This is a genomic window from Streptomyces fildesensis (assembly GCF_016107395.1).
GTDB classification, from domain to species: domain Bacteria; phylum Actinomycetota; class Actinomycetes; order Streptomycetales; family Streptomycetaceae; genus Actinacidiphila; species Actinacidiphila fildesensis.
In genome coordinates this window covers 286,114-461,408 of record NZ_JAAIKO010000002.1, presented here as the reverse complement: position 1 = coordinate 461,408, position 175,295 = coordinate 286,114, and the positions used below count along the sequence as shown (strand labels likewise).

The 175,295-nt window shown below is 71.5% G+C and carries 162 protein-coding genes and 1 riboswitch (1 of these 163 running past the window's edge); of the genes, 72 read left to right on the top strand and 90 right to left on the bottom strand.

Features of this window, described 5'->3' with window-relative positions:
- Positions 1-388: 388 nt before the first annotated feature.
- Positions 389-1,648 carry a tyrosine--tRNA ligase gene (gene tyrS / locus C6N31_RS05845; RefSeq protein WP_138354951.1) on the bottom strand — a complete coding sequence of 420 codons (1,260 nt, stop codon included), beginning with the start codon at positions 1,646-1,648 and terminating at the stop codon, positions 389-391.
- A 113-nt stretch (positions 1,649-1,761) separates the two neighbouring features.
- Positions 1,762-2,424: a DNA-3-methyladenine glycosylase gene (locus C6N31_RS05840; RefSeq protein ID WP_198357194.1), complete on the bottom strand. Its 663-nt coding sequence runs from the start codon at positions 2,422-2,424 to the stop codon at positions 1,762-1,764.
- Between the two features lie 102 nt (positions 2,425-2,526).
- Between C6N31_RS05840 and C6N31_RS05835 the strand changes: the two genes are divergently transcribed.
- The 3 genes from C6N31_RS05835 to C6N31_RS05825 all read left to right on the top strand — a co-directional run bounded on the left by C6N31_RS05835 (position 2,527) and on the right by C6N31_RS05825 (position 4,876).
- Complete coding sequence (locus C6N31_RS05835) at positions 2,527-3,309, top strand: sporulation protein (protein ID WP_138354953.1); 783 nt, start codon at positions 2,527-2,529, stop codon at positions 3,307-3,309.
- 84 nt (positions 3,310-3,393) lie between these two features.
- Positions 3,394-3,933: a YbhB/YbcL family Raf kinase inhibitor-like protein gene (locus C6N31_RS05830; protein WP_198357193.1), complete on the top strand. Its 540-nt coding sequence runs from the start codon at positions 3,394-3,396 to the stop codon at positions 3,931-3,933.
- A 439-nt stretch (positions 3,934-4,372) separates the two neighbouring features.
- Complete coding sequence (locus tag C6N31_RS05825; protein WP_138354955.1) at positions 4,373-4,876, top strand: HNH endonuclease; 504 nt, start codon at positions 4,373-4,375, stop codon at positions 4,874-4,876.
- A gap of 26 nt (positions 4,877-4,902) precedes the next feature.
- Here the strand turns inward: C6N31_RS05825 and C6N31_RS05820 are convergent, their stop codons facing one another.
- The 4 genes from C6N31_RS05820 to C6N31_RS05805 form a co-directional block, all read right to left on the bottom strand.
- Positions 4,903-5,670 carry a sulfite exporter TauE/SafE family protein gene (locus C6N31_RS05820; RefSeq protein WP_138354956.1) on the bottom strand — a complete coding sequence of 256 codons (768 nt, stop codon included), beginning with the start codon at positions 5,668-5,670 and terminating at the stop codon, positions 4,903-4,905.
- Between the two features lie 49 nt (positions 5,671-5,719).
- Positions 5,720-6,703: an SPFH domain-containing protein gene (locus tag C6N31_RS05815; RefSeq protein WP_138354957.1), complete on the bottom strand. Its 984-nt coding sequence runs from the start codon at positions 6,701-6,703 to the stop codon at positions 5,720-5,722.
- Positions 6,704-6,837: 134 nt separating this feature from the next.
- Complete coding sequence (locus C6N31_RS05810; RefSeq protein ID WP_138354958.1) at positions 6,838-7,260, bottom strand: NfeD family protein; 423 nt, start codon at positions 7,258-7,260, stop codon at positions 6,838-6,840.
- Between the two features lie 131 nt (positions 7,261-7,391).
- On the bottom strand, positions 7,392-8,201 hold the full coding sequence (locus C6N31_RS05805; protein ID WP_138354959.1) for an ABC transporter ATP-binding protein: 810 nt from the start codon (positions 8,199-8,201) through the stop codon (positions 7,392-7,394).
- Positions 8,202-8,282: 81 nt separating this feature from the next.
- Between C6N31_RS05805 and C6N31_RS05800 the strand changes: the two genes are divergently transcribed.
- Positions 8,283-9,068 (top strand): Rv1486c family protein, encoded by a 786-nt coding sequence (locus C6N31_RS05800; RefSeq protein WP_138354960.1) that lies wholly within the window; start codon positions 8,283-8,285, stop codon positions 9,066-9,068.
- 84 nt (positions 9,069-9,152) lie between these two features.
- Here C6N31_RS05800 and C6N31_RS05795 read toward each other — a convergent pair whose 3' ends face one another.
- The 4 genes from C6N31_RS05795 to C6N31_RS05780 all read right to left on the bottom strand — a co-directional run bounded on the left by C6N31_RS05795 (position 9,153) and on the right by C6N31_RS05780 (position 11,806).
- Positions 9,153-9,395, bottom strand: coding sequence for a chaplin (locus C6N31_RS05795; RefSeq protein WP_138354961.1), 243 nt, complete (start codon positions 9,393-9,395; stop codon positions 9,153-9,155).
- Positions 9,396-9,594: 199 nt separating this feature from the next.
- Positions 9,595-9,840, bottom strand: a complete 246-nt coding sequence (locus C6N31_RS05790; protein ID WP_187144823.1) for a chaplin — start codon at positions 9,838-9,840, stop codon at positions 9,595-9,597.
- Between the two features lie 150 nt (positions 9,841-9,990).
- Entirely contained in the window at positions 9,991-10,659 is a 669-nt protein-coding gene (locus tag C6N31_RS05785; protein WP_138354962.1) for a response regulator, read from the bottom strand.
- On the bottom strand, positions 10,652-11,806 hold the full coding sequence (locus C6N31_RS05780; RefSeq protein WP_138354963.1) for a GAF domain-containing sensor histidine kinase: 1,155 nt from the start codon (positions 11,804-11,806) through the stop codon (positions 10,652-10,654). The genes C6N31_RS05785 and C6N31_RS05780 overlap by 8 nt, the downstream gene beginning before the upstream one ends.
- A gap of 220 nt (positions 11,807-12,026) precedes the next feature.
- Between C6N31_RS05780 and C6N31_RS05775 the strand changes: the two genes are divergently transcribed.
- From C6N31_RS05775 to C6N31_RS05765, 3 genes are all read left to right on the top strand, one after another.
- On the top strand, positions 12,027-12,725 hold the full coding sequence (locus C6N31_RS05775; RefSeq protein ID WP_138355035.1) for an SDR family NAD(P)-dependent oxidoreductase: 699 nt from the start codon (positions 12,027-12,029) through the stop codon (positions 12,723-12,725).
- A 5-nt stretch (positions 12,726-12,730) separates the two neighbouring features.
- A complete protein-coding gene (locus C6N31_RS05770) occupies positions 12,731-13,792 on the top strand; it encodes an S-adenosylmethionine:tRNA ribosyltransferase-isomerase (RefSeq protein ID WP_138355036.1) in 1,062 nt (353 codons plus the stop codon).
- A gap of 315 nt (positions 13,793-14,107) precedes the next feature.
- Complete coding sequence (locus C6N31_RS05765; protein WP_232484801.1) at positions 14,108-14,896, top strand: transglycosylase SLT domain-containing protein; 789 nt, start codon at positions 14,108-14,110, stop codon at positions 14,894-14,896.
- Between the two features lie 76 nt (positions 14,897-14,972).
- Here C6N31_RS05765 and C6N31_RS05760 read toward each other — a convergent pair whose 3' ends face one another.
- Positions 14,973-17,486, bottom strand: coding sequence for an FHA domain-containing protein (locus tag C6N31_RS05760; RefSeq protein ID WP_244809122.1), 2,514 nt, complete (start codon positions 17,484-17,486; stop codon positions 14,973-14,975).
- A gap of 199 nt (positions 17,487-17,685) precedes the next feature.
- Between C6N31_RS05760 and C6N31_RS05755 the strand changes: the two genes are divergently transcribed.
- Together C6N31_RS05755 and serB are read left to right on the top strand one after the other, a co-directional pair.
- On the top strand, positions 17,686-19,332 hold the full coding sequence (locus C6N31_RS05755; RefSeq protein ID WP_138354966.1) for a streptophobe family protein: 1,647 nt from the start codon (positions 17,686-17,688) through the stop codon (positions 19,330-19,332).
- A 112-nt stretch (positions 19,333-19,444) separates the two neighbouring features.
- Positions 19,445-20,698 carry a phosphoserine phosphatase SerB gene (serB, locus tag C6N31_RS05750; protein ID WP_138354967.1) on the top strand — a complete coding sequence of 418 codons (1,254 nt, stop codon included), beginning with the start codon at positions 19,445-19,447 and terminating at the stop codon, positions 20,696-20,698.
- A 50-nt stretch (positions 20,699-20,748) separates the two neighbouring features.
- Here serB and C6N31_RS05745 read toward each other — a convergent pair whose 3' ends face one another.
- The 4 genes from C6N31_RS05745 to C6N31_RS05735 all read right to left on the bottom strand — a co-directional run bounded on the left by C6N31_RS05745 (position 20,749) and on the right by C6N31_RS05735 (position 23,274).
- Positions 20,749-21,270 carry a SixA phosphatase family protein gene (locus C6N31_RS05745; RefSeq protein WP_138354968.1) on the bottom strand — a complete coding sequence of 174 codons (522 nt, stop codon included), beginning with the start codon at positions 21,268-21,270 and terminating at the stop codon, positions 20,749-20,751.
- 94 nt (positions 21,271-21,364) lie between these two features.
- Complete coding sequence (locus C6N31_RS05740; RefSeq protein ID WP_198357202.1) at positions 21,365-21,592, bottom strand: hypothetical protein; 228 nt, start codon at positions 21,590-21,592, stop codon at positions 21,365-21,367.
- Between the two features lie 170 nt (positions 21,593-21,762).
- Complete coding sequence (locus C6N31_RS45085; RefSeq protein ID WP_250975239.1) at positions 21,763-21,885, bottom strand: SGM_5486 family transporter-associated protein; 123 nt, start codon at positions 21,883-21,885, stop codon at positions 21,763-21,765.
- Positions 21,886-21,942: 57 nt separating this feature from the next.
- The gene (locus C6N31_RS05735) at positions 21,943-23,274 is read right to left on the bottom strand and encodes a CynX/NimT family MFS transporter (protein ID WP_138354969.1); all 1,332 of its coding nucleotides are present in this window, start codon (positions 23,272-23,274) and stop codon (positions 21,943-21,945) included.
- Positions 23,275-23,296: 22 nt separating this feature from the next.
- On the opposite strand from C6N31_RS05735, the gene C6N31_RS05730 reads away from it, so the two are divergent.
- Entirely contained in the window at positions 23,297-23,977 is a 681-nt protein-coding gene (locus tag C6N31_RS05730) for a FadR/GntR family transcriptional regulator (RefSeq protein WP_138354970.1), read from the top strand.
- Positions 23,978-24,065: 88 nt separating this feature from the next.
- Here C6N31_RS05730 and fabI read toward each other — a convergent pair whose 3' ends face one another.
- From fabI to C6N31_RS05715, 3 genes are all read right to left on the bottom strand, one after another.
- The gene (gene fabI / locus C6N31_RS05725) at positions 24,066-24,836 is read right to left on the bottom strand and encodes an enoyl-ACP reductase FabI (RefSeq protein ID WP_138354971.1); all 771 of its coding nucleotides are present in this window, start codon (positions 24,834-24,836) and stop codon (positions 24,066-24,068) included.
- 5 nt (positions 24,837-24,841) lie between these two features.
- Positions 24,842-25,546, bottom strand: a complete 705-nt coding sequence (gene fabG, locus C6N31_RS05720) for a 3-oxoacyl-[acyl-carrier-protein] reductase (RefSeq protein WP_138354972.1) — start codon at positions 25,544-25,546, stop codon at positions 24,842-24,844.
- Positions 25,547-25,669: 123 nt separating this feature from the next.
- The gene (locus C6N31_RS05715) at positions 25,670-26,596 is read right to left on the bottom strand and encodes a lytic polysaccharide monooxygenase auxiliary activity family 9 protein (RefSeq protein WP_138354973.1); all 927 of its coding nucleotides are present in this window, start codon (positions 26,594-26,596) and stop codon (positions 25,670-25,672) included.
- A 248-nt stretch (positions 26,597-26,844) separates the two neighbouring features.
- Between C6N31_RS05715 and C6N31_RS05710 the strand changes: the two genes are divergently transcribed.
- Genes C6N31_RS05710 through C6N31_RS05700 form a run of 3 tightly spaced genes read left to right on the top strand, consistent with a single transcriptional unit; the run spans position 26,845 to position 30,333 of the window.
- A complete protein-coding gene (locus C6N31_RS05710; protein WP_198357191.1) occupies positions 26,845-28,368 on the top strand; it encodes a TldD/PmbA family protein in 1,524 nt (507 codons plus the stop codon).
- Positions 28,365-29,759: a metallopeptidase TldD-related protein gene (locus tag C6N31_RS05705; RefSeq protein ID WP_138354975.1), complete on the top strand. Its 1,395-nt coding sequence runs from the start codon at positions 28,365-28,367 to the stop codon at positions 29,757-29,759. Before C6N31_RS05710 ends, C6N31_RS05705 begins: the two co-directional genes overlap by 4 nt.
- Before the next feature lie 22 nt (positions 29,760-29,781).
- The gene (locus C6N31_RS05700; protein WP_138355038.1) at positions 29,782-30,333 is read left to right on the top strand and encodes an RNA 2'-phosphotransferase; all 552 of its coding nucleotides are present in this window, start codon (positions 29,782-29,784) and stop codon (positions 30,331-30,333) included.
- Between the two features lie 6 nt (positions 30,334-30,339).
- Here C6N31_RS05700 and C6N31_RS05695 read toward each other — a convergent pair whose 3' ends face one another.
- Positions 30,340-30,615: a GlsB/YeaQ/YmgE family stress response membrane protein gene (locus C6N31_RS05695; RefSeq protein ID WP_138354976.1), complete on the bottom strand. Its 276-nt coding sequence runs from the start codon at positions 30,613-30,615 to the stop codon at positions 30,340-30,342.
- 238 nt (positions 30,616-30,853) lie between these two features.
- Here C6N31_RS05695 and C6N31_RS05690 point away from each other — a divergent pair, with 238 nt between their 5' ends.
- Entirely contained in the window at positions 30,854-31,216 is a 363-nt protein-coding gene (locus C6N31_RS05690) for a DUF3099 domain-containing protein (RefSeq protein WP_138354977.1), read from the top strand.
- A gap of 177 nt (positions 31,217-31,393) precedes the next feature.
- Entirely contained in the window at positions 31,394-31,666 is a 273-nt protein-coding gene (locus C6N31_RS05685) for a hypothetical protein (RefSeq protein WP_138354978.1), read from the top strand.
- A 102-nt stretch (positions 31,667-31,768) separates the two neighbouring features.
- On the opposite strand, the gene moaA is transcribed toward C6N31_RS05685, so the two are convergent.
- The 3 genes from moaA to C6N31_RS05670 all read right to left on the bottom strand — a co-directional run bounded on the left by moaA (position 31,769) and on the right by C6N31_RS05670 (position 35,004).
- Positions 31,769-32,758, bottom strand: a complete 990-nt coding sequence (gene moaA, locus C6N31_RS05680; protein WP_244809124.1) for a GTP 3',8-cyclase MoaA — start codon at positions 32,756-32,758, stop codon at positions 31,769-31,771.
- A 147-nt stretch (positions 32,759-32,905) separates the two neighbouring features.
- Positions 32,906-34,534, bottom strand: coding sequence for a monocarboxylic acid transporter (locus tag C6N31_RS05675; protein WP_198357190.1), 1,629 nt, complete (start codon positions 34,532-34,534; stop codon positions 32,906-32,908).
- Positions 34,531-35,004: a DUF485 domain-containing protein gene (locus tag C6N31_RS05670; RefSeq protein ID WP_138354981.1), complete on the bottom strand. Its 474-nt coding sequence runs from the start codon at positions 35,002-35,004 to the stop codon at positions 34,531-34,533. The genes C6N31_RS05675 and C6N31_RS05670 overlap by 4 nt, the downstream gene beginning before the upstream one ends.
- 162 nt (positions 35,005-35,166) lie before the next feature.
- Between C6N31_RS05670 and C6N31_RS05665 the strand changes: the two genes are divergently transcribed.
- Positions 35,167-35,358 carry a hypothetical protein gene (locus tag C6N31_RS05665; RefSeq protein WP_138354982.1) on the top strand — a complete coding sequence of 64 codons (192 nt, stop codon included), beginning with the start codon at positions 35,167-35,169 and terminating at the stop codon, positions 35,356-35,358.
- Positions 35,359-35,549: 191 nt separating this feature from the next.
- Positions 35,550-37,052 (top strand): S8 family peptidase, encoded by a 1,503-nt coding sequence (locus C6N31_RS05660; RefSeq protein WP_232484798.1) that lies wholly within the window; start codon positions 35,550-35,552, stop codon positions 37,050-37,052.
- A gap of 60 nt (positions 37,053-37,112) precedes the next feature.
- Here the strand turns inward: C6N31_RS05660 and C6N31_RS05655 are convergent, their stop codons facing one another.
- Positions 37,113-38,156 carry a zinc-dependent alcohol dehydrogenase family protein gene (locus C6N31_RS05655; protein ID WP_138354984.1) on the bottom strand — a complete coding sequence of 348 codons (1,044 nt, stop codon included), beginning with the start codon at positions 38,154-38,156 and terminating at the stop codon, positions 37,113-37,115.
- Between the two features lie 122 nt (positions 38,157-38,278).
- Entirely contained in the window at positions 38,279-41,062 is a 2,784-nt protein-coding gene (locus C6N31_RS05650) for a LuxR C-terminal-related transcriptional regulator (protein ID WP_198357188.1), read from the bottom strand.
- A gap of 135 nt (positions 41,063-41,197) precedes the next feature.
- Here C6N31_RS05650 and C6N31_RS05645 point away from each other — a divergent pair, with 135 nt between their 5' ends.
- Positions 41,198-41,392 (top strand): hypothetical protein, encoded by a 195-nt coding sequence (locus tag C6N31_RS05645; protein ID WP_138354986.1) that lies wholly within the window; start codon positions 41,198-41,200, stop codon positions 41,390-41,392.
- A gap of 105 nt (positions 41,393-41,497) precedes the next feature.
- Here C6N31_RS05645 and C6N31_RS05640 read toward each other — a convergent pair whose 3' ends face one another.
- The 4 genes from C6N31_RS05640 to C6N31_RS05625 are packed head-to-tail and all read right to left on the bottom strand — an operon-like array spanning position 41,498 to position 45,721.
- Positions 41,498-42,739 carry an amidohydrolase family protein gene (locus C6N31_RS05640; RefSeq protein WP_198357187.1) on the bottom strand — a complete coding sequence of 414 codons (1,242 nt, stop codon included), beginning with the start codon at positions 42,737-42,739 and terminating at the stop codon, positions 41,498-41,500.
- Positions 42,736-44,022 (bottom strand): amidohydrolase family protein, encoded by a 1,287-nt coding sequence (locus C6N31_RS05635; protein ID WP_138354988.1) that lies wholly within the window; start codon positions 44,020-44,022, stop codon positions 42,736-42,738. Before C6N31_RS05635 ends, C6N31_RS05640 begins: the two co-directional genes overlap by 4 nt.
- 20 nt (positions 44,023-44,042) lie before the next feature.
- Positions 44,043-44,927 carry an SDR family NAD(P)-dependent oxidoreductase gene (locus tag C6N31_RS05630; RefSeq protein ID WP_138354989.1) on the bottom strand — a complete coding sequence of 295 codons (885 nt, stop codon included), beginning with the start codon at positions 44,925-44,927 and terminating at the stop codon, positions 44,043-44,045.
- Positions 44,927-45,721: an acetoacetate decarboxylase family protein gene (locus C6N31_RS05625; RefSeq protein WP_198357201.1), complete on the bottom strand. Its 795-nt coding sequence runs from the start codon at positions 45,719-45,721 to the stop codon at positions 44,927-44,929. The genes C6N31_RS05630 and C6N31_RS05625 overlap by 1 nt, the downstream gene beginning before the upstream one ends.
- 129 nt (positions 45,722-45,850) lie before the next feature.
- On the opposite strand from C6N31_RS05625, the gene C6N31_RS05620 reads away from it, so the two are divergent.
- The 6 genes from C6N31_RS05620 (at position 45,851) to C6N31_RS05595 (ending at position 51,279) form a co-directional block, all read left to right on the top strand.
- Positions 45,851-46,468, top strand: a complete 618-nt coding sequence (locus tag C6N31_RS05620; RefSeq protein WP_198357186.1) for a TetR/AcrR family transcriptional regulator — start codon at positions 45,851-45,853, stop codon at positions 46,466-46,468.
- Between the two features lie 25 nt (positions 46,469-46,493).
- Complete coding sequence (locus tag C6N31_RS05615; protein WP_381587503.1) at positions 46,494-47,504, top strand: DEDDh family exonuclease; 1,011 nt, start codon at positions 46,494-46,496, stop codon at positions 47,502-47,504.
- Positions 47,505-47,575: 71 nt separating this feature from the next.
- Positions 47,576-47,827 (top strand): metallothionein, encoded by a 252-nt coding sequence (locus tag C6N31_RS05610; protein WP_138354992.1) that lies wholly within the window; start codon positions 47,576-47,578, stop codon positions 47,825-47,827.
- Between the two features lie 57 nt (positions 47,828-47,884).
- Positions 47,885-48,676, top strand: coding sequence for an SURF1 family cytochrome oxidase biogenesis protein (locus tag C6N31_RS05605; protein WP_164299148.1), 792 nt, complete (start codon positions 47,885-47,887; stop codon positions 48,674-48,676).
- A gap of 28 nt (positions 48,677-48,704) precedes the next feature.
- Positions 48,705-50,513, top strand: a complete 1,809-nt coding sequence (locus tag C6N31_RS05600; RefSeq protein ID WP_307811242.1) for a glycoside hydrolase family 15 protein — start codon at positions 48,705-48,707, stop codon at positions 50,511-50,513.
- 4 nt (positions 50,514-50,517) lie between these two features.
- A complete protein-coding gene (locus tag C6N31_RS05595; RefSeq protein WP_138354995.1) occupies positions 50,518-51,279 on the top strand; it encodes an SDR family oxidoreductase in 762 nt (253 codons plus the stop codon).
- Between the two features lie 36 nt (positions 51,280-51,315).
- Here the strand turns inward: C6N31_RS05595 and amaP are convergent, their stop codons facing one another.
- The 5 genes from amaP to C6N31_RS05570 all read right to left on the bottom strand — a co-directional run bounded on the left by amaP (position 51,316) and on the right by C6N31_RS05570 (position 53,733).
- Positions 51,316-51,912: an alkaline shock response membrane anchor protein AmaP gene (gene amaP / locus C6N31_RS05590; RefSeq protein ID WP_138354996.1), complete on the bottom strand. Its 597-nt coding sequence runs from the start codon at positions 51,910-51,912 to the stop codon at positions 51,316-51,318.
- A 7-nt stretch (positions 51,913-51,919) separates the two neighbouring features.
- Positions 51,920-52,594: a DUF6286 domain-containing protein gene (locus tag C6N31_RS05585; RefSeq protein WP_138354997.1), complete on the bottom strand. Its 675-nt coding sequence runs from the start codon at positions 52,592-52,594 to the stop codon at positions 51,920-51,922.
- Positions 52,591-52,962 (bottom strand): Asp23/Gls24 family envelope stress response protein, encoded by a 372-nt coding sequence (locus C6N31_RS05580; protein WP_138354998.1) that lies wholly within the window; start codon positions 52,960-52,962, stop codon positions 52,591-52,593. Before C6N31_RS05580 ends, C6N31_RS05585 begins: the two co-directional genes overlap by 4 nt.
- Positions 52,962-53,144, bottom strand: a complete 183-nt coding sequence (locus C6N31_RS05575) for a hypothetical protein (protein WP_138354999.1) — start codon at positions 53,142-53,144, stop codon at positions 52,962-52,964. The genes C6N31_RS05580 and C6N31_RS05575 overlap by 1 nt, the downstream gene beginning before the upstream one ends.
- Before the next feature lie 73 nt (positions 53,145-53,217).
- Complete coding sequence (locus C6N31_RS05570; RefSeq protein ID WP_138355000.1) at positions 53,218-53,733, bottom strand: Asp23/Gls24 family envelope stress response protein; 516 nt, start codon at positions 53,731-53,733, stop codon at positions 53,218-53,220.
- Between the two features lie 136 nt (positions 53,734-53,869).
- Between C6N31_RS05570 and C6N31_RS05565 the strand changes: the two genes are divergently transcribed.
- A complete protein-coding gene (locus C6N31_RS05565; protein WP_198357183.1) occupies positions 53,870-54,652 on the top strand; it encodes a hypothetical protein in 783 nt (260 codons plus the stop codon).
- Positions 54,653-54,692: 40 nt separating this feature from the next.
- Here C6N31_RS05565 and C6N31_RS05560 read toward each other — a convergent pair whose 3' ends face one another.
- From C6N31_RS05560 to C6N31_RS05550, 3 genes are all read right to left on the bottom strand, one after another.
- Positions 54,693-55,484: an enoyl-CoA hydratase/isomerase family protein gene (locus tag C6N31_RS05560; protein WP_138355002.1), complete on the bottom strand. Its 792-nt coding sequence runs from the start codon at positions 55,482-55,484 to the stop codon at positions 54,693-54,695.
- Between the two features lie 116 nt (positions 55,485-55,600).
- Positions 55,601-55,825 carry a helix-turn-helix domain-containing protein gene (locus C6N31_RS05555; RefSeq protein WP_187144825.1) on the bottom strand — a complete coding sequence of 75 codons (225 nt, stop codon included), beginning with the start codon at positions 55,823-55,825 and terminating at the stop codon, positions 55,601-55,603.
- A gap of 392 nt (positions 55,826-56,217) precedes the next feature.
- Complete coding sequence (locus tag C6N31_RS05550; RefSeq protein WP_138355003.1) at positions 56,218-57,816, bottom strand: ABC-F family ATP-binding cassette domain-containing protein; 1,599 nt, start codon at positions 57,814-57,816, stop codon at positions 56,218-56,220.
- 346 nt (positions 57,817-58,162) lie between these two features.
- Between C6N31_RS05550 and ypfJ the strand changes: the two genes are divergently transcribed.
- Positions 58,163-59,080 (top strand): KPN_02809 family neutral zinc metallopeptidase, encoded by a 918-nt coding sequence (gene ypfJ / locus C6N31_RS05545; RefSeq protein WP_138355004.1) that lies wholly within the window; start codon positions 58,163-58,165, stop codon positions 59,078-59,080.
- Positions 59,081-59,165: 85 nt separating this feature from the next.
- Here ypfJ and C6N31_RS05540 read toward each other — a convergent pair whose 3' ends face one another.
- The 3 genes from C6N31_RS05540 to C6N31_RS05530 form a co-directional block, all read right to left on the bottom strand.
- Positions 59,166-60,554, bottom strand: coding sequence for a hypothetical protein (locus C6N31_RS05540; RefSeq protein WP_187144826.1), 1,389 nt, complete (start codon positions 60,552-60,554; stop codon positions 59,166-59,168).
- 89 nt (positions 60,555-60,643) lie between these two features.
- The gene (locus tag C6N31_RS05535) at positions 60,644-61,759 is read right to left on the bottom strand and encodes an alpha/beta hydrolase (RefSeq protein WP_138355005.1); all 1,116 of its coding nucleotides are present in this window, start codon (positions 61,757-61,759) and stop codon (positions 60,644-60,646) included.
- 82 nt (positions 61,760-61,841) lie between these two features.
- Positions 61,842-62,489 (bottom strand): class II aldolase/adducin family protein, encoded by a 648-nt coding sequence (locus tag C6N31_RS05530; RefSeq protein ID WP_232484797.1) that lies wholly within the window; start codon positions 62,487-62,489, stop codon positions 61,842-61,844.
- A 116-nt stretch (positions 62,490-62,605) separates the two neighbouring features.
- On the opposite strand from C6N31_RS05530, the gene C6N31_RS05525 reads away from it, so the two are divergent.
- The 16 genes from C6N31_RS05525 (at position 62,606) to cobC (ending at position 83,641) form a co-directional block, all read left to right on the top strand.
- On the top strand, positions 62,606-63,997 hold the full coding sequence (locus C6N31_RS05525; protein WP_138355006.1) for an NAD(P)/FAD-dependent oxidoreductase: 1,392 nt from the start codon (positions 62,606-62,608) through the stop codon (positions 63,995-63,997).
- A gap of 188 nt (positions 63,998-64,185) precedes the next feature.
- Positions 64,186-65,430: an inorganic phosphate transporter gene (locus tag C6N31_RS05520; RefSeq protein ID WP_138355007.1), complete on the top strand. Its 1,245-nt coding sequence runs from the start codon at positions 64,186-64,188 to the stop codon at positions 65,428-65,430.
- Positions 65,431-65,455: 25 nt separating this feature from the next.
- Positions 65,456-65,689 (top strand): hypothetical protein, encoded by a 234-nt coding sequence (locus C6N31_RS05515; RefSeq protein WP_138355008.1) that lies wholly within the window; start codon positions 65,456-65,458, stop codon positions 65,687-65,689.
- A gap of 103 nt (positions 65,690-65,792) precedes the next feature.
- Positions 65,793-65,987: riboswitch (cobalamin riboswitch) on the top strand.
- Positions 65,988-66,094: 107 nt separating this feature from the next.
- Positions 66,095-67,057, top strand: coding sequence for a cobalamin biosynthesis protein (locus C6N31_RS05510; RefSeq protein ID WP_138355009.1), 963 nt, complete (start codon positions 66,095-66,097; stop codon positions 67,055-67,057).
- Entirely contained in the window at positions 67,054-68,613 is a 1,560-nt protein-coding gene (locus C6N31_RS05505; RefSeq protein WP_138355010.1) for a cobyric acid synthase, read from the top strand. The genes C6N31_RS05510 and C6N31_RS05505 overlap by 4 nt, the downstream gene beginning before the upstream one ends.
- Entirely contained in the window at positions 68,610-72,257 is a 3,648-nt protein-coding gene (gene cobN, locus C6N31_RS05500; RefSeq protein WP_138355011.1) for a cobaltochelatase subunit CobN, read from the top strand. Before C6N31_RS05505 ends, cobN begins: the two co-directional genes overlap by 4 nt.
- On the top strand, positions 72,254-74,266 hold the full coding sequence (locus C6N31_RS05495; protein WP_198357182.1) for a putative cobaltochelatase: 2,013 nt from the start codon (positions 72,254-72,256) through the stop codon (positions 74,264-74,266). The genes cobN and C6N31_RS05495 overlap by 4 nt, the downstream gene beginning before the upstream one ends.
- Positions 74,266-74,862, top strand: coding sequence for a cob(I)yrinic acid a,c-diamide adenosyltransferase (gene cobO / locus C6N31_RS05490; protein WP_138355013.1), 597 nt, complete (start codon positions 74,266-74,268; stop codon positions 74,860-74,862). The genes C6N31_RS05495 and cobO overlap by 1 nt, the downstream gene beginning before the upstream one ends.
- Positions 74,859-76,367 carry a cobyrinic acid a,c-diamide synthase CobB gene (locus C6N31_RS05485; RefSeq protein WP_198357181.1) on the top strand — a complete coding sequence of 503 codons (1,509 nt, stop codon included), beginning with the start codon at positions 74,859-74,861 and terminating at the stop codon, positions 76,365-76,367. The genes cobO and C6N31_RS05485 overlap by 4 nt, the downstream gene beginning before the upstream one ends.
- The gene (gene cobI, locus C6N31_RS05480; protein ID WP_138355015.1) at positions 76,364-77,092 is read left to right on the top strand and encodes a precorrin-2 C(20)-methyltransferase; all 729 of its coding nucleotides are present in this window, start codon (positions 76,364-76,366) and stop codon (positions 77,090-77,092) included. The genes C6N31_RS05485 and cobI overlap by 4 nt, the downstream gene beginning before the upstream one ends.
- Positions 77,089-77,889, top strand: a complete 801-nt coding sequence (gene cobM / locus C6N31_RS05475) for a precorrin-4 C(11)-methyltransferase (RefSeq protein WP_138355016.1) — start codon at positions 77,089-77,091, stop codon at positions 77,887-77,889. The genes cobI and cobM overlap by 4 nt, the downstream gene beginning before the upstream one ends.
- Positions 77,890-78,022: 133 nt before the next feature.
- Positions 78,023-79,285, top strand: a complete 1,263-nt coding sequence (gene cbiE, locus C6N31_RS05470; RefSeq protein ID WP_138355043.1) for a precorrin-6y C5,15-methyltransferase (decarboxylating) subunit CbiE — start codon at positions 78,023-78,025, stop codon at positions 79,283-79,285.
- Positions 79,282-80,988, top strand: coding sequence for a precorrin-3B C(17)-methyltransferase (cobJ, locus tag C6N31_RS05465; RefSeq protein WP_138355017.1), 1,707 nt, complete (start codon positions 79,282-79,284; stop codon positions 80,986-80,988). Before cbiE ends, cobJ begins: the two co-directional genes overlap by 4 nt.
- Before the next feature lie 37 nt (positions 80,989-81,025).
- The gene (locus C6N31_RS05460) at positions 81,026-81,652 is read left to right on the top strand and encodes a precorrin-8X methylmutase (protein ID WP_138355018.1); all 627 of its coding nucleotides are present in this window, start codon (positions 81,026-81,028) and stop codon (positions 81,650-81,652) included.
- Positions 81,649-82,548 (top strand): sirohydrochlorin chelatase, encoded by a 900-nt coding sequence (locus tag C6N31_RS05455; protein WP_138355019.1) that lies wholly within the window; start codon positions 81,649-81,651, stop codon positions 82,546-82,548. Before C6N31_RS05460 ends, C6N31_RS05455 begins: the two co-directional genes overlap by 4 nt.
- Positions 82,532-83,641, top strand: a complete 1,110-nt coding sequence (gene cobC / locus C6N31_RS05450; protein ID WP_138355020.1) for an Rv2231c family histidinol phosphate aminotransferase CobC — start codon at positions 82,532-82,534, stop codon at positions 83,639-83,641. The genes C6N31_RS05455 and cobC overlap by 17 nt, the downstream gene beginning before the upstream one ends.
- On the opposite strand, the gene C6N31_RS05445 is transcribed toward cobC, so the two are convergent.
- The 3 genes from C6N31_RS05445 to C6N31_RS05435 all read right to left on the bottom strand — a co-directional run bounded on the left by C6N31_RS05445 (position 83,631) and on the right by C6N31_RS05435 (position 89,204).
- Positions 83,631-86,444: an ABC transporter substrate-binding protein gene (locus tag C6N31_RS05445; protein ID WP_187144828.1), complete on the bottom strand. Its 2,814-nt coding sequence runs from the start codon at positions 86,442-86,444 to the stop codon at positions 83,631-83,633. The two genes, cobC and C6N31_RS05445, sit on opposite strands and share 11 nt — an antisense overlap.
- Before the next feature lie 193 nt (positions 86,445-86,637).
- On the bottom strand, positions 86,638-87,828 hold the full coding sequence (locus tag C6N31_RS05440) for an SCO1860 family LAETG-anchored protein (protein ID WP_138355022.1): 1,191 nt from the start codon (positions 87,826-87,828) through the stop codon (positions 86,638-86,640).
- A gap of 284 nt (positions 87,829-88,112) precedes the next feature.
- Entirely contained in the window at positions 88,113-89,204 is a 1,092-nt protein-coding gene (locus tag C6N31_RS05435) for an amidohydrolase family protein (RefSeq protein WP_138355044.1), read from the bottom strand.
- Between the two features lie 113 nt (positions 89,205-89,317).
- Here C6N31_RS05435 and C6N31_RS05430 point away from each other — a divergent pair, with 113 nt between their 5' ends.
- The 5 genes from C6N31_RS05430 (at position 89,318) to thpD (ending at position 94,070) form a co-directional block, all read left to right on the top strand.
- Complete coding sequence (locus tag C6N31_RS05430) at positions 89,318-90,361, top strand: pyridoxal-phosphate-dependent aminotransferase family protein (RefSeq protein ID WP_138355023.1); 1,044 nt, start codon at positions 89,318-89,320, stop codon at positions 90,359-90,361.
- A gap of 359 nt (positions 90,362-90,720) precedes the next feature.
- Positions 90,721-91,236: a diaminobutyrate acetyltransferase gene (gene ectA, locus C6N31_RS05425; protein WP_138355024.1), complete on the top strand. Its 516-nt coding sequence runs from the start codon at positions 90,721-90,723 to the stop codon at positions 91,234-91,236.
- A gap of 108 nt (positions 91,237-91,344) precedes the next feature.
- Positions 91,345-92,625, top strand: a complete 1,281-nt coding sequence (ectB, locus tag C6N31_RS05420) for a diaminobutyrate--2-oxoglutarate transaminase (protein ID WP_138355025.1) — start codon at positions 91,345-91,347, stop codon at positions 92,623-92,625.
- An 82-nt stretch (positions 92,626-92,707) separates the two neighbouring features.
- Positions 92,708-93,166: an ectoine synthase gene (locus C6N31_RS05415; protein ID WP_164296452.1), complete on the top strand. Its 459-nt coding sequence runs from the start codon at positions 92,708-92,710 to the stop codon at positions 93,164-93,166.
- A 4-nt stretch (positions 93,167-93,170) separates the two neighbouring features.
- Positions 93,171-94,070 (top strand): ectoine hydroxylase, encoded by a 900-nt coding sequence (gene thpD / locus C6N31_RS05410; RefSeq protein WP_138355027.1) that lies wholly within the window; start codon positions 93,171-93,173, stop codon positions 94,068-94,070.
- A 57-nt stretch (positions 94,071-94,127) separates the two neighbouring features.
- Here the strand turns inward: thpD and C6N31_RS05405 are convergent, their stop codons facing one another.
- Together C6N31_RS05405 and C6N31_RS05400 are read right to left on the bottom strand one after the other, a co-directional pair.
- Positions 94,128-94,739, bottom strand: coding sequence for a DUF1349 domain-containing protein (locus C6N31_RS05405; RefSeq protein ID WP_138355028.1), 612 nt, complete (start codon positions 94,737-94,739; stop codon positions 94,128-94,130).
- A gap of 17 nt (positions 94,740-94,756) precedes the next feature.
- Positions 94,757-96,289 carry an aldehyde dehydrogenase (NADP(+)) gene (locus C6N31_RS05400; RefSeq protein ID WP_198357180.1) on the bottom strand — a complete coding sequence of 511 codons (1,533 nt, stop codon included), beginning with the start codon at positions 96,287-96,289 and terminating at the stop codon, positions 94,757-94,759.
- A 135-nt stretch (positions 96,290-96,424) separates the two neighbouring features.
- Here C6N31_RS05400 and C6N31_RS05395 point away from each other — a divergent pair, with 135 nt between their 5' ends.
- The 4 genes from C6N31_RS05395 to C6N31_RS05380 all read left to right on the top strand — a co-directional run bounded on the left by C6N31_RS05395 (position 96,425) and on the right by C6N31_RS05380 (position 102,603).
- Positions 96,425-97,195: an IclR family transcriptional regulator gene (locus C6N31_RS05395; protein ID WP_138355030.1), complete on the top strand. Its 771-nt coding sequence runs from the start codon at positions 96,425-96,427 to the stop codon at positions 97,193-97,195.
- 105 nt (positions 97,196-97,300) lie between these two features.
- The gene (locus C6N31_RS43585) at positions 97,301-101,770 is read left to right on the top strand and encodes an RHS repeat-associated core domain-containing protein (RefSeq protein WP_138355031.1); all 4,470 of its coding nucleotides are present in this window, start codon (positions 97,301-97,303) and stop codon (positions 101,768-101,770) included.
- 11 nt (positions 101,771-101,781) lie between these two features.
- The gene (locus C6N31_RS05385) at positions 101,782-102,117 is read left to right on the top strand and encodes a hypothetical protein (protein ID WP_138355032.1); all 336 of its coding nucleotides are present in this window, start codon (positions 101,782-101,784) and stop codon (positions 102,115-102,117) included.
- A 42-nt stretch (positions 102,118-102,159) separates the two neighbouring features.
- Positions 102,160-102,603 (top strand): hypothetical protein, encoded by a 444-nt coding sequence (locus C6N31_RS05380; protein ID WP_138355033.1) that lies wholly within the window; start codon positions 102,160-102,162, stop codon positions 102,601-102,603.
- 16 nt (positions 102,604-102,619) lie between these two features.
- On the opposite strand, the gene C6N31_RS05375 is transcribed toward C6N31_RS05380, so the two are convergent.
- From C6N31_RS05375 to C6N31_RS05365, 3 genes are all read right to left on the bottom strand, one after another.
- Positions 102,620-103,867: a hypothetical protein gene (locus C6N31_RS05375; protein WP_198357179.1), complete on the bottom strand. Its 1,248-nt coding sequence runs from the start codon at positions 103,865-103,867 to the stop codon at positions 102,620-102,622.
- Positions 103,868-103,928: 61 nt separating this feature from the next.
- The gene (locus tag C6N31_RS05370) at positions 103,929-105,143 is read right to left on the bottom strand and encodes a hypothetical protein (protein ID WP_138359547.1); all 1,215 of its coding nucleotides are present in this window, start codon (positions 105,141-105,143) and stop codon (positions 103,929-103,931) included.
- A 65-nt stretch (positions 105,144-105,208) separates the two neighbouring features.
- Positions 105,209-106,141, bottom strand: a complete 933-nt coding sequence (locus tag C6N31_RS05365) for a 5-dehydro-4-deoxyglucarate dehydratase (protein ID WP_138359545.1) — start codon at positions 106,139-106,141, stop codon at positions 105,209-105,211.
- Positions 106,142-106,327: 186 nt separating this feature from the next.
- Here C6N31_RS05365 and C6N31_RS05360 point away from each other — a divergent pair, with 186 nt between their 5' ends.
- The gene (locus C6N31_RS05360; RefSeq protein WP_198357178.1) at positions 106,328-107,137 is read left to right on the top strand and encodes an NAD-dependent epimerase/dehydratase family protein; all 810 of its coding nucleotides are present in this window, start codon (positions 106,328-106,330) and stop codon (positions 107,135-107,137) included.
- Between the two features lie 97 nt (positions 107,138-107,234).
- Positions 107,235-108,494: a TerD family protein gene (locus C6N31_RS05355; RefSeq protein ID WP_198357200.1), complete on the top strand. Its 1,260-nt coding sequence runs from the start codon at positions 107,235-107,237 to the stop codon at positions 108,492-108,494.
- A gap of 61 nt (positions 108,495-108,555) precedes the next feature.
- Here C6N31_RS05355 and C6N31_RS05350 read toward each other — a convergent pair whose 3' ends face one another.
- Both C6N31_RS05350 and C6N31_RS05345 read right to left on the bottom strand, forming a co-directional pair.
- The gene (locus C6N31_RS05350) at positions 108,556-110,016 is read right to left on the bottom strand and encodes an alkaline phosphatase PhoX (RefSeq protein WP_138356362.1); all 1,461 of its coding nucleotides are present in this window, start codon (positions 110,014-110,016) and stop codon (positions 108,556-108,558) included.
- A 354-nt stretch (positions 110,017-110,370) separates the two neighbouring features.
- Positions 110,371-111,867: a hypothetical protein gene (locus C6N31_RS05345; RefSeq protein WP_138356361.1), complete on the bottom strand. Its 1,497-nt coding sequence runs from the start codon at positions 111,865-111,867 to the stop codon at positions 110,371-110,373.
- A 253-nt stretch (positions 111,868-112,120) separates the two neighbouring features.
- Here C6N31_RS05345 and C6N31_RS05340 point away from each other — a divergent pair, with 253 nt between their 5' ends.
- Both C6N31_RS05340 and C6N31_RS05335 read left to right on the top strand, forming a co-directional pair.
- Positions 112,121-113,953 carry a DUF8508 domain-containing protein gene (locus C6N31_RS05340; RefSeq protein WP_306664945.1) on the top strand — a complete coding sequence of 611 codons (1,833 nt, stop codon included), beginning with the start codon at positions 112,121-112,123 and terminating at the stop codon, positions 113,951-113,953.
- Between the two features lie 164 nt (positions 113,954-114,117).
- A complete protein-coding gene (locus C6N31_RS05335) occupies positions 114,118-114,732 on the top strand; it encodes a pyridoxamine 5'-phosphate oxidase family protein (RefSeq protein ID WP_138356360.1) in 615 nt (204 codons plus the stop codon).
- Between the two features lie 71 nt (positions 114,733-114,803).
- Here C6N31_RS05335 and dapD read toward each other — a convergent pair whose 3' ends face one another.
- Together dapD and C6N31_RS05325 are read right to left on the bottom strand one after the other, a co-directional pair.
- Complete coding sequence (gene dapD / locus C6N31_RS05330; protein WP_138356359.1) at positions 114,804-115,802, bottom strand: 2,3,4,5-tetrahydropyridine-2,6-dicarboxylate N-succinyltransferase; 999 nt, start codon at positions 115,800-115,802, stop codon at positions 114,804-114,806.
- A 106-nt stretch (positions 115,803-115,908) separates the two neighbouring features.
- On the bottom strand, positions 115,909-117,213 hold the full coding sequence (locus tag C6N31_RS05325) for an MFS transporter (RefSeq protein ID WP_138356358.1): 1,305 nt from the start codon (positions 117,211-117,213) through the stop codon (positions 115,909-115,911).
- A gap of 106 nt (positions 117,214-117,319) precedes the next feature.
- On the opposite strand from C6N31_RS05325, the gene C6N31_RS05320 reads away from it, so the two are divergent.
- Positions 117,320-118,210: a winged helix-turn-helix transcriptional regulator gene (locus C6N31_RS05320; protein ID WP_138356357.1), complete on the top strand. Its 891-nt coding sequence runs from the start codon at positions 117,320-117,322 to the stop codon at positions 118,208-118,210.
- Between the two features lie 19 nt (positions 118,211-118,229).
- On the opposite strand, the gene C6N31_RS05315 is transcribed toward C6N31_RS05320, so the two are convergent.
- The 11 genes from C6N31_RS05315 to C6N31_RS05265 all read right to left on the bottom strand — a co-directional run bounded on the left by C6N31_RS05315 (position 118,230) and on the right by C6N31_RS05265 (position 127,489).
- Complete coding sequence (locus tag C6N31_RS05315) at positions 118,230-118,862, bottom strand: TetR/AcrR family transcriptional regulator (protein ID WP_138356356.1); 633 nt, start codon at positions 118,860-118,862, stop codon at positions 118,230-118,232.
- On the bottom strand, positions 118,862-119,182 hold the full coding sequence (locus C6N31_RS05310; RefSeq protein ID WP_138356355.1) for a DMT family transporter: 321 nt from the start codon (positions 119,180-119,182) through the stop codon (positions 118,862-118,864). Before C6N31_RS05310 ends, C6N31_RS05315 begins: the two co-directional genes overlap by 1 nt.
- Before the next feature lie 61 nt (positions 119,183-119,243).
- Entirely contained in the window at positions 119,244-120,566 is a 1,323-nt protein-coding gene (locus C6N31_RS05305) for a hypothetical protein (protein ID WP_138356368.1), read from the bottom strand.
- Between the two features lie 230 nt (positions 120,567-120,796).
- On the bottom strand, positions 120,797-121,171 hold the full coding sequence (locus tag C6N31_RS05300) for a metal-sulfur cluster assembly factor (RefSeq protein WP_138356354.1): 375 nt from the start codon (positions 121,169-121,171) through the stop codon (positions 120,797-120,799).
- Entirely contained in the window at positions 121,168-121,623 is a 456-nt protein-coding gene (gene sufU / locus C6N31_RS05295) for a Fe-S cluster assembly sulfur transfer protein SufU (protein WP_138356353.1), read from the bottom strand. The genes C6N31_RS05300 and sufU overlap by 4 nt, the downstream gene beginning before the upstream one ends.
- A gap of 10 nt (positions 121,624-121,633) precedes the next feature.
- Entirely contained in the window at positions 121,634-122,890 is a 1,257-nt protein-coding gene (locus C6N31_RS05290) for a cysteine desulfurase (protein ID WP_138356352.1), read from the bottom strand.
- Positions 122,887-123,654: a Fe-S cluster assembly ATPase SufC gene (sufC, locus tag C6N31_RS05285; RefSeq protein WP_138356351.1), complete on the bottom strand. Its 768-nt coding sequence runs from the start codon at positions 123,652-123,654 to the stop codon at positions 122,887-122,889. Before sufC ends, C6N31_RS05290 begins: the two co-directional genes overlap by 4 nt.
- A gap of 7 nt (positions 123,655-123,661) precedes the next feature.
- Positions 123,662-124,000, bottom strand: coding sequence for a non-heme iron oxygenase ferredoxin subunit (locus C6N31_RS05280; RefSeq protein ID WP_138356350.1), 339 nt, complete (start codon positions 123,998-124,000; stop codon positions 123,662-123,664).
- Positions 124,000-125,166: a Fe-S cluster assembly protein SufD gene (gene sufD / locus C6N31_RS05275; RefSeq protein ID WP_138356349.1), complete on the bottom strand. Its 1,167-nt coding sequence runs from the start codon at positions 125,164-125,166 to the stop codon at positions 124,000-124,002. The genes C6N31_RS05280 and sufD overlap by 1 nt, the downstream gene beginning before the upstream one ends.
- Positions 125,167-125,270: 104 nt before the next feature.
- On the bottom strand, positions 125,271-126,692 hold the full coding sequence (sufB, locus tag C6N31_RS05270) for a Fe-S cluster assembly protein SufB (protein WP_138356348.1): 1,422 nt from the start codon (positions 126,690-126,692) through the stop codon (positions 125,271-125,273).
- The gene (locus tag C6N31_RS05265; protein WP_244809126.1) at positions 126,689-127,489 is read right to left on the bottom strand and encodes a helix-turn-helix transcriptional regulator; all 801 of its coding nucleotides are present in this window, start codon (positions 127,487-127,489) and stop codon (positions 126,689-126,691) included. The genes sufB and C6N31_RS05265 overlap by 4 nt, the downstream gene beginning before the upstream one ends.
- A gap of 202 nt (positions 127,490-127,691) precedes the next feature.
- Between C6N31_RS05265 and C6N31_RS05260 the strand changes: the two genes are divergently transcribed.
- Together C6N31_RS05260 and C6N31_RS05255 are read left to right on the top strand one after the other, a co-directional pair.
- Positions 127,692-128,633: an ABC transporter ATP-binding protein gene (locus C6N31_RS05260; RefSeq protein ID WP_138356347.1), complete on the top strand. Its 942-nt coding sequence runs from the start codon at positions 127,692-127,694 to the stop codon at positions 128,631-128,633.
- Positions 128,634-128,719: 86 nt separating this feature from the next.
- The gene (locus C6N31_RS05255) at positions 128,720-129,436 is read left to right on the top strand and encodes an ABC transporter permease (RefSeq protein ID WP_187145279.1); all 717 of its coding nucleotides are present in this window, start codon (positions 128,720-128,722) and stop codon (positions 129,434-129,436) included.
- A 21-nt stretch (positions 129,437-129,457) separates the two neighbouring features.
- On the opposite strand, the gene C6N31_RS05250 is transcribed toward C6N31_RS05255, so the two are convergent.
- Positions 129,458-130,738, bottom strand: a complete 1,281-nt coding sequence (locus C6N31_RS05250) for a glycosyl hydrolase family 28-related protein (protein ID WP_232484795.1) — start codon at positions 130,736-130,738, stop codon at positions 129,458-129,460.
- 100 nt (positions 130,739-130,838) lie between these two features.
- Between C6N31_RS05250 and C6N31_RS05245 the strand changes: the two genes are divergently transcribed.
- Positions 130,839-131,828 (top strand): COX15/CtaA family protein, encoded by a 990-nt coding sequence (locus tag C6N31_RS05245; protein WP_138356345.1) that lies wholly within the window; start codon positions 130,839-130,841, stop codon positions 131,826-131,828.
- Here C6N31_RS05245 and C6N31_RS05240 read toward each other — a convergent pair.
- From C6N31_RS05240 to C6N31_RS05230, 3 genes are all read right to left on the bottom strand, one after another.
- Entirely contained in the window at positions 131,805-132,944 is a 1,140-nt protein-coding gene (locus C6N31_RS05240) for an amidohydrolase family protein (RefSeq protein WP_138356344.1), read from the bottom strand. The two genes, C6N31_RS05245 and C6N31_RS05240, sit on opposite strands and share 24 nt — an antisense overlap.
- A gap of 63 nt (positions 132,945-133,007) precedes the next feature.
- Positions 133,008-133,367: a hypothetical protein gene (locus tag C6N31_RS05235; RefSeq protein ID WP_138356343.1), complete on the bottom strand. Its 360-nt coding sequence runs from the start codon at positions 133,365-133,367 to the stop codon at positions 133,008-133,010.
- A 24-nt stretch (positions 133,368-133,391) separates the two neighbouring features.
- A complete protein-coding gene (locus C6N31_RS05230; protein ID WP_138356342.1) occupies positions 133,392-134,336 on the bottom strand; it encodes a heme o synthase in 945 nt (314 codons plus the stop codon).
- Between the two features lie 397 nt (positions 134,337-134,733).
- Between C6N31_RS05230 and tkt the strand changes: the two genes are divergently transcribed.
- Genes tkt through pgl form a run of 5 tightly spaced genes read left to right on the top strand, consistent with a single transcriptional unit; the run spans position 134,734 to position 141,370 of the window.
- The gene (gene tkt / locus C6N31_RS05225; protein WP_138356341.1) at positions 134,734-136,821 is read left to right on the top strand and encodes a transketolase; all 2,088 of its coding nucleotides are present in this window, start codon (positions 134,734-134,736) and stop codon (positions 136,819-136,821) included.
- Positions 136,822-136,856: 35 nt separating this feature from the next.
- Entirely contained in the window at positions 136,857-137,975 is a 1,119-nt protein-coding gene (gene tal, locus C6N31_RS05220; protein WP_138356340.1) for a transaldolase, read from the top strand.
- 1 nt (position 137,976) lies between these two features.
- Entirely contained in the window at positions 137,977-139,500 is a 1,524-nt protein-coding gene (gene zwf, locus C6N31_RS05215; RefSeq protein WP_138356339.1) for a glucose-6-phosphate dehydrogenase, read from the top strand.
- On the top strand, positions 139,497-140,591 hold the full coding sequence (gene opcA / locus C6N31_RS05210) for a glucose-6-phosphate dehydrogenase assembly protein OpcA (RefSeq protein WP_138356338.1): 1,095 nt from the start codon (positions 139,497-139,499) through the stop codon (positions 140,589-140,591). The genes zwf and opcA overlap by 4 nt, the downstream gene beginning before the upstream one ends.
- The gene (gene pgl, locus C6N31_RS05205) at positions 140,588-141,370 is read left to right on the top strand and encodes a 6-phosphogluconolactonase (RefSeq protein WP_138356337.1); all 783 of its coding nucleotides are present in this window, start codon (positions 140,588-140,590) and stop codon (positions 141,368-141,370) included. Before opcA ends, pgl begins: the two co-directional genes overlap by 4 nt.
- 81 nt (positions 141,371-141,451) lie before the next feature.
- Here the strand turns inward: pgl and pgi are convergent, their stop codons facing one another.
- From pgi to C6N31_RS05185, 4 genes are all read right to left on the bottom strand, one after another.
- Positions 141,452-143,110 (bottom strand): glucose-6-phosphate isomerase, encoded by a 1,659-nt coding sequence (gene pgi, locus C6N31_RS05200; RefSeq protein ID WP_198357177.1) that lies wholly within the window; start codon positions 143,108-143,110, stop codon positions 141,452-141,454.
- Positions 143,111-143,119: 9 nt separating this feature from the next.
- A complete protein-coding gene (locus C6N31_RS05195; RefSeq protein ID WP_232484794.1) occupies positions 143,120-144,349 on the bottom strand; it encodes an MFS transporter in 1,230 nt (409 codons plus the stop codon).
- Positions 144,350-144,438: 89 nt separating this feature from the next.
- The gene (locus C6N31_RS05190) at positions 144,439-145,203 is read right to left on the bottom strand and encodes a sugar isomerase domain-containing protein (RefSeq protein WP_164296497.1); all 765 of its coding nucleotides are present in this window, start codon (positions 145,201-145,203) and stop codon (positions 144,439-144,441) included.
- 72 nt (positions 145,204-145,275) lie between these two features.
- Positions 145,276-146,355 (bottom strand): N-acetylglucosamine kinase, encoded by a 1,080-nt coding sequence (locus C6N31_RS05185; RefSeq protein ID WP_198357176.1) that lies wholly within the window; start codon positions 146,353-146,355, stop codon positions 145,276-145,278.
- 61 nt (positions 146,356-146,416) lie between these two features.
- On the opposite strand from C6N31_RS05185, the gene C6N31_RS05180 reads away from it, so the two are divergent.
- On the top strand, positions 146,417-147,295 hold the full coding sequence (locus C6N31_RS05180; protein ID WP_138356333.1) for a MurR/RpiR family transcriptional regulator: 879 nt from the start codon (positions 146,417-146,419) through the stop codon (positions 147,293-147,295).
- A 194-nt stretch (positions 147,296-147,489) separates the two neighbouring features.
- On the opposite strand, the gene C6N31_RS05175 is transcribed toward C6N31_RS05180, so the two are convergent.
- From C6N31_RS05175 to C6N31_RS05125, 11 genes are all read right to left on the bottom strand, one after another.
- Complete coding sequence (locus C6N31_RS05175) at positions 147,490-147,825, bottom strand: RNA polymerase-binding protein RbpA (protein WP_138356332.1); 336 nt, start codon at positions 147,823-147,825, stop codon at positions 147,490-147,492.
- Between the two features lie 171 nt (positions 147,826-147,996).
- A complete protein-coding gene (secG, locus tag C6N31_RS05170; protein ID WP_138356331.1) occupies positions 147,997-148,233 on the bottom strand; it encodes a preprotein translocase subunit SecG in 237 nt (78 codons plus the stop codon).
- Positions 148,234-148,353: 120 nt separating this feature from the next.
- Positions 148,354-149,130: a triose-phosphate isomerase gene (gene tpiA / locus C6N31_RS05165; RefSeq protein WP_138356330.1), complete on the bottom strand. Its 777-nt coding sequence runs from the start codon at positions 149,128-149,130 to the stop codon at positions 148,354-148,356.
- A gap of 6 nt (positions 149,131-149,136) precedes the next feature.
- Complete coding sequence (locus C6N31_RS05160) at positions 149,137-150,351, bottom strand: phosphoglycerate kinase (RefSeq protein ID WP_198357175.1); 1,215 nt, start codon at positions 150,349-150,351, stop codon at positions 149,137-149,139.
- A 101-nt stretch (positions 150,352-150,452) separates the two neighbouring features.
- Entirely contained in the window at positions 150,453-151,457 is a 1,005-nt protein-coding gene (gene gap / locus C6N31_RS05155) for a type I glyceraldehyde-3-phosphate dehydrogenase (RefSeq protein ID WP_138356328.1), read from the bottom strand.
- A 384-nt stretch (positions 151,458-151,841) separates the two neighbouring features.
- The gene (whiA, locus tag C6N31_RS05150) at positions 151,842-152,819 is read right to left on the bottom strand and encodes a DNA-binding protein WhiA (protein ID WP_138356327.1); all 978 of its coding nucleotides are present in this window, start codon (positions 152,817-152,819) and stop codon (positions 151,842-151,844) included.
- Entirely contained in the window at positions 152,810-153,817 is a 1,008-nt protein-coding gene (locus C6N31_RS05145) for a gluconeogenesis factor YvcK family protein (RefSeq protein WP_381587700.1), read from the bottom strand. Before C6N31_RS05145 ends, whiA begins: the two co-directional genes overlap by 10 nt.
- Positions 153,814-154,737 carry an RNase adapter RapZ gene (rapZ, locus tag C6N31_RS05140; RefSeq protein ID WP_138356326.1) on the bottom strand — a complete coding sequence of 308 codons (924 nt, stop codon included), beginning with the start codon at positions 154,735-154,737 and terminating at the stop codon, positions 153,814-153,816. Before rapZ ends, C6N31_RS05145 begins: the two co-directional genes overlap by 4 nt.
- Positions 154,738-154,782: 45 nt before the next feature.
- Positions 154,783-156,792, bottom strand: coding sequence for an excinuclease ABC subunit UvrC (gene uvrC / locus C6N31_RS05135; RefSeq protein WP_138356325.1), 2,010 nt, complete (start codon positions 156,790-156,792; stop codon positions 154,783-154,785).
- A gap of 74 nt (positions 156,793-156,866) precedes the next feature.
- Entirely contained in the window at positions 156,867-157,739 is an 873-nt protein-coding gene (locus tag C6N31_RS05130) for a hypothetical protein (RefSeq protein WP_138356324.1), read from the bottom strand.
- Positions 157,740-157,746: 7 nt separating this feature from the next.
- Complete coding sequence (locus tag C6N31_RS05125; RefSeq protein WP_138356323.1) at positions 157,747-158,394, bottom strand: papain-like cysteine protease family protein; 648 nt, start codon at positions 158,392-158,394, stop codon at positions 157,747-157,749.
- Between the two features lie 236 nt (positions 158,395-158,630).
- On the opposite strand from C6N31_RS05125, the gene C6N31_RS05120 reads away from it, so the two are divergent.
- Complete coding sequence (locus C6N31_RS05120) at positions 158,631-159,542, top strand: hypothetical protein (protein WP_198357174.1); 912 nt, start codon at positions 158,631-158,633, stop codon at positions 159,540-159,542.
- Positions 159,543-159,647: 105 nt separating this feature from the next.
- Here C6N31_RS05120 and C6N31_RS05115 read toward each other — a convergent pair whose 3' ends face one another.
- Together C6N31_RS05115 and C6N31_RS05110 are read right to left on the bottom strand one after the other, a co-directional pair.
- A complete protein-coding gene (locus tag C6N31_RS05115) occupies positions 159,648-160,304 on the bottom strand; it encodes an MBL fold metallo-hydrolase (RefSeq protein ID WP_138356321.1) in 657 nt (218 codons plus the stop codon).
- Between the two features lie 34 nt (positions 160,305-160,338).
- A complete protein-coding gene (locus C6N31_RS05110) occupies positions 160,339-161,070 on the bottom strand; it encodes a maleylpyruvate isomerase family mycothiol-dependent enzyme (protein WP_138356320.1) in 732 nt (243 codons plus the stop codon).
- A 221-nt stretch (positions 161,071-161,291) separates the two neighbouring features.
- Here C6N31_RS05110 and uvrA point away from each other — a divergent pair, with 221 nt between their 5' ends.
- Together uvrA and C6N31_RS05100 are read left to right on the top strand one after the other, a co-directional pair.
- Positions 161,292-164,285, top strand: coding sequence for an excinuclease ABC subunit UvrA (gene uvrA, locus C6N31_RS05105; protein ID WP_138356319.1), 2,994 nt, complete (start codon positions 161,292-161,294; stop codon positions 164,283-164,285).
- Positions 164,286-164,373: 88 nt separating this feature from the next.
- The gene (locus C6N31_RS05100) at positions 164,374-164,793 is read left to right on the top strand and encodes a Rieske (2Fe-2S) protein (protein WP_138356318.1); all 420 of its coding nucleotides are present in this window, start codon (positions 164,374-164,376) and stop codon (positions 164,791-164,793) included.
- Between the two features lie 9 nt (positions 164,794-164,802).
- On the opposite strand, the gene C6N31_RS05095 is transcribed toward C6N31_RS05100, so the two are convergent.
- A complete protein-coding gene (locus tag C6N31_RS05095) occupies positions 164,803-165,567 on the bottom strand; it encodes a GntR family transcriptional regulator (protein ID WP_138356317.1) in 765 nt (254 codons plus the stop codon).
- 142 nt (positions 165,568-165,709) lie between these two features.
- On the opposite strand from C6N31_RS05095, the gene C6N31_RS05090 reads away from it, so the two are divergent.
- The 4 genes from C6N31_RS05090 (at position 165,710) to C6N31_RS05075 (ending at position 167,584) form a co-directional block, all read left to right on the top strand.
- Entirely contained in the window at positions 165,710-166,054 is a 345-nt protein-coding gene (locus C6N31_RS05090; protein ID WP_198357173.1) for a nuclear hormone receptor family protein, read from the top strand.
- Positions 166,051-166,476 (top strand): hypothetical protein, encoded by a 426-nt coding sequence (locus C6N31_RS05085; protein ID WP_138356315.1) that lies wholly within the window; start codon positions 166,051-166,053, stop codon positions 166,474-166,476. The genes C6N31_RS05090 and C6N31_RS05085 overlap by 4 nt, the downstream gene beginning before the upstream one ends.
- Before the next feature lie 311 nt (positions 166,477-166,787).
- Positions 166,788-167,000 (top strand): hypothetical protein, encoded by a 213-nt coding sequence (locus tag C6N31_RS05080; RefSeq protein WP_138356314.1) that lies wholly within the window; start codon positions 166,788-166,790, stop codon positions 166,998-167,000.
- Positions 167,001-167,260: 260 nt separating this feature from the next.
- On the top strand, positions 167,261-167,584 hold the full coding sequence (locus tag C6N31_RS05075) for a hypothetical protein (protein WP_138356313.1): 324 nt from the start codon (positions 167,261-167,263) through the stop codon (positions 167,582-167,584).
- An 83-nt stretch (positions 167,585-167,667) separates the two neighbouring features.
- Here C6N31_RS05075 and C6N31_RS05070 read toward each other — a convergent pair whose 3' ends face one another.
- From C6N31_RS05070 to C6N31_RS05045, 6 genes are all read right to left on the bottom strand, one after another.
- Positions 167,668-168,666 carry a cytochrome c oxidase assembly protein gene (locus tag C6N31_RS05070; protein WP_198357172.1) on the bottom strand — a complete coding sequence of 333 codons (999 nt, stop codon included), beginning with the start codon at positions 168,664-168,666 and terminating at the stop codon, positions 167,668-167,670.
- Positions 168,667-168,805: 139 nt separating this feature from the next.
- A complete protein-coding gene (locus C6N31_RS05065) occupies positions 168,806-169,795 on the bottom strand; it encodes a TerC family protein (RefSeq protein ID WP_198357171.1) in 990 nt (329 codons plus the stop codon).
- An 81-nt stretch (positions 169,796-169,876) separates the two neighbouring features.
- Positions 169,877-171,712, bottom strand: a complete 1,836-nt coding sequence (locus C6N31_RS05060; RefSeq protein ID WP_198357170.1) for a TerD family protein — start codon at positions 171,710-171,712, stop codon at positions 169,877-169,879.
- A 125-nt stretch (positions 171,713-171,837) separates the two neighbouring features.
- Complete coding sequence (locus tag C6N31_RS05055) at positions 171,838-172,416, bottom strand: TerD family protein (protein ID WP_138356309.1); 579 nt, start codon at positions 172,414-172,416, stop codon at positions 171,838-171,840.
- Between the two features lie 294 nt (positions 172,417-172,710).
- On the bottom strand, positions 172,711-174,807 hold the full coding sequence (gene uvrB / locus C6N31_RS05050) for an excinuclease ABC subunit UvrB (protein ID WP_198357169.1): 2,097 nt from the start codon (positions 174,805-174,807) through the stop codon (positions 172,711-172,713).
- 39 nt (positions 174,808-174,846) lie between these two features.
- Positions 174,847-175,295: the 3' portion of an MHYT domain-containing protein gene (locus C6N31_RS05045; RefSeq protein WP_198357198.1), read on the bottom strand. 337 nt of this gene lie beyond the right edge of the window; only the last 449 of its 786 coding nucleotides appear in the window; the start codon falls outside the window, past its right edge; it ends in the stop codon at positions 174,847-174,849.

The following is a 175,295-nucleotide window of genomic DNA, read 5'->3' as shown; positions in this document are numbered from 1 at the left end:
GTCTGGCGTTGACTTTTGGCACGCTGTTGAGTTCTCAAGGAACGGACGCTTCCTTCGGTGCCGTTTTACCGGCGCCCTCCGGGCTTCCCTTCGTGTTTCTCAGCTTAGCAGATCCGATTTCCCGTTTCTGCCACCCGCTGAGGCGGGCTTTTGTTTCTCGCCTTGCGGCGTGTCCACTACGTTAGCCGATTTCCCGCCACGCTCATAATCGAGCTATTCGGACTGAATTTCGGCGCACCGAAAAGCAACCCTGTCGGGAAGTCGTAGTAGTGGGTGGCCACCCCCGCGGGGATCCGGACGAACCGGACGCACCGTTTCAAGCGGCTCGGACTACATTACGGAGGAGCGGCGGCAGAGTCAAGCTCAACCGCCGCTCAAACGCACGATTTCAGCCGACCTCGACGGCAGCCAGGCTCTTCTTGCCGCGGCGGAGGACGAGCCACCGGCCGTGCAGCAGGTCGGACTCGGCCGGCACCGCGTCCTCGCTGGTCACCTTGGCGTTGTTCAGGTAGGCGCCACCCTCCTTGATGGCCCGGCGGGCGGCCGACTTGCTGGCCACCAGCTCGACCGCGGTCAGCAGGTCGACGACCGGCTCCAGCGCCGTGACCTTGGCGTACGGCAGCTCGGAGAGAGCGGCCGCCAGCGTGGCCTCGTCCAGGTCCGTCAGTTCCCCCTGGCCGAAAAGCGCCTTGGACGCATCGGTGACCGCGGTGCACTGGGCGGCCCCGTGGACCAGGGTCGTCAGTTCCTCAGCCAGGGCGCGCTGGGCGGCGCGGGCCTGGGGGCGCTCCTCGGTGAGGCGCTCCAGCTCCTCGATCTCCTCGCGGGACTTGAAGCTGAAGATGCGCAGGAACTTGGAGATGTCACGGTCGTCCGCGTTCAGCCAGAACTGGAAGAAGGCGTACGGCGTGGTCATCTCGGGGTCGAGCCAGATGGCGCCGCCCTCGGTCTTGCCGAACTTGGTGCCGTCCGCCTTGGTGATCAGCGGAGTGGCGAGGGCGTGGACGGAGGCGCCCTCGACGCGGTGGATCAGGTCGATGCCGGCCGTGAGGTTGCCCCACTGGTCGCTTCCGCCGGTCTGCAGGGTGCAGCCGTAGCGCCGGTAGAGCTCCAGGAAGTCCATCCCCTGGAGGATCTGGTAGCTGAACTCGGTGTAGCTGATGCCCTGGTCGGAGTTGAGGCGCCGGGCGACGGCTTCCTTGGCGATCATCTTGTTGACGCGGAAGTGCTTGCCCACGTCACGCAGGAACTCGATCGCCGACATCCCGGACGTCCAGTCCAGGTTGTTCACCATCGTCGCGGCGTTCGGCCCCTCGAAGGAGAGGAAGGGCTCGATCTGCCCGCGGACCCGCTCGACCCAGTCGGCGACGACCTCGGGAGCGTTGAGTGTCCGCTCCGCCGACGGCTTGGGGTCGCCGATCAGGCCGGTGGCCCCGCCCACCAGGCCCAGCGGCCGGTTGCCCGCCTGCTGCAGCCGCCGGATGGTGAGGATCTGCACCAGGTTGCCGAGGTGCAGGCTGGGCGCCGTGGGGTCGAAGCCGCAATAGACCGTGACCGGGCCGTCCGCGAACGCCTTGCGCAGTGCGTCCTCGTCAGTGGATACGGCGATCAGCCCGCGCCACTGCAGCTCGTCGACGATGTCCGTCACGGTTCTCTTGTCTCCTTGGGTCAGTGCGATGAGTCGGTGCTCCGCGGTCCGCACACCGGCGGTCGCAGAGCGTCTGTACAGCGTGTCCGAGAGTACGCGGTCATGGCGAGTCGTTATGGGCGGCGTCTCGGGGTGTGGGCACGGTAGGGACTGACGGTGGGGTCGCCGTCGATCCAGAAGCGCCAGGGGTGCACGGCTCCCTCGCCGCCGACGCCGGTACGCGGGCCGGAGCGCACCCGGTCAGCGGCCGGCGGGGTACCGGTGAGGACGCGGAACGGGCTGCCGGCCGGTTCGCCCGCCGGACCGGTATAGGGGTCGCAGACGTCGGATCCGTTGAGCGACCGGTCGACGGCGAGCGCGGTGGCCAGCCGGGCCGGGCCCTGGGCGAGGTCGGTGCCCTTGCGGGAGGTGGGGCGGTTCGCTCGGGCGAGGTCCTCCCCACGGGTGATCTCGCCGCCCCGCAGCAGGACCCCGCTCGGCGTGCCCTCCGGGCCGCAGACCAGGTTGAGGCAGTGCCACATCCCGTACGTGAAGTACACGTAGGTGTGGCCGGGCGGGCCGAACATCACCGCGTTGCGTTCGGTGCGGCCCCGGTAGGCGTGCGATCCCGGGTCGACGGGTCCCGCGTAGGCCTCCACCTCGGTGAGGCGCAGTTCGATCGGGCCGTCCGGGGTGTCACGGACGAGGATCCGGCCGAGGAGGTCCGGTGCGATGTCGAGGACCGGGCGGTCGAAGAAGGGCCGGGCGAGCGGGGCCCTTTCCGCGTCGGCGATCATGCGGTACGAGGGTACTGGAACCGCCCGCGGCGGTTCCGCGTTCGTAGTGACCGTAGATAACGTAAAGAAACAGTCAACCGCCGGTATGAGGAGTGGGACAACGTGGGCTTCAAGAAGCTGCTTGCGAGCATGGGTGCCGGTGGGGCGTCCGTCGAGACCGTACTGACGGACCCGAACGTGGTGCCGGGCGGCACTGTCCAGGGTGAGGTGCGTATCCAGGGCGGGTCGGTCGCGCAGCAGATCGAGGGGCTCTCCGTCGGGCTGCAGGCCCGGGTCGAGGTCGAGAGCGGCGACAACGAGTACAAGCAGGACATCGAGTTCCACCGGCAGCAGCTGGGCGGGGCGTTCGAGGTGGCGCCGGGGGCCGTGCACACCGTGCCGTTCGGGCTGCAGATCCCGTGGGAGACGCCGGTCACGACGTTCCTCGGCCGGCATCTGTCGGGGATGAACATCGGGGTGACGACGGAGCTGGCGATCGCCCGCGCGGTGGACTCGGGTGACCTCGACCCGGTCAGCGTGCACCCGCTGCCGGCGCAGCAGGCGCTGCTGGACGCGTTCGGGCACCTGGGCTTCGCGTTCAAGGCCGCGGACCTGGAGAAGGGGCACATCCGGGGGACGCGGCAGCGGCTGCCGTTCTACCAGGAGATCGAGTTCCGGGCGCCGCACCAGTACCGGGGGCTGAACCAGGTGGAGCTGACGTTCATCGCGGACGGCAACGAGATGGACGTGATCCTGGAGATGGACAAGAAGCCGGGGCTGTTCGGCGAGGGCAGCGACTCGTACCGGTCGTTCACGGTCGGTCTGCAGTCCTTCCAGGGCACCGACTGGGCGGCGTACCTGAATCAGTGGCTGGCGGAGGTCGGCGGCAAGCGCAACTGGTTCTAGGGATCTAGGCTCGGTGCGCAGAAGGCCGCGCCGGCGCAGCCCGGCCGCGGTCCCTAGCTGTTCTTGCGATCAGGAGGTGTCGAGGTGACCGAGCAGAAGCGGCGGCCGCTCCCCCACGAGTTCCATCCGCCGGTGCCGTCGTTCACGGTGGTGAGCGATGACGTGGCGCCGGGCGGGGTGTTGAAGGACGCGCAGGTGTACGCGGCCGGGAACACGTCACCGCACCTGCGGTGGGAGGGCTTCCCCGACAGGACGAAGAGTTTCGCCGTGACGTGCTACGACCCGGACGCGCCGACCGGCAGCGGTTTCTGGCACTGGTCGCTCATCGACATTCCCGCGTCCGTCACCGAGTTGCCCGCGGGCGCGGGCGGCGGGGACTTCAAGGGGCTGCCCGAGGGTGCGCTGCACGTCAGGAACGACTACGGGACGCGGGACTTCGGCGGGGCCGCGCCGCCGCCGGGGGACGGTTCGCACCGCTATGTCTTCACCGTGTACGCGGTGGACACCGAGAAGCTCGGGCCGGACGCGGACGCCTCGCCTGCCGTGATCGGTTTCAACCTCCGCTTCCACACGCTGGGCCGCGCCCAGCTGATCGGCGAGTACGAGGCACCGGCCGGTAGCTGACGGCCGGGCGTCCGCCGTGGCCGGCGGGCGCCCGTTAATTGCGTTGCGCCCCGGCGCCCTGAATCGCACAGTGGTACGTGTCTGGTGGTGGCCCACCATCACCAGGCAGCCGGTACCGCTGTAGCGGGGGCGGCGGGGCGTTGCGTCGTGGTGGTTCTCGCCCGCGCGATGCCGGCCGTCCGCCGGAACCAGGTGTTTCCCGCCCGGTGTCCACGCCGGCTGCCGTACGCTCCGGACGCTTCCGTTACGCACGGGGGGAAGCGTCCGGGGCGTTCGGCATTTTTCGCTGTCCACCCGCCCGGCCACCCTTCCGGGAGCCGCTCCCGTACCCCGTCGATCCCCTTTCCCCGCACGGTAATTGCGTTGTCCGCCGGTGGTCCGCGAGGCACAGTGGATCCACTTCGCCATGGGGCGGGGACGGATCCTTGGGGTGGGCGGAATGCGTGAGACTCTGGTGCTGAACGCGAGTTTCGAGCCGCTGTCGACGGTGTCGCTGCGGCGTGCCGTGGTGCTGGTCATGCAGGAGAAGGCCGTCGTCGAGCAGGCGCATCCCGGGCTGCGCATCCGCGCGGCGGCCGTCGAGGTTCCGGTTCCGCTGGTGATCAGGCTGCGCAGATACGTCCGGGTGCCCTTCCGACAACGGGCCCCGTGGTCGCGGCGGGGTGTGCTGGTGCGTGACCGACACCGGTGCGCGTACTGCGGTCGCCGGGCGAGCACGGTGGACCACATCGTCCCGCGGTCGCGCGGTGGTGGGGACACCTGGCTGAACACGGTCGCGGCCTGTGCGGAGGACAACGGCCGCAAGGCGGACCGGACTCCTGAGCAGGCGGGGATGCGGCTGCTGGCGCAGCCGTTCGAGCCGACGCCGGCGGACACGCTGCTGCTGGCGCTGGGGATCAGGGACAACGACGCGCTGCCGGGGTGGCTGGCGCTGCCGGCCTGATCCCGGTGGGGCGCGGACGGCGGCGGTCATCTGAGGACGAGCTGGACGATGGCCACGATGCCGACGGCGACGATGACGCCGCGCAGCGCCGCCGGCGGCAGCCGGCGGCCGATGCGGGCGCCGAAGATGCCGCCGAGGGTGGCTCCGGCGGCGATGAGGCCCACGGCGGCCCAGTTGAAGTCGGCGACGAAGAGGAAGAACACGGCGGCGATGCCGTTGACGAGCATGCCGAGGACGTTCTTGACGCCGTTGATCCGCTGCAGGTCGTCATGGAGCAGCAGCCCCATCAGCGACAGGTAGAGAACGCCCTGGGCGGCCCCGAAGTAACCGCCGTACATGCTGGCGAGGAACAGTCCGACGAGCAGCAGCGGGCCGCCGTCGGTGGGGACCTCGGTGCCCTCGCGTTCGCGGCGGGCCTTGATGGCGCGGGCGAGGCGGGGCTGCAGCACGACCAGGACCAGGGCCAGCCCGATCAGTACCGGGACGATCGCGTCGAACGCGTCGGACGGCAGGGTCAGCAGCAGGATCGCGCCGGCCAGGCCGCCGGCCAGCGCGGTGCTGCCGAGCCGGATGACGCGCCGGCGCTGGCCGCGCAGTTCACGGCGGTAGCCGATGGCACCGGTGAGCGAACCGGGTACCAGGCCGAGGGCGTTGGAGACGTTCGCGGTGATCGGCGGGAGGCCGACGGCGAGCAGTACCGGGAACGTGATGAGGGTGCCGGAGCCGACGATGGTGTTGATGGTGCCGGCGCCGATGCCCGCCGCGAAGACGGCGAGTGCCTCCCAGAACGTCACGCTGTACCCCTCGATGACCGGTGTCGGATGCACCGATCATGCCCGAGGGTCAGTCCTTGTCGAAGCGTGGGGTCTCGCGGCGCGGGATGGGGACGTCGCCGCCGCCCCCGTTGTTGCCGTTGGTGCCGCCGTTGTTCCCGCCGCCGGCACCGTTGGTCGGGGCGCCGGGCAGGTTCACGATGCCGCCGAGGCCCTTGAGCGCGTCATTGAGCTCGCTGGGGATGATCCAGAGCTTGTTGGCGTCGCCCTGCGCGATCTTCGGGAGCATCTGGAGGTACTGGTAGGCCAGCAGCTTCTGGTCCGGGTCGCCCGCGTGGATGGACTCGAAGACCGTACGGATGGCCTGGGCCTCACCTTCGGCGCGCAGCGCGGCGGCCTTGGCGTCACCTTCGGCGCGCAGGATGGAGGACTGCTTCTCACCTTCGGCGGTGAGGATCTGGGACTGCCGGATGCCCTCCGCGGTGAGGATCGCGGCGCGCTTGTCGCGGTCCGCGCGCATCTGCTTCTCCATCGAGTCCTGGATGGAGGTGGGCGGCTCGATCGCCTTGAGCTCGACGCGGTTGACGCGGATGCCCCATTTGCCGGTGGCCTCGTCCAGGACGCCGCGCAGCGCCGCGTTGATCTCCTCGCGGGAGGTCAGCGTCCGTTCCAGGTCCATGCCGCCGATGATGTTGCGGAGCGTGGTGACGGTGAGCTGCTCGATCGCCTGGATGTAGCTGGCGACTTCGTACGTCGCCGCGCGGGCGTCGGTGACCTGGTAGTAGATGACCGTGTCGATGTTGACGACCAGGTTGTCCTGGGTGATCACCGGCTGCGGCGGGAACGGCACGACCTGCTCACGGAGGTCGATGCGGTTGCGGATCGTGTCGATGAACGGAACGACGATGTTCAGGCCCGCGCTCAACGTCCGCGTGTAGCGGCCGAATCGTTCGACGATGGCGGCACTCGCCTGGGGGATGACCTGGACCGTCTTGATGAGCGCGACGAAGACGAGCACCACCAGGATGATCAGGACGATGATGATCGGCTGCATGTCCACTCCCGCGCCGTTTGCGGACGTACTACGACATGATCAATTCTCGCAGACCACTGCGGCGGTGCGCTCGGGTTCGGCGAATTCCCGGAGCACGACCGCGGCGGCCGTATCGGTCGGTCAGGCGTCCTCGGTCACATGACGACGGCGGTCGCGCCGTCGATCTCCACGACATCCACCTTCTCGCCCGGGTCGAAGCTCCGTTCCTCGTCGAGGGCGCGCGCCGACCAGATCTCTCCGGCGAGCTTGATCCGTCCGCCGCCGCCGTCGACCCGTTCGAGGACGACGGCCTGCCGCCCCCTCAGCGCGTCGATGCCGGTACGCAGTTCGGGCCGCTGCGTCCGGTGCTTGTAGGCGATCGGGCGGACGACCGCGAGCAGTGCGACCGAGACGATCACGAAGACGATGACCTGGACGACGATGCCGCCGCCGAGCGCGGCGACGATCGCCCCCGCGACGGCGCCGACCGCGAACATCCCGAATTCGGGCATCGTCGTGATCACCAGCGGTATGCCGAGTCCTACGGCGGCGATCAGCCACCACACCCATGGGTCCACCTCCCCATCGTAGGGGGGCGGGGGTGATCTGTGACAGGCCTTCCGGGCGCGGGGGCGGGCGCGGGGAAGCACGAACGGGCGTTCCGCCGGGGGGTGTTACGTCCCGCTCCCCCCGGCCGGGCGGCGGATGGCTACGAGAGCGGCAGTCCTGCGGCGGTCCAGCGGTCGCCCCTGTGCTCGACGACGAGCGGGAGGCCGAAGCAGCGGGAGAGGTTGCGCGAGGTGAGTTCCAGCTCGACCGGGCCTGCGGCGACGACCTTGCCCTGGCGGATCATGAGGACATGGGTGAAGCCGGGGGCGATCTCTTCGACATGGTGGGTCACCATGATCATGGAGGGCGCGATCGGGTCGCGGGCGAGCCGGCCGAGGCGGCGTACCAGGTCCTCACGGCCGCCGAGGTCCAGGCCGGCCGCGGGCTCGTCGAGGAGCAGCAGCTCCGGGTCGGTCATCATGGCGCGGGCGATCAGGGTGCGCTTGCGCTCGCCCTCGGACAGGGTGCCGAACTTGCGGTCCAGGTAGTCGGACATGCCCAGCCGGTCGAGGAAGGCGCGGGCGCGGTCCTCGTCGACCTTCTCGTAACTCTCCCGCCAGTGCGCGGTCATGCCGTACGCGGCGGTGAGCACGGTCTGCAGGACGGTCTGGCCGCGCGGCATCTTGTCCGCCATGGCCGCGCCGGCCATGCCGATACGGGGGCGCAGTTCGAAGACGTCGACGCTGCCGAGCTTCTCGCCGAGCACCTGGACGGTGCCGGTGGTCGGGAAGAGATAGCTGGAGGCGACATTGAGCAGGGTGGTCTTTCCCGCGCCGTTCGGTCCGAGGATCACCCAGCGTTCGCCCTCGGCGACCGACCACGAGACCTGGTCCACCAGAGCCCGTCCGTCGCGGACCACCGATACGTCCACCAGCTCCAGCACATCGCTCATGAGCGCGTTGTCTCCCATTGCAGTTTCGGTTGTCACGGGCAGAGCCCCGAGGGAAAACCTACGCCACGCGTCGGGCGGTCCACTCCTTAGGCTGGGGGGATGCTTGATGAACCTCGATCAGGACGGCTGGCGGCGTGGGGAAATGCCCTACTTGCCGGACTTGCCGCACCGGATGATGTCGCCCAGGAGGTCCTGGGCGAGGACGCGGTCCACCGGATGACCGGACTGCCGGGCGAGACCGGCCCGGTCGGGCTGACGCTCGGCCTCGGCCGGCTGCGGGCGCTCGGTACGACCGGGCTGCGGGTCGCCCTGCCCGCGCCGGGACATCCGCTGGGTCTCAGCGGCCCGGCCGACTTCAACGCGCGGGCGCTGGCCGCGGGCGAGGCCGTGATCGCGGTCGGCGGCCCGGCGCTCGGCCTCGTACCCGAGGTGAGCGAGGCCGGGCCGCGCGGCGATGTGCATGTGGAGGTGGAGTGGAAGTGCCTGGAGGTGCGGCAGGGCCCACCGGCCGATGTGCCCTCGCTCGGCGAGGCCGAGCGGGAGCTGGCCGAGGCGCTGCGGGACACCACCGAGGCGCTGACCCGGCTGGACGTGGCGGGGGCGGGGCCGGCCGCGCAGGCCGCCCTGGACGCGTACCGGGCGCGTGCGGAGCGCGGCCGTGATCTGCTGGCGCCCGGCTATCCGCCGCGGGCGGTGCGGGTGCTGGCGCTGGCGCAGCGGGTCGGCGCCCTGGTCGCCATCGCCTCCGACGGGCACGGGGGCGCGGTGAGCGCGTCGGAGATCGCCGCGCGGGCGGAGCTGCTGCGGCCGGTGGAGCGCACCGCGCGGCGGGCGCAGGTGGCGGCGTACAACGCGTACGTGGAGGAGTCGGAGCGCCGGGCCTGAGCCGCACCGGGATGACGCGGAAGGCCCCGCGTCCTGCCGGTGTCACCGGTGGGACGCGGGGCCTTCACGGTCGTACGGGGCAGGTCAGCCGATGTTCGACGACGCGTTGCCGAACGCCGGGTTGAGCAGACCGATCACGTTGACGGTGTTGCCCGTCACGTTGACCGGGACGTGCACCGGCACCTGGAGCAGGTTGCCGGACAGCACGCCCGGGGAGTCGGTGGCGGAGCCACAGGCATCGGCGCTCGCGAACGCGGAACCGGCGGAGACACCCGCGGCGATTCCGGTGACGGCGATGACCAGGGCGGCCTTTTTGGCAGTGTTCATGGGAAACGATCCTCCTGTTGCGGTACGGCCCAGCCGCGGGCCGCACGGTGAAGAACGCCCGGCCCGGCCGGATGACACGGCCGCGGACCGGAAACGTCCGAAGGGATCGCCGGATCGAACGCGCGGGGATTCGATCGAACGCAGCGGCCCCGGAGGCGGTGCCTCCGGGGCCGGTCGTCGCGGCGGAGCCGCGGGGGGACTACTGGTTGACGCACTCGTTCCCGAACACCGGGTTCAGGAGACCGATCACGTTCACGGTGTTGCCGCAGACGTTGACCGGGACGTGCACGGGAACCTGGAGCAGGTTGCCGGAGAGAACGCCGGGCGAGCCCTCGGCCACGCCGTGGGCCTCGGCGCCGCTGTGGGCGGAGGCGACACCGGCTCCGGCCATGGCGAGCCCGCCCGCGACGAAGGTGACAGCCGCGGCGGTCTTCAGGATCTTCACTTCGAACTTCCTCCTTGCAGGGTGCACCGCGACCAGCCGCCGCGGTACTCCCTACAGAACGGGCCACAGGCGGTCAGGATGCGCCACCGGCCCCACATCCACCCGTCGGAATGAATCCGATACCGGAACACACCGGTCCGGTATGGCCCGTCAGGCCTCCGGAGGTGCCCCGATGCCGTGCCTGACCGCCCACAGCGCGGCCTGGGTGCGGTCCGAGACATCGAGCTTCATCAGGATGTTCGAGACATGGGTCTTCACGGTCTTCTCCGAGAGCACCAGCGCGCGGGCGATCTCCCGGTTGGAGCGCCCGTCGGCGATCAGCGTCAGCACCTCGCGCTCCCGTTCGGTGAGGGCGTTGCCCCGTCCCTGGCCGCCGCCGGGGAACTCCTGGGAGAGCAGGGCGTCGGCCACCTCGGGCTGGAGCAGCACATGGCCGGCGTGCACGGAGCGGATGGCGCCGGCCAGCGCCTCGGGGTCCACGTCCTTGTACACATAGCCGGCCGCACCGGCCCGCAGGGCGGGCACGATGGTGCGCTGCTCGGTGAAGCTGGTGACGATGAGCACCCGGGCCGGGTTGCCGAGCTCGCGCAGCTTGCGCAGCGCGGAGATGCCGTCGGCGCCGGGCATCTTGATGTCCATCAGGATCACGTCGGGGCGCAGTTCCCCGGCGCGGGCCACGCCCTCGTCGCCGTCCCCCGCCTCCCCGACGACGTCGATGTCGCCCTGGACCTCCAGGAAGGTCCGCAGCCCGCGGCGCACCACCTGGTGGTCGTCGACGAGCAATACGCGGATGCGGGCCTGCCCCTCTGACTCAGCCACCGGGCACCTCCATCTCGATGACGGTGCCCTTGCCGGGCGCCGATTCCACTGTCAGGTGTCCGCCCACGCCGCTCGCCCGGTCCCGCATCGAGACCAGGCCCAGATGGCGTCCGGCGCGGCGCACCGCGGACGGTTCGAAGCCGCTGCCGTCGTCGCGGACCCGCAGCACCGCTCCCTTGCCCCGGCCGGTGAGGCAGACGGTCACGGTCCCGGCGTCCGCGTGCCGCAGTGCGTTGTGCAGCGCCTCCTGCGCGACCCGCAGCAGCGCTTCCTCCTGGGCGGCGGGCAGCGCCTTGACCTGGCAGGACGTAAAGGTGACATGGGCCGCGTGGGCCCGGTCGAGCACCTCGGCCTGGGTCCGCAGGGTCGCGACGAGGCCGTCCTCGTCCAGTCCCGCGGGCCGCAGCTCGACGACGACGGCGCGCAGCTCGTCGGCGGCCTCGGCGGCGAGCGCCGCCACATGCTTCAGCTCCTCCTTGGCGCGCGCCGGGTCGCGGTCGACCAGGGCGGCCGCGGCCTGTGCGGTGAGGCGCAGCGAGAAGAGCTTCTGGGAGACCGCGTCGTGCAGCTCGTGGGCGATGCGCGCCCGCTCCCCCGCCAGGGTGAGTTCGCGGCTGCGCTCGTAGAGGCGGGCGTTGGTGAGGGCGATGGCGGCGTGGGCGGCCAGGGTCCGCAGCAGCGTCTCGTCCTCCTGGGTGAAGGCGCAGTCGGTGGCGGGCCCGGTTCTGGGGCCCACCTTGTTGGCCAGGAAGATCGCGCCGAGGATCTCCTCGCCGTCGACGACCGGCATCCCGATGAAGTCGGTCATGTCCGGGTGGGCGCGCGGCCAGCCCCCGAAGGAGTCGGACTGCGTGACGTCCGCGAGCCGCTGCGGGGTCGCCTCGTGGAGCATCGCGGCGAGGATGCCGTGCTGGCGGGGCAGCGGGCCGATCGCCTTCCACTGCTCGTCGCTCACCCCGTCGACGACGAACTGGGCGAACCCGCCGTGATCGTCGGGCACCCCGAGCGCGGCGTACTCGGCGTCGAGCAGCTCGCGGGCGGACGCGACGATCGTCTGCAGCACCTCGCGCACCTCCAAGTGCCGGCTCATCGCGAGGACCGCGTCGCTGACCGCTTCGATTCCGCCTCTGGGCGACCGGTTGGACATGTCGTCAACCTACCGGCGCCGCGGCCCCGGCGGATCGGGCCGGGGACCTAGGGCAAAGTGCCCCCCGACGTGCGGCGGACGGCCGAGGCGCCGGACGCGGCGGCGTTCCTACGGTGAAGGGAGCCGCTGGACGACGGGTCCTGCGGCGGCTCGGAAGGCCACAAGGAGGAGCAGCGTGAAACGCTTCACTGCAAGGGTGGTGGCGGGTGACGGGCCGGCGATGCCGGTAGCGATCATCACGGGGGCTTCGCGGGGACTGGGCCGTGCCCTGGCCGGGGCGCTCGCCCGGCGTGGCTGGGACCTGGTGCTCGACGGCCGGTCCGAGGGGGTGCTGAAGACGGCGGCGGCGGAGCTGGAGCGGGAGGGCCCCGGACGGGTGGCGGCCGTGCCGGGCGATGTCACCGACGCCGCCCACCGGACCGCGCTCGTCGCGGCGGCCCGCGCGTTCGGCGGCGTCGATCTGCTGGTGAACAACGCGAGCGCGCTGGGTGCCGAGCCGCTGGTGGCCCTGGCGGAGCTTCCGGTGGACGGGCTACGCGCCGCACTGGAGACGAATGTGGTGGCGCCGCTGGCGCTGGTGCGGGAGGCACTGCCCCTGCTGCGGGCGGCGGGCGGCGCGGTGCTGAACATCAGCTCCGACGCGGCCGTGGAGGCGTACGCGACGTGGGGCGGCTACGGGGCGAGCAAGGCCGCGCTGGAGCAGCTCTCCGCGGTGCTGGCCGTGGAGGAGCCGGGGCTGCGGGTGTGGTGGGTGGATCCGGGCGATCTGCGGACCGAGCTGTACACGGCGGCCGTCCCGGACGACGACCCGTCGGACCGGCTGCTGCCGGCGGACGTCGCCCCGGCCTTCCTGCGGCTGCTCGACGAGGAGGCGCCCAGCGGGCGCTACACCGCTCCGGCGCTGCTGGAAGCACGGTGACCACGATGGAGGGCCTGCGGGGGTTGCGGGTACCGCCCGAGCTGTCGGCGCGGGCGCCGGCCGGGCAGCGGGACGGCGTACGGCTGCTGGTCGGGCGGGCGGCGGCGGGCGAGGTGTCGCACCACGCCTTCCGGGAGCTTCCGGGGTTGCTGCGGGCGGGTGACGTCCTGGTGGTGAACACCTCGCGGACGCTGCCCGCGGCGGTCGGCGGGCGGCTCGGCCTGGAACCGGTGACCGTGCACTTCTCGACCCGCCAGGACTGGGGGCACCCCCGGCCGGAGGTTGGGGGACACTGGGCCGTGGAGGTCAGGACGCCCGACGGGCGCGGCACGACCGTGCCGCGGGCCGGCGGACCGGCCGGGGCGGTCGTGGAGCTGCCGGACGGCGAACGGCTGGTGCTGGAGGAGCCGCTGTCGCCGCGCGGGGACCGGCTGTGGCTGGCCCGGCCGTCGATGGCGGACACCGCCGGCTATCTGCACGGTCACGGGCGGCCGATCCGGTACGGCTACACCGAGCGGGACCAGCCGCTCGCCGAGTATCAGACGGTGTTCTCGGTGCCGTCCCCCGACGGTCTCGGCTCGGCGGAGATGCCGAGCGCCGGCCGGCCGTTCACCACCGGGATCGTGACATCCCTGGTCAGCAGGGGTGTGCAGATCGCACCGATCGTCCTGCACACCGGGGTCTCCTCGGCCGAGACGCATGAGCCGCCGTACCCGGAGTGGTTCGAGGTGTCGCCGAGCACCGCGGGGCAGGTGAACGCCGCCCGCAGCGGTGGGGGCCGGGTCGTGGCGGTCGGTACGACGGCCGTACGGGCGCTGGAGTCGGCGGCGGACGGCCGGGGCACGGTCCGTGCCGCGCGCGGCTGGACGGATCTGGTGTTGACCCCGGAACACGGGGTACACGCCGTGGACGGGCTGCTGACCGGGCTGCACGAGCCGGCGGCCTCCCATCTGCTGATGCTGGAGGCGGTGGCGGGCGCTCCCCTGCTGGAGCGGGTCTACGCGGAAGCCGTGCGCGGCGGCTATCTGTGGCACGAGTTCGGCGACGTGAACCTGCTGCTCCCGTAGGCGTTTCGGGGGTGCTTCCGGCGCCGTTCCCGGGCACGCTTCGAGGACCCCTGAAAAGCCGTCACCGTGCGCACCCCCGTCATGACGATCCGTCGATGGCGGGGGTGGTGCCGTGTGACCTGCCCGATAGGACGTACGTCACTTACGAAGCCGGGTAGTGGACCCGGAGGGTGCCCACGGCGCGTAAGGGGCCCGTAAACACGCCCTGCCGTTCCACCCGCAACTACGACTTTCGTTAGTAATCGACCTCTTTGCCCTGCGGTTTTTACCCAGCTATCAATGCCGGAGTCCGCAATCGGAAGAGGTAACTCCCCCATGCAGCTCCCGACGCTCCCGAAGCTCGGCCGCCTGAACAAGGTGCATTCGTTCGCCGTAGCAGGCACCGCAACCGCCGCTCTGACGGTTCTGGCCATCACCGCTGGTGTCCAGGGATCCGACGGAACGGCCCTCGCCGCCGGCGAGCCCTCCAACATCGCTGTGGTCAGCACCGCCGGACCGCAGAGCATTACCGACCAGGCCGGCGCCGCTTCGCAGCACGCCGCAGCCGAGGCCGCGGCCAAGAAGAAGGCGGCCGACACGGCCGCCGCGGCCGCGAAGAAGAAGGCGGCCGACGAGGCCGCCAAGAAGAAGGCCGCTGACGAGGCCGCCAAGAAGAAGACCGCTGACGAGGCCGCCAAGCGCAAGAAGGCGGAGCAGGCCGCGAATCGCTCCAAGGAGCGCAAGGCCCTCGCCGCCAAGCCGAAGCCCGCGACCAAGGCTCCGGCCCCGGCCGCCGTCTCGTACTCGAACGACCTCGACGGCTGGATCAAGGAGTCGCTGTCGGTCATGGCCGCCCACAACATCCCGGGCAGCTACGACGGCATCTACCGCAACATCATGCGCGAGTCGTCCGGGAACCCGCAGGCCATCAACCTGACGGACTCCAACGCCGCCGCCGGCATACCGTCCAAGGGCCTGCTGCAGGTCATCGACCCGACGTTCCAGGCGTACCACGTGTCCGGTACCTCCATGGACATCTACGACCCGGTCGCCAACATCACCGCCGCGTGCAACTACGCGGCCGCGAACTACGGCTCGATCGACAACGTCGACTCGGCCTACTGAGCACCGGTCCACCACGCCGAAGGGCGGCCGCACCCCCAGGGGTACGGCCGCCCTTCGGCGTTGTCGGTCCCGCGCGCTACTTGCGCATGACCTCCGGCTCGTGGCGGCGCAGCAGCCGCGCGACCACGACACCGCAGATGACACCGAGCACGACCAGCACGCCCATGTCGACGATCCACTGGGCCGCGGTGTGCTCCCAGAGCTGGTCCGGGTTGGCCGCGTCCCACGGCATGAGGACGTTCAGCTGGGCGGTGGTGCCCAGGGCCGAGACGGCCCAGCGGGCCGGCATCAGCCAGGCGAACTGCTCCACGCCGATCGAGTCGTAGAGCTGGAACAGCACCCCGGTGAAGACGACCTGGACGATCGCGAACATCACCAGCAGCGGCATGGTCTTCTCGGCGGTCTTCACCAGGGCCGAGATGATCAGGCCGAACATCATCGAGGTGAAGCCGAGCGCGATGACGGCCAGCGTCATCTCGATCGCCGGTGAGCTCTTGAAGATCACGCCCTCGGTGGGCATGGCCCGCGGCGCGAAGCCGATGCCGCAGATGATGACGCCCTGCAGGGCCGTGATCAGACCCAGCACGATGACCTTGGACATCAGGTACGCGGAGCGGGAGAGGCCGGTGGCCCGTTCCCGTTCGTAGATCACCCGTTCCTTGATCAGTTCTCGTACCGAGTTGGCGGCGCCCGAGAAGCAGGCGCCCACCGCGAGGATCAGCAGGATCGTGCCCGCGTCCTTGTTGACCAGGTGGGCCTTGAGCGGACCCGGGCCCAGACCGCTGTCGGCCGGGATGACGACGCTGACCACACCCAGCACCGCGGGCAGGATGAACATCAGCCCGATGAAGCCGCGGTCGGAAGCGATCACCGACAGATAGCGGCGTACCAGCGTGAACAGCTGGGAACCCCAGCTCTGCGGCTTCGGCGGCCGGGTGGCCAGCTGCGGGACGACCGCCGCGGCCTGCGGGGCGGCGTCCAGGTCGGCCGCGTACATCTGGTAGTGCTGCGAGCCGTGCCAACGGCCCGACCAGTCGTAGTCGCGGTAGTTCTCAAACGCCGAGAAGACATCGGCCCAGGTCTCGTAACCGAAGAAGTTGAGCGCTTCCTCCGGCGGGCCGAAGTAGGCGACCGAGCCGCCCGGCGCCATCACCAGCAGCTTGTCGCACAGCGCCAGCTCGGCCACCGAGTGGGTGACCACCAGGACGGTGCGGCCGTCGTCGGCCAGACCGCGCAGCAGCTTCATGACGTCGCGGTCCATACCCGGGTCGAGGCCGGAGGTCGGCTCGTCCAGGAAGATCAGCGACGGCTTGGTGAGCAGCTCCAGCGCGACGGAGACCCGCTTGCGCTGACCGCCCGAGAGGGAGGTGATGCGCTTGTCCGCGTGGATGTCGAGCTTGAGCTCCTGCAGGACCTCCTGGATCCGGTGGTTGCGCTCGTCGGTCGCGGTGTCACCGGGGAACCGGAGCTTGGCCGCGTACCGCAGTGCTTTGCGGACCGTCAGCTCCTTGTGCAGGATGTCGTCCTGCGGGACCAGACCGATGCGCTGGCGCAGCTCGGCGAACTGCTTGTACAGGTTTCGGTTGTCGTACAGCACCTCGCCCTGGTCGGCCGGGCGGTAGCCGGTCAGCGCACGCAGCAGCGTGGACTTGCCGGAACCGGACGGGCCGATCACCCCGATCAGCGACTTCTCCGGGACACCGAAGGAGACGTCCTTGAGGATCGTCTTCGTGGTGTTGCCCTGCGGGACCGTGACGGTCAGCCGCCGGGCCGAGAAGGAGACCTCACCGGTGTCGACGAACTCCTCGAGCCGGTCGCCGGCCAGTCGGAAGGTCGAGTGGCCGACGCCGACGATGTCGTTCGGGCCCAGCAGATGGCGCTGGATCGCCTGGCCGTTGACGTAGGTGCCGTTGTGGCTGCCCAGGTCGACGATCTCGAAGCGGCCGTCCGGGTGCGCCTTGAACTCGGCGTGGAACCGGGAGACCTGGAGGTCGGAGACGACCAGGTCGTTCTCCAGCGCACGGCCGATCTTCGTGACCTGGTTGATCGAGAAGTGGTGCATCGTGGTCGGGCTGCGGTGCTGCTGCCCGCCCTGCGGTTGCTGCGGCTGCTGCGGCCAGCCCTGCTGCTGCGGAACCTGCGCCGGCGGCTGCTGGTTCCAGCCACCCTGCTGCGGCTGCTGCGGCTGGACGGGCGGCCGGTGCGGCTGCTGCACCGGCGGGGCCTGCCGTGCGGCAGGTGCCTGGTGCGGCTGCGCCAGCGACGTCTCCGCACTGTAGAGATCGGCGCTGACCTGCTGGCCGCCGCTGAAGTTGAGACGGGGGCCGTCGGTCGCGTTGCCGAGGTTCACGGCGGAGCCCGGTCCGACCTCCATCTGGTGGATGCGCTGGCCCTGGACATAGGTGCCGTTGGTGCTGCCGAGATCCTCGACGATCCAACTGCGTTCGCCCCAGCGGATGGTGGCATGCCGCCAGGAGACTCTGGCGTCGTCGAACACCATGTCTCCCTGCGGATCCCGCCCGAGGCTGTACGACCTGGATGGGTCGAGCGTCCAGGTTTGACCGTTCAATTCGAGTACGAGTTCAGGCACCCCAAGCCCCAAAAGTTGTCCCCCGGTATTTCCCCATGCGGGGAGTCTAGGGATTGCGAACATCGGGAGGAACTATTTCAGGCCCGGCAGCCGAACCGGAACCCGCCCTCCGATAAGTACGCCCGCCGGCAGCGTTGACTGCGCCCAAATGCCACCGGAGAGTAGTAACCGCCCAAGGAAACGACCTCGGGGGGCCGGGATGACCGCTAGGACCACGCCCTGGGTGAGCGTACTGCTCTCCGCCATCGCGTCCGTGAGTTGGGCGTTTCTGGCCATGACGGGCACCGCCGCGCTCGGTCTGCATCTGCTCGGGGCGGACACCGCGGGTTCACTCGGACCGATGACGGCCGCGGTGGTCGCGATGGCCGCGGGCGGCCGGGTCCGACCGTCGGGCGACGTCGCCGTGTTCGGGATGGACAGCGCCGGGACCCAGGGCGCCGTCGGCGTCATGCCGTTGGGCGTCGCCCTGGTGGGCGCGTTGCTGCTGGTGTGGGTCTTCCTGCGGTCGTTACGCAAGGCCGGGACGGTCGTCTCCGCCGGTGAGCTGGCCGCCCGGGTGATCGCGGTCGCGGTGTTCTTCACCGCGGTACTCGGCGGACTCGCCTGGGCCGGCCAGGACACCATCGCCATCGACGGCGCCTCGCTCGGCGCCCCCCAGGCCGGCGGCATCCTGGACAAGCTGCCCGGTATCGGGGACATCGGGGGCGGCGGACTCTCCGACGGCCTGCAGGGTCTGATCAAGTCCAAGACGTCGGTCGGCTTCCATGTCGACACCGTGCCCACCCTGCTGCGCGGCCTGGTGTGGGTGCTGTTGGTACTGCTGATCGCGCTGCTCGCCTCGCGCCGTACGCCGTTGCCGCCGGGCTGGCAGGGTGTGCACCGGGTGGTGCGGCCCGCCGTCTCCGCGCTGTGCGGCGTTCTGGTGCTCGCCGTGGTGGCGGGGTTCGCCGCCGCCGGGTACGCGGCGGTCACCGGCGACGAGCCGGGCCGGATCATGGGCGCCGCGCTCCTCGGCGCGCCCAACGGGGTCTGGCTGGCGCTGCCGCTGGGCCTGTTCGTCCAGTGGAAGGGCGTCGCGACCGGGGAGCTCGCGAAGGTGCTGCCCGATCCCCTCGACCGCTTGCTGAGCAACGGGGTCAAGGAGCCCATCACGCTCGGCCGGCTCGCCGAGCTGGACGACCGGGTCTGGCTGCTGCCGGTCGCGGTGGCGCTGATGATGCTGACCGCCGGGGCCCTCACCGCGACCCGCACCCCGCTCGGGACCGGGTCGCGCGCCGGATACGCGGGGCGCTGCGCGCTGCGGCTGGGGGTCGCGTCGGCCGTCGCGCTCCCGCTGCTGGTGTGGCTGACCGGGGTCTCGGTGAACGCGAACCTGTCGGTCTTCGGCTTCGACGCCGTCGGGGCCGGGATCGAGCTGCACGGCAGCGTTCCGCCGGCGCTGCTGCTGGGCGCCGCCTGGGGCGCGGGTGCGGGCGGCGTGGGCGCGCTGCTGGCGCTGGCGACCGGCGCCGCCGGGCGGCAGGCCGCGCCGCTGGCGCTCGGCCCGGCGCCGGGGAGCACTTCCGGCGATTCCGCGCGGACGTACCCGGTCATCGCCTACGAGCCGGGTCCCTACGTTCCCAGTCCGGCGTACCACCCCGAGGAGGCCGGGCCGAACCCGTACAAGCAGCCGGCGGATCCCGCCGGAAGCGCCGGCAACGACTCGCCGCACGCGACCCAGACGATGGCCGGCGCCCCGCTGCCCCCGCCGCTGCCGCGCCGCTCGCGTGGCGGCGGCCGCACCGACAAATGGCCCGACCCGCCGGGCGAACCACCGCCCCCGCCGGGAGCGCCCCGCAGGCAGTAAGGGGTGCCGGCGGGCATTCGGGGCGGATTCCGCCTTCGCGGGTCCGGATGGGTGTCCGCCACGCGGGACGGCTCGTCGCGTCCTTGAGGCCGCCGGATACGGTGGTCCCACCATGAACGACGCCACGCAGCCCATCCCTGTCGCCGCCGTTCCCTCCGCGGACGCGCCCACCCTCCTCGTCAAGATCTTCGGCAAGGACCGCCCAGGCATCACCGCCGGACTTTTCGACACCCTCGCCGCGTTCGGCGTGGACGTCGTCGACATCGAACAGGTCGTCACGCGGGGCCGGATGGTGCTGTGCGCGCTGGTGACCGCGCCGACCGCGCCCGGCGCCGAGGGCGAGCTGCGGTCCACCGTGCACAGCTGGTCCGAGTCGATCAAGATGCAGGCCGAGATCATCTCCGGTATCGGTGACAACCGGCCGCGCGGTGAGGGACGTTCCCATGTGACGGTCCTGGGCCACCCGCTGACCGCCGAGTCGACAGCCGCCATAGCGGCTTGCATCACCGCCACCGGCGGCAACATCGACCGGATCTTCCGGCTCGCGAAGTACCCGGTGACGGCGGTCGAGTTCGCCGTCTCGGGTGCCGATCCGCTGGCGCTGCGCTCCGCGCTGGCGACGGAGGCCGCCGCGCGCGGGGTGGATGTGGCGGTGGTCCCGGCCGGGCTGCAGCGCCGGGCCCAGCGGCTGGTGGTGATGGATGTGGACTCCACCGTCATCCAGGACGAGGTGATCGAGCTCTTCGCCGCGCACGCCGGGTGCGAGGCGGAGGTCGCCGAGGTCACCGCCGCCGCGATGCGCGGCGAACTGGACTTCGAGCAGTCGCTGCACGCCCGGGTCGCGCTGCTGGCCGGGCTGGACGCGTCGGTGGTGGACAAGGTCCGCGCCGAGGTCCGGCTCACCAAGGGCGCCCGGACCCTGATCCGCACGCTCAAGCGGCTCGGCTACCAGGTGGGGATCGTCTCGGGCGGCTTCACCCAGGTCACCGACGACCTCAAGGAGCGGCTGGGGCTGGACTTCGCGGCCGCGAACACCCTGGAGGTGGTGGACGGGAAGTTCACCGGCCGGGTGACAGGACCGATCGTGGACCGGGCCGGCAAGGCGCGGCTGCTGCGGAGCTTCGCGGAACAGGCCGGGGTGCCGCTGAGCCAGACCGTAGCGATCGGTGACGGGGCGAACGACCTCGACATGCTGAACGCGGCGGGGCTCGGCGTGGCGTTCAACGCGAAGCCGGTCGTCCGGCAGGCCGCCGACACCGCGGTCAACGTGCCGTTCCTGGACACCGTCCTGTACCTGCTGGGCATCACGCGGGAAGAGGTCGAGGCGGCCGACGCGCTGGACGGCGCCCCGACCGAATCCCGCTAGGCCGGGAGGGGATCGCGTCAGGCCTCGCCGCGCGATCCGTCCGGCCGGGCTCAGGCCTCGTGCGGCACCCAGTAGTCGGCCAGCCGGCCGACGCCGTGCTCCACGGACTTCCAGGAACCGGAGAACGTGACGACGCCGAAGGCCGCGGTCGGGAAGCCGCCGCGGTTCATCCGGGCCAGGGCGTCCGCCTCGGCGGTGCCCGCGAGGGCGTCGGCGAGGGCGTGCATGCCGGGGTTGTGGCCGATGACCAGCAGGGTGCCGATGTCGTCGGGGGTCTCGTTGAGCAGGGCCAGCAGCTCGCCCAGGCTCGCTTCGTACAGCCGCTCCTCGTAGACCGTCCTGGGTCGCTGCGGCATCTCGTGCGCGGCGAGCTTCCAGGTCTCACGGGTGCGGGCGGCGGTGGAGCACAGGACCAGGTCAGGGGCGATCCCCGCGTCGGCGAGCCGGCGGCCCGCCACGGAGGCGTCCGTACGGCCGCGCTCGGCCAGCGGCCGCTCGTGGTCGGCGACCGAGGGCCAGTCGGCCTTGGCGTGACGGAGTAGGACGATCGTGCGGGGCGAGTCGACGCTCATGCCCCTCAGCTTTCCAGAAAATCCGCGATCAGGCGCGGGCTGGCCGTTACGGCCCGCACCGGCCCGTGGGCGCCGCTCATCAGAGGCCGCGGCATCACAGGAGGTGCTGGGCGATATCGGGGAGCGCGTCCGCGATGCGGGCGATGAGGTGGCCGGCGGGCTCGGCCGCCGAGGTGTCGCTCCGGCCGGGTCCGGCGATCAGCATGAGCAGCGCGGCGAAGGCGAGCGCGGGCAGCGCGACGGCCCACCACGGGAGGCGCGTCTGGACCCCGCCGGCCCCCTGGCCGACCGTGTGCCGCGAGGGGCGGGTGGGTGCCTGGATGGACTGGGTGGACACGGTGACCGCCTCCGTGAAGTGCTGGAATGTTCTGACCCTTCGAAACTACGGAAGGGCACTCGAAGATCCCATCGGGCGGGCCACCCACTCGACCCTGACCTGGCCCCCCTAGGGATGGTGGGGTTGTCCCCACCATCGGCCTCAGGGGCGGCGGTTCAGCCGAACTTGGCCGCGACGGTCGCGATGATCGCGACGAAGGCCGGAACAGCCAGCATCAGACCGATGATGATCATCAGCCGCTTCTGGCTGTGCGGGGGGTTGGGCTCAAGTACGGGCATGGGCCCAGTCTCGCACCGGCCCCGAAGAGGACCGCGGCGGGGTCGCCCGCGGCGCGGTCACAGTTCGTCCTCGATGTACCGGTTGCGTCCGGCCAGCACGCCGACGACGATCTGCGGCACCATGAGCGCCGCCATCAGCGCGATGGGCAGGTCCCAGCCGCCGCTGTGCTGGTAGAGGGCGCCGACCAGGATCGGCCCCGGGATCGAGATCAGATAGCCGGTGCTCTGCGCGAAGGCGGACAGCCGGACCACTCCCGCGCCGGTGCGCGAGCGCATCCCGACCATCGTCAGGGCCAGCGGGAAGGCGCAGTTGGCGATGCCGAGCAGCAGCGCCCACACCCAGGGGGCACCGGCGGGGGCCAGCCACAGGCCGGTGTACCCGGCGAGGCCGAAGAGCGCGAGGACGACGACGAGCGGACCCTGGTGCCGCATCCGGCCGGCGAGCGAGGGCAGCGCGAAGGAGAGCGGGACGCCCATCACCATCGTCACGGCGAGCAGCGCCCCCGCGGTGCCGGCGGAGAGCCCGGCGTCGCGGAAGATCTGCGGCATCCAGCCCATCGTGACGTAGGCGGCGGTGGCCTGCAGCCCGAAGAAGCAGGCGAGCGCCCAAGCCGTACGGCTGCGGATGATCCGGCCGGTGTTCCCGTCGGTGGCGGGGCCAGAACCTGCGGGGGCGGGCCGCGCGGCGGAGCTGCGGTCCCGGACCAGGCCGAGCCACGGCACGATCGCGACGACGGCGAGCGCCGCCCAGACGCCCAGGCCGAGCCGCCAGCCGTGGCCCATGGCGGAGGTCAGGGGCACGGTCGCCGCGGCGGCGGCCGCGGTGCCGAGGGAGAGCGCCATCGAGTAGAGCCCGGTCATCGCGCCGACCCGGTCGGGGAAGTACCGCTTGACGATCACCGGCATCAGGATGTTGCTCACCGCGATACCGGCCAGGGCCACGGCGCTGGCGGCGAGGAAGAGCACGGTGCCGCTCGCGAACGGGCGCAGCAGCAGCCCGGTGGCGATGCCCGCCATGCCCGCGCAGACCACGGCGCCCGCGCCGAAGCGGCGGGCCAGTCGCGGGGCGGCGATGCCGAAGAGCGCGAAGCACAGGGCGGGCACGGAGGTGAGGAACCCGGCCACGGCGCCGCTCATGCCGAGGCCGGCCCTGACCTCCTTCATGAGCGGCCCGAGGCTGGTGACCGCGGGGCGGAGGTTGAGCGCGGCGAGCACCAGCCCGGCGAGCACGAGGCGGCGCGTCCAGACGGGGAGCGCCGCCGTCTCCGGCAAGGGAGCCGGTAGGGAATCCGGTCCGGGAGCCGGTGCTGACCCGGGTGCGGATCCCGGTATGCCCGGTATGGACACGGCCTTGTCGCGGTCGAGGGTGCGGGGTTCGTCATCGCGCATGCACCCATCATAGAATGATGGGATGAATCTCGGCCCACTCCCCCGGCAGTCCACGCTCGCCGACCAGGTGATCGCCCGGCTGCGTACCCAGATCACGTCCGGTGAGTGGCCGGTCGGCTCCCGTATCCCGACCGAACCCGAGCTGGTCGACCAGCTCGGCGTCGCCCGCAACACCGTCCGTGAGGCGGTCAGAGCGCTGGCCCATAACGGGCTGCTCGACATCCGGCAGGGCTCCGGCACCTATGTCCTGGCCACCAGCGAGCTGGCGGGCGTGATGCAGCGCCGGTTCGCGGACGCCGATCCGCGGCATGTCGCCGAGCTGCGCAGCGCCCTGGAGGCGTCCGCCGCGGGACTGGCCGCCGCCCGCCGCACCGACCGCGATCTGCGGCATCTCGACACCCTGCTGGAGCGCCGCGAGCGGGCCTGGGAGTCGGGGGACGCCGCCGCGTTCGTCGACGCGGACGCGACGCTGCACCTGGCGGTCGTCGGCGCCTCGCACAACGACGTGCTGGCCGAGCTCTACGCGGACCTCGGCGAGGTGCTGCGCGACTTCCTGCGCGCGGACGTCGGCGAGGTGCTGCGCCCCGAGCAGCACCTGGACCACGCCCGGCTGGTGGAGGCGATCCGCGCGGGCGACGCGGGGACGGCGTCGGCCGAGGCCGCCGGGCACGCCTTCCACTGCCGGGGGCTCGGCACGCCCTGACCCCCGCAGAGCACGGAGAACGCCCGGCCCCGGACGCTGTGGAAGCGTCGGGGACCGGGCGTTCGCCGTGCGTCAGGAGCGGTACGGGTCAGGCACCGACCGCGTGCAGGCCGCCGTCGACGTGGATGATCTCGCCGGTGGTCTTCGGGAACCAGTCCGAGAGCAGGGCGACGACACCGCGGCCGGTGGGCTCCGGGTCGGACATGTCCCACTCCAGCGGGGAGCGGTGGTTCCAGACGTCCGCCAGCTCCGAGAAGCCCGGGATGGACTTGGCGGCCATCGAGCCGATCGGTCCGGCGGAGATCAGGTTGCAGCGGACGTTCTGCTTGCCCAGGTCACGGGCGAGGTAGCGGGACGTCGCCTCCAGCGCGGCCTTGGCCGGGCCCATCCAGTCGTACTGCGGCCAGGCGTACTGCGCGTCGAAGGTGAGGCCGACGACCGAGCCGCCGCCGTTGCTCATCAGCGGCAGGCACGCCATGGTGAGCGACTTCAGCGAGAACGCGGAGACGTGCATCGCGGTGGCGACGGACTCCCACGGGGCGTTGAGGAAGTTGCCGCCCAGCGCGTCCTGGGGCGCGAAGCCGATGGAGTGCACGACCCCGTCCAGGCTGCCGAGCTCGGTGCGTACGGTGTCCGCGAGCGACCCGAGGTGCTCGGGGTTGGTCACGTCCAGCTCGATGACCTTGGTGGGCTTCGGCAGCTTCCTGGCGATGCGCTCGGTCAGGGTGGGCCGCGGGAAGGCGGTGAGGATGATCTCAGCGCCCTGCTCCTGCGCCAGCTTGGCGGTGTGGAACGCGATGGAGGACTCCATCAGCACTCCGGTGATCAGGATGCGCTTGCCTTCGAGAATTCCACTCATGGTGATCAGTGACCCATGCCCAATCCGCCGTCTACGGGAATGACGGCACCAGTGATGTATGCGGCCTCTTCGGAGGCGAGAAAGCGGACCGAGGAGGCGATCTCCGCGGTCTGCGCGTAACGGCCCAGCGGGATCTGGCCGACGATCTTCTCGCGCTGCTCGTCGCTGAGCGTGCGGGTCATGTCGGTGTCCACGAAGCCGGGGGCTACGACGTTCACGGTGATGTTGCGCGAGCCGAGCTCACGGGCCAGCGAGCGCGCGAAGCCGACCAGGCCGGCCTTGGAGGCGGCGTAGTTCGACTGGCCGGCGGAGCCGAGCAGGCCCACGACCGACGAGATGAGCACGATGCGTCCCTTGCGGGCCCGCAGCATCTTCCGAGCGGCGGCCTTGACCACACGGAAGGTGCCCGTGAGGTTCGTCTCCAGGACCGAGGTGAAGTCCTCGTCGGTCATCCGGAGCAGCAGCTGGTCGCGGGTGACGCCGGCGTTGGCGATCAGCACCTCGACCGCGCCGTGCTTCTCCTCGATCTCCTTGTAGGCCTGCTCGACCTGTTCGGCGTCCGTGATGTCGCACCGCACCGCGAGGAAGCCCGCTGGTGGCTCGCCCGAGCGGTAGGTGATGGCGACCTTGTCACCCGCGTCGGCGAAGGCCTGGGCGATGGCGAGGCCGATGCCCCGGTTTCCTCCGGTGACGAGAACCGAGCGGCTCAACGGATCACCCTTTCCCATAGTTGTGGCTATCACCACGAAACTATCGGTCCGGGCAGCGATACAGGGAACCGGCCCCGACAGGGGCATCCAGCTGTCCCTGTCGGGTCCCTACAGTCGGCGGAGTTACGCCTGTGTGCGGGCTGCGGTCCGGCGGCGGCCGCGGAGGATCATTCCGACGGCTCCCGCGGCGAGAACGGCGCTGCCGCCGAGTGCCGTCTTCAGGGTGCCGGCGGCCTGGCCGCTCGCTGCCGTGTTCTGGGTGACGAGAGTGGTGTCCCCGCCGTGGCCCTGGTGGCTGACCGTCGACCGGCTCGCCCCGGCGGCGATCTGCTGGTCGCTGGGCGCGGCCGGGGCCTTGGCGGCGGCGCCCTGTCCGAAGACGACATCGGAGCAGCCGTAGAACGCCTCGGGGCTGTCGGTGCGCTGCCAGACCTGGTAGATCAGGTGGCGGCCGGAGCGGCTGGGCAGCTTCGCGGTGAAGTTGTAGTAGCCGCTCGTCGCGGTGGAGCTGGTCGTGTAGGTGGCGATCGGAGTGGCGTCCAGGTCGGACCACTTGAGCGGTTTCGTCGGGTCGTAGCCGGCCTTGGTGATGTACAGGGTCATGACGCCGCGGTGGGGCGCGGTGACACGGAAGCCGACGTTGAACGAGCCGGTGGCGACGCTGGTGGCGGGCCAGTCGGTGCGGGCCATGTCGAGGGCCTTGTACTTGTCGCGGTTGGCCGAGCACAGCTTGCCGTCGGGAATGATGTCCCGGCTGTGTCCGTCGGCGTTGGCGATGTTCACCTCGTTCCAGTCGTAGAGCGGCTGGGTGCCGCTCATGGCGACCAGGTCCTTGCAGACCTGCGACTGCGGGTGTTCCGGGCCTTCGGCGTAGCAGGCGGATATCCGGCTGACGGGGCTGCTGAGGGCGCCGTGCGCGCTCGCGGACACCGGGGTGAGGGCGACGAGCGCCAGTGCCGCGGCGCCCGCGGCGCCGACGGCCGCGGCATGGCGGAACGCGGGAAGCCGCGGCGGGGGTACACGGAGTGCCGGCAGGTGGGGGGCTGACATGTGGGGGCTCCTTGTCGTGCTGTGGCTGGTGACTGCGCGGACAGGGGCGTGGGGGGACAGCAGAACTGAGCATAGGATTGGTCTGGACCAACGACAAGAGGCCTGCGGCTACCGGCTTCTGACGGAGCATCATCAATTCCCGGAACGCGCCGGATATACCGTGGCCGTCCGTGCTGTCCGAGCGGCATGATTCACTGCGCAGACCTGTCGCATCAGACCTGTCGAATCGGGCGAAGGAGGAGGCCGCTGTGCCTCACGAGGTCGATCAGTCATTCCTGGCACTGCCGCTGCGGGCGCTGGCCGACGCGGCACTCGCCCGGGCCAGGGCGCTCGGAGCCGAGCACGCGGACTTCCGCTTCGAACGGATCCGCAGCGCCACGTACCGGCTACGGGACGCCAGGCCGTCCGGCACGTCGGACACCACGGACACCGGCTACGCGGTCCGGGTCGTGCACGGCGGCGCCTGGGGCTTCGCGTCCGGCGTCGATCTGACGATGGACGCGGCGGCGCGGGTCGCCGGCCAGGCGGTCGCCATGGCGAAGCTGTCGGCGAAGGTGATCGCCGCCGCGGGATCCGACGAACGGGTCGAGCTGGCGGACGAGCCGGTGCACGCGGAGAAGGTGTGGGTCTCCGAGTACGGGACCAACCCCTTCGACGTCCCGGACGCGGAGAAGACGGCGCTGCTCGCCGAGTGGAGCGGCCGGCTGCTCGCCGCGAAGGGCGTCGCGCACGCGGACGCGTCCCTGATGACCGTCCAGGAGAACAAGTTCTACGCGGACACCGCGGGCACCAGCACCACGCAGCAGCGGGTGCGGCTGCACCCGCAGCTCACCGCGGTCGCGGTGGACCCCGGCAGCGGCGACTTCGACTCCATGCGCACCCTGGCCCCGCCGGCCGGCCGCGGCTGGGAGTACCTGACGGGCACCGGCTGGGACTGGGACGCCGAACTCGCGGAGATCCCGGAGCTGCTGGCGGAGAAGATGCTCGCGCCGACCGTGGAGGCCGGTTCGTACGACGTCGTCGTCGACCCGTCCAACCTGTGGCTGACGATCCACGAGTCGATCGGCCACGCCACCGAGCTGGACCGGGCGCTGGGCTACGAAGCGGCCTACGCGGGCACCTCCTTCGCGACCTTCGACCAGCTGGGCACGTTGAAGTACGGCTCCGCGCTGATGAACGTCACCGGGGACCGCACCGCGGAGCACGGCCTCGCGACGGTCGGCTACGACGACGAGGGCGTCGCCGGGCAGACCTGGGACCTGGTGAAGGACGGCACCCTGGTCGGGTACCAGCTGGACCGCCGGATCGCGAAGCTCACCGGCTTCGAGCGGTCCAACGGCTGCGCGTACGCCGACTCCCCCGGCCATGTGCCGGTGCAGCGGATGGCGAACGTGTCGCTCCAGCCGGCGCCGGACGGACCGTCGACGCAGGAGCTGATCGGCGGCGTCGAGCGCGGGATCTACATCGTCGGCGACCGTTCCTGGTCCATCGACATGCAGCGCTACAACTTCCAGTTCACCGGCCAGCGGTTCTTCCGGATCGAGAACGGCCGGCTCGCGGGCCAGCTCAAGGACGTCGCCTACCAGGCCACGACCACCAACTTCTGGGGCTCGATGGAAGCCGTCGGCGGCCCGCAGACGTATGTGCTCGGCGGCGCCTTCAACTGCGGCAAGGCCCAGCCCGGCCAGGTCGCGGCGGTCAGCCACGGCTGCCCGTCCGCGCTGTTCCGCGGTGTCAACATCCTGAACACGACCCAGGAGGCCGGCCGATGAGCCCCCGCAGCACCGCTCCGCACGAGATCGTCGAGCGCGCCCTGGCACTGTCCCGCGCCGACGGCTGCGTCGTCATCGCGGACGAGGAGTCCAGCGCCAACCTGCGCTGGGCGGGCAACGCGCTGACCACCAACGGCGTGACCCGGGGCCGCACCCTCACCGTCATCGCGACGGTGAACGGCTCGCAGGGCGCCGCCTCCGGTGTGGTGTCCCGCTCCGCGGTGACCACCGACGATCTGGAGCCGCTGGTCCGGGCCGCTGAGGAGGCGGCCCGCGCCGCGGGACCGGCCGAGGACGCGCAGCCGCTCGTCGAGGGGACCGCGCACTCCGCCGCCTTCACCGAGCCGCCCGCCGAGACCTCCTCCGAGGTCTTCGGGTCGTTCGCACCGGCGCTGGGCGAGTCCTTCGCGACCGCGCGGGCCGGCGGACGGCAGCTGTACGGCTTCGCCTTCCACTCGGTGACCTCCAGCTACCTGGGCAGTTCCACCGGGCTGCGGCTGCGGCACGACCAGCCGACCGGCACCATGGAACTCAACGCCAAGTCGCCGGACCGCTCCCGGTCCGCCTGGGCCGGTGCCTCGACCCGGGACTTCAAGGACGTCGACCCGGCGGCGCTCGACGCGGAGCTCGCGCAGCGGCTCGCCTGGGCGGAGCGCCGGATCGAGCTGCCCGCCGGCCGCTACGAGACGCTGCTGCCGCCGACCGCCGTCGCGGACCTGGCGATCTACCAGCTGTGGTCGTCCGGAGCCCGGGACGCGGCCGAGGGCCGCACCGTCTTCAGCAAGCCCGGCGGCGGCACCCGGGTCGGGGAGAAACTCTCCGACCTGCCGCTGACGCTGCGCAGCGACCCGCAGGCGCCCGGTCTGGAGTCGGCGCCGTTCGTCATCGCGCACGCCTCGGGCGACGACTCCTCGGTGTTCGACAACGGCCTGCCGGTCGGTCCGGTCGACTGGATCCGGGACGGGGTCCTCAACCGGCTGCCCACCACCCGGCACAGCGCGGGCCTCACCGGCCTGCCGGTGACCCCGGCCGGCGACAACCTGATCCTGGACGGCGGCGGCACGAAGTCGCTGGAGGAGATGGTCGCGGCCACCGACCGCGGGCTGCTGCTGACCTGCCTGTGGTACATCCGCGAGGTCGATCCGGCGACGCTGCTGCTCACCGGCCTCACCCGGGACGGGGTCTACCTGGTCGAGAACGGCGAGGTGACGGGCGCGGTGAACAACTTCCGGTTCAACGAGTCGCCGGTGGACCTGCTCGGCCGGGTCGCCGAGACCGGCCGCACCGAGCGGACGCTGCCGCGCGAGTGGAGCGACTACTTCACCCGGGCCGCGGCACCGGCCATGCGGATCCCGGACTTCAACATGAGTTCGGTCAGCCAGGGCGTCTGACCCTGCCAGGAGGATGACGACGGTGGACGAGAAGCGGACGGTCAAGGTCTCGAAGTTCCTGGCCCTGGTGCTGCGGCACGATCCGGGAGCGGTCGGGGTGACCCTCGACGAGGGCGGCTGGGTGGCGGTGGACGAGCTGATCGCCGCCTGCGACCGGGCGGGCCGCCGCTTCTCGCGCGCCGAGCTGGACCATGTCGTCGCGACGAACAACAAGAAGCGGTACGAGTACTCGCCGGACGGCCGGCTCATCCGGGCCAGCCAGGGGCACTCGGTCCCGGTGGACCTCGGACTGGCGGCCGCGCCGCCGCCCGACGTGCTGTTCCACGGCACCGCGACCACGACGCTGCCGCTGATCCTCCGGGACGGGCTGCTGCCGATGTCCCGTCAGGACGTCCATCTGTCGGCGGACGTGGAGACGGCCGTGCGCGTGGGTGCGCGGCACGGCCGTCCGGTGGTGCTGGAGGTGGACGCTGCCGGGCTGGCCGCCGAGGGCCATGTGTTCCGGGTCAGCGCCAACGGCGTGTGGCTGACCGACCGGGTTCCGCCGGCGCGGTTGCGACAGCGCCCGGTCTGAGGGTCGTCAGGCGGCTTCCTTCTTGCCTCGGATCGCCGCCCACAGTCCGTCGCCGACGGCCACCACCGCGATGGCGCCGAGCAACTGCAGCAGGTGCCGGGTCCAGTCGATGCCACTGGTGTCGTTGACGCCGATCCAGGTCGCCACCGCGTTGCCCAGGATGCTGCCGAGCATGCCGAAGATCGCGGTCAGCCACAGCGGGATGGACTGCTTGCCGGGCAGGATCGCTTTCGCGATCAGACCCAGAACCAGACCGACGATGATCGCCCACAACCAACTCATGTCACACGCCTCCTCGCGTTCGAGTGACGATGCACTCGTGACGTCAGTCTGATCCGGGGTGGGCTACGCCGCATGTCGGGGGCGTCCATACGCCGTACGACGGGGTCGGCACGCCACTCGCGGGGCGGCCCCGGTCTCGAATGCGGCGGACCCGCGGCGTACCGTGAGAAGGGCCTGGGGCGGGTCCCCGCAACAGAATTCGGTACGGCCCGGTGGGCCGAGCAGGCGGTGGAATGTGATGCGGAAGCACAGTGACGGCGAGGTCTTCCGGATCACCGGAGCCCGGACCGGTCTCACTCAGGATGTACAGGGCAGGCAGCGCCGCTACGTCATCTCGATGCTGGTCCGTACCGCCTCGGTCATCGCGACCGTGACCTTGTGGAACGTACAGCGGCCGCTGGCCTGGGTCGCGCTGGTGCTGGGCGCGCTGCTGCCCTATGTCGCGGTGGTCATCGCCAACGCGGGACGGGCGAACGCGCCGTCGCTGCCGTCGTCCTTCGTCCCGCCGCCGACCCGGCCGATGCTGGAACCGGTCGTCCTGGAGGGTCACGTGGAGCCCGGAACGGAATATCCGGAGGGTCCGTACAGCAGTCGAAACTGAGCCGCGGCTGGCCGGAAACCTCAAGAAAAGCTCAGATCAATCATGAGGATCCACTCCTCGACCGGGGTGCACGCGTGACATACTTCGTACGCGCTCCGCATCCCCCGTCGGAGCGACGGACCGACGCCGGGCGGCTCCCCCCGTGGCTGCCCGGCGTCGCCATGTTTACTGGCAGCTATGAACGACGTGACGCCGATCTGCTCGGCCAAGGGCTGCCGCACCACCGCCGCGTGGGTGCTGGCGTGGAACAACCCCAAACTGCACACCCCGGACCGCCGGAAGACCTGGCTCGCCTGTGACGAGCACCGGGAGCACCTGTCGCAGTTCCTGGACCTGCGGGGGTTCCTGAAGGACGTCGTGCCGTTCGCGGACTGGCGGGACCCTGCGGACCCCGCGGACCCCGTCGCGCCGGAGAATCCCGCGGCACCGGGGAGCCCGGCGGCGTCCTGATAGCGGACGGAACCGCGGTCCGGCCCATCGGGACCAGACGCAGACTCCGGCCCCGGATTCCGGGGTCGGATTCCGGGGTCGGACTCCGGGGTCGGGCGGGTACTAGCCGCCGATCGCCGACATCGGGCGGTCAGGCTGCAGGAACGACGGGTCGTCGAGCCCGGAGCCGGCCTTCTTGCCCCACATCGCGGTCTTCCACAGCGCGGCGATCTCCGCGTCGGTGGCACCGGAGCGCAGCGGGGCGCGCAGGTCGGACTCGGTGCGGGCGAAGAGGCAGTCGCGGACCTGGCCGTCGGCGGTGAGCCGGGTACGGTCGCAGGCGCGGCAGAAGGGGCGGGTCACGGAGGCGATGACGCCGACCCGGGCCGGGCCGCCGTCCACCAGCCAGCGTTCGGCGGGCGCGGAGCCGCGGGCCCCGTTGGGCTCGGGGGTGAGCGTGAAGCGGGTCCTGAGGCTCTCCAGGATCTCCTCGGCCGTCACCATGTCGCTGCGCTGCCAGCCGTGCTGCGCGTCCAGCGGCATCTGCTCGATGAAGCGCAGCTCGTAGTCGTTCTCGACGGCCCACTGGAGCAGGTCCGGGGCCTCGTCGTCGTTGACGCCGCGCATGAGGACCGCGTTGACCTTCACCGGGGCCAGGCCGGCGGCGCGGGCCGCTTCCAGCCCGCCGATGACGTCGTGGTGGCGCTTGCGCCGGGTCATGGCCTGGAAGACCTCGGGGCGCAGGGTGTCGAGGGAGACGTTGACCCGGTTCAGGCCGGCGTCGCGCAGCGCGGCTGCGGTGCGTCCGAGGCCGATGCCGTTGGTGGTCAGCGATATCCGGGGGCGGGGTTCGAGGGCCGCGACGCGTTCGATGATGCCGACCAGGCCCGGGCGCAGCAGCGGCTCGCCGCCGGTGAAGCGGACGTCCTTGACGCCGAGGTCGGTGACGCCGATCCGTACCATCCGGACGATCTCGTCGTCGGTGAGCAGCTCGGGCTTGGCCAGCCACTGCAGGCCCTCCTCGGGCATGCAGTACGTGCAGCGCAGATTGCACCGGTCGGTCAGCGAGACCCGCAGATCGGTGGCCACGCGTCCGTAGGTGTCGATCAGCACGCGTTCCGCCTCCCTCGCGGGCACCAGGTGCGCCCGCCACTCCAGCTTAGGACCACGGTGACCCACCGCGTATCGCCGCAGCGTACGCGATGGGCCCCATATTGCAACAGTTTGTTGAATCGTGGTCTCTCGTGGGGGGCAGGCCGGTCAGTGTGCCCCGGCGCCGGTCATGGAGCGGACCTCCAGCTCCTTGTACTTCTCGAGGTCCGGCTCCTCCTTGGACAGGACCGTGCCCAGCCAGCCGAGCAGGAAGCCCAGCGGGATGGAGACGATGCCCGGGTTGCCCAGCGGGAACCAGTGGAAGTCGCTGCCGGTGAAGAGGGAGTCGGGGGCGCCGGAGACGACCGGCGAGAAGATCACCAGGGCGACCGAGGAGACCAGTCCTCCGTAGATCGACCAGGTCGCTCCCGAGGTGGTGAACTTCTTCCAGTACAGGCTGTAGAGGATGGTCGGCAGGTTGGCGGAGGCGGCCACCGCGAAGGCGAGCGCCACCAGGGCCGCCGCGTTGAGTTTGGTGGCGTACATGCCGAGCCCGATGGAGACCGCGCCGATCGCGACCGCGGCGATCTTGGCGGTGATGACCTCGTTCTTCTCGCTCACCTTGCCCTTGCGGATCACGTTGGCCCACAGGTCGTGCGCGAACGAGGCCGACGAGGCGAGGGTGAGGCCGGCGACGACGGCGAGGATGGTGGCGAAGGCCACCGCGGAGATCACCGCGAGCAGGATCGCGCCGCCGGTGGTGCCGGGGCCGCCGCCGACGTACTCGGCGAGCAGCGGCGCCGCGGTGTTGCCGGACTTGTCGCTCGCCTTGATCTTGGCGGCGCCGACCAGCGCCGCCGCACCGAACCCGAGGGCGATGGTCATCAGATAGAAGCCGCCGATGATGCCGATCGCCCAGTTCACGGACTTACGGGCGACCTTCGCGGACGGCACGGTGTAGAAGCGCACCAGGATGTGCGGCAGCCCGGCGGTGCCCAGGACGAGGGCCAGGCCCAGCGAGATGAAGTTGATCTTGCTGGTGCTGTCGATGCCGTACTTGAGGCCGGGCTCCAGGAACTTGTGCCCCTGGCCGCTCTTCTCGGCCGCGGCGCCCAGCAGCGTGGACGGGTTCCAGTGGAACTTGTTGAGCACCAGGATGGTGATCAGCAGGGTGCCGAGGATCAGCATCACGGCCTTGATGATCTGCACCCAGGTCGTGCCCTTCATGCCGCCGATCGTCACGTACAGCACCATGACGATGCCGACCAGCGCCACGATCAGCCGCTTCGGGCCCTCGCCGGTGACACCGAGCAGCAGCGAGACCAGGGCGCCCGCGCCGACCATCTGGGCCAGCAGATAGAAGATCGACACGACGATGGTCGAGGTGCCGGCGGCGGTGCGCACCGGTCGCTGGCGCAGCCGGTACGCGAGCATGTCGGCCATGGTGAAGCGGCCGGAGTTGCGCAGCGGTTCCGCGACCAGCAGCAGGGCGACCAGCCAGGCGACCAGGAAGCCGATCGAGTAGAGGAAGCCGTCGTAGCCGACGAGCGCGATGGCGCCGGCGATACCGAGGAACGACGCGGCGGACATGTAGTCGCCGGAGATCGCCAGACCGTTCTGGAACCCGGTGAAGCCGCGGCCACCCGCGTAGAAGTCGGTGGCGTCCTTCGTCTGGCGGCCGGCCCAGACGGTGATGCCGAGGGTGATGACGACGAACACGGAGAAGAGCGTGATGATCAGGGTGCGGTGCTCGGACGCCGCCGCCTCGGCCGCCAGGTTGATCGTGCCGGTGGTCATGAGCGGTCCTCCAACGTAGCGTCGTTCTCCAGCCGCGCCCCGGGAACCTCGGCCGCCGGGTCGAGGCCGACCGACGCGGTGCGGTTCTCCAGCCGCGCCTTGAGGGCCTCGGCCCCCGGGTCGAGCCGGGCATTCGCGTACCTGGCGTATATCCACGCGATGAGGAACGTGGTGAGGAACTGCGCGAGGCCGAAGACGAAGGCCACGTTGATGTGCCCGACGACCTTGGTCGCCATGAACCCGCCCGCGTAACTCGACAGGAGTACGTACAGCAGGTACCAGGCGAGGAAGGCGACGGTGACCGGGAACGCGAACACCCGGTAGGAGTGCCGTAGTTCGCCGAATTCCGGGCTCGCCTCGACCTCGGAGTACGAGGCGGGGGTCGGCGGGCCCGGGGTGGCGGACGGTGGTGCGGGATCCACGGTGCCTCCATGAGTGATCTGCGTCACGTCGATGATCGGAGACCGCATGTTAGAGGTGTGACGGCGGGTGTTCAACAGGCCATGGGTGAAATCTGCCGCCATCCGGATCAGGGCCGACACCGGGACCGGGGCGCTTCGTTGTACAGAGTGCCCAGCACCGCCACGAAGCGGCCCGGACGCGGCCGTGACGCAGCACCGAGGACATCGCCCGTGAACACCCCGCCGAGTTCCCCGCCCCCGGGTCCGCACCGACTGCCCTACGGGGCCGTCCGGTTGACCGTCCCGGTGGCCGCGGCACCGCAGCCGGCCGGCCGCGCGGCGCCCGGGCGGTGGTACGGACCGCGGGTGGTCATACCCCTGTTGAGCATCGAGGCGCTGCGGTCCGGCCACAGCGGTGGCTGACGCGCCACCGGTTCGAACGGGAATCCGGTAGGAATCCGGGATTTCCACCGCAATCCATTGATGGCGCCACCGGTACGACGATAGCTTCCATCGTCATGTACCCGTCCAACGGCAACCGTGCCGTCAGGGCGGGTCGTTGGACGATTGGAGATCCCATGGTTCCTCTTCACAGACGGTCCGGACGGCGCCGCATGCTCGCGGCGACCGTCGGGATGGCGCTGGCGGCAGCCGTCGCCGTACTGCCGGGCGCCGCTTCGGCGTCGGCGGCGGACAGCACGGTGGCGGCCGACGGCCCGCTGCTGTCCTACGTGGTCAACACCAACGTGGACCACGGCACCGTCAAGAGCGTCGAACACGCGATATCCCGGGCCGGCGGCCAGGTGGTCATCTCGTACGAGAAGATCGGCGTCATCGTCGTGCACTCGGCGAACCCGGGCTTCGCCGCCGCGATACGCAAGGCCCATGGAGTACAGACCGCGGGCGCCACCCGCACCGCCGCCATCGCCCCGGCCTCGACCACCGAACTGGGTGCGCCGGAGCGGCTCACGGCCGCACAGGTCGCCGCGGCGACCGCGGCCAACGCGAAGGCCGGCACCGAGCAGGAACCGCTGGAGGCGAACCAGTGGGACCTGGTGGCCATCAAGGCCGACAAGGCCGCGAAGATCAACCCGGGCAGCCGGAAGGTCACGGTCGGTGTCATCGACACCGGTATCGATGACACCCACCCGGATCTCGCCGCGAACTTCTCCGCCTCGCAGTCCGCGAACTGCGTGGGCGGAGTGGCCGACACCACCCCGGGCGCCTGGCGCCCGTACGACCCGGCCAGTGACTACCACGGCACGCATGTGGCGGGCGAGATCGCCGCGGCGCGCAACGGCATCGGCGTGGCCGGTGTCGCACCCAACGTCAAGGTCGCGGCCATCAAGGTCAGCGACCCCGTCACCAGCCTGTTCTACCCGGAGAGCGTGGTCTGCGCGTTCGTCTTCGCCGCCGACCACGGCATCTCCGTGACGAACAACAGCTATTACATCGACCCGTGGCTCTACAACTGCCTGGACGACCCCGACCAGCGCGCGATCGTCGACGCGGTCAACCGCGCGTCGAAGTACTCCGAGCGCAAGGGCGTACTGAACGTCGCGTCGGCCGGCAACTCCAACGACGACCTGGACTCGAACGCGCTCTCCGACGCGTCCAGCCCGGACGACGGCACCCCGGTCGACCGCACCGTCGACCCGCACAAGTGCTTCGACATCCCGACCCAGCTGCCCGGCGTCGTCACGGTCTCCGCGACCGGCGTGCAGAACCTCAAGTCGTACTACTCCAGCTACGGCCGGGGCGTCATCGACGTCGCCGCCCCCGGCGGGGACAAGTACCAGATCCCGGGAACCCCGGACAAGAACGGCCGGATCCTGGCCACGCTGCCCGGCAACACCTACGGATACCTGCAGGGCACCTCGATGGCCAGCCCGCACGTGGCGGCCGTCGCGGCGCTCATCAAGAGCAGGCACCCGCACGCCACGCCCGAGCAGATCCAGTGGCTGCTCAAGGCCGAGGCCGACAACCCCGGCTGCCCGACGGGCCTGTACGACCCGGACGGCAACGGAGTGCAGGACGCCACCTGCACCGGCCCGAAGCGGCTGAACAGCTTCTACGGGTACGGCATCGTCGACGCCCTGGACGCCGTCACCAAGTAACGAACGGCTGCCGATGACGCCGGGCGGGCCCGATGGACGGGCCCGCCCGGCGTTGCATCGTCAGAGCTTGACGATGACCTTCAGGGCGGTGCGCTCGTCCATCGCCTTGTAGCCGCCGGGGACGCCCTCCAGGCCGACCGCGTGGTCGAAGACCGGGGACGGGTCGATGGCGCCGGACAGGATGTCGGGGAGCAGCTCCGGGATGTAGCTGCGGACCGGGGCGACGCCGCCGCGCAGGGCGATGTTGCGGTTGAACATCTCGCCGAGGTCCAGGCCGGTGCCGCTGCCGTGCGGGACGCCGACGTAGCCGATCGCGCCGCCGTCGCGGGTGATGCCGACGGCCGTCCGCATGGACTGCTCGGTGCCGACCGCCTCGATGACGGCGTGCGCGCCCTGCCCGCGGGTCAGCTCGCGGACCGCCGCGACGGCGGCCTCGCCGCGCTCGGCGACGACGTCGGTGGCGCCGAACGTGCGGGCGATGTCGGTGCGCGCCGTGTGCCGGCCGAGCGCGATGATCCGCTCGGCGCCCAGCCGCTTGGCGGCGAGCACACCGCACAGGCCGACCGCGCCGTCACCGACGACCGCCACCGTCGTGCCGGGGCCGACCCCGGCGCCGATGGCGGCGTGGTGGCCGGTGCCCATGACGTCGGACAGCGCGAGCAGCGCGGACAGCAGACGGTCGTCGGAGAGCGCCTCGGCGGGCAGCTTGACCAGGGTGGCGTCGGCGAAGGGCACCCGGACGGCCTCGCCCTGGCCGCCGTCGGAGCCGACCGAGCCCCAGAAGCCGCCGTGCACACAGGAGGTCGTCAGGCCGTCGGCGCAGTACTCGCAGACGCCGTCGGACCACATGAAGGGGGCGACGACCAGGTCGCCGGCCGTCAGTCCCGACACCTCGGAGCCGGTCTCCTCGACGACGCCGAGGAACTCGTGGCCGATGCGCTGCCCCGGCTCGCGGGCGGCCTCGCCGCGGTACGCCCACAGGTCGCTGCCGCAGATGCAGGCGCGGACCACCCGGACGACGGCGTCGCCGGGCTGCCGGATCGCGGCGTCGGGCACGTCCTCCACCCTGATGTCGAACGGGGCGTGGATGGCGGTGGCGCGCATGGGGGTGTCCTTGCTGCTCAGCTCAATGGGGTGACTTCACGGTACGCCAGCGGTCCGGGGGCCGCACTCCGCGGGTCACGGCTGGTCAGGGCACCGGCCGGCAGGTGCTGCGCCGCGGCCGGTCACCGTCCGGCCGGGTCCCCCGGAGCCGCCGCCAGCGCCGTCGGCAGATCGGCCCGCTGCCGGATGCCGAGCTTCCGATAGGTGCTGGTCAGATGGGTCTCGACGGTCCGGCGGGCCAGATGCAGCAGCTCCGCTATCTCGACGTTGCCGTGGCCCGCGGCGGCAAGCTCCGCTATCCGCCGCTCGCTGCCCGTCAGGGCGCCGGTTCCGGTGTGCGGGATCCGGCGCGGGCGGGCGCCGCCGTCCCGCAGCGCCTGCCGCGCGAGCCGGCCCAGGCGTACGGCGCCGAGCCGCTCGGCGCGCGCGGCGGCCTCCCGCAGCACGTCGCGGGCCTGTCCTGAGCGCCCGGCGGCGGTGAGGGAGCGGCCCAGGCCGAGCTGCGCGGCGATCAGTTCCGGCTCGGCGGCCGGCTCCTCGCGCAGGCGGGTGACGGCCTCCTCGAGCAGTTCGATGCCGCGCCGGCCGCCGGTGGCCGAGCCGAGCGCGCGCAGGGCGCGACCCTCGGTACGGGCCGTGCCCCAGATCCTGGCCAGCCGCAGCTCCTCGGCGGCGAGCGGCACCGCCTCGCCGGCCCGGCCGGTCCGCACCAGACTGTCGGCGGCCGCCGAGCGCCAGGCGGTGACGACCGGGCTCACCACACCGCGGGCGACCTGCCGCCGGCCGCAGTCGGTGAGGTCCTCCAGCGCGCCCCCGTCATCACCCCGCGCAGCGCGCAGCAGACCGCGCGCGTACAGGAACTCGCACCACTGCCAGGAGTTGTCGGGACCGGGGCCCGCGAGCTTCCCGGCGAGCCCGGCCGCCTCGTCCAGCCGGTCGAGTTCGGTGAGCGCGATCATGGTCTGGGCGCCGACGTGCACATTGGCGGCGGGGTCCTGGTCGTCGACGAGCCGCGCGAAGTCCCCCCGCATGACGGCGGCCTCGGCCCGCACGCTCACCAGGCACTCATGGCCCGGATGCAGCACCGGCTCGCCGAGCGGGATCCGGGCGGCGTACCGTTCCGCCTCGTCCAGCAGGTCGGCCCACTGCGCGATGGTGGCGACCGACCCCAGGACGTACGGCTCCAGCAGCGGGTCCACCGAGCCGTGCGCGAGCAGCGGACGCACCTGCTCCCAGGCCTGTTCCGCCGAGAGCAGCCCGGCGGCCGACTCGTACTCGGTGAGCATCATCTCGGCCATCGGGTCCGGGTCGCCGAGATGCCGCAGCCGCAGCAGTTCGGAGATCATCTGCCGCCAGCTCTCCCCGTCGTGCGAGGCGATGAGCGCGGTCGCCGCCTGCACCGCGCTCAGCAGGTCGGGGCGGCCGGCGAAGCCGTCGGCGAGTTCGCGCAGTACGGCGATGGCCGCGGGCACCTCGCCGTGCGCGGCGAGCGCCGTGCCCAGCGCGCTGGCCACCCGCACCCGGCCGTGCCCGTCCTGCTGCACGCGCAGCGCCTCGGCGAGCCGCCGGACCCCCGCCGCCCGGTCGATCCGGACCTCCAGGCAGCCCAGTTCGGTGAGCACGCTGCCGCGCCGCTCGGTGGTGAGAGGCTCGTCCAGCGCCCGGCGCAAGTGGGCGACGGCCCGCGGAACGCCCGCCGGTTCCGAGCGGGTCTCCTGCGCGGCGGCGAGCAGCACATCGGCCGCCCACGCCTCGCCGACCGGCGGGACCGGCAGCAGATGCCCGGCGACGGCGCCGGCCCGGTCGCCGCGCTCGTGCAGCAGCCGGGCCGCGGTGCGGTGCGCCGCGTCCCGGCGTTCGCGGGGCAGGGTGTGCAGCACCGCGTCGCGCAGCAACGGGTGGGCGAACATGGCCGGCCCGCCGGCTTCGCCGCCTCCTGCGGCCAGGAAGCCGTGGTGCCGCAGCGCGGCGGCCCAGCCGGCCAGCCGTGCGGGATCGGCGGTCTCCGGCTCGCCGCGCGCCGGCCCCGCGCCGACGTGCCCCGGCACCGTGAAGCCCTTCCGCCCGGTGCGGCGGCGCTCGCCGCGCTGCCATTCCGCCAGCAGGCCGAGCGGGTCGTGCTCGTCCTGCACCAGGGCGAGCGCGCAGCCGGCGTCGGCGGTCTGCGGGCCCGCCGCGGCCAGCAGCCAGGCGACGGCGTCGGCGTAGGCACCGGGGTGGAGTTCGGCGACGCTCGACGGGGTCCGCTCCGGCGGGCCGCCGGGGTGCAGCTCGGCCAGGTCCTGCAACAGGGCGTGCAGCAGCAGCGGGTTGCCCGCGGTCGCCGCGGCGAGGCCGGGCGGCGGGTCGCCGCCGAGCCGTTCGCGGGCGATCGCGTCGACGGACGGCCCGCTCAGCGGCGGCAGCCGCACCGTGTGGACGAGCGAGGGGGCCAGGCCCCAGGCGATGCCGCGCGGGGCCGGCGTCATGTCGTACTGGTGACGCTCGGTCAGGATCAGCAGGACCGGCAGCCGGTCGAGCCGGGGCACCAGCCGGCCGAACCAGCCGCGGGAGGCCGGATCCGCCAGATGGACGTCGTCGACGGCCAGTGCGAGCGGTATGCCGCCGGGCGGCAGCTCGTCGATGGACGCGGCCTCGGGGGCGCCGTCCAGCAGCCGCCGCACGACGGACGGCACGCTGCCGGCGTCCTGGTCGTGCTGCGCGCAGCGGGTACGGCGGACGTCCAGGCCCTGCCGCCGGGCGAGTTCGGCCGCCGCGTCCAGGAGGGCGGTCCGGCCGCTGCCCGTGCCGCCGCGCACCACCAGCAGGGCGCCCGCGCCCGCCTCGGCCCGTTCCGCGAGGCGTGCCGCGACGGCCAGCTGGCCGTCCCGTTCGCGCAGACCGAGCTGCTCCCCCACCGTGGCCACCGCACCCCTTCCGCCGCCGCGGTCCCAGGATATGCCGTGGTGTTGTCGTGGTTGATCTCGTGGTGGTCCACGATGGCCGGGTACCCCCGCCCCGGGCACTGTGGAGCCTGTAGCCGATCCACCGGGGGAACCCTCATGCACAGGCCGAGCCTGCCCACCGCGGTAAGCCTGGCCGTGCTTGCCCTTTCCGTGTTCGTGCTGGTGACGGCGGGCGGCGGCTCCAAGGACGCCGCACGTCCGTCACCGACCCAGGATCCGTCCGGGCACGCCTCCACGGCGCGGCCCGGAGCGGCACTGTCCGCCCTGTTCAGGACGGTGTCATCGCGTTAGACCGCGGCACACCGCGGTCCACCCGGTCTTCCGGCGGCGGGGTTCTCCCCCGTATTCCCCGCCGCCGGAGGTAACACGCCGGCCGTCATCACCGCCCCGCCACCGTCACCAGACGCGGACCGAACCTCCCGGTGCGAACGCCGGACTGGTCGCGTCGGCGGGCGGCTCCTTCAGCGGCTCGGCGATCTCCGCCACCGTGGGGCCGGACTTCGCGGCGACCGCGTCCAGCAGCCCGAGGTCGAAGCCGTAGACACGGGCCGCGTTGCCGCCCACCATCGCGGCGACCTCCTCGGCCGGGAGCCCGGCGAACGCGATCCGCAGCCCCTCCCTGGTGTAGGGATACGTGCCCTCGTCATGCGGGTAGTCGCTGCCCCACATGATCTTCTCCAGGCCGATCCGGTCGCGCAGCGGCACCTCGTGGGGGCGCATGAAGCTCGCCCCGACGAAGCAGTTGTCCCGCCAGACGGCCTTCGGTCCCTTGCCCATCGCGTCCGCCAGCCCGGTGCCGAACTTGGCCTCGGCGGTGGCCGCCCGGGTCGCGGCGCTGACCAGCCGCCCGTGGTAGTACTCCAGCATGTCGAGCACGGCGGGGATCCACCCCGAACCCTGCTCGGTGAGCACCAGCCGCAACCCGGGGTGCCGTTGGAACGCCCCGCCGAAGATCAGGTGCCACAGCGCCCGGTGCGAGAACCATGTCGTCTCGACCATGAACACCGCGCGGGCCGCGGGTTCGTCGCCGAGCGGCGGGGAGGCCGAGCCGCCGTGGTGGTTCACCGGTACGTCCAGCTCGTCGCAGACCGCCCAGAGCGGGTCGTACACCGCCGAGTACAGCTCGGGGACGCCGGAGCCCGGTGGCGCGCCCGGCAGCAGGATGCCGCCGGTCAGCCCGTGCTCCTTGGCCCACCGCACCTCGCGGACCGCCGCGTCCACATCGTTGAGGAGGATCTGTGCGACGCCCGCGCGCCGGCCGGGGGCCTGCGCGCAGAAGTCGGCGAGCCACCGGTTGTGGGCCCGCAGTCCGGCCCAGCGCAGCTCGAACTCCTCCTTCGAGGGCGCGGGGGCCAGCAGCGAACCGCTGGGGAAGAACGGCGGCACGGTGTTGGGGAAGACGACCTCGGCGACGATGCCGTCCGCCTCCAGCTCCGCGAGCCGGCGGCCGGAGTCCCAGTTGCGCGGCGCCTCGGGGGCGATCAGGTCCTCGTACGGATTGACGTACGTGGCCGCCCACGCGTCGAACTCCTCGTGGAGGCCGGCCGCCAGGTACGGCCGGTAGTCGAGCAGGTCGGCGCCGGCGTGGCAGTCCGCCGAGATCACCGTGTAGCGGTCGTCGGGACCGGAGGGTGTCATGTGCCCGCCTCCATCCCCACGTACGGGAAGTCGTGCCCGGTCAGCCAGTGCCGTCCGGTGTCGCGGGCGCGCGCCCAGGACGCCTCGACGGCCGACTGGTCGTCCGGCTGGCCCAGTTCGGCCGGGGTCGGGCCGATCCGGCGGGCGATCGGCGCCAGCGCCTCGGTGTCGAAGCCGAAGGCCTCGGCGGCGGCCAGCCCCAGCATCTGCCGGGTCTCGGTCACCGGGATGTCGTGGAACGTGTTCTTCAGCCACTCCCGGGTCGCGGGCCAGGTGCCCTCCGGGTGCGGGAAGTCGCTGCCCCACAGGATGTTGCCGACCCCGATCTCGTAGCGCTGGGCCAGCTCGCGGCGCTTGGTGTTGGTCGCGCAGATGAACACCTGGCGGTCCAGGTACTCGCTCGGCGGCCGCTTCAGCTCGGCGAACGGCGAGAGCTTCTTGCCACCGTGGGCGCCGAGGTAGAGCCGGTCCATGAACCACAGCTGGTTCGGCAGCCACCAGCAGCCGGACTCGGCGATGCCGAACTTCAGCCCGGGGAAGCGCTCGAAGACCCCGGCCCACAGCAGGAACCAGAGCGGCCGGGACGGCCAGAACGTCACTTCGCTGACGTAGATGCCCAGATGGTCCCCGTACTCGTGGTGCGGGGCCGATCCGGAGTGGGTCACGATGGGCATCTCCAGCTCCTGCGCCACCGCCCACACCGGGTCGTAACGGGCGTCGTGGTACGCCGCCTTGTCGACCCACCGGGCGGGGATCATCAGGGCGCCGAGGCCGGACGCCTTCGCCCTGCGGACCTCGGCCACCACCGCGTCCACGTCGCCGGTGATGGGCAGCAGCGCCACCCCGCAGCGGCGTTCCGGGCTGCGCTCGGCACAGAACTCCGCGAGCCAGCGGTTGTGCGCCTGCGCGCCCGCCATCCCCAGCGCCGGGTCCTGGTCGCCGGAGAGCCCGAGGCCCACCCCGAAGGGCGCGGCGGTCTGGCTGTCGACGGCGTCGGCGTCCGGGAAGACGACCTCGGCCGCCACCCCGTCACCGTCGAGTTCCTTGTCGCGCTGCGCGCTGTCCCAGCCGCCGCGCAGCCCCTCCTCGTTGTCGCTGAACCACTTCTCCGCGAACGCCTCGTTGCGCACCCCGAGCCGCGTCATCGCCTCGCGGCGCGCCTGGCGCTGCCCGAGGAACTCGTCGAAGTCCGCGTGGAACCTGCTGTCGAGATACGGCCGGTACTGCTCCGTCGGCAGGCCCGCGTGGCAGTCCGAGGAGATGATCAGGTACGGATCCGTCATGGTGTCTCCTGTCCCCTCGTTCAGTCGAGAATGAAGTTCTCCAGATAGCCCGGGTCGGCCCGGTCGAGCATCGACTGCGAACGCGCCCTGATCTGGGCGTCGGTGCGGTCGCTGGCGGGCAGCAGCCAGAAGCGGCCGGCCCGTATGCCGTCGGCCACGAAGCCGGCGACCTCCTCCACGGGGGTGAACGCCACCTCGTGCCCGGCCTCCTTCATCGCGGCCTCCCACTGGTCGAGGCTGCGGTACGGGGTGCGGCGGGGCGCGGACTTGGCGTACCGCTCGGGCCGGTTGCGGTGCGACTCCCACAGTCCGGTGCGGAGCATGTGGGGGCCCGGGAAGAGCACGGAGGCGCCGATGGCCGCGCGCTCGGCTTTGAGATGGGCGTAGAGCGACTCCGTCATCGTCACCACCGCGGCCTTGGTGACGGCGTACACCGAGGCGGTCGGCAGCGGCGCGATCCCGCCGTCTCCCGAGGAGGTGTTGACGACGTGTCCCGGCTCACCGGCCGCGAGCATCCGGGGCAGGAACGCCTGGATGCCGTGGAAGACGCCCCATACGTTGACCGAGAAGGCCCACTGCCAGTCCTTGGGGTCGTGCTCCCACATCCGGCCCTCGGCGCCGGAGCCGACCCCGGCGTTGTTGCACAGCACATGGACGGCGCCGAAGGCCTGGTACGCGGCCTCGGCGAGGGCTTCGACGGAGGCGCGGTCGCTCACATCGGTGAGCTGCCCGACGGCCTCGGCGCCATTCTCCCGCAGCCGCCCGACGGCCTTGTCGAGCGCGCCCTCCTCCACATCGGCGAGGACCACCTTCAGCCCGTCCGCGGCGAACCGTTCCGCCATGGCGTAGCCGATGCCGCTCGCGGCGCCGGTCACCACGGCCGTCTGTCCGGCCAGCAGGTCCATCAGGCCTCCCGGTGGGGCGCGTCGAGGATCTGCTGGACGTCGTCGTAGCGCTGGTGGATGTAGGGCAGCAGCGCCTGCGCGCTGACCCGTTCGACGACCTGGCCCGACTGGTCGCTGGTCTTCTCGCCGATGGTGATCTCGACGAGCCGGCGCACCGAGAGGTCGGCGACCGGGTCGTACGCGGACTCGCGCAGCACCACGCTGCCGGTCATCGCTTCGAGCTTGCGCACCCGTTCGTGCCGGCTGCAGCGCACCAGCACCGGGTCGCCGTCGAAGCCGTTGCCGTCCACCGCGGGGAGGAACTTGAAGTAGAAGTCGGTCTTCTCGGTGACTCCCGGCAGCGGCAGCGCGCCGCTGACCGCGCCGGCGACCTCGACGAACGCGATGCCGTGCCGGGCGAGCTTCGCCATCACGACGTCGCCGACCCGCTCCACGGTGACCTCGCCGAGCTTCTTCGGTTCGCCGAAGACCTCCCGGCCGCCGATCAGCGCCCGTTCGGTCGTCATCGGCATCACCAGCGGATACCAGCCCTCGACACCGTCGTGCCGGGCGGAGACCGCGACCGAGCCGGCACCCAGCGGGTGTCCGAACAGATCGACGCGGCTGATGTTCACCCGCACCAGGGGCCGTTCCCCCGGCTTGAGCGGCGGCGGCAGGACCTGTGCCACCACGTCGGGGTCGGTCTCCCAGACCGCCACCACCCCGGTCGACCAGATGTCGGGGAGCTTGCCGCCGCCCGCCTTCGCCGCCTGCATTTCCGCTTCGCTCCGCGGGCCGTACCGTACTCGCGCCATGTCGTGCCGCCCTTCGTTCATGTCAGTCACACGGGTGCGTCATGAGAGATTCGGGACGAGCTCTGTAACACAGTTACACCGACGCGCTCGAAGGGTAAATAGGCGTGCACGGTCCACAATGGGAGCACCATGCCGCGCACCGCCCTGACCCGCGACGATGTACTCGACGCCGCTGCCGCACTTGTCCGGCAGCTCGGCCCCGAGGCGCTGACCATGCGCAAGCTCGCGGCCGAACTGGGCACCGCCGTCACGTCGATCTACTGGCATGTGGGCAACCGCGAATCGCTGCTCGACGAACTGGTGGCCCGTACCGTGCGGGAGATGGGCGCCATCGCGCCCACCGGCCGCGGGCCGCTCGACCGGGTGCTGTCCATCGCCCGCGCCCAGCGCCGGATGCTGCGCGACCGGCCGCATCTGATCGCGATGGTGCACGAACGCGGCCTCACCGAGCTGATGTTCCTCCCCGCCCAGCAGGCCCTGGTCCATGAGCTGCACGACGCGGGGCTGCGCGGGGCGCGGGCCGCCGAGGCGCTGCGCGCCATCGAGTTCCACGTCATCGGCTTCATTCTGGTCGAACGCAACCGCGAACGTTCCCCCGCCCAGAGCCCCGCGGAACAGGACTTGTGGGACACCGCCACGGCCGGCCACGACCCGGCGCTGGCCCGCGCGCTGGCCGCCCCGCCCGACCCCGAACGCCTCTTCACCACCACCACGCGCGCCCTGGTCGGCTCCCTGCTGTGTGTCTGAGTGTCAGCGGCGCCCCTTATTCTCAATGACCATGCTGGACAACCGCACCGAGCCGACCGCCTCCCCGTCCCCGTGGCCCGCCGCCTACCCGGACGGATATGCCGTGGTCGACGTCGAGACCACCGGTCTCGGCCGCGACGACCGGATAGTGTCCGCCGCCGTCTACCGGCTGGACTCCCGGGGCGAGGTCCAGGACCACTGGTACTCACCGGTCAACCCGCTGCGCGATCCGGGCCCGGTGTGGATCCACGGACTGACCAGCGCGATGCTCGCCGACGCCCCGCTCTTCCCGGACATCGCCGCCGAGCTCGCCGAGCGGCTGGCCGGCCGGGTGCTCGTCGCGCACAACGCGGTCTTCGACTGGTCGATGCTGGCCCGTGAGTACGCGCGGGCGAAGTCCACCGCCCCCGTCGAACAGCGGCTGTGCACGATCGTGCTGGCCAAGGAGCTCCGGCTGCCGCTGGCCAACCACAAGCTGGAGTCGCTCGCCGCGCACTACGGCGTCGTCCAGCAGCGCGCCCACCACGCCCTGGACGACGCGCGGGTGCTCGCCGAGGCGTTCCGCCCCAGCCTGCACCTGGCGGCCGCGGCCGGCCTGCCGCTGCCGCTGCACACCTGCCGGCCGCTCACCGAGTGGACCGAGGGCAGCGTGCCGGCGGCCCGCCCCGCGCCGGCCGGCGGGTCGTACGGCTCCTACCGCCCCAGCAGCTGGCGCCCGGCGCGCAAGCGGTCGTCCTGCCCGTACCCCAACCCGGGCCGGATGGCGCCCGAGGGCCCGCTCATGCAGGGGATGCGGGTGGCGTTCTCCGGTGACACCGGGATCGACCGCGAACTGCTGGAGGACCGCGCGACCGACGCCGGGCTGCATGTCGCGTCCAGCGTCAGCCGTCTCACCAGCCTGCTCGTCACCAACGACCCGGACTCCCCGACGAGCAAGGCCGCCAAGGCCCGCGCGTTCGGCACCCCCGTCATCGACGAGCGGCGCTTCGCGGAACTCCTCAAGGCGGTGACCCCGGCGCCCGGGGTACACGGCTGATCGAGTGGCGCGGCGACGACGCGCCCGGCGACCTGTTGCCCGCCGCCCCCGCGCCGCGCAATCTGTGCCCCATGGCCCGATGTGAAGTGTGCGGAAACGACTACGTCATGAGCTTCGAGGTGCACGCCCAAGGTGCGGTGCACGTCTTCGACAGCTTCGAATGCGCCATCCACCGTATGGCGCCCATCTGTGAGCACTGCCGGGTGCAGGTCGTCGGCCACGGCGTCGAGGCCGACGGCCGCTGGTACTGCAGTGCGCACTGTGCCAAGGCCGAGGGCGTGCACGGCCTCGTCGACCGTGTCGGCTCCGTCCCGATCTCCTGATCCGTCCCCCACCGACCCCCTACCGGAGGGCGCCCCACGACCGAGTACGGTCGTGGGGTGTACCGCTTTCTGCTCTCCCGCCAGTGGGTGATCCTCACGCTGCTCGGCCTGGTCATGATTCCCACGATGATCAAGCTGGGCTACTGGCAGCTGCACCGTCACGAGCACCGGGTGGCCAACAACCACCTGATCAGTCAGAACGTCAAGGCCGCCGCCGTCCCGGTCGAGCGGCTGGCCGCGCCCGGCAAGGCCGTACCCCGCAAGGACCTGTACCGGTCGGTGAGCGCGACCGGTCACTACGACACCGCGCACGAGGTCGTCGCCCGCCAGCGCACCGCGGCCGACGGGCAGAAGAACGGGTACCACGTCATCACCCCGCTGGTGCTGGACGACGGCCGGGCGATCCTGGTGAACCGCGGCTGGATCGACGCCGACGGCGGGCTCACCGCACTGCCGAAGATCCCGGCCGCCGAGTCCGGCGAGATCACCGTCACCGGGCGGCTGCGCCCCGACGAGACGAGTTCCAGCACCGGGATCAGGAACAAGAGCGGGCTGCCGGACCGCATGATCATGCTCATCAACTCCACCGACCTGGCGAAGACCGGCCCGCGGCAGTTGCTCGGCGGCTATCTGGAGCTGGCCACCACCTCCCCCAAGCCCTCCGGCGCCCAGCCCGAACTGATCCCCGAGCCGGACGACTCCAGCATCGGCCCGCACATGGCGTACGCGATCCAGTGGTGGCTGTTCTCGGCGATGGTCCCGGTCGGCTGGGTCATCCTGGTGCGCCGCGAGCGCAAGGAGCGGGTCTCCGGGCAGGAGTCACAGAAGAGCGTTCCGGTCGCGGTGTAACGGCGTCCCCGGCACGCTACGAGCAGGAGTGTGGACGAAAGGCGGCCCCGTGCCAGGACTGATCGAGGACTACGCGCTCATCGGTGATCTGCAGACCGCGGCGCTGGTCGGCAAGGACGGCTCCATCGACTGGCTGTGCCTGCCGCGCTTCGACTCCGCCGCGTGCTTCGCGGCGCTGCTCGGGGACGAGGAGAACGGCCAGTGGCGGATCGCCCCGGCCGGCGCGGACCAGTGCACCCGGCGGGCGTACCGCGGCGACACCCTGGTGCTGGAGACGTTCTGGGAGACCGCCACCGGCATCGTCAAGGTCATCGACTTCATGCCGCAGCGCGACCGCGCCCCCGATGTCATGCGGATCGTTGAGGGCGTCTCCGGCACCGTGCAGATGCGCAGCGAGCTGCGGCTGCGCTTCGACTACGGCAGCATCGTGCCCTGGATGCGGCGCGCCGAGGGCCACCGCATCGCCGTCGCGGGGCCCGACTCGGTCTGGCTGCGCAGCTATCCGCCGCAGGTGCCGATGTACGGCAAGGACTTCTGCACCTACGCCGACTTCTCCGTCTCGGCGGGCGAGAGCGTCGCCTTCGTCCTCACCTGGCACCCGTCGCACGAGACCCGGCCGCGCCGGGTCGACCCGTACGATGCGCTGCCCCACGCCATCGAGGACTGGGAGAAGTGGTCGGCGCAGTGCACCTACGACGGCCCCTGGCGGGAGGCCGTGCTGCGCTCCCTCATCACCCTCAAGGCACTGACGTACGCGCCGACCGGCGGTATCGCCGCGGCCGTCACCACCTCGCTGCCGGAGGAGATCGGCGGGGTGCGCAACTGGGACTACCGCTTCTGCTGGCTCCGCGACGCCACCCTGACACTCAACGCGATGGTCTCCAGCGGCTATCTCCAGGAGGCCGCGAAGTGGCGGGACTGGCTGCTGCGCGCGGTCGCCGGAGACCCCGCCGACCTGCAGATCATGTACGGGATCTCCGGTGAGCGGCGGCTGCCCGAGTACGAGGTGCCGTGGCTGAAGGGGTACGAGACGTCCGCCCCGGTCCGGATCGGCAACGCGGCGGCCGGGCAGCTGCAGCTCGACGTCTACGGCGAGGTGCTCGACTCTCTCCACCTGGCCCGGAACAGCGGACTCTCCGACGACAAGCACGCCTGGAGCCTGCAGCGCGCCCTGATGGACTTCCTGGAGTCCAACTGGCGCGAGCCGGACGAGGGCCTGTGGGAGGTCCGCGGGCCGCGCCGGCACTTCGTGCACTCCAAGGTGATGGCGTGGGTCGCCGCGGACCGCGCGGTCCGCACCCTGGAGGCGCAGCCGAAGCGCGGCGGCGACCTGGCCGGCTGGCGGGCCATGCGCGACCAGGTGCACCTGGAGGTGTGCAAGCGCGGCTACGACAACGAGCGCAGCACGTTCACCCAGTTCTACGGCTCCACCCAGCTCGACGCGGCGACGCTGCTCATCCCCCAGGTCGGCTTCCTGCCGCCCTCCGATCCGCGGGTGATCGGCACGGTCGACGCGGTGCGCAGGGAGCTGAACCACGGCGGCCTCGTCCGCCGCTACACCCTCGACGAGAAGGCCGTGGACGGCCTGCCGGGCGACGAGGGCGCCTTCCTGGCCTGCTCGTTCTGGCTGGCCGACGCCCTGCACACGACCGGCCGCGAGCGGGAGGCCCGCGAGCTGTTCGGGCACCTGCTGAGTCTGCGCAACGACGTCGGGCTGCTCGCCGAGGAGTGGGACCCGGTCTCCCGCCGCCAGCTCGGCAACTTCCCGCAGGCCTTCAGCCACATCGGGCTCGTCAACACCGCACTGAGCCTGTCCGGAGTCCGTAAGGGAGCATGAGCGCATGGATCTGGGACTGAAGGACCGGGTGTACGTCGTCACCGGCGCCACCCGCGGGCTGGGCATGGCGGCCGCCCGTGAGCTGGCGGCCGACGGTGCGAAGCTGGTCGTCTCCGGGCGCTCGCAGGAGTCGGCGGACGCGGCGGCCGCCGCGCTGGGCGGCCCGGGGAACACGATCGGGATGGCCGCCGACAACTCCGGCGCGGACACCCCCGACCGGCTCATCGGCGCCGCCCGCGAGGAGTTCGGACGGCTGGACGGCGTACTGATCAGCGTCGGCGGCCCGGCCGTCGGCCTCTCCGAGACCATCACGGACGACCAGTGGCGGGACGCGTTCGAGACGGTCTTCCTCGGTGCGGTACGGCTCGCCCGGGCCGCCGCGGCGGCGCTCGGCGAGGGCGGCGTGATCGGCTTCGTGCTCTCCGGGTCGGTGTACGAGCCGATCCCCGGCCTGGCGGTCTCCAACGGGCTGCGGCCCGGGCTGGCCGGCTTCGCCAAGAACCTCGCCGATGAACTGGGCCCGCGCGGCATCCGCGTCGTGGGCCTGCTGCCCTCCCGGATCGACACCGAGCGGGTGGCGGAACTCGACGCCCTCAGCGGCGACGCGGCGGCCTCCCGCGCCCGGCACAGCGCCACCATCCCGCTGGGCCGCTACGGGACCCCGGAGGAGTTCGGCCGCGCCGCGGCCTTCCTGCTCTCCCCCGCCGCCTCGTATCTGACGGGCATCATGCTCCCGGTCGACGGCGGCGCCCGGCACGGCTTCTGACGTACGGCGTGCTGCGTACGGCGCCTGGGACGCCGGTCAGTTGACGCGGCTGGCGCGGTGCTTGACGGCGCGCAGCCGCGCCTCGGCCGGGAGGTGGTCGAGTCCCGCCGAGCCGCCCGCCCGTTGCAGGATCTCGGTGTCCAGCCGGGAGACGACGGTGTCCGGGGCCGCGTGCGGCGCCAGGGCGAGGGTGAGGCGCGCGCGGGGCGCGGAGCGCTTGCCGGTCAGGACGGCGCCGGCCCGGTCCACACCGTCCAGTGCCTCGGTCTCGGTGACCAGGATGTCCTCCAGGGCCCGGCCGCGCAGCACGGCGTCCTGGCCGTCGCGGCTGTCGATGCGCAGCTGGCGCAGCCGGTGGCTGCGGAACTGGGCCAGGAACCACCACAGGGCCGTCAGCACCAGCACGCCCAGGACGGCCAGGACGGTGGGCCACCACCAGCCGTCGCCGCGGTAGCGGGTGCGGTCGCGGGCCGTGAGGAGCACGTCCCCGGGGCCGTCGAACGGCCACCAGCCCGGCAGGGTGAATCCCCAGCGGCGCTGCAGGTCCAGGCTGCCGACCAGCACCGCGAGGCCGGCGATCAGCAGGAGCAGGCCGGTCAGTGCCAGCAGGGTCCGGTTGAGGGAACTGCGCATCGGCGGATCAGCCCTTCTGGGCGCGCTGGACGTGGACGCCCAGGCTGGGCGGGCGGGCCAGCCCGAGTTGGACGACGCCCTCGGCCAGGGCGGCGTCCAGGTCGGCCCGTACTTCGTCCAGGTCACGGAAGTGGGACGCGGCGCGGGCGGTGACATGGCGGCGGCCGACGCGGACCCGGACGGTGTGCACGCCGGAGACCTCCATCGCCCGGTCGCGCAGCGTGAGTTCGGCGGCGTGCCGGTCCAGCCCCGCGCGCACCCCGGTGACACTGCGCCGCATCGGCAGGATGTCGCGCAGGCCGGGGGTGACGGCCAGGACGATCAGCCACAGACCGATCACCACGGCGGCCGCGGCGGCGGTGATGACGAGCACGTTGTCCAGCGGCCGGGTGGCCAGTTCACGGGCCAGCCGTGGCCGCCAGCTCATCGCGGCGCGGTCGGTGCGGACCGCGGCGATGTCGTAGAGCAGGATCCCGGCGGCCCCCAGCACCACCAGCGCGGTCAGCGCCGACGGTACCCGGCGCTCCGACCAGAACCGGCCCGCGCGGCCGGCCGGCGGTTCGGCGGGGCGCTCGGCGGCGGACCCGCCGGATCCGTCGGGCTCGTCCGGTTCGTAGGGCCCGACGACCGGCAGCTGCCGTGTCGTGCCCTCGGGTTCGGGTTCCGCACCGGTCCCGGTCACCGCACCCTCCCCTCGCTCTGTTGCCGCGCCGTCGCGGAGTGCAGCCGCTCGATCTCGACGGCGACCTCAGGTACCTCCATACCCGTCAGTGACGTCACCCGGTCCGCGACATGGCGGCGCACCGAGCCGCAGACCGCACCGAGGTCACCCGGATAGCCCAGTTCCACCGACAACCGCACCCGGGCGGTCTCCTTGCGCACCGAGACCGACGCGTGCGGCGTACGGTCCGGCGGCACGAGCCCGGACTCCGGGATGTCCGCGAGCACCTCGGACGCGGCCCGCGCGGCGATCTTCGCCACCACCCGGTCCGCGATCCTGAGCGCGCCCCGCTCCGCGGCCGGCAGGGTGACCGGGGCCGCAGCGGCCATCACCGCCGCCGGTCGCGGCTGCGGAAGAACTCTCCGGGCTCCAGATCGCCGTCCACGAACTTCCCGGCCACGAACCCGACCGCGCCGAGCGCGGCCACCAGCAGGAACGCGCCGAACCCGCCGAAGTACCCGGCGAATCCGAGCGCCATGCCCACGATCAGTCCGACCAGCGACATTCTCATCGTCCGCTCACCGTCCTCGCCTCACCGCTGTCGCCGGCACCGCCGGCCGCCGTCCCACCCGTCCACCCGGTCGTCACTGGACCCTCTGCTCCCGGTCGTCCTCGTCGTCCTCGTCCGGCAGCTTCACGTCGCCGACCGCGACATTGACCTCGACGACCTCGAGACCGGTCATCCGCTCGACCGCGGCGATCACGTTCTCCCGCACCGCGCGGGCCACCTCGACGATGGACACCCCGTACTCGACGACGATGTCCAGGTCGAGCGCGGTCTGCACCTCGCCGACCTCCGCCTTCACCCCACGGGTGACGGACTTGCTGCCGGGCACCCGGTCACGCACGGCGCCGAAGGTGCGGGCGAAGCCGCTGCCCATCGCGTGCACACCCAGCACATCACGGGCCGCCAGCCCGGCGATCTTCTCGACCACTCCGTCCGCGATGGTGGTCCGGCCGCGGGTCGCGGGGTCGCCCAGCGGCGCCCGCCGGCCGGGCGTCCCGGCACCCCCGCTCGTGCCCTTCTCCAATGTCCTGCCTTCGCCCACGGAATCGGGGCCCTCCGGCTCGGACAGGTTGCGCTGTGCCGCCTCGGTCATGGCGAGTCGTCCCTTCGTCTGGGCTGCTCCATGCACCACACTATGTGCGCATGCCCTGCCGTGCCGTGGAGATGCGGTCAGGAAGCGTGGAGCGGGCCGCCGTTCGGGTGGCGCGCGGCGAAGGAGGCGGAGACCGGTGGCTGTGGACCGTTTGGCCCGTGCGGTACGGGAGCAGATCGCGTTCGGGCGCGTGCTGCCGCTCGGCAGGGCGGGAGACGGTGTCTGGATCACCGAGAACGCGGCGGCCGACGCGCTGCGCGGGGCGGTGAACGGGCTCACCGGCGTGCGGGTCGGCGCGCTGCGGATCGGCCCGGAGCCGGTCCGGGTGCCGCGTCAGGAAGCAGAACCGACGACGGAGCCGGCGACGGATGCGAATAATCTGCCGCTCGTACCGCCGAGTGCGGTGCCGTACGGCCCGCTGTGCGTGGCCGCGGCCTTCGAGGCCGCCATCGACCGGCCGCTGCCCGCCACCGCGGATCAGTTGCGGACCGCGCTGTGGAGTGCGGCCCACGATCTGCTGGGGCTGGCCGTCACCTCGGTGGACCTCGACGTCACGGGCCTGATCGATCCCCAGGCCGGACCTGCTCCGGTGGCCGCCGTCGAGGGCCCGGCCGGTGCGACGGGCCAGGATCTGACGGAGACCGGGCCGCCGCCCGCCGGCAACGGGGTGGTCGCCGCGGCGCTCCTGGTGCCGGGTGTCGCCCGGGTGACGTCACGGCTCGGCGGCTTCGCGTCCGGGATCCGCACGGCCGACGGCGGCGATCCGCCGGCCCGGGAGGTCCGGGTGCAGATCGCGGTCATGCCCGGCCACCGCGCGCTGGACGTGGCCCGCGCGGTGGCCGTGGCGGTCACCGAGGCCGCCGAGCCCGGTTCCCCGGGCCCTGTGACGACGGCGGTCGTGGTCACCGCCATCGGGTGACCACGACCGGACATCGACCGGACGGAGTTGCCGGACGGAGTTACTCGCCGACGCCGGCGAGGTCGCGCAGCCGGCGGCCCTGGGCGGCGCGCTCGGCGGGGCGCTGCTCCTCGTACGAACGAGCGGCGGCACCCTGCAGCAGGGCCTTGGTCTCGATGACGGCGTCCCGGGGCGCGGCGAGCAGCGCCCCGGCGAGGTCCTGGACCGTGGCGTCGAGTTCGGCGACCGGGACGACCAGGTTGGCGAGGCCGAGGCGCTCGGCCTCCGACCCGTGCACGAACCGCCCGGTGGCGCAGATCTCCAGGGCCCGCGCATAGCCGACGAGGTCGACCAGCGGCTTGGTGCCACCGAGGTCGGGCACCAGTCCGAGGCTGGTCTCGCGCATGGCGAACTGCGCGTCGTCCGCGCACACCCGCAGATCGCAGGCGAGAGCGAGCTGGAAGCCCGCACCGATCGCATGGCCCTGTACGGCGGCGATGGTCACGATGTCGCTGCGCCGCCACCAGGTGAACGCGTCCTGGTACTCGGCGATCGTCGCGTCGAGCTTCTTGTCGGAACCGCGCGCGAGGTCGATGAACGACGGCTCGCCGTCGAAGCCCTCGGGCGTGAAGGCCTGCCGGTCGAGCCCCGCGGAGAAGGACTGGCCTTCGCCGCGGAGCACGACAACGCGCACGCTGCCCGGCAGGAGCCGGCCTGCTTCGACCAGGGCCCGCCACAGGGCGGGCGACTGGGCATTGCGTTTGGCCGGATTGCACAGTGTGACGGTCGCGACGGAGTCGTCGGCGGTGAGCCGCACTCCGTCACGCTCGAGCAGCACGGTGGGGTCGGGCATCGGGCACCTCCGAGCGAACCGCGGAATTGATTACCGAAGAGTAACCACTGGGTCGACACAGTCGTCGACCGGGTGGGCACGCTGGGGAATCCGGGTCGCGGGAGATGCCCTGCCCGTCAGGCCGTAGCGGCCTTCGACTTACCTCGTGTTGCACCGCCGCGACCGCGCAAGGTCACGCCGGACTCGCTGAGCATCCGGTGCACGAATCCATAGGAGCGGCCGGTTTCTTCGGCCAACGCCCGGATGCTCGCACCGGAGTCGTACTTCTTCTTCAGGTCTGCCGCGAGCTTCTCGCGCGCGGCGCCGGTTACCCGGCTGCCCTTCTTCAGAGTCTCGGCCACCCGTGCCTCCTCTAGGGAAGTGCGCTCTGGACTCTCATGATCACCCCTAGGCGCCTTCCTGGCCACCCATTCGGCAAGGTCCGTACGACAACATTTGAACCGGAGACCTTTTTCCGGCGGCCGGGTGGCGCACGAAGATCCCCGATTTCGTCCGGCGCTTTCCGGACAGTTGTCCGGGCGCCGCGAAAAGCGGCAGGTCATCCATGGTCGGTAAGGAGTTTCCCGACGTCACGCCACTGATCGACTCAGGGCGGCGGTCATACCGCGCCACCGGGTGGCGCGGTATGAGCTCGTCTCACACAGATGATGGATCACCCGTAGGCCGAATGATCCACTGCCAAGTGATCAGGCGGGTCGGCCGGACGGGCCGGCGGGTCGGGGCGGCGCGGCGGTCAGGCCAGCGAGACCAGATCCGCGTAGTCCTCGCCCCACAGGTCCTCAACACCATCGGGCAGCAGGATGATCTTCTCGGGGGCCAGTGCGTGCACCGCGCCCTCGTCGTGCGTCACCAGGACGACGGCGCCACTGAAGGTGTGCAGCGCGCCGAGGATCTCCTCGCGGCTGGCCGGGTCGAGGTTGTTGGTGGGCTCGTCGAGCAGCAGCACGTTGGCGCTGGAGACCACCAGCGAGGCGAGCGCCAGCCGGGTCTTCTCACCGCCCGACAGGACGCCGGCCGGCTTGTTGACGTCGTCGCCGGAGAACAGGAACGAGCCGAGGATCTTGCGGATCTCGACCAGGTCGGTGTCCGGGGCGGCCGAGCGCATGTTCTCCAGGACCGTGCGCTCCGGGTCCAGGGTCTCGTGCTCCTGGGCGTAGTAGCCGAGCTTGAGGCCGTGGCCCGGCTCGACCTTCCCGGTGTCGGGCGTCTCGACGCCCGCCAGCAGGCGCAGCAGCGTGGTCTTGCCGGCGCCGTTGAGGCCGAGGATGACGACCCGGGAGCCGCGGTCGATGGCCAGGTCGACGTCGGTGAAGATCTCCAGCGAGCCGTACGACTTGGACAGCCCGGTCGCCATCAGCGGGGTCTTGCCGCAGGGCGCGGGGTCCGGGAAGCGGAGTTTGGCGACCTTGTCCGAGACGCGGACGGCGTCGAGGCCCGCCAGCAGCCGGTCCGCGCGCTTGGCCATGTTCTGCGCGGCGACCGTCTTGGTGGCCTTGGCGCGCATCTTGTCGGCCTGCGAGTTGAGCGACGCGGCCTTCTTCTCGGCGTTGCTGCGCTCGCGCTTGCGGCGCTTCTCGTCGGCCTCGCGCTGGGCCTGGTAGAGCTTCCAGCCCATGTTGTAGACGTCGATCTGGGTGCGGTTGGCGTCCAGGTAGAAGACCTTGTTGACGACCGTCTCCACGAGCTGGATGTCGTGGGAGATCACGATGAACCCGCCGCGGTACGTCTTGAGGTAGTCGCGCAGCCAGACGATGGAGTCCGCGTCCAGGTGGTTCGTCGGCTCGTCGAGCAGCAGGGTGTCGGCGTCGGAGAACAGGATCCGGGCCAGCTCCACCCGGCGGCGCTGGCCGCCGGACAGGGTGGACAGCGGCTGGCCGAGCACCCGGTCGGGCAGTCCGAGGGCGGCGGCGATGGTGGACGCCTCGGCCTCGGCCGCGTAGCCGCCCTTGGTGAGGAACTCGGTCTCCAGGTTGGAGTACTTCCGCATCGCCTTCTCGCGGGTGGCGCCCTTGCCGTTCGCCATCCGCTCCTCGTTCTCCCGCATCTTGCGCAGGACGGAGTCCAGGTCGCGGGCGGAGAGGATGCGGTCGCGGGCGAGGGTCTCCAGGTCGCCGGTGCGCGGGTCCTGCGGGAGGTAGCCGACCTCGCCGGACCGGGTCACGGTGCCGCCGGCGGGCTGGCCCTCACCGGCGAGGACCTTGGTGAGGGTGGTCTTGCCGGCGCCGTTGCGGCCGACGAGGCCGATGCGGTCGCCCTTGGCGATACGGAAGGAAGCGGACTCGATGAGAATGCGGGCTCCAGCACGCAGCTCGAGGCCAGTGGCAGTAATCACGGGAAAAGCTCCAGGGCATGGCGAACGACAGAAAGGGGCGCGGGGGAGGTCGTACGCCGCCGGCTAATGAACGAGAGGGACTGCCATACAAGCCAGTCTACCGGGGTGTGGCAAGCCGGTTGTTGCCCAGGGGAGTGCGATGAGGTGCTATGCGCCCGAGGCCGTCGACCGCGATCAGCTGACCCGTCCAGGCCGTGTGCGGATCCGCGCACGGCTGGGCGACGACGACCGCGGAGCCCCTGGGGACCACGCGGGAGGGCGGCCGGGCGACACGGGCGGGCCGGGGCGGGCTTCGCCCGTTCGGTCCTGGGGCGCCGGGGTGGGGCAAATCACCCATACTCGTCGTATGCAGTTCGACGACAACGCGAAACTGGACACGTCACAGGTGCAGGACCAGCGCGGTGGCGGCTCGTCCGGCGGCGGACCGTTCGGTGGTGGCGCTCCCAGCGGCAAGGTGGTCGGCGGCGGCATCGTCGGCCTGATCGTGGTCGTGATCGGGATCGTCCTGGGCATCAGCCCCAACCAGATGGGCCTGTCCGGCAGCGCCACGGACACCGCGCCGCGCACCGGCGCGGCCGCCGATCTGGCGCAGACCTGCGCGACCGGCCGGGACGCCAACACCCAGGGGCAGTGCCGGATCGTCGCGGTGGTCAACAGCGTCCAGGCGTACTGGACGAACGAGTTCCGGCAGCGTGGCGGCACCTATCAGCCGGCGCCGACCGTCTTCTTCGACCGGCCGATGCGCACCGGCTGCGGCGTCGCCGATCCGCGGACCGGGCCGTTCTACTGCCCCGTCGACCGCAAGGTCTACATCGACCTGAACTTCTTCGCCACGCTGCAGAGCCAGTTCGGCGCCGAGGGCGGGCCGTTCGCGGAGAGCTACGTCGTCGCCCACGAGTACGGGCACCATGTGCAGAACCTGCTGGGGACGCTGCGCGCCGCCCAGGACGGGCGCACCGGGGCCACCAGCAAGTCGGTACGGGTCGAGCTGCAGGCGGACTGCTACGCGGGCCTGTGGTCGAAGAACGCCACCATGACCATCAACCCGGCCACCGGCAGACCGCTGATCACCGCCGTGACGGCGGACGACATCGCCCGCGGCCTGGACGCGGCGGCCGCGGTCGGCGACGACGCGATCCAGTCCCGCGCGCAGGGTCGGGTGACCCCGGACAACTGGACGCACGGCTCGTCGGCGCAGCGCCAGCAGTGGTTCACCACCGGTCTGCAGACCGGTGACCCGGCGCGCTGCGACACGTTCGGATAGCCCCTCAGCAGGGAGGGACGGCGACGGCCCGGCGGGTGTTCCCGCCGGGCCGTCGCCGATCGTCGTCGTCCCGGTGCCCGAGCGGTCAGGCGCCGCCGGTGTGCACCTGGAAGGCGGCCCGGCGGACGGCCTTGGCGACCGCGGGGTCCGGGTGCGCGGCGGCCAGCGCCACGAGCACCTGGACAGTACGGGGGTGCCCCGCGCCGCGGATCTCCACCAGGAGCGACCGCACCGAGCCCTCCACCGCCGCGTCGAGATGGCTGACCAGCAGCTGCCCCTCGCCGTGGTCGGCGACGGCCGCGGCGGTGTCCACCCACAGCCAGGCGGTCTCCTCGCGGGTCAGCAGCCCCGCGACGGCCTCCGGGTCACCGCCGTCCTGCTCGGCCAGCCACAGCAGCGCGTACGGGCGCAGCGTCGGCTCCTCGGAGGAGGCGCGGACGGCGGGCTCGGCGGGCGCGCCGACCACCCGGAGCGCCTCGAAGGCCAGACCGCGCAGCAGCGCGTCCTCACCTCGGGCGGTCTCCAGCAGTTCGGCGACGGCCAGGCCGACGGGCCGGGCGGCGAGCCAGGCGCGGTACTCGGCGCGGGCCGGGCCCGGGGAGAGCCGAGCGCAGGCGCGCAGCATCTTCTCCGCGGACTGCTCGATATGGCCGGCCGGGCCCTGGGCGGCCACACAGATCTGTTCCAGCTTGACCCAGACCGCCCAGTTGCCGAGCGGGGTGAGCGCGGCCTCCTGGGTGTCGGAGCAGGCGTCGCGCGGATACAGCGCCCCGACCCCGGCGACCGCGTCGAGCACCCAGTTCAGGAGCGCGGGCAGCGGGTCGTGGGCGCCGTCGGCGGGCGGCTCGTGCCGTTCGGTCCGCAGCTCCGCGACCCGCTGGCGCAGCAGGTCCAGCAGGGTGTCGACCGGTACCGGGCCCGAGGAGAGGTGCAGGAAGGACAGCAGCTGAGGGGTTGCCTCGATGACCTCGGCCACCAGCGAGGGATCCGCCTCGGCGGGGTCGCCGGGCGGATGCGCGAGGGACCAGGCGTCGAAGAGCGCGACCCAGCCGCGCAGCACCGCGGTGTTGTCGCGGTCCCAGGCGCGCAGCCGCCAGCCGGGGCGGGCGGCGCCCTGATGGAGTTCGATCAGGCCCGCGAGCCGGGCCCGGTCCCAACCGGACCGGATCTGCCGTTCCGTCAACTCCAGCGCGGCGGCTGCCTGCTGGACGTCGGCGTCCGGAAGTATCCCGGTCGGACCTGCGGTACCGGGTCCCGCTTCGGCCCACCGCGCGAGGCGGACCGTGTCGGCGAGTTCGGCGCGCGCCTGGCGGGCGAGCTCGGACAGCGCGGGGGTGCCCTCGGGCGGCCGCGGCGGGCGGGAGCGCCGCGCTGTCGCCGTGGGGCGGGCGGCGGAGCCCCCCACCGCGAAGGCCAGGGAGGGTCGTCGGGGGACAAGGCGGAGCGGCGTGTCTCGCGAAGTACGGGACGTCACTGGAGCAGTGTCCCGGGTGAGGCCCCAGAATCCCAAACGCGCTCCGGGGCGGCGCCCCTCACGCTGCGCTCCCGGCTCCGTGCCGAGCGCTACATCAGAGGCGTCAGGAAGCGTCGCAGGGCCTCTTCGTACGACGCCGGGTCGACGTTCCACATAGCGCTGTGGGAGGCGCCGGGGACGGTGTGGAGCGTGACCAGATCCGGTCGCCTCGCGGCGAGTTGGCGCGATCCTGACCAGGACGAGAGGGTGTCGTCCGGGCCGTGCACGACCAGTGCGGGAACGCTCAGCCGGGCGGGGTCCGCGGCGTCCGCGATGCGTTCCGCATGCAGCCCGGTGCGGCCCTCCGCGGCGCGCACCCCGAGCGGTACGAGCGCTCCCGGCACGCCGTGGGAAAACGCCGCGGCGCGCACGGTCGATTTCCAGTCCAGGACGGGTGAATCGAGGATCAGCCCGCTGATCCGGCCCCGGAGCGCCGAGTGGTCGGCGGCCCGCAGCGCCATCGTGGCGCCCGTCGACCACCCGTAGAGGACGAACCGCTCGGCGCCGTACTCCGCGGCGTACTTCATCGCCGCGTCGAGGTCGCGCCATTCGGTGTCGCCGAGGTGTCCGAGGCCGTCCGGTGAGGGCGGGGCGCCGGAATCGTTGCGGTAGGCGAGGTCGAGCACCGGGAAACGGTGGCCGTGCAGGGCCGGCAGGACATTGAGCGGGAGTTCGCGGGTCGCGCCGAGGCCGTGCACGGTGATCACCCACGTCGAGCGGGCCCCGGGCACGAACCAGGCGGGCAGGGGACCGAGTTCGCCGGGCACCAGCACCTCGGCGTAGTCCAGACCGAGGGCGCTGCGCGGGTCGCCCGCGTGGACCTGGGCCGTCATCCGGACCATCGTGCCGGGGTCGAGGGCGCCGCTGTAGACGCGGTCCAGGCGCCGGGCCACCGTGTCCGGTGTCGTCCACAGCACCTCGCCGACCGCGGCGTGCACGCCGTCGCCGGACAGCCCGTAGACGCCCGGCCGCAGGGAGGCCAGGGCGCGGGTCATGCTGACCTGGCCGGGCGCGGTGGCGTGGACGGTGACCCGCTCGTCCGGCTCCGGGCCGTCGGTGGACGGTTTGAGGGCGAGGTCGGACACGTACCGTCCGGCCGCCACAGCGGCCGCGCCGGCACCGAGCACGGTGGTGGCGGCCACGGCCGCCACGGTTCGTATACGCATCGGTTCCAGTGTCGGCGGGGCGGCGCGATGCGGCCAGTGGACAGCGGCCGGCCGGGTCACCGGCGGTTCCGGCCGGGCGGTGTCAGCCGGGCTGGCCGTAGCCGCGCAGCCGCCCGCCCGCGTCGTCCAGCTCGGCGTCCGACAGCAGGGCGGGGGTCAGTCCGGGGACCGAGCGGGCGGTGAGCCAGACCTGGCACATCCACTCCAGCTGCGCCGTACGGTCGTACGCTTGATCGAGTGTGGCGCCGTACACGAGCGTGCCGTGGTTGCGCATCAGGCACGCGCTGCGGTCGCGCAGCGCCCGCAACACCTGCGCGGCCAGTTCGTCCGTGCCGTAGGGGGCGTAGCCCGCGACCCGGATCCGGCCGCCCATCGCGGCCGCCATGTAGTGGATCGCCGGAAGTTCGTCCACCAGGGTCGAGACGGCCGTGGCGTGCACCGCATGGGTGTGCACGATGGCCCGCGCACCCGTGCCGCGGTAGACGGCCAGGTGCATCGGCAGCTCGCTGGTGGGGCGCAGCCGTCCGGCGACCTGCCGGCCGTCCAGATCGACGGCGACCGCGTCGACGGGGCCGAGCCGGTCGTACGGGACGCCGGTCGGCGTCACCAGCACCAGATCGCCCACCCGGACCGAGACATTGCCGGACGTACCGACCACCAGGCCGTCCGTGACACTGCGCCGGGCCGTGGCGACCAGCTCCGACCAGGCTTTCTCCATGGCATCGCGCATCCGTCGATCCTTACAGGTTGGGCGTTGCCGCGTCCTCGCGGGGCGCAGTACCGTCCCGCACACCACCGGCCGCACACCACGGCCCACCGGATCGCATCACGGATTGCAGGGGCATCATGACCACCGTCAACGGCGGCATCTCCTTCTGGTACTCGCAGACCGGCGTACCCGCGCCGCGCGAGCCACTGCCGGGTGACACGACCGCGGACGTCTGCATCGTCGGTGGCGGCTACACGGGCCTGTGGACCGCCTACTACCTCAAGAAGGCCGTGCCGTTCCTGCGGATCACGGTGCTGGAGCAGAAGTTCTGCGGCTACGGGGCGTCGGGGCGCAACGGCGGCTGGCTGTACAACGGCATCGCGGGCCGCGACCGGTACGCGAAGCTGCACGGCCATGAGGCCGCGGTCGCGCTGCAGCACGCGATGAACGAGACGGTCGACGAGGTGGTGCGGATCGCCGCCGAGGAGGGCATCGACGCCGACATCGTCAAGGGCGGGGTGCTGGAGGTCGCGCACTCCCCCGCGCAGCTCGCCCGGCTGAAGGCGTTCCACGCGGCGGAGGTGGCCTTCGGCGAGAAGGACCGGCTGCTGCTGGGCGCGGGCGAGTCCGCGGAGCGGATCCGGGTCGCCGGGACCTCCGGCGGCACCTGGACGCCGCACGGCGCCCGTATACATCCGGTGAAGCTTCTGCAGGGGCTGGCGAAGGCCGTCGAGGCGCTGGGCGTAGTGATCCACGAGTCCACCACGGTGACCGAGATCAAGCCGAAACACGCGATCACCCCGTACGGAACGGTGCGCGCCCCGTACGTGCTGCGCTGCACGGAGGGCTTCACGGCCTCACTCAAGGGGCAGAAGCGGTCCTGGCTGCCGATGAACTCCTCGATGATCGCCACCGAGCCGCTGCCGCGGCAGGTGTGGGACACCATCGGCTGGGAGGGCCGCGAGACGCTCGGCGACATGGCGCACGCGTACATGTACGCGCAGCGCACGGCCGACGACCGGATCGCGCTGGGCGGCCGCGGGGTGCCGTACCGCTTCGGTTCGCGGACGGACAACGACGGACGGACGCAGCCGGCCACGGTCGAGGCGCTGCGCGAGATCCTGGTCCGCTTCTTCCCCGCGACCGCCGGGGTGGCGATCGAACATGCCTGGTCAGGGGTGCTGGGCGTGCCGCGCGACTGGTGTGCGAGCGTGGAGCTGGACCGGGCCACCGGGCTCGGCTGGGCGGGCGGCTACGTCGGCAGCGGCGTCGCGACGGCGAACCTGGCGGCGCGCACGCTGCGCGATCTGGTGCAGCTGGACTCGGGTCAGGGGCACGGCACCGAACTGACCGCGCTGCCCTGGGTGGGCCACCGGGTGCGGCGTTGGGAGCCTGAGCCGTTCCGCTGGATCGGGGTGCACGGAATGTACGCGGCCTACCGTGGCGCGGACCGCCGTGAGCTGTCCGGGCGCAGCAGCGAAACGGACCCGGTGGCACGCGTCGCGGACCGGATCTCCGGGCGGCACTGAAACGAATTCCGGGGGCGGTGCCGGGCCGGGTCCCCGGCGGCAGCGCAGTCGCCCCAACACCCGGCATGGCCTGAAGAATCCGGTCCGCGGGCACCGGCACCATGCGGCCGCCGCCAGTTAACCTTCCGTTCACTCAGGCTCCGTACGGTCGCCACCGCCACTGTCCGATCAAACGATTGCCTGGGTAAATGGAACACATCACGCTCCTGATCGGAATCGTGATCGTGACCGCTCTCGTGTTTGATTTCACGAACGGTTTCCACGACACCGCCAACGCGATGGCCACCACCATCTCCACCGGCGCGCTCAAGCCCAAGACGGCGGTGGCCATGTCCGCCGTGCTGAACCTCCTCGGCGCCTTCCTGTCCGTGGAAGTCGCCAAGACCATCTCCGGCGGCATCATCGACGAGAGCGCGGGGATCCGACCGGAAGTCATCTTCGCGGGTCTGGTCGGCGCCATCGTCTGGAACATGCTGACCTGGCTGGCCGGGCTCCCGTCCAGCTCCTCCCACGCACTGTTCGGCGGCCTCATCGGCGCGACCCTGGTCTCCGTCGGCGCCCATGGCGTCAACGGCGACAAGGTCGTCATGAAGGTCCTGATCCCGGCGCTCGCCGCCCCGGTCGTCGCGGGCCTGGCGGCGATGCTCGCCACCAAGCTCACCTACCGGATCGGCCGCAACAGCGACCCGAAGGCGACCGCCAAGGGCTACCGGGCCGGGCAGATCGCCTCGGCCGGCCTGGTCTCGCTCGCGCACGGCACCAACGACGCGCAGAAGACGATGGGCGTCATCACCCTCGCGCTGATCACCGGCGGAGTCGTCGCCCCGCACGCCGACCCGCCGATGTGGGTCATCGTCTCGGCCGGCACCGCCATCGCGCTCGGCACCTACCTCGGCGGCTGGCGCATCATCCGCACGATGGGCAAGGGCCTCACCGACATCGAGGCACCGCAGGGCTTCGCCGCCCAGACCGGCGCCGCGGCCACCATCCTGGCCTCCTCGCACCTCGGTTTCGCGCTCTCCACCACCCAGGTCTGCTCGGGCTCCGTGATGGGCTCCGGTGTCGGCCGCAAGGGCGCGGTGGTCCGCTGGAGCACCGCGGGCCGCATGGTCGCCGCGTGGGGCCTGACGCTGCCCGCCGCCGGCCTGGTGGCCGCAGGGGCCGCATTGCTGGCCGACCAGGGCACGTGGGGCATCGCCGGGGTCGCCGTCCTGGCGCTCGCCGCCTGCACCGCGATCTGGCTCGCCTCGCGCCGCAAGCCGATCGACCACAGCAACGTCAACGAGCTCCCGGTCGAGTCGCAGGGTGCGGTCACCGCCGCCATCGCGGCCGTCAGCCCGCCGCCCGCCGGACCGGTCGCCCCGCTCGCCGCGACCATCCCGGCTCCCGCGGCCGTCGCCTCCCCCGCCGACGCCGCACCGGCCACGGCCTGATCCCGGCACGGAAGGAATCAGCACCATGCAGATCGACTGGCAGGCCCTCGGTACCGTCCTCGGCGTCACCCTCGCGGTGACCATCGGGCTGGTGGGCGTCTTCACCCTCGGCATCGTCGGACTCGCCAAGCGCGAGTCCGGCACGGACGGAGCCGCCGTCTCCGGCGGTTCCGCCGTCCTGACCCGGACCGGCGCCTACGCGTGCTTCGCGCTCTGCGCGGCGGCGGTGGCGTACGGCATCTTCCTGATCGTCGCCTGATCCTCTGCGACGCACGGCGCGCCGACGGCGCAGGCCCGCATCCGCGAACCCGCGGGTGTGGGCCTTCGCACATCTTCCGTCGCAGGTCAACAGCGAGTTGACGGGGTTCGCGGCACGTGGTGGACTGCCCGGTGCCATACGGCGGTAGGAGAGGAAGTCCGGTGTGAATCCGGCGCGGTCCCGCCACTGTCACCGGGGAGTGCACCCCAACCCGAACGTCAGGCCCGAGCGATCGGCCGGACGGTCCGGGGTGCGCGGACCCGGGAGCCAGGAGACTCTCAACCGCCGGTCACGTCGAACCAGGGCGCGGACCCTGAGTGAGGACTCCTGCCATGCCCGGCCGCCGTCGTACTCCACCGGATCCCCAGGCCCTGTCCCGTCGAGGCGTGACGGCGGGCTGACGCCGTGCGAGCCGGACACGCCTTCGCGTGCGGCGCCGCCCTCGGCCATCTCGGCGACCTGATCGCGGGCGATCCACGCCGCGGCCACCCGGTCGCCGTGTTCGGCCGCGCCGCGGCCGCCGCCGAACGCCGGCTGTGGCGCGACCACCGCGGCCACGGCGCGCTGTACACCGCGCTGTGCGCGGGCGGCGCGACCGCCGCCGCCGCGCTGGCCGCACGGACCGTCCGTTCCTCCCCCACCGCCACCGTCGCCCTGACCGCGGCCGCCACCTGGTCGGTGCTGGGCGGCACCTCGCTGGGCCGTGAAGCGCTGGCGGTCGCCGCGGCGCTGGAGGCGGGCGACCTCGCAGCGGCCCGTGAGCGGCTGCCGAACCTGTGCGGCCGCGACCCGCAGGCCCTGGACGCCGCGCAGATCGCACGGGCCGTCGTGGAATCCGTGGCCGAGAACACCTCGGACGCGGTCGTCGGCGCCCTGGTGTGGGGCGCGGCCGCCGGTGTCCCGGGGCTCGTCGGCTTCCGCGCCGTCAACACCCTGGACGCGATGGCCGGCCACAAGTCGCCGCGCTACCGCCGGTTCGGCTGGGCCTCCGCCCGCCTCGACGACGTCGCCGGCTGGCCCGGCGCCCGGCTGACCGCCGTCCTCGCCACGCTCGCGGGACCCGATCCGCGCGGCGCGCTGCGCGCCTGGCGCCGCGACGCCGCCGGCCACCCCAGCCCCAATGCCGGCCCGGTGGAAGCCTCCTTCGCGGGCGCGCTGGGCGTCCGGCTCGGCGGGACCCTCGCCTACGCCGGCCGCGTGGAGCACCGCGCCGTGCTGGGCGCCGGCAACCGGCCGCCCGAGGTCGCCGACATCGCCCGCGCCGTACGGCTCTCGCGCCGCGTCGGCGTGCTGGCGCTGGCGGTCTGCGCCGGCGGGCGGCTGGCCGTCACCGCGCTGTCGGCATCCACCGAGAAGGGAACCCGATGAGCAGTACGCGCGGCGCGAGCCGCACCGGCGGAGGGCTGCTGGTCGCCGGGACCACGTCCGACGCGGGCAAGAGCGTCGTCACGGCGGGCATCTGCCGCTGGCTGGTCCGGCAGGGTGTGAAGGTCGCGCCCTTCAAGGCGCAGAACATGTCACTGAACTCGTTCGTGACGCGCGAGGGCGCGGAGATCGGGCGGGCGCAGGCCATGCAGGCGCAGGCGGCGCGGGTCGAGCCGACGGCGCTGATGAACCCGGTGCTGCTCAAGCCCGGCAGCGACAGCAGCAGCCAGGTGGTGCTGCTCGGCAAGCCGGTGGGAGAGATGAGCGCCCGCGGTTACCACGGTGGGAAACAGTCCACGCTGCTCCCCGTCGTGGTGGAGTGCCTGGCCGAACTGCGGGGCACGTATGACGCGGTGATCTGTGAAGGGGCGGGCAGTCCGGCCGAGATCAACCTGCGGCACAACGACATCGTGAACATGGGCCTGGCCCGCGCGGCACGGCTGCCGGTCGTGGTGGTCGGCGACATCGACAGGGGCGGCGTCTTCGCCTCGTTCTTCGGCACGACGGCGCTGCTCAGCCCCGAGGACCAGGAACTGGTCTGCGGCTACCTCGTCAACAAGTTCCGCGGCGACGTCTCGCTGCTGGAGCCGGGCCTGGACATGCTGCGCGGGCTGACCGGCCGGTCGGTGTACGGCGTGCTGCCGTTCGCGCACGGGCTGGGCATCGACGAGGAGGACGGGCTGCGGGTCTCGATGCGCGGCGCCGTACGGGAGTCCGTCGTCACCCCGCCGCACGGCGAGGACATCCTGCGGGTCGCGGTCGTCGCCGTGCCGCTGATGTCGAACTTCACCGACGTCGACGCGCTGGCCGCCGAGCCGGGCGTCGTCGTGCGCTTCGTCGACCGGCCGCAGGAACTCGCCGACGCCGACCTGGTGGTGCTGCCCGGCACCCGGGGCACTGTCAGAGCGCTGGCCTGGCTGCGCGAGCGCGGGCTCGCCGACGCGATCGTCCGGCGGGCCGCGGAGGGCCGTCCGGTGCTGGGCATCTGCGGCGGCTACCAGATCCTCGGCGGGACGATCGAGGACGAGATCGAGTCGCGCGCCGGCCGGGTGGACGGGCTCGGACTGCTGCCCGTCCGCGTCCGGTTCGCGGCGGAGAAGACCCTGGCCCGGCCGGTCGGCGAGGCGCTCGGCGAACCGGTCGAGGGGTACGAGATCCACCACGGGGTCGCGGAAGTGCTCGGCGGCGACGGGCCGTTCATGACCGCCGACAACGGTCGGGCACTGGACGGCTGCCGGTCGGGCGCCGTCTGGGGCACCCACTGGCACGGCTCGCTGGAGAGCGACGGCTTCCGCCGCGCCTTCCTGCGCCGGATCGCCGAACAGGCCGGCCGCCGCTTCGTCCCCGCACCCGGCACCTCCTTCGGGGCGCTGCGCGAGGAACAGCTCGACCGCCTCGGCGACCTGATCGAAGAACACGCGGACACCGCCGCGCTCATGCGGCTCATCGAGGACGGCGCACCCGCCGGCCTACCCTTCCTTGCTCCGGGGGCACCGTGACCACCGTTCTGCTGCTGTCCACCGCCGACACCGACCTGCTGGCGGCCCGCGCCTCCGGTGCGGACTACCGGATCGGCAACCCGACCCGGGTCGGCCCCGGCGACCTGGCCGCGCTGACCGAGGGCGCGGACATCGCCGTCGTGCGGCTGCTCGGCGGCAAGCGCGCCTGGGAGGACGGACTCGCCGCGCTGCGCACGTCCGGCATCCCGACGGTGCTGCTCGGCGGGGAGTCGGTGCCGGACGCCGAACTGATGGCGGAGTCCTCGGTTCCGGCGGGCGTCGTCGCGGAGGCGCTGCGCTATCTGGTCGAGGGCGGCTCGGCGAACCTGGTGGAGCTGGCCCGCTTCCTGTCGGACACGGTGCTGCTGACCGGTGAGGGCTTCGAACCCCCGGCCACCATGCCGCAGTACGGGACGCACGGCGCGTACCCGTTCACCGAGGGCCGCCCGACCGTCGGGGTGCTCTTCTACCGCGCCCACGAACTGTCCGGGAACACCGGCTTCGTGGACACGCTGTGCGCCGCGATCGAGGCGAAGGGCGCCAACGCGCTGCCCGTGTACTGCGGGACGCTGCGCGGCGCGGACGCCGGCCTGTACGCACTGCTGGGCCGGGCGGACGCACTGGTCGCGACCGTCCTGGCGTCCGGCGGCACCCGCGCCTCCGACGCCTCGGCGGGCGGGGACGACGAGGCCTGGGACATCGGCGCGCTCGCCGATCTGGACATCCCGGTCCTCCAGGGCCTGTGCCTGACCTCGTCCCGCGCGGCCTGGGCGGCCTCCGACGCGGCGCTGTCGCCGATGGACGCGGCGATGCAGGTGGCGATCCCGGAGTTCGACGGCCGGCTGATCACCGTCCCGTTCTCCTTCAAGGAGACCGGCGAGGGCGATGTCCCGGTGTACGTCGCCGACCCCGAACGCGCCGCGCGCGTCGCCGGGATCGCGGTCCGGCACGCCGCGCTCAAGCACAAGCCGAACCCGGAGAAGAAGCTCGCGGTCGTCTTCACCGCGTACCCCACCAAGCACTCGCGGGTCGGCAACGCGGTCGGCCTCGACACCCCCGCCTCGGCCGTCGGCCTGCTGGACGCGCTGCGCGGCGCCGGATACGCCGTCGACGGGTACCCGGACAACGGCGACGAGCTGATCCACCGGTTGATCGCCGCCGGCGGCCACGACGTCGAGTGGCTCACCGAGGAGCAGTTGTCCGCCGCCCCGGCCCGGGTTCCGCTCGCCGACTACCAGCGGTGGTTCGCGACGCTCGACCCCGAGCTGCGCGCGGGGATGCTGGAGCACTGGGGAGAGCCGCCGGGCACCCTCTACCTCGACGGCGAGGACATCGTCCTGGCGTCCCTGCAGTTCGGGAACGTCGTGGTCATGATCCAGCCGCCGCGCGGTTTCGGGGAGAACCCGATCGCGATCTACCACGACCCGGACATGCCGCCGTCGCACCACTACATGGCGGCCTACCGCTGGCTCGACAACACGTTCGGCGCCGACGCCATCGTCCACATGGGCAAGCACGGCACCATGGAGTGGCTGCCCGGCAAGGGCCTCGGCCTGTCGGCGGGCTGCGCGCCGGACGCGGTGCTGGGCGAACTGCCGCTCGTCTACCCGTTCATCGTCAACGACCCGGGTGAGGGCACGCAGGCCAAGCGGCGCGGCCACGCCACCGTCGTCGACCACCTGGTGCCGCCGATGGCGCGCGCCGACACCTACGGCGACCTCGCCAAGCTGGAACAGCTCCTCGACGAGTACGCGCTCGTCTCGGACCTGGACCCGACGAAGACCCCGGCCGTCCGCAGCCAGATCTGGACGCTGGTGCGGGCCGCCGAGCTCCATCACGACCTGCACGTGGACGACCAGCCCGACGAGGACGCCTTCGACGAGTTCGTCATGCACATCGACGGCTGGCTCTGCGAGATCAAGGACGTGCAGATCCGCGACGGTCTGCACATCCTCGGCGGCGGCCCCGTCGGCGGGGCCCGGGTCAACCTGGTGCTCGCCATCCTGCGCTCCTCCCAGGTGTGGGGCGGCGTCGGCGCCGCGCTGCCGGGACTGCGGGCCGCGATGGCCGAGGCGTTCGGCCTCGACGAGAAGGCGCTGCTCGCCGAACCCGGCGCCCGGCTCGCGGTGCCGGCCTCACTGACCGCGCTGGCCGACGGGCCGGCGCGAACGGCTGCCGACGCCGTCGACCTGCTGGAGACACTCGCGCGCCGGCTGGCCGGGGCGATGGAGGAGTCCGGCTGGAGCCGGGCCGCGGCCCCCGGGATCGTGACGGAGGTGCTCGGCTCGCCCGTCCGGGACGCCGTGCGGATCCTGGAGTTCGCCGCCGAGGAGGTCGTGCCCCGGCTGGAGCGCACCACCGACGAGATCGACAACATCCTGCGGGCGCTGCGCGGCGGCTACGTACCGGCCGGCCCGTCCGGGTCCCCGACCCGCGGCCTGGTCAACGTCCTGCCGACCGGCCGCAACTTCTACTCCGTCGACCCGAAGGCCATCCCGTCCCGGCTCGCCTGGGACGTCGGCACGGCGCTGGCCGACTCGCTGCTGGAGCGGCACCTCACCGACACCGGCGCGTACCCGAAGTCCGTCGGCCTGACGGTGTGGGGCACGTCGTGCATGCGCACCCAGGGCGACGACATCGCCGAGATCCTCGCCCTGCTGGGCTGCCGCCCGGTCTGGGACGACGCCTCACGCCGCGTCACCGGGTTCGAGGTGGTGGGCCTGGAGGAGCTGGGCCGCCCGCGCATCGATGTGACGGTCCGCATCTCCGGCTTCTTCCGCGACGCCTTCCCGCACGTCATCCAGCTCCTCGACGACGCCGTCCAGGCCGTCGCGGAACTCGACGAGCCCGCCGAGTCCAACTACGTCCGCGCCCACGCCGACGAGGACACGGCAGAACACGGCGACCGCCGCCGTGCCACGGCCCGCATCTTCGGCTCCAAGCCGGGCGCCTACGGGGCCGGCCTGCTGCCGCTGATCGACGCCCGCAACTGGCGCTCCGACGCCGACCTCGCCGAGGTCTACGCGGTCTGGGGCGGCTACGCGTACGGGCGCGGCCTGGGCGGCCGCGCGGCGCGCGGGGACATGGAGCAGGCGTTCCGCCGGATCCAGGTCGCCGCGAAGAACGTCGACACCCGCGAGCACGACATCGTCGACGCCGACGACTACTTCCAGTACCACGGCGGCATGGTGGCGATGACCCGCCACCTGACGGGTGTCTCCCCCGCCGCCTACGTCGGCGACAGCGCAACCACCGACCAGGTCAAGACCCGCACCCTGGGCGAGGAGACGCACCGCGTCTTCCGCGCCCGCGTGGTCAACCCCCGCTGGATGGCGGCCATGCGCCGGCACGGCTACAAGGGCGCCTTCGAGATGGCCGCGACCGTCGACTACCTCTTCGGGTACGACGCGACGGCCGGCGTCGTGGACGACTGGATGTACCAGCGGCTCGCGGCGGAGTACGTGTTCGACAAGGAGAACCAGGACTTCATGAAGAAGTCCAACCCCTGGGCGCTGCGCGGCATCAGCGAACGGCTGCTGGAGGCCGCCGACCGAGGTCTGTGGGCCGAGCCCGACCCGGAGACCCTGAACCAGCTCCGCGAGATCTATCTGCAGCTCGAAGGCGACCTGGAAGGCGACTCATGAGCACCCCCTATCCGTTCACCGCGATCGTCGGGATGACCGACCTGCGGCTCGCGCTGCTGCTGAACGCCGTATCGCCGGCGGTCGGCGGTGTGCTCGTGCGCGGCGAGAAGGGCACCGCCAAGTCGACGGCCGTGCGGGCACTCTCCTCGCTGCTGCCGGACGTCGCCGTCGTCGGCGGGTGCCGGTTCTCGTGCGATCCGGCGGCGCCGGACCCGGCGTGCCCGGACGGCCCGCACGCGATCGGCGCGGGCACCGCCCGCGCCGCGCGGATGGTGGAGCTGCCGGTCGGTGCCTCTGAGGACCGGCTGGTCGGTTCGCTGGACATCGAGCGGGCGCTGTCCGAGGGCAAGAAGTCGTTCGAACCGGGGCTGCTGGCCGACGCGCACCGGGGCGTGCTCTACGTCGACGAAGTGAACCTGCTGCACGACCACTTGGTCGACCTGCTGCTGGACGCCGCCGCCATGGGCGCCTCCTACGTCGAGCGCGAGGGCGTCTCCGTACGGCACGCGGCCCGCTTCCTGCTCGTCGGCACCATGAACCCGGAGGAGGGCGAGCTGCGCCCGCAGCTCCTCGACCGGTTCGGGCTGACGGTGGAGGTCGCGGCGTCCCGCGAGACGGACGAGCGCGTCGAGGTCGTACGGCGCCGGCTCGCGTACGACGAGGACCCGGCGGCGTTCGCCGGGAAGTGGTCGGGCGACGAGGACGCGCTGCGGGCGCGGATAGTGGCGGCGCGGGCGCTGCTGCCGTCCGTGGTGCTCGGTGACCGGGCGCTGCGCCAGATCGCCGCGACCTGCGCGGCGTTCGAGGTCGACGGGATGCGCGCGGACATCGTGATGGCGCGTACCGCGACCGCGCTGGCCGCGTGGGACGGGCGGACCGAGGTCATCGCGGAGGACGTCCGGCAGGCGGCGCTGCTGGCGCTGCCGCACCGGCGCCGCCGCAACCCCTTCGACGCGCCGGGCCTCGACGAGTCGAAGCTCGACGACACGCTGGAGCAGAACAGCGGCGGCCCGGACCCGGAGGACGACCCGGATCCGGACGGCCCCGACGACGGCGGCGGGCAGCCGCCGGAGGGTGGTCCTGACGACGGACCGCAGGACGGGCCCGAGGAGAGTCCGGAGGAGACTCCCGCACCCGACGAGTCCGCCGGTCAGCAGCAGGGCGGGGCGTCGGGCGGTGGCGAGCAGAGTGCCGCGCCGGCGGGCGAGCCGTTCAAGACCAAGGCGTTCACCATCCCCGGTATGGGCGAGGGCGCGGCAGGCCGCCGGTCGCGGGCGCGGACCGCGCACGGCAGGACGACGAGCGCGCGGCGGCCGCAGGGCCAGTTGACGAAGCTGCATCTGGCGGCGACGGTGCACGCGGCGGCCCCGCACCAGCGGGCCCGCGGGCGCAGCGGTCCCGGTCTGGTGATCCGGAAGGACGATCTGCGGCAGGCGGTGCGGGAGGGGAAGGAGTCGAATCTGGTGCTGTTCGTCGTCGACGCCTCCGGCTCCATGGCCGCCCGGCAGCGCATGACCGCCGTCAAGGGCGCCGTCCTGTCGCTGCTGATGGACGCGTACCAGCGGCGCGACAAGATCGGGATGATCACCTTCCGCGGCGCGGACGCCGAACTGGCGCTGCCCCCGACGTCGTCGGTCGAGGCGGGCGCGGCGCGGCTGCAGGTGCTGCCGACGGGCGGCCGGACGCCGTTGGCGGCCGGGCTGCTGAAGGCGCGCGAGGTGCTGCGGATCGAGCGGCTGCGGGACGCGTCCCGCCGGCCGCTGCTGGTCGTGGTGACGGACGGCCGGGCGACCGGCGGACCCGAGCCCGTACAGCTGGCCTCGCGGGCGGCGCGGCTGCTGAACGCCGAGGGCGTGGCGTCGGTCGTCGTCGACTGCGAGTCGGGTCCCGTGCGGCTCGGCCTGGCGGGCGCGCTGGCGCTCGACCTCGCCGGGACCGCCGTGACGCTGGAGGAACTGCGCGCGGACACCGTGTCCGCGCTCGTACGTGATGTGCGGAGGGCCGCGTAATGCCGCAGGGACAGCCGAGCAGCGTGCCGGACGACGGGCTCACGACGCGCCAGCGCCGCAACCGGCCGCTGACCATCGTGCACACCGGCATCGGCAAGGGGAAGTCGACGGCCGCCTTCGGGCTCGCGCTGCGCGCATGGAACCAGGGGTGGCCGATCGGGGTGTTCCAGTTCGTCAAGTCGGCGAAGTGGAAGGTCGGCGAGGAGCGGGCGCTGCGGGTCCTCGGCGACTCCGGCGAGGGCGGCACCGTCGCCTGGCACAAGATGGGCGAGGGCTGGTCCTGGGTGCAGCGCGACATCGCCGACAGCGAGGAAGCGGCCAAGGAGGGCTGGGAGCAGGTCAAGCGGGACCTGGCCGCCGAGACGTACCAGCTGTACGTGCTGGACGAGTTCGCGTACCCGATCCACTGGGGCTGGGTGGACATCGACGAGGTGATCCAGGTCCTCAACGACCGCCCCGGCACCCAGCATGTGATCATCACCGGCCGCAACGCGCCGGAGAAGCTGGTCGAGGCCGCCGACCTCGTCACCGACATGACGAAGGTCAAGCACCCGATGGACGCGGGCCAGAAGGGCCAGAGGGGCATCGAGTGGTGACGTCCCTCCCCCGTCTGGTCATCGCCGCGCCCTCCTCGGGCAGCGGCAAGACCACCGTGGCCACCGGGCTGATGGCGGCCTTCACCGGGGCCGGCCTCGCCGTGTCCCCGCACAAGGTCGGCCCGGACTACATCGACCCGGGCTACCACGCGCTCGCCACCGGCCGCCCGGGCCGGAATCTCGACGCCTTCATGTGCGGCCCCGAACTGATCGCCCCGCTCTTCCTGCACGGGGCGGCCGGGGCGGATCTGGCGGTCGTCGAGGGCGTCATGGGCCTGTACGACGGGGCCGCGGGGCAGGGCGAACTGGCGTCGACCGCCCAGGTGGCGAAGCTGCTGCGCGCCCCGGTGGTGCTGGTCGTCGACGCCTCGTCGCAGTCCCGGTCCGTAGCCGCGCTGGTGCACGGCTTCGCGTCCTGGGACCCGGAGGTACGGGTCGCGGGCGTCATCCTCAACAAGGTCGCTTCCGACCGCCACGAAGCTCTGCTCCGCGAGGCGCTGGACGAGTCCGGCGTGCCGGTTCTCGGCGCCCTGCGCCGCACCGAACAGGTCAGCGTCCCCTCCCGGCACCTGGGACTGGTCCCGGTCGCCGAACGCAGCGCCGACGCGGTCGGCGCGGTGCGCGCGATGGCCGCCCAGGTCCGTGCCGGTTGCGACCTGGAAGCCCTGCTGAGCCTGGCGCGCGGCGCCCCGCCCCTGGACGCCGCCCCGTGGAACCCTACGGGGCTCTTCCCCCGCCCCGCCCCTTCCCGAAACCAGGGGGCTCCGCCCCCCGGACCCCCCGAGTTGTGGGCAGGCGTTCCGCAGGGCGAGCGAAGCGAGATGGGGGCACCTCCCGGCCGAAGGTTGGGGGAGGGTGGGCACAACCGGGCCACCGGCCCGCACCTGGACCAGGTCCGGGGCGAAGCCCCGGTGGTTGCGGTCGCGGGCGGGCCCGCGTTCACGTTCTCGTACGCGGAGCACGCGGAACTGCTGACGGCGGCCGGAGCCGAGGTCGTGACCTTCGACCCGCTCCGCGACGAGCAACTCCCCGCCGAAACCGCCGCGCTGGTGATAGGCGGTGGCTTCCCGGAGGTCTACGCGCCGGAACTGTCGGCGAACGAGCCGCTGCGCAAGGCCGTGGCGGAACTGGCGGCCTCCGGGGCGCCGGTCGCCGCCGAGTGCGCTGGCCTGCTCTACCTGGCGCGGGAGCTGGACGGGAGGCCGATGTGCGGCGTGCTCGACGCGACCGCGCGGATGTCGGAGCGGCTGACCCTCGGGTACCGCGAGGCGGTGGCGGTCTCGGACAGCGTGCTGGCGGAGGCCGGCACCCGCGTGCGCGGGCATGAGTTCCACCGCACGGTCATCGAACCGGGCGCGGGCGCCACGCCCGCGTGGGGGGTGACGCGGCCGGAGCGCCGTGTCGAAGGATTCGTCCACGGGGGCGTGCACGCCTCGTATCTGCATGTGCACTGGGCCGCCGTTCCGAGCGTGGCCCGAAGACTGGTGGAGAGGTGTTCCGAATGAGCGGGCGGCTGATCGGGGTCGGGGTGGGCCCCGGCGATCCGGAGCTGGTGACCGTCAAGGGTGTGAACGCCCTGCGGGCGGCGGCGGTCGTGGTCGTCCCCGTGATGGACACCCTCGAACGCGGCAGGGCCGAGGCGACGGTGCTGCACTATGTGGAGCAGGAGAAGATCGTACGGATCGTGTTCGCGCTGAACGAGCGGACCGACCGGGCACGGCGTGAGGCCGCGTGGGACGCGGCGGGCGAGCAGGTGGCCGAACTGCTGCGGACGCACGGCACGGTGGCGTTCGCGACGATCGGCGACCCCAACGTCTACTCGACGTTCACGTATCTCGCGCTGACCGTCGGGGAGCTGGTCGACGGCGTCGCCGTCGAGACCGTCCCCGGCATCACCGCGATGCAGGACCTCGCCGCGCGCAGCGGTGCCGTGCTGGCCGAGGGGACCGAGCCGCTGACGCTCGTGCCCGTCACGGCCGGGTCGGCGGTGCTGAAGGAGGCCCTGGAGGGGCCGGGCACCGTCGTGGCGTACAAGTTCGGCCGGCTGGCGGCGGAGGTCGCGACCGCGCTGCGGGAGACCGGCAGGACCGAGGGCGCCGTGTGGGGTTCCGCGCTCGGGTTGCCCGAGGAGTCCATCCGCCCCGCCTCCGAGCTGCTCGAAGGCCCGCTCCCCTATCTCTCGACACTGATCGCTCCCGCCCGCCGGGACACCCGTGGAGGCAAGCTGTGACCGGCAAGGTGACCATCGTGGGGGCAGGGCCCGGCGCCGCCGACCTGCTGACGTTCCGGGCGGCCCGCGCCATCGCGGCCGCGGACATCGTCATCTGGGCGGCGAGCCTGGTGCAGGCGGAGGTGCTGGAGCACGCCCGTGAGGGCGCGGAGATCCTGGACTCGGCGACGATGTCGCTGGAGGACGTCGTCGCGGTCTACGAGCGGGCGCAGGCCGAGGACCTGAAGGTGGCGCGGATCCACTCCGGCGACCCGGCCCTGTGGGGCGGTACGCAGGAGCAGGTCGACCGGTGCGACACGCTCGGCATCGAGGTCGAGATCATCCCGGGTGTCTCGTCCTTCTCCGCGGTCGCGGCCATCGCGCAGCGCGAGCTGACGATCCCCGAGGTCGCGCAGTCCGTGATCCTGACCCGGCTGGGCGGCGGCAAGACGCCGATGCCGCCGGGCGAGGAGGTACGGGAGTTCGCCCGGCACGGCACGACGATGGCGCTGTTCCTGTCGGCCGCCCGGTCGGGCCAGCTGGTCACGGAGCTGCTGGAGGGCGGCTATCCGACGGAGACGCCGGTCGTGATCGCCTATCAGGCGACCTGGCCGGAGGAGCTCGTGCTGCGCTGCACGATCGCGACGCTGGAGGAGACGGTCAAGGAGCACAAGCTCTGGAAGCACACGCTCTTCCTCGTCGGCCCGGCGCTCGCGGCGTCCGGCACCCGCTCGCACCTGTACCACCCGGGCCACTTCCACGGTTTCCGCAGGGCGGACCCGGTGGCCCGGCGCGCGTTGCGCGAGTCCAAGGCGTAAGCCGCCCCCACCAGCGACACGACCCCGGAAGGAAGGGACGGCCTTGAGCCGGACGCCGTACGAGCAGTACGCCCAGCCCGGCCCGCGCGAGCCTGAGCTGCCGCGTACCGCCGGCACGCCCGCGCCCGGCGCGATCACCGTCATCGGCACCGGCACCACCGGCACGGGCACCGGTACCGACGTCGCCGCGACGGCTCCGGCAGGCGCCACGCTCGTCGTCGGCGCGCGGCGCCATCTGGAGGCGGCGCGGCTGCCGGCCGGCGTGGAGCAGATCGTCCTCGGCCCGCTCGCCCCGGCCCTCGACGGCATCGAGCGGCACCTCGGCTCGCCGGAGCACCAGGACCGGCGGGTGACCGTGCTCGCCTCCGGTGATCCCGGGTTCTTCGGCATCGTCCGGGCCCTCGGGGCGCGCTTCGGCCCCGAGACCCTGGACGTCCGCCCGTCCTCCCCCTCCATCGCGGTGGCCTTCGCCCGGCTGGGGCTGTCCTGGGACGACGCGGTCGTCGTCAGCGCGCACGGCCGTGATCCGCGAACGGCCGTCAACGTGTGCCGCGCGCACCCCAAGACCGCGGTGCTGACCGGTCCCGGGGCCGGTCCCGCCGAGTTGGGCGCCGCACTGGCCCGGACCGGCCTCGAGCGCACGCTGGTGGTCGCGGCGGCTCTCGGCACGGCGGACGAGACCGTCGAGCGGGTCTCCCCCGCCGACGCCGCCGTCCGCGACTGGACCGGCACCGGGGTGAGTGTCGTGCTCTGTCTGGACGAGGCGCGGGTGCTGTCACCGGTCCAGCGGATCGTCGCCGGTCCGCCGCCCGCGCCGGCCGGCTGGGCGCTGCCCGAGGAGGCGTTCGGGTACCGCGACTCGATGATCACCAAGTTCGAGGTGCGTGCCCTGGCCCTGTCGCGGCTCGCCCCGCGCACCGGTGACCTCGTGTGGGACATAGGGGCCGGATCGGGTTCCGTGGCCGTGGAGTGCGCCCGCTTCGGCGCCGCCGCGGTCGCCGTCGAACAGACCCCCGACGGCATCGAGCGGATCCGGGCGAACGCGGCGGCCCACGGTGTGGACGTGCAGATCGTGCACGGCGCCGCCCCGACCGTGCTGTCCCAGCTCCCGGACCCGGACGCCGTCTTCATCGGCGGCGGCGGGCGCGACCTGCCCGCCATCGTCGGTGCCTGCGCCAGGCGCGCCCGGCGGACCGTGGTCGTGACCCTCGCGGCCGTCGACCGCGTCGGCGACGTACGCGCCGCCCTCTCCGCGGCCGGTCTCGAACCGGACGGTCTGCTGCTGCAGTCCTCCCGGCTGGCACCGCTGCCGGGCGGCGTCACCCGGCTCGCCGCCAACAATCCCGTATTCGTCCTGTGGGCCACCCGGCCCGGCACCGAAGGAGCAATTCTGTGATCGGCCTGATTTCCGCCACCTCGGCGGGGCAGCGCGGCTGCGAACACCTGGCCGCCGCCTGGCCCGACGAGGTCCGGGTCTACGACGGGCCGGTCCGCGAGGCGGTCGGTCGCGCGTTCGCCGAATGCGAGCAACTGGTGTGCTTCCTCGCCACCGGCGCCGTCGTCCGCCTGATCGCCCCCCTGCTGCGGGGCAAGGACACCGATCCCGGTGTCGTCACGGTGGACGAGACGCATCAGCACGCGATAGCGCTGCTGGGCGGCCACGGCGGCGGTGCGAACGAGCTGGCGCAGCGCGTCGCCGACGCACTGGGCTGCCGTCCGGTGATCAGCACCGCCACCGACGCCGCCGGGGTGCCAGGACTCGACATGCTGGGCTGGCCCGTCGACGGCGCGGTCGCGGCCGTCAGCCGCGCGATCCTCGACGGCGACCCCGTACATCTGGACACCCCCCATGGCGTCCACCCCCTTCCTGCTCTGCCACCCAACGTAACCGCCGCCACTGACAGTGACGTCTCACTGATCGTCACCGACCGTGTGGCCGCAGCGGATACAGCCGCCAGGACCGTGCTGCTGCGCCCGCCGTCGCTGGTCGTCGGCGTGGGCGGCAGCCGGGGAGTGCCGGCCGACGAGGTGCTGACGCTGATCGGGAGCGCGCTCGCCGACGCGGGTCTTTCGCCCCGCTCGGTCGCGGCGCTGGCGACCGTGGACGCGAAGGCGGACGAGGCGGGGATCGTCGAGGCCGCCGAGCGGCTCGGGGTGCCGCTGCTGACGTACACCGCGGACCGGCTCGCCGGGATCGACGTACCGAACCCGTCGGACGCTCCGCTGGCGGCCGTCGGCACCCCGTCGGTCGCCGAGGCGGCGGCGCTCGCGGCGGCACCGGGCGGCGAACTGCTGGTGCCCAAGCGGAAGTCCGCGCCGCAGGAGGGTCCCGCGATGGCGACCGCCGCCGTGGCGCGGCGCCGTCCGCGCGGCCGGCTCTCGGTGGTCGGGCTCGGTCCCGGCGCACGTGACCTGCTGACGCCGCGGGCCCGCGAGGAGCTGCGCCGGGCATCGGTGATCGTCGGCCTGGACCAGTACGTCGACCAGATCAGGGACCTGCTGCGGCCCGGCACCCGGATCCTGGAATCCGGCCTGGGTGCCGAGGAGGAGCGGGCGCGTACCGCTGTGGAGCAGGCCCGCGCGGGCCATGCGGTGGCCCTGATCGGCAGCGGTGACGCGGGCGTCTACGCGATGGCCTCCCCCGCGCTCGCCGAGGCCGCGGACGACATCGACGTCGTCGGGGTGCCCGGGGTGACGGCCGCGCTCGCCGCCGCCGCGATCCTGGGTGCGCCGCTGGGCCACGACCATGTGTCGATCAGCCTGTCGGACCTGCACACACCGTGGGACGTCATCGAGCGCCGGGTCCGCGCCGCGGCCGAGTCCGATCTGATCGTCACCTTCTACAACCCGCGCAGCCGGGGCCGCGACTGGCAGCTGCCGAAGGCGCTGTCGCTGCTCGCGGAGCACCGGGAGCCCGGCACCCCGGTCGGCGTCGTGCACGCCGCGTCCCGGCCTGACGAGCGCAGCGAGGTGACGACCATCGCGGCGCTGGATGTGACGACGGTCGACATGGTGACCGTCGTGACCGTCGGCAACACCGCCACCCGCAACGTGGCCGGCCGCATGGTGACCCCGCGCGGCTACCGGTGGCAGGCATGACCGGCCCGCAGCCCATCCGACGACCGGGAGGTTCCCTGTGACCCGCACCGTTCACCCCATCGAGCAGGAGTCGTTCCGCAGACTGCGCTCCCGGCTCGACACCTCGCACTTCCCGCCGCTGACGCGGGCCGTGGTCGAGCGGGTCGTCCACTCCAGCGCCGATCTGGAGTACGCCGGGGAACTCGTCTGTGACGAGGCCGAGTTGCTGGCCGCCCACACCGCGCTGCACGCGGGCGCCCCGATCGTCGCGGATGTCGAGATGGTCGCCGCCGGGATCACCACCCGGCCGGTCGTCTGCCGGCTCAAGGACGGCCGGTCGGGTCCCGGGCTGACCCGCAGCGCGCACGCGATCCGGCTGGCCTACGAACAGGTCGGTCCCGGTGCCGTCTGGGTGATCGGGTGCGCGCCGACCGCGCTCGAGGAACTGCTGACGCTGGACGCCGCGCCCGCGCTGGTGATCGGTCTGCCGGTCGGCTTCGTGGGAGCGGCGGAGAGCAAGGCCGCGCTGCGCGCCTCCGGTCTGCCCGCCGTCAGCAACATCTCCGAGAAGGGCGGTTCCGCCGTGGCGTCCGCCGCGCTCAACGCCCTGCTCTACACCGAACGTCCCGGCGGCCCCGCCGCCCCGGAAGCCCTCACCCCCCTCACCAAGGAGAACTCGCTGTGATCCCGCCCGCACTCCTGCTCGTCGGCCACGGAACCCGTGACGAGGCCGGAGCCGAAGCCTTCCGTGCGTTCGTCCGGCAGCTCGGCGAGCACAATCCCGGGCTGCCGGTCGGCGGCGGGTTCATCGAACTGTCGCCGCCGCCGCTCGCCGACTCGGTCGCGGAACTGGTGGCGCAGGGCGTCCGCAGCTTCGCGGCGGTCCCCATGGTGCTGGTCTCCGCGGGGCACGCGAAGGGCGACATCCCGGCCGCCCTGGCCCGCGAGGAGCAGCGGCACCCGGGCACGACGTACACCTACGGCCGGCCGCTGGGCCCGCACCCGGGCCTGCTGACGATCCTGGAGCGGCGGCTGGACGAGGTGCTCGGCGACGACGACCGCTCGGACACCACGGTGCTGCTCGTCGGCCGCGGTTCGACCGACCCGGACGCCAACGCCGAGATATACAAGGTCGCGCGGCTGCTGTGGGAGGGCCGCGGCTACGCGGGCGTGGAGACGGCGTTCGTGTCGCTGGCCGCGCCGGACGTGCCCTCGGGTCTTGAGCGCTGCCGCAAGCTGGGCGCCGGCCGCATCGTCGTGCTGCCGTACTTCCTGTTCACCGGCATCCTGCCGGACCGGGTCCGGGACCAGGCCGCCGAATGGGCCGCCGCGCATCCGGCGACCGACGTGCGGCAGGCGGCCGTCATCGGCCCGGAGCCGGAGCTGGCCGACCTGGTGATGGAGCGCTACCGCGAGACCCTCAAGGGCGATCTGCGGATGAACTGCGACTCCTGCGTCTACCGCGTCAAGCTGCCCGGTTTCGAGGACCGGGTCGGTATGCCGCAGCAGCCGCACCACCACCCCGACGACCCCTCGGGCGACCACGGCCACCACCACGGTCACCATGCCCACTCCCACTGACGGCACTTCCGGTGCCGGCGGCACGGACGGCTACGACCTCCGGCACCACGGCGACGCCGAGGTGCGCGACGACGGCGGGGTACTGACCGACCTCGCCGTCAACGTCCGTGCCGGTACGCCGCCGGCCTGGCTGAAGGCGACGATCGCCGCGTCGCTCGACGGCCTGGCGGCCTATCCCGACGGGCGGGCGGCGCGGGCCGCCGTCGCCCGGCGGCACGGCCGGCCGGTGGACGAGGTGCTGCTGACGGCGGGCGCGGCGGAGGCGTTCGTGCTGCTGGCGCGGGCCTTCGCACCGCGTCACGCGGTCGTGGTGCACCCGCAGTTCACCGAGCCCGAGGCGGCGCTGCGCGACGCCGGACACGCCGTGCACCGGGTGGTCCTGGACGCCGCCGACGGTTTCCGGCTCGATCCGGCGGCCGTTCCCGAGGACGCCGACTTCGTCGTGCTCGGCAATCCGACGAACCCGACGTCGGCACTCCACCCGTCCGACGTGGTCGCACGGCTGGCCCGGCCCGGCCGGACCCTGGTGGTCGACGAGGCGTTCATGGACGCCGTACCCGGCGAGTCCGCCTCGCTGGCCGCCCGCCGTGACGTACCCGGTCTCGTCGTGCTGCGCAGCCTCACCAAGACCTGGGGGCTGGCGGGACTGCGGATCGGCTATGTGCTCGCCGGCGCCGAGCACATCGCCCTGCTGGAGCGCGCGCAGCCGCTGTGGGCGGTCTCGTCGCCGGGGCTGGCCGCCATCGAGGCGTGTGTGGCACCGGACGCGCTGGCGGAGGCGGACCGGGCCGCGGCCGAGATCGCGGTCTGCCGCGCGTATCTGCTCGCCCGGCTGGGCGAGTTCGACGGACTGGAGGTCGCAGGCACGCCCGCCGGGCCGTTCGTCCTGGTCGAACTGCAGGACGCGGCCGCCGTCCGTGAGCGGCTGCGCGACCTCGGCTTCGCGGTCCGCCGCGCGGACACCTTCCCCGGTCTCGACGGGCGGTGGCTGCGGATCGCCGTCCGCGACGCGGCCACGACGGACGCCTTCGTCGAAGCGCTGGCCAAGGCGCGCAGCGGACGGAGCCCGGAGGACCCGGCGGTCAGTTCTTGAGGCCGAGCGCCTGGATGTCCACACCGCCCAGCGCCGGGTGGAGATAGACGTTGGTCAGCCGCGCCGAGCGGTAGTTGAGCTGCCGCACGTACATGAACGGGATCAGGGTGCCCCGGTCCTGCGAGGTGGAGTCGACGGTGCGCCAGACGCTGTCGGCGGAGTTCCGGTCGGTCTTGGCGTCGGCCTCGTCCATCAGGTCCTTCAGCTGCTGGTCGGCGAGGGCCGCGTAGTTGGACGGGCTGCCGGTCAGCAGCAGCGGGCGCAGGAAGCCGGCCGGGGTGGGCCAGTCGGACTGCCAGGTGGTGAGGATGATGCCCCACCCACGCTCCTTGATCTTCTTCTGGTCGGGCAGCGTCGCGTACAGGTCCGCGGCCTCGGGGTACTCGGTCTTGGCGGTGATCCCGACGGCGGCGAGCTGGGTGCGCAGATTCTCCACGATGGCCTTGGTCCGGGGGTTGCCGGTGGCCGTGACGATGGTGGTCGAGAAGCCGGACGCGTGCCCGCAGTCGGACAGCTGGCGCTTGGCGAGGTCGGGATAGGTGCGGCCGGCGGTCGTGCCGTACGTGTTCAGATGCGGGTCGTAGCCGCCGACCGTCGGCGGCAGCATCCCGCCCGCGACGTCCCCCGCGTCCTTTCCGCCGCCCGCGTCGCGCAGCGCGGTCCGGTTCGCCGCGTACTGCACCGCCCAGCGGCAGCGGTAGTCGTTCAGGGGTGCGACGGCGGTCTGCAGGGAGAAGTACCGGACGGCCCCGATCAGCGCGGAGTCCGCGTTCGCCTTGAGGCTGTCGCTGCCGAGGATCTTGGTGCGGGTGGCGTCCTGCACACCGGCCTGGGCCGGGTCCAGGTCGGCCTCTCCGCTGAGCAGCGCGGCGTCGACCACGTCGGAGCCGGCCGCGACCGTGAAGTCGACGGCGTCCGGCAGGGCCGTGCGGATGCCGTCGGTGGCCGGGTCCCACTCGTCGTTGCGCACCAGCCGCAGCTTCTTGTCGCGATCGTAGGAGGCGATCTTGTACGGTCCGCTGGCGACCGGCTGCTTCTCGTAGTTGTCCTTGGTGTCCTTGGCCTTCGGCACGGGCGAGGACATCGGCAGCGCGAGCACGTACGGGAAGTCGGCGAACGGCGCGTCGAGATGGAAGACGATGGTGCTGTCATCCGGTGTGAGCACGCTCTTCAGGCCCAGCTGGTCCGGGTCGGTGTCCTTGTACGGGCCCGGGTAGGACTGGCCCTGGTCGAGCAGGTCCCGCAGATGCGTGGGTCCGCCGCTGAACAGATCGGTCGCGAACGTCCGCTCGATGCCGTACTTGATGTCCTTGGACGTGATGGCCGTGCCGTCCTCGAAGGTCACGCCCTTCTTGAGGGTGTACGTGTAGGTGAGGCCGCCGTCGCTGACCGTGCCGGTGGTGGTGGCCAGGTCCGGCGCGAGTTCGGCGCCCGCCCCGCTGGGCTGGGGGGCGAAGTCCACGAGCTTGCGCAGCAGGAGCCGGTCCAGGTTCCAGGCGAGCGGTGAGTAGGAGCGCGCCGGGTCCAGGGAGTCGGGGGCGTAGTACGACATCAGCTTGAGCGTGCCGCCCTTGGCCGTGGACGGGTTGACGGTGCCGTTGACCGCCCCGTCGAAGCCGCGGCCGACGGTCCGCTTGCCGATCAGGTCCAGGGCCGTGACGGTGTGCTCGGACGGGGCGTGCGAGGAGCCGAGGCGGACCGCGAGCACCGTGCCGAGCGTCAGCACCACGGCCGCCGAAACAGCGATGAGGGCGCGCCGCCGTCCCTTGCCGCGGCGCGGATCGACCGGCGCCGTGCCCCACTGCTGGGACGTGTACACCTCGCCGGGCCGCCCCGACGCCGGTGGCATCGGCAGCGGCGGCGGAACCGGGGTGTGCGGCGGTGTGTGCGGCGGGTTGTAGGCCGGGTGCAGGGGCACGACCGGCCGCGGGACGGGGGCGGGCGGCAGGGCCGGGGTGGCGCCGCCCCGGGGTGCCGCGAGCCAGCCGTTCAGGTCGTCGCGCATGGCGGCCGCGCTGCGCGGGCGCAGCGCGGGGTTCTTGGAGAGGGCGGAGATGACGATCACGTCCAGCTCGGGCGGTACCGCCGCGTTCCGCGCCGAGGGCGGCTCCGGGGTGGAGTGGATGTGCGCGTACATCACCGTGAGCGGCGTCGGGCCGGGGAACGGGACGGTGCCGGTGAGCAGTTCGGTCAGCATGCAGCCGACCGCGTACAGATCGCTGCGCGCGTCCACCTCGCGGTCCTCGATCTGCTCCGGTGACATGTAGCCGGGGGTGCCGAGGGCCGATCCGGTGCCGGTGATCCGGGTCAGCGAGTGCACGACCCGGGCGATCCCGAAGTCGGCGACCTTGACCGAACCCGTCGAGGTGATCAGGACGTTGGACGGTTTGACGTCCCGGTGGACCAGCCCGCGGGCGTGGGCGTGGGCGAGCGCGTCCAGGATGTCGCAGGTGATCCTGACCGCCCGATCGATGTCCAGCCTGACCTGGCTGCGGGCCAGTTCGGCGAGGGTGCTGCCGTCCACGTACTCCATGACGAGGTACGGCACGATGCCCTCGTCCGTCCGCACCTCGTCCTGGTCGTGGACGGTGACGATGCCGGGGTGGTTGAGCCCGGCGGCGGCGCGGGCCTCGCGCGCGAAGCGGCGCCGGGCCTCGGCGTCCCGGGCCAGTTCCGGCAGGAGGGTCTTGACGGCGACGGTCCTGCCGAGCCGGGTGTCGTACGCGAGATGAACCCGTGCCATGCCTCCGGAGCCGAGCAGCTCCCGGATCTCGTACCTGCCCCCGAACAGCGCGCTGTCCATCGCGTCCCCCGACCCCCGGCCCGTCCAGCGGACCCCGTGACCCCTGTGACCCCTGAAACGAACCCTGCGAACTCTGTCTGCTTTCCCCTGAACACAACAGTAGAGGGCGACGCCGACAACGGCGCCGCCCTCTCCCATTCCCCCTCGGACCCTCAGTCCCCCCTCGGGTCCCCATCCGGTCGGAACCGGACGTCTAGGCGTCGGTTTCCGCAGCCTGCGCCGCCTTGCGGCGGCGGGACGTCAGATACAGCGCGCTACCGCCGACCACGACGAGCGCACCGGCGCCCGCGGCGAGCAGCGGGGTGTTGGAACTGCTGCCGGTCTCCGCGAGGTTCTGGGTGGTGGGGCCGGTCTGCGGCTCCGACCCACCACTGCCGCCGGTGCCCCCCGAACCACTCGCGCCGCTCGAACCACCGCTGCCGCCGGAGCTACCGCCCGAACCGCCCGACGCGCCACCGGAGTCGGCACCGGTCGTGGACCCGCCGGACGACGCTCCCCCGGTGGAGGCACCGCCGCCGGTGGTGCCGCCGTTCGTGGCACCGCCATTCGTAGCACCGCCGTTGTCGGCTCCACCGTTGGTGGTACCGCCGTGGGTGGCGCCGCCGTTGGAGGTGCCGCCGGTCGTCGGGTCGACCACCTTCGGCGCCTCGCAGGTCGCCTTGACCAGGGTCACGGTGCCGCTGACGACCGCGACGTTCAGCTTGAGCGGATTGACCTTCACCTTCAGTTCCAGCCCGGTGGCGGCGGCCGTCCGCGACGTGGTCCGGGTCTTCGTCAGGTCGAGGCTGACCTCGCCGACTCCGGGCACCGCGACCTTGGTCGTCCCGGTGGCGGTCAGGGTGACCTTCTTGTTGAGCACCCACACGCCGGCCAGCGTGGCCGACGCGGTCGGCTTCCGGCCCGCCTCGCAGGTCGCCTTGGAGGTGACCGCCTCGAGCTTGATCAGGGACAGGTACGGCAGGCCGGGCAGATGCACCTCGGCGCGGGCCAGGTTCGCGTAGCCCTCCGCCTTGTGCGCGTCGGCCGTCGCCTTCGCGGTGGCGACATCCGCCCGCAGCATGCTGAACGGCTTGCCCTGGTCGACACCGTCCAGCTTGGCGGTGAGCGCGGTCTCGGCGGCGTCGGCCGGTGCCTTCACATCGTTGAGCGAGACGTTCAGCGGCAGATGGACCGTCTTGTTCACCAGCGATACGTCGAGACCCGCGCGCAGGACGGTCGCGGTCGAGCTGCCGCCCCCGGAGCCGCCGGAGGTGCCCCCGGAGTTTCCGGAGGGATGCGCCTGGGCCGCCGGGGCGACGGCCAGCGCACCTGCCGCAAGCGCGACGGCCGCGCCGACGGCGGCGGCCGAACGGCGTGCGGGCAGGCTGAAGTTGGAGCTGTACACGGTGGAACCCCCACGAGTGGCTTGGAGTCAGCGGCGCCGCTTGAGGGGACAACGCGACCGCCGGTGACCTCGGTCCCGCCATATTTACGCACTGAGAGTGAACTGGCGACTACCTGAAGCGAGTTCACCCATACGGGTGGTTTCCGGCATTATCTTCGAATCTTGCTGCACGCCCGTTCCCACCCGTCACCCGTGCCACGTGATGACGGCCCCCACCTCCGTTGACGCGCCGAGGAGTACGCGGTGGTGCTCAACGACCCGCACCTGCTTCGCGTAACGCTGCGTCAACCCACCACCCGCCCGCGCAGCACGATGCGCCGCGGATCGGCCAGCACCCGTACGTCCGCCCGCGGATCGGCGGCGTACACGATGAGGTCGGCGGAGGCGCCCTCGGTGAGCCCGTCGCGGCCGAGCCATGCGCGGGCGCCCCAGGTCGTGGCGGACAGCGCCTCGACCGGCGACAGGCCCGCCGTGACGAGTTCGGCGATCTCGTCGGCGATCAGGCCGTGGGCCAGCGAGCCGCCCGCGTCGGTGCCGGCGAAGATCCGGATGCCGGCGTCGTGCGCGGCGCCCACCGTGGCGTGCCGGCGCTCGTGCAGCCGGCGCATATGGGCCGCCCAGCGCGGGAACTTGGCCTCGCCGCCGGCCGCCATCGACGGGAACGTCGCGATGTTGACCAGGGTCGGGACGATGGCGACGCCGCGTTCCACGAAGAGCGGGATGGTGTCCTCGGTCAGCCCGGTGGCGTGCTCGACGCAGTCGATACCCGCCTCCACGAGGTCACGCAGCGAGTCCTCGGCGAAGCAGTGCGCGGTGACCCGCGCGCCCTCCTCGTGGGCGGCGGCGATGGCCTCCTCCAGGGCGCCGCGCGGCCAACAGGCCGTGAGGTCACCGGCCTCGCGGTCGATCCAGTCGCCGACGAGCTTCACCCAGCCGTCCCCGCGCCGCGCCTCCTGGCGGACGTACGCCGTCAGATCCCCCGGCTCGATCTCGTGCGCGTAGTTGCGGATGTAGCGGCGGGTGCGCGCGATGTGCCGGCCGGCGCGGATGATCCGCGGCAGGTCCTCGCGGTCGTCGACCCAGCGGGTGTCGGACGGCGACCCGGCGTCGCGCAGCAGCAGGGTGCCGGCCTCGCGGTCGGTCAGCGCCTGCTTCTCCGCCGTCTCCGCGTCCACCGGGCCGTGCGTGTCGAGGCCGACGTGGCAGTGCGCGTCGACGAGGCCGGGCAGCGCCCAGCCCTCGACGGTGGTCACCTCGAGCGGTCCGGCCGGCCGGTCGTACGAGATCCGGCCGTCCAGCACCCACACCTCGTCCCTGACGTCCTCGGGGCCGACCAGCACCCGGCCCTTGACGTGCAGCGCACCGCGATCACCCATGACACTCATGCCCAGCACCCTAAAAGGTCGGAGGTACGCTCGCGAAGGCACCCTCGGGCCCGACACGGCCCCGGGCATGCCCCAGACCTTCATCCGTACGGAAGAGACACATCGTGACGCACCCCCTCCTGGACCTGCCCCCGCTGACCGCCGCCCGTTTCGCCGGGATCGAACGGCGTGTCGCGGCGCTGCTGGGCACCGAGCAGGACGTCGTCATCACCCAGGGCGAGGCGCTGCTGCCCCTCGAAGGCTGCATCCGCGGCGGGGCCCGGCCCGGCTCCGCGGCACTCAATGTGGTGACCGGCCCCTACGGGAAGACGTTCGGCGACTGGCTGCGCGACGCGGGCGCCGAGGTCACCGACCTGGCCGTGCCGTTCCACGGGGCGGTCTCCGCCGAGCAGGTGGAGCGCGCTCTGGCGGAGCACCCGGAGATCGACTTCGTCTCGCTGGTGCACGCCGAGGCGGCCACCGGCAACACGAACCCGGTGGCGGAGATCGGCGAGGTGGTGCGCGCGCACGGCGCGCTGTTCATGCTGGACGCGGTCGCGTCGGTGGCCGCGGAACCGCTGCTGCCGGACGCGTGGGGCGTGGACCTGTGCGTCATCGGCGCGCAGAAGGCGATGGGCGGCCCCGCCGGCGTGTCGGCGGTCTCGGTCAGCGCCCGCGCCTGGGAGCGGATGGCGGCCAACCCGGCGGCGCCGCGCCGCTCGTACCTCTCCCTGCTGGACTGGAAGGAGCGCTGGATCGACACCGGCCGCGCCGCACTCCCGCACGCGCCCGCGCAGTTGGAGATGCTGGCGCTGGAGGCGTGTCTGGAGCGGATCGACGCCGACGGCCTCGACACGGTGATCGCCCGGCACCGGGCGGCCGCCACCGCGACCCGCGAGGGCGCGCTCGCCCTCGGCGGCGGCCTGGAGCCGTATGTGTACGAGGCGCGCGACGCCGCGCCGGTCGCGACCACGCTGCGGGTGCCCGCGGGGACCGACGCCACCGCGCTGGTGGCGCGGGCGCTCGCCCTGGACCCCTCGGTCCCGCTCGTCGCCGGCGGTGGCGCGCTCGCCAAGGAGATGGTCCGCGTCAACCACTACGGCCCCGACGCGGATCCCGCCGTGGTCGCCCGGAGCCTCGCGGCGCTGGGTACGGCGCTTTCCGAATAGCGCAGCGTCACCCATTACAGCAGAGCGTGATCACATCAAAGGACAAGAAAGCACTTCCGGGGAATTCGGCCTTTCTGCGGCCGGTCCAGACCGAATTCTCCGGAAGCATTCTTCCGCATGTCTCATGCCCAGCCTTCCGAAGGCTAAACGCAAGGATTCCGTTAAAGCATCCTGGCCGGCTCCGGCAATGTGACGGACTCCACACCAAGATCGAATCACCCGGTCATATCCGGATATAACCGCAGGTCTCGCCACGGTTTTGGCCACCCGCACCCACCCGCGCGATAACACGACGAGCCGGCTGCGTAAAGACCTCCGCCCCATGCAATTCCACTTTCTGCTCGGTAGGTTCATTCCGCATGAACGCCGCTACGGAATGGAAGGCACCACTCGCTCCCGCATTCCTCGACACCCCCACAGTCGATGACGGCGGAGCGATGTGGCGCATCGCCCGCGATTCTCGGACGCTCGATCTCAACTCCTCGTACAGCTATCTCCTGTGGTGCCGCGACTTCGCCGGCACCTCGGTGGTGGCCCGCGACGCCGACGGCGCCCCGGTGGGCTACGTGACCGGATACCTCCGCCCCGAGGAGCCGCGGACGCTGGTCGTCTGGCAGGTGGCCGTCGACGCGGCGCAGCGCGGCCGCGGCGTGGCGGCGGCCATGCTCGACCACCTCGCCGCACGCGTCGCCGTCGACGACGTCCGCTGGATCGAGACCACGATCACGCCGGACAACGCCGCTTCGCAGCGGCTGTTCACCTCCTTCGCCGAGCGCCACGACGTCCCGGTCGAACGCGAAGTCCTCTTCCCCGGTGCCCTGTTCCCCGACGGGCACGACTCCGAGGTGCTGTTCCGCATCGGCCCGACGGTCTGACGCCATCGCGTTCCGCTTCCCCCCACCCCTGACTTCGCACCATCCCCACCGCACCGCACCCCCACCGCACCGCACCCCCACCGCACCGCCTCCCGGAAAGCAGGCACAGTGACCATCACCGCACCCGACATGACCGTCTTCGAGTCCCTGGAGTCGGAGGTCCGCAGCTACTGCCGCAGCTGGCCGGTCATCTTCGACCGCGCCCAGGGCAGCGTGATGTACGACGAGGACGGCCACGCGTATCTCGACTTCTTCTCCGGCGCCGGCGCGCTCAACTACGGGCACAACAACCCGGTGCTCAAACGCGCGCTGCTGGACTACCTCGAACGCGACGGCGTCACCCACGGCCTGGATATGAGCACCACCGCGAAGCGCACCTTCCTGGAGCGCTTCCAGCAGGTGGTCCTCGAACCGCGCGGCCTGGACTACAAGGTGATGTTCCCCGGCCCGACCGGCACCAACGCCGTCGAGGCCGCGCTCAAGCTGGCCCGTAAGGTCAAGGGCCGCGAGTCGATCGTCTCCTTCACCAACGCCTTCCACGGGATGTCGCTCGGCTCGCTCGCCGTCACCGGCAACTCGATGAAGCGGGCCGGCGCGGGCATCCCGCTGGTGCACGGCACCCCGATGCCGTTCGACAACTACTTCGACGGCCGGGTGCCGGACTTCCTGTGGTTCGAGCGGCTGCTGGAGGACCAGGGTTCCGGCCTCAACCAGCCGGCCGCCGTGATCGTCGAGACGATCCAGGGCGAGGGCGGCATCAACGTCGCCCGTCCGGAGTGGCTGCGGGCGCTGGCCGACCTGTGCAAGCGCCGCGACATGCTGCTGATCGTCGACGACATCCAGATGGGCTGCGGCCGCACCGGCGCGTTCTTCTCCTTCGAGGAGGCCGGGATCACGCCGGACATCGTCACGCTCTCCAAGTCCATCAGCGGCTACGGCATGCCGATGTCCCTCGCGCTCTTCAAGCCGGAGCTCGACGTCTGGGAGCCGGGCGAGCACAACGGCACCTTCCGCGGCAACAACCCGGCGTTCGTCACCGCCACCGCCGCGCTCGACACCTACTGGGCGGACGGCCAGCTGGAGAAGCAGACCGTGATGCGCGGCGAGCAGGTCGAGACCGCGCTGCGGGAGATCTGCACGGCTCAGGCACGCGCCGGCGCCGAGTACCGGGGCCGCGGCCTCGCCTGGGGCCTGCAGTTCATCGACCCGTCGATCGCCGGCCGGGTCTGCGCCCGCGCCTTCGAGCTGGGGATGCTGCTGGAGACCTCCGGCCCGCGCAGCGAGGTCGTCAAGCTGCTGCCGGCCCTGACCATCACCCCCGACGAGCTGGACGAGGGGCTGCGCACCCTCACGCGGGCCGTGAGCGACGTCGTCGGCGAATCCGCCTGACCCAGGAGCCGAGTCGAGCCAGGCCGGGCCCGGGTCCGCAGCCGGGCCCGGCCACGAACGGAAAGAAAGCAGAGGCAACCACGTGATCGTCCGATCCTTCAAGGACATCGAGGGCACCGACCGCGATGTGACCGCCGAGACCGGCACCTGGCGCAGCAAGCGCATCGTCCTCGCCGCCGAGGGCGTGGGCTTCTCGATGCACGAGACCACGATGTACGCCGGGACCGTGACGTCCATGTGGTACGCCAACCACATCGAGGCGGTGCTGTGCGTCGACGGTGAGGGCGAGCTGACCAACGACGAGACCGGGGAGACCCACTGGATCTCCCCGGGCACGCTCTACCTGCTCGACGGCCACGAGCGGCACACCATGCGCCCCAAGACCGATCTGCGCTTCGTCTGCGTCTTCAACCCGCCCGTCACCGGGCGGGAGGTGCACGACGAGAACGGGGTCTACCCGCTGCTGACCGAGACCGGGGGCACGACCGCGACCCGTACCAGGACCCGGAACGGGACCGAGACCGAGACCGAGGGAGCCTGACGCCATGACGACCACCACCGACACCATCACCAGCCGGTACCCGACCCGCGGCGCGTCCGAGGTCACCACTCCCCGCCAGGACCCGGTCGTGTGGTCCGAGTACGGCACGCCGGGCCCGATCCAGCCCGCCGAGCTGCGCGGCTACGACCGGGACGGCTTCCTCACCGTCGACCAGCTGCTCCTGCCGGGCGAAGTGGGCCGCTACCGCGATGAGTTGGACCGGCTCTGCGCCGATCCGGCGATCCGGGCCGACCCCCGCGCGATCGTCGAGCCGAAGTCCGGGTCGATCCGCTCGGTCTTCGAGGTGCACCGGATCAGCGAGGTCTTCGCCGAGCTGGTCCGCGACCCCCGGCTCGCCGACCGCGCGCGCCAGATCCTCGGCTCCGATGTCTACGTCCACCAGAGCCGGATCAACGTCAAGCCGGGCTTCGGGGCGTCGGGGTTCTACTGGCACTCGGACTTCGAGACCTGGCACGCCGAGGACGGTCTGCCCAACATGCGGACGGTCTCCGTCTCGGTGGCGCTGACCGAGAACCACGACACCAACGGCGGGCTGATGATCATGCCCGGCTCGCACCGTACGTTCCTCGGCTGCTCGGGCGAGACGCCGAAGGACAACTACAAGCGGTCGCTGCAGATGCAGGACGCCGGCACCCCGTCCGACGAGGCGCTCACCGAACTCGCCGGGGAGCACGGCATCAAGCTCTTCACGGGTGCGGCGGGTTCCGCGACCTGGTTCGACTGCAACTGCATGCACGGTTCGGGCGACAACATCACGCCGTTCCCGCGCAGCAACGTCTTCATCGTCTTCAACAGCGTGGAGAACGCGGCGGTCGAGCCGTTCGCGGCGCCGGTACGGCGGCCGGAGTTCATCGGCGCACGGGACTTCACCCCGGTGCGGTAGCGGGCAAGCCCTGCGGGGGCCGGACTGCTGGGGGCAGCCCGGCCCCCGCAGGGCGTTTCAGCCGCCGTCGCGCAGGTCGGCGGGCGCGCCGGACCGGAAGGTGATCCGGTCGAAGACCGCCGTGCACCCGTCGGCGTCCGGCGACGGGCACTGCGTCATGAAACCGACGCTCGCGGCCGCCGCCTCCCGCTCCGTGCCGAGGGCGAAGAGCCGGACGAACGTCCACCGCTCACCGTCGGCCGAGGCGTGGAAGGCGAAGGCCCGGCCGGTGCGGGTGATCCGCAGCCAGACGTGGTCCCCGTCCACCTCCCAGCTGTTGGCGTCGTCGGAGCTGCCCTGGGTGACGACCGAGACGACGGTGTACCGGGCGGGCGAGAGCTCCAGGCAGAGCTTGGCCCACTGCTCGTCGGCCACCTGCAGGTAGAGCGCTCCGGCGTCGCCAGCGGCCCGCAGCCGGGCCGTCACCCGGGCGATCAGCTGGAAGTCGCCCTCGGGCGGGGTGCCGAGCAGCCGGGGCGCGTCGGCCGCCGGTACCTTCGGCGCCCGGCCGGGGTGCACGAAGCGGTCCTGGCCGGGACCCGCGGTGAGGACGAGCGCGCCGTCCTGGTAGCTCGGATCGGCGGCCGGACCGTACGCCCGCAGCCCGAAGGGCAGCTCCTTCAGCTCCACTACGCGTTCAGCTCCGCTCAGATCTCCAGCCGGCCGTCGAAGCGGCGCGGCAGGTGGAGCGGGTTCTCGTCGCGCAGCTCCGCGGGGAGCAGGGCGACCGGGGTGTCCTGGTACGCGACCGGCCGCAGCCAGCGCTCGATGGCGGTCCCGCCGACGGAGGTCGAGGTCGACGTGGTCGCCGGGTACGGGCCGCCGTGGTGCTGGGCGGGGGCGACGGCCACGCCGGTCGGCCAGCCGTTGACGAGCAGCCGGCCCGCCAGCGGGGTGAGTTCGGCGAGCAGCGCGGTGGCCGGGCCGTCCTCCTGTCCCGCCTCCTCCTCACCGATGTGGACGGTGGCGGTGAGGTTGCCGGGCAGCCGCTCCAGCACGGCGGTGATCTGGGCGCGGTCCTCGTAGCGCGCCACGACCGTCACCGGGCCGAAGCACTCCTCGAGCAGCAGATCGTGCGGTCCTTCGGCGGCCAGCCGGTCGGCGGGAACGGTGAGGTATCCGGCGCTGACGGTGTGCTCGCCGCCGGAGCCCGGGGTCACCGGGGCCTCGACGCCGGGCAGCGCGGCCCTGGCCTCGACACCGGCGACGAAGGCGTCCCGCATCCGGACGTCGAGCAGGACGCCCGCGTCCGAGTCGCTGACGGCGGCGGTGACGGCCTTGAGCAGCCGGTCGCCCGCCGCGCCGGCCGGGGCCAGCACCAGTCCTGGCTTGACGCAGAACTGGCCGACGCCCAGAGTCATGGACCCGGCGAGTCCCGCGCCGATCTGCTCGGCCCGCTCGTCCGCCGCGGCCTCGGTGATCACGACCGGGTTGAGGCTGCCCAGTTCGCCATGGAAGGGGATCGGCCGGGGACGGGCCGCGGCCGCGTCGAAGAGCGCCCGCCCGCCGCGTACCGAGCCGGTGAATCCGGCGGCGCTGACCAGCGGGTGCTTGATGAGGTCGATACCGGCCTGGAAGCCGTGCACGACGGCGACGACGTCGGCGGGCAGCCCGACCCGGACGGCGGCGCGGCGCAGCACGCTCGCGCACAGCTCCGAGGTGGCGGGGTGGTCCGGGTGCGCCTTGACGACGACCGGGCAGCCGGCGGCCAGCGCGCTCGCGGTGTCGCCGCCGGGGACGGAGAACGCCAGCGGGAAGTTGCTGGCCGAGTAGACCGCGACCACGCCGAGCGGGATCTTGTAGCGCCGCAGGTCGGGGCGGGGAGCGGGCTTCGCGGCCGGGTCCGCGTGGTCGATGACGACGTCCAGGAAGGCGCCCTCGTCGACGATGTCGGCGAACGCGCGCAGCTGGAACGTGGTGCGGGCGAGCTCGCCGGTCAGCCGGCCGGGGCCGAGCGCCGTCTCGGCGTCGGCCGCCTCCAGCACCTGCGGGCCGGCCTCCTCCAGAAGGTCCGCGGCGGTCCGCAGCAGGAGGGCGCGTACGCTGCGGTCGGCGAGCGCGGGCGCCGCGGCGGCCGCGGCGCGGACGGCGGCGTCGATCTCCGCCGTGGTGGCCTCGTCCGCCACCTGCTCCCGCTGCTTCCCGGTACGGGGGTCGACGGACCAGACTGGAACAGCCACCGGGGGAACCTCCAGATTTGCCTCATGCGGATCAGCCACTGTTCGATATGCTGAACAGCGTCTTCACTTATGAATCTTTGAACCATTCCGGAGCCTACTTGCAGGATCCGGGGCCGAACAAGAGGGGTCAGGACGATGTCTGCTGGCGACGGTGGCGGTTCTCAGGTCAAGTCCGCGGTCCGCACGGTCGAACTGCTGGAATTCTTCGCGGGACGACCCGGAATGCACAGCCTCGCGGCCGTACAGGAATCCGTCGGCTACCCCAAGTCCAGCCTCTACATGCTGCTCCGCACCCTAGTCGAGCTCGGCTGGATCGAAACCGATGCCACCGGAACGCGTTACGGGATCGGTGTCCGGGCGCTGCTCGTCGGCACCTCGTACATCGACGGTGACGAGGTCGTCGCCGCGGCCCGCCCCACCCTCGACCGGCTCTCCGACGACACCAGCGAAACCATCCACCTCGCCCGGCTGGACGGCACCAGCGTCGTCTATCTCGCGACCCGCCAGTCCCAGCACTACCTGCGGCCCTTCACCCGGGTCGGCCGCCGCCTCCCGGCGCACTCCACCTCGCTCGGCAAGGCGCTGCTCGCCACGTACACCGACGAGCAGGTCCGCAAACTGCTCCCCGAGACCCTCGAACCCCTCACCGAGCACACCCACACCGACCGCGAGAAGCTCATCGAGGAACTCGCGGTCATCCGGGAGCAGGGCTTCGCCGTCGACCGCGAGGAGAACACCCTCGGCCTGCGCTGCTTCGGCATCGCCATCCCGTACCGCACCCCGGCCCGCGACGCGGTCAGCTGCTCCGTCCCCGTGGCCCGGCTCACCCCCGCCCACGAACAGATGATCAAGGACACCCTCTTCGACGCCCGGGACCGCCTGACCCTGGCCACCCGCCGGCTGTGACCTTTCGCATCGTCACAGAACGTCGACGACCTGCCCCTCACCTCGTTGCCCCCGCTCCCGGAATGCAAGAATCGACGCGGAGTTGATCACACACGGGGGAACAACGTGGCGAATCGTCCGACGGATTGGCATGTGCTGGACCTGGACCGGGATCCGGTCCCCGGGGACCCGTACGAGGTGAAGGAACTCGCCCGCAAACTGGGCGACTTCGCCGACGACGTGTCCTCGGCGCTGCGCTCGGTGCGCGGGCTGAGCGGCAACAACGCCGTGCAGGACTGGGCCGGGCTGGCGGCGGACGCGTACCGGGAGCAGTTCGGGGATCTGCCGGGCGAGCTGGGCAAGTTGGAGAAGTCCTACCGGCTGGCGTCGGGGGCGCTGGAGACGTACTGGCCGAAGCTGGAGACGGCGCAGGCCGACGCCGACCGGGCGCTGGCGCAGGGTCGTACGGCCCGCCAGGACCTGGACGCGGCCAAGACCACCCAGACGAACGCCAACGACTGGGTGAAGCGGGCGGGCGACAAGTCCAAGGAGTACCAGGCCGATCCGAAGCCGGGCGTGGAACCGCCGTCCGCGGACGAGGTCCGTACCGCCACCCGCAACGCGCTGGACGCCTCGAACGCGCAGAAGTCCGCGAACACCGCCGTCCACGACGCGCAGCAGCGCCTCGACGCGGCAAAGGAGTTGGCCGCGCAGGCCGCCCACTTGCGGGACACCGCCGCCTCGACCGCCGAACACGCCCTGCATGAGGCGTCGGACGCGGGGATCAAGAACAAGCACTGGTGGGAAAAGGCGGTCGACTGGGTCGCCGACCACTGGGACGACATCGTCGCCGTCTGCAAGGTCATCGTCGCGGTCCTCGGCATCATCGTGATGATCATCGGCGGACCGCTGGCCTGGATCGTGCTCGCCGCGGCGCTGGTCGTCCTTGCCGACACGCTCATCAAATACGCGCAAGGCAAAGCATCGCTGTGGGACGTGGCCTTCGCCGCGCTCGACTGCATCCCCATGTTCAAGGGCCTCACCACCGCCGGCGGCCTGCTCAAGATGGCCAAGAACCTGCCCAAGCTGATGAAGGGCATGGGCAGCCACCTCGGGGACGTCGCCGGTGCCCTGCGCAAGGGACTGCCCGCTCTGCGCAAGGACGCGAAGGAACTGAGCGAGCGCGTCTGCGAGAAGGACCCGATAGACGTGGCCTCGGGCGAAATGATCATGCCCCAGACCGATGTCCATCTGCCGGGCGCCCTACCGCTGGTCCTGGAACGGACACATGTGTCGTCCTACCGCGCCGGACGCTGGTTCGGCCCGTCCTGGGCGTCGACCCTGGACCAGCACCTGGAGGTCGACGACCAGGGTGTGGTGTTCCGGACCGCCGACGGCATGAGCCTGTGCTACCCGCGACCCCAGCCCGGCCTGCCGGTACTGCCGGTCGTGGGGACGACCCGGCCGCTGGCCTGGGACGGCACGGCGGGCGGCAGCATGTCCGTCACCGACCCCGCCACCGGGCGCACATCACACTTCGTCCTCGAACAGCCACCCGCCGCGGGCGAGTCGGCCCGCCTTCCACTGGCCGCGATCACCGACCGCAACGGCGTCCGCATCGAGATCACGTACACCGACGACGGTGTCCCCGCCGAAGTACGGCACAGCGGCGGTTACCGGATAGGTATCGAGACCGAGGACCAGCGGATCACCGCGCTGCGCCTCCTCAGCCACGAGGACCGCCCGGTCCTGCAGCGGTTCGGCTATGACACCGCCGGCAACCTCACGCGGATCTACAACTCCTCCCCGACGCCGTTCACGCTCGAATACGACGCGGAACGGCGCATCACCGGCTGGGAGGACCGCAACGGCTTCTGGTACCGCTACACCTACGACACCGAAGGACGCTGCACAGCCACCGCCGGATCGGGCGGCATCCTCGACGCCGTGTTCTCCTACGACGACGAGAACCGGACCACGGTGGTGACCGACTCCCACGGACACAGCAAGACCTACCGCATGGACGAGGCCTACCAGGTCGTGGCCGTGACCGACGAACTCGGTCATACGACGCTCTCCCAGTGGGACCGGCGGGACCGGTTGCTGTCGCGCACCGATCCGCTGGGCCGTACCGTCCGCTACACCTACGACGCGGACGGCAACCTGACCACGGTCCTGCGTCCGGATGGTTCCGCCGCCCGGGCCCGTTACAACGGGATGGGACTGCCCATCGAGGTCGTGGAACCGGGCGGCGCCCGGTGGACGCGCGCCTACGACGAGCGGGGCAACCCCGTCGCCATCGTGGACCCCACCGGCGCCGAGACCCGCTTCACCTACGACGAGCGGGGTCACCGCACCTCGATCACGGGTCCGCTCGGCCACACCCAGCTGGTGGAGAACGACCCCGCCGGGCTGCCCGTCGCGGTGACCGATGCCCTCGGCAGCACCCGGAGGAGCGTGCGCGATCCGTTCGGACGCGTCCTCCGGGTGACCGATCCGCTGGGTCATGGCGCGAGTTACCACTGGACCGCCGAGGGGAGGCTCGCCCGCTACACGGGTGCGGACGGCGCGAGCGAGGTCTGGACCTGGGACGCCGAAGGCAATCTGGTCGAACACACGGACCAGACCGGTCGCACCACCCGCCGGTCGTGGACCGCGTTCGATCTGCCGCGGTCGCGTACCGCTCCGGACGGGACGACCTACGACTTCACCCATGACACCGAGCGGCGGCTGACGGCCGTCACCGATCCGTTGGGCCGCACCTGGACCTATGCCTATGACGCGGCGGGCCGCGTCGTCGCGGAGACCGACTTCAACGGCCGCACCCTGAGCTATGAGCACGACGCCGCCGGCCGTCTCGCGACCAGGATCAACGGTTCGGGCGAGAGCCTCACCTACACCCGCGACACCTTGGGCCGTGCGGTCCGGCAGCAGGCAGGCGACGGAACCGTCACCGCTTTCGCCTACACGCCGGACGGGCAGCTCGCCGGCATGTCCAACGCGGACGCCGACGTCGTCATCGAACGCGACGCCGCCGGAAGGATTCTGGCCGAGACCGTGAACGGCCGCACCATGACGCTCGCGTACGACGGTGCGGGCCGGACCGTCGAGCGGCGCGCACCGTCCGGCGCGGTCTCCCGTTGGGAGTACGACGGGGTGGGCCGTCCGGCCGCCCTCACCGCCCAGGACACCACGATCACCTTCGCCTACGACGGCGCGGGCCGGGAGACCGAACGACACCTGGGCGGCAGCGCGACACTCTCCCAGCAGTGGGACCCGCTGTCCCGGCTGACCGGACAACTGCTCTCGACAGGACCCGAATCGCGTATCGTCCGGCAACGGTCGTACGCCTACCGGGAGGACGGACTGCTCGCCGGAATCACCGACAGCGTGAGCGGCATACGGCGTTTCGACCTGGACGCGGCGGGCCGGATCACCGGCGTGCACGGGCGGGACTGGACCGAGTCGTACGCCTATGACGCGGTGGGCAACCTCACGCTGGCGGACTCACCCGGCGCCGGCGCCGAGGGAGGCGAGCGGACGTTCACCGGCACCCTGCTCCGGCACGCGGGCCGTACGCTCCACGAGCACGACGGCGAGGGCCGGCTGGTACGCAGCACCCGCCGGCTGCTCAACGGCCAGACCCGCACCTGGACGTACACGTGGAACTCCGAGGACCGGCTGGTGGAAGTGGTCACCCCGGACGACACCACGTGGCGTTACCGCTATGACCCGCTCGGCCGGCGTACCGCGAAGGAGCGGCTGGCCGGGGACGGCAGCGTGGCCGGGACAACCCTCTTCACATGGGACGGCACCCGGCTCGCCGAGCAGGTCACCGCGGACGGGACCGCCACCACCTGGGACTACGCTCCGGGCACCCACCGTCCGGTCTCCCAGAGCACCGGCCAGGCCGAGGTCGACCGCCGCTTCTACGCCATCGTCACCGACCTCACCGGCACGCCCACCGAACTCGTCGGTCCTGACGGCGACATCGCCTGGCACCTGCAGACCACCCTCTGGGGCGGCACGGTCCCCGGAGGCGGGAGCACGCAACCGGCGGACTGCCCGCTGCGCTTCCCCGGGCAGTACCTGGACGACGAGACGGGCCTGCACTACAACTTCCAGCGCTACTACGATCCCGCGGCCGCCCGGTTCGCGTCCCCGGACCCGCTGGGCCTGGAAGCCGCGCCGAACCACCACGCCTACGTGCCCAACCCGTTCACCTGGACGGACCCGCTGGGCCTGAAGTGCCTGGACGCCGCCGACCAGGCCCGGCACGACGCGGCACGCTCGACCGCTGTGGACGAGCACGGGAACATGCTGGGCGTCGAGGACGCCACCGGGGTCAGGATCATCGACGCGCAGAAACTCCAGGACGTCCGGGCCGATCTGCACGCGAAGCTCGGGCCCCCCGAGGTCAAAACGACCCCCAAGGGAGACATCGAGTTGTGGCGGCTCTCCGACGATCCGAAGGCCACGGTGACGTACCGGCCCTTCAGCGCCTCCCAGAAGAAGGGCCTGATGGGCGGGCCCACGATCGACTACAACGACGTGGATAAACTCGACATGAAGCGCTTCCACGCCCCCCATCCCTGAGACCGAGGACGATGTTCTCCGCAGAGCAGTACGCGAACGAGCTGGACTATCTCGTCCGATACGCCCACGACGACTGGGTGGGCTTCTCCGTCATCAGTGGGACGGTCGGCGGCCTGCTCGGCCGGGGGGCGACGATGGACCGGCAGCAGGAGCTGGCCCTCCGCATCGTCGGTGACCTGCTGAGCGCGGGTGCGCGAGCGGGGGATCTCACAGCGTCCGACGAGACCCCGTTCGCCGCGTGGGAGGGGAACCCGGCCGAGGTACTGGCCAGGATCGCCGCGGAGGTCCGGGCCATGCCCGGACTTCCCGACTCGGGCGACATCTGCTGGTTCACCGTCATCGACTGAGGTCGGACCCGCGTGGACTCGCCCCAGCCTTCCGTCGCGTCGGTGCGATTCGCGTTCTCCGTCGACGATCTGCCGCCGCCCTCCGGGTTCGACCTCGGGCACATGGCGGTGACGGGGAACCTGGGTTCGTACTCATCGCGCGGCCGTACGCCGGACCAGGCGATGATGATCCACGTTTCCGTCTCCCTGCTTCTCGACGGTCTGCGCTCGCTCGTCGAAGCCGGCCGCGGCGGCCATGCGTTCGGCGCGGCCGACTCGTCCTTCTCGTTGAAGTTCTCCCTGACGAAGGACGGGACGATCACCACCCGGGCCCCCGGGACGCCGGTCGACCGGTCCGACGTACGGGCCGTCGTCACCGCGGTGTGGGCGGCGGCGAAGGAGTTCGCCGACGTTCAGCTGCCCCTCCTGCCGGCGGACGACGCCGGCCGGCAGGATCTCGAGATGTCACTGGCCGGCTTCGCGCCGCTGGTCGCGCGTCCCGGATGACCGGGGCGGGAGCGGGTCAGACGCGGGTGACCTCGCCGCAGTCCTTCTTCGCGTCGTCGAGGGGCCTGCTGCGGTCGTACGGGTCGATCTGGGACGCGGAGGGGCCCGGGGTGGCGGAGGCGTTCTTGTCCGGGCCGATGCTCGGGTGCAGGAAGCCGTCGTAGATGTCGCAGGCCGTGTTGCCGATGTCCTGCCGGTACCCGGACACCCAGAGCCTGCCCGCGGTCACCTGCTCGATCCGGGGGTCGGCGACGTCGAAGTCCAGCACCCGCCGCACGATGGTGCGGGAGACGGCCGTCGAGCCGCCGGCGGCGGTCACCGGATAGACGAAGGTGACGTCGGCGTGCACGGTGACCGAGCCGGAGCTGCCCTCCTTGAAGGTGATCAGGCCGCGCGTCTTGATCACGCTGCCGACCGTCTTCACCTCCGCCGGGTTGAACCGGCTGGCCACCAGCAGCGGGTCGTGCTCCTTGTCGGGCTTGCGGAAGGAGGCGTCCCAGCGCGAGGTGATCTCCGTCTGCAGGGGGTCGACCAGGCCCATCGCGAGCTGCGGGCGCTCCCCGCGCAGCGTCGCCGGGTTGAGGTTCGTGTCGACCAGGAACTCCTTGGTCCTGCTCAGCGCGGACTCCACCTGCTTGCGTGTCATCCGGCCGACCGGCCGGGCCGTGGGCAGCACGATTCCGGCGGCACCGTCCGCGTACTGGGCGGCCGGCGAGCCGCGGAAGGGCTCGGCGAGCGTCGGGGTGTCCGCCAGGGGGTCGACGGACGGGGCGGCGGTGGGCGGCGCCGTCTCCGGGGGGAGGGTGGTCTGGCCGGCGGTGGGCCGGCCGGAGCCGTCCGAGCGGTGGCCCGTGGAATCGGTGGAGTCCGCGGCGTTGCCGAAGTCACCGTGCAGCCAGGCCACCGCGGTGGACGGGTTGAGCACCGCCAGGAGGACCCCGACGGTCAGCAGCACACCCAGCGCTCCGCGCAGCCGCCGCCGGGTCGCCCGGCCTTCTCTGTCCTGCCAGGCGGGGCCGGTGCGCCAGCCGGCGGGCTCGCCCGGCTTCGCCTTCGGTGCGCGCCCCCACCGCTTGTTCTTCTTCTGCTGCTGCTCGGCCAGCTCGGCCTCGCGCCGGAGCCGTTCGGTGACCATCCGGGCGCGTGCCGACGGCTCCTTCGGAGCCTGCGCCCGGATGTCCTGTTCGCTGTCCTGGACGAATTTCTCCCAGACGTCGTCCGGTATGGCGGACTCGTCCCCGGAAGCGGGTGGTTCAGTGGTCACGCTAGGCCCCCCACAGGCTGTTTCAGCACGTGAGGGCAGTTCTACAGGCCGGCCGCGAACCCTACAAGTCGGTTCTGGAGCGCAGGGCGCCGAGGGCCGAGCGGACCGCTTCGAGGTCCGCGTCGGATGCCAGGCCCGCGTGGTAGAGCCGTACCTCGGTGGCGCCGAGGCCCGCCGCGTGGGCCACGTCGGCGGCCAGCGTGCGCGGGCTGCCGCCCATGCCGGCCACGACGGGGAAATTGGCGGCGAGGACGGTGTCCGGGCGCCGGTGGCGCGCGAACGGGCTCAGCACGGCGGCCCGTTCGGCCGCGCCGCCGGCGCAGGGCAGGACCAGGCCGTCGGCGTGCGAGAGCACGTCCTCCGCGTCGACGCCGACGTTCGCGCCCGTCCGGTGCGGGCCGGGGTCGGCGTGCAGCAGGATCTGGAAGCCGGAGCCGGCCCCGGCGCGTACCGCGGACACCATCTCCCGCTGGAAGTGGCGGGCCACCATGGCGCGCCAGCACAGCGTCGCACCGGCCAGGTCCACGCCGAGCAGCTTCTCGACCTCGGCCCACTCGGCCGCGCGGTCGGCGGGCCCCGGCTCCCGCTCGCCGGACCACACCGGCACCAGCGCGGTCCGCACGGCGCTCTGCAGGGTGTCGGGGTCCTGCCCGAGCCCCGCGTAGCCGTCCCGGCAGGTACGGCAGAAGCACAGCGACATCAGGTACTGGGCGGCCCCGCCCAGCGGCACTCCGCCGATCTTGTCGTGCGCGTGCAGATGGCCGACGCCGTACCAGCCGCAGGACTCCAGTTCGGTCCCGTCGGTCCCCGGCCGGACCGCCGCCTCCACCGCGAGATCGACGGCGTAGGCCCGTACTTCCGGCTGGGCGATGCACGGCGCCCACGGGTAGCGGTCGCCGTAGGCGTTGCGCACCGAGGTGCGCGGGAACTCCTCGCCCAGCCGGGAGTTGTGCGCGAGCACCACCCACGAGTGGACGGACAGCCCGGCGGCCGACAGGGCGGCCGCCGCCTCCCCGTAGGCGTCCGTCGCCGGCACCCACGCCTGCGGGTACGGGCGCAGCGAGCGCCCGCTCCAGCGCTTGGGGTCCGGCGGGTAGAGCACCGCCGCGTGCCGGGCCGTGACGATGCGCTGCCGCGGATGGCGGGGGGTCAGGGCACGGGTGGAGTGGTAGGCGGAGGCGAGCGTGACCTGCTGGACGCCGAGGTCGGCGATCCGGCGCGGGGCGTCCGGGTCACCGACGACGTCCCACGGGTAGACGAAGGCGGAGGCTCTCAACTTGGCTCCTCAAGCAGCGGGTCGGCACACGCGTGCCCGATGCTGCCGCACCGGGCGCCCGTTCGTCAGCTGTCGCTCAGCAGCGCCATTCCGCGCTCGATCAATTCGGCAAGCTCCTTGACATGCGCGGGCGACGGTTCGACCAGTGGCGACCGCACCTCGCCGACGTCCAGACCGCGCAACCGGACGCCCGCCTTGACCAGCGATACCGCATAGCCGCGGCCCTGGTTGCGCAGTGAGACCAGCGGCCGGTAGAAGCCGTCGATGAGCCGGTTGACGGTCTTGTCGTCGCCGGAGTTCAGCGCCTTGTGGAAGGCGAGGGCGATCTCGGGCGCGAAGCAGAAGACGGCCGACGAGTACAGCAGCACGCCGATGCCGCGGTAGGCGAGGCCGGTGAGTTCGGCGGTGGGCAGGCCGTTGAAGTAGAGGAAGTCGCGCTCGGGCAGCTCGGTGCGCACGGCGCTGACGATCCGCTGCATCAGGTCGAGGTCGCCGAGCCCGTCCTTGAGGCCGATGATGTTGGGGATCCTGGCCAGTTCGACGACGGTCTCGGATTCGAAGACGGCGTTGTCGCGCTGGTAGACGATGATGTCGAGCCCGGTGCCGGCGGCGAGGCCCGAGTAGTGCCGCAGCAGACCGGCCTGGTCGGGGACGACGAGGTAGGGCGGCATGGCGAGCAGTCCGTCCGCGCCCGCGTCCTCCGCCAGCCGCGCGAACTGCACGGCGAGGGCGGTCCCGTATCCGGCGCCCGCGACCACCGGCACCCGGCCGGCCGACACCTCGACGGCCGCGGCGACACAGGCCCGGAACTCCTCGGGGGTCAGCGCGTGGAACTCGCCGGTGCCGCAGCACGCGAAGACCGCGGCCGCGCCCGCCTCGATGCCTTCGCGCACGTGCGCGCGGAACATGTCGAGATCCAGCTCGCCGTCCGGGCCGTAGGCGGTGACGGGGAAGAACAGCAGGCCGTCGAGGCGCTCGGCAAGTGAGGCTGAGGTCATCGGATCCCCTTGAAGTTCTGTGCGCTCTTCTGGCTGTGCGCTCTTCTGATTCACGTCCATATTCGTGAACGCTGCCACGCTAAGCGAGTTCAGCCGCGCCGGTCAAGCGAACGGGCATGCCTTGACGGTGCCAGAGGCGCTCTTTAGCCTGTCCATAGATATGAATGATGTCCACGGAGGAGAACGATGCCTGCTCCCCGCACCATCCTGCTCACCGGCGCCGCGGGCGGCGTGGGCACCCTGATGCGCGAACTGCTGCCCGCGTACGGCTACGAGCTCCGCCTGCTGGACGTCCGGCCCGTCGAAGGGGCACCGGACGCCGTCACGGCCGATCTCACGGACGCCGGCGCGCTGCGCGAGGCGGTCCGGGGCGTCGACGCGATCATCCACCTCGCGGGCATCTCGCTGGAAGCACCCTTCGACAAGATCCTGCGGTCCAACATCGAAGGGACTTACCACCTCTACGAGGCGGCGCGCGAGGAAGGCGTACGGCGCGTCGTGTTCGCCTCCAGCAACCACGCGGTCGGCTTCACCCCGCGCCCCACCGGAGACGACCCGCTGATCCCCATCGGCACCCCGCACCGCCCGGACACCTTCTACGGGCTGTCCAAGTGCTTCGGCGAGGACCTCGCCTCCCTCTACTGGGACCTGCACGGCCTGGAGACCGTCTCGCTGCGGATCGGCTCGTGCTTCCCGGCGCCGACCTCCGTGCGGATGCTCTCGGTCTGGATGAGCCCGGCCGACTGCGCCCGGCTGCTGCACGCCGCGCTCACCGCCGAGGACGTCCGGCACACCGTCGCCTACGGCAGCTCGGCGAACACCCGCCTCTGGTGGGATCTGACGACGGCCCGCGCACTCGGTTACGAGCCGCAGGACGATTCCGAGCCCTACGCCGCCGCCCTCGTCGCCGAGCAGGGCGAGCTCGACCCGGCCAACCCCGACCACGCCCACCTGGGCGGGCCCTTCTGCACCGATCCGCCCATCTGGCCGTACTGACGGCGGAAGCGGACCGTGCGCCCGGCGCGTTCTCCACGGATGACGCAAGGTAATGGAACCGCAAAGCCGGGTCGATCGTTACCCCGGCATGACCGCAATGACACCCGGCTCGAATGTCCCGCTCTCCGTACCGCGCGTAGCGGTGGACGTCACCGCACCCGTGCGGCTCGACGTATCGGGCCTGCTGCTCACCGCCGACGGCAAGGTGCGCTCGGACGACGACTTCGTCTTCTACAACCAGCCGAACGGCCCGGGCGTGACCCACCGGTCGGGCCGCGGCACCGGACCCGACTCGATCACCGTGGACACCGGCGCCGTGCCCGACGGCATCGAGAAGATCGTCGTGACGGCGAGCCTGGACGCGGCGGGTGCCACCTTCGCCGGCACCGAACCGACGGCCACCGTCCGGGACGCCGACAGCGGCAGCGTCATCGCGACGTTCACCCCGCCCCGGCTGGGCTCGGAGACCGCGCTCGTGGTCGCCGAGGTCTACCGGCGCGGTGGCGCGTGGAAGGTGCGCGCGGTCGGCCAGGGGTACTCCAACGGGCTGTCCGGGATCGCCACCGACTTCGGGGTGAGCGTGGAGGAGCCCGCGACCGCCGCCCCGGCCGCCCCGCAGGCAGCCGCCCCGCAGGCACCCCCGGCTCCCCAGGCACCCGCGGCCCCGCAGGCCCCCCAGGCCCCCCAGGCCCCGCCCGCCGCCCCGCAGGGCTTCGGCCCGCCGCCCGTCATGCCGAGCTCGCCCCCGCCGCAGCCGCCGGCCGCGCCCGCCGCTCCGGCGAAGATCAACCTGGACAAGGGCCGGGTCAGCCTCACGAAGAACCAGTCCGTCTCGCTGGTCAAGGGCGGCAAGCCGCTGATGTCCTCGGTGCGGCTGGGCCTCGGCTGGGAGCCGGCCTTCGGCGGCCGGGCCATCGACCTGGACGCCTCGGTCATCGCGTACGGCCCGACCCGCAACCACATCGAGACCTGCTACTTCGGCCGGCTCAGCATCATCAACGGCGCCATCCAGCACTCCGGCGACAACCTCACCGGCGCGGGCGCGGGGGACGACGAGACGATCACCGTCCACCTCGGCGGCCTGCCGCCCGAGGTCACCGGCCTCGTCTTCACCGTCAACTCCTACTCCGGGCAGAAGTTCAACAAGGTCGCCAAGGCGTACTGCCGGCTCCTGGACGGCGCCACCGGCGAGGAGCTGGTGCGCTTCGACCTGACGAACGGCGAGGCCCGCACCGGGGTCCTGATGTGCAAGATGGTCAAGCAGTTCTCCGGCGAGTGGGAGATGACCGCCCTGGGCGACTTCATCGACTCCCGCAGCGCCAAGGGCATGGTGAAGCCGGCCGCTGCGGCGCTGTAGCGCCACAGCGGCCGGCTGGTCACCTGATCAGCAGCGTCGGCCGGTCAGCAGGTGCGGCCGGTCAGCAGTGCTTCTGCCGACGCCAGGGGCCGGTGATCGCGAGCATGATCCCCGGCTCCTGGATGTTGGCGAACAGCGTGTGTCCGTCGGGCGAGAAGGTCACCCCGGTGAACTCGCTGTACGCCGGCTCCAGGTCGGTGCCGATGTTCAGCTCGTTGCGGGCGATCGGGTAGGTCCGGCCGTCGTCCAGGGCGCCGAAGAGGTGCTGGATGCCTTCGCCGTCCTCGGCGATGACGAGGCCGCCGTAGGGCGAGACGGTGATGTTGTCCGGGCCGTCGAACGGGCCGTCGGCGCCCGGGTCGGGGTTGACGCCGAGCAGCACCTTGAGGGTCAGTGTGCGGCGCTTCGGGTCGTAGAACCAGACCGCGCCGTCGTGCGGCACGGGGCTCTCGTCACGGGCGAAGGACGAGACGATGTAGGTGCCGCCGTCGCCCCACCACATGCCCTCCAGCTTGCGGGCCCGGGTGACCTCACCGGCCGCGAACTGCTTGCGCACCGAGACGGTCTTCGCGTCGCGGTCCGGGACGTCGACCCAGTCCACGCCGTAGACCGTGCCGGTCTTCGTCGCCCGCGATAGGTCGTCGACGAACTTGCCACCGGAGTCGAAGCACTTGAACGCCTGCAGCACGCCAGCGGTGTCGCCGAGCGTGTCCAGGTGGCCGCGGCCGTGGTGGAAGCCGGCCGGCGGCGTCCAGCGGTAGAGCAGCCCGTTCGGGCCGGAGGCGTCCTCGGTGAGGTACAGGTGGCCGCGCTTGGGGTCGACGACGACCGCCTCGTGCGCGTACCGGCCCAGCGCCTTGATCGGCTTCGGGTCGAGGTTGGCCTTGCGGTGGTACGGGTCGACCTCGAAGACGTAGCCGTGGTCCTTGGTCATGCCGTTGGAGCCGGCCTTGTCCTCGGTCTCCTCGCAGGTCAGCCAGGTGCCCCAGGGAGTCGCGCCACCCGCGCAGTTGGTGGAGGTACCGGCGATGCCGACCCACTCGGCCACGTGGTCGCCGTGCTTGGCTACCTCGACGACGGTGCAGCCGCCGGCCGCCGCCGGGTCGTAGACCAGGCCCTCGATGAGCGGCACCGGGTGCGGCCAGTCGGCCCGCTTGCCGCGCAGCTCATGGTTGTTGACGAGCAGCGTCGCACCGCGCACGCCCTCGAAGGTGGCCGTGCCGTCGTGGTTCGACGGGGTGGACTCACCGGTCTCCAGCGTGGTGACGCCGGTGCGGGTGATGACCCGGTACGAGAAGCCCGCCGGCAGCCCGAGCAGGCCCTGCGGGTCCTCGACGATCGGGCCGTAGCCGAGCTCGGGCGCGTGGTGCCCGGCGGCCGCCGCCTTGGCGGCGGTCGTGGCCGGGGTGTCCGCGGCGAGCGCGCCCGGGGCGGTGGCGAGTACGTCGACGGCACCGGCCAGGGCTACACCGGCACCGGTGATCGCCGTGCGCTGAACGAAGTCTCTTCGGGTGAGCGGCACTCTGGGCTCCTTCTGTCGCGGGCTGCGGCGGTTACGCTCCTGCCCCGACAAGAACGCCGTGTGAACTGCGTCCGGCCACAGGCGGGCGACGTACGGATGAGCTCGACAACGTGACCGGACCGGCTTCCTCCGGCCCGGCGGACACCAGGCGCGACGGCGCCCCACCCCCGGTATAGCGGCGCCCGCCCCTCAGGACAACGGCGCCTCGCCGCGCGGTGGCCCAGCGGTCCGCCCCTCGGCGCAACGGCGCCTCGCCGCGCGGAACCGCGGCGCTCCGCCCCTCGGTACAACGGCGCTGCTCGGTCCAACGGGCGCCGCACCACCTGGTGCGGCGCCCGTGCGGCATCTGCCGTCTCAGCCACTCGCCTTGGAGCGGGCCTTGAACGCGGCCTTGCGGGCGGTCTTGGCGACCGCCTTGTCGGGGTGCAGCCGTCCCATCGCCTCCAGGACGTCCGACGTGGCCGGGTGGTCGACGCGCCACACCGCGTCGAAGAAGCCGTCGTGCTGGGCGACGAGGCCGGTCACGAGTTCGGCGAGCAGCTCGGGGCCGTGGTCCGAGTCGAGCTGCGCGGCCAGGGTGTCGACGGTCAGCCAGAACACCATCGCCTCGTCCGGCGCCGGCACGTCCTGCGCTCCGCGCTCGGTGAGCCACACCCGGGCCAGCCCGCCGAGCCGGCGGTCGTCGAGCACCTCGCGCAGCGCGGGTTCGGCGTCCGGGCCGAGCAGGCCGAGGGTCTGCTGGCACATCAGCCGGCGGCCGGGCGCGCCCAGGTCGTCGCCGGTGGACGCGATGAGCAGCTCGCGCGCCGCTTCGTCGGGCTTGCGGCCGTCGAGCCACAGTTCGGCCTCGGCGCGGGCCGCCTGGTCCGGGTAGTCGGTCATCGCGTCCAGGAGCACGGCCGCGGTCCGGTCGGCGAGGTCGCCGGTGGCGGGGGCGTGGGCGCCCGCGTCGAGCAGCCGGGCGCGGACGCCGAACACCCCGAGCGGGGTGAGCCGGACCAGGCCGTAGCGGGAGATCTCCTCCGGGTCGAGTTCGGCCGGCAGGGCCTCGTCGCCCGCGCTCCCGTCCTCGTCGGTCTCCTCGATGAGCGCGTCGTCGACCGGCCGGTACTCGATCAGGCCGGTGGGGGCGAGCAGCCGGAAGTGGTCGTCCAGCCGCATCATGACCTCGGTGACCTCCTCGAGGACGGCGTCCGTCGGCTCGTCCATGTCCTCGGGGACGACGAGCGAGGCCGCCAGGACGGGCAGCGGCACGGACTCGTACCCGGCCTCCTCCATCGCGCTGTACGCGTACAGGTTGGCGAGCGCCGTGTCGAGGAACTCGGCCTCCTCCTCCGGGTCCCAGTCCAGCGCGTCGAGGTCCAGGACCCCGTCGTCGTCCTGGTCGCCGCCGATGGCGGCGCGCAGCCCCTCGAAGTCCGGAGAGGCGGCCTCGGCGAGGGCGGCCTCCGCGGTGGCGAGCCAGACCTCCAGGACGTCCTGCGGCTCACCGGCGGTCAGTTGCGAGAGCGCCTCGCCGGGCAGTGCGGTGCCCGCGGGGTCGCCGGGCTCCGTGGCCTCGCCTGCGGCCTCGTCGATCTCCAGCTCGACCATGCCGGTGTCGAGGGCGATGCCCCAGGCCTGCGAGGTCTCGGCCAGGCCGTCCTGGTCGGCGGTGAGGCCGAGTTCGGCCGCCGCGCGCAGCCGGTCGTCCTCCGTCAGCTCGCCCATGACGTCGACCCGGGTGTCGGGACCGGCCCAGCGGGCCAGCCGGACCGCACGCTCGAGCAGCGGTACGGCGAGCGCGAGCCGAGCCAGCTCGTCCTCGGGAAGCAGCCGCACCGGCGGCAGGGCGAGGCGGTCAGCGGCCATGGCGGGGTTCTCCTCAACAGCGGTGGGGGGTGACAGCGCCGCGCCGGTGGGGCAGCGCGAACCCAGCCTAGACGCGTCGGCACGCGGCACGTCCGGTTCACCTTCCGGTCAAGGTTCGTTCCCTTTTCGTCCGTTGTCCGGCTCTTGACAACACACATGCCGTACAAGGAAATTGACGCGCGTAGAACTTGTACCGGAGACCGTTGATCGCACATCAGTGACGCGCTCGCCCGTATCCCTCACGGAGGCCACGTTGACCACCCCTCGCTCCATCGGCGCCATAGCCACCGCCGCGCTCGCGGCCGGACTGCTGGCCATGCCGCAGTCCGCGACCGCGAACACGACCGCCGCCGACGGCGTGCGCATTCACGACCTCCAGGGCGCCACCCGGCTGTCCCCGCTGTCCGGCCAGGCCGTGACCGCGGTGCCCGGCATCGTCACCGGTGTCCGCGCCTACGGCTCCTCCAAGGGCTTCTGGATGCAGGACCCGACACCGGACGCGGACCCGGCGACCAGCGAAGGCGTCTTCGTCTTCACCAGCTCCAACCCCACGGTGGCGGTCGGTGACTCGGTGACGGTCTCCGGCACGGTCAGCGAGTACTACCCGGGCGGCAAGACCATCGGCGACCAGTCCGTCACCGAGATCACCAAGCCGGTGGTGACCGTCGTCTCCTCCGGCAACGCGCTGCCCGCCCCGGTGGTGCTGAACAGCGCCGCCGTCCCCGCCGCGTACGCCCCGACCGGCGACGCGGCGGCCGCCAACAGCATCGAGGCGCTGCCGCTGCGGCCCGCGACGTACGCACTGGACCTGTACGAATCCCTGGAAGGGATGAACGTCCAGGTCGCCGACACCCGCGTGGTCGGCGCCACCGACCCGTACTCCGAGCTGTGGGTGACGGTCAGACCCAAGGAGAACCCGACCCCGCGCGGCGGCACCGTCTACGGCGCCTACGCGAACCAGAACTCCGGCCGGCTGCAGATCCAGTCCCTGATCCCGACCGCCCAGCAGCCCTTCCCGACCGCGAACGTCGGCGATGTGCTCACCGGCACCACCGAGGGCCCGCTGGACTTCAACCAGTTCGGCGGCTACACCCTCACCGCGCGCACCATCGGCACGGTCACCTCCGGCGGTCTGCAGCCGGAGACGACGCGCAAGCAGAAGAAGGACGAGCTGGCGGTCGCGACGTACAACGTCGAGAACCTGGACCCGTCCGACCCGCAGACCAAGTTCGACCGGCTCGCCGTCGGCGTCGTCACGCACCTCGCCTCACCCGACATCGTCGCCCTGGAGGAGATCCAGGACAACAACGGCGCCGTCAACGACGGTACGGTCGCCGCCGACCAAACGGTGAACAAGTTCATCGACGCGATCGTCGCCGCCGGCGGCCCGCGCTACCAGTGGCGCTCCATCGACCCGACGAACGGGACCGACGGCGGCGAGCCCGGCGGCAACATCCGCCAGGCGTTCCTCTACAACCCGGCGCGGGTCTCCTTCACCGACCGCCCCGGTGGCAACGCCACCACCCCCGTCTGGGTCTCCAGCATCCACGGCAAGGCCGCGCTCAGCGTCTCCCCCGGCCGGATCGCCCCCGGCGACAGCGCCTGGGCCGACAGCCGCAAGCCGCTCGCCGGTGAGTTCACCTTCCGCGGCAAGCCCGTCATCGTCATCGCCAACCACTTCGCCTCCAAGGGCGGCGACAGCCCGCTGACCAGCCGCACCCAGCCGGTGGTGCGCAGCTCCGAGACGAAGCGCCTGCAGCAGTCCGTCCAGGTCAACACCTTCGTACGGCAGATCCAGGCGGTCCAGAAGGACGCCCGGGTCGTCGTCCTCGGCGACATCAACGACTACGAGTTCTCCGCCGCCGGCCTGCGCCTCACCGAGGGCCGCGCGCTCAAGGACCTCGTCCTGACGCTGCGTCCCAGCGAGCGCTACTCGTACGTCTTCCAGGGCAACTCGCAGGTGCTGGACCACATCCTCGTCAGCCCCTCCCTCGGCTCGCCCGACTACGACGTCGTCCACATCAACTCCGAGTTCGCCGACCAGGCGAGCGACCACGACCCGCAGGTCGTCCGCGTCCGCCCGTAACGGCATGCGCCGGTAGCGGTATGAGCTCCGTTGCGGCATGAGGTCCGTAGCAGCGTGAGGTCCGGGGCGCCCGCCGGTTTCGGCGGGCGCCCCGCGCCCTCCTCGTCGAGGAGGGCTCCGGTAGCGTGTGGGTTCCTCGGTGGAACTCACAGGGGGCGTTGGAGATGCGGGAGATCACGTCGGCGGCGGAACTGCGGGAGCTGCTCGGGGAGCCGTCGCGGCGGGACGCGACGAAGGAGCGGCCGAGTCTGCACGAGCACGACAAGGCGTGGCTGGCCGCCTCGCCCTTCTGCCTGGTCGCCACCTCGGACGCGGACGGCAACTGCGATGTCTCCCCCAAGGGCGACCCCGCCGGGTTCACGCTGGTCCTCGACGACACCACGATCGCCCTCCCGGAGCGGTCGGGGAACCGCAGGGCCGACGGCTTCCACAACATCCTGGCCAACCCGCACGTCGGCCTGGTCTATCTGATCCCGGGACGCGGCGACACGCTCCGCATCAACGGCCGCGCCCGGCTGGTCCGTGACGCCGCGTTCTTCGACGACATGATCGTGAAGGGCCACCGCCCGCAGTTCGCGCTCGTCGTCGACATCGAGGAGGTCTTCCACCACTGCTCGAAGTCGCTGCTGCGCTCCGCGCTCTGGAAGCACGAGGCCTGGAACCCGGACGCGGCGCCGTCCCGGGCCCGGATCGCGAAGAGCCTGGAACGCAAGGACGAGGAGCTGGCGGACCTGGAGGCCTACTACGGCCCCCGCTACGCCGACAACATCTACCGCTGATACCGCATGCGGAACGGCCGGCCCCCGGTGGTGAAGGGGCCGGCCGTCGCGCTGTCCGCTGTTCCGGTGCGTCAGTTGTGGCTGTGCAGCAGCTCGTTGAGGCCGCCCCACGAGCCGGTGCGCTGCAGGACCTCGACCGTGCCGGTGGTGGAGTTGCGGCGGAAGAGGATGTTGTCGGCTCCGGAGAGCTCCAGGGCCTTGACGATCCGGCCGTCCGGGAGCGTCACGCGGGTGCCGGCGGTGACGTACAGGCCGGCCTCGACGATGCAGTCGTCACCGAGCGCGATGCCGATGCCGGACTCGGCGCCGAGCAGGCAGCGCTCGCCGATGGAGACGACCTCCTTGCCGCCGCCGGAGAGGGTGCCCATGATCGACGCGCCGCCGCCGATGTCGGAACCGTTGCCGATGACGACGCCCTGCGAGATCCGGCCCTCGACCATGGAGGTGCCGAGCGTTCCGGCGTTGAAGTTGCAGAAGCCCTCGTGCATGACGGTGGTGCCCGCGGCGAGGTGGGCGCCGAGGCGGACACGGTCGGCGTCGGCGATACGGACGCCGGCGGGGGTGACGTAGTCCGTCATACGCGGGAACTTGTCGACGCCGTAGACGGAGAGGTGCAGGCCCTCACCGCGGGCGGCGAGGCGCGCGGCCTCGATCCCGGCGATCGGTACCGGGCCGATGGAGGTCCAGGCGACATTGGCGAGCAGCCCGAACAGGCCTTCCAGGTTCTGCCCGTTGGGGCGCACCAGACGGTGGCTGAGCAGGTGCAGGCGCAGGTAGGCGTCGTGCGCGTCGAGCGGCTTGTCGTCGGTCGAGGCGATGACGGTACGTACGGCGACGACCTCCACCCCGCGGCGCGGGTCCGGCCCGAGCGCCTTCGGCGCGGCGGCGCCCAGCAGCTCGGCGGCGCGCTCGGCGGTCAGCCGCTCGGTGCCGGCCGGACCGGGGTCGGCGACGAGCTCGGGGGCGGGGTACCAGGTGTCCAGGACCGTGCCGTCATCGGCGATGGTGGCAAGGCCGGCGGCAACGGCGCCGGTGGAGCGGTTAACGGTCGAAGCGGTCGTGTCAGTCATGCCTCGCACGCTAGCCGCTGGTCACGCCCGATGCCCAACCGGCCCGGCATGCGGAACCGGGTTTCCGCCGGAGGCGTCGTGGCCGAGGGTGCCGGGAGGAAGGCGGTCAGGTCTGGATCTCGCTCGGGACCGGCGACGGGGACGGTGACGAGGACGGTGACGAGGACGGCGAAGGGGACGGCGACGACACGAGTGCCTTGTCCATGGACCGCCGCTCCCGCGCCCCCGCCGTCAGCACCGCCGCCCCGGCCAGCGCGGCGAGCGCGCCGCACACCGGCCAGAGCAGCCCCGGCGCCGCCGAGTACAGCGCGCCGCCGAGCGGCGGGCCCAGGACGGCGCCGCTGATCGAGGCGCCGGCGTACAGGCTCTGGAAGCGGCCCTGGAGGTGCGCGGGCGAGCTGTCGGCGACATAGGCCGAGGCGGGGGTCTTGTAGAGGATCTCGCCGCCGGTGACCAGCAGCATCATGAGCACGGCGGTCGCGATGTACGCGCCGGCGGCGAGGCCGCCGAAGCCGGCTCCGACGAGGACCAGCCCGGCGCCGATGATCTTCAGGGGCGCGCGCTTGCGCAGCCCGACGGCGGCCGGCAGTTCCAGGCAGAGGATCAGACCGCCGTTGAGGGCGAGCAGCCAGCCGTAGACGCCGGTGCCGATGCCGTGGTCGGCGAGGAAGACCGGCAGGGTCGAGTACTGCTGCCGGTAGACGGTGTCGACGACGACGATCGCGGCGAGCAGGACGAGGACGGCGGGACGGGCGCGCAGCGCCGTCCACAGCCCGGGGGCGTCCGCCGGCACGGAGGCCCGGTGGCGGCGTGCGACGTGCGCCGGCAGGACGCGGGCCGCGTAGCCGGCGAAGGCCAGGGTGCCGAGGCCGTCGGCCACGAAGAGCCAGCCGTACGAGAAGTGCGCGGCGAGCAGCGCGCCGAGCGGCGGACCCACGGTGAAGCCGGCGTTGGCCGCGAAACGGTGGACGGCGAAGCCCTGCCGCCGCGCCCCCTCGGGTACGGAGACCGCGACGAGCGCGGCGTTCGCGGCGCGGACGGTGCCGCTCGCGTACTGGCACAGCGGCAGCACCAGGATCAGGGCGGGCGTCGGCAGGACGGGCAGCGCGACGAGTCCGAGGCCGGAGACGAACGCTCCGGCGAGCATGGTGCGGCGGTGGCCGTAGTGGTCCCCGAACCAGCCGCCGGTGAAGTTGCCTGCGACCAGACCGATACCGCCCGCGCCCGCGATGAGCCCGGCCTGCGGCACGCCGAGCCCGCGCTGACCGGTCAGGTACACGAAGAGGTACACGAAGGTGAAGCTGACGAGCATGTTGACGAACGTCCCCGCGGCCAGCAGCCACACGACCTTCGGTACGTCCCGTATCGCGCCGCCCCGTATCCCGCCGCCGCCCCGCGCCCCGCTCGCCATGCCGTCTCCCCACCCGAATGAGTTCCTTATGGGAACTGACCATGGCAGGATGGGACGCCACGGTCAACGGCGTATCCGGAACGGACCGGAGGACAGGGGGTGTCGCATGGCCCGGCGAACCGACCTCGGGGACGCGAACTGTGCCATCGCCCAGGCTCTGGACGTGGTCGGCGACTGGTGGACGCTGCTGATCGTCCGGGACTGCGCCCGCGGCGTGCACCGCTTCGACGAGCTGCAGCGCGAACTCGGCATGTCCCGCAAGGTGCTCGCCGAACGGCTGAAACTGCTGGTCGACGCCGGGGTGCTGGCCCGCGAGCCCTATCAGGAACGGCCGGTCCGCCACGAGTACCGGCTGACGCCGCGCGGCCGGGCGCTGCTGCCCGTGCTGGTCGCCCTCCAGGACTGGGGCGACGCCTGGATCCTCGGGGACGGAGAGCCCCCCGTCACCACCGCCACCGCGGCCGAGGGCTCCCGCGAGGCCGGACGCGTCCACGACCTGATCGGCACCCGGGTGCCGCGACTGACCCTTCCCGGGGCGGACGGCATGGCCCACGACCCGGTCGCGGACGCCGCGTTCACCGTCCTGTACTGCTTTCCCGGCGCGTACGCCCGCCCCGAGTCCTACCCTCCGGGGTGGGCCGGCATCCCGGGCGCGACGGGCTGCACCCTCGAATCGTGCACCTACCGCGACCGCCTCGCCGATTTCACCGCGGCGGGGGCCGCGGTGCACGGCGTCAGCGGCCAGCGCCCGGACGAGCAGCGCGCCTTCGCCGCCAAGGAGCGCCTGCGCTTCCCGCTCCTCTCGGACGCGGACCTCACCCTCACCGCCGCCCTCCGCCTCCCCACCTTCCGCGCCGGCGGCACCACCCGCCTCAAACGCCTCACCCTGGTCATCGACGCCGACCGCGTCATCCGCGAGGTGATCTACCCGATCACCGACATCACCCAGAGCATCGACACCGCCCTGACCACCGTCCGCACCCACAGCCGGCCCTGACACCGCACCGACCGGAGCGTCAGCCGAGCAGGCGGCCGAACATTTCGCGGGCGTAGGCGCGGTCGTAGGTGCCTCCGGTCAGGAGGACCTGGAGGCAGATGCCGTCGATGAGGGCGATCAGGGCGCGGGCGGTGGCCGGGTCGGTGTGGGTGGCGAGGAGGGTGGTGGCCTGGTCGACCCATTCCGCCGCGATGGGGCGGACCGCCTCGCGGCGCAGGGCCGCGAGGTAGAGGTCGTAGTCCAGCTCGATCAGGGTCCGGTCGCCCGAGAGCCACACCTCCAGCAGCCGGGACAGCTCGTCCGCGACAGCGGCCGGCGTGGCCGGTTCGACCCGGGATTCCAGCCCGTCCCCCGGCCCGGCTACCGGCCCTGGGCCCGGCTCTGAGCCCGGCCCGGCCCCCGGCCCGGAACTCGGATCCGCGAAGAGCGGGCTGTCCTTGATGGACTGGGCGAAGCCCTCGTTGGCCTGGCGGAGGGCGGCGACGAGCAGGTCGTCGAGGGTCGCGAAGTGGTACGTGGTCGAGCCGAGGGGGACGTCCGCCTCGGCGGCGACCGAGCGGTGGCTGAGCCCGGCGATGCCGCGTTCGCCGACCACCCGGATCGCGGCGTCGATGATGCGGCGGCGCCGGTCGGGGTCGTAGCGGCGGGCCATCAGTGCGACCCGCCGAGGTTGAGCACGATGACGCCCGCGATCACCAGCAGCACCCCGAGGACCTTCGCGGCGTTCGCCGCCTCCCCCAGGAAGACCATCCCGATCGCCGCGATCATCGCGGTGCCGACGCCCGCCCAGATCGCGTACGCGGTCCCGACCTCGACCGTCTTCAACGTCTGCGCGAGCAGCGCGAAGGCGATGACGTAGCCGGTGACCGTGATCGCCGACGGCCACAGCCTGCTGAAGCCGTCGCTGTACTTCATCGCGGTGGTTCCGAGTATCTCGGCGATGATGGCGCCGCCCAGCATGATGTACCCCATGTGTACCAGCGTACGCAACGATGCGTACGCCCGTACACATGAGTCGGAACCGGCGGCCGGGTCAGCTCACCGTGAACCAGGTCGCGCGGGACTTCTTCCACTCCGCGTGCGTGAGGTCCTTCGCGTCGGTGCCGTCGCCGTACAGGTCGGCCGAACCGTCGTCGGTGACGAGCTGCGCGCGGGCGCCCGGCACGGTCAGGTCCGGGACGTCCACGACGGCCTCCCAGCCGCCCGCGTCGGTGGTCGGCAACTGGACCCGCTGGACCGGGGCGTGGCCCGGGACGCCGTCCCACGAGTACAGCGCGTACGGGTCGCTGTTGTCGTCGGCGGCCCAGGAGCCGGCCACGATCAGATACTGGTCGGCGGCGTTCTTGCGGATGTCGCGGATGCTGAGGCCGCCCAGGTCGAGCTCGATCGGGGCGCCGAAGACGGCCTTGGTGCCGGTGATCACCTTGTCGATGTTGGTGACCGGCACGATCAGCGCCTTGCCGCCCGGCACGTGCGGGGCCAGCGGGGCGCGGAAGCCGATGTACGCGGTGGTGGTGCTGCCGGGCGCGAACTCCAGGCCCTCGACGTTGAACCCGTCGATCTGCTTGGGCACTTCGCCCGAGGCGGCGCCGGCCGCGAAGCCGTAGTGGTCGCCGTTGGCCTTGTCCCAGGCGATCAGGTCGGCGCGCAGGTCCTTGTACTTGCCGCCCAGCGCGAGCTGGGTGCTCGCGCCCGAGCCGGTCACCGTCGTGGTGAACAGCGTGGCGCGGTCGGGCTTGATCTCGCCGTCCTTGTTGTTGCCCAGCGAGCCGGTCCAGTAGATCGTGTTGCCGACCCGGGCCGCCGCCTCGATGTCGATCTCCTTGGAGACGCCGAGCGAGGAGCTGAAGTCCCAGGTGTGCACCGGCGCCCCGGATGCGGCGCGGTCGTACAGCCGCAGCGTGTTGGACTCGTCGTCGGCCACGACGGCGTAGCCGCCGCCGACGTCCACCGCGGCCGAGGCGTCACTCGAACCGGTGAAGTAGCGGGTGTCCGCCGCGAACTGGACCGCCGGCGAGGCCGCGTAGTGCAGCGTCTTGGTCGCGGTCTTGCCGCCGAGACCGGTGACCTTCAGCGTCAGATCGGTGTAGCCGGAGCCGTGCGCGGCCACCGCGACCCGGCGGGCCCCGCCGGTCCCCGTCACCGTGACGTCGCCCGTGCCCGCGACGGCGGACTTCGAGCTGGCCGAGGCGGCCACCGTGAGCGCCGAGGCGTCGGCGCCGCTCTGCGAGACCGTCGCGGTGACCACCGGGTCGCCGGTCGCACCGACGGCACCCGACAGGTACGCGGCGGACAGCGTGATGACCGGCGTGCCGTAGCTCGCGGCGTGCGCGGGGGCGGGAGCGGCGAGGCCCATGGCGCCCAGGGCGAGAGCCGCACCCGCGGCCAGACCGGCCCTGCGGACGGACGGGGAAACGTAAGGCTGCACGAGGAGTGCCCTTCGACGTCGCTGATGTCGTGGCAAACCCTCGGGCACGGCCGACAACGAGGGACCCCCGCAGGGCATACATCCGGCGAACAACGGCGGACGGCCCGCACGCGCGAGGCGTGCGGGCCGTCCGGTGGTACCGGTGGTGCGGTGCGTGCTCAGCCGATGTTGAAGCCGAGCGCGCGCAGCTGCTCGCGACCGTCGTCGCTGATCTTGTCCGGGCCCCACGGCGGCATCCAGACCCAGTTGATCTTGAGGTCGGCGACCAGTCCGTCGGTCGCCGAACGCGCCTGGTCCTCGATGACGTCGGTCAGCGGGCAGGCCGCCGAGGTGAGCGTCATGTCCAGCGTCGCGACGTTCGAGTCGTCGACGTGGATGCCGTAGATCAGGCCCAGGTTGACGACGTCGATGCCCAGCTCGGGGTCGACGACGTCGTACAGCGCCTCGCGGACCTCCTCCTCGGAAGCCGGCTTGGTGGTGACTGCGGACACGGCCTCGGCCTCGACCTCGGCCACTTCTGCGTTGTCGGTCATGCGGACTCCCTTTCGGACAGCGCCTGTGCGGTCGCGTCCTTCCACGCCATCCAGCTCAGCAGGGCGCACTTCACGCGCGCTGGGTACTTGGAGACACCGGCGAACGCGACAGCGTCCTCCAGCACCTCTTCCATCGCGTCGTCCGGCTCCAGCTTGCCCTTGGACTGCATCAGCTCCAGGAAGACCTCCTGGACCTTCATCGCCTCGTCCAGCTCGCGCCCGACCACCAGCTCGTTCATCACCGAGGCGCTGGCCTGGCTGATCGAGCAGCCCTGGCCCTCGTAGGAGACGTCCACGATCTTCGAGCCGTCGAGCTTGACCCGCAGCGTGATCTCGTCGCCGCACGTCGGATTGACGTGGTGCACCTCGGCGTCACCGTCGCGCAGGCCACGCCCGTGCGGGTGCTTGTAGTGGTCCAGGATCACTTCCTGGTACATCGAATCCAGCTTCACCAGTCAGCCCTCACCCGAAGAAGTTCCGTACGTGCTCCAGTCCCTCGACGAGGGCGTCTACCTCCGCGGGGGTGGAGTACAGATAGAACGACGCCCGCGTGGTCGCGGGAATTCCGTAGCGCAGGCAGACCGGGCGCGCGCAGTGGTGTCCGACGCGGACCGCGATGCCCTGTTCGTCCAGTACCTGGCCCACATCGTGCGGGTGGATGTCACCCAGCACGAACGAGATCGCGGCGCCCCGGTCCTCGGCCGTCGTCGGGCCGATGATCCGCAGGTCCGGGACCTCCAGCAGGCGCTTCACCGCGTATTCGGTGATGGCGTGCTCATGGGCCTCGATCTTGTCCATACCGATCGCGGTCAGATAGTCCACGGCCGCGCCCAGCCCGACCGCCTGCGCGATCGGCGGGGTGCCGGCCTCGAACTTGTGCGGCGCCGGGGCGTACGTCGAGGAGTGCATCGAGACGGTTTCGATCATCTCGCCGCCGCCGAGGAACGGCGGCAGGTCCTCGAGCAGCTCCTGGCGGCCCCACAGCACGCCGATGCCGGTCGGGCCGCACATCTTGTGGCCGGTGAAGGCCACGAAGTCGGCGCCGAGCGCCTGCACGTCGAGCGGCATGTGCGGCGCGGCCTGCGAGGCGTCGATGAGGACCAGTGCGCCGACGTCCTGGGCACGCCGGACGATCGCGTCGACCGGGTTGATGGTGCCCATGATGTTGGAGACCAGGGTGAACGAGACGATCTTCGTCTTCTCGGTGATCACCTGGTCGATGTCGGAGAGGTCGAGCCGGCCGTCGTCGGTCAGCCCGAACCACTTCAGCTTCGCACCGGTGCGCTGCGAGAGCAGCTGCCACGGAACGATGTTGGAGTGGTGCTCCATCTCCGTGATCACTATCTCGGTCTCGCGGTCCACCCGGTAGGGCTCGTCGGCCCACCCCAGCATGTTCGCGACGAGGTTGAGTGACTCCGAGGCGTTCTTGGTGAAGATCACCTCGTCACGGCTCGGCGCGTTGATGAACGCGGCGACCTTGTCGCGCGCGCCCTCGTAGAGCGCCGTGGCCTCCTCGGCGAGCACATGCACGCCACGGTGGACGTTGGCGTTGTGCTGCTCGTAGTACGCGTTCAGCGCGTCGAGCACCTGGCGCGGCTTCTGCGAGGTCGCAGCGTTGTCCAGGTACACGATCTTCTTGCCGTCGTGGACCATGCGGTCCAGGATCGGGAAGTCCTTGCGGATCGCCTCGGTGTCGAGGAGGCCATGCAGTGGTGTCACGCGGAAGCGCCGCCCTTCGTGCTGTATGCCTCGTAGCCCTCGTTCTCCAGCTTGTCGGCCAGCTCGGCGCCGCCGGACTCGGCGATGCGGCCGTTCGAGAAGACGTGAACGAAGTCGGGCTTGATGTAGCGCAGGATGCGGGTGTAGTGGGTGATCAGCAGCGTGCCGACCTCACCGGTCTCGCGGACGCGGTTGACGCCCTCGGAGACCTGGCGCAGCGCGTCGACGTCCAGACCGGAGTCCGTCTCGTCCAGGATCGCGATCTTCGGCTTGAGAAGCTCCAGCTGGAGGATCTCGTGGCGCTTCTTCTCACCGCCGGAGAAGCCCTCGTTGACGTTGCGCTCGGCGAAGGCCGGGTCCATCTGGAGCTGCTCCATCGCGGACTTGACCTCCTTGACCCAGGTGCGGAGCTTGGGAGCTTCGCCGCGGATCGCGGTGGCCGAGGTGCGCAGGAAGTTGGAGACCGAGACTCCGGGGACCTCGACCGGGTACTGCATGGCGAGGAACAGGCCGGCGCGGGCGCGCTCGTCGACGGTCATCGCGAGGATGTCCTCGCCGTCGAGCGTGACGGTGCCACTGGTGATCGTGTACTTCGGGTGGCCGGCCACCGAGTAGGCCAGGGTGGACTTGCCGGAGCCGTTGGGGCCCATGATGGCGTGCGTCTCGCCCTGCTTCACGGTCAGGTCGACGCCGCGGAGGATCTCGCGGGGGCCGTTCTCGGCCTCGACGGAGACGTGCAGGTCGTGGATCTCAAGCGTTGCCATGGGTGCCTCAGGACTCCTGGGTGACGGAGACGAGCACGTCGTCGCCGATGATCTTTACGGGGTATACGGGTACGGGTCGCGTCGCGGGCAGCCCGGACGGCTTGCCGGTACGCAGGTCGAAGCTGGAGCCGTGCAGCCAGCACTCGATCTGGCAGTCCTCGACCTCGCCCTCCGAGAGGGAGACGTTCGCGTGCGAGCAGATGTCGTTGATCGCGAACACCTCGCCCTCGGTGCGCACCACGGACACCGGCGTACTGCCGATCTCGACGCGCTTGGGCGTGTCGTCCTCCAGCTCGCTCAGCGAGCAGGCGATGACGAAACCTTGGGCATCCTGGGCCGTGGCCATCAGACGGACGCCTCCAGCTCCGCGTCGATCTTCGCCATCAGGCGCTCTTCGAGGTCGGGCAGACCGATCTGCTGGACGAGCTCGCCGAAGAAGCCGCGCACGACCAGCCGGCGGGCCTCGATGGTCGGGATGCCGCGGGACATGAGGTAGAAGAGCTGCTCGTCGTCGAAGCGGCCGGTCGCCGAGGCGTGGCCGGCACCGGCGATCTCGCCGGTCTCGATCTCCAGGTTCGGGACCGAGTCGACCCGCGCGCCGTCCGTGAGGATCAGGTTGCGGTTGAGCTCGTAGGTGTCGGTGCCCTCGGCGGCGGCGCGGATGAGGACGTCGCCGATCCAGATCGCGTGCGCGTCCTTGCCCTGCAGCGCGCCCTTGTACGTGACGTTGCTGCGGCAGTGCGGCGTGTCGTGGTCGATGAAGAGCCGGTGCTCCTGGTGCTGGCCCTCGTCGGTGAAGTACAGGCCGAACAGTTCGGCGTCGCCGCCCGGGGCACCGTAGATGACCCGCGGGTGCAGCCGGACCAGGTCGCCGCCGAAGGTGACGATCACGGACTTGAAGCGGGCGTCGCGGCCGACCAGCGCGGTGTGCTGGGCGACATGCACCGCACTGTCGTCCCAGTCCTGGACCGAGACGACGGTGAGCTTGGCGCCGTCGCCGATCAGGTACTCGACGTTGGCGGCGAGCGTGGCGTCACCGGTGTGGTCGATGACCACGACCGCCTCGGCGAAGGCACCGATCTCGATGACCTGGTGGCCGTAGGCGGTGCCGCCCTCGCCGTGCACAGCGATCCGGACCGGCTCGGTGAGCACGAGGTCCTTGGGGATCGAGACGACCGAGGCCTTCTCGAAGGAGCTGAACGCCTGGGCCACGACCCGGTCCGCGGGCTTGCCGGCCTTGCCGACGCGGGCGTCGGTGCGGTCCACCGTCTCGACGGTGACGCCCTCGGGGGCGGTCACGTCGACCCGGAGGCCGCCGTTCGCCTTCGCGGTGCCGTCGTGCAGGCCGCGCAGCCGCTCCAGGGGAGTGAAACGCCACTCCTCCTCGCGACCGTGCGGCACCGGGAAGTCGGCCACGTCGTAGGACGGCGCGGCGCTGACCCGGGCATCGGCGGGGTGACCCACCGTGATGGCACCTTCGGTGGTGCTGCCGGCAGGGATGTTGTCAGCCATGGCTTGTCGTACTGCTCTCTTTCTGGATGAACGTCGTCGCGTCGCTGGTGGACAGGCCGTCGGACCGTACGGGTGCGCTCGCGCACCCGTACGGTGACGTCGTACTAGCCGACGGAGCCTTCCATCTGCAGCTCGATCAGGCGGTTCAGCTCCAGCGCGTACTCCATCGGCAGCTCACGCGCGATCGGCTCAACGAAGCCGCGCACGATCATCGCCATCGCCTCGAACTCCGTCATACCGCGGCTCATCAGGTAGAAGAGCTGGTCGTCGGAGACCTTGGAGACGGTCGCCTCGTGGCCCATGGAGACATCGTCCTCACGGACGTCCACGTACGGGTACGTGTCCGAGCGGGAGATCGTGTCGACGAGCAGGGCGTCACAGAGCACGTTGGACTTGGCTCCGGCCGCGCCCTCGCCGATCTCGATGAGACCGCGGTAGGAGGTACGGCCGCCGCCACGCGCCACGGACTTGGAGACGATGTTGGACGACGTGTTCGGCGCCATGTGCACCATCTTCGCGCCGGCGTCCTGGTGCTGGCCCTCGCCCGCGAAGGCGATGGACAGGGTCTCGCCCTTGGCGTGCTCGCCCATCAGGTAGACGGCCGGGTACTTCATGGTCACCTTGGAGCCGATGTTGCCGTCGACCCACTCCATCGTGGCGCCCTCGTAGGCGACCGCGCGCTTGGTGACCAGGTTGTAGACGTTGTTCGACCAATTCTGGATGGTCGTGTAGCGGCAGCGGCCGCCCTTCTTCACGATGATCTCGACCACGGCGCTGTGCAGCGAGTCCGAGGAGTAGATCGGCGCGGTGCAGCCCTCGACGTAGTGGACGTAGGCGTCCTCGTCGACGATGATCAGCGTCCGCTCGAACTGGCCCATGTTCTCCGTGTTGATACGGAAGTAGGCCTGCAGCGGGATGTCGACATGCACGCCCTTGGGGACGTAGATGAACGATCCGCCGGACCACACGGCCGAGTTCAGCGAGGCGAACTTGTTGTCGCCCACCGGGATGACGGTGCCGAAGTACTCCTGGAACATCTCCGGGTACTGCTTCAGCGCCGTGTCGGTGTCGAGGAAGATGACGCCCTGCTCCTCCAGGTCCTCACGGATCTGGTGGTAGACGACCTCGGACTCGTACTGGGCGGCGACACCGGCGACGAGACGCTGCTTCTCGGCCTCCGGGATGCCCAGCCGGTCATAGGTGTTCTTGATGTCCTCGGGCAGGTCCTCCCAGGAAGCGGCCTGCTTCTCGGTGGAGCGCACGAAATACTTGATGTTGTCGAAATCGATGCCGCTGAGGTCCGAGCCCCAGGTCGGCATGGGCTTCTTGCCGAACAGTTTCAGACCCTTGAGCCGCAGCTTCAGCATCCACTCCGGCTCGGATTTCTTCGCGGAGATGTCGCGCACGACATCCTCGTTGATTCCACGCCGGGCGTTGGTACCGGCGGCGTCCGAGTCGGACCAGCCGAACTCGTACGTGCCCAGCCCATCGAGTTCCGGGTGCGTGGTCTCCGTGGGAGCAGTCATGCGGGGTTCCTCCCGGCCGTACTGGCGGATGCGTTATTCACTGCGGTATTGGTATTCACTGCGGTACCGGCCTGCTGTTTTTGCTGGTGTTGCGGGTGCTGCGGGATGTACGTCGTGCAGACGCCGTCGCCGTGGGCGATGGTGGCCAGCCGCTGGACGTGGGTTCCCAGCACGTGGGAGAAGACCTCGGCCTCCGCCTCGCACAGCTGCGGGAACTCCTCGGCGATGTGCGCCACCGGGCAGTGGTGCTGGCACAGCTGCTCGCCGGCGGGCTCCCGCGCGCCGGAGACGGCCGACGCACTGCGGGTGGTAGCAGCGTACCCGTCCTCACTCAAGGCCTTGGCGAGCGCCTGGGTGCGCTGGGCGGGGTCCGCCGCCTCGACGGCGGCACGGTAGCGGTCCGCCTGCTTGGCGACCCGGGCCCGGGCGAACGCGGTGACCGCGGCATCGCCCGTCTCCCCGCCGCCGGCGGACTGCGCGATCCAGCGCAGCGCGTCGGCCGCGATCTGGTCGTAGGCCTGGTCGAAGGCGTCGCGCCCGCAGTCGGTGAGCGAGAAGACCTTGGCGGGGCGTCCTCGGGTGCGTGCCCCGTAGACCCGCTGCTCACGCGGCTCGACGATGTTCTCCGCGACGAGATGGTCCAGGTGGCGGCGGACGGCGGCCTGGGTGAGGCCCAGCCGCTCCGCCAGGTCGGCGGTGGTCGAAGGACCGTGGTCCAGGATCGACCGGGCGACCCGGTTGCGGGTACTCCGCTCCCCGGTCGTCTGCTCCTCCTGGGCCGCGCCGACGTTTTTCACAACTTCATTGTTGCGTAATTCATCGGGCCCCGGCAACCCATGCCGGATTCCACTCCCGGTGGAGTTCGTCACTTAGGCAAACCTAAGTTGACCTGCGGAATTACTGAATCAAGATCTTTTCCCCGCGCATTCCGTCCGGCCGCCGGGCGTCCCGCCCCGGGCGGGTTCAGGGCACCGACCGGCGCTCCTTAGACTCACAGGCATGCGAAGCGGCAGCACCAGTCAGTCACCGGCGGTCGAGATCGCCGGCCTGGTCAAGCGGTACGGCGACAAGTCCGCGGTGGACGGTCTGGACCTGACGGTGGCGGCCGGTTCGGTGACCGCCGTGCTCGGGCCGAACGGCGCGGGCAAGACCACCACCGTCGAAACCTGTGAGGGCTACCGGCGCGCCGACGCCGGGAGCGTCCGGGTGCTGGGCCTCGACCCGGCCACCGAGGGCGCCGCCCTGCGGCCGCGCATCGGAGTGATGCTGCAGTCCGGGGGCGTGTACCCGGGGGCGCGCGCCGAGGAGATGCTGCGGCACACCGCCGCGCTGCACGCCCGCCCGGTGGATCCCGCGCTGCTCATCGAGCGGCTCGGCCTGGAGTCCTGCGGCCGCACCCCGTACCGCCGGCTGTCCGGCGGCCAGCAGCAGCGGCTCGCGCTCGCCATGGCCGTCGTCGGCCGGCCGGAACTGGTCTTCCTCGACGAGCCCACCGCCGGGCTCGACCCGCAGGCCCGCCGCGCCACCTGGGATCTCGTACGGGAGCTGCGCGCCGACGGGGTCACCGTCGTCCTCACCACCCACTTCATGGACGAGGCGGAACAGCTCGCCGACCAGGTCGTGATCATCGACCACGGCCGGTCCATCGCCCACGGCACCCCCGAGGAGCTGTGCCGGGGCGGCGCCGAGAACACCCTGCGCTTCACCGGCCGCCCCGGCCTCGACCTCGTCTCGCTGCTCAAGGCGCTGCCGGACGGCACCGCGGCGGCCGAGCTGACGCAGGGCAGCTACCGGATCGAGGGCGCCGTCGATCCCCAGCTGCTCGCCACCGTCACCTCCTGGTGCGCGCAGCACGGCGTCATGCCGGACCGGCTGGCGGTCGAGCGCCGCACCCTTGAGGACGTTTTCCTGGACCTGACCGGCAAGGAGCTGCGCGCGTGACGACGGCAGAGAACACGGCGGCGGACACCGCATCCGGGGCCGGCGGAACATTCGTTCCCGACCCGGGCGCGGCGCCGCTGTCCCGCATGATCGGCGCGCAGACGGCGTTCGAGACGAAGATGCTGCTGCGCAACGGTGAGCAGCTGCTGCTGACCGTCGTGATCCCGGCACTGCTGCTCGTCCTGTTCAGCGCCGTCCCGATCGTCGACACAGGTTCCGGCAAGGCCGTCGACTTCCTGGCTCCCGGCGTCCTGGCGCTCGCCGTGATGTCCACCGCGTTCACCGGCCAGGCCATCGCGACCGGCTTCGAGCGGCGTTACGGCGTGCTGAAGCGGCTCGGCGCCTCGCCGCTGCCGCGCTGGGCGCTGATGGCCGCGAAGACCGGCTCGGTGCTGGTCACCGAGGTGCTGCAGATCGTGCTGCTGACGGCGATCGCGTTCGCGCTGGGCTGGTCGCCGCACGGAAACCCGCTCTTCGTGGTGCTGTTGCTCGTGCTGGGCACCGCCGCCTTCTCCGGGCTCGGCCTGCTGATGGCCGGCACCCTCAAGGCGGAGGCGACGCTCGCCGCCGCGAACCTCGTCTTCCTGCTGCTGCTGGTCGGCGGCGGGATCATCGTGCCGCTGGACAGGTTCCCGGGCGCGGCGCAGGACGTGCTGCGGCTGCTGCCGGTCTCCGCCCTGTCCGACGGCCTGCGCGACGTGCTGCGGGACGGCGCGGGCATGCCCTGGGGCAATCTCGCGATCCTGCTGGTGTGGGCGGTCGTGGGGCTCGGCGCGGCGGCGCGCTTCTTCAAGTGGGAGTGACGGGCCCGCCGGAAGGGCTCCTCAGCCCGGCATGATGCAGTCGACGAAGCGGGCGAACTTCTTGTCGTGCGAGCCCGCGGCGACGAACGCGTCCGCGGCGTGGTCCACGATCCGGCACATGTCGTAGCGGACGCTGGTCGGCAGCTGCGCACCGGCCGTGGGCCGGTACTGGTGGGCCCCGGAGAGCTGGCACATGTCGTACCGCACCAGCGGGCCGCTCGCGCCGATGTTGTAGCGGTGCGCGGTGAGGCCGTCCGAGTACTGCTTGTACGACTGGGACGTGTCGTCGCAGTCGTTGAAGTGGACCGTGCCGCTGTTCCACTCGCAGTCGATGACCACGACCGCGGGGTCGCGTATCTCGAAGCGGATGTCCTCGGCGTGGAAGCGCTGCACGGAGTCGAAGTGCGAGGCGCGCGGGAAACGGAAGAAGGCGCTCTCGAACCCGTACTCCGGATGGGGCGTGGGGCGGCGGCCGGTGATGATGTAGCTGCCGCTGCGGCAGGTGATCGAGCCCCCGTAGGGGAACTCCAGGAAGTTGCCCCAGTCGTAGGTGACCGTCATGTCGGTGAACCAGTAGTTGAGGAACTGGTCCTGCTGCTCGCGCTTCTCCGACCGCTTGGAGAGCCCGGAGTACAGGAACGCCTTGCGGTAGGCGCCGCCCACCCGGCAGGCCTCCCAGCGCATCTCCGAGTTGTTGTTGCTGCCGTCCAGGGCGAGGCCGTACTCCCACTCCCCCATCCACTCGCACTCGGAGAAGCGGTAGTTCTGGGCCCAGCCGGTGGAGTACGAGGAGAAGAACGAGGCGCCGGGCGTGCCCGAGGTGAAGCGCAGCCCCTCGAACGAGATGTTGCTCCACATGTTGTTGTTGCGGCACAGGTAGGCGTCCTTGGCCGACTTCGGCGCGAAGACGATCTCGCTGATCCGCATCCCGGCGCCCCGGAACCGCAGGCCGCTCGCGCGCTTGTCCGCCTTGTCGCCGGCGAGCAGCGCGCCCGGCTTCGTGACCAGGTACACCCCCGGCGGCACGTCGATCACGGTGTGCCCCACACCGCCCGAGATCCGCGACTCGGCGTACGCGTACGCGGCGGCGAAGGCCGCGCTGTCGTCCGTCTTTCCGTCGCCCTTGGCCCCGAAGTCCGCCATGACGTCCGCCACACCGGGACGGTCGGCGTTCCCCGACGCCGCCGCGGGCGCGTTCCACTCCCCGCTCGCGTATCCCGCGATGCCCGCCCCCGCGACCACCGCGGCGCCCCCGTAGAGCATTCTCCGCCGGTTGACCGAACCGCTCTTGTCGGTTGTCATATTTCCCCCAGTCGCGGTTTCTCCGCTCGATGTTAAGTGTGCCGGGCGCCTCCTGACCCCCTCGTGAAAAGTTGCACAAGCTGCCGCTTACGATGGGCGCGTGCCGAAGTTGCCCGAAGTCGCCCGTAATCCGCTCGCCCGCATCGCCCGCCGCTGGACCCCGTCCCCGGTGACGGTCCAGCGGGCCTGCGCGGCCGCCCTCGCGATGGCCGTGGTCATCGTGGTGACCGGCGGCGCGGTGCGGCTGACCAGCTCGGGGCTCGGCTGCCCGACCTGGCCCAAGTGCACCGACCAGAGCCTGACGGCCACCAGCGAGATGGGCTTCCACGGCGCCATCGAGTTCACCAACCGGATGCTGACGTACGTGCTGTGCGCGGCGGTCGGCTGGGCGATCATCGCGGTGCGCTCGCAGAAGCCGTGGCGGCGCAGCCTGACCCGGCTCGGCTGGGCCCAGTTCTGGGTGGTCATGGGCAACGCGGTACTCGGCGGCATCACGGTGCTGACCGGCCTCAACCCTTATGTCGTCTCGGGGCACTTCCTGCTCTCCAGCGCGCTGATCACGGTCGCCGTGGTGACCTGGCAGCGGGCCCGCGAGGGCGACGGGGCGGCGCGCCCGCTGGTGGGCCGGCCGGTGCAGCAGCTGGCCTGGGTGCTGACCGTCGGCTGCGCGCTGCTGATCGCGGTGGGCACCGTCGTGACCGGCGCCGGGCCGCACGCGGGCGACTCCACCGAGGTGCACCGCATCCCCATCGACTGGAAGACCGTCGCGCAGCTGCACGCCGACCTCGCCTGGGTCGTGGTGGCCCTCACGCTCGCGCTGTGGTTCGTGCTGCGCGCCGTGGACGCGCCGGCCGGGCCGAAGGCCCGTACCCGGGACCTGTTCCTCGTCCTGCTGGCGCAGGGCGTCATCGGCTATGTGCAGTACTTCACGCACCTGCCGGAGGTGCTGGTCGGGCTGCACATGCTCGGCTCGGCACTGATCTGGATCGGGGTGCTGCGGGTCGCGCTGTCGATGCGCGAGCGCCCGTCGGCGCAGCCCGGCATCCCGGGCCCGGCGCAGTCCGGCTCAGCGCTCGCGTCCACGGCCTGACCCGGCGCGGTCCGCGTGCCGCTCCAGTCCGTAGACCCGCCGCGCGTTCCCCGCGACGATCATGCCCGCGACGCGCCGCGCGTCGGACGGCGTCCAGGCACCGTCGGCCACCCGGTCGGTGAGCAGCCGCTCCAGCGCCTCGCGGAAGAACCGGACCCCGGTCACGTACAGCTCGGGCAGCGCGTACGCCCCGGTCGAGAAGAGCACCTTGCCGAAGGGCGCCAGTTCCAGCGTCCCGGCCAGCGCCGGGGCCGCCGGCGCGGAGCCGATGTCCGTGTAGACGTGCGCGAACGCGGCCGCCAGCCGGGCGACCGGCCGGTGGTTCGGGAATCCCCGTAAGAGCACCACGTCGGTGCCGAGACCCGCGGTGGCGCGCAGAAAGCCGGTGAGCCGCAGCGGGTCGGCGCCCGCGGGGCCGCGGATCTGCAACGGCAGACCGGTCGCGACGGCGTTCCACACCAGATGGCGCAGCAGCACCGGATCGTCGAGCGGTTCGCCGGCCGTACGACCCGCCAGCCAGGCGCCGGCCGCGCGCCGTACCAGGCGGGCGTCGGGCGGCCCGGCCGGGAAGCCGGGCGGACAGGTGTCGGCCACCGAGAACGCGACGGCCGTCCGGGCCGCTCCGTGCACCGCCTCGGCGACATTGGTGAGGAACGCACCCGTGGTCCCCGAGGTGTCGGCGACCTGCTGCGCCAGCGGTTCCAGCCGGACGATCTCGTACGCCGCGGCGGCCGCGGCCGCGCCCAGTTCCTTGGGCGAGGTGAGGTCGGGGGCCTGTGCGGCGGGCATCGGACCGGCGGCGCCGTCCCAGGCCCCGGCTCCCACGGCGGCGTCCACCAGATGGGCGCCGATCCCGGTGCCCCGCAACAGCAGCCGGGTGGCCTCGTACGCGCCCAGCTCCCGGCGTCCTGCCAGGTAGTGCGCGGGGGTGCAGTGCGGTTCCAGTCCGAGGAGGGGCGGGCACCAGCGGCGCACGGCGAAGCCGGCGGGACTGTCGAAGAGCGTGGTGCCGGGCGCGGCGGCCCCCGTGAGGAGCGCCTCGAACGAGCCGAGGCCCAGCTCCCCGGGGACGACCCCGTGGCAGTGCGCGTCCACCCAAGGTGGCAGCTCCAGCATCACTGACTCCTCGCACCGCCGGCCGGGACCGTTTCCCATGGTCCCTAACGGGCGGGCGGGGCGTCAGGTGTTGCTGGGACCGCCGATCTGGATTCCGGCCATTCGCGACCATTCGTACGGGCCGGTGCGCACCTTGGCGGCGAATTCGCCGTCGAAGTCCTCGTGGACGGTGACTCCGGCGCGCTCGACGGCCGCGACGGCCATGGCGTACGTCGGGGCCACCAGGTCGCCCCATTCGCCGTTCTCGCCGACGAGGACGATCCGGGCGCCGATCTCACCGATGTAGGCGATGTTCGCCTCGGCGCCGCCGCCGTGGCTCTTGGCGAAGGCACCGATCTGCTTCGCCAGCCTGGCGGTGCGGCGCTCGGCGCGCGGGTCCGCCTTCGGAGTCTCTTCCACGGTGTTCTGCGCGGTCTCAGCCATGAGGCAGATGCTACCCGTCGGTAATCAGTGAAGGAAAGGATCCACGGCCACGACGACGAAGAGCAGCGACAGATAGGTGATGGACCAGTGGAACAGCCGCATCTCCTTGAGCTTCGCGCCGCTGACCCCGGCCTTCGCCCGGCTGTGGAGGCCGTGCGCCTCCTTGAGCCACATCGCGCCGAGCAGCACCGCGGCCACCGGGTACAGCCAGGAGGTCTCGCCCAGCGGCCACCACAGGGCCAGCGAGACGATCACCATGGCCCAGCTGTAGATGACGATCTGCCGCGCGACCACCAGGTTGCCGGCCACGACCGGCAGCATCGGCACGCCCACCCGCTCGTAGTCGTCCTTGACCTTCATCGACAGCGGCCAGTAGTGCGGCGGCGTCCACAGGAAGATCACCAGGAAGAGGACCAGAGCGGCCCACGAGACGGAGTTCGTGACCGCGGACCAGCCGATGAACACCGGCATGCAGCCCGCGATGCCGCCCCACACGATGTTCTGCGCGGTGCGGCGCTTGAGGCCGAGCGTGTACACGAAGACATAGAAGAGGATGGCCGTCAGCGACAGCGCCGCCGAGAGCGTGTTGACCAGGACCGCGAACCAGACGGTGGAGACCACCGAGAGCGTGATGCCGAAGATCAGCCCCTCGCGCGGCGACACCATGCCGGTGACCAGCGGACGCTGCTCGGTGCGGTGCATCAGCGCGTCGATGTCGCGGTCGATGTACATGTTGAGCGCGTTGGCACCGCCCGCCGACAGATAGCCGCCCACGACGGTCGTCAGCACCAGCCACAGATCGGGGACGCCACCCGCCGCCAGGAACATCACCGGAACGGTCGTGATGAGCAGCAGTTCGATAATGCGTGGCTTGGTCAGCGCCACGAACGCCATGACACGAGCCGCGAACGGCCGCTGTCCGGTGCTCGTCCCGATGACCCCTGCGGGTCGGGATTCGACGGCCGTCACAAACACCCCTGGAGAGGATTAAGTCCAGCAAGTCCCGGTCCCAGACGTGAAGGTCCGGTAAGTCCTTGCGCGTACCACGCCACTGTAGACGTACGGAATACTCCGCCTGCCCCGGGGGGTGACCCGTGTTGCCGCCCGTCCTTCGCCAGGTGTTCAGGAGGCGAACGCGGCCGGGCCGGGGCAGGCTGTCAGTATCCCGGCATGCCGGGAATGGCCCAGCCACGGTCCTGGTTGCCCGGAGTGCCGCCGGGAACGCTGCCCGGAGCCGCGCTCCGGGTGTCGTCCCGAGGGTCGAACGCTCGAAAAGGTGCACGCGCCTGCGGCGGTAGGCTCGACAACGCCGGGTAGGCGCCACGTCACCGGCATTTCGACATGTGGAGAGGAGCCCTGAACCAGGGTGAGCAGCAAGCCGACCACCACAGACCTTGAGTGGACCGATCTGGACAAGCGGGCCGTTGATACCGCTCGTGTCCTGGCCATGGATTCCGTGCAGAAGGTCGGCAACGGCCATCCCGGCACGGCCATGAGCCTCGCGCCCGCCGCGTACCTGTTGTTCCAGAAGCTGATGCGGCACGATCCGTCGGATCCCGACTGGACCGGCCGTGACCGCTTCGTCCTCTCGGCCGGGCACTCCAGCCTGACGCTCTACACCCAGCTCTACCTTTCCGGGTATGGCCTGGAACTGGACGATCTGAAGGCGTTCCGCACCTGGGGCAGCAAGACCCCCGGCCACCCGGAGCACGGCCACACGGTCGGCGTGGAGACCACGACCGGTCCGCTCGGCCAGGGCATCGCCAACGGCGTCGGCATGGCCATGGCGGCCCGCTACGAGCGCGGCCTGTTCGACCCGGACGCGGCGGCGGGCACCTCCCCGTTCGACCACACCATCTGGGTCATCGCCGGCGACGGCTGCCTGCAGGAGGGTGTCTCCGCCGAGGCGTCCTCGCTCGCCGGGCACCAGAAGCTCGGCAACCTCGTGCTGCTGTGGGACGACAACCACATCTCCATCGAGGGCGACACCGAGACGGCCGTCAGCGAGGACACCCTCAAGCGCTACGAGGCGTACGGCTGGCACGTCCAGCGCGTCGAGCAGCTGCCCGACGGCGACCTGGACCCGAAGGCCCTGTACAAGGCGCTGAAGGCGGCCCAGGCCGAGACCTCGCGGCCCTCGTTCATCGCGGCCCGCTCGATCATCGCCTGGCCGGCCCCGCACGCGCAGAACACCGAGGCCGCGCACGGCTCGGCGCTGGGTGACGCGGAGGTCGCCGCGACCAAGAAGGTGCTGGGCTTCGACCCGGCGAAGACCTTCGAGGTCGACGACGCGGTGCTGTCGCACGCCCGTGAGGTGGCCGACCGCGGCCGCGAGGCGCACGCCGTCTGGAACAAGCAGTTCCAGGAGTGGCGCGACGCCAACCCGGAGCGCTCGGCCGACTTCGACCGGATCGCCGCGGGCGAGCTGCCCGACGGCTGGGAGAAGGCACTGCCGTCCTTCGAGACCGGCAATAGCCTCGCGACCCGTGCCGCCTCCGGCAAGGTCCTGCAGGCGCTCGGCGCGGTCGTACCGGAGCTGTGGGGCGGCTCGGCCGACCTCGCGGGCTCCAACAACACCACGATCGACAGCGGCTCGTCCTTCCTACCGGTGGGCAACCCGCTGCCGGGCGCCGACCCGTACGGCCGCACGGTGCACTACGGCATCCGCGAGCACGCCATGGGCTCGACGATGAACGGCATCGCGCTGCACGGCAACACCCGCATCTACGGCGGCACCTTCCTGGTGTTCTCCGACTACATGCGCCCCGCCGTGCGACTGGCCGCGCTCATGCAGCTGCCCGTCACGTACGTGTGGACGCACGACTCCGTCGGCCTCGGCGAGGACGGCCCGACGCACCAGCCGGTCGAGCACCTGGCCGTGCTGCGCGCGATCCCGGGCCTGAACATCGTCCGTCCGGCCGACGCCAACGAGACGGCGATCGTCTGGCGCGAGATCCTCAAGCGCCACGACTCCAAGCCCGCTCCGCACGGCCTGGCGCTCACCCGCCAGGGTGTGCCCACGTACGCGCCGAACGAGCACGCGGCCAAGGGCGGCTACGTGCTGTTCGACTCCGAGGGCGGCCGTCCGCAGGTCATCCTCATCGCCACCGGCTCCGAGGTGCAGCTGGCCGTCGAGGCCCGCGACGCGCTGCAGGCCGACGGGATCCCGACGCGGGTCGTCTCGATGCCGTCCGTCGAGTGGTTCGAGGAGCAGGACATGGCGTACCGCGACAGCGTGCTGCTCCCGGACGTCCACGCCCGGGTCGCCGTCGAGGCCGGTATCGGCCTGACGTGGCACCGCTACATCGGCGCCCAGGGCCGGATCATCAGCCTGGAGCACTTCGGTGCCTCGGCCGATGCCAAGGTCCTCTTCCGTGAGTTCGGCTTCACCGCCGAAGCCGTCGCCAATGCCGCCCGGGAATCCCTCGACGCCGTCGACAAGGCAACCCGCTGACGACCCGCACCCGACCAGTAGGAGATGTAATTTCCATGACAGACGCACTCAAGCGCCTCTCCGACGAAGGCGTCGCGATCTGGCTGGACGACCTGTCCCGCAAGCGGATCACGTCCGGGAACCTGGCCGAGCTGATCGACCAGCAGCACGTCGTGGGCGTCACCACCAACCCGTCGATCTTCCAGAAGGCGATCGTCGGCGGCGAGGGCTACGAGAGCCAGCTCACCGACCTCGCGGTCCGCAAGGTCACGGTCGAAGAGGCCATCCGGATGGTCACCACGGCGGACGTCCGCGACGCCGCCGACATCCTGCGGCCGGTCTTCGACCGCACCGAGGGCCAGGACGGCCGGGTCTCCATCGAGGTGGACCCGCGGCTGGCGCACAGCACCGCGGCCACCATCGCCGAGGCCAAGCAGCTCGCCTGGCTCGTCGACCGGCCGAACACCCTCATCAAGATCCCGGCGACCAAGGCCGGCCTGCCGGCGATCACCGAGGTCATCGGCCGGGGCATCAGCGTGAACGTGACGCTGATCTTCTCGCTGGCCCGCTACCGCGAGGTCATGGACGCCTACCTGGCGGGGCTGGAGAAGGCCAAGGCCGCCGGCCTGGAGCTCGCGAAGATCCACTCGGTCGCGTCCTTCTTCGTCTCCCGGGTCGACTCCGAGATCGACAAGCGCCTCGACAAGCTCGGCAGCGACCAGGCGAAGGCGCTCAAGGGCAAGGCCGCGCTGGCCAACGCCCGGCTCGCCTACCAGGCGTACGAGGAGGTCTTCACCTCGGACCGCTGGAACGCGCTGGAGAAGTCGGGCGCGAACAAGCAGCGTCCGCTGTGGGCCTCGACCGGTGTCAAGGACCCGGCCTACCCGGACACGCTCTACGTGACCGAGCTGGTCGCCCCGAACACCGTCAACACCATGCCGGAAGCCACCATGGAGGCCACCGCCGACCACGGCGAGGTCACCGGCGACACCATCCGCGGCACGTACGAGCAGGCCCAGGCCGAGCTCGACGCGCTGGCGGCTCTCGGTATCTCGTACGACGACGTGGTGCAGTTGCTCGAGGACGAGGGCGTCGAGAAGTTCGAGGCCTCCTGGAACGAGCTGCTGGACTCCACCTCGGCGGTACTCAAGCGTCTGACGCCCGTGGAGGCATGAGTTGACCAGCAGCAATCCGCTGCGTGACGCACAGGACCGGCGGCTCCCGCGTATCGCGGGGCCGTCCGGCCTGGTCATTTTCGGCGTCACGGGCGATTTGTCCCGTAAAAAGTTGATGCCTGCCGTGTACGACCTCGCCAACCGCGGTCTGCTGCCACCGGGCTTCGCGCTCATCGGCTTCGCCCGCCGGAGCTGGGAGGACGAGGACTTCGCCCAGGAGGTCCACGACGCGGTCAAGGAGCACGCCCGCACCCCCTTCCGCGAGGAGGTCTGGCAGCAGCTCGCCGAAGGCTGCCGCTTCGTTCAGGGCGAGTTCGACGACGACACCGCCTTCGAGAAGCTGAAGTCGACGATCGACGAGCTCGACAAGGCGCGCGGCACCGGCGGCAACTTCGCCTTCTACCTCTCCGTACCGCCGAAGTTCTTCCCCAACGTCGTGCAGCAGCTCAAGAAGCACGGCCTGTCCGAGGGACAGGGCGAGTCCTGGCGGCGCGCGGTCATCGAGAAGCCGTTCGGCCACAACCTGGAGAGCGCGCAGGAGCTCAACCAGCTGGTGCACGACGTCTTCCCGCCCAACGAGGTCTTCAGGATCGACCACTACCTGGGCAAGGAGACCGTCCAGAACATCCTGGCGCTGCGCTTCGCCAACACGATGTTCGAGCCGATCTGGAACCGGTCGTACGTCGACCATGTCCAGATCACGATGGCCGAGGACATCGGCATCGGCGGCCGGGCCGGGTACTACGACGGCATCGGCGCGGCCCGTGACGTCATCCAGAACCACCTGCTGCAGCTGCTCGCGCTGACGGCGATGGAGGAGCCCGGCTCCTTCCACCCGAAGGCCCTGGTCGCCGAGAAGCTCAAGGTGCTCGGCGCCGTGGAGCTGCCCAAGGACCTGGGCGCGCACACGGTACGCGGCCAGTACGCGCACGCCTGGCAGGGCGGCGAGGAGGTCGTGGGGTACCTGGAGGAAGACGGCATCGACCCCAGGTCGAAGACCGACACCTTCGCGGCGGTCAAGCTGGAGATCAACAACCGCCGCTGGGCCGGGGTCCCCTTCTACCTGCGCACCGGCAAGCGGCTCGGCCGCCGGGTCACCGAGATCGCGGTGGTCTTCAAGCGGGCCCCGTATCTGCCCTTCGAAGCCGGATCCACCGAGGAGCTGGGGCAGAACGCCCTGGTCATCCGGGTGCAGCCGGACGAGGGCGTGACGGTGCGCTTCGGCTCGAAGGTGCCCGGCACCTCGATGGAGGTCCGGGACGTGACGATGGACTTCGCCTACGGCGAGTCCTTCACCGAGTCCAGCCCCGAGGCGTACGAGCGGCTCATCCTCGATGTGCTGCTCGGCGATGCCAACCTCTTCCCCCGCCACCAGGAGGTCGAGCTGTCCTGGAACATCCTCGACCCGATCGAGAAGTACTGGGACACGCACGGCAAGCCCGCCCAGTACGCCTCGGGCACCTGGGGACCGGCGGAGGCCGACGAGATGCTCGCACGAGACGGTAGGAGCTGGCGCCGGCCATGAGGATCGATCTGACGGACACCACGTCGTCCCGAATCAACGCCGGGCTCATCGAGGCCCGCCGCGCCATCGGCACTCCGGCCGTCGGCATGGTGCTCACCCTGGTCATCGTCACCGACGAGGGCAGCGCCTACGACGCCCTCAAGGCGGCCAGTGACGCGTCGCGGGAGCACCCGTCCCGGATCCTGGCCGTCATCAAGCGGCCCGGCCGTTCACCGCGCGACCGCGCGATGGCGCGGCTGGACGCCGAGGTGCTGGTCGGCTCCGACTCGGGCACCGGTGAGACCGTCGTGCTGCGCATGCACGGCGAGCTCGCCAACCACGCCGAGTCCGTGGTGCTGCCGCTGCTGCTGCCGGACGCCCCGGTGGTGGTGTGGTGGCCGGAGGAGTCGCCGGACAAGCCCGCCGAGGACCCGCTGGGACGGCTCGCGCAGCGCCGGATCACGGACGCCGCGGCGGCCGAGGACCCGGTGATCGCGCTCGGCGAGCGCGCCGCGGCGTACGCGCCCGGCGACACCGACCTGGCGTGGACCCGGATCACGCCGTGGCGCAGCATGCTGGCCGCGGCTCTGGACCAGAAGCACTCCAGGATCGCCTCCGCGACCGTGGAGGGCGAGGCCTACAACCCGAGCACCGAACTGCTCGCGCTGTGGCTCGCCGACCGGCTGAAGATCTCGGTGGAGCGCAAGGTCTCCGACGGACCCGGTATCACCGGGGTCCAGCTGGTCACCGCCGACGGCGAGATCCGGCTGGACCGGGCCGACGGCCTGCTGGCCGAGCTGGCCATGCCGGGGCAGCCGGACCGTCATGTGGCGCTCAAGCGGCGCGAGACCTCGGAGCTGATCGCCGAGGAGCTGCGGCGGCTGGACCCGGACGACATCTACCGGTCGACGGTGAAGTTCGGGGTCGGCCGGCTGACCGACTCCGGTCCGCAGGACTCGGAGGAGCCCGTCGGGACGATCGAGGTGATCACCCCGGCCAAGGACGCCAAGCCGGCCGGGACCGCCGCGGCCAAGTCGGCGGCCAAGGCTCCCGCCAAGAAGGCCGCGCCGGCGAAGAAGGCGGCGACGGGCAAGCGGACGAGCTCCACATGAGCACCCCGCAGGTCGTCGTCCACCGCGACAAGGAGCTGATGGCGAAGGCCGCGGCGGCCCGGCTGATCACGAAGATCGTGGACGCCCAGGCCGCCCGCGGCTCCGCCTCGGTGGTGCTGACGGGCGGGCGCAACGGCAACGCGCTGCTCGCCGCCCTGGCCGGGTCCCCGGCGCGGGACGCGGTGGACTGGGCGCGGCTGGACCTGTGGTGGGGCGACGAGCGGTTCGAACGGGAGGGTGATCCCGAGCGCAATGTCACCCAGGCCCGGGAGATCCTGCTCGACTCGGTGCCGGTCGATCCGGCGCGGGTGCACGCCATGCCCGCGTCCGACGGTACCCACGGCCGTGACGTCGACGCCGCGGCGGCCGGCTACGCGGCCGAGCTCGCCAGGGCGTCCGGGCCGGAGGACCACGGCCCGGTGCCGACGTTCGACGTGCTGATGCTGGGGGTGGGACCCGACACGCATGTCGCGTCGCTCTTCCCCGAGCACCCGGCGGTGCGGGAGACGGAGCGGACGGTGGTGGGGGTGCACGGAGCGCCCAAGCCGCCGCCGACCCGGATCTCGCTGACCCTTCCGGCGATCCGCTCGGCGCGCGAGGTGTGGCTGCTCGCGGCGGGCGAGGACAAGGCCAACGCGGTCGCGATGGCGTTGTCCGGCGCGGGCGAGATCCAGGCGCCGGCGGCCGGAGCACGCGGCCGCCGCCGCACGCTGTGGCTGCTGGACCGGACCGCGGCGGCGAAGCTGCCACCGCAGCTGTACCCGCCGTCTTCGGCCTAGCGGTCTCTCGGGCGTGGCGGACGGCCGCCGGCCGGGCTGGACATCAGCCCGGCCGGCGGCCGTTCGGCTTTCAGCAGCCGTTCAGCGGCCGCGCAGTTCCCGGTAGCGCCGGACCAGCGCCTCCGTGGACCCGTCCAGGCCGGGAATGGTCGCGCCCTGGCTGAGCGCGGGCTCGATCCGCTTGGCGAGCACCTTGCCCAGCTCGACTCCCCACTGGTCGAAGGAGTCGATGTTCCACACCGCGCCCTGGACGAACACCTTGTGCTCGTAGAGCGCGATCAGCTGGCCGAGCACCGACGGGCTGAGCTCGGTGGCCAGGATGGTGGTCGTCGGGTGGTTGCCGCGGAACGTCTTGTGCGGCACCAGTTCGGCGGGCACGCCCTCCGCGGCGACCTCTTCCGGTGTCTTGCCGAAGGCCAGCGCCTGGGTCTGCGCGAAGAAGTTGGCCATCAGCAGGTCGTGCTGGTCCGCGAGCGGGCCGAGTTCGCCGATGGGATTGGCGAAGCCGATGAAGTCCGCCGGGATGACCTTGGTGCCCTGGTGCAGCAGCTGGTAGTAGGCGTGCTGGCCGTTGGTGCCCGGGGTGCCCCAGACCACCGGACCGGTCTGCCACGCCACCGGATTGCCCTGCCGGTCCACGGACTTGCCGTTGGACTCCATGTCCAGCTGCTGCAGATACGCGGTGAACCGCGACAGGTAGTGGCTGTACGGGAGGACCGCGTGCGACTGCGCGTCGTGGAAACCGCCGTACCAGACGCCCAACAGGCCGAGCAGCAGCGGGACGTTCTCCTCCGGCGGGGCGTAGCGGAAGTGCTCGTCCACGAGGTGGAAGCCGGCCAGCATCTCGCGGAAGTGGTCCGGGCCGATGGCGAGCATCAGCGAGAGGCCGATCGCCGAGTCGAAGGAGTACCGGCCGCCGACCCAGTCCCAGAACTCGAACATGTTGGCCGGGTCAATGCCGAACTCGGTGACCTTCTCCGCGTTCGTGGACAGCGCGACGAAGTGCTTGGCGACGGCCGAGGTGTCGGCGTTCAGGCCGGTCAGCAGCCAGTTGCGGGCGGAGGTGGCGTTGGTGATGGTCTCGATGGTGGTGAACGTCTTCGAGGCGATGACGAAGAGCGTCTCGGCCGGGTCCAGGTCCCGCAGCGCCTCGTGCAGGTCCGCGCCGTCGACGTTGGACACGAAACGGAGCGTCAGCCCGCGGTCGGCGTACGGGCGCAGCACCTCGTACGCCATCGCCGGGCCCAGGTCGGAGCCGCCGATGCCGATGTTGACGATGTTGGTGATGCGCTTGCCGGTGTGGCCGGTCCACTCGCCGGAGCGGATCCGGTCGGTGAAGACGGACATCTTGCTGAGGACGGCGTGAACGGCGGGCACGACGTCATGGCCGTCGACCTGGATGACGGAGGAGCGCGGTGCGCGCAGCGCGGTGTGCAGCACCGCGCGGTCCTCGGTGACGTTGATCCGCTCGCCGCGGAACATCGCGTCGCGCAGTTCGGCCACGCCGCTCGACGCCGCCAACTCACGCAGCAGCCGCAGGGTCTCGTCGGTCACCAGGTGCTTGGAGTAGTCCAGGTGCAGATCACCGACCTGCAGGGAGTACCGGTCGGCGCGCTGCGGATCCTGGTCGAACAGTTCGCGCAGCCGCACCTCCCCCAGCTCTTCGCGGTGTTTGCCCAGGGCGTGCCATTCGGGCAGCTGGTCGAGCCGGGCACGGCCGTGCGTATTGGTGTCGGACATGGGTCCAAACTAATTGATGACGGCCGGTAGGAGCGCGATCACCCCGCAGGCGAAGAGCGCGGCGGCGGCCAGCGCCGGGGTGTTCAGTCCCCACGCCGTCGCCACCGCGCCGCCGAGCAGGGCGCCGAGCGGGGCCCCGGCGGTCGACAGGGTGCGGTTGGCGGCGCTGACCCGGCCCAGCAGGGCGGCGGGCGTCCGCTCCTGCATGAGGGTGACCTCGTTGACGTTCCACAGCATCCCCATGGCGCCGAAGAGCGCCAGGACGACGACCGCGACGGGCAGCGACCGTACGGTGCCGAGCACGATCAGGGCGCAGCTCTGCAGCACCAGGCCGGCCACCAGCGCTCTGGTCCTGCCCAGGAGTTCGGAGATCCGGCCGGCCGCCAGACCGCCGGCCACGCTGCCGGCGCCGTAGGCGGTGAGCACGGCCGCGTACCCGGAGTGCCCGGCGTGCAGCCACCCGGTGACGTGCAGGACCAGGGTGGCGATGAGCGCGCCCATCCCGATGTTGACGACGGTGTTGGCCGTGCAGAGCGACCGCAGGACCCGGTCCCCCCACAGCACCCGGATGCCCTCGGCGATGTCCTGCCGCAACGTCCGGCCCGGCGGGCGCGGGGCGCGCTCGCGCGGGGCCGTGCGTATCGAGGCGACCAGCGCCGCGGCGAGCAGATACGTCGCCGCGTCGACCGCGAACGGCAGTCCGGCGGAGAGCCCGATCAGCAGGGGCACCAGGGGTGCGCCGAGAAAGGTGCCCGCGATGGTCTGCCCGGTCATCAGGCGCGCGTTGGCGCGGCCGAGGGAGGCGGTGGGGACGACCGTCGGCAGCAGCGCGGTCGCGGCGTTGTCGAAGAGGGTCTGCAGCGTCGTCAGGACGAAGGCCGGCACCAGCAGCAGGGCGATGCTCACCTCGTCCAGCCACACGGCGAGCGCGAAGCAGGCCATCAGCGCGCAGCGCACCGCGTCGACCGCCCACATGGCGCGCCGCTGGTCCACGCGGTCGGCGATCGCGCCGCCGAGCAGGCCGAACAGGATCCAGGGCAGGAATCCGGCCGCCGTGACCAGCGAGACGAGCAGCGGGGAGTCGGTGAGCCCGACCGCGAGCAACGGCAGTGCGGCGGTGCGCAGTCCGTCCCCCAGCCGCGAGACCACCGCGGCGCTCCACAGCCGGCCGAAGCCGCCGCGCCAGGACGGCACGGCGCTCTCCACGGCCGGCCGCAGATCGCTGTCGTTCGCGGTCAAAGCTCCCCCTCGGGCCAGGATGTGATCAGTCCTGGCACCGTAGCGGCGGCCACTGACAACGCCCGTGGCACCGGTGGGAAGAGCCGCGTTCAGAAACCGCCGCGGTGCAGCCGGCCCTCGTAGCGGGCCTCCAGGACGGCGTTGCGCTCGAATCCGCCGGGCAGGTTGGCCGAGATGTAGACCGGCGGTTCGTGCCCCTCGGCGGTCAGGATGCCGACCGCCTCGGCGACGACCATCTGGACGAGCAGCGCGGAAGTGATGGTGGAGACCCCGCAGAGCGCGCCGCCGTCCGGCATCGGCAGCAGGGCGTCGCCGGCCGGCGCGCAGTTGTCGAGTACGGCGTCGGCGAGGTCGGCGAGCCGCTTTCCGCTGCTGTGGAGCGCGGGCACCGCATGGGTGTGCTCCAGGGAGGTGAGGGCGATCAGCCGGTGCCCGGACTCCTTGACCTGGAGGGCCATGTCGACGATGGAGTTGTTGACGCCGGAGTTGGAGATGATCACGAAGAGGTCCTGCGGCTGCGGGGTGGCCAGCTCGTAGAGCCGTTTGGCCAGGCCCGGGGAGCGTTCCAGTAGCGGGTCGGCGAGTACGGAGCGGTCCTCGCCGCCGCGCAGCACCAGGTCGGAGAGGCCGATGCGGCTGGTCGGGACGAGGCCGCCGGCCCGGCCGGCGATCTCCAGCGCGGTGGCCTGCGAGTGACCGGTGCCGAAGGCGTGGACGACACCGTTGGCGGCGACGCTGTCGGCGATGAGGCGGGCCGCGGCGGCGACGGAGTCGGTGTTGGCTCCGATCGCCCGCTCGACGGCGGCGCGGCCGTGCTCGGCGAACCGGGCGGCGCTGAGCTGTGGTTCGGCCATGGCCGACACCCTCCTTGGTTGAATGAACCATCATTCCGACGAGTCATTGAAACAATGAACCGACTATCGTGGTCACGTCAAGAGCCTCGCCAGCGCCACCGCGCCCGCACCGCCGTCCGGCACCGGGACGACCCGCAGCCCCATCGCCAGCGCACGCCGCGACAGCCTGTCCAGCAGCGGCCCGGCCGGAGCCAGCAGACCGCCGGTGACCACCAGCGGCTCGCCCGCCACGGGACGCAACGCGGCGACGGTCCTGCCGAGTTCGGCGGCCGCCGCGTCGAGCAGTTCCCCGGCGACCTGGTCGCCGGCCCGGTCGGCGGCGACGACCAGCGGGCTCAGCGCCGCCAGCCGCACCGGCGGCCGCGCGTACACCAGGGGCACGATCAGATCCCGCAGCTCCCCCAGGCGCTGCCGGTCCGTCTGCTCCACCGACCCGGGGAGGCCCGCCGGATCGCCACCGGACGCCAGGTAGTGCGCCGCCACCGCGCCGACCAGCGAGGTCCAGGGCCCGCGCCCGGTCAACGCCCGCAGCGCCGCCCTGACGGCCTCCCGGCCCAGCCAGAAGCCGCCGCCCTCGTCACCGAGCAGCCATCCGTCACCGTCCACCGTCAGCACCTGCCGGCGCCCGGTGATGCGTGCCGACGCGGCGCCGGTCCCCGCGATGAGCAGCAGCCCGTCGGCGGGCATGCCCGGCGCGGAGGCGAAGGCGATCTCGATGTCGCCGCGGACCGCCACCTTCGCGGCGTCGATACCGGTCTCGGCGAGCGCCGCCCGGAGGCAGGACAGCGCGAGGCCGTGGCCGGTGTCGGGACCGGTGTCCGGGGCGGCGCCCGCGAAGCCGCCCAGCACGGCGGCGACCGAGCCGCGCAGCTCCGCCGGGACCGCGGCGCCGAGCGCGGCGGCCAGGTGCCGGGTCAGCTCCGGCTGCGGCACGCTCATCGCGTTGCCGGGACCGCCGGCGCCCTCGCCGATCACCCCGCCGACGACGCCGGCCTCGTCCGCCGCCGTCGCCCCGGCCCCGGCCGTCGCCCCGGCCAGATAGGCGCGGATCCGGGTCCCGCCCGCGTCGATGCCGACCACCAGCGACCGGCCGGCCGGCGCGGACCGGCGGTCGTCGTCACCGCGATGGGTTCGGTTGTGAATTTCATTCATCACACCGCATGGTGATTGATAGATTCACTGACCGACAAGACCCCAGCCGAGACGAGTCGTCATGGTCATCGCCCTGATCCGCTCCGAACTCCCCCGCATGTCCGATTCCTTGCGCAAGGTGGGCGAGCTGGTGCTGGCGGATCCGGTGGCGGCCACCCGTGGCTCCGCGGCCGAACTGGGCCGCCGTACGGGCACGTCGCAGGCCACCGTCACGCGTTTCTGCCATGCGCTGGGCCTGGACTCCTACCAGCATCTGCTGATCGAGCTGGCGCAGGAGCAGGGCCGCAGCCAGGGCGGCGACGGCGAGGGGCCGCTCAGTCCGGTGCTGGGCCCGGACATCGGGCCCGACGACGATCTCGACCATGTCGTCGCGGTGGTCGCCCAGGCCGATCTGCGGGCCCTGCGGCACACCGTCGACAAGCTGGACCGGGAGAGCCTGGAACGGGCCGCCCAGGCGCTCGCCAAGGCCCGCCGGATCGATGTGTACGGGGTCGGCGGCTCCGGGATCGCCGCGCGGGAGGCCGAGGCCCGGCTGTTCGGCATCGGCTGCGCCGCCCGCGGCTGGACCGAGGTGCACGCGGCGGAGACCTCCGCGGCACTGCTGACGCCCTCCGACGTGGCCGTGGCGATCTCGCACTCCGGCACGACGCGCGAGGCCCTGGACCCGCTGCGGCTGGCCGCGGAGCGCGGCGCGACGACGGTGGCCGTCACCAGCGATCCGCGCTCGCCGATCGCCCAGGCCGCCGACATCCGGCTCACCTCGGCCTCGGCGGAGACCAGCTTCCGGCGCGGCGGCTACGGCACCCGGCACTCCGTCCTGCTGATCATCGACTGCCTGTCGGCCCGGGTCGCCCAGCTCACCTACGAGCGGGCCACCGCGGCAGTCGCGCTGACCGCCCACATCGCCGACAGCCACACCGCCCGCGCCCGCCGCCGCTGACCCGGCACGACCACCGGCACGGACGGCCGCCCGGGACCGGCAGAGGGGAGAAAAATACCCCCGTTCGCCGGGTGACCCCCGGCCTCAGTCGTCGGCCGAGCTGGAAAGGTCCAGCTCGGCCGACGACTGAGGCCATGGTCGGGCCCGCCCGGCGAACAGGGGCGATATCCGCGTGCCGTACGCGAGAAGACCTCTCAGATCTCGCCGCGGAGCTTCGCGAGGGCCTCGGCGAGGATCGCCTCGCCGTCGGCCGCGCTGCGCCGCTCCCGCACATAGGCCAGGTGCGTCTTGTACGGCTCGGTCCGCGGCGGCGCCGGCGGGTTCTCCTCGTCCTGCCCGGCCGGGAAACCACAGCGCGGGCAGTCCCAGGACTCCGGGATCTGCGCGTCGCTGGCGAAACTCGGCTGGGTCTCGTGCCCGTTCGAGCACCAGAAGGAGATGCGGAGGCGTGGCGCGGACTCGCCGCGCTCGGCCTCTCCCATCGGCCCCGCTCCGACCCGACTGCCACGGATCGCGTTGCCACTTGCCACGGTCGTAACTCCCTGCGTGATGGTGCTGCGAGGTCGCCCAGTTTACGGAGACCTTACGTGCCGTCCAGTGGCAGGTGGTGTACCCGGCCCCGTAGGACGCCCTCCCATGATAAGCCGCGTTTGCGACGAGGCGTCAGTTCTCCCTGGACTCACGGGAGTACGCCGCGGGCGCTACTTCTGGAACTTGAGCACCAGACCAAGTACGACAATGCACGTAAACCACAACAGACCGATCACCACGGTGATCCGGTCGAGGTTGCGCTCGGCCACCGAGGAGCCGCCGACGGAGGACTGCATGCCACCACCGAACATGTCCGAGAGGCCGCCGCCCTTCCCCTTGTGCATCAGCACCAGCAGCAGAAGCAGCAGGCTGAAGATGATGAGGGCGATGGAGAACCCGACTACCACGGCTGGACCAACTCTCTCGACTACAAATGGACGGCGCAGGGCCGAACCGGGCGCCAGTGCGCCGGTCCGGCCCCGACAGGGTACTTCGTGCGGGCCTGCTAGGCCCACCGCCTGCTGGTCCTACTGGTCGCGGAAGCGGACGATCTTGACGAACTCCTCCGCGTCGAGCGCCGCGCCACCGATCAGGGCGCCGTCCACGTCCGGCTGCGCCATGATCGCCGCAACGTTTCCGGACTTGACCGAGCCGCCGTACTGGATACGGACCTTTTCGGCCAGCTCCTGGCTGTACAGCTCGGCGAGGCGGCCGCGGATGGCACCGCAGACCTCCTGCGCGTCCTCGGGGGTGGCGACCTCGCCGGTGCCGATCGCCCACACGGGCTCGTACGCGACGACGATCGTCTCGGCCTGCTCGGCCGGGATGTCCTGCAGCGCGCCGTCGAGCTGAGCGAGGGTGTGCGGGACCTGCTGACCGGCCTTGCGGACGTCCAGTCCCTCACCGACGCACAGGATCGGCGTCAGCCCGTGCTTGTACGCGGCCTTGATCTTGGCGTTGACGAGTTCCTCGTCCTCACCGTGGTACTGGCGTCGCTCGCTGTGGCCGATGGCCACGAACGTGCACTTCAGCTTGGCCAGCATCGATCCGGAGATCTCACCGGTGTACGCGCCGGAATCGTGCGCGGAGAGGTCCTGGGCGCCGTACTTGATCTTCAGCTTGTCGCCGTCGACCAGGGTCTGTACCGAACGCAGGTCGATGTAGGGCGGCAGGACGGCGACCTCGACGGCGTCGTAGTCCTTGTCGGTGAGCGCGAAGGCGAGCTTCTGGACGTGCGCGATGGCCTCGAGGTGGTTGAGGTTCATCTTCCAGTTGCCGGCCATCAGCGGGGTACGGGTGCTCATGCTGGGTCAGTCCTCCAGTGCGGCGAGGCCGGGGAGCGTCTTGCCCTCGAGGTATTCGAGGCTCGCGCCGCCACCGGTCGAGATGTGGCCGAAAGCGTTCTCGTCGAAGCCGAGGATGCGCACGGCCGCGGCCGAGTCACCGCCGCCGACCACGGTGAACGCTGGGCTGTCGATCAGGGCCTGGGCGACCGCGCGGGTGCCCTCGGCGTAGTCCGGGTGCTCGAAGACACCCATCGGGCCGTTCCAGAACACGGTGGCCGCGTCGGCGAGCTTCGAGGCGAAGAGCGCACCGGACTTCGGACCGATGTCCAGGCCCATCACGTCGGCCGGGATGGCGTCGACGTCGACGGTCACCGGGTTGGTCGGCGCCTGCGCCTTGAGGTCGGGGAAGGCGCCCGCGGCGACGACGTCGACCGGCAGCACGAACTCCACGCCCTTGGCCTCGGCGCGCTTGAGGTACTCCTGGACGACCGGGATCTGGTCCTCCTGGAGCATGCTCCTGCCCACCTCGTGGCCCTGGGCCTTGAGGAAGGTGAAGACCATGCCGCCGCCGATCAGGATCCGGTCGGCCTTCTCCAGCAGGTGGTCGATGACACCGAGCTTGTCGGAGACCTTCGCCCCGCCGAGCACGACCGCGTACGGCCGCTTCACCTCGGAGGTGAGCTCCTTCAGTACGTCGACCTCGGTGGCGATCAGGCCGCCCGCGAAGTGCGGGAGGCGCGCCGGGAGGTCGAACACGGAGGCGTGCTTGCGGTGCACGGCGCCGAAGCCGTCACCGACGTAGACGTCCGCGAGCGATGCCAGGCGGTCGGCGAAGGCGCCGCGCTCGGCATCGTCCTTCGCGGTCTCGCCCGCGTTGAACCGCAGGTTCTCCAGCAGCACCACGCCGCCGTCGGCCAGTCCGGCGACGGCCGCCTGCGCGCTGTCCCCGACGGTGTCGGCCGCGAACGCGACCTCCGTGCCGAGCAGTTCGCCGAGGCGTACGGCGACCGGTGCGAGCGAGAACTGCGGGTCGGGCTCGCCCTTGGGGCGGCCCAGGTGTGAGGCGACGATCACCTTCGCGCCCGCGGCGACGAGCTTGGTGATGGTCGGGACGGCGGCACGGATCCGGCCGTCGTCGGTGATGGTGGCGCCGGAGAGCGGCACGTTCAGGTCGGCGCGGACGAACACCCGCTTGCCCGCGACCTGTCCCTCGTTCAGGAGGTCGTCGATCGTCTTCATATCCGGTGGGCTCCTCGTGGTCGACAAGGGACAGGGCCCGGCCGACGCGTCATCGCGTCGGCCGAGCCCTGTCACTCACATCTGCGTGGCTAGGCCGTGACTCAGAGCTGGCCGCCGACGAAGGTGGTCAGGTCCACCAGGCGGTTGGAGTAGCCCCACTCGTTGTCGTACCAGCCGAAGATCTTGACCTGGTCGCCCTGGACCATGGTCATCTGCGAGTCGAACGTGCACGAGGCCGGCTCGTTGACGATGTCCGTGGAGACGATGAGGTCCTCGGTGTACTCGAGGATGCCCTTGAGCTGGCCCTCGGCCGCCTTCTGGAAGGCCGCGTTGACCTCTTCCTTGGTGACGTCGCGCTCGACGGTCACCACGAGGTCGGTGATCGAGCCGGTCGGGACCGGGACGCGCAGCGAGGTGCCGTCCAGCTTGCCCTTGAGCTCGGGGATGACCAGCGCGGTGGCCTTGGCGGCACCCGTGGAGGTCGGGATGATGTTGATCGCGGCGGCCCGCGCACGGCGCAGGTCGCTGTGCGGGAAGTCCAGGATCTTCTGGTCGTTCGTGTAGGCGTGGACCGTGGTCATCATGCCCTTGACGATGCCGAAGTTCTCCAGGAGCACCTTCGCCATCGGCGCCACACAGTTCGTGGTGCACGAGGCGTTGGAGATGATGTTGTGCTTCGCCGCGTCGTATTTCTCGTGGTTGACGCCCATGACCACGGTGATGTCCTCGTCCTTGGCCGGAGCCGAGATGAGGACCTTCTTCGCGCCGGCCGCGAGGTGCTTGGCGGCGTCGTCGCGCTTGGTGAAGAAGCCCGTGGACTCGATGACGATGTCCGCGCCGAGCTCGGCCCACGGCAGGTTCGCCGGGTCCCGCTCCGCCATCGTCTTGAAGGTCTTGCCGCCGACGGTGATGGTGTTGTCGGTGTGCGTGACCTCGGCCTTGAGACGGCCCAGGATGCTGTCGTACTTAAGAAGGTGCACCAGGGTCGCGTTGTCGGTCAGGTCGTTGACACCGACGATCTCGATGTCCGCGCCCTGCTCAAGCACGGCACGGAAGAAGTTGCGACCAATACGACCGAAGCCGTTGATGCCTACCCGGATCGTCACGAACCGATCTCCTCGCTGATGTGCCGGAATACACTCCGGCTGCGAAATATGGGATGTCCCCGACCACCCACGACCCTACCTCGCCCACGTGTTCCCAGTGACATCGACAGCGCCCGGACGGGCTCTGAGCGCCCGCTCAGCGGCCGTTTTCCCAGTTCACCCCACCTGTCACGGAGTGTCACCGTGGAAGCCGTCCGTAGCGGCTCCGGATGCTGAGACGGCCCGGCCCGCAATTCAACAAACCGTTCGGCGCCGCCACCGGGCCACGTCCGCACGGCGGTTGAGCTCCGCGTGGGGTCCGCGGCGCCGGCCGCACCCGGACGCACCGCGCCCCGGTGTCCTGTGCGGAACACCGGGGCGTGCGGTGGGTGAACAGCGGCGGAGTCAGCCGACCATTTCCTCGGTGAGGTTCGCCTCGGTGCCGGGCATCCCCATGTCGGAGGCGCGCTTGTCGGCCATGGCCAGCAGCCGGCGGATACGGCCGGCGACCGCGTCCTTGGTCAGCGGCGGCTCGGCGAGCGAGCCCAGCTCCTCCAGCGACGCCTGCTTGTGCTCGATCCGCAGCCGGCCGGCCGCCGCGAGGTGCTCGGGGACCTCCTCGCCGAGGATCTCCAGGGCGCGCTGCACCCGGGCGCCGGCCGCGACCGCGGCCCGCGCGGAACGGCGCAGGTTCGCGTCGTCGAAGTTCGCCAGCCGGTTCGCGGTGGCCCGGACCTCGCGGCGCATCCGGCGCTCCTCCCAGGCCAGGACGGAGTCATGGGCGCCGAGCCGGGTCAGCAGCGCGCCGATCGCGTCGCCGTCCCGTACGACGACCCGGTCGACGTTGCGCACCTCGCGGGCCTTGGCCGGGATCTGCAGCCTGCGGGCCGCGCCGACCAGGGCCAGCGCCGCCTCGGGGCCGGGGCAGGTGACCTCCAGCGACGAGGAGCGGCCCGGCTCGGTGAGCGAGCCGTGGGCCAGGAAGGCGCCGCGCCAGGCCGCCTCGGCGTCGCAGGTGGCACCGGAGACGACCTGCGGGGGCAGGCCCCGGATGGGACGGCCGCGGCCGTCCACCAGACCGGTCTGCCGTGCCAGCTGGTCACCGCCGGCGACCACCCTGACCACGTACCGGCTGCCGCGGCGCAGCCCGCCGGGGGCCATCACCACCAGGTCGGAGGAGTGGCCGAAGATCTCCAGGATGTCCTTCCGCAGCCGCCGGGCCGCGATCCCGGTGTCCAGCTCCGCCTCGATCACGATGCGGCCGCTCACCAGGTGCAGACCGCCCGCGAACCGCAGGATCGACGAGACCTCCGCCTTCCGGCAGCAGGTCCGGGTGACGGGGAGCCGGGAGATCTCATCCTTCACCGCTGGCGTCATCGCCATGGGCCGATCCTTCCACGCATACGAAAAATCCGGTCATACGCGGTGGCCAGCAGCTCCGGATCGTGCCGCGGCCCGTCGGGGGCCGCTATCCGCGCCAGCTCGACCGTGCCGCCCAACCCTTCGGCAGCCTTGACCAGGCTGTCGCGGTCGGGCACGGCGGCCTCGTCGGCCAACACCACGTCGATGGTGAGTTTAGGGGCGTGTCGGGCCAAAACCTCCAAGTGACGCTGCGGAGAAAAGCCGTCGGTTTCCCCCGGCTGGGGTGCGAGGTTCAGTGTGAGGACCTTGCGGGCCCGGGTGTTCACCAGTGCGTCGGCCAGCTCCGGGACCAGCAGATGCGGGATCACCGAGGAGAACCAGGACCCCGGTCCGAGGACCACCCAGTCGGCGTCCAGGACCGCCTGGACGGCCTCCGGAACGGCCGGCGGATCGGCCGGCTGCAGCCACACTTCCTGCACGTCACCGGGGGTGAGGGCGACCGTTGCCTGGCCCCGCACCGTGGTGGTCTCGTCGGGCGCCGCGGGGTCGTGCCCGCGGACGCTCGCATGGAGGTCCAGCGGCACCGCGGACATGGGCAGCACCCGGCCGTGCGCACCCAGCAGCCGGCCGACCCATTCGAGTGCCGCGACCTCGTCGTTGAGCTGCTCCCAGAGGGCGACAATCAGCAGATTGCCTACGGCGTGTCCGTGCAGATCGCCCTTGCTGACGAAGCGGTGCTGGATCACCTGCGCCCAGGTCCGCCCCCACTCGTCGTCCCCGCACAGCGCGGCCAGCGCCTTGCGCAGGTCACCGGGGGGCAGGACGCCCATCTCCTCGCGCAGCCGGCCGCTGGAACCGCCGTCGTCGGCGACGGTGACGACGGCGGTCAGGTCGCCGGTGATCCGGCGCAGGGCGCTCAGCGACGCGGACAGGCCGTGGCCGCCGCCCAGGGCGACCACTTTCGGCGGTACTCCGGAGCGACGGCTCGTGCGACGCAGGCGCCGTGCCGTCCGGATCACTCGCGCCCCATGTCCCGGTGGACGATGACGGTCTCCACCCCGTCCGAGGAGAGCCGCGCGGCGAGCCGCTCGGACATCGCGACGCTGCGGTGCTTGCCGCCGGTGCAGCCGACGGCGATCGTCACGTACCGCTTGCCCTCCCGGCGGTAGCCGGCGGCGATGATGTGCAGCAGCTCGGCGTACCGGTCCAGGAACTCCTTGGCGCCGGGCTGGTTGAAGACGTACTGGGCGACCTCGTCGTTCAGCCCGGTGTACGGGCGCAGCTCCGGGACCCAGTGCGGGTTCGGGATGAAGCGGCAGTCGACCACCAGGTCCGCGTCGACCGGGAGCCCGTACTTGAAGCCGAAGGACATGACGGTCGCCCGCAGCTCGGGCTCCCCGTCGCCCGCGAACTGGGCGTCCATCTTCGATCGCAGCTCGTGCACGTTCAGGCTGGAGGTGTCGATCACCAGGTCGGCCTCGCCGCGCAGCTCGCGCAGCAGATCGCGCTCCTTGGCGATGCCGTCCACGATCCGGCCGTCGCCCTGCAGCGGGTGCGGGCGGCGGACGGACTCGAAGCGGCGCACCAGAAGGTCGTCTGAGGCCTCCAGGAACACCACGCGGCGCTTGACGCCCTTGGTGTCGAGGTCGGCCAGCGACTCCCGCAGATTGTCGAAGAAGCGGCGGCCGCGGACGTCCACGACGACCGCGATCCGCGCCACATTGCCCTGCGAGCGCGCGCCGAGGTCCACCATGGTGGGGATCAGGGCGGGCGGCAGGTTGTCCACGACGAACCAGCCGAGGTCCTCGAGGCACTTGGCCGCGGTGCTGCGGCCGGCTCCGGACATGCCGGAGATGATCACCAGTTCGGGGATGGCCTCGGCGGCCTCACCCGCTCCACCGGTCGTCACGGTTGCTCCGTCTCCGTCGTTCTCTGTCATCGCTGTCTCCCCCGTTCCACTGAGGCGGCCCCCGGGTGCGGCCGTCTACTCATCCTCAATGATCTCTCCCGTGGCGGTGTTCACCGCGGGAACGGCGGGCGCGGCTGCGGCCAGGGCCGCGGCGACCGTCTCGGCCGTGCGGCGGCCGATGCCGGGCACCTCGCAGATCTGCTCCACCGTGGCGGCCCGCAGCCGCTTGAGGGAGCCGAAATGCTTGAGCAGCGCCTGGCGGCGCGTCTCGCCGAGGCCCGGCACCGCGTCCAGGGCGCCCGCCTTCATCGATTTCGATCGTTTGGTGCGCTGGTACGAGATCGCGAAGCGGTGTGCCTCGTCCCGGATCCGCTGCAACAGGTACAGGCCCTCGCTCGTGCGGGGCAGGATCACCGGGTCGTCGTCGTCCGGCAGCCAGACCTCTTCCAGGCGCTTGGCGAGGCCGCAGACGGCCACGTCCTCGATGCCCAGCTCCGCGAGCGCCCGCTGGGCGGCCGCGACCTGCGGCTGCCCGCCGTCGACGACGACGAGCTGCGGCGGGTACGCGAACTTGCGCGGCCGGCCGGTCTCGGGGTCGATGGGCCCGCCCACCGCCTCGCCGGCCTCGCCACCCTCGGCGCCGACCTCGCCGCCGGCCGCGCCGACGTCCCACTCGCCCGTCTTCTGCTTCTCCTGCAGATAGCGTCGGAAGCGCCGGGAGATCACCTCGTGCATCGACCGGACGTCGTCCTGGCCCTCGAAGGACTTGATCTGGAAACGGCGGTACTCGCTCTTGCGGGCCAGGCCGTCCTCGAAGACCACCATCGAGGCGACCACGTCGTCACCCTGGAGGTGCGAGATGTCGAAGCACTCGATCCGCAGCGGGGCCGTCTCCAGCTCCAGCGCCACGGAGATCTCCTCCAGGGCCCGGGAGCGGGTGGTCAGGTCCGAGGCGCGCTTGGTCTTGTGCAGCGCCAGCGCCTGCTGCGCGTTGCGCTGCACGGTGACCATCAGGTCCTTCTTGTCGCCGCGCTGCGGGACCCGCAGGCTGACCTGCGAACCGCGCCGCTCGCCGAGCCACTGGGTGAGCGCCTCGGCGGTCTGCGGCATGGCCGGGACCAGCACCTCCTTGGGGACGCCCTCGCCCTTCTCGTCACCGTAGAGCTGCTGCAGGGCGTGCTCGACGAGGCCGGCGGTGTCGACCGCCTCGACCTTGTCGGTGACCCAGCCGCGCTGGCCCCGTACCCGGCCGGCGCGGACGTGGAAGATCTGGACGGCCGCCTCCAGCTCGTCCTCGGCGACCGCGATCAGGTCGGCGTCGGTGGCGTCGTTGAACACCACCGCGTTCTTCTCCAGGGCCCGCTTGAGCGCTTCTATGTCGTCACGCAGCCTGGCGGCCCTCTCGTACTCCATCTCGCCGGCCGCCTCCCGCATCTGCTGCTCCAGGCGGCGCAGATACGTGCCGGTGCGGCCGGCCATGAAGTCGCAGAACTCCTCGGCGAGTTCGCGGTGCTCGTCCGGAGTGACGCGGCCGACGCAGGGCGCGGCGCACTTGCCGATGTAGCCGAGCAGGCAGGGCCGGCCGATCTGCGCGGACCGCTTGAACACCCCTGCGGAGCAGGTCCGCACGGGGAAGACCCGCAGCATCAGGTCCACGGTCTCGCGGATCGCCCAGGCGTGGGCGTACGGCCCGAAGTACCGCACGCCCTTCTTCTTGGGCCCGCGCATCACCTGCACCCGGGGGAACTCCTCACCCATGGTGACGGCCAGCGAGGGATAGCTCTTGTCGTCCCGGTACTTGACGTTGAACCGGGGGTCGAACTCCTTGATCCAGGAGTACTCCAGCTGCAGCGCCTCGACCTCGGTGCCGACCACGGTCCACTCGACGGACGCGGCGGTCGTCACCATGGTGGCGGTGCGCTGGTGCAGGTTGGCGATGTCCTGGAAGTACGAGGAGAGCCGCTGGCGCAGGCTCTTCGCCTTGCCGACGTAGATCACCCGGCCGTGCTCGTCCCGGAACTTGTAGACCCCCGGCGAGTCGGGGATCTGACCCGGCTTCGGTCTGTAACTGGAGGGGTCTGCCATGCCACCACCCTACTGGCGGGCGGTGACATTCCCGGTCCCGGCACGGGTCACGCGCGGGGACCGGGAATGACGGTTCAGCTACGCCGCGTGGTGCGGCGGCGTACGCCGAAGGCGAAGGCGGTGATCAGCGCCAGACCGGCGCCGACCGCGCCGAGCGGGGCGCCCTTCCCGAGGTGCCCGTCCGCCGCGCCGGCCCGGGCGGCCTGCGCCTCGGGGGCCGCTGCGACAGCCGGAGCGACGGCCGGAGCTGCGGCGGGACCGATGGCCCCGGGAGCGGCTCCGGGAGCGGCCCCCGTGTCGTAGCCGCCGCCCAGGCCCGCCCGGTCGTACGCCGAGCCGGGCAGCTTGTCCCCGTACCTTCGGTGGACGAGCTGCTGGTAGCCGGCCAGCGTGGTGCCGGCGGCGCCGACGGCCTTGACCGCGTCCGGATCGAGCGGCAGGACCCTGCCCGCGCGCACCACGTACCAGGCGTCGATCTGCGGTTCCCGGAAGACCGTGGAACCGGGCTGAGCACCGCCCTTGGCGACGTAGTCGGTCTCGTCGCTGCCGGTGGCGATGTTCACCACCTTCCAGCCGGTCCCGCTGCGCACCGTCCACACGGAGGCGGTGTGCCCGTCGGCGGAGACCGCCTTGGTGGCGGCGAACTCCGGCAGCGCGACGGCCGCGCCCCGGTCGCCCGCGACGAAGCCGGGGTTGAGGGTGTTGACAGTGACGGTCGCGCCTTCGAGGTGCGGCGCCGCGGCCTTCAGTGCGGTGACGCCGTCACGGGCGAAGAAGCGGGAGAGCGTGTCGAGGGTGGCCGGCGCCGCGGCGGCTTCGCGGGCGGCGGCGGAGGCGGCGGGTGTGTCGTCGGCGTGCGCCACGGGGACGGCGGCCAGGGTGAGTCCGCCGGACGCCAGGGCGGCAACCGCGACTGCCGCGATCTTGTGTGTCGTGCTCGTCTTCATCGGCGCCTCACGCTCCGATCCGGTAGAGCGAATGGGTCCAGGAGAACGAGCTGTTGTTGACGTAGTACGAGTAGTCCGCCCAGTTGTAGCGGTAGTTGGACGGCCACGGGTCTCCCCAGTAGACGAAGTTGGTGGCGGTGTCGTAGCCGTAGAGCACATGCATGTGCCCGCCGCCGGAGCTCCACGCGATACGGGTCTCCACCGGCCGGTTGGCGCTGATCTCGCTCTGCACGGTGGTGTAGCGCAGATAGCCGGTGACGTAGCTGCCGGGGTTGATGCCGGCCCAGTCCAGCGCGTTCTGCACGTTGTCCAGCGACGCCTGCCAGTTGCCGCAGGTCGAGCCCTGGGCCCGGTTGAAGGCCGCGTTGCAGAACTGGTTCTGCGAGTAGGAGCGGCCGAACCAGGTGGCGATGGTGTTGCCGCTCGCGGCCCAGCACCAGTTGGTGTTCTGCTGCGCCTGCATGGTGATGTTCAGCTGCTTCGCGCCGGCCAGGGTGCTGGTCGCGGCGGCGGGTGCGGCGAGGGATGCGGCGGCAGGTGCGGCGCCGGCTGTGGGGGTGCCGGTGATGCCGAGGCCGAGTGTCGCGGCGAGTGCGAGCACGACCGCCGCGAGGCGCCCGCGGCCGCGCAACCGCATGCGGAGGGGATGGAGCATGGCGTTCCTCCCTGTCGGGAAGTGGGGGGTGGAGGAGCGCGTCCGGACGCTGGATCAGAGCATCGGGTGTTGTCGGGGACCGGTCAACGGGCTTCAATGTGGGGGCGAGCCAGGTGTGAACGCCCGCGGTACGGGTGTGAACACAGGGATCGGATCAGCAGGTCAGCAGCGTGCCGCGAGACGTACCGGCCACCACGTGGGTGAACGTTCACAGACCGCGCGGCCGGAGGAGCGCGATGTCGCAGAGAACCGCATTGTCCGAGGCGCTGCGCACCGGACCCTTCCACCACGCGCTGCGGACCGCCGTGGCCGCCCGCGGTCTGGCCCTGGAACGGGTCCGGCACCGTCTCGCGCAGCGCGGCGTGCGGGTGTCCGTCACCAGCCTCAGCTACTGGCAGAGCGGCATCCGCAGACCGGAGCGGGCCGAATCGCTGCGCGCCGTCCGGGCGTTGGAGGACATCCTGGAACTGCCCGCGAACTCCCTGAGCCGGCTGCTCGTCCCCCGCACGAACCCCGACCGGCCGCCGGCCCGCTCCTACCAGTACCTGATGGAACCCGCCGCGGCCCTGGAGACCCTGCTCGCGGAGCTCGGCTCCCCGGCGGACGGCGGGCTCCACACCGTCGTGCACTACGAGCGGGTGCGGATCGGGGAGGCACGCGAGCTGCTCGCCCACGACTCACAGCATGTGGTCCGCGCACACCGTGACGGTGTGGACCGCTATGTGGCCATCCACCACGGGGACCCCGGCTGCGATGTCGAGCGGGTCCGGGTGCGGGCGGCCGACAACTGCCGCGTCGGACGGGTCAGACGGCACCAGGAGTCCGGCGTGGTCGTCGCCGAGCTGCTCTTCGACGGCCGCCTGCGCGGCGGCGACACCGCCCTGCTCGGCTACGGCTTCGACGACGGCAGCGGCCCGCCGAGCGGCGAGTACGTCCGCGGCTTCCCCTTCGGAGGCGGCCAGTACGTCCTCCAGGCCGCCTTCGCCCCGACCACCCTCCCGGTCCGCTGCCGCCGCTTCGAACAACCCACCCAGGGCGCCCCCCAGCAGGCGGTCGCCGAACTGCTCCTCAACGGCCGCGGCACCGTCCACTTCGTGGAGGAGACGGTACGGCCGGGCCTGCTGGGCATCGCGTGGGACTGGTCCTGAGGGGCCGGGCGGTTCCGGCCGGTCGGTCCTGAGGGGTGGCGCCAACGCACTCAGGACGGATCCGTCGGCGTGGGGCCGGCCCGTTGCCGGGCCGCCCCCACCCGGTCACCAGCCGCGCTCGCGCCACTCCGCGAGGTGGGGGCGCTCGGCGCCGAGTGAGGTGTCGCTGCCGTGGCCCGGGTAGACCCAGGTCTCGTCGGGAAGGGCGTCGAAGAGCTTGGCGGTCACGTCGCCCAGGAGGCGGGTGAAGGCCTCCGGGTCGTCGTGGGTGTTGCCGACGCCGCCGGGGAAGAGGCAGTCGCCGGTCCACAGGTGCGGGTGGCCGTGCGGGTCGTCGTAGACGAGGGCGATGCTGCCGGGGGTGTGGCCGACCAGGTGGCGGGCGGTCAGCTCGATGCGCCCGACCCGGACGATGTCGCCGTCCTCGACCAGGACGTCGGTGGGTACCGGGATGCCCTCCGCGTCGTAGCGCCCGGCATGGGTGCGCGCGCCGGTGGCGGCCTTGACCTCGGCGAGGGCGCTCCAGTGGTCGCCGTGCCGATGGGTGGTGACGACGGAGGCGATTCCGTCGTCACCGATCAGGCCGAGCAGCGTCCGGGGCTCGGCGGCCGCGTCGATCAGCAGTTGGTCACCGGAGTCCCGGCAGCGCAGCAGGTACGCGTTGTTGTTCATCGGGCCGACCGCGACCTTGGTGATGATGAGGTCGGTGAGCTCGTGCACGTCCGGCGCGCCGCCGACCTTCACTTCTCCGTTATAGGGCATGCCGCCCAGGTTAGTGGCGCCCAGGTCAATGGCGTCAGATGAGCGGTGGGAGGACGGGCAGCGGGTGGTCCGGGACGGTGGTCAGGCCGTCGCCCTTGGCGCGGCCGCTGACCCAGGCCAGCAGGGCGTTGCCGGTACCGCTGACGGTGAGCTCCGGCTCGGTGGCGGCGCCGAGATCCCAGGAGGATCCGCTGCCGGTGTCGTGCAGCCGGACGGCGGCGACGCCCTCGTGGCCGGAGAGGCCGTCGAGGAGCGCATCGAGCTGCCGCCCGGTGAAGTCCGCCGGCAGATCGTCGAAGCCGCAGCCGATGCCGAGATCCACATGGTGGAAGTTGATCTCGACGAGCCGCCGCCACGGGATCTCGGCTGCGGCGATCACCTTGCCGGACCGCATCCGGACCTGGGCGGCCCAGGCCTGCGGCGGGATCTCCCCGGTGGCCAGCGCGAAGCGGTCGGCGGAGGTGCGCAGGTCGTCGAGGTGCTCGGCGAGCGGGCGGCCGGCGCCGTCGGCGATGTCCTTGTCGCGCACCTCGGTGCTGATGTACTGCGGGGTCTCCTCGCCGGTGCGCGCCCAGGTGAGGAGGTTGACGAGCGAGTCGGCGTTGCGGGCGAGGTGGGCCAGGACGTGGCCGCGGGTCCAGCCGGGCAGCAGCGAGGGCTCGGCGACCGCGGTGGCGGGGAGCGCCGCGACCGCCTCGATCAGCCGTTCGGTGGCTGCTTGTACGGCAGCCGCATCGCGGGCGGGGTCGGGTCGTTGGACGGACACAGGGCCTCCTGATCGACAACGTGCTCGACAGCTTGATCGACGGTGCACGGACGACGCTAGCGCGGTCACTCGGTCGGGTGAACATGGCAGCCGCCCTCCGTAAATCGAATGCGCGTGCTATAGGCTCGGTGTGTCACAACAGGAAGAAATGTTGACGGCGCCCCGTTTAGGCTGACTGGGGGTGCCGACCCTCTCCTTTTCTATGAAAGGTGCGCACTGGCGTGGCCGATCGACTCACAGTCCGTGGCGCTCGCGAGCACAACCTCAAGAACGTCTCGCTCGACCTCCCGCGGGACGCGCTCATCGTGTTCACCGGACTCTCCGGTTCGGGCAAGTCCTCCCTCGCGTTCGACACGATCTTCGCCGAGGGGCAGCGCCGCTACGTCGAGTCGCTCTCCTCCTACGCCCGGCAGTTCCTGGGCCAGATGGACAAGCCCGACGTCGACTTCATCGAGGGCCTCTCACCGGCCGTCTCGATCGACCAGAAGTCCACGTCGCGCAACCCGCGCTCCACCGTCGGCACCATCACCGAGGTCTACGACTACCTCCGGCTGCTCTTCGCCCGGATCGGCAAGCCGCACTGTCCCGAGTGCCGCCGGCCGATCTCGCGCCAGTCGCCGCAGGCCATCGTCGACCGGGTGCTGGAGCTGGAGGAGGGCAGCCGCTTCCAGGTGCTCTCCCCGCTGGTGCGCGAGCGCAAGGGCGAGTTCGTCGATCTCTTCGCCGACCTGCAGACCAAGGGGTACAGCCGGGCCCGGGTGGACGGCGTGACCATCCAGCTGACCGAGCCGCCGGTGCTCAAGAAGCAGGAGAAGCACACCATCGAGGTGGTCATCGACCGCCTCACCGTCAAGGAGAGCGCCAAGCGCCGGCTGACCGACTCCGTCGAGACCGCCCTCGGGCTGGCCGGCGGCATGGTGATCCTGGACTTCATCGATCTGCCCGAGGACGACCCGCAGCGTGAGCGGATGTTCTCCGAGCACCTGTACTGCCCCTATGACGACCTCTCCTTCGAGGAGCTGGAGCCGCGCTCCTTCTCCTTCAACTCGCCCTTCGGCGCCTGCCCGCAGTGCAGCGGCATCGGCACCCGCATGGAGGTCGACCCGGAGCTGATCGTCCCGGACGAGGAGAAGTCGCTGGAGGACGGCGCGGTCGCGCCGTGGTCCGGCGGTATGTCCAAGGGGTACTTCCAGCGGCTCGTCGAGGCACTCGGCGAGGAGCTCGGCTTCCGTACGGACATTCCCTGGGCGGGTCTGCCGGTCCGCGCCAAGAAGGCGCTGCTCCACGGGCACAAGACGCAGATCAAGGTGGCTTACAAGAACCGGTACGGCCGCGAGCGCGCGTACACGACCAACTTCGAAGGCGCGATCCCGTTCGTCAAGCGGCGGCACCAGGAGTCCGAGACGGACTCCAGCCGCGAGCGCTTCGAGGGCTTCATGCGCGAGGTGCCGTGCCCGACCTGTGAGGGCACCCGGCTCAAGCCGATCGTCCTCGCGGTCACCGTCCAGGGCCGGTCCATCGCCGATGTCTCCGCGATGTCGATCAGCGACTGCGCCGACTTCCTCTCCGCGATGAAGCTGGACGCCCGCGACAAGAAGATCGCCGAACGGGTCCTGAAGGAGGTCAACGAGCGGCTGAAGTTCCTGGTCGACGTCGGCCTGGACTATCTCTCGCTCAACCGCGCCTCGGGAAGCCTGTCCGGCGGCGAGGCCCAGCGCATCCGGCTCGCCACCCAGATCGGCTCCGGCCTGGTCGGCGTGCTGTACGTGCTGGACGAGCCGTCGATCGGTCTGCACCAGCGGGACAACCACCGGCTCATCGAGACCCTGGTGCGGCTGCGGGACCTCGGCAACACCCTGATCGTGGTGGAGCACGACGAGGACACCATCAAGATCGCCGACTGGATCGTCGACATCGGCCCGGGCGCCGGTGAGCACGGCGGCAAGGTCGTGCACTCGGGTTCGCTCAAGGACCTGCTGACCAACGAGGAGTCGCTGACCGGCCAGTATCTGTCCGGCAAGCGCTCGATCCCGATGCCGGACGTGCGCCGGCCGGTGGACCGCGACCGGCAGCTGACCGTGCACGGCGCCCGCGAGCACAACCTGCAGGACATCGACGTGTCCTTCCCGCTCGGGGTGCTCACCGCCATCACCGGTGTCTCGGGATCCGGCAAGTCGACGCTGGTGAACGACATCCTCTACACCCACCTGGCGCGCGAGCTGAACGGGGCGCGCAGCGTCCCGGGCCGGCACACCCGGGTGGAGGGCGACGACCTGGTGGACAAGGTCGTGCACGTGGACCAGTCGCCGATCGGCCGCACCCCGCGCTCCAACCCGGCCACGTACACCGGTGTCTTCGACCACGTCCGCAGGCTCTTCGCCGAGACGATGGAGGCGAAGGTGCGCGGCTATCTGCCGGGCCGCTTCTCCTTCAACGTCAAGGGCGGACGCTGCGAGAACTGCTCGGGCGACGGCACGATCAAGATCGAGATGAACTTCCTGCCGGACGTCTACGTCCCGTGCGAGGTCTGCCACGGCGCCCGCTACAACCGCGAGACGCTGGAGGTGCACTTCAAGGGCAAGTCCATCTCCGAGGTGCTCGACATGCCGATCGAGGAGGCGCTGGACTTCTTCGAGGCCGTCCCGACGATCTCCCGTCATCTGCGCACCCTGAACGAGGTGGGGCTGGGCTACGTCCGGCTCGGGCAGTCGGCGCCGACCCTCTCCGGCGGCGAGGCGCAGCGCGTCAAGCTCGCCAGCGAGCTGCAGAAGCGCTCCACCGGCCGGACGGTCTACGTCCTGGACGAGCCGACCACCGGTCTGCACTTCGAGGACATCAGCAAGCTCATCAAGGTGCTGTCGGGCCTGGTCGACAAGGGCAACACGGTCATCGTCATCGAGCACAACCTCGATGTCATCAAGACCGCCGACTGGGTCATCGACATGGGCCCGGAGGGCGGCAACGGCGGCGGTCTGGTGGTGGCCGAGGGCACCCCGGAGGAGATCGCGGGGTCGACGGCCAGCCACACCGGCAAGTTCCTGCGGGACATCCTCGGCGACCGGGTGAGTGACGCCACGGTGTCGCCGAGGAAGAAGCCGGCGGTGAAGAAGGCCCCGGCCAGGAAGGTCACCGCGAAGAAGGCCACGGTCGCGGAAACCGTCGCGGCACCCGCCAAGAAGGCGGCGCCGCGCAAGAAGGCAGCGGGCAAGGCCTGACCCGCTGGGCACAGGTTCGGGACGTAGGGTACTGGTCTCAAGATCAGTCCCTGCGTCCCTTTCCGCGTCCTGAGCCTGGAGCACCACGATGACCGAACCGCACGCCGCCTGCCGCCGTACCGTCCTGCGGGGCGCGGCTCTCGCCGGAGTCGCCGGCCTGGGCCTCACGGCCTGCGGCGGATCCGGCAAGGACAAGGCCGCGGCCACCGGTCCCGTCGACCTCGGCCCGGCCACCGAGGTCGCCGTCGGCGGCGCCAAGCTGTTCCGCGATGACAAGGTCGTGGTCTCGCAGCCCACCCAGGGCGCCTACAAGGCGGTCAGCGCGGTGTGCACGCACGCCGGCTGCGTGGTGGACAAGGTCGAGGACGGCATCATCTCCTGCCCCTGCCACGGCAGCCGCTTCAACGCCACGACCGGCGCCGTCGTCCAGGGCCCGGCGACCGAGCCGCTGCCCGCCGTCGAGGTGCGCGTCGAGGGCGGCAAACTGATCACCGGCCGCAAGGCCTGACACCCGGCATCAGTCGTCGAGGTCGATCGCGAACTCGACGACCGTGGTGTCACCCCGCCGGACGATCGGGTGCGCAACCTCGACCACCCGGCCGTCGTCGGCGACGTGCCTGCGGGTGAAGCGGATCACCGGCACGGAGCCGCCGATGCGCAGCGTCGCCTGCTCGTCCTCGGTGGGCATGGCCGTGGTGAACGACTCGGTGATGCGGTTGACATGGATGCCCAGCGTCTTGAACTGCGCACGAGTGCCACCCGGCCACGGCTCGTTGATCGGGTCGGCGACAGGTGTAGCGGCGACATCGGACCAGCGGACATAGCTGATGGACATCTGCGTCGGGGCATCGTTGTCGTAGAACACGAAGTGGCGGGCGAGAAGCGGTTCGCCGATTTCGCACTCGAAGAGTGCGGCCAGTTCGGCGTCGGCCCGCTTCTTCACGTACCGCTTGTCGAGCCGGTATTCGGACCAGCCGATGCCTTGGTCCTTGGTGAACGCCGTTTGCGGCGCCGTGGTGTTGGTGCGGTACCGGTCAGCTGCCATGCGGTGAACGGGCGGCCGTTTGCGGACGATGGTGCCCGCGCGGGTCCGGGTCTCGATCAGTCCCTCGTTGCGCAGGACCGCGAGAGCGTTGCGGATCGTCGTCTCGGAGACGCCGTGCGCCTCGCACAGCTCCGGCAGGGTGGGTAGGCGGTCGTCCGGCGCGTAGGTGCCGTCATGGATCTGGGCACGTACTTCGGCGGCGATGCGGAGGTACTCCGGCCGTTCCTCGCGGGGCACGCGAATCACCCTCCCGAGTGATCGTCCGATTCTGTACTCACATATTGGCCGCTTCGCTTGACCCTCGCCAAGTCGCGCGCGATTCTGCGTACGGAAAAGAACTTTCCGTACTCAGAACATTGTGGAGTTTGGGAGCACACCCATGCCTGAATCCGGACAGAGCTGGCAGCGCCGCTTCCCCGGGGATGCCGAGCAGGTTCGCGTCGTCCGGGTATGGGTGGGCAGTCACGTGTGCCACGAGGACGCTCCGCTGCTGGCCGACGAACTCTTCGTCGCCGTCCTGGCGACACGACCGGCGAAGATCCAGATGACCCTCTCCACGGCCGGTTACCGAGCCCGCATCTCCGCGTCCGGCAACGTGGCGTTACCTCTGCACAGCGTCAGGGGTGCCGGTCTCTCGATCATCCGCGGCTTCTCATCCTGCCACGGCACCACCCCGGACGATCACGGACTCTGGGCAGAAGTCACCCAGGAGAAGACGCCATGAGCACCGACAACACCCAGCCTCCGGTCATCGACCCGGACCGGCTCACCATCAACCAATTGCGCGGACTGAACTGCGCGCACTGCGCAGCGCGCCTCTACCGCGCCCGGTCGATAGGCACACACCACATCGGGACCGGCGTACACGCCGACGACGTCGAACTGTATGCATGCGAACCGTCCTGCGCCGTCGCGGTTGAACGGCAACCGCACGCATGGTGCCACTTGTGCCACGACCCGATCGACGCCGCAATGGCCGTCCCGATCGGCAACCGGCCCGCGCCGACCGGTCCCGGCAGATTGCTGTACGCGGACGCCAAGTGCCCTGTGGCGTACCGGATCATCCCGCTGGCCGAACACCCGGCGGACACGGACGGCACCATCCGCTTCCGTACCGCCGACCCGTTCGTCCCGAAGTCCCGCTGAGACAGCAACTCCCGGACCGCCTCGCGGTAGCAACCCCAGGTTTTGGGGACAACTCGAAGCCCCCGCCCGGCAGGTCCTCCCAGACCGCAGCTTCGTGCCGCACTCGCGGGATGCCACGGCGGGCAACGCTTAGTAACAGATCCGTCACACCGCCGCCAAGCGCCTTCGGGCACTGTCACGCTGCACCCTCAAGCCGCCTGGGGGCCAACATCACCAACCCGTTCCTCATCCCGACCGTTCAGCGCCGAATGTTCACCGAGCCATGGCAGCGGTACGCGTGGGCTGCCCTACCCCTGGTCAGCATGTCGCTCTTGGCCTTCTTGCCATTCGTCATCGCCTGGCACCGCAAGATCATCGGATGGCGAGCTCCAGCCGCCTACGCAGCTCTTAGCGCGACCGTTCTCGGCTTCGCCATCGTCCAGCCCAAGGTCAACGCATGGTTCGCGGTAGCCGTCTGGACATTCATGATCACGACGGTCGTGCACGTCCTTCTCCTCGACCGCAGCAAGCAGCAGATCAAGTGACGCGGGGCCGTGACGGATCGCCGAGCGGCGATGCCGTCACCGCTTGCCGGAAACCAAGGGGACTCATGCACGCTCATTCAGCCCGCGCCACCGCCATCATCGCCTGTGGCCTTCTCTTCGCTACGGGCTGCTCGATGGGCACTACGCCCTCCCCGAACAAACCCGCAGGCAATTCCGCACCATCAGCGGCCGGCGTCACCGCGACCACAGCGTTCGGAGCGATTGCCAAGGATGTTCCGACCGCGAAGCTCACGGTCACGGTGACCGCTGAGAACGACAGCAATCACCTGATGGGTCGCCCTGGCCGGTACACGTCAGCGATCAAGTTCGCCGACAGTCGGATCAAAGGCGCCGACGCCAGCATGTACAAGACGGGAGACGTCGAACTCGGCGGCTGCATCGAGGTCTTCCCGACCACAGAGGCCGCGAAGACCCGCGCCGAGTACATCCAGAAGGTCACGGCGAGCATTCCCATGCTCGCCGAGTACGACTACCCGCACGGGACGGTCCTCGTCCGCGTCTCCCGATATCTCACGCCCACCCAAGCCGCCGCCTACGACAAGGCCGGCTCCAAGCTCGGGTAGCCGCTGGCCACGAGCTGGTGCCGTGGCATGGATCTTGGTGACGCGATCCGCGCGGCAGTGAGCCGCGTCGGATCGGACAGGCCCTACGAGCGGCGCCTCATTCGTTGGCCCACCTCGCCCGAGTCCGTCTCCCACCACGGGCGGGTCATTTCCGGGACGGCGGCGGCGGGCTCGTGGGCCGACGCCGACGCGCCTGAGGCCGTGGCCGCCGGGAGGAGTTCGTGGTCCAGGCGGGCGTCCAGTTCGGCGGTTTTCGCGCGGTCCGTGCGCCACCACTGGGCGAAGACCGCGATCAGGAAGGGCAGTCCGACCAGTTCGGCGAGGGTGAGCATCAGGCCGCCGCCGATCAGCTGGTCCTGCTTGGGGGTCGGGCCCCAGGTGCGGGGCTGGGCCGCGTACCAGTGGCCGGCGACCAGGGTGCCGCTGGTCATGACGACGATGCCGGGGAGCGAGTCGAAGAGGCCGTCGAGGAAGACCAGGGCGGCCCGTACCGGGTGGGTGCACCAGCGGGGCAGCAGTTCCTGGTGGGTGAGCATCGGCAGGACGAACAGGCAGCCGGTCAGCAGCAGTTGGAGATGCATCAGTTGGAGGACGGCGTCATGGCGCAGCGCCGTCTCGAAGTAGGGCGTGAAGTAGATCGTCAGCTCGGAGCCGAGCACCGCCGCCGAGCTGACCAGCGGGTACGTCAGCAGGCGCACCACGCGGCCGGTCAGTACGCCGTGCAGCGGGCCGTCCGGGGTCGCCAGGGCCAGCGGGTCGCCGAGGGCCAGGCCCAGGGGGGCGATCAGGTCCAGCACGATGTTCTGCACGGCGGCGGGCCAGAACAGCACCCGGCCGTAGGCGGCCAGGCCGGACATCGTGGCGACCACGATCGCGCCCAGGCCGAGCACGAGGAACGCCGTGGTCCGCGCGATCGGCCAGCGGCCGCCGGCGCGACGGTGCCGCCGTACGCCCGCCACGTAGAGCCCGCCCAGCAGGACCACGGCGGCGAGCGCCACACCGTCCAGCTGCCAGGCGCCCAGGAATGTGGGCACCGTCAGTTCCGGCAGAGCCGCCGCCGTGGTGCTGAGCGCAGCAGCCATGTCGTCCTCGTCCTCGCATCCGTCCGGTCCCGGCGGCCAACGCTAGACCTGCCGGGGTGGACGGACGTGGGCAGGGCCCGGCATGTCGCTGCCGGGCCCTGCCCATCACGGCCGATCGCGGACCGTCGCGCGTTACGCGTTACGCGTCGATGCTGTTCTTCTCGGCCGCTTCGGCCGCCTCGGCCGCCGCCTGCTTCTTGGAGGCGAACAGGCTGGTGACGGTGGTGACCGCGAGCACGGCCACGATGACGCCGAGCGAGACGGGGATGGAGATCTCCGGGACGTTCACCCCGGACTCGTGCATCGCGTGCAGGACGAGCTTCACGCCGATGAAGCCGAGGATGACCGACAGGCCGTACGAGAGGTGGACCAGCTTCTTGAGCAGACCGCCGATCAGGAAGTACAGCTGGCGCAGACCCATCAGCGCGAAGGCGTTGGCGGTGAAGACGATGTACGGGTCCTGCGTGAGGCCGAAGATCGCCGGGATGGAGTCGAGCGCGAACAGGACGTCCGTGGTGCCGATCGCCAGCATGACGACGAGCATCGGCGTCATCAGGCGCTTGCCGTTCTCGACGATGAACAGCTTCGTGCCGTGGTACTTGTCGGTCGACGGGACGCGCTTCTCGACGAGCTTGAGGAGCTTGTTCTCCTCGAACTCCTCCTCCTCGGGATCGGCCAGCGCCTCCTTGATGAGCTTCCAGGCGGTCCAGATCAGGAACGCGCCGAAGATGTAGAAGACCCAGGAGAAGTTGGCGATGATCGCGGCGCCGCCGGCGATGAAGACCGCGCGCAGCACCAGCGCTATCAGGACGCCGACGAGTAGCACCCGCTGCTGGTACTTCGTCGGCACCGCGAACTTCGACATGATCAGGACGAAGACGAAGAGGTTGTCGACGCTCAGCGACTTCTCGGTGATGAACCCCGCGAAGAACTCACCCGCGGGCTGACCGCCCGCGAAGAGTGCCAGGCCGAGCCCGAACAGGGCGGCGAGGACGATCCAGACGACCGTCCAGATGCCCGCTTCCTTGATGGTGACGTCGTGCGGCTTGCGTCCGATGAGGAAGTCGACGGCGATCAAGGCACACAGACCCGCGATGGTCAGTGCCCACATGGTCAAGGAAACATCCACTGCGCCTCCGGTAGTTCACTACGAACAGTAAACGGTACCGGAATGCCCAAGAGAAGGCAAAGGTACGGTCAAAATCCCAGGTCAGCGGCCATACGCCTGCCGAGCAGCCGCGACCTGACGGAGGACCTGGGGCACCACATGACTACCCGGAGGTACGAGCAGCGGCTCATAGGTCCAGGCGTGGCCGACCCAGGGGTCCGCGAGGTGGTCCTCGGGGGTCGGGGTGAGCCGCATCAGGGAGCGCCACAGCGGGTCGAGGACCGGGCCGTACGCCCGTGCGTCGTCCCGGTCGGCCACCATCAGCAGGTGCACGCCGACCGAGGGCCCCTCGTCGGCGAGGTAGCGCAGCTGGTTGACGGTGCGGTCGTCGAAGCCGTACGGGAAGTCGTTGACGATCAGCAGCTGCTCGGCGGTGTCCAGGTCCACCGGCAGCGAGTCCGGGGCGCCGGCCCGCATCGCCATCTGCACCAGGTCCACCCGCTCGGTCATCCTGCCGATCAGCGCCGCCACTCCGGCCGCACCGGCGGCGGGCGGCACCCGCAGGGTGCCCGACTCGGTCAGCGGGGTGAGTGCGGCGCTGCCGGTGCCGGCCGGGTCGATGACGTGCACCGAGAAGTCCCCGACCGGGTACGAGGCGAGCAGCCGGGCCGCGATGGTGACCGCGATCTCCATGGCCAGCCGCCGGTCCTGGGAGCTGTCGATCCACAGACCGCGCTCCAGCGGCAGTCTGACCAGCAGCGGGATCCGCAGTTCGGGGGTCTCGGGCAGATGCAGGTTGCCGAGCCTGGCGGCCATCGGCACCTCCATCGGCACCGTGTAGCCGTGCCAGACCGGGCTCTCCCAGCCGGCGTACGGCGGCGGCAGCGCCGGTTCGACGACCTCGGACTCGGCGCGCAGCTGCGCCAGGTCGCGGTCGAGGACGGCACGGGCCTGGTCCATGAGGTCGGCCTGTTTGGCGCGGGCCTGGTCCCGGGCGGCGTCGGCGGCCGGGCCGACGCGGGTGCGCGGGTCGGCCAGCAGCCGGTCCAGTTCCTGGTCCAGCCGGGACTCGGCGAAGTCGACGGCGCTGCGGTAGGCGGCGGCGGTGCGGGCCAGGTCCTCGAACATGCCCCAGACCTGGTTGTAGAGCCGCTCCTCCATCGTCCAGCCGCTGGCGTCACCGGCGACGGGCTGCGGGGCGCCCTGCGGGGGCGCGGCGTCCGCCGGCCGGCCGGGCGGCAGGTCCGGGGCCTGCGGGGCGGTGTGCCGCCGGGGGTGCTGATAGCTGATCGGGCCGCCGGCGGTCGCCGTCGCGGACGACGACGCCGGGGATCCGGACTGCGGCCGGGGCGGCGGGGCGACCGAGCGGGCCAGCCCCTTCGCCACCGCGTCATGGATGCCCGCGGCGAGCCCGGCCGCCTCCGGAACTCCCTGGTCGAGGAGCATGGCCGCCAGGCCGCCCGCGTACCCCTGGCCGACCGCGCGGACCTTCCACGCGCCCTGCCTGCGGTAGAGCTCGACGGCGACGACCGCGGTCTCCGGGCCGAGCCCGGTGATGGTGAATCCCGCGACCTCGGCCCCGTCCAGCGTGGTGACCGCGACATGCGGAGCGGCCACCACGCCGAAGGAGGCCGGAACACCGGCCGCGGTGGGGAGTGCGAGCAGCACATGGACCCGGTGGACGTCCTCGGAGAGGGCGCCCAGGTCCACCGCGAGCCGGTGGGAGGCGGCGGCCTGCTGGGACACTTCGAGGCCGGGGAGGTGCGGCGACCCGGGGTGGGCGATCCACTCCGTGCCGCTCACCCGCCCGTGCTCGTCACCAAGGGTGGCCACGGCCACCACCGGCGTGCCCGCCGTCACCCGGATCTCCAGACGGCCGGCGCCCTCGGGCCCGGCCGGGAGCGGATGATTCTGTCCCCGGACCAGCTCGGCGGCCATGCCGCCACCCCCCATTGGTGTTGTACGCGTCGTGCGTGTGCAGCTTTCGTGCGTGTGGTGCTGGTGTTCTCGTGGTGCTGTTGATCCGTGGTGCTGTTGATCCGTGGTGCTGTGCGCCTGTGGAGTCAGAGCGCCGGCAGGATCGACGGCATCAGGTCCTGGAACGTACGGCCGGCGGCCGGCGTACCGATGGCGGTCATCGACCAGCCGCTGCCCGCGCGCTGCACCTTCGCCATGATCTGCGCGGTGTACTGCCCGCCGCCGGTCAGGGTGTAGCGGGCCAGCTCCTGGCCGTTGGTCTCGTCGACGAGACGGCAGAACGCGTTCTGTACCTCGGCGAAGGTCTGCCCGGTGAACGAGTTCACCGTGAAGACGATCTGGTCGATGTGGACCGGCACCCGCTGCAGGTCCACCAGGATCGACTCGTCGTCGCCACCCTGGCCGGCGCCGCCGACCACGTTGTCGCCGGTGTGCCGGACGGAACCGTCGTCGCTGACCAGGTGCCGGAAGAACACCACGTCCACCGGCTGCTTGTCGGCGAAGAGCACCGCCGAGGCGTCGAGGTCGATCTCCCGGGTGCGGCTGCCGAACAGTCCGCGGCGGGGCGCGGCCTGCCAGCCGAGCCCCATCCGAACGGCCGTCAGCGTCCCCCCGTCGGACTTGGTAAGGCTGATCTGCTGGCCCTTGGTCATGTTGACCGTCACGCGCTGTCCCCTCTCACCCGTCACCGGACTGTGTGCGGTTGCCCCGCACCCTAACAAGACGCCGGGACAGCGCACCTCGGTTCACCCCAGGGCAGGGTCTGTCCGGCGGATCGGGCCTAGGGCGTGTTGCGAAAGTCCCGCCTGGCCCACGACGCCTGGCACGCGCCCTCGCTGCGTTGTCGGGCTCGTCCACGTACGGTCCAGTACGAGGACGACCCTCCGCCTTGCGAGCGCACGCACCAGACGCCGTGGGCCACGCCCTCCGGGCGAACGGCGCTACTTTCGCAACACGCCCTAGGCGATACCGGCCTCGCGCATCTGCCGCAGCTCCTTCTTCAAGTCGCCCAGCTCGTCGCGGAGTCGGCCCGCGATCTCGAACTTCAGCTCGGCCGCCGCGGCGTGCATCTGCGCGGTGAGCTCGGCGATCAGGTCCGCCAACTCCTCGGCGGGCAGGCTCTGGGCCACCCGCTTGCCGCCCGCCTTGGACGACAGTCCCGGCACCGGGGCCTTGCCGCGCGAGCGCTGCCTGCCGGAGCCCAGCAGCTCCTCGGTGTCCGCGTCCTCGCGGGCGAACGAGTCGAGAATGCCCGCGATCTTCTTGCGGAGCGGCTGCGGGTCGATGCCGTGTTCGGTGTTGTAGGTGACCTGCTTCTCACGGCGCCGGTTGGTCTCGTCGATGGCCTGCGCCATCGCGGGGGTGATCGTGTCGGCGTACATGTGGACCTCGCCGGACACGTTACGGGCCGCACGGCCGATGGTCTGGATCAGGGAGGTGCCCGAGCGCAGGAAGCCCTGCTTGTCCGCGTCCAGGATCGCCACCAGCGACACCTCGGGGAGGTCCAGGCCCTCACGGAGCAGGTTGATGCCGATCAGTACGTCGTACTCGCCGGCCCGCAGCTCGCTCAGCAGCTCCATCCGGCGCAGCGTGTCGATGTCGCTGTGCAAGTACCGCACCTGGATGCCGAGTTCCAGCATGTAGTCGGTGAGGTCCTCGGACATCTTCTTGGTGAGGGTGGTGACCAGCACCCGCTCGTTCCGCTCGGTGCGCAGCCGGATCTCGTGCACCAGGTCGTCGATCTGCCCCTCGGTGGGCTTGACGATGACCTGCGGGTCGACCAGCCCGGTCGGGCGGATGATCTGCTCGACCGCGCCGTCGCCGCGCGACAGCTCGTACTTGCCGGGCGTCGCCGACAGGTAGACGGTCTGGCCGATGCGCTCCAGGAACTCCTCCCACTTCAGCGGGCGGTTGTCCATCGCGGACGGCAGCCGGAAGCCGTGGTCGACCAGGGTGCGCTTACGGGAGGCGTCACCCTCGTACATGGCGCCGATCTGCGGCACGGTGACATGTGACTCGTCGATGACCAGGAGGAAGTCCTCCGGGAAGTAGTCGATGAGCGTGTTCGGGGCGGTGCCCGCCTCACGGCCGTCCATGTGCCGTGAATAGTTCTCGATGCCGGAGCAGCTGCCGATCTGCCGCATCATCTCGATGTCGTACGTGGTCCGCATGCGCAGCCGCTGGGCCTCCAGCAGCTTGCCCTGCTTCTCCATCGTCGCGAGGGTCGTCTCCAGCTCCTTCTCGATCCCCGCGACGGCGCGCTCCATACGTTCCGGTCCCGCGACGTAGTGGGTCGCCGGGAACACGTACATCTCCCGGTCGTCGCTGATCACCTCGCCGGTGAGCGGGTGGAGGGTGGACATCGCCTCGATCTCGTCACCGAACATCTCGATGCGGACGGCGAGCTCCTCGTAGACCGGGAAGATCTCGATGGTGTCGCCCCGGACCCGGAAGGTGCCCCGCTGGAACGCCAGGTCGTTGCGGGTGTACTGGATGTCCACGAACTTGCGCAGCAGCTTGTCGCGGTCAATCGTGTCACCGACCCGGAGCCGCACCATGCGGTCGACGTACTCCTGCGGGGTGCCCAGGCCGTAGATGCAGGAGACCGACGCGACGACAACGACGTCGCGGCGGGTCAGCAGGGAATTGGTGGTGGAGTGGCGGAGCCGCTCGACCTCCTCGTTGATCGAGGAGTCCTTCTCGATGTAGGTGTCCGTCTGGGGGACGTACGCCTCGGGCTGGTAGTAGTCGTAGTACGACACGAAGTACTCGACGGCGTTGTTCGGCAGCAGCTCGCGGAACTCGTTCGCGAGCTGCGCCGCGAGGGTCTTGTTGGGCGCCATGACGAGCGTCGGGCGCTGGAGCCGTTCGATCATCCACGCCGTGGTCGCCGACTTTCCGGTGCCGGTCGCGCCGAGGAGGACGACATCCTTCTCACCTGCGCGGATACGCCGCTCCAGCTCCTCGATGGCGGCCGGCTGGTCACCACTGGGCTGGAAGGGGCTGACGACCTCGAAGGGCGCCACAGTACGTTCGATGTCTGATACGGGCCGCATGGAACCACCGTACGGCCCAGCACTGACAAACCGCGGGGATCACCGTGGGCGACGGCCGTGAGCGGGCTCACGGACCGGCTCGTAGCGGGGCTGCTGGACACCGGGCGGGTCCAGCGCCACCACCACCCCGGCCAGGAACAGGAACACCACCGGGCCGATCAGGACGGGCGCCAGGATCGCGGCGGGCGAGGCACCGCCCAGGCCGCCGGCGATCCCCGAGTCGTGCAGATGCACCCGGAGCGCGGCCATGCCCGTGTAATGCATGCCGGTGACCGCGACGCCCATGATGAGGCTGGCCCCGATGCTCGCGGCGAAGCCCTTGACCGACACCGCGGCCCACAGTGCCGCGGTGGCCGCCGCCACCGCGATGCCGATCGACAGGTACACCGTTCCGGTGTTGTAGGCGAGGTCCGCGTCCAGCTTCATCCCGGCCATGCCGAGGTAGTGCATGGCGGCCACCCCGACGCCGGTGACCGCGCCGGCGGCGA

Coding starts and splice junctions, on each gene's coding strand:
- C6N31_RS05260 (WP_138356347.1), top strand. CDS start 127,692: ATGCGAAGCGGCAGCACCAGTCAGTCACCGGCGGTCGAGATCGCCGGC.
- C6N31_RS05325 (WP_138356358.1), bottom strand. CDS start 117,213: ATGGCGAGCGGGGCGCGGGGCGGCGGCGGGATACGGGGCGGCGCGATA.
- opcA (WP_138356338.1), top strand. CDS start 139,497: ATGAGGATCGATCTGACGGACACCACGTCGTCCCGAATCAACGCCGGG.
- C6N31_RS05745 (WP_138354968.1), bottom strand. CDS start 21,270: ATGAGCGTCGACTCGCCCCGCACGATCGTCCTACTCCGTCACGCCAAG.
- C6N31_RS05385 (WP_138355032.1), top strand. CDS start 101,782: ATGTTCTCCGCAGAGCAGTACGCGAACGAGCTGGACTATCTCGTCCGA.
- thpD (WP_138355027.1), top strand. CDS start 93,171: ATGACGACCACCACCGACACCATCACCAGCCGGTACCCGACCCGCGGC.
- C6N31_RS05280 (WP_138356350.1), bottom strand. CDS start 124,000: ATGGCCACGGCCCAGGATGCCCAAGGTTTCGTCATCGCCTGCTCGCTG.
- C6N31_RS05515 (WP_138355008.1), top strand. CDS start 65,456: ATGCAGATCGACTGGCAGGCCCTCGGTACCGTCCTCGGCGTCACCCTC.
- C6N31_RS05795 (WP_138354961.1), bottom strand. CDS start 9,395: ATGAACACTGCCAAAAAGGCCGCCCTGGTCATCGCCGTCACCGGAATC.
- C6N31_RS05715 (WP_138354973.1), bottom strand. CDS start 26,596: ATGTCAGCCCCCCACCTGCCGGCACTCCGTGTACCCCCGCCGCGGCTT.
- C6N31_RS05180 (WP_138356333.1), top strand. CDS start 146,417: ATGGTCATCGCCCTGATCCGCTCCGAACTCCCCCGCATGTCCGATTCC.
- cobO (WP_138355013.1), top strand. CDS start 74,266: ATGCCGCAGGGACAGCCGAGCAGCGTGCCGGACGACGGGCTCACGACG.
- C6N31_RS05255 (WP_187145279.1), top strand. CDS start 128,720: ATGATCGGCGCGCAGACGGCGTTCGAGACGAAGATGCTGCTGCGCAAC.
- C6N31_RS05735 (WP_138354969.1), bottom strand. CDS start 23,274: ATGCGCGATGACGAACCCCGCACCCTCGACCGCGACAAGGCCGTGTCC.
- rapZ (WP_138356326.1), bottom strand. CDS start 154,737: ATGACAGAGAACGACGGAGACGGAGCAACCGTGACGACCGGTGGAGCG.
- C6N31_RS05505 (WP_138355010.1), top strand. CDS start 67,054: ATGAGCAGTACGCGCGGCGCGAGCCGCACCGGCGGAGGGCTGCTGGTC.
- C6N31_RS05300 (WP_138356354.1), bottom strand. CDS start 121,171: ATGACCGACAACGCAGAAGTGGCCGAGGTCGAGGCCGAGGCCGTGTCC.
- C6N31_RS05580 (WP_138354998.1), bottom strand. CDS start 52,962: ATGGCCGCTGCGGCCCCGGTCACCCTGCCGGCCGCGGAGCGGGGCGCG.
- C6N31_RS05495 (WP_198357182.1), top strand. CDS start 72,254: ATGAGCACCCCCTATCCGTTCACCGCGATCGTCGGGATGACCGACCTG.
- C6N31_RS05805 (WP_138354959.1), bottom strand. CDS start 8,201: ATGGGAGACAACGCGCTCATGAGCGATGTGCTGGAGCTGGTGGACGTA.
- C6N31_RS05595 (WP_138354995.1), top strand. CDS start 50,518: ATGGATCTGGGACTGAAGGACCGGGTGTACGTCGTCACCGGCGCCACC.
- C6N31_RS05610 (WP_138354992.1), top strand. CDS start 47,576: ATGGCCCGATGTGAAGTGTGCGGAAACGACTACGTCATGAGCTTCGAG.
- C6N31_RS05125 (WP_138356323.1), bottom strand. CDS start 158,394: ATGCTCCATCCCCTCCGCATGCGGTTGCGCGGCCGCGGGCGCCTCGCG.
- C6N31_RS05770 (WP_138355036.1), top strand. CDS start 12,731: ATGGAGGGCCTGCGGGGGTTGCGGGTACCGCCCGAGCTGTCGGCGCGG.
- C6N31_RS05060 (WP_198357170.1), bottom strand. CDS start 171,712: ATGGCCGCCGAGCTGGTCCGGGGACAGAATCATCCGCTCCCGGCCGGG.
- C6N31_RS05310 (WP_138356355.1), bottom strand. CDS start 119,182: ATGGGGTACATCATGCTGGGCGGCGCCATCATCGCCGAGATACTCGGA.
- C6N31_RS05190 (WP_164296497.1), bottom strand. CDS start 145,203: ATGGCCGAACCACAGCTCAGCGCCGCCCGGTTCGCCGAGCACGGCCGC.
- pgi (WP_198357177.1), bottom strand. CDS start 143,110: ATGTCCGACACCAATACGCACGGCCGTGCCCGGCTCGACCAGCTGCCC.
- C6N31_RS05670 (WP_138354981.1), bottom strand. CDS start 35,004: ATGCGGTCTCCGATCATCGACGTGACGCAGATCACTCATGGAGGCACC.
- C6N31_RS05815 (WP_138354957.1), bottom strand. CDS start 6,703: ATGCAGCCGATCATCATCGTCCTGATCATCCTGGTGGTGCTCGTCTTC.
- C6N31_RS05435 (WP_138355044.1), bottom strand. CDS start 89,204: ATGGGTGATCGCGGTGCGCTGCACGTCAAGGGCCGGGTGCTGGTCGGC.
- uvrC (WP_138356325.1), bottom strand. CDS start 156,792: ATGGCAGACCCCTCCAGTTACAGACCGAAGCCGGGTCAGATCCCCGAC.
- C6N31_RS05755 (WP_138354966.1), top strand. CDS start 17,686: ATGACCGCTAGGACCACGCCCTGGGTGAGCGTACTGCTCTCCGCCATC.
- C6N31_RS05640 (WP_198357187.1), bottom strand. CDS start 42,739: ATGACACCCTCCGGTCCCGACGACCGCTACACGGTGATCTCGGCGGAC.
- C6N31_RS05765 (WP_232484801.1), top strand. CDS start 14,108: ATGCAGCTCCCGACGCTCCCGAAGCTCGGCCGCCTGAACAAGGTGCAT.
- ypfJ (WP_138355004.1), top strand. CDS start 58,163: ATGCAGTTCGACGACAACGCGAAACTGGACACGTCACAGGTGCAGGAC.
- C6N31_RS05320 (WP_138356357.1), top strand. CDS start 117,320: ATGGCCCGGCGAACCGACCTCGGGGACGCGAACTGTGCCATCGCCCAG.
- sufB (WP_138356348.1), bottom strand. CDS start 126,692: ATGACTGCTCCCACGGAGACCACGCACCCGGAACTCGATGGGCTGGGC.
- C6N31_RS05235 (WP_138356343.1), bottom strand. CDS start 133,367: ATGGCTGAGACCGCGCAGAACACCGTGGAAGAGACTCCGAAGGCGGAC.
- C6N31_RS05085 (WP_138356315.1), top strand. CDS start 166,051: ATGAGCACCGACAACACCCAGCCTCCGGTCATCGACCCGGACCGGCTC.
- C6N31_RS05705 (WP_138354975.1), top strand. CDS start 28,365: ATGAGCCCCCGCAGCACCGCTCCGCACGAGATCGTCGAGCGCGCCCTG.
- tpiA (WP_138356330.1), bottom strand. CDS start 149,130: ATGAGCACCCGTACCCCGCTGATGGCCGGCAACTGGAAGATGAACCTC.
- uvrB (WP_198357169.1), bottom strand. CDS start 174,807: ATGCGGCCCGTATCAGACATCGAACGTACTGTGGCGCCCTTCGAGGTC.
- C6N31_RS05645 (WP_138354986.1), top strand. CDS start 41,198: ATGCACAGGCCGAGCCTGCCCACCGCGGTAAGCCTGGCCGTGCTTGCC.
- C6N31_RS05675 (WP_198357190.1), bottom strand. CDS start 34,534: ATGACCACCGGCACGATCAACCTGGCGGCCGAGGCGGCGGCGTCCGAG.
- pgl (WP_138356337.1), top strand. CDS start 140,588: ATGAGCACCCCGCAGGTCGTCGTCCACCGCGACAAGGAGCTGATGGCG.
- C6N31_RS45085 (WP_250975239.1), bottom strand. CDS start 21,885: ATGCCCGTACTTGAGCCCAACCCCCCGCACAGCCAGAAGCGGCTGATG.
- C6N31_RS05690 (WP_138354977.1), top strand. CDS start 30,854: ATGCGGAAGCACAGTGACGGCGAGGTCTTCCGGATCACCGGAGCCCGG.
- amaP (WP_138354996.1), bottom strand. CDS start 51,912: ATGCGCAGTTCCCTCAACCGGACCCTGCTGGCACTGACCGGCCTGCTC.
- C6N31_RS05130 (WP_138356324.1), bottom strand. CDS start 157,739: ATGAAGACGAGCACGACACACAAGATCGCGGCAGTCGCGGTTGCCGCC.
- C6N31_RS05395 (WP_138355030.1), top strand. CDS start 96,425: ATGTCTGCTGGCGACGGTGGCGGTTCTCAGGTCAAGTCCGCGGTCCGC.
- sufC (WP_138356351.1), bottom strand. CDS start 123,654: ATGGCAACGCTTGAGATCCACGACCTGCACGTCTCCGTCGAGGCCGAG.
- C6N31_RS05660 (WP_232484798.1), top strand. CDS start 35,550: ATGCTCGCGGCGACCGTCGGGATGGCGCTGGCGGCAGCCGTCGCCGTA.
- C6N31_RS05620 (WP_198357186.1), top strand. CDS start 45,851: ATGCCGCGCACCGCCCTGACCCGCGACGATGTACTCGACGCCGCTGCC.
- cobC (WP_138355020.1), top strand. CDS start 82,532: ATGCCCACTCCCACTGACGGCACTTCCGGTGCCGGCGGCACGGACGGC.
- C6N31_RS05630 (WP_138354989.1), bottom strand. CDS start 44,927: ATGGACCTGCTGGCCGGACAGACGGCCGTGGTGACCGGCGCCGCGAGC.
- C6N31_RS05335 (WP_138356360.1), top strand. CDS start 114,118: ATGCGGGAGATCACGTCGGCGGCGGAACTGCGGGAGCTGCTCGGGGAG.
- C6N31_RS05115 (WP_138356321.1), bottom strand. CDS start 160,304: ATGCCCTATAACGGAGAAGTGAAGGTCGGCGGCGCGCCGGACGTGCAC.
- fabI (WP_138354971.1), bottom strand. CDS start 24,836: ATGAGTGGAATTCTCGAAGGCAAGCGCATCCTGATCACCGGAGTGCTG.
- cobI (WP_138355015.1), top strand. CDS start 76,364: ATGAGCGGGCGGCTGATCGGGGTCGGGGTGGGCCCCGGCGATCCGGAG.
- C6N31_RS05730 (WP_138354970.1), top strand. CDS start 23,297: ATGAATCTCGGCCCACTCCCCCGGCAGTCCACGCTCGCCGACCAGGTG.
- C6N31_RS05345 (WP_138356361.1), bottom strand. CDS start 111,867: ATGGCCGCTGACCGCCTCGCCCTGCCGCCGGTGCGGCTGCTTCCCGAG.
- C6N31_RS05240 (WP_138356344.1), bottom strand. CDS start 132,944: ATGCTGGAGCTGCCACCTTGGGTGGACGCGCACTGCCACGGGGTCGTC.
- serB (WP_138354967.1), top strand. CDS start 19,445: ATGAACGACGCCACGCAGCCCATCCCTGTCGCCGCCGTTCCCTCCGCG.
- whiA (WP_138356327.1), bottom strand. CDS start 152,819: ATGGCGATGACGCCAGCGGTGAAGGATGAGATCTCCCGGCTCCCCGTC.
- C6N31_RS05120 (WP_198357174.1), top strand. CDS start 158,631: ATGTCGCAGAGAACCGCATTGTCCGAGGCGCTGCGCACCGGACCCTTC.
- C6N31_RS05560 (WP_138355002.1), bottom strand. CDS start 55,484: ATGCCCGACCCCACCGTGCTGCTCGAGCGTGACGGAGTGCGGCTCACC.
- C6N31_RS05250 (WP_232484795.1), bottom strand. CDS start 130,738: ATGACAACCGACAAGAGCGGTTCGGTCAACCGGCGGAGAATGCTCTAC.
- sufD (WP_138356349.1), bottom strand. CDS start 125,166: ATGGCTGACAACATCCCTGCCGGCAGCACCACCGAAGGTGCCATCACG.
- C6N31_RS05070 (WP_198357172.1), bottom strand. CDS start 168,666: ATGGCTGCTGCGCTCAGCACCACGGCGGCGGCTCTGCCGGAACTGACG.
- C6N31_RS05525 (WP_138355006.1), top strand. CDS start 62,606: ATGACCACCGTCAACGGCGGCATCTCCTTCTGGTACTCGCAGACCGGC.
- C6N31_RS05780 (WP_138354963.1), bottom strand. CDS start 11,806: ATGTCCAACCGGTCGCCCAGAGGCGGAATCGAAGCGGTCAGCGACGCG.
- C6N31_RS05635 (WP_138354988.1), bottom strand. CDS start 44,022: ATGACGGATCCGTACCTGATCATCTCCTCGGACTGCCACGCGGGCCTG.
- C6N31_RS05100 (WP_138356318.1), top strand. CDS start 164,374: ATGACCGAACCGCACGCCGCCTGCCGCCGTACCGTCCTGCGGGGCGCG.
- C6N31_RS05365 (WP_138359545.1), bottom strand. CDS start 106,141: ATGACCTCAGCCTCACTTGCCGAGCGCCTCGACGGCCTGCTGTTCTTC.
- C6N31_RS05655 (WP_138354984.1), bottom strand. CDS start 38,156: ATGCGCGCCACCGCCATCCACGCCCCGTTCGACATCAGGGTGGAGGAC.
- C6N31_RS05575 (WP_138354999.1), bottom strand. CDS start 53,144: ATGAGAATGTCGCTGGTCGGACTGATCGTGGGCATGGCGCTCGGATTC.
- ectA (WP_138355024.1), top strand. CDS start 90,721: ATGAACGCCGCTACGGAATGGAAGGCACCACTCGCTCCCGCATTCCTC.
- C6N31_RS05535 (WP_138355005.1), bottom strand. CDS start 61,759: ATGCGTATACGAACCGTGGCGGCCGTGGCCGCCACCACCGTGCTCGGT.
- C6N31_RS05840 (WP_198357194.1), bottom strand. CDS start 2,424: ATGATCGCCGACGCGGAAAGGGCCCCGCTCGCCCGGCCCTTCTTCGAC.
- C6N31_RS05315 (WP_138356356.1), bottom strand. CDS start 118,862: ATGGCCCGCCGCTACGACCCCGACCGGCGCCGCCGCATCATCGACGCC.
- C6N31_RS05825 (WP_138354955.1), top strand. CDS start 4,373: ATGCGTGAGACTCTGGTGCTGAACGCGAGTTTCGAGCCGCTGTCGACG.
- C6N31_RS05160 (WP_198357175.1), bottom strand. CDS start 150,351: ATGAAGACGATCGACGACCTCCTGAACGAGGGACAGGTCGCGGGCAAG.
- C6N31_RS05090 (WP_198357173.1), top strand. CDS start 165,710: ATGCCTGAATCCGGACAGAGCTGGCAGCGCCGCTTCCCCGGGGATGCC.
- C6N31_RS05305 (WP_138356368.1), bottom strand. CDS start 120,566: ATGGGCCTCGCCGCTCCCGCCCCCGCGCACGCCGCGAGCTACGGCACG.
- C6N31_RS05800 (WP_138354960.1), top strand. CDS start 8,283: ATGCTTGATGAACCTCGATCAGGACGGCTGGCGGCGTGGGGAAATGCC.
- C6N31_RS05625 (WP_198357201.1), bottom strand. CDS start 45,721: ATGGCGCGAGTACGGTACGGCCCGCGGAGCGAAGCGGAAATGCAGGCG.
- C6N31_RS05360 (WP_198357178.1), top strand. CDS start 106,328: ATGCCTGCTCCCCGCACCATCCTGCTCACCGGCGCCGCGGGCGGCGTG.
- C6N31_RS05570 (WP_138355000.1), bottom strand. CDS start 53,733: ATGACCGAGGCGGCACAGCGCAACCTGTCCGAGCCGGAGGGCCCCGAT.
- C6N31_RS05445 (WP_187144828.1), bottom strand. CDS start 86,444: ATGGACAGCGCGCTGTTCGGGGGCAGGTACGAGATCCGGGAGCTGCTC.
- C6N31_RS05615 (WP_381587503.1), top strand. CDS start 46,494: ATGACCATGCTGGACAACCGCACCGAGCCGACCGCCTCCCCGTCCCCG.
- C6N31_RS05185 (WP_198357176.1), bottom strand. CDS start 146,355: ATGAATGAAATTCACAACCGAACCCATCGCGGTGACGACGACCGCCGG.
- tal (WP_138356340.1), top strand. CDS start 136,857: ATGACAGACGCACTCAAGCGCCTCTCCGACGAAGGCGTCGCGATCTGG.
- C6N31_RS05685 (WP_138354978.1), top strand. CDS start 31,394: ATGAACGACGTGACGCCGATCTGCTCGGCCAAGGGCTGCCGCACCACC.
- C6N31_RS05530 (WP_232484797.1), bottom strand. CDS start 62,489: ATGCGCGATGCCATGGAGAAAGCCTGGTCGGAGCTGGTCGCCACGGCC.
- C6N31_RS05355 (WP_198357200.1), top strand. CDS start 107,235: ATGACACCCGGCTCGAATGTCCCGCTCTCCGTACCGCGCGTAGCGGTG.
- dapD (WP_138356359.1), bottom strand. CDS start 115,802: ATGACTGACACGACCGCTTCGACCGTTAACCGCTCCACCGGCGCCGTT.
- C6N31_RS05695 (WP_138354976.1), bottom strand. CDS start 30,615: ATGAGTTGGTTGTGGGCGATCATCGTCGGTCTGGTTCTGGGTCTGATC.
- C6N31_RS05775 (WP_138355035.1), top strand. CDS start 12,027: ATGCCGGTAGCGATCATCACGGGGGCTTCGCGGGGACTGGGCCGTGCC.
- C6N31_RS05520 (WP_138355007.1), top strand. CDS start 64,186: ATGGAACACATCACGCTCCTGATCGGAATCGTGATCGTGACCGCTCTC.